We start from the raw sequence: 223906 nt of genomic DNA, 5'->3' as shown, positions 1-223906 counted from the left end.
AGGGGGCGCGTCGCCTTGCCGCATTGCCCGGCATGGTGCCGGGCCGCGATGATCGCCCGTCCGGGTGCCTGTTCGCGCCGCGCTGCAAGTACGTGGTCGACGATTGCCGCAAGGCGCGGCCGGCGCTCGATACGCTGGTGTCCGGCAACGATGCGATGCGCGCGCGCTGCATCAAGCCGCTCAATGTTTCCAACCTCGACCTGACGGCTATGCATGGGACCGGAGTAAGCGCTAAAGCGCAAACTCCGGTCGACAGGAGTCCACGATGAATGCAAATCAAGAAGTGCGAGGCGCGCCGCACGACGAGGACGTAGTGCTGGTCGCCGACCAGCTCGCGAAACACTACACGGTGAAGCGCGGCATGTTCGGCCACGGCACGGTGAAGGCGCTCAACGGCGTGTCGTTTTCGCTCAGGCGCGGCAAGACGCTCGCCGTCGTCGGCGAATCGGGTTGCGGGAAGTCGACGCTCGCACGGCAGCTGACGATGATCGAGACGCCGACGTCCGGCCACCTGTCGATCGACGGCAAGGACGTCGCGGGCGCGGACCGCCACCGGGTCGCTGACCTGCGCCGTCGCGTGCAGATGGTGTTCCAGAATCCGTTCGCGTCGCTGAACCCGCGCAAGACCGTCGAGCAGACGCTCTCCGAGCCGCTCGAGATCAACGCGAACCTGACGGCCGCCGAACGCGCGCAGCGCGTCGCGCAGATCATGCGCACGGTCGGCCTGCGGCCCGAGCACGCGAAGCGCTATCCGCACATGTTTTCGGGCGGCCAGCGGCAGCGGGTCGCGATCGCGCGCGCGATGATCCTCGATCCGCGGATCGTCGTCGCCGACGAGCCGGTGTCCGCGCTCGACGTGTCGATCCAGGCGCAGATCCTGAACCTGTTCATGGACCTGCAGGAGCAGTTCAAGACGAGCTACGTGTTCATCTCGCACAACCTGTCGGTGGTCGAGCACGTCGCGGACGACGTGATGGTGATGTACTTCGGCAGCGTCGCCGAGCTCGGCGACAAGGCGACGATCTACGCACGGCCGCGCCATCCGTACACGCGCGCGCTGATGTCGGCGACGCCGGCGATCTTCGAGGAAGACCGCCGCGTGCAGATCAAGCTGCAGGGCGAACTGCCGTCGCCGCTCAATCCGCCGTCGGGCTGCGCGTTCCACCAGCGCTGCCCGTATGCGGTCGAGCGCTGCCGCGCCGAGGAGCCGCAGCTGCGCGAGGTCGACGGACGGCGCGTGGCCTGCCATCGCGCCGAGGAGGTAGGGGAGGCGAATGCCTGAAGCGTTGGCGGCGCGCGTGTCCGGCGTGCGCCGTTCGGGGGCAAGCAGCGCGCGCGTGATGCGCGCGTACCGCTACGCGCGGCGCTGGAGCGTGCGTACCGTGACGGGTGCGGCGCTGGCCGGTGCGTGCGTAGCGGCCAGCCTCGCGGTTCCCGTCGAGGCCGCGCGCGCCGAAGGGCGCGCGCCGGCCACTTCACCGATCCATCCGTCGCAAGTCCCGCCGCCCGGCATGAGCCTGCCGGGCTTCCACGCGCCAGCCGTGTCGAACGGCACGGTCGCGAGCGGCGCGGTGCGCGTGCAGCCTGCGCGCATGCCGTTCTACGTCGCGACCAAGGGCAAGGTCACGCTCTACGTGCTCGGCACGCTGCACACGGGCGACCCGTCCGACTACCCGAGCGCGCAGCCGTTCCGGCCGCGCATCCTCGCGGCGCTCGCCGCGTCGCCGACACTCGCGCTCGAACTGTCGCCCGACGACCTGCTCGAATCGCAGGACGACGTGTCGAAGTACGGCGTGTGCCGTTATCCGTGCCTGCAGCGCCTGCTGCCCGAGCCGTTGTGGCAACGGCTCGCGGCACGCCTGCGCGGCAACCCGGCCGCGCTCGCCGAGATCCGCAAGATGCGACCGTGGCTCGCGGCGCTCGTCGTCGAGACCTACGATTCGCTGTCGGCCGGCCTGCAGACCGAATACGGCACCGAGGCGCAACTGCAGAACGTGTTCCTGAAGAAGAAGGGCGGCCGCGTGATCGGGCTCGAGACGCTCGCCGAACAGATGCGCGCGTTCACCGGGCTGACGCTGGCCGAGCAGCGCGAGATGCTTGCGCAGGACATGGTGCAGACACCCGCGCAGAACGCGGACGACATCAAGTCGCTGCACCGGCTGTGGCGAATTGGCGACGCCGACGCGATCTCGGCGTGGGCCGTCGCGAAGAGCGAGCGGCTCGCGCGTTCGAAGGCGTTGTCGGCGTCGATCGACAACAAGATCCTGTATGAGCGCAACCGGCGCTTCGTTGCACGGATGACGGCAATCGCCGCGCCGAACCGGCCGCTGTTCGTCGCGATCGGCGCGCTGCATCTGGGCGGCCCGCTCGGCGTGCTCGAATTGTTGCGCCAGCAAGGATACCGGGTCGACGCGAACTGATCGCGCCCGGCGGCACGCACTGATCTTCCCCTGTTTGATCGACATCGCGCGCCCGGCGCGAGGCGCCTGAGCGGCGGTGTCTATCGATAAGGAAAACCCTTGAATCGTCGGAAAATAGCGTTTGAAACGATTGACATCCCGTTCTGCCAATATCTATTCTTCATCCCACAAGTTGAAAAAATGAAAAGAATAGATAAGTTCTACGGGGCAGCAGAAATAAAGCGCGGGGTTAGCGTTGCCGGCACGTGAAGCGCGTGCCGGCCGCGGAGTGTCTGCATGCACGGCGGGGCCAATCGTCGTCGGACAACACATGCATGCAGGCCGACTTGCAGATAAGCAACGTTCCGTCGTCTGACCGGGGAATGCAGTGATCGGGCGGCGGCGGACGTTTTTTAATCCGGAATGTTTTTCCGGTCACCGTCGCAAGACGGTTTCGGGGGGCGAATCGACAGACGGCAAAGCCGCAGCGATTGCGCCAACGTAAAAGCGCCACGAGGGCGCTTTTTTCTTTTGTGCGTGCTTTTGTGCGACGGGTTTCGACCATGGCGCGCGCCAGGCGGCGGACGCGCATCGCGCGCGTCGCATGTCCTACGCGCCTTCGTCCGCCTGCAGTGCGCCGGGCGCCACGACGTCGACACCGGCGGCCTCCAGCGCCGCGCGAATCCGCTTCGCGAACGCCAGCGCATGCGGCCCGTCGCCGTGCAGGCAGACGGTCTGCGCATTCAGCGGCACCCATTCGCCGCTCAATGCCCGCACCTGCCGGTTGCGCACCATGTCGAGCGTGCGCGCGAGCACCGCCTCTTCATCGTCGATCAGCGCGCCGGGCTGGCTGCGCGGCACGAGCGAGCCGTCCGCGCGGTAGCCGCGGTCGGCGAACACTTCCTCCACCGCGGCGAGCCCCGCATGCCGCGCGGCCGCGACGAACACGCTGTTCGCGAGCCCGAACACCGCGAGCGAGGGATCGAAATCGTGGATCGCGGACACCACCGCATCGGCGATCATCGGGTCGCGCGCGGCCTGGTTGTACAGCGCGCCGTGCGGCTTGACGTGCGCGATGCGCCCGCCTTCGGCCTGCGCGATCGCCGACAGCGCGCCGAGCTGGTACAGCACGCCGGCATAGATGTCGCCGGCCGGCAGCTGCATTTCCTTGCGGCCGAAATTCTCCGGATCGTGAAAGCTCGGGTGCGCGCCGATCGACACGCCTTTCTGCACGGCCCAGCGCACGCAGTCGCGCATCGCATTGGCGCCGCCCGCGTGCCACCCGCATGCGATGTTCGCCGACGTGACGAGGTCGAGCAGCGCCTCGTCCGATCCGCATCCTTCGCCGAGATCGGCATTCAGATCGATTTCCATGATGTTCCTCGTCCACTGATTGCGTGGCGCGTCTTCCGTCCTGCTTCCGCCATTGTCACGCCGCGCGCGATTGGGCGCGGCGGCGCGCTTCCTCGCGCATGTCGATCGCGACGTCGATCTGCCGCAGATAGGCACGTTCTGCGGTCAGGGCGGCGCGCGCGGCGTCGGGTGTCGTGCGCACGAAGCGGATCGGCAGGTTGAGCCGGGCCTGCGCGAGCTTCCACAGGTCGGCGCGGATCACCGTGCCGATCTTCGGGTAGCCGCCGGTGGTCTGCGCGTCGTGCATCAGCACGATCGGCTGGCCGTTCGGCGGCACCTGGATCGTGCCGGGCAGCACCGCGTGCGACAGCAGCTCGACCGGCCGCTCGCGCGAGAGCTCGGCGCCGGCGAGGCGATAGCCCATCCGGTTGCTGTTCGCGGTGACGAGCCATTCCTCGTCCCAGAACGCCTGTTGCGAATCGGCCGCGAACGACGCGTAGTCGGGGCCCGGCAGCACGCGCACGGGCATCGCCCACGGCGCATGCGCGGGGCGGTGGCGGCGCGGCGGCTCGTCGACACGGACGAATGCGCACCACGCGGGCGCCTTCACGCCGAATTCGGGCGCATCGGCCGCGAGGCAGCCCGCGCCGGCCGGCGGCACACCGACCGGGAGCCGATCGCCGTCGCGCAGCGTGCGGCCGCCGAGGCCGCCGAAGCGCGACGCGAGATCGGTGCTGCGCGAGCCGAGCATCGGCAGCACGTCGATGCCGCCCGCGATGCACAGGTAGCCGCGCATCCCGCGTTTCGCGGCCGGCAGCACGAGCGTCTGCCCGGCTTCGACCGGCAGGCTCCACCACGAATACACGCGCTGGCCGTCGAGCGTCGCGCCGAATTCGGTGCCGGTGATCGCGATGCGGGTGGCGCGCGTGAAGCGGAAGGCGGCCGGGCCGATCGTGATCTCGACGGCCGCCGCGTCGGGGCGGTTGCCGACGAGCCGGTTGCCGACCTCGAGCGCGAGGGCGTCGAGCGCGCCGCCCTGCGCGACGCCGAGATGGCGCGCGCCGCGGCGCCCGAGATCCTGCACGGTCGACAGCGGGCCGGCCCGCACCACCTCGATGGTGCCCGGTGCGTTGCTCTGGGTCATCGTGCGTCGACTCCCGCAATGGTGAAGCGCACGCGGTCGCCGGGCAGCAGCAGCGTCGGCTGCGGCCGCACCGGATCGAACAGCACGTGCGACGTGCGGCCGATCAGTTGCCAGCCGCCGGGCGACGTGGCCGGGTAGATGCCCGTCTGCGCGCCGCCGATGCCGACCGAGCCGGCCGGCACCTCGAGGCGCGGCGCCGCGCGGCGCGGCGTGTGCAGCGACGCGTCGAGGCCGCCGAGATACGCGAAACCCGGCTGGAAGCCGATGAAGAACACGACGTATTCGCCGGCCGCGTGGCGCGCGACGACCTCGTCGGCCGACAGGCCCGTGTGCGCGGCGACGGCCGCCAGATCGGGGCCGGCGGCGCCGCCGTATTCGACCGGGATCTCGACGTCGCGGCCGTCCGCGTGCTCGACGTCGGCCGTCTCCCACGCGTCGCGCAGCGCCGGCGTGAGCGACTCGGCCGTCGCGGCGAGCGCGTCGAACACGATGGTCAGGTTGTTCATGCCCGGCACGACGTCGATTACGTCGGGCCACGCACGCGCGGCCTCGGCGACGGCCCAGACGCGGCGCTGGCAATCGAGCGTGGCGGGCGGCGGCACCTCGCAGACGAGGGCGGCATCGCCGAGCGGATAAAAGCGGGGTTGCGTCATCGGACTGGCACGGTTCGGACGGCAATGTTAGCGCACATTGTCAATAAGATATCGATAACTTACCAATAAGCGTTTTCGCCTAGCCCGTATACCGGGGCTTCTGACGTACACTCGGCACACCCTGACATCCTGCTTGCGCCGCCTTTCCATGAAGCGTCCCCCGACCAAGATCGTGTCATCCGAACACCTCGTTTCCGATTCGAGCGCGGAGCTGTCGGAACTCGAATACGGGCTCATCATGGCCGGCAACGCGTTCAACCGCTGGATGGTGCGCTGCATGTCGGCGGCCGGCGCGAAGGACATGACGGCGGTCGAGGTATCGCTGCTGCATCACGTCAGCCATCGCGAACGCAAGAAGAAGCTCGCCGACATCTGCTTCGTGCTCAATATCGAGGATACGCACGTCGCGACCTATGCGCTGAAAAAACTGATCGCGCGCGGCTATGTGAAAAGCGAGAAGAGCGGCAAGGAAGTGTTCTTCTTCTCGACCGACGCGGGCCGCGACCTGTGCCTGAAGTATCGCGAGGTGCGCGAGCACTGCCTGATCGAGACGCTGAAGGACAGCGGGCTCACCAACGAGCAGATCGGCGACGCGGCGCAGTTGCTGCGCCACGCATCGGGCCTCTACGACACGGCCGCGCGCGCGGCGGCGTCGCTGTAAACGATTGCGGAAAGGGTTGCGCGCGGCGTTGCGCTGACGGGCGTGCGAAGACGACCGTGGCGCCGCGCGCCGCGTCATCCGGCGGCCGGGTAGAGCGCGCCGTCGGTCACGATCCAGCGCAGCGCGAGATCGTGCGCTTCGGCCGGCAGTGCGTCGACGCGGCACGCTTCGTATGCGATGCCGACCGTCACGGGCAGCGTGTCGCCCGGCCACGCGGCGAGCGTGCGGTCGTAGTAGCCGCCGCCGTAGCCGAGCCGGTAGCGCTGCGGATCGAATCCCACACAGGGAATCAGCAACAGGTCGGGCACGACGACGATTCCCGCCGCCGGTTCCGGAATCCGGTGATGACCTTCGCGCATCGGCGTGTGCGCGTCCCACGCATGGAACGCGAGCGGCGTGTGCCGCTCGCCGATCACGGGCAGCGCGGCGCGCCGGCCGGCGCCTGCCGCACACCACGCGAGCACCGCGTCGCGCGCATCGAATTCGCCCGGCAGCGGCCAGTAGAACCCGACCGTGCGCGGGGCGAGCCGGTCGAGGAGCGTGCGCAGCCGCGCGTCGAGCGCGGCGTTCGCGGCGGGCTGCGACGCGGCGTCGCGACGCGCGCCGGACAGCGTTTTGCGCAGTGCAACCTTCGGGTTCGGCACAGGGTTGCGTGCTATGCTTTCGCTCAATTCGCGCTCCATTCAAAACGATGTCGAACAGCCTTTTCCGAGTATATCGCGCGGTCGCGCTGACACTTTCGGCCGCCGCGCTCGTCGCGGGTACGGCCGCGTGCGCCGCACCGGGCGACGACACGGTCGCCGGGGATGACCAGGTCTTCGTGCAGCTTCGCGAAGCCGCGCGCCGCAACGACGCCGCGAAAGCCGCACAGCTCGCGTCGATGATCCCGAACTATCCGGTCCCGTCCTACGTCGAGTATTTCCAGATCAAGCCGCAGTTGTTCGATTCCACGGGCCGCGCGCGCGTCGATGCGCCGGACGCGCCCGTGCAGTCGTTCCTGCAGCGCTACGACGGCCAGGCGATCGCCGACCGCATGCGCAACGACTACCTGCTCGTGCTCGGCGCGCGCCACGACTGGCGCAGCTTCGACGATCAATACAAGCGCTTCGTGCTCGACGACGACACGCAGGTCAAGTGCTACGCGCTCGAATCGCGCGCGGCGCGCGGCGAGAACGTCGCCGAGGCGGCGCGCGCGCTGCTCGTCGAGCCGAAGAACTACGGCGACGCGTGCGTCGACCTGATCACCGCGCTCACGGTCAACCAGCAGTTCACGAGCGACGACGTGTGGCAGCAGGCGCGCCTCGCGTACGAGCAGAACTACACGACGCTCGGCGGCAAGATCGTCGACGCGCTCGGCGCGCGCCCGGCCGGCTTCGACCAGGCGACCAGCGCGCCGCCGCTGTACCTCGCGCGCGGCGTCGGCTCCGACGCGGCGTCGCACCAGCTCGCGCTGATCGCGCTCGGCCGCATGGCGCGCAACGATCCGGACGCAGCGGCCGGGATGCTGACGTCGGTCGCCGGCTCGCTCACGAAGCAGGAACAGGCGATCGCGTGGGGCGCGATCGGTTACCAGGGCGCGATCAAGCGCTCGGCGCTGGCGTCGGTCTGGTACGCGAAATCCGCGAATGCGCCGCTGTCGAACCCGGGTTACGAATGGCGCACGCGCGCCGCGCTGCTCGCCGGCAACTGGCCGATGGTGCGCTGGTCGATCGAGCAGATGCCGCCGTCGCTGCGTAGCGATCCGGCGTGGATCTACTGGCATGCGCGTGCGCTCAAGCAGAGCGGCGACACGCTGCAGGCGAACCAGGAATTCGAGCAGGTCGCGGGGCAGTTCAATTTCTACGGACAGCTCGCCGGCGAAGAACTCGGCCAGCGCACGACGATCCCGCCGCGCACGAAGGTGAGCGACGCCGAGGTCGACGCGATGGGCAAGATTCCGGGCTTCGCGCTTGCGCAGCGCTTCTACGGGCTGAACCTGCGCCTCGAAGGCAACCGCGAATGGAACTGGCCGCTGCGCGGGATGACCGATCGCCAACTGCTTGCGGCCGCCGAATACGGCAAGCGCGTCGAGCTGCTCGACCGCACGGTCAACACGGCCGACCGCACGAAGGCCGAGCACGACTTCACGCTGCGCTACCCGTCGCCGTACCGCAATATCGTCGAGCGCTATGCGCAATCGACGGGCCTCGACGTCGAATGGGCGTACGGGCTGATCCGCCAGGAATCGCGCTTCATCACGAGCGCGCGTTCGTCGGTGGGCGCGGGCGGCCTGATGCAGCTGATGCCGGCGACGGCCCAGATGGTCGCGAAGAAGCTCGGCATGGGCGCGATCACGCGCGCGCAGATGCACGACATCGATACCAACATCCAGCTCGGCACCTGGTATCTGGCGGACATCTTCAACAACTTCGACAGCTCGCCGGTGCTGGCCACCGCCGGCTACAACGCGGGCCCGGGCCGGCCGCGCCAGTGGCGCCAGGTGTTGACGCAGCCGATCGAAGGCGCGATCTTCGCAGAGACGATTCCGTTCAACGAGACGCGCGACTACGTGAAGAACGTGCTGTCGAACACCGTCTACTACGCGGCGCTCTTCGAGGGCAAGCCGCAGTCGTTGAAGAAACGTCTAGGCATGATCTCGCCCTGATTCGCAATCTTCACACTGCCGCGCGAGACGCGGCAGTGTTCTTTTGAGGTTCTGAAAATGGATCGCCAGACCGTCGCGCTGCTGGGCGGCACCGGCTTCATCGGCAGCCGGCTCGTCAATGCGCTGATCGACGCCGGCAAGCAGGTACGGATCGGCACGCGGCGGCGCGACCACGCGCGCCACCTGCAGATGCTGCCGGTCGAGATCGTCGAGCTTGAAGCGCTCGATACGCGCGCGCTCGCGCGCTTCGTCGCCGGCGCGCACGCGGCGATCAATCTGGTCGGCGTGCTGCACGGCGGCCGCGGCACGCCGTACGGGCCCGGCTTCGAGCGCGCGCACGTCGCGCTGCCGGCCGCGCTCGCGAGCGCCTGCACCGAGGTCGGCGTGCAGCGCTTGCTGCACATGAGCGCGCTCGGCGCCGATTCGCGCGGCGCGAGCATGTACCAGCGCTCGAAGGGCGACGGCGAGGCCGCGCTGCATGCGATCGCGGCGACCGATTCGCTCGCGCTGACGATCTTCCGCCCGTCGGTCGTGTTCGGCCCCGGCGACGCATTCCTCAACACGTTCGCGAACCTGCAGCGCACGGTGCCCGTGCTGCCGCTCGCGATGCCCGACGCGCGCTTCCAGCCGGTGTTCGTCGGCGATGTCGTGCGCGCGTTCGTCAACACGCTCGATCTCGCGGCCGCGCACGGCAAGACCTACGAGCTCGGCGGCCCGACCGTCTACACGCTCGAGCAACTGGTGCGCTATTGCGGCACGCTGGTCGGCCGGCAGGCGCGCATCGTGCGGTTGCCCGACGCGCTCGCGCGGCTGCAGGCAATCGTGTTCGAATGCCTGCCCGGCGAACCGGTGATCACGCGCGATAATCTCGCATCGATGTCGGTGCCGAACGTGCTGTCGGGGCCGCTCGCGCCCGAGCTCGGGATCTCGCCCGCGAGTCTCGAAAGCATTGCGCCCGCTTATCTCGGCAACGCCGCGGCGCGGTCGCGGTTCGACTGGTTCCGCTCGCGCCGTTAGGCTCGCCCGGGCGCCGTCGTTCGGCACCTCCTTTTCCACCTTCGCGTTTTCCGGAACACCGTCATGAAACTCGTCATTGGAGACAAGAACTACTCGTCGTGGTCGATGCGTCCGTGGCTGCTGCTCGCGCATTTCGGCATCCCGTTCGACGAGATCGCGGTCGAGCTGCGCCGCGACGACACGGCCGCGCGCATCCTCGAGTATTCGCCGTCCGGCAAGGTGCCGTGCCTGGTCGACGATCACGGTGTCGCGATCTGGGATTCGCTCGCGATCGCCGAGACGCTCGCCGAGCGTTATCCGCAGTTCCCGATGTGGCCGGCAGATCCGCTCGACCGCGCGCATGCGCGCTGCGTCGCGGCCGAGATGCATTCGGGCTTCGCGGCGCTGCGCACGCAGATGGGCATGAACGTGCGCGCGTCGATGCCGGGGCGCGGCGCGACGCCCGACGCGCTCGCCGATGTCGCGCGCATCGATGCGCTGTGGAGCGCGTGCCTCGAGGCGTCGGGCGGGCCGTTCCTGTTCGGCGAGTTCGGGATCGCCGATGCGATGTATGCGCCCGTCGTGATGCGCTTCAACACGTATGCGCCGGGCCTGTCGCCGGAAGCGGCCGGCTATGCGGCGCGCGTGACGGCGCTGCCGGCCGTCCAGCGCTGGATCGACGCGGCGCGCAGCGAGACCAACGTGATCGCCGAATACGAGCCTCAACCATGAACATCTACGCAGTAGGCGGTGCGATCCGCGACGAATTGCTCGGCGTGCCCGTGCAGGACCGCGACTACGTGGTGGTGGGCGCGACGCCCGAGCAGATGGCCGCGCAGGGCTTCCGGCCGGTCGGCAAGGATTTCCCGGTGTTCCTGCATCCGCAGACGCAGGAGGAATACGCGCTGGCGCGCACCGAGCGCAAGACGGCGGCCGGCTATCACGGCTTCCAGTTCCATTACGCGCCGGACGTGACGCTCGACGAGGATCTCGCGCGGCGCGACCTGACGATCAACGCGATGGCGCGCGAGGTGAGCCCGGAAGGCGCGCTGGTCGGGCCCGTGATCGATCCGTTCGACGGGCAGGCCGACCTGCACGCGCGCGTGTTCCGGCACGTGAGCGATGCGTTCGTCGAGGATCCGGTGCGGATCCTGCGCATTGCGCGCTTCGCCGCGCGGTTCGCGGATTTCACGGTCGCGGGCGAAACGCTCGCGCTGATGCGGCGGATGGTCGACGCGGGCGAGGCCGACGCGCTGGTGCCCGAGCGCGTGTGGCAGGAAATCGCGCGGGGGCTGATGGAGGCGAAGCCGTCGCGGATGTTCGCGGTGCTGCGCGACTGCGGCGCGCTCGCGCGCATCCTGCCCGAGGTCGATGCGCTGTGGGGCGTGCCGCAGCGCGCCGACTACCACCCGGAAGTCGATACGGGCGTGCACGTGATGATGGTCGTCGACTACGCGGCGAAGCAGGGCTATTCGCTGCCGGTGCGCTTCGCGGCGCTCACGCACGATCTCGGCAAGGCGACGACGCCGGCGGACGTGCTGCCGCGCCACGTCGGCCACGAGGGCCGCAGCGTCGACCTGCTCAAGCCGTTGTGCGAGCGGCTGCGCGTGCCGAACGATTGCCGCGATCTCGCGCTCGTGGTCGCGCGCGAGCACGGCAACCTGCATCGCGTGATGGAGATGGGCGCGGCCGCGCTGGTGCGGCTGTTCGAGCGCAGCGACGCGCTGCGCAAGCCGGCGCGTTTCGCCGAGATGCTGCAGGCGTGCGAATCGGATGCGCGCGGGCGGCTTGGGCTCGACGCGCAGCCGTATCCGCAGGCCGAGCGGCTGCGCGTGGCGCTCGCGGCCGCGCGCAGCGTCGATGCCGGCGCGATCGCGCGCGGCATCGGCAGCGAAGCGGAGAAGATCAAGGAGGCCGTGCATCGCGCGCGGATCCAGGCCGTCGCGCAGGCGCTCGCGATCGGCGAATAGGGACAGGGATGACAACGGCGGGCGGCGCGCGCCCGCCGGCCGTTACGGCTACTTGCGCGCGGCTGCCTTGCGTGCCGGGGTGGCGGCAGCCGGGCGTTTGCCGGCGGATGCGCGCGGCTTGCCGGCAACCTTCTTTTCCGCCGCGCCGGCCGGCCGTGCCGGATCGGCGTCGCGGCCGCGTTTCGGCGCCGGTTCTCGGCGGCTCACGCGCGGCTCGCCCGGCGCAGTGCGCACGACGGGCGCGGGCTGCCTGATTTCCATCGTCGCGGACACGAATTCGGCGCAACTGTCGTCGAACAGCGGCAGCGTGCTGACCGCGATCAGCTCGGCGGGCCCGTCGCCGACGTTGGCGACGCGATGCCGTTTGCGCGCGTCGAAGTGCAGCGAGTCGCCGGGCGCCAGCGGGTAATCCTTCTTGCCGACCGTGTAGCAGATGCGGCCGGTCAGCACATAGACGAATTCGTCGCCGCCGTGCGACACCCATTCCGACCGGTAGCCTTCCATCATCTGCACCTTGACCGCGTTGATCTGGCTGCCGTCGAACGTGGTGGACAGCCGTTCGTACCACTGCGACGCGCTGTCGACCGCGTACGGCTTGCGGCTGCCCTCGTGCGAATCGGGCTGCGCCTGGCGCGGCTGGTCGATCAGCGCGCCGAGCGGCACGCCCAGCGCCTTCGCGACGTTGACGAGCGACGACAGGGAAATGCCCGTGAGATGGCGCTCGACCTGCGACAGGAACCCGACCGACAGCTTCGCTTCGGTCGCGACTTCCAGCAGCGTCTTCTTCGCTTCCCGGCGCAGGCGGCGAATGCGCTGGCCGATACGCATGATGTCTGAATCCATGAATCTCTTTCGTGGCAACGAGTCGGGAGGCGAGCGGAGGGGCGGTGCAGTCGCCGGGACGTTGCTTTCCGCGCATCGCACGAAGCACGGCCGTCGGGACGACGATGCCGGCGCATTGTACCGCGCAGTGTCGCCGGGCGACGCCACGCCGCGCCTGCCTGCGGCACCGTGCCGCCGATTTTAGTCCTACGAAAATTTTAGCTTGACCTCAATTTCAGCCTGCTCTAGATTCTGTCGCGCGCATCAAACAAAGTTAAGTGAGACAAAAATTTCCGCGGACCTGCCGCTGGCACGCCACAGCGGCCCGGCGACGTGCAGTGCCGCGCGTCGTCCGGCCATCGGCGCCGTGTCGCGTCAAGCCTGCTTCAGGCAGGCGCCCCGCCGCGTCACGCCGCCGACCGCCGACAACAATGAATAACGTGGGCATCCGATGATCGATCGACTGAAATACAGCTTCTCCGGCCTTCCCCCGTACGACGCGTCCGTCGCCGATACGCAGGCCGGCCTGTCGCGCCTGCTCGACGCCGCGCGGCTCGACGCGGTGGTGGTCACGTCGCAGGACGAATACGTCACCGAGTACCTGCCGCTCAGCAATAACCCGCGCTACGCGCTGTCGGGCTTCGACGGCTCGGCCGGCTGCGGGATCTTCCTGAGCGCGGCGACCGCGCAGGCGCTCGGCGTGCCGCCGTTCGTACTGTTCGTCGACGGCCGTTATCACCTGCAGGCCGAGCAGCAGTGCGATCCGGCGCGCGTGCGCATCGAGAAGCTCGGGATGAACGTGACGATCTGGCAGGCGATGGCCGACTGGTTGCTCGCGCATGCGAGCCGGCTCGCGCGGGTCGGCTACGACGGGTTGCGGATCAGCGTCGCTCAGCGCAACCGGCTGCTCGAGCAGACGCAGGCCGCGGTGCTCGACTGGACGAGCCTCGCCGATCGCGAGATCGACCGCGCGATCGCGCTGCCGGGCTGGGCCGTCGAGCGGCCGATCTTCGAGGTGCCGGAATCGATGACCGGCCTGAGCGTCGCGCAGAACCTCGACACGCTGAACCGCAAGCTCGCCGCGCACACCGGTGCGGACCACGGCACGACCGCGTTCTTCACCTGCGCGTCGGACGATCTCGCGTATCTGCTGAACAGCCGCGGTTATCACATCCCGAATGCGTCGTCGCATCTCGGCTTCCTGTTCGCGGTCGGCGGGGAGGTCGCGCTGTTCTTGCCGGAAGGCTGCGACCGTTGCGAAGTCACGCTCGAGTCGTATCCGGCGCTGCACGTGATCCGGCGTGACGTCGCGGCGCTCGAGCGTTTTCTCGCGCAGTTCGCGGTCGATCACGTGTGCTACGGCTTCGAATCGGTGAACTGCGCGCTCGTCGATGCGGTGCGCCGCGTGTGGCCGCACGCGCGCCATGCCGACTTCAATCCGGTCGAGGCGATGCGGGCCGCGAAGACGCCCGCGGTGCTCGACCGGTTCCGCGATGCGTTCGCGCGCAGCTCCGCGGCGATCGCCGAGACGATGCGCTGGGCGAAGACCGGCGAGCCGGGTGCACGCCACACCGAATACGACCTGGCGCGCACGATCAACGACGCGTACGGCGCGCGTTCGGCGGTTGCGCTGACGTTTCCGTCGATCGCGGCGAACGGCGCGAACAGCGCGTTCGCGCATTACACGGCGGCGAGTGCCGATGTCGAGCTGACGGAAGGCGAACTCGTGCTGCTCGACAGCGGCGCGTACTACGAAGCCGGTTTCGCGACGGACTGCACGCGCGTCGTGCTGCGCCGCACGCGCGCGGACACGGTCGCGCAGCCGTGGCAGCGCGAGATCTACACGGTCGCGCTGAAGGCGTGCATCAAGGGGCTCGTCGCGCGCTTCCCGAGCACGGCGACCGGCGGCGACGTCGATGCGCTCGTGCGGCAGGTGTGCCGCGATCACGGCCACGACTTCGGCCACGGCACCGGGCACGGCGTCGGGATTCACGTGCACGAAGGCGGCGTGCGTTTCGCGCCGGGCGCGAAGTACGGGCTGGTGCCGAATGCGGTGATTTCGGTCGAGCCGGGCATCTACGTGCCGGGCAAGGGCGGCGTGCGGATCGAGAACATCGTGATCATCCGGTCGGACGAAGCGCAGCCGGATACCGTGACGTTCGAGAACATCGTGACGGTCGGCTACGACTGGGACCTGATCGATCTCGACCTGCTGGACGACGACGAGCGCGCGTACCTGCGCGACTACGAGCGGCTGTGCGTGGAGCGCGGCACGCAGGTGACGGCGTGCCCGTTGCTGTAAGCGGCGCCGGCGCGGGCGGCGTCGGCCGCCCGCTGTCCGCCGGTCATCGATGACCGATCACCGGCGCCCGATCCGGATCCATTTCAATCCAGCAACCGCGCGCGCACGAACGGCGCGATCCGCTCGGCGAGCCACGCGTGCGTGCGCGTCGTCGGGTGCAGCGTGTCCCAGAACACGAAGCGCGCCGGGTCGCGGCAGTCCGCGCGCGGCGTCTGCGCGGCCAGGTAGGTGAACGACGACGGCTTCGGGATGTCGAGGCACGACCGCTTCGCATCGTCGAAGCCGTATTGCGCGGGGTGGCTCAGCAGATCGTCGAACGGCGCGTACGCGTCGAACACCTCGAGCCGCAGCGTCGCGCCGTAGCGGGCGCGCACCGCGGCGGCCGCGTCGGCGAGCCGCCGGTTGTAGTCCCTGACCTGCGCGGCGACGCTGGCGGTGTCGGTGCGCGTCGCGAACACCGGCGCGCGCGACACGTCCGGCAGCGTGACGAGCAGGATGCGCGTCGCGCCGGCCGCGGCGAGCCGCTCGAGGCTGTCCCGCACCGCGTTTGCCGCCTGCTCGGGCGTGCGGCCGTAGTTCACGAGATCGTTGCCGCCCGCGAACACCGCGAACAGCGTATTGGCGGGCCGGTAGTCCGGCGCGCGATCCATGTATTCGCGCCAGGAGTCGACCTCCTGCACGAGGCCCGGCACGACGAGGTGCTGGTCGGTCGCCGCACCGCCGATCGCCCAGTTGTAGAACGGCAGCCGCAGCGCGTTCGCGACGTATTCGGCCCACACCGGCCCGTTGCTGAAGCGTCCGGCGTGCCAGCTCGTGCCGTTCGGCAGCTTCCACTGGCTCGCGTTGAACATGTTCTGGGTGTCGGACAGGCTGTCGCCGAACACGATCAGCTTGTTGACCCGCGCGTCCTGCTGCGCGGAATCGATGGTCCAGACCGTGTAGTTGAACGACAGCGCGTTGTTCGCCGCGACCGCCTGCGTCAGGTTCGCGCGGATGCCGCGCGCGGCGAGCGTCTTGCGGCAGACGTCGGCGAGCGTGTCCTGCGCCGTCGCGCTGTAGAACATGTTCTTCCACTGCGTGACGCCGTCCGCCCACCAGTAGCCGGGAACGCGATACCAGTCGCCGCCCGCCGGATCGCGCGCCCATTCATAGGTCGCCTCGGGCTTGAGCGGATCGTCGCTGATCCGGTACCAGCAGCGCAGGTAGGTGTAGGTGTCGCTGCCGCGCGACGCGGCGCGCGGCGCTGCGCCGGGCGGGGCGGAAGCCGGCGTCGCGAGCGGGCCGGCCGGCGACAGCGTCATGTCGCCGGTCGGCGTCGGCAGCGGGGCCGGGGCGGCCGGCGCGAGCGACGCGGTGAACGTCAGCGCGGCGCCGAGCGTGGCGATGGCGGCCACGCGGCGCGCGGATTCAAAACGGGAATGATGCATCGATGCCCTCCGATCTGTTGTTGTTGGATCAGGCAGCGCGGCTGCGCTGCCGCGTATCGGGGGGACATATGCGCCGGACTGGAGTCCGGTCTTTCGAAGCGGAATTCAGGGTGAGGCGGGTGAAGCGGGTGAGGCGGATGAAGCGGCGGGCGGACTACCGACCGCCGCGCGACGTCAGCGCATCAGCGCCGACACGCGCCCGTCGGGGCCGTAGACGCCGGCCGGCGCCGGGGCCGAGCGCAGCACCGCGAGCGCGCGCTCGTTGTAGTCCATCCGGATCCGGATCAGCATCCCGTTGTTCGCGTTGGCCTGGCGCGCGCGTTCGGCGGCCTGCTGCAGCAACTGCCAGCGGCCGGCGAGGCGTGCATCGCGCTCGGCGGCCTGGTCCATCCCTTTCTTGCCCGGCGCAAAGCCGAGCGCGGACAACTGCGTGTCGCGCGTGCGCTCGAGCTGCGCGAGCCGGTCGATCAGCGCGCTCTTCTTCTCGACGATCCCGGGCAGCATCTCGAGCGGCTCCGGCGTCGTCAGCGCTTTTTCTTCATACGCGAGCAGGGACGCGAACGCCTCGACCGTCGCGTGTTCGTCGTTGACCGTGGCCAGCAGCTCTTCTCTCATCGCGTCATGCTCGTCGCGCCGGCGCGCGTGGTGCGGTGCGCCGGCAAACCGGGGGACCGGCCGCGAGGCGGCCGGCTCAGCTGCCCGGGCGCTGCTGCTGCAGCAGCTCGCGGGCGGTATTCAATACGCCGTCGGCAATCTTGTTCGCGTCGATCGTCAGCGTGCCGTTGTTCAGCGCTTCCTTGATCGACTCGACCAGGCCCGTGTCGATATCGGCGTTGCCGGATGCGGATGCCGAGCGCAACTGGCCGGACAGACCCGACAGGTTCACGGTCGTGTCGCCGCCGGTCGATCCTGCATCGGCCGCCTGCGCGGACGACTGGGCCGTGCCGGATTGCGCACGGGTCGCGCCGTTGCCGGTCGGCGCGAGGGGGCTCGGGTTCGGAGTGGAATCGATCTTCACGATGGGTTTCCTGTACGGTTTGACCCAGATAACGGCCGGGTCGGCCCGAACTTTAGCATCGTGAGCCCGAAATTCTCCGAATAAACAATTCTTTGCAATCTTGCAGCGGTATCAGGCCCTACAGCGGAATTTCCACGGTGCCGGCGTCCTTGACGATCGCCGTGACGATCTGGCCCGCCGCCATCCGCACCCGCACCGACTGGCCGGGCGCCGCATTCGCGAGCACGCTGCCTTCGGCCGAAATCGTGAAACCGGGGCCGGCCGCGACGACTCGCACCGTCTGGCCGGCCGACACCGACGCAGCGCTCTTCAGCATGTCCTGCCGCAGCGGCAGCCCGGCCGAGATGCGCGCGAGCGCGGTCGAGCCGATCGCCTGCGCCGGATCGGTGATCACCGCGAGCGGCATTACCGTCAGGTCGCCGTCGCGCGCGACCAGGTCGGCCGCGCTCAGCGGCGCGCCGGGCGCGATCTGGCGCGCGGCGACGTAATAGGTGGCCTGCACGGCGACCTTCGCCTGCAGGTAGACGGTCCACGGCCGCTCGCCCGCGCAGCGCACGCCGACCGTCGTGCGGCCCCACAGGCGCGCGCCGGTCGGCAGGAACGGCTCGAGCGTCGTGCACGCGGCGAGCCCGCGCGGAAACGCGGTCGTGACCGTCGCGGTGGTCTTGCCGGGCAGGCCCGCGATCTGCTGCTGCAGGAATGCGAGGGCCGTGCGCCGGATCGCGTCAGGGTCCTGCTGGCCGGGCGGCGTCGCGGGCTGGGCCGCGGGGGCCGCCTGGGCCGGGTTGGCGGAAGCCACCGGCGCGCGCGGCGCCGGCGCGGCTGACGCGGTGCGAGCCGCCGCCATGCGCGCGGCGACTGCCGGCGGCGCCGGCCGCGCGGGATTCGACGCGGGCTCCGCCGTACCGGCGACGACCATCGCGATGGCGTTGGGATCGGCGGTGCGCGGCGCGCCGTAGGCGGCGTTCGCGCGAGCAGCTGTGTAGACGGAGGCCGGTGCGGCAGCCGGCGGCGGGACGTTCGTCACGATCATCGTGCCGGCCGGTTGCGCCGCATAGCCGGCAGTGGCGGCACCACCCGCACCGGCCGTACCACCCACTCCGGCAGCACCACCCACTCCGGCAGCACCACCCGCACCGGCCGCCGCACGTCCGGCGTCCGCCGCCGTGCCTGCACCCGAAACCATCCCCGCATTCCCGCCGAACTGCCCGCCGCTCGCCGCATTGGCGTGCGCAAGCGCGGTTTCGGCCGTTTCGCCGCGTCCGGGAATCACGATCATCCCGTCGTCCGCGTGCGCGGCCGGTGCGGCGATCCACAGCGCCACGGCGAGCGCAAACGCACGCCGGACGTGCGTGAGCCGCCCGTTCCTGCCGCGAAGTGCGCTGCCCGTCATCGCCGTGTCCTCGATCCGTTGATCCGATTCGCATTCTAGGGAGCCGGGCCGCCGCGCAAACGATGAATAGAGGGGGCCTTTGCCGCGTTATTCGCCCGATTGCCGGTTGCGTGCGACGCCTACCATCGCTGTCATGGAAAAAAGCCTCTCGGGTCGCCATCCGGTGCGAGGGGCGTGCAGCGCTTCATACGGAGAGACGCACACATGCTGGACAAACTCGATGCGGAATTCGCGTTCGGCCGACAGGCGCTCGACGTGCGCGCCTACCGGCAGGAACTGCTGTCGTCGAACATCGCGAACGCCGACACGCCCGGCTACCAGGCCCGCGACGTCGATTTCGCGTCGACGCTCGCGCGCTCGCTGAAGCAGACCAACGGCGGCCTCGCGCCGAGCAACGCCGCGCAGCTGCCGATGACGCAGCCGGCCGGCGTGACGAGCGGCATGTCGATGGTGTCGACGGCGCAGGGCCACATGGCCGGCACGGCGAAGCTGATCCCGACGGGCGGCCCGGCCGACGACTACGGCCGCGCGCAGTACCGGATGCCGCTGCAGCCGTCGCTCGACGGCAACACGGTCGATCTCGACGTCGAACGCGTGCAGTTCGCGAACAACGCGCTGCACTACGAAACCGGGATGACCGTGATGACCCAGCAGATCAAGGCCATGATCGCCGCGATCTCGACGAACTCGTAAGCGCGCCGCTTCCGAACCCGCGCACCAGTACAAGGAGCCTCCATGCCTTCGTTGATGAACATCTTCGGCGTCGCCGGTTCGGCGCTGTCCGCGCAATCGCAGCGCCTGAACGTCACCGCGTCGAACCTCGCGAACGCCGACAGCGCCACCGGCCCCGACGGCAAGCCGTACAAGGCCAAGCAGGTCGTGTTCGCGACCGACCCGATGGGCGGCGCGCGCACCGCGTCCGGCCAGGGCGTGGGCGGCGTGCGCGTGACGAAGGTGATGGACGACCCGTCGCCGATGAAGTCGACCTACGACCCGGCGAACCCGGCCGCCGACGCGAACGGCTACGTGCAGATGCCGAACGTCGACCCGGTGCAGGAGATGGTGAACATGATCTCGGCGTCGCGCTCGTACCAGGCCAACGTCGAGACGCTGAACACCGCGAAGACGCTGATGCTCAAGACGCTGACGATCGGCTCGTGAGCCGCGCGCCGACCGACCTTACAGACCCGACAGTTCTGATAGTTCCGATAGTTCCGACAGAAGGCCACCCAGGATGACATCCTCCAACACGACGATCGGCGGCAACGGCACGAACGTGTCGACCTTGCCGACCGACACGATGAACACCAACAAGGCGTCGTCGACCAACGGCACGTCGGCGAGCGACCTGCAGGCGACGTTCCTGAAGCTGCTCGTCACGCAGCTGCAGAACCAGGATCCGACGAGCCCGGTCGACAGCTCGCAGATGACGACGCAGCTCGCGCAGATCAACACGGTGAGCGGCATCGCGCAGCTGAACACGTCGCTCACGTCGCTGTCGACGCAGCTCACGGCCGGCCAGCAGACGCAGGCCGCGCTGCTGATCGGCTCGAACGTGCTCGCGCCGGGCAACAGCGTTGCGGTGAAGAGCGGCGCGGCGTCGCCGTTCGGCGTGTCGCTGGCGAACGACGTGTCGAACCTGACGATCACCGTGAAGAACAGCTCGGGCGCCGTCGTCAACACGATCAACGCGGGCAAGCAGTCGGCCGGCACCGTGCCGTTCAACTGGACGCCGACCGACGCGGCCGGCAATGCGCTGCCGGACGGCGCCTACACGGTCAGCGCGCAGTACACCGGTGCCGACGGCAAGACCTACGCGCCGACCGTGCTGGCGGCCGCGCAGGTGCAGAGCGTGATCAAGCAGGCCGACGGCACGGCGGGGCTCGTGTTGTCGAACGGTACGACGGTGGGGCTCACCCAGGTCGCGTCGATCTTCCCGAACGTCAAGACGTCGTCCTCGTCCGGCGGCACCACCACCAACTGATCGAGTTTTCTCGAAACGGAGACCGAAATGGGTTATCAGCAGGGTCTGAGCGGCCTCGCCGGCGCGTCGAACGCGCTCGACGTGATCGGCAACAACATCGCGAACGCGAACACGGTCGGCTTCAAGTCGAGCACCGCGCAGTTCGCCGACATGTACGCGAACTCGGTCGCGACGTCGGTCAACACGCAGATCGGCATCGGCACGTCGCTGAACTCGGTGCAGCAGCAGTTCGGCCAGGGCACGATCAATACGACGAACTCGTCGCTCGACGTCGCGATCAACGGCAACGGCTTCTTCCAGATGTCGAACAACGGCGTGACGACGTACTCGCGCGACGGCACGTTCCAGCGCGACAAGAACGGCTTCATCGTCGACTCGCAAGGCCGCAACCTGATGGGCTACGCGGCCGGCTCGGGCGGCGTGATCAACACCGCGCAGACCGTGCCGCTGCAGGCGCCGACGACCAACATCGCGCCGACCGCGACGACCAAGATCACCGGCCAGTTCAACCTGAACTCGCAGGACACGGTGCCGGTCAAGACGCCGTTCAGCGCGACCGACACCACGACGTACAACTACTCGACGTCGATCCAGGTGTACGACTCGCTCGGCGGCTCGCAGGCGGTCAACATGTACTTCGTGAAGTCGGCGGCCGGCACGTGGGAAGCGTACGCGGGCGTCCAGGGCGGCGCGACGACCGATCTCGGCACGGTCACGTTCAATTCGTCGGGCGCGATCCAGAGCACGACGCTGCCGGCCGCGGGCGGGCCGACCGCGTCGCTCGGCCAGTTCCAGTTCACCGTGCCGAACACCGACGGCTCGGCGACGCCGCAGAGCCTCACGCTCGACCTGACCGGCACGACGCAGTACGGCGGCAAGGACGGCGTGAACAACCTCGCGCAGAACGGCTACGCGAGCGGCACGCTGACGACCTACTCGATCGGCGCCGACGGCAAGCTGACCGGCAACTACTCGAACGGCCAGACCGCCGTGCTCGGCCTGATCGCGCTCGCGAACTTCAACAACCCGAACGGGCTGGTGAACCTCGGCGGCAACCAGTATGCGGAGTCCTCCGCATCGGGCGTGCCGCAGGTGTCCGCACCGGGCAGCACGAACCACGGCACGCTGCAGGGCAGCGCGCTCGAGAACTCGAACGTCGACCTCACGTCGCAGCTCGTCAACCTGATCACCGCGCAGCGCAACTACCAGGCGAACGCGCAGACGATCAAGACGCAGCAGACCGTCGACCAGACGCTCATCAACCTGTAAGCGCGGATAACCGGCAGCCATGGACCGACTGATCTACACGGCGATGACGGGCGCGTCGCAGTCGCTCGACCAGCAGGCGATCGTCGCGAACAACCTCGCGAACGCATCGACGACGGGCTTTCGCGCGCAGCTCGCGACGTATCGCGCCGTGCCGATGAATTTCGGCGACGGCAGCAACATCGACCCGACGACGACGCGCACCTACGTGCTCGCGTCGACGCCCGGCGCGGACTACGCGCCGGGTCCGATCACGCGCACCGGCAATCCGCTCGACGTCGCCGTGCAGGGCGCCGGCTGGCTGTCGGTGCAGACGGCCGACGGCAGCGAGGCGTACACGCGCGCCGGCAACCTGCACGTCGACCAGAACGGCCAGCTCGTCAACGCGAGCAACCTGCCGGTGATCGGCAACGGCGGCCCGATTTCGGTGCCGCCGAACGCGGAAGTGACGATCGGCAAGGACGGCACCGTTTCCGCGCTGATGCCGGGCGACCCGCCGACGGCGGTCGCGATCGTCGACCAGATGAAGCTCGTCAATCCCGATCCGGCCACGCTCACGCGCGGCAACGACGGGTTGTTCCGCACCGCCGACGGCAATCCGGCCGACGCCGACACGAACGTGGTCGTCACGCCGAATTCGCTCGAAGGCAGCAACGTCAACCCGGTGACCGCGATGGTCGCGATGATCGACAACGCGCGCGCGTTCCAGCTTCAGTCGAAGCTGATCCAGACGGCCGACCAGAACGAGCAGACGGCGAACCAGCTGCTCAACTTCAGCTGAGCGCCCGCGCCAGTCAACTTCAACTGAGCGCCTACGCCAGCCCACGCAGGAGATCTTACAAGTGAACCGTTCGCTCTACATCGCCGCCACCGGCATGAATGCGCAGCAGGCGCAGATGGACGTGATTTCGAACAACCTCGCGAACACCAGCACGAACGGCTTCAAGGCGTCGCGCGCGGTGTTCGAGGATCTGCTTTACCAGACGATCCGCCAGCCCGGCGCGAACTCGACGCAGCAGACCGAGCTGCCGTCGGGCCTGCAGCTCGGCACCGGCGTGCAGCAGGTCGCGACCGAGCGCCTGTACACGCAGGGCGGCCTCACGCAGACCGGCAACTCGAAGGACGTCGCGATCAACGGCGCGGGCTTCTTCCAGGTGCTGATGCCGGACGGCACGAACGCATACACGCGCGACGGCTCGTTCCAGACCAACGCGCAGGGCCAGCTCGTCACGTCGAGCGGCTACCAGGTGCTGCCGGCGATCACCGTGCCGCAGAACGCGCAGTCGCTGACGATCGGCAAGGACGGTGTCGTGTCGGTCACGCAGCCGGGCTCCGGCAACGCGGTGCAGATCGGCTCGCTGCAGATCGCGACCTTCATCAACCCGACCGGCCTCGAGGCGCGCGGCGAGAACCTGTTCTCCGAGACCACGTCGTCGGGCGCGCCCAACGTGTCGCAGCCGGGGCTGAACGGCGCGGGCGTGCTCAACCAGGGTTATGTCGAAGCGTCGAACGTGAACGTCGTGCAGGAGCTCGTCAACATGATCCAGACGCAGCGTGCCTACGAGATCAACAGCAAGGCCGTGACGACGTCCGACCAGATGCTGCAGACCGTCACGCAGATGAAGACCTAACCGGAACACCCCGTCGTCGCCATGAAGCAGGTTCGCCTCCCCTCGTCAGCCACCGTCCGCGCCGCATGCGCGGTCGCGGTGGCGGCGCTCGCCGGTTGCGCGCAGATCCCGCGCGATCCGATCATCCAGCAGCCGATGACGGCGCCGCCGCCAGCGCCGATGTCGATGCAGGCGCCCGGCTCGATCTACAACCCCGGCTACGCGGGGCGGCCGCTCTTCGAGGATCAGCGGCCGCGCAACACCGGCGACATCCTGACGATCGTGATCGCGGAAAACATCAACGCGACCAAATCGTCGGGCGCGAACACGAACCGGCAGGGCAATACCAACTTCGACGTGCCGACGGCCGGCTTCCTCGGCGGGCTGTTCGCGAAGGCGAACCTGTCGGCGACCGGCAACAACAAGTTCGCGGCGACGGGCGGCGCGAGCGCGGCGAACACGTTCAACGGCACGATCACGGTGACCGTCACCAACGTGCTGCCGAACGGCAACCTCGTGGTCAGCGGCGAGAAGCAGATGCTGATCAACCAGGGCAACGAATTCGTGCGCTTCTCGGGCGTCGTCAACCCGAACACGATCTCGGGCGCGAACTCCGTCTTCTCGACGCAGGTCGCCGACGCGCGGATCGAATACTCGGCGAAGGGCTACATCAACGAAGCCGAGACGATGGGCTGGCTGCAGCGCTTCTTCCTCAACATCTCGCCGTGGTGATGACGATGCAGACGACCCTGTTCGACCGCCTGTCGTCCCGCGCGCAAGGCTTCGCGCGGTTCGCCGTCGCGTTCGCGGCCGCGGCCTGCGTGTTCGGCGCGGCGCCCGCGCACGCGGAACGCCTGAAGGATCTCGCGCAGATCCAGGGCGTGCGCGACAACCCGCTGATCGGCTATGGCCTCGTCGTCGGTCTCGACGGCACGGGCGACCAGACGATGCAGACGCCGTTCACGACGCAGACGCTCGCGAACATGCTCGCGAACCTCGGCATCTCGATCAACAACGGCTCGGCCAACGGCGGCCCGTCGTCGCTGAACAACATGCAGCTGAAGAACGTCGCGGCCGTGATGGTGACCGCCACGCTGCCGCCGTTCGCGCGGCCCGGCGAGGCGCTCGACGTGACCGTGTCGTCGCTCGGCAACGCCAAGAGCCTGCGCGGCGGCACGCTGCTGCTCACGCCGCTGAAGGGCGCGGACGGGCAGGTGTACGCGCTCGCGCAGGGCAACATGGCGGTCGGCGGCGCGGGTGCCAGCGCGAACGGCAGCCGCGTGCAGGTGAACCAGCTCGCGGCCGGCCGGATCGTCGGCGGCGCGATCGTCGAGCGTTCGGTGCCGAACGCGATCGCGCAGATGAACGGCGTGCTGCAGCTGCAGCTGAACGACATGGACTACGGCACCGCGCAGCGGATCGTGTCCGCGGTCAATTCGAGCTTCGGCCCGGGCACCGCGACCGCGCTCGACGGCCGCACGATCCAGCTCGCGGCGCCGGCCGACTCGGCGCAGCAGGTCGCGTTCATGGCGCGGCTGCAGAACCTCGACGTGAGCCCGGACAAGGCCGCGGCGAAGGTGATCCTGAACGCGCGCACCGGCTCGATCGTGATGAACCAGATGGTCACGTTGCAGAGCTGCGCGGTCGCGCACGGCAACCTGTCGGTCATCGTCAACACGCAACCGGTCGTGTCGCAGCCGGGGCCGTTCTCGAACGGGCAGACGGTGGTGGCGCAGCAGTCGCAGATCCAGCTGAAGCAGGACAACGGCGCGCTGAAGATGGTGACAGCCGGCGCGAATCTCGCCGACGTCGTGAAGGCGCTGAACACGCTCGGCGCGACGCCGGCGGACCTGATGTCGATCCTGCAGGCGATGAAGGCGGCCGGCGCGTTGCGCGCCGACCTGGAGGTCATCTAAATGGCAGCGAACCTTTCTAACGCGAACGACCTCACGCAGCGCTTCGCGCTCGACGTGCAGGGTTTCGACGCGCTGCGCGCGCAGGCGAAGCAGTCGCCGCAGGCCGGCGCGAAGGCCGTCGCGGGCCAGTTCGACGCGATGTTCACGCAGATGATGCTCAAGAGCATGCGCGACGCGTCGCCCGACGGCGGATTGTTCGATTCGCATACGTCGAAGATGTACACGTCGATGCTCGACCAGCAGCTCGCACAGCAGATGTCGACGCGCGGGATCGGCGTCGCCGACGCGCTGATGAAGCAACTGCTGCGCAATGCGGGGCAGGGCGCGGGCAGCGACTCGGCGGCCGACGTCGGCGCGGCCGGCTTGGGCGCCGGCGGCCTCGGCACGGCCGGCAATGAAGGCAGCCTCGCCGCGATGAACGCGATGGCACGTGCGTATGCGAACGCGGCCGGGAACAACGGCGGGCTCGCCGGCGCGCGCGGCTATTCGGCCGGCAGTGCGCTGACGCCGCCGCTGAAGGGCGCGAGCGGCGCGCCGGACGCCGACGCGTTCGTCGACCGGCTCGCTGCACCGGCGCAGGCCGCGAGCGCGACCACGGGCATCCCGGCGCGTTTCATCGTCGGCCAGGCCGCGCTCGAATCGGGCTGGGGCAAGCGCGAGATCCGCGCGGCCGACGGCTCGACCAGCTACAACGTGTTCGGCATCAAGGCGAACAAGGGCTGGACGGGCCGCACGGTGTCGGCGCTGACGACCGAGTACGTGAACGGCACGCCGCGCCGCGTGGTCGCGAAATTCCGAGCGTACGACTCGTACGAGCACGCGATGACCGATTACGCGAACCTGCTGAAGAACAATCCGCGCTACTCGGGCGTGCTGAGCGCGAGCCGCAGCGTCGAAGGCTTCGCGCACGGGATGCAGAAGGCCGGTTACGCGACCGACCCCAACTACGCGAAGAAGCTGATCTCGATCATGCAGCAGATCGGCTGACGGGCCAGGGCCAGCACCGGCTGATAGCAGGCCCGGCCCACCGCCAGTTACCCTCTCAGGACCGCGCCCGGCAGCCCGCCGCGCGCGGTTTCAACGTTTGCGCGAAAAAAATCGGCAAATCGATCTAAACTTTCGGTCAGCACTGCCGCTAAGTGTGAGAGACCTGCGACCGGGCCCGTGCTCCGGCCCCGTTTTATTGCGCACCGGTTGCCCCGGGCGCCCATGACAAGAAAGACCGGCTAGCCATGAATATCGAAACGTCGACGGACCCCAGCCTGGATGCAGGCCACTCCGGGCCCGACTATGCCCGCCGCAATCCGCTGGAAATCGGTGTGCAGCTGCGCAACCTCGTGAACCGCGGCGATTTCCTGACCGTCCAGTACCCGGGCGGCCAGCTCGTCACGCGCCTGCTCGAGGTCGACGTCGGCGCACGGACGTTCACGTTCGACTGGGGCGCGCTGTCCGAGCAGAACGCCGGCATCCTCGCCGCGTCGCACTGCACGTTCGCGGCCTCGCCGGAGGGCGTGCGCGTCGAATTCACCACGGGCACGCCGCGCGAGACGCGCTACGAGGGGCTGCCCGCGTTCGTCGCCGATTTCCCCGAAGTCCTGATGTGCATCCAGCGCCGCGAATATTTCCGGGTCGATGCGCCGATCGTCGATCCGTTCCTGTGCCGCGGCAAGCTGCCGGACGGCGAGAGCTTCCTGTTCGAGGTGCACAACCTGTCGCTCGGCGGCGTGGGGCTGCGCACGGCCGACGAACGCGTCGAGGCGCTCGAGGTCGGCACGCTGCTGCCGGACGTCGAGCTCGAGCTGACCGGCCACGGCAAGCTGTCGCTCGACCTGCAGCTCGTGTCGCAGCGCTCGACGCAGATGCCGAACGGGTCGCGGCGCTACCAGCTCGGCTTCCGCTACATGTCGCTGCCGGGCAGCGCGGAGAACACGCTGCAGCGGCTGATCACGCAGCTCGAGATGAAGCGCCGCTCGCTCGCGCGGGCCTGACGCGCACGCGGTCGCCGGCCCCGCACGGGCCGCCCGCGCACCGCCGCCGGCCCCGCCGGACGGACGCTCCGACCAGCGATGCGCACCCGCGCGTCGCGCGTGCATTTTTTCCTCAATTTTTTCGATCCGCGGCCGATATACCGGGAGTCACGCAACCCGGCGGCCGCAGCGCGGCCGGCTCATCAGGATCGCGCATGTCCAACACACTCATGAACCTCGGCGTCAGCGGCCTGAATGCCGCGCTCTGGGGCCTCACGACGACCGGCCAGAACATCAGCAACGCCGCGACGCCGGGCTATTCGGTCGAACGACCCGTCTATGCCGAGGCGAGCGGCCAGTACACGAGCAGCGGCTACATGCCGCAAGGCGTGAATACCGTCACCGTGCAGCGGCAGTACAGCCAGTACCTGAGCGACCAGCTGAACGGCGCGCAGACGCAGGGCGGCGCGCTGTCGACGTGGTATTCGCTCGTCACGCAGCTGAACAACTACGTCGGCAGCCCGACGGCCGGCATCTCGACCGCGATCACGAGTTATTTCACGGGGCTGCAGAACGTCGCGAACAGCGCGTCCGACGCGTCGGTGCGGCAGACCGCGATGAGCAATGCGCAGACGCTCGCGAACCAGATCACGGCGGCCGGCCAGCAGTACGACGCGCTGCGCCAGAGCGTGAACACGCAGCTCACGAGCACCGTGACGCAGATCAACGCGTACACCGCGCAGATCGCGCAACTGAACCAGCAGATCGCGTCCGCGAGCAGCCAGGGCCAGCCGCCGAACCAGCTGATGGACCAGCGCGACCTCGCGGTGTCGAACCTGTCGAACCTTGCCGGCGTGCAGGTTGTGCGCAACAGCGACGGCTACAGCGTGTTTCTCGCGGGCGGCACGCCGCTCGTCGTCGCGGACAAGAGCTACCAGCTCGCGACCGTCACGTCGCCGTCCGATCCGAGCGAGCTGACCGTCGTGTCGCAGGGGATCGCCGGCGCAAACCCGCCGGGGCCGAACCAGTTCCTGTCCGACGCGTCGCTGTCGGGCGGCACGCTCGGCGGCCTGCTCGCGTTCCGCAGCCAGACGCTCGACCCCGCGCAGGCGCAGCTCGGCGCGATCGCGACCAGCTTCGCCGCGCAGGTCAACGCGCAGAACGCGCTCGGCATCGACCTGTCGGGCAATGTCGGCGGCAACCTGTTCGCGACCGGCTCGCCGATCATCTACGCGAACCAGGGCAACACCGGCAACGCGGCGCTGTCCGTGTCGTTCGCGAACGCGTCGCAGCCGACCACGGGCGACTACACGCTGGCGTACGACGGGACGAACTACACGCTGACCGACCGCGCGAGCGGCACGGTGGTCGGCTCGTCGACGTCGATGCCGGCCTCGATCGGCGGGCTGAACTTCTCGTTCTCGTCCGGCTCGATGAGCGCCGGCGACAAGTTCACCGTGCAACCGACGCGCGGCGCGCTGAACGGCTTCGGCCTCACGACGTCGAACGGCTCGGCGATCGCGGCGGCGGCGCCGTACGTGCCGTCGGCCACCACGACGAACACGGGCACCGGGACGATCGGCGGGCTGTCGGTCACGAGCGCGGCGGCCGCGGCCAACGCGCACAACTACACGATCACGATGGGCGGCACCGCCGCCAGCCCGACCTACACGGTCACCGACAACACGGCCGTGCCGCCGACGACCACCGCCGCGCAGCCGTACCAGGCCGGCACGCCGATCACGCTGACGGCCGGTGTCACGGTGACGGTGTCGGGCACGCCCGCGGTGGGCGACACGTTCAAGGTCGCGCCGAACACCGGCGGTACGAACGACGGCAGCAACGCGCTCGCGCTGTCGAAGCTCGTCAACTCGAAATCGTTCGGCAACGGCTCGACCACGCTGACGGGCGCGTACGCGAGCTACGTGAACAGCATCGGCAACACGACGAGCCAGCTGAAGTCGTCGAGCGCCGCGCAGACCGCGCTGGTCGGCCAGATCACGCAGGCGCAGCAGTCGGCGTCGGGCGTGAACCAGAACGAGGAAGCGGCCAACCTGATGCAGTACCAGCAGTTCTACCAGGCGAACGCGAAGGTGATCCAGACCGCGTCGACGCTGTTCCAGACCGTGCTCGGCCTGTTCAACTGATTTCGGGGAAGCGATGCGGATTTCCACCACCCAGTTCTACCAGCAGAACGTCGCTCAGATGAGCGACCAGCAGGCGCAGCTGTCGCAGCTGTACCAGCAGATCTCGAGCGGCGTGAGCCTCGCGACGCCGGCCGACAACCCGCTCGGCGCGGCGCAGGCCGTGCAGTTGTCGATGACGTCGGCGACGCTGTCGCAGTACGCGTCGAACCAGAACGCCGCGCTGTCGTCGCTGCAGAAGGAAGACCAGTCGCTGATCAGCGTCAACAACCTGCTGAACAGCATACATACGGTCGTGATCCAGGCCGGCGACGGCTCGCTGTCCGACAGCGACCGCTCGGCGCTGTCGACGCAGCTGCAGGGCTATCGCGACCAGTTGCTGACGCTCGCGAATTCGACGGACGGCTCGGGCAACTACCTGTTCTCGGGCTTCCAGTCGACCACGGCGCCGTTCGCGAACGCGCCGGGCGGCGGCGTGACCTACAGCGGCGACGCGGGCACGCGGCAGGTGCAGATCGCCGACACGCGCTCGATCTCGCAGGGCGACAACGGCGCGAACGTGTTCCTGTCGGTGCCGATGCTCGGCAGCCAGCCGGTGCCGCTCGCCGGCGCGGGCAACACGGGCACGGGCACGATCGGCGCGGTGTCGATCACGAGCCCGTTGGCCGCGACCAACGCGCACCAGTTCGCGATCACGTTCGGCGGCACGGCGGCCGCGCCGACCTATACGGTGACCGACAATTCCGTCGTGCCGCCGACCACGACCGCCGCGCAGCCGTATTCGGCCGGCGCCGGGATCGCGCTCGGCAACGGCCTGTCGGTGCCCGTGTCGGGCAAGCCGGCCGCCGGCGATACGTTCACGGTCACGCCCGCGCCGCAGGCCGGCACCGACGTGTTCGCGGCGCTCGACACGATGATCGCCGCGCTGAAGGTGCCGATCAGCAGCAACACGACAGTCGCTGCCGCGCTCGCGAACGCGATGACCACCGGCACGACGAAGCTGAACAACATGATGACGAACGTCCTCACCGTGCAGGCGTCGGTCGGCGGCCGCGAGCAGGAAATCAAGGCGATGCAGGCCGTGAACCAGACCAACACGCTGCAGGTCAGCAGCAACCTGGCCGACCTGACGAGCACCAACATGGTGGCGACGATCAGCCAGTTCCTGCAGATGCAGAACGCGCTGACCGGCTCGCAGAAGGCTTACGCGCAGCTTCAGAACCTGTCGCTGTTCCAGTACATCAACCCTTGATGCACGGCGCGTCCGCGGCGATGTGAGCGCGTGCTCACATCGCGCGGGTCGTGGGTTGGGATGTACAGGGACCGAGCGGAGGCGTCGATTCCGGTCCGGCAGGAATGCGCGCTCGCTCAGTCATCCGGGATGTTTCCCGGCGCGCACAGTTTCATCGATTTCATGGGCACCGCGCCTCGGATATTCTCTTCGGGAATGAGGGAGAATGCTGGCCAGTCCGCTTCATCGACATAGACCTCTCCAGCCTTGCACCGCATGTGTGCCTGGCGCGGCCGCGTATCGCACCATGCGCCGTCTATTGCACATCGCTGCCAGCGCGGAATCGTGCCTGATATCGCGACGGAGCCGCGCGATGCCTTGCTGTATGTCGGAACCTCGCGCGTCGTGATGGCCATATACATGAAATCGAAATTCGCTTGGACGGGGCGGGCGGCGTCGGCTGCCCGGTAGTGTCGGTGAAGTTCCGCGATGTAGTAGCCGCTTCCGGCAAGCAGCGCTGTGGCGGACAGGAATAGGGCTGTCAGCGAGAGCCGCTTGACGGTGACCTGTGCGCGTCGCGTGGCAAGGTGGCCAATCAAAACAAAACCGAGCAGGCATGTGCCGACCACCATGATGAATATGCCGGCGGACCGATTCTCGCAGTCGTAACCGCACACCGGGGCAAAGGCCAGAATCAGCTTGGCGGCGGCGTATCCCGAAGCGGTGCCGGCAAAGGCCAATGCGAGAAGCGAGACTGCGCGATTCACTTGATCTCCCAGAAGCGCGTTTTCCTCGACTGTCCGAGGTCGGAGAATCCGAACCCGTATTTTGACCGATGAGCGCCTGCTTTCTCAGTCGAGCGTTCGGGCTTGCCGCGCTTGCCAGCCCCAGTCCCGCTCCGTAAACTCGCGCCAGATTCCAGACCGGCGCGCCCTCCGCAGCCGGCGACAGACCGACAGGAGCCCTTTTCCCATGTCCGATTCCTACTTCCCGCGCTGGCGGGTGCAATCGACCGGCGCGGCGTCGCGCGTGGTCGGCCCCGACGAGCGCCTCGCGTGGCCGCAGATGGTCGCGATGGGCGTGCAGCACGTCGTCGCGATGTTCGGCTCGACCGTGCTCGCGCCGCTCCTGATGGGCTTCGACCCGAACCTGTGCATCTTCATGTCGGGCATCGGCACGCTGCTGTTCTTCGCGCTGGTCGGCGGCCGCGTGCCGAGCTACCTCGGCTCGAGCTTCGCATTCATCGGCCTCGTGATCGCGGTGACGGGCTACGGCGGCAGCGGCCCGAACCCGAACATCCCGGTCGCGCTCGGCGGGATCGTCGCGTGCGGCGTCGTGTACGTCGCGCTCGGCGCGCTGGTGCAGGTGATCGGCACGCGCTGGATCGAGACGCTGATGCCGCCCGTCGTGACCGGCGCGGTCGTCGCGGTGATCGGGCTGAACCTCGCGCCGATCGCGGTCAAGGGCGTGTCGGCGTCGACCTTCGACTCGGTGATGGCGCTCGTCACGGTGCTCTGCGTCGGCGGCGTCGCGGTGTTCGCGCGCGGGATGATGCAGCGCCTGCTGATCCTCGTCGGGCTCGCGATCGCGTACGCGATCTACGCGATCGCGACCAACGGGATGGGCCTCGGCAAGCCGGTCGACTTCGCGATCGTCGGGCATGCCGCGTGGTTCGGCGTGCCGGCGTTCCGCGCGCCGGTGTTCGACCCGCACGCGATGCTGATGCTCGCGCCGATCGCGGTGATCCTCGTCGCCGAGAACCTCGGCCATATCAAGGCCGTCAGCGCGATGACGGGGCAGAACCTCGACCGTTACGTCGGCCGCGCGTTCATCGGCGACGGCCTGGCGACGATCGTGTCGGGCAGCGTCGGCGGCACGGGCGTCACGACGTACGCGGAGAACATCGGCGTGATGGCCGTCACGCGGATCTACTCGACGCTGGTGTTCGCGGTCGCCGCGCTGATCGCGATCGGGCTCGGCTTCTCGCCGAAATTCGGCGCGGTGATCCAGACGATCCCTGGCCCCGTGCTCGGCGGCGTGTCGATCGTCGTGTTCGGGCTGATCGCGGTGACGGGCGCGCGGATCTGGGTCGTCAACAAGGTCGACTTCTCCGACAACCGCAACCTGATCGTCGCGGCCGTCACGCTCGTGCTCGGCGCCGGCGACTTCTCGCTGAAGTTCGGCGGCTTCGGGCTCGGCGGGATCGGCACCGCGACGTTCGGCGCGATCATCCTGTACGCGATCCTGCGCCGGGAAAAGGAACCGGGCCCGGTGGTGTGACCGGGAACGGGCGGCGCAACGCCGCCCGTCGGCGCGCACTCACGCGCCGGTATTCGACTGCGCCTGCAGCCAGGCGCAGAACTGCGCGACGAGCGGATCGTCGGCCGGTGCGCGCGGCGCGATCCACCAGTAGCTGCGCGTCGCGATGCGCGGCCCGGGCAGCGGCATCACGAGCCGGCCGCTCGCGAGTTCGTCGTCGATCAGCGGCAGCGGGCCGAGCGCGACGCCGAGCCCGTCGACGGCCGCCTGCAGCGCCAGGTAGAAGTGGTCGAACGACTGCCGCTTGCGCCCCTTCATCGTCACGCCGGCCGCCGCGAACCAGTCGCGCCAGCCTTCCGGCCGCGTATCCGAATGCAGCAGCACGTGCCGTGCGAGGTCGTCCGCGCGCGCGATCGGCGCGCGCTTGAGCAGCGCCGGGCTGCAGACCGGAATCACGCTTTCGTCGAGGAAGTGGCCGCTCGTGCAGTTCGGCCAGTGGCCGGGGCCGCGGCGGATCGCGACATCGAAGCCGTCGAGCGCGTCGAGCGGCGCGTTCGACGTCGACAGCTTCAGCTCGACGTTCGGCACGTCGCGCTGGAACCGCGACAGGCGCGGCAGCAGCCATTTCATCGCGAAGGTCGGCAGCGCGTTGATGCGCAGCACGCGCGCTGCACCGGTGTTGCGCAACTGCTCGGTCGCGTGCGCGATGCTGTCGAACGCCGCGCGCACGGTGTCCAGGTAACGGCGGCCTTCGTCGGTGAGCTTCACGCGCTTGCCGTAGCGGTGGAACACCGGCTTGCCGAGCCACGCCTCGAACGCGGCGATCTGCCGGCTGATGGCACCGTGAGTCACATGCAGCTCGTCGCCGGCGGCGCTGAAGCTTTCGTGTCGTGCCGCGGCTTCAAAGGCCCGAAGCGCGGAGAAGGGCGGGAGATCGCGTGCCATGCTTGTGATTCTAGATCACAAGGGCGCGCCGATAAAATCGTTTTGCCGGGATCGGGAACGGCGGTAACCTCGGCGGATCGTTCGATGAGGATCCCAATGCAATCCGTTTCCCCGCCGCCTGCCGCGCCACCTCGCAGCGTCGGTCTCGCCGAGCTGTTCACCGGCTTCCTGTCGCTCGGCCTCATGTCGTTCGGCGGCGCGCTGCCGTTCGCGCGGCGCACGATCGTCGACGAGCGCAAGTGGCTCTCCGCCGACGAATTCACCGATCTGCTCGGCCTGTGCCAGTTCCTGCCGGGCGGCAACGTGATCAACCTGTCGGTCGCCGTCGGCATGCGCTTTCGCGGCGTCGCCGGCGCATTCGCGGGCATTCTCGGGCTGATCGCGGGGCCGACGCTCGTCGTCGTCGCGCTCGGCGTGCTGTACGCGAAGACGCAGAACGATCCGCACGTGCAGCACCTGTTCGCGGGGCTCGCCGCGGCCGCCGCCGGGCTGCTCGTCGCGATGGCCGTGAAGGTCGCGAAGCCGCTGCGGCACGCGCGCGCGGCGGCCGGCATCGCGGCGCTCGCGTTCGTCGCGATCGCGGTGCTGCGCCTTCCGCTGCTGACGACGATGCTGGTGCTGACACCCGTCAGCGTGTGGCTCGCGTCGCGGCGCCGCGACGCGGGCACGCCGCAGCCGGCGCAGGCTGCGGTGCGCGATACGCAGCCGGGAGGCCGGCCATGAACGACACGCTGGTCGCGATCGCGACGATCTTCAGCCAGTTGTCGCTGCTCGCGTTCGGCGGCGGCAACACGATCCTGCCGGAGATGCAGCGGCAGGTCGTCGACGTGCATCACTGGATGAGCGCGCACGAGTTCACCGCGCTGTTCGCGCTGGCCCAGGCGGCGCCCGGGCCGAACATGATGATCGTGTCGCTGGTCGGCTGGCACGTGGCCGGCTGGGCCGGGCTGCTGGTCGCGTCGCTCGCGAAGTTCGGGCCGTCGTCGATCGTCACGGTGCTCGCGCTGCATGCGTGGGAGCGCTTTCGCGACCGGCCGTGGCGCCGCTACGTGCAGCAGGGGATGATGCCCGTCACGGCCGGGCTCGTCGCGGCGAGCGCGGTGCTGATCTCCGAGGCGTCGAACCGCACGGCGATCCAGTGGGGCATCACGGCCGCGTGCGCGGTGCTCGCGTGGCGCACCCGCATCCATCCGCTGTGGCTGCTCGCGGGCGGCGCGCTGATCGGGCTCACCGGCTTCGGGCAGTGAGCGAAGGACAAGCCATCTTCTGTCCCGCATACTGGCGCGAATATTCACGGGAGGATCGATGGATCTCGACGGCGCCAGCCGCAATCTCACTGTCGCCGCGTTGCTGACGCTGTCCGGCGGCTACCTCGACGCGTACACGTACGTCGGCCACGGCCACGTGTTCGCGAACACGATGACCGGCAACGTCGCGCTGTTAGGTATCAATCTGTCGGCCGGCGAATGGGCCGCCGCGCTGCATCACGTGCCGCCGCTCGTCGGCTTCGTGATCGCGGTGTTCGTCGCGCACCTGCTCGGCCTCGTCGCGCAACGCGGCTGGATGCGGCACACCGCGTTCGCGAGCCTGATCGTCGAGATCGCGTTTCTCGCCGTCGCCGCGAGCGGCCTCGTCGGCGCGTCGAGCGCGTGGCTGATTCCGGGCATCTCGTTCGTCGCGACGCTGCAGACGCTGTCGTTCACCCATCTCGAGGAATTGTCGTACACGTCGGTGATGACGACCGGCAACCTGCGGCGCGCCGCGCAGAAGCTGTTCGTCGGGCTGATCCCGCGCTACGACGCGGGTGCGCTGCACGACTCGGCGCTGCTCGCGACGATCAGCTTCTGCTTCCTGGCCGGCGCGGTGGCCGGCGGCCTCGTGACGCGGCTCGCGCCGGACGTCGCGCTGTGGGGCGCCGTGCTGCTGCTCGTCGGCGCGTTCGCGGAGATCGTGCGGCGTGCGTGGCGTCGCGCGGGGAACGGCGGCGATGGTGGTCGCGACGGCGACGGGGCGGCGCAAGCGGCCTGACGGCGTGTTTCGGGCGGCAGCCGTGGGCGCCGCACCATCGCCGATCCTTACAGCGCCGCGCGCGCACGCCGACACCGTCGCGAACCGTCCCGCCGGCGCGCGGGGCAAGCCCGGCACGGGAAACGTTGTTCCCGGGCGACAGTCACGCGATTACCGCGCGTTTCAATTTCTTTCAGCGATTGCAGTCGTCATATGATTCAGGCCACATCGCGCGCGCCAAAAACGTGTGCGATCGCCACCCGGCTGCGCACGCGGCCGGCAATGAACGGAGACACCTACAAAAAGGAAAGCTCATGAAGCAGACCACCCGACTCGCAGCCATCGCAGGGGGCGCCGCGCTCGCATTCGCCAGCCAGTACGCGGCCGCACAAAGCTCGGTCACGCTCTGGGGCGTCGCCGACGTCAGCGTCCGCTACCTGACCAACGCGAACGCCAAGAACGACGGCCTGCTGTCGATGACCAACGGCGCGGTCACCAACAGCCGCTTCGGCATCTACGGCACGGAAGACCTCGGCAGCGGCCTGAAGGCCGTGTTCAAGCTCGAAAGCGGCGTGAACCTGCAGAACGGCGCATTCGCCGACAGCGGCCGCCTGTTCAACCGTGCGGCATACGTCGGCCTGGATAGCCCGTACGGCACGGTGACCCTCGGCCGCCAGAAGACGCCGCTGTTCGACCTGCTGTCGGACACCTACGATCCGCTGACGGTCGGCAACTACTTCGAAAATGCATGGCTGCCGGTCGCACTCGGCGGCGGCCTGTATGCGGACAACCAGATCAAGTACACGGGCACGTTCGCGGGCCTGACCGCGAAGGCGATGTACTCGACGGGCACCAACTACGAATCGACCGGCGCCGGCGGCTTCTCGGGCCAGATCCCGGGTTCGCTCGGCAAGGGCAATGCGTGGGGCGTGTCGCTGTCGTACGTGATGGGCCCGCTCAGCATCGCGGCCGGCGCGCAGCAGAACAGCGACAACTCGGCGCGCAAGCAGACGATCTACCACGCGAACGTCGTGTACGCGTTCAGCAAGGCGAAGGTCTACGCGGGCTACCTGCGCTCGAAGGACGACACGGGCTTCGTCGACAGCCTGCTCGCGCAGCAGTCGATTCCGGTCGCGAAGGGCACGGGCCGGATCGACGACGGTCCGTTCGCGGGCGTGAGCTGGCAGGTCAGCACGCCGCTGACGCTGACGGGCGCGTTCTACTACGACCACATGCGCAATGCGATGACCGCGAACGGCACGCTCGCGAGCGGCAACCGCTACGCGATCGTCGGCATCGCCGAGTACGCACTGAGCAAGCGCACCGAAATCTACGGCACCGTCGACTTCAACAAGACGAACGGCGCGGCGAACGTCGAGCTGCCGGGTCGCAGCAACCAGACGGGCATCGCGATCGGCCTGCGCAATATCTTCTGACGAACGTCGGAACGCACGCGCCGGCATTCGTCCGGCATGCATCGAAGAGGCGCCGCAAGGCGCCTCTTTTTTTTCGTCATGCGGTGTTCATACGCGTACCCGACTATTCGGCAATCGCTTCATCACGGAATCCCCGCGCCGTAAGCGATCCGTCGGCATTCCAGAACATACTTTTACAGTACGCGCGAAGGCTTTCCGCTACGCTGCGTGCATTGCCCGCTGCGTGCCGTCGCGCACGCGCGGGCGTCGTTCCGGTGGCGCTCGTCGAGCGCGGCCGGCCTGGTGCGTAACTTGTGTATCCGGTGATGACAGACACGGTCTGCCGGTTTTTTTCGTGGGACGATCGGTCTCACGATTTCTTGAAAGGGGATGACGATGGGTATCCTGAACACCGTGGGTGAAATCGCCGGCGCAGTGGCGGCAGTCGAAGGCGCGGAAAAGCTGGATCCGGATGCGGGCCTGCTGACCAAGGCGGCAGCGGCTGTCGCCGGTTTCAAGGGCGCCGAGGCGATCGAGGGCATGCTCGAGAAGAAGGAAGAGAAGCCCGAACAGGCGGCAGACGATACGCAGGCGACGGACGGCAGCGACACGTCGCAGGCCTGAGCATGGCGGCTGGTCCGGCCGCGGGTGCGCCCTTCGCGCGCCCGGGCGGACCTGGTGCCGCGCGCCGGCAGGTCGGGCATGCGGTCGATCGGTGACGCATGACACACCCGGCAGCTGGTTTGACCGGCGAGAGGCGATGCTTCTCGCCGTTTTTTGTTGGGCGCGCGGCATGCGGCGCCGTGCCCCGCACGAAATCCGGAATCTTGCTATCGTGCCGTCATCCGAACTGCGATGAGGCAATGCGATGGATTTCGACTACGACCTGTTCGTCATCGGGGCCGGCTCGGGCGGCGTGAGGCTCGCGCGAATGTCGGCATCATACGGCGCGCGCGTCGGCATAGCGGAAGAGGAGCAGATCGGCGGCACCTGCGTGCTGCGCGGCTGCATTCCGAAGAAGCTGCTCGTCTACGCTTCGCACTACCCGCACGAAGTCGAGGACGCGAAGGGCTTCGGCTGGACCTTCGGCGCCGGCACGCTCGACTGGCCCGCGCTGATCGCCGCGAAGGATCGCGAGATCAATCGGCTGAGCGACATCTACATCAACCTGCTGCGGCAATCGGGCGTCGAGATGCACGCGGGGCGCGCAACGCTCGTCGATGCGCACACCGTCGCGATCGGCGAACGCACGATCCGTGCGCGCCACATCGCGATCGCGACCGGCTCGCGTCCGTCGCTGCCGTCGCGGCCCGGCATCGAGCACGCGATCACGTCGCGCGAGGCGCTGTCGCTCACGGCGTGCCCCAAGCGCATCGCGGTGGTCGGCGGCGGTTATATCGCGGTCGAGTTCGCGGGCATCTTCAACGGCTTCGGCAGTCACGTCGACCTGTTCTATCGCGGCGAGAAAATCCTGCGCGGCTTCGACGACGACGTGCGTCAATTCCTGACCGACGAGATGACGAAGCAGGGCGTCGCGATCCACGCGCGCACGGTGGTCGAATCGATTTCCCGCGCGGACGACGGCACGCTGAGCGTGCGCGCCGGCGAGGCGCAGCACGGGCCGTACGACGCGGTGCTCTATGCGACCGGCCGCGTGCCGAATGTCGACGGGCTCGGGCTCGAACAGGCGGGCGTCTTGCTCGACGCGCGCGGCGCGATTGCCGTCGATGCGTATTCGGCGACGTCGGTCGCGTCGATCCATGCGATCGGCGATGTCACGTCGCGGCCGCAGCTCACGCCGGTGGCGACGCGCGACGGCGCGCTGCTCGCGCGCACGCTGTTCGGCGGGTCGCGCGTCGCGGCCGATCACGAATGGGTGCCGTCGGCCGTGTTCAGCCAGCCCGAGGTCGCGACGGTCGGCCTGACCGAGGCGACGGCGCGCGACTTGTACGACGGCGACGTCGACATCTACCGCACGTCGTTCAAGGCGCTGCGCCACACGCTGTCGGGGCGCGACGAGCGCACGCTGATGAAGCTCGTCGTCGCGCGCGACAGCCAGCGCGTGGTCGGCGCGCACATGGTCGGCCGCGACGCGGGCGAGATCATCCAGGGGATCGCGATCGCGATTCGCGCGGGCGCGACGAAGGCGCAGTTCGACGACACGATCGGCATCCATCCGACCGCGGCCGAGGAGTTCGTGACGATGCGGCAGAAGGTGGCCGACTAGCGGCGCAGGGCGACGCACGGTCGTGCCTGCGGCAGGGTAATCGGGGCATTCGGTTTTCTGCCCCGATTGCTTTCCGGATACCGAGATGTTGAATCGGCGTCTTCTTCGCTATTGATCGACGTGTGCCGATCATCGCGCTCGCGATCGCATCGGCCGATGAGCAATGGACAGGGAGCGCGGCGACCGGGTTCGTCCCGTGTCGATACCGGGCGATCGCCGCCGCCGTGCTGCCGCGATACAAACTTCGTCAATTATTTAAAAGACGTCCCGTCTCAATAAATACGTTTGGTATCATCGCGCAAAATCATACAGGGGGCCGATCATGCGCGATCAACAGCGCAGCATCCGCAATAACGGGGTAACGGGCGCGCACGCGCATGTCGCGTGTTCTGCCGCCTTTCCGCTTTTCGCCGCAACACGCCTGTTGCGCGCACCTTTCCTTCGAATGTCGAAGTCGCCAGTCCGGCGATGAATCAGGCCGTCCGTGCGCCGCGTCGATGCGCGCACGTTCGCACCGACACGCCCGTTCCGGGCAATCTTCCCACGCAAGGAGACCAGCAGTGAAAATCCAGACACGACGCACTGTACTCGTGGCAGCCGCCGTCGTCGCAGCGCTGTCCGGCTGCGCGACCGAATCGTCGCGCACGCTCGACGTGCCGGTGGTGAGCAGCGCGCAGAAGCCTTATGCAGGCAAACCCGTTGCGATCGCGGTCGGCAAGTTCGACAACCGCTCGAGCTACATGCGCGGCATCTTCTCGGACGGCATCGACCGTCTCGGCGGACAGGCGAAGACGATCCTCGTCACGCGCCTGCAGCAGAGCCGGCGCTTCAACGTGCTCGATCGCGAGAACCTCGACGAGATCAAGCAGGAAGCCGGCTTCATGAAGAAGGCGCAGGCCGTGAAAGGCGCGAACTACGTGGTGACGGGCGACGTGACCGAGTTCGGCCGCAAGGACGTCGGCGATCACCAGCTGTTCGGCATCCTCGGCCGCGGCAAGACGCAGGTCGCGTACGCGAAGGTCAGCCTGAACATCGTCGACACGACGACGTCGGAAGTCGTCGCATCGAGCCAGGGCGCGGGCGAGTTCAGCCTGTCGAACCGCGAGGTGATCGGCTTCGGCGGCACGGCCGGCTACGACTCGACGCTCAACGGCAAGGTGCTGGACCTCGCGATCCAGGAAGCCGTGAACCATCTGGCCGACCAGGTTGACGCCGGGGCGCTGAAGGTACCGCAGTAAGTACCGCGGCGAGATTCGAAGTACGTGCCGCAGCGGGCGCCGGGGCCGGCGTCGCGCTCGACCGATTCACCACGACATCAAAAGAGAAAAGACCATGAAACGGGGTAACTGGCTGCCGGCGACGGCAGCTGCATTGCTGCTCGCCGGCTGCGCGAGCTCCACGCCGCCGCTTTATCAGTGGACCGGCTACCAGCCGCAGGTGTACGAATACTTCAAGGGGCAGAAGTCGCCGCAGGAGCAGATCGACGCGCTCGAAAAGGCGCTGCAGGAGATCCGCGGGAAGGGCCATACGCCGCCACCGGGCTTCCATGCACATCTCGGGATGCTGTATGCGAGCGTCGGCAACGAGCAGCAGGCCGAGCAGGAACTGCAGGCCGAGAAGCAGCTGTTCCCGGAATCGTCGACCTACATGGATTTCCTGCTGAAGAAGAAAACCGGCGCAGCGAAACCCGCGGATCAGAAGGCTGCCGGGCAGAAGGGCGCCGACCAGACGATCGCCGGCCAGAAGAACGCCGATTCGAATTCCGCCAAACAGTGACGCACCCGCCATGTTCAAGACTCTCTCATTCAAGCTGATGTCCGTGCTGTCGCTCGTCGCGCTGCTGAGCGCGTGCGCGCAGCCGGTGAAACGACCCGACTACACGGCGTTCAAGAAGAGCCAGCCGCGCTCGATCCTCGTGCTGCCGCCGATCAACGAGACTTCCGATGTCGGTGCGACCTACGGGGTGCTGTCGCAAATGACGTTGCCGCTCGCCGAGTCCGGCTATTACGTGGTGCCGGTCGCGGTGATGGACGAGACGTTCAAGCAGAACGGCCTGACCAACGCGGCCGAGATCCAGGAAACGTCGCCCGCGAAACTGCGCGAAATCTTCGGCGCGGATGCCGCGCTGTATTCGAAGGTTTCGCAGTACGGCACCGTGTACCGGATTCTCGCGAGCGCGACGGTCGTGTCCGCGTCCGCGAAGCTCGTCGACCTGCGCACGGGCGACGTGCTATGGCAGGGCCGGGCGAGCGCGAGCAGCGACGAGGGCGGCAACAACGGCGGTGGCAGCCTGATCGGCATGCTCGTGGTGGCCGCGGTCAAGCAGGTCGCGAACACGCTGATGGATCAGAGCCACGACGTCGCCGCGTTCACGAGCAACCGGCTGTTGTCGGCCGGGCCGCCGAGCGGGTTGCTCTACGGGCCGCATTCGCCGAAGTACGGTACCGACTGATCGACACCGGCCGCCTGCTGCACCGGGGCATCGAAACGGAACGGCCGCGCACGTCAGGTGCGCGGCCGTTTTGCGTCGAAGCAGCCGGAGAAATGCGGAAAGCGGCCGGCGCGGCGCCGCGGCTCAATGCACGCCGAACGCGTCGAGCAATCGATACCAGCTCATCGCGAGCACCAGCGCTGGCGTGCGCAGTGCCTCGCCGCCCGGGAAGTCGCGATGCCGGATCTTGTCGAACAGGTCGAAGCGGCTCGCCTGTCCGTCGATCGCCTCGGCGATCAGCTTGCCCGCGAGCGCGGTCGTGTTCACGCCGTGCCCCGAGAATCCCTGCGCGAAGTACATCGTCGGCGCGACGCGGCCGAAGTGCGGCGCGCGGTTCATCGTGATGTCGACGAAGCCGCCCCATGCGTAGTCGACCTTCACGTCCGCGAGCTGCGGGAACGTCTTCAGCATGTCCGCGCGCATCGCGGCCGCGAGATCGCGCGGCTGCCGCGTCGAATAGCTGACCTTGCCGCCCCACACGAGCCGCGTGTCGGGCGCCGGCCGGAAATAGTCGAGCACGAAGCGGCTGTCGCAGATCGCCGCGCGCGCGGGCATCAGTGCGGCGGCGCGCGCTTCGCCGAGCGGTTCCGTCGCGATCACGTAGGTGCCGACCGGCATGATCTTCTTCGACAGCGCGGGCGCGAGCGTGCCGACGTAGGTATTGCACGCGAGCACGACGTAACGTGCGCGTACGTTGCCGCCGCTCGTTTCGACCACGTGGCCACCCGCGACGTCGCGCACGCGCGTCACGCAACTGTCCTCGTGGATGCGCACGCCCGCGCCGGTCGCCGCACGGGCGAGGCCGAGCGTGTAGTTGAGCGGATGCAGGTGGCCGCTGTCCGGGTCGTACAGGCCGCCGCAATAGCGGTCGGACTGCACGTAGTCGCCGAGTTCGTCGGCTTCGACGAAGTGGAAGCGGTCGTAGCCGAAGCGCTTCGCGGCTTCGTCGCGCCAGCGCTTCAGCGCATCCGCGTCGCGTTCGGTGTTCGCGGCGGTCAGGTAGCCGGTCACCAGCGCGCAGTCGATGTCGTGCTGCGCGATGCGCGACTTCACGAGCGACAGCGTTTCGAGTCCCATGTCCCAGATGCGCTTCACGTCGCTTTCCGGCATGAATTGCCCGAACGTGTCGATGTCGCACGCAAAGCCGCCGATCAACTGGCCGCCGTTGCGGCCGCTTGCCGCCCATCCGACCCGCGACGCTTCGAGCACGGTCACCGAATGGCCGCGCTCGGCGAGGTTGAGCGCGGCGGACAGGCCCGTGAGGCCCGCGCCGATCACGCACACGTCGGCGTCGGTCGCGCCGGCGAGCGGCGCGTGGCGGGTCGTGTCGTTGGCGGTCGCCGCATAGTAGGAGGCGACGTGCGGCTGGTTGGCGAATGTCTGCATGGTCAGGAGAACGGAGAAAGAGGGCTCAGAACAGCTCGCGCACGCGGTGGTACAGCATCCCGAGTTCGAGCGCGGGTTGCCGCCATGCGTCGCCGCCGGGGAAGCGCCGGTGACGCAGGCGCGCGAACAGGTCGAACGCGCGCGTGTCGCCTGCGATCGCGCCGGCAATGGCGCGTCCGGCGATGCCGGTGAGCGCGACGCCGTGCCCGCTGAAACCCTGGACGTAGAAGAAGTTCGGATCGAGCGCGCCGAAATCCGGCGCGCGGTTGCGCGTGACGTCGACGAAGCCGCCCCACGCGTGGTCGACGCGCACGTCGCCAAGCTGCGGGAACACGCCGACCATGCGCTGCCGGATCGTTTCGGCGAGCGTCGCGGGCGACGCGCCGGCCGAATTCGCGCGGCCGCCGAACAGCATCCGGTGGTCGGCCGACAGCCGGAAATAGTCGAGGAAGAAGTTGTTGTCGCACACGGCTTCGCGCTGCGCGATCAGTGCGTCGGCGCGTGCCTGGCCGAGCGGCTCGGTCGCGATGATGTACGACGCGATCGGCGCGATGCGTGCGGCGGTCGCGGCCGGCAGCACGCCGCCGGGGCCCGCGTTGCAGCACGACACGACGAAGCGGCAGTGCACCTCGCCCGACGGCGTGCGCACGACGGGCCGCGCGCCGCGCACGATGTCGAGCGCGGGCGTGTGCGCATACAGCGCGACGCCTTCGCGGCGCGCGGCGTCGGCGAGGCCGAGGCAGTACTTGAGCGGATGCAGGTGGCCCGACACCGGATCGTGCACACCGGCCAGGTAACGCGTCGATGCGATGCGCGCGCGGATCTCGCCGGTGTCGAGCCACGCGAGCGACGGATGGCCCCAGCGCGACGTCGTGGCGTTCATCCACGCACGCAGGTCGTCGATGCGGCGCGGCTTCGTCGCGACCGTCAGGTAGCCGCGCGTGAAGTCGCAGTCGATTCCGTAGCGCGCGATCCGCTCGGCGATCAGCGCGACGCCGTCGAGCGACAGCGACCACGCGGCGCGCGCGCCGTCGGCGCCGAGCTGCCGCTCGATCTCCTCGTCCTTCGCGAAGCCGGTGATCGCCTGGCCGCCGTTGCGGCCCGACGCACCCCAGCCGGGCCGGTGCGCATCGATCACCGCGACGGACAGCCCGCGCGCGCGGCAATCGAGCGCCGTCGACAGGCCCGCGAAGCCGGCGCCGATCACGCAGACGTCGACGTCGATCGTAGCGTCGAGCACAGGGTCATCGACCACGGGCCGCGTGGCCGTCGCTTCGTAGTACGAGTCGCGCGCGAGCGCATCGGCGCGGCGGGTGAAAGACTGCGTCATCAAATCGACTCCTTCGGTACGGCCGGCAGACGGTGCGCGACGCACCGCGATCCGGCCGGCAAAAACGGCACGGGACGCCGTGCGCGCGGCACGGCGTCCCGCGTGTGCTGCGTCAGAACGAATAGATGAACTGCGTCGCGAGCAGGTCGTTGGACTTGCTGTACGAACCGTCGTTGCGCAGGAACACCTTGTTGTTCGCCCAGTCGTGCCGGTATTCGACCTTCACGGTGATCTGCTGGGTCGGATAGAACAGCAGGTCGAGCGCGACGTCCTGACGGATCGCGCCCTTGCACTCGAAGCCGAGGCCGCCGCCGGCCTTCGACGTCGCGAGGCAGTCCGAATCGACGCCGAAGCCGTTGCTCGGATCCATCCCGTTGCCGTTCAGCGCGATACCGCCGCCGCCGCCGCCGTTCTTGCTGTTGACGAGCGCATCGTAGCGCAGTGTCACGCCCATGCGGCCGACCACCGGCGCGTTGAACTTGCGGTGCGCGAGCAGCGACAGCCCGTACCACTGCGCGAGCCCGCCGTTGAACGCCGCATGATCCTGCCTGCCGTAGTCGACTTCGGCGTTGTACTGAATATCGGCAAGCGTGTAGGTCGCGTCGAGTTCGCCGAAGAAGAACGAGCCGTATGCGCTCGGCGCGTTGCCGCCCGGGCCGTAGTGCACGACGCCGTTCGAGTCGATCGCGCTCGCGAGCGTCTGCCGCCCGATGTTGAACGACCCGCCGATGTCGAGCGCGCTCGACCACGTGTAGTCCGCGCGCGCGGTGAAGGTCGGCACCTTGTTGCTGGTGCTGATCGGATCGCCGAGCGCGTTGGTGCCCGTCTGCGTGACCGAGCCGTACGTGCGGTACTGCTCGTTGCCGAGGAAGAACTTCCACGCCCAGTTGCCCTTCGTGTAGTTCGCGCCGGCACCGATGTAGCTGCCCGGATCGGAGAAGTCGTACAGCAGGTTGTGCGTGAGCGTGAGCATCTGGTTCGACTGCTGCACCTCGTAGCCGCCGAAGCTCGGGATCAGGCCGGCGACGAGCGTCGTCGTCGCGCTGATCGGCACGTTGACGACCGCCGTGTTCAGGATGTTGTTGCCGATGTTGCCGCGCGAGTTCTGCAGCAGCGTGATGCCGTTGCCGCGGTTCGGCATCAGCGTGATCTCGGCCGACGGCGCCATCGGGCCGACGCCGAAGGTCTTCTTGATGTCGAGGTAGAGGTCGCCGAACGTGCTGTTGAAGTAGTTGTACGCGCTCTCGTGGTTCGCGAACAGGAACGACGACGTGCCGGCCGCGCGATTGTAGATGTAGGTCGGATCGATGTAGCCCGTCACCGACAGGCCGGCGAGCGGGCCCGTGTTGGCCGCGTCGGTCAGCGAGTCGACCTTCAGCTGCTGGTTCGCGATCTGCTGTTTCATTTCGCCGACCTCGTCGTTGGTCAGCGTGGCCTGCGCCTTGCCGTAATCCGGCGAGCCCGGATCGACGGCCACCGCAACCGGCGCCGCGCCGGACTTCGCACCGGCCTGCGCGACAGCGGCGCCGCCCGGCTTCGCGGCGAGCTGCGCCTGCATGGCCTTCATCTGTTTCTGCAGCGCCGCGACCTGCGCCTGCAGCGCCTTGATCTCGGCGGATGTCGAGTCGGCCAGCGCGATGCCCGGCAACGCGCCGGCCACCAGCAGGCAGATCAGTTTCTTCTTCATTGCGGATTCTCCTTGTCGTGCGCCAGTCAAAGTGCGATTGGTTTGCGCGCCGCAGGGTGCGGCGCGCGGGTCTTGTTATCGATGAAAAGAACAGGGGAGGCTCACGCCACCGCGAACGCCGCCTTCATGTCGGCCACGCGGCGCCGCTCGCGCGCGATCATCATCCGGTTCACGACGATCACGCCGATCGTCACGGCCGTGATGAACAGCGTCGCCAGCGCATTCATCTCCGGGTTCAGCCCGAGCCGCACGCGCGAGAACACCACCAGCGGCAGCGTCGTCGAACCCGGCCCCGACAGGAACGCCGACAGCACCAGGTCGTCGATCGACAGCGTGAACGACAGCAGCCACCCCGACAGCAGCGCCTGCGAGATCAGCGGCAGCGTCACCACGAAGAACACTTTCAGCGGCGTCGCGCCCAGGTCCAGCGCGGCCTCCTCCAGCGACTTGTTCATCTCCTTCACGCGCGACTGCACGATGATCGCCACGTACGACACGCACAGCATCACGTGACCGATCCAGATCGTCAGCATCCCGCGCCCCTTCGGCCAGCCGAACATCTGCTCCAGCGCCACGAACAGCAGCAGCAGCGAGATGCCCTGGATCACTTCCGGAATCACCAGCGGCGCGTTGATCATCCCCGTGTAGAGCGTGAAGCCCTTGAAGCGGCCGAAGCGCGCGAGCACGAAGCCCGCCCACGTGCCGATCACGACCGACGCGGTGGCCGTCAGCAGGCCGATCTTCAGCGACAGCCACGCGGCGGTCAGCAGCTCGTCGTCGTCCAGCAGCGCCGCGTACCACTTCAGCGAGAAGCCCGACCACACCGTCACCAGCTTCGACTCGTTGAACGAGTACACGACCAGGCTGATGATCGGGATGTACAGGAACAGGAAGCCGAAGGCGAGAACGCCCGTCGACAGCGGTTTGCTCGGCTTGATCATTTCGCTTCCTCCAGTTCCTTGACCTGGTAGTACTGGAACAGCGCCATCGGCACCAGCAGCAGCATCACCATCGCGACCGTCACCGCGGACGCCATCGGCCAGTCCATGTTGTTGAAGAATTCATCCCACATCACGCGGCCGATCATCAGCGTGTCGGCGCCGCCGAGCAGTTCAGGAATCACGTACTCGCCGACCGCCGGGATGAACACCAGCAGGCTGCCGGCGATGATCCCGTTCTTCGACAGCGGCAGCGTGATCCGCGTGAACGCGACCCACGGCTTGGCGCCCAGGTCGTACGCGGCTTCGAGCAGCGTGAGGTCCATCTTCACGAGGTGCGCGTACAGCGGCATCACCATGAACGGCAGGTACGAATAGACCATCCCGATGTAGACGCCGGCATCGCTGTGGTACAGCCGCAGCGGCGTGTGGATGATGCCCAGCGCGATCAGCGTGTGGTTCAGCAGGCCGTCGTCCTTCAGGATGCCGATCCATGCGTACACGCGGATCAGGAACGACGTCCAGAACGGCAGCATCACGGCCATCATCAGCACGTTGCGCCGGTTCGGTTCGGCGCGCGCGATGTAGTACGCCATCGGGTAACCGATCAGCAGGCACAGCACCGTCGACACGGCGGCCATCTTCAGCGAGCTGAGGTAGGTCGCGATGTACAGGTCGTCCTGCAGCAGGAACGCGTAGTGCGACAGCTGCAGCGCGAAGTGCACGACGCCGTCCTTCATCTCGACGAGCGACGTGTACGGCGGGATGCCCATCACCTGGTCGGCGAAGCTGATCTTCAGCACCAGCACGAACGGCAGCGCGAAGAAGACTGCGAGCCACAGGAACGGCACCCCGATCGCGACGCTGCGGCCCGACGGCAGGAGGCGCGACAGCGCGGTGAAGCGGCCCGGGCGGGACCGGCCGGCGCCGGTGCTTGCTGCGCCGGTCGACACCGGCGCGGACGGAGTGGAAGCGGAGGTTCTCATCGTGTCGTCCTCATTGCGTCAGCACGACGCCGCTGGCCGGCGACCACGACACGAACACGTCGTCGTTCCAGGAAGGCGCACTGTCGGTCATCAGGTGCGAGCTCGACAGGTTCGACACGACCGTCTTGCCGCTCGGCAAACGCACGTGATACAGCGAGTAGCTGCCCATGTACGCGATATCGGTGACGACACCGCGCGCCCAGTTGTGTTTCGAACCCGGCTTGTCATGCGACACGTGCACGCGTTCCGGGCGCACCGAGATGCCGACCGGCATCCCGAGCGGGCCCGTCACGCCGTGGCTCACGTACATGCGCGCTTCGAGGTCGTCGCTTTCGACGAAGATATGGTCGGGCTCATCTTCGACGACACGCCCTTCGAACAGGTTGGTCGAGCCGATGAATTCGGCCGAGAAACGGCTGTTCGGGTATTCGTAGACTTCGCCGGGCGAGCCGATCTGCACGATCTTGCCTTCGCTCATCACCGCGAGGCGGCTCGCCATCGTCATCGCCTCTTCCTGGTCGTGCGTGACCATCACGCAGGTCACGTCGACCTTCTCGATGATGTTCACGAGTTCGAGCTGGGTCTTCTGGCGGATCTTCTTGTCGAGCGCGGACATCGGCTCGTCGAGCAGCAGCAGCTTCGGGCGCTTGACCAGCGAGCGCGCCAGCGCGACGCGCTGCTGCTGGCCGCCGGAGAGCTGATGCGGCTTGCGCTTCGCGTACTTGCTCATCTGCACGAGTGCGAGCGCATCGGCCACGCGTTCCTTGATCTCGTTCTTCGGTGTGCCTTCCTGCTTCAGGCCGAACGCGACGTTCGATTCGACCGTCATGTGCGGGAACAGCGCGTACGACTGGAACATCATGTTCACCGGTCGGCGGTACGGCGGCAGCGACGCGAGGTCTTCGCCGTCGACGAAGATCTTGCCGGAGGTCGCCGTTTCCAGCCCGGCGAGCATGCGCAGCAACGTCGACTTGCCGCAGCCCGAGCTGCCGAGCAGCGCGAACAACTCGTTTTTCGCGATCGTCAGGTTCACGTTGTCGACGGCCGTGCTGTCGCCGAATTTCTTCACGACGTTTTCGATGCGCACGAACGCGTCGTTTTGCGTACGGGCCGCGGTGGCCGGTTGGGTCTGTCGTGCAGCAGCGGAAGAGGGTATCGATTGCATGGGAGTCACCATTCGTTCTTCACGGATTGCAGGCGTGAGCGTCCCCGCACGAGGCGCGCAACGCGACTCGCGGACAACGGCTCGTGCCGGATGGAACAGTGCGCGCGACGCGCGCGGGCGGACGGAGGTCCGCGAATCTCAGGCGGGCAGGCGTGAAGCGATGCCTGCGCCGCCGTTATGCATCGCGATCAGTGGCCGGTTTTCAGCTGCGCCCACAGACGGTTTTCGAGGCGCAGGATGTCGGCCGGCATCGGCTTCATCAGCACCATCTTCTTCAGCACGTCTTCAGGCGGATAGACGGTCGGGTCCTGCGCGACGGCCGGCGTGACGAACTGGTGCGCGGCCTTGTTCGCGGTCGGGTAGAACACCGTGTTGGTGATCGCCGCGTTGACCTTCGGATCGGACACGTAGTTGATCCACTTCAGTGCAGCCTCGGGGTGCGGCGCATCCTTCGGGATCACCATCACGTCGAACCACAGCAGGCCACCTTCCTTCGGGTTCGAGAACTTGATGTCGTACGAGCGCTTCGCTTCCGACGAGCGGCGGTGCGCGATACCGACGTCGCCCGACCAGCCGAGCACGACGCACACGTCGTTGTTCGCGAGGTCGTTGATGTAGCCGGACGAGTTGAACTGGGTGATGTACGGGCGGACTTTCTTCAGGACTTCGAACGCAGCCTGGTAATCGCCGGGGTTCTTGCTGTTCGGATCCTTGCCCATGTATTGCAGCGTGGCGGCGAACACGTCGACGGCCTGGTCGAGGAACGACACGCCGCAGCTCTTCAGCTTCTCCATGTTGGCCGGGTCGAACACCAGTGCCCAGCTGTCGACGGGCGCCTTGTCGCCGAGCGCCTTCTTCACCGCCTGCGCGTTGTAGCCGATGCCGTCCGTGCCGTAGGCCCAGGGGACGCCGTACTGGTTGCCCGGATCGGCATCCGAGATCATCTTCATCAGCAGCGGGTCGAGGTTCGCGAGGTTCGGCAGCTTCGACTTGTCGAGCTTCTGGTACACGCCGGCCTGGATCTGCTTGGCCATGTAGTTCGACGTCGGCACGACGATGTCGTAGCCCGAGCTGCCGGCAAGCAGCTTCGCCTGGAGCGTGTCGTCGCTGTCGTAGTTGTCGTACTTGACGTGGATGCCCGTCTGCTTCTGGAAGTTCGGGATCGTGTCCGGTGCGATGTAGTCGGACCAGTTGTAGACATTCAGCTCGTCGGCGGCATGCGCCGACGGGCTGGCGACCGACGTGAACGCTGCCGCGGCGGCGAGGGCGGCAACGGAACAGGCTTGGCGAAGAATGCAGGCACGCATGGTGGAGTTCCCCTGGTTATGGCGGCGTGCGGCGCCCGCCGCACGCCTGTAGACAAAGCCGTTACGAAATACCCAGTTGCTGGGCGGTTGCATCGACGGCCTTCTTCGCCTTCGACACGAGTTCATCGATTTCCGGACGCGAGATCACGAGCGGCGGCGACAGCAGCATCCGGTCGCCGGTCGCGCGCATGATCAGGTTGCCGTTGAAGCAGAAGTCGCGGCAGATCGTGCCGACGTCGCCGCCGTTCGCGAAGCGGCGGCGTTCGGCCGGCGATTCGGCGAGCTGCAGGCTCGCGACGAGGCCATGGCCGTGCACTTCGCCGACGATCGGGTGACGCGCGAAGGTTTCGCGCATCAGCGCCTGGAAGTACGGGCCCGTATCGTTCTTCACGCGCTCGACGATCCCTTCGTCGCGCAGCAGCTTCAGGTTCGCGACCGCGACGGCCGCGGCGACCGGATGGCCCGAGTACGTGAGGCCATGGTTGAATTCGCCGTTGTCGATGATCGGCCGCGCCACCCGCTCGTGGATCCCGACCGCGCCCATCGGCACATAACCCGACGTCAGGCCCTTCGCCATCGTGATCAGGTCCGGCTCGAAGCCGAAGTGCTGATGCGCGAACCATTCGCCGGTGCGGCCGAAGCCGCCGATCACTTCGTCGGCAACGAGCAGGATGTCGTACTTGCGGCAGATCCGCTGGATTTCCGGCCAGTAGGTCGACGGCGGGAAAATCACGCCGCCCGCACCCTGGAACGGTTCGCCGATGAACGCAGCAACATTCTCCGCGCCGAGTTCGAGAATCTTCGCTTCGAGCTGCTGCGCACGCGCGAGGCCGAACGCTTCCGGTGTCTCGCCCGGCTGCGCTTCGCCGAAGAAGTACGGCTGGTCGATGTGCACGATGTGCTCGACCTTCGACGGCATCTGCTCGTGCATGTAGCCCATCCCGCCGAGCGTGCCGCCGGCGATCGTCGAGCCGTGATAACCGTTCCTGCGCGAGATCACGTATTTCTTCTGCGGCTTGCCCTGCACGCGCCAGTACTGGTGCACGAGGCGCAGCACGGTGTCGTTGCCTTCCGAGCCGCTGTTGCAATAGAAGAAGTGGTTGAAGCCGGCGGGCGTCACTTCCGCGAGCATCGCGGAAAGCTCGATCACCGGCGGGTGCGTCGTCTTGAAGAACGTGTTGTAGAACGGCAGTTCCTGCAGCTGGCGATACGCGGCATCGGCGAGTTCCTTGCGGCCGTAGCCGACGTTCACGCACCAGAGGCCGGCCATCCCGTCGATGACCTTGTTGCCGTCCGAGTCCCACAGGTAGACGCCGTCGGCCTTCACGATCACGCGGCTGCCCGCGCGGTTCAGCGCGCCCATGTCCGAGAACGGGTGGATGTGGTGCGCGGCGTCGAGCGCGCGGTATTCGGCGGTCGAGCGTGCCTGCGTCGCGCGCGGCGCGGCGGCCGGCGCGGCCGGCTGGATCCAGGCAGATTCGTTGCGGTAAGTCATGTTTCCTCCGTGATTCCGTATGGCGGTTGTGCGCGCGCTTATACGTGCAGCAGCAGATGGCGGCGTTCCCACGAACTGATCACGCGGAAGAACGCTTCGTATTCGGTTTCCTTCAGCGCGAAATACGCCTTCAGGAACTTGTGGCCGAGGATCTCGCCGAGCGGTTCGCACGCGGCCATCAGCGTCAGCCCTTCCTCGAGGTTGCGCGGCAACTGGTACGGCAGGTTGTAGCCGTCGCTGACGAGCGGCTCGGTCGGCTCCAGGCGTTGCGTCATGCCGAGGTAGCCGGCCGCGAGCGTTGCGGCGAGCGCGAGGTACGGGTTGCAGTCGACGCCCGGGATGCGGTTCTCGATGCGGCGTGCCGCCGGGCCCGAGTGCGGGACGCGGAAGCCGACCGTGCGGTTGTCGTAGCCCCACTGCACGTTGATCGGCGCGGCCATGAAACGCGACAGGCGGCGATACGAGTTGATGTACGGCGCGAAGATCGGCATCAGCGCCGGCGTGTACTTCTGCAACCCCGCGAGGTAGTTGTAGAACATCGACGTCGCGCCGCCCGTCTCCTGAGACGTGAACAGGTTCTGGCCGGTTTCCTCGTCGACGATGCTCTGGTGCACGTGCATCGCCGAACCCGGTTCGTCTTCCATCGGCTTGGCCATGAACGTCGCGTACATGTTGTGACGCAGTGCGGCCTCGCGCACCGTGCGCTTGAACAGGAACACCTGGTCGGCCAGCGACAGCGCATCGCCGTGCATGAAGTTGATCTCCATCTGCGCGGCGCCGACTTCGTGGATCAGCGTATCGATGTCGAGGTTCTGTGCTTCGCAGTACTCGTAGATGTCCTCGAACAGCGGATCGAACTCGTTGACGGCTTCGATCGAATACGACTGGCGGCCCGTTTCGGGGCGGCCCGTGCGGCCGACCGGCGGGCGCAGCGGCAGGTCGGGGTCCTTGTTCATGTCGACCAGATAGAACTCGAGCTCCGGTGCGACGACGGGCTTCCAGCCCTTCGCCTTGTACAGCTCGAGCACACGGCGCAGCACATAGCGCGGCGAGATCTCGACCGGCGAGCCGTCGAAGTGCACGCAGTCGTGGATCACCTGCGCGGTCGGGTCGACGGCCCACGGGATCAGGCGGATCGTCGACTCGTCGGGCACGCACACCATGTCGGGGTCGGTCACGCCGGTCAGCGAGCCGTCTTCCGGATATTCGCCGGTGACGGTCTGCACCATCACGGCCTGCGGCAGCCGCATCGATTCGCCGGACGTGAACTTGTTGCGCGGCGTGATCTTGCCGCGCGCGATGCCGGCCATGTCGGGAATGATCGCCTCGACTTCGGTGATCCGGTGTTGCTTCAGAAAACTTTCGATGTCTTGCATGTCTGTTCTCGTAAGTGGGTCGGCGCGCTCAGGCGAGCGCGGCGGCGGCCATGGCGCGCGTGCGGGCATGGCGGCGGGCGCGGCAGGCGTCGCCGAAGGCGCGGAAGATCGCGCTCGACAGCGGGTCATGCGCATGCCGCCATTCCGGATGCCATTGCACGGCGAGTGCGAAAGCCGGTGCATCGACGACGCTTACGGCCTCGATCAGGCCGTCCGGCGCGACGGCTTCGACGGCGAGGCCGGAGCCGAGCTGTGCGATGCCTTGCTTGTGCAGCGAGTTCACGTGCACTTCGTCGCGGCCGCCGGCCAGCGCGTGCAGCTTGCCGCCGGGCGTCAGGTGCACGACGTGCGCGGGGCCGTATTGCGTGTCCATCGGCGCGTCGTCGTCCTCGCGGTGATCGGCGAGGCCCGGCACGTCGTGCACGCGCTGGTGCAGCGTGCCGCCGCAGACGACGTTCAGCTCCTGGAAGCCGCGGCAGACGGCGAGCACCGGCACGCCTGCGGCGATCGCCGCGCGCAGCAGCGGCAGCGTCGTTGCATCGCGTGCCGGGTCGTGCTTCGTGCCGGGTGCGCTCGGCTCGCCGCCATACTGGTGCGGCTCGACGTTCGAGTAGCTGCCGGTAAACAGCAGGCCGTCGACCGTGTCGAGGATGTCGTCGACCGACTGGCGCTCGCCGAGCGCGGGCAGCACCATCGCGAGCGCCTGCGCGCCGTCGACGATCGCGGCGACGTATTTGTCGCCGACCGTATGCGACGCGTGTGCGCCGATTTGCGTGTGGTCGGCGGTGATGCCGACGAGGGGTTTCCTTTCCATGACGTCAATCAGTAATCCATAGGGCTGTGGCGTGCGTCGGGTCCGATATTGCAAAACGCAGGCACGACACGGCCCCGCAGCCTGGCGCAGAGCGCGAGGCCGCTGGTGAATGGGCGCAGCGGGATGACGTGGCGATCCGCGCTGCGCGCGACGATCAGGCCGTCGTTCGTTTGGTTGCGATACGCGACGCGGCAACGAATGCGCGAACGCGTTCCGTCACCGCATGGACGATGCGGTTGGCGAATCGGCAGACGAAACGAACGACGTAAAGAAAGGAGAGGCGCTACGGCAGCAGCGACGCCACTTCGTCGGTATCGACGGCGACGAATGCGCGTGCGGATACGGCGTTGTGGCGCCGAACGGAACGACGAGACAGGATTGTGTAGATCGACAGATGCTGCAGGCGAGGACTATGCCAGCCGCAACTGCCATCGGAAGGGGACGCCGCGCTGCGCGAACTTCGCGCCACGCTTCGATCCCACCTCACCAGAGGGCCACGGACTCTCACGATTACACTCGACTGGGTTGTTGAAAGTATTGAACACCTGACCGTTTCAACGCGCTGGGCGTTTAAAATAATCAAGGCGCCGGTTACGCGTCATTTACATTGATGGGCATCAATTTTTGCGTTGCAATAACGCGTTTTGCTGCCTGTGAAAGCCAAATGACGCTGACCTGAGAGCCAGCATATACGAGCCAAAAACGGCGTCAAATGTTTTTTAACGGTCCTGCATCAGGGCTTTCCCGAGCAGTGCGAACAAAAGATTCGCAAAAGGAATAATCGACACGGTGTTCATTATTTCGAACGCCTTTCAGGGTTTTCCCCGCTGATGTGCGGCATAAAGTGATTAGAATATTCAACGGCTGTCCACTGCGTCGTTTCACTTTGTCATCGCACTTATCGTGTCCGAAACCGAATCGATGTCCACCGAAGTCGCCGAGCGCCTGCGTTACGTGCGCAACAAGCATGCCCTGTCGCAGCGCGAACTCGCGAAGCGCGCCGGCGTGACCAACGGCACGATCTCGCTGATCGAACAGGGCCGCGTGAGCCCGTCGGTCGGCTCGCTGAAGAAGCTGCTCGAATGCATACCGATGAGTCTCGCGGAGTTCTTCACGTTCGAGCTCGTCGAATCGCGCTCGGTCGTGTCGCGTCGCGACGAAATGCCGAACCTCGGCAACGACACGCTCGCGTTTCATCTGGTCGGCGCGAGCGTGAAGGACCGCAACATGTGCATCCTGCGCGAGATCTACCAGCCGCACGCCGATACGGGGCCCGAGATGCTCGTGCACGCGGGGCATGAGGGCGGTGTCGTCGTGTCGGGCCGGCTCGAGCTGACCGTCGACGGCGCGACGTGGCTGCTCGACCCCGGAGACGGCTACTACTTCGAAAGCCGTTTGCCGCACCGTTTTCGCAATCCCAGCGCGGAACAGATCTGCGAGGTCGTCTCGGCCAATTCGCCGGCGACCTTCTGACCGCGCGTCACCGCATTCGCGGCCGGCCGCGCATGATGCGCGCGGCGCGTCGCACCGCGAATGCCACAACATAAGGCATCCTGATGAACAAGTTGACTTTGGCTGACTGGCAGGACAAGGCGGCGTCGCTCGAGATCGAAGGGCGCGCATTCATCGACGGCGCGTCGCGCGACGCGCACGGCGGCAAGACGTTCGACTGCGTGAGCCCGATCGACGGCCGCGTGCTGGCGAAGGTGGCCGAGTGCGGCGAAGCCGACGTGAACGCGGCCGTCGCGGCCGCGCGCCGCGCGTTCGACGCAGGCGTATGGGCCGGCCTGAATCCGGGCGCACGCAAGGCCGTGCTGCTGCGCTGGGCCGCGCTGATGCGCGAGCATCTCGACGAACTGTCGCTGCTCGAGACGCTCGACGCGGGCAAGCCGATCGGCGATACGACGACGGTCGACGTGCCGGGCGCCGCGTACTGCGTCGAGTGGTTCGCGGAAGCGATCGACAAGGTCGGCGGCGAAGTCGTGCCGGCCGATCATCATCTCGTCGGCCTCGTCACGCGCGAGCCGGTCGGCGTGGTGGCGGCGGTCGTGCCGTGGAACTTTCCGATCCTGATGGCCGCGTGGAAATTCGGCCCCGCGCTCGCGGCCGGCAACAGCGTCGTGCTGAAGCCGTCGGAGAAGTCGCCGCTGACCGCGATTCGCGTCGCGCAGCTCGCGTACGAAGCCGGGATCCCGGCCGGCGTGTTCAACGTCGTGCCGGGCGCGGGCGAACCCGGCAAGCTGCTTGCGCTGCATCGCGACGTCGACTGCATCGCGTTCACCGGATCGACGGCGGTCGGCAAGCTGATCATGCAGTACGCCGCGCAGTCGAACCTGAAGCGCGCGTGGCTCGAACTCGGCGGCAAGTCGCCGAACATCGTGCTGCCCGATTGTCCCGATCTCGACCGCGCGGCACAGGCGGCGGCCGGCGCGATCTTCTACAACATGGGCGAGATGTGCACGGCCGGCTCGCGTCTGCTCGTGCATCGCGACATCAAGGAGGTATTCATCGAGAAGCTCCTGGCGGCCGCGCGCGCATACGCACCCGGCAATCCGCTCGATCCGTCGGTGTCGATGGGCGCGATCGTCGACGGCATCCAGCTCGAGCGCGTGCTCGGTTATATCGAGGCGGGGCGCAGCGAAGGCAGGCTCGTTACGGGCGGTGCGCGCGTGAAGGCGGAGACGGGCGGCTTCTACGTCGAGCCGACGGTGTTCGAGGTGAAGCCCGATGCGAAGATTGCGCGCGAGGAGATCTTCGGGCCCGTGCTGTCGGTGATCGTGTTCGACGACGTCGACGAGGCCGTGCGGATCGCGAACGACACCGAATACGGGCTGGCCGCGGCCGTGTGGACGTCGAACCTGACGACCGCGCACGACGTGTCGCGCCGGCTGCGCGCGGGCACGGTGTGGGTGAACTGCTACGACGAGGGCGGCGACATGAACTTCCCGTTCGGCGGCTACAAGCAGTCGGGCAACGGCCGCGACAAGTCGCTGCACGCGCTCGAGAAGTACACCGAGCTGAAGTCGACGCTGATCCGGCTGCGCTGATGCGATGCCGCGGGCGCAACGCCATTCGGCGGTGCGCCCGCAGCTCTCAGCCCGCAGCGCGCGTCATGCGGTGCGCAGCGCGGGGTGGAAGCCGGCGGCTTCGATGATCGACTGCACGCGTTCGGCGCCTTGCGCCGATTCGACCTTGACGATCTTCGTCGCGACGTCGATGTCGAGCTTCGCGGCGGGATCGGCGGCCGTCACCGCACGCGTGATCGCATTGGCACAGCCGCCGCAGGTCATGTCCTGGACTTCGAATTCCATCGTGTTCTCCTGAGTTGACGATTGACGAGCACGGTCAGCATGAAGCTTGCCATGGTTGGAAGGTCAAGCGCATTCATGCAGCGTGACACATGCATTGCCGCCTCGGCGCGGCGAGATCGCTCGCCAGCATGAAGTCAGACAAATCGGAAGACAGTGCATGCGTCAGTCGGAATCTTTCCCGATTGACGCCGACGCGCCGCCGGCCTCATGCGATGAGAGCCTTGCCTGGCAAGGCTCGGTGCGTTCTTGTGAAACGCTATCTCCATAATGCCGGTAAGGGTACGCGAGATGGAAATGCGAATCGATCTTAGTATCAATGTTCTTCGATATTTCATTCCGTTACGCACATGAACCGTTTCGCACTGGGTTTCGCCGCTGTCCTGCTGGGCGCGTCCGCCGCCACCGCATTCGCCGCCGACGACGTCGTCAACCTGACGCTGAAGGACCACAAGTTTTCGCCCGATGGCGTGACGATTCCGGCCGGCAAGAAGGTGAAGTTCGTCGTGAAGAACCTCGATGCGACGCCCGCGGAATTCGAGAGCGACGACTTCAAGGCCGAGAAGGTCATTCCGGCCGGCAAGTCGGCCGAGATCCTGGTCGGGCCGCTGAAGGCCGGTACCTACGAGTTTCACGACGAGTATCACGAAGCGCAGTCGAAGACCCACCTGACCGTCAAGTAAGCGAATCCCGCCATGTTGTCTACCGCGCTGATTGTCTTTCGTGAAGTGCTCGAGGCCGCGCTGGTGGTCTCGATCGTGATGGCCGCCACGAAGGGCGTGCCGCGGCGCGGCTGGTGGGTCGGCGGCGGGCTCGTCGGCGGCGTGATCGGCGCGGGCCTGATCGCGGCGTTCGCCGACGTGATCTCGCAGTGGGCGTCCGGCATGGGGCAGGAAGTATTCAACGCCGGCGTGATGTTCGTCGCGACGCTGATGCTGGCCTGGCACTGCATCTGGATGAGCCGGCACGGCCGCGAGATGGCGCTGCACATGGGCGAAGTCGGCCGGGCCGTCGCGGCCGGCAGCCGGCCGCTGACGGGGCTGGCGATCGTGGTCGGCGTCGCGGTGCTGCGCGAAGGCTCCGAGGCCGTGCTGTTCCTTTACGGCATCGCCGCGGGCGATCCGGGGCAGACGCCGCAGATGATCGCTGGCGGGCTGCTCGGCGTGCTCGGTGGGGCCGGGCTTGGTTATGCGATGTATGCGGGCCTGCTGCAGATTCCGCTGAAGCGCCTGTTCTCCGTCACCAACGGGCTGATCGTGCTGCTGGCTGCCGGGATGGCGAGCCAGTGTGTCGGTTTCCTGCTGGCGGCCGGCCTCGTACCGTCGTGGGGCGACGCGATCTGGGATACGTCGTGGCTGCTGAAGGAGACGAGCATCGTCGGCAAGGCGCTGCATACGCTGATCGGTTATACCGCGCGTCCGGCGGGCATCCAGATCGCCGCGTACGTTGCGACGCTGGTGGCGATCGTCGTGCTGACGCGGCTCGTCGGTCGTCCGCACGCGGCGATGAGGCCGCCGCGGGCTGCCGCTTGAATGTTCCGGGTTAGTACGAAAGAAGGGGCGTCATGGACGCCCCTTCTTTCGTTTGCGGTTCGCGGCCGGCCCGTGTCCGGCGGTGCGCCGGATGCACGCGGCCACGCCGGTCAGCGGTGGCTGTCGATCCACGCGCGGGCCCATTCGAGTCCGGCCTCGCGCGCGTCGTCCTCGGTGTCGAACACGCCGAGCACGCCGGACGCTTCGACGAGCTTGTTGTTCTGCGTGATCGTCCCGCTCGCCGCGAAGCGTTCGGGCTGCAGGATCTCGTCCTGCTGCAGGATCGCGTGGCCCCAGATCTGGTAGCCGAGGTAGTGTTGCGCTTCCATTATCGAGTCACCTCCGCGGAGCGGTTGTGCGTGCCGACCCGCAGCACGTTGCCGTCCGGTGTGTATTGTCGCGGGATAGCGGAGAAATTGAGCGCGTGCGTCGCGTCGGGGCCGGCAGGCTGCATGACCGTGAGACGCCCCGGCGCGGGTTGTGCGACGGGACGCGGTGCGGCCGGTGCGTCGGCCGCAGTGGCAGGCGGGCGATGCGAGCCGGCTTTCACGGTTTGCGCGACACGACGCTTGTGCGGTTTCGCGGCGGCCTTCGGCGTGGCGCTCGCGTGCTTCTCGGCGCTCTTGCCGGTGCGCACGTCGGCGCCCGCGCGGGCGACCGGCATACGCGCCGCCGGCTGCCGCGCCTCGGGCGGGTTCCAGACCTCGACGTAGTGCTCGGCGGCCCAGCCTGTCGACGCGAACGTCAGCGCCAGCAATCCGCATCCAAACAGTCTTACCATTGTCTCTCCGTCATATTTCTTGCGGCTCGCGTCGCGGTGTCCGGTGCGGGGTCGGCCGCTCATGCGCATTCGGGGAAGCCGGCTCAGGAGAACACCTCGAGCCCGTGTTTCTCGACGATCTGGAGCATCCGCGCGGCGATGCCGCTCGGCCGTTTGTCGCCCTGCTCCCATTGGCGGATCGTCGACGTTGTCGTGTTCAGGTAGAGCGCGAACACGCTCTGGCTGACGTTGACGGATTTGCGGATGCGGGCGATCGCTTGCGGATCGAACTGCGGGGCGGCTTCGATGCAGAGATCGTCGTATTCGCGCATCGTTTTCTTGTCGATCAGGTTTGCGCGATAGAGGCCCGACGCGGCGCTGTGGATCGCCTCGGTTGCGTCGCTCTTGAATCGACTCTTAGCCATTGCAAATCTCCACAAGCTCTTTCAGTGCGATCAGCGCCGCGATATCGGCGTCGGTGCGGCGCTCGACATCCGCGGCGAGCTTTCTGAAGGCGCGCAGTTCGCGTTCGTCGATGTCGTCCCTGTCGCGTTTCGCGAACAGGAACACGAAAACCCACGCCTGCCCGACCTTGCTCAGCACGATCCCGCGCTGCCGGTTCCCGTCCAGGCGCTTTTTCCAGACGTTGCCGCCGAGCTCGACGCCCTGGCCGCGCGCCAGTTCCCGTGCGGCGCGGCAGAGTTCGGCATCGGCGATTCCTGCTTTTCTGGCTGCCTTGTGAAACCACTTCGTCTTGAAGACGCGTCGTACGGAAGCAGGCATGTCGGGCCGGTCGAGTTAGCACAGGATTATATACCACTACGTGGTACATATTTCGACCTGGCCAAATGGCCTGCTTCGCGCCGATACGCGGTCGGGACGGCCCGGCGGGGGCCATCCCGGTCGACCGGCTTTACTCCACCGTCACCGATTTCGCGAGGTTCCGCGGCTTGTCGACGTCGGTGCCGCGTGCACACGCGGTGTGATACGCGAGCAATTGCAGCGGCACGACGTGCAGGATCGGCGACAGTTGCCCGTAGTGTTCCGGCATCCGGATCACGTGCAGGCCGTCGTCGTTGACGATCTGCGTATCGGCATCGGCGAACACGTACAGCTCGCCGCCGCGGGCACGCACTTCCTGCATGTTCGACTTCAGCTTCTCGAGCAGCGTGTCGTTCGGCGCGACCGTGACGACCGGCATCGCTTCCGTGACGAGCGCGAGCGGCCCGTGCTTCAGTTCGCCGGCCGGATAGGCCTCGGCGTGGATGTACGAGATTTCCTTCAGCTTCAGCGCGCCTTCGAGCGCGATCGGGTAGTGCAGCCCGCGGCCGAGGAACAGCGCGTTTTCCTTGCGCGCGAATTCCTCCGACCACGCGATGATCTGCGGCTCGAGCGCGAGCACGCTGTTCAGCGCGGCCGGCAGGTGGCGCAACTGCCTCAGGAATTCGGCTTCCTGCGCGGCGTCGACGTGCCCGCGCAGCTTGCCGAGCGTCGCGGCCAGCACGAACAGCGCGACGAGCTGCGTCGTGAACGCCTTCGTCGAAGCGACGCCGATCTCGGTGCCCGCGTGCGTCAGGAACTGCATTTCGGTCAGGCGCACCATCGCGCTCGTCGCGACGTTGCAGACCGCGAGCGTATGCGTGTGGCCGAGCGACTGCGCATGCTTGAGCGCCGCGAGCGTGTCGGCCGTCTCGCCCGACTGCGAGATCACGAGCACGAGCTGGCGCGGGTTCGGCACCGACTCGCGGTACCGGTACTCGCTCGCGATCTCGACCTGGGTCGGGATCTTCGCGATCGATTCGAGCCAGTACTTCGCGGTGAGGCCCGAGTAGTAGCTCGTGCCGCACGCGAGGATCAGCAGGCTGTCGATGTCCGCGAACGCGGCGGGCGCGGCGTCGCCGAACAGCGTCGCATCGAACGCGTCGGTCTGCGGCACCGTGTCGCCGATCGCGCGCGGCTGCTCGAAGATTTCCTTCTGCATGAAGTGGCGATACGGGCCCAGCTCGACCGCGCCGCCGTATGCGCTGACGACGCGGATTTCGCGCTGCACGGTCGCGCCGTGGCGGTCGACGATCTTCACGCCGTCGAGCGACAGCTCGCACACGTCGCCTTCCTCGAGGAACGTGAAGCGGTCGGTGCTGCCCGCGAGCGCGAGCGCATCGGACGCGAGGAAGTTCTCGCCGTCGCCGTGGCCGACGACGAGCGGCGAACCCTGGCGCGCGCCGACGACGGTGTGCGGCTGGTCCTTGTGGATCACCGCGATCGCATACGCGCCGTGCAACTGCTGCACGGCTTCGCGCACCGCGTCGAACAGGTTGCCGCGATACAGGCTGTGCACGAGGTGCGCGATCACTTCGGTGTCGGTCTGCGACACGAATTCGTAGCCCTTCGCGCGCAGCGCTTCGCGCAGCGGCTCGAAGTTCTCGATGATGCCGTTGTGGACGAGCGCGAGCGCGTTCGACGAGAAGATCGGGTGCGCGTTGTGCGTGACGGGCGCGCCGTGCGTCGCCCAGCGCGTGTGCGCGACGCCGGTCGTGCCTTCGAGGTGCGATTCGCGCACCTGCGCGTCGAGATCGGCGACGCGCGCGACGCTGCGCGCGCGCTTCGGTGCGCCCGGCTCGAGCACGGCGACGCCGCACGAGTCGTAGCCACGGTATTCGAGGCGCCGCAATCCTTCGATCAGCACCGGAACGATATTACGCTGCGCAACTGCGCCGACAATGCCGCACATGAATGGGTCAGTCCTGTAAGTCGACGCGGGCGCCGCCGGGGCGCCCGCAAAGGGTTCAGCTTTTCTTCTTGACCGGGCGGACGTAGCCGCTCTTCGTGGTCTGGGTCTTCTCGTTCAATACGAGCAGGCCGTCGGCAACGTCCTTCCAGATCGTCGTGCCGGCGGCGATCGTCACGCCGCGGCCGACGCGCACGGGCGCGACGAGTTGCGTGTCGGAGCCGACGAACACGTCGTCCTCGATCACCGTGCGGAACTTGTTCGCGCCGTCGTAGTTGCAGGTGATCGTGCCCGCGCCGATGTTCACGCGCGCGCCGATGTCGGCGTCGCCGATGTACGTGAGGTGGTTCGCCTTCGAGCCGTGGCCGATCACCGCGTTCTTCACCTCGACGAAGTTGCCGACGTGCGCTTCGTCCGCGAGCTGCGCGCCGGGGCGCAGCCGCGCGTACGGGCCGATCACGGTGTTCGCGCCGAGCTCGGCGCCGTCGATGTGCGAGAACGCGTCGATGCGCGTGCCGGCGCCGACCGACGCGTTGCGGATCACGCAGTTCGCGCCGATCGTCACGTTGTCGGCGAGCGTCACGTTGCCTTCGAACACGCAGTTCACGTCGATCGACACGTCGCGGCCGCAGCGCAGCGTGCCGCGCACGTCGATGCGCGCCGGATCGGCGAGCGTGACGCCGTCGACGAGCAGCGCTTCCGCGACATTGCGCTGGTGAATGCGTTCGAGTTCCGCGAGCTGCGCCTTGCTGTTCACGCCGAGCGTTTCCCAGTCGTCGTCGGGCTGCGCCGTGACGACCTCGAAACCGGCCTCGATCGCGAGCTCGACGACGTCGGTCAGGTAGTACTCGCCCTGCGCGTTTTCGTTCTTCAGTGCGCCGAGCCACATCGACAGCTGGGCCGTGGGCGTGACGATGATGCCGGTGTTGATCTCGGCGATCTTCAGTTCGTCCGGCGACGCGTCCTTCTGCTCGACGATGCGCGTGACGAAGCCGGCCGCGTCGCGCACGATGCGGCCATAGCCGGTCGGATCGTCGAGCGTGACGGTCAGAATCCCGTAGCGGCCTTCGCGCGCGGCGTCGACGAGACGCCGCAGCGTCGACGCGCGGGTGAGCGGCACGTCGCCGTACAGCACGAGCGTCGGTTGCGCGGGATCGAGGAGCGGCAGCGCCTGGCGTACCGCGTGGCCGGTGCCGAGTTGCTCGGCCTGCACCGCGAACTGGACGTCGGGTGCGGCGACGGCAGCCTGGACCCGCTCGGCGCCATGACCGACGACGACGACGAGCCGGGACGGCTGCAGCGTGCGCGCGGTGTCGATCACGTGGGAGAGGAGCGGCCTGCCGGCCAGGGGGTGAAGCACTTTCGGCAGCGCGGAACGCATGCGCTTGCCGGTGCCTGCCGCCAAAATCACGATATTCATGGCGCCAGCTTGTCAGAGGAGTTCGAAGCCGTCCATTTTAGCATGCGGCCCCCGCCGTTCCGGGCCTGCCGCGCGGGCGCGGCGGCGCCGGAAAGGGCGGCCGGCGCCCCGTTCCGGCGGGTCTTCCGACCCCGCTTACAGGTCGTCGAACTGGACGATCGAGATCGATTGGGCGGCGCCCGGCGCTGCTGCGTCGTCGCCCGACGCACACGGTTCCTCGTCGAACGCGATGTCGCCCTGCGGATCGGCAACGCCGGTCGCGCGCAGCGACGTGAACGGGAACAGCGTCGTATCCATCAGGTGCGACGGCACGACCTTCGCGAGCGCGTTGAACATGTTCTCGACGCGGCCCGGGAAGCGCTTGTCCCATTCGCGGATCAGCGCCTTCATTTCCGCGCGCTTCAGGTTCGGCTGGCTGCCGCACAGGTTGCACGGGATGATCGGGAATTCGCGCAGCTCCGCGAATTTCTCGAGATCGGTTTCCTTCACGTACGCGAGCGGGCGGATCACGATGTTCTTGCCGTCGTCCGACTGCAGCTTCGGCGGCATCCCCTTCAGCTTGCCGCCGTAGAACATGTTGAGCAGCAGCGTCTGCACGATGTCGTCGCGGTGGTGGCCGAGCGCGATCTTGGTCGCGCCGAGCTCGCCGGCCACGCGGTACAGGATCCCGCGGCGCAGCCGCGAGCACAGCGAGCAGGTCGTCTTGCCTTCGGGCACGAGCCGCTTGACGATGCTGTAGGTGTCCTGGTTCTCGATATGGAACGGCACGCCGACCTGCTTCAGGTACTCGGGCAGCACGTGCTCGGGGAAGCCCGGCTGCTTCTGGTCGAGGTTCACCGCGACGATGTCGAAGTCGATCGGCGCGCGCTCGCGCAGGCGCAGCAGCACGTCGAGCATCGCGTAGCTGTCCTTGCCGCCCGACAGGCAGACCATCACCTTGTCGCCGTGCTCGATCATGTTGTAGTCGCCGATCGCCTGGCCGACCTGACGCACGATCCGCTTGAACAGCTTGTTGTTCTCGTACGCTTCCTTCTGCTCGCGGCGCGTCAGCGCCTGGCGACCGGCCGGGGCGGCGGTCGCGTCGAGGGTGGCGGCGTCGGCCGCCGTGTCATTCATGTGGGGGGCGTTCATGCGCGCTCCTCGTCCTTGATGCGAAAGACTTCGACGCCGACGGCGTCGCAGTCCGGATAGGCGTCCGGTTTCTCGGTACAGACGCGTACCGCGCGCACGGCATCGTGCGCCAGCAGGCGCGCGGCGATCGCGTCGCACAGCGTTTCCTGCAGGTGGATGTGGCCGCGCGCCACGCATTGCGCGACGCTCTGCTTCATCAGGTCGTAGTCGACGACTTCATGCAGCCTGTCGTCGACGGGGGTGGACAGCGCGAGCGGCACGAACAGGTCGACGTTGATGACGACGCGCTGCTCGCCGCGCTTCTCGTGTTCGAAGGCACCGATGTTGATGTGCACCTCGTAATCGCGCAGGTAGAGCCTGCGGCAATCCGCGAGGCGGGGGTGCAGGAGAGCGGAAAACATGGTCGTCCCAGTCAAATTGGCGTGCGCGCACGCAAAGCGGCGCGGGCGGCGGTGGTCAGGCCGCGCGCCCGCGCGGTTCATTCATTCGGGCCGGCGGCGGGCGGCACGAGGTGCTCGCCGCCGTCGACGGTCAGCGTCGCGCCCGTGACGCCGGGCGCGCTCGCGAGATAGCAGGCGGCCGCCGCGATGTCGTCCGCGTGCGCCGCGTGGCCGCGCACGAGCGCCGCGACCCGCACCTTCGGCGCGAGCGCCAGCGCCAGCGCCGACGTCGCGCGGTTCAGCGCGGCCTGCATCAGCGCGTGCGACAACTGCGCCGGCGCCGGGTGAAACAGCGCCTGGTCCAGCACGTGGATCGCGCACGCGCGCAGCGCTTCGTGCTCGCGTGCGGCGTCGGGCGTCGCATCGGCGAGCGCGCGGGCCAGCGCGAGCGGCGCCGTCACGTTGCGCGCGAGCGCGCCGGCGAGCGACGCGCCGTCCACCGTGTGCACGTCGTCGGCGCCCGCACTGGCGCTCACGAACACCGCGCACGCTGGCCGGCCGAGCGCCGCGCCGCAGGCGGCGACGAGCGCGGCTGCGTCGGCTTCCAGGGCCAGATCGGCGTCGAGCACGGCCGCGCGGCGGCCGAGCGCCGCGACTTCGGCGACGATCGCATCGGCGGCCGCGCGCGGCGCGCCGTGGCTGCGCTGCAGCGCGACGTCCCAGCCGCGGCGCGCAAATTCCGTCGCGAGTGCACGACCGATCGACGCGGCGTCGGCCGCGCTGCCCAGGGCGCCCGCGACGAGCACCACGCGCAGGGTCGACTTATCGGCTGAAACGGTCATTTACAATGCCGGGATGAACCCGAAAGCTCACGAACCCGCTAGTTTACCTGCTCCCGGCCCTGACGCGCTCGCGCAGTCCGAAACCCTTGCCGCGCAACTGCGCGACGAGATCGCGGCGGCCGGCGGCTGGCTGCCGTTCGACCGCTTCATGGAGCGCGCGCTGTACGCGCCGGGCCTCGGCTATTACAGCGGCGGCGCGCGCAAGTTCGGGCGCCGCGCCGACGACGGCAGCGACTTCGTCACCGCGCCCGAGCTGTCGCCGCTGTTCGCGCAGACCCTCGCGCAGCCGGTCGCCGAAGCGCTCGCGGCGAGCGGCACGCGCCGCGTGATGGAATTCGGCGCCGGCACGGGCAAGCTCGCGGCCGGGCTGCTCGCGGCGCTCGACGCGCTGGGCGTCGAACTCGACGAATACCTGATCGTCGACCTGTCCGGCGAGCTGCGCGAACGGCAGCGTGACACGATTTCGGCGGCCGCGCCGACGCTTGCGGCGAAGGTCCGCTGGCTCGACGCGCTGCCCGAGCGGTTCGAGGGCGTCGTGGTCGGCAACGAGGTGCTCGATGCGATGCCGGTGCGGCTGTTCGCGAAGGCGGGCGGCACGTGGCACGAGCGCGGCGTCGCGCTCGACGCGCGGCATGCGTTCGTGTTCGAGGATCGGCCGGCCGCGCCGGCCAGCCAGCCGCCGGTGCTCGCGGGGCTGACCGCCGATGTCGCCGACGGCTACGTGACCGAGACGCACGAGGCCGCGCTGGCGTTCACGCGCACCGTCTGCGCGATGCTCGCGCGCGGCGCGGTGCTGCTGGTCGACTACGGCTTTCCCGCGCACGAGTACTACCATCCGCAGCGCGACCGCGGCACGCTGATGTGCCACTACCGCCACCACGCGCACGACGACCCGTTCCTGTACCCGGGGCTGCAGGACATCACCGCGCACGTCGAATTCACCGGTATCTACGACGCGGCCGTCGCCACCGGCGCCGACCTGCTCGGCTACACGTCGCAGGCGCGCTTCCTGCTGAACGCGGGCATCACCGACGCGCTGGCCGCGATCGACCCGTCGGAGATCCGGCAGTTCCTGCCGGCCGCGAACGCGGTGCAGAAGCTGATCTCCGAAGCCGAGATGGGCGAGCTGTTCAAGGTGATCGCGTTTTCGCGCGGAATCGACGGCACGCTCGACGCGTTCGCGCGCGGCGACCGCTCGCACGCGCTCTGAGGCCGGCATGCTGCGCTGGCTGATGGCGTCGTTCGTCGCGGTGATGATCCTGACGCGCTGCTGGCCGTGGCTCGGCAAGCTCGGCATCGGGCGGATGCCGGGCGACGTCACGCTGACGCTCGGCGGACGGCGCTACCCGTTCCCGTTCATGTCGACGCTGGTGCTGACGATGCTGGTATCGATGGTGGCGCGGCTGCTCTGAGCCGCGCCGGAAAGGGCGGTGCGCGTTACAGCTCGATCTCGCCGAGGATCCGGTGCGCGAGCGCCTTTGCCTCGTCGAACGCTTCTTCCTCGCTGGGGCTCGTCGAGTGGACGTCGTAGCGCATGTTCTCGGTGTCGTCCCCGTCGTCCCGTGCGAGGATCACGTAACCCTGGTACTGCCCGTTGGCCGAATGCTGGGTATGCGCCTTGGCCGTGTAGATGCCTTTCGTGAACGTGTTGGTGTCCATCGTGCCTCTCCCGCAAAAGGACACTTCATCGTAGCACTGCGGCGCAGCATGTACAGCGCGGCTTATCGGTGACCGAACGGTGTCCGGTCACGGTGTCCGGTCGCGGCGCCCGGTCAGCGTTCGATCAACCTTCGATCAGCCCTCGATCAGCGCGATGACCTCGTCGAGCGTCGGCGCGTGCGCGCCCGTGTGCCGGCATGCGGCGGCGCCCGCCGCCAGCGCGAACGCGAGATGCTCGCGCCACGATCGCTGCGGCGCGGCCATCAGGCTGAACAGCATGCCGCCGATCGACGCGTCGCCCGCGCCGACGGTGTCGGCCACCTCGACGCGCGGCGGGCTGGCCTCGTGCACGTCGCCGTCCGCGTAGAGCGTCGCCGCCTGCGCGCCGCGCGTGACGAGCACGGCCGCGCGCGGGTTCAGCGCGCGCACCGCCGCGACCGCGTCGGGGCCGTCGCCGCCGAACAGGTGCCGCAGGTCCTCGTCGGACACCTTGATCAGGTCGGCGAGGGCGGCCATCTTCTCCAGCGTCGGCCGGTACGCGGCCGTCATCAGGTTGCGGACGTTCGGGTCGAAGCTGATCTTCACGCCGCGCGCGTGAAGGTCGGCCGCGAGCGCGGCCAGCGTGCCCGCGAGCGGTTCGCGCACGAGGCTGATGCAGCCGAAATGCGCCCATTTCACGTGGCCGGTCCAGCCGGCCGGCAGCCGCGCGGGATCGAACGCGAGATCGGCGCTCGCTTCGCCGATGAAGAAGTACGCGGGCGGGCGCGTCTCGTGGACGATCGCGAGCAGCGGCGGCCGTGCGACGCGCTGCAGGAAGCGCAGGTCGAGCCCGGCCGCTTCGCTCGTGCGCCACAGCACGTCGGAGAAGCAGTCCTCGCCGATCGAGCCCGCGAGCGCGCTCGGCACACCGAGCCGCGCGACCGCACGTGCGACGTTCCAGCCGGCGCCGCCCGGCACCGACGTCCACTGCGCATCGCCCGCGCGCACCATGTCGGTCAGGATGTCGCCCGCCGATACGAAAGCCGGAAACGTGCCGCCGCTCATTGAGTCGGCTCGCTGCGCGCCGTGCGCGCAAGGGTCGCGAGCACGTCGTAGCACGCGCCCATCGTGTGATAGTCGGTCTTGCCGGCCGGGCTCTTCTCGTCGCTGTACTTGCGGTTGTCGCAGGTGAGGATCCGGTACCACGCGCCGTAGCGGTGATCGACGAAGTGCGCCCAGCTATAGCGCCAGATCTCGTCGTACCAGTCCCAGAAGCGCTCGCTGCCGGTGCGCGCGCCGAGCATCGCCGCTGCCGCGAAGGTTTCCGCCTGCACCCAGAAGTACTTGTTGTGGTCGCAGATCGTGAAGTCGGGGCCGAAGCCGTAGTACAGGCCGCCGTGATCGGCGTCCCATGCATGCGTGAGCGCCGCGTCGAACAGCTCGGCCGCGCGCGGCACGAGCCAGTCGAGCGGGCGGTGCCGCTCGAGGATCAGCAGCAGCTTCGCCCATTCGGTCTGGTGTCCGGGCTGGAAGCCCCACGGACGGAAGATGTTCGAGCTGTCTTCCTTGTTGTAGTCCCAGTCGACCGACCAGTCCGCATGGTAGTGCTCCCACACGAGCCCGCCCGACAGCGCGGCCTGGCGCTGCGTGATGTGGCTTGCGAGCTTTTCCGCGCGATCGAGGTACGTGAGGTGGCCGGTCGCCTCATAGGCCGCGAGCAGCGCCTCCGTCATGTGCATGTTCGCGTTCTGGCCGCGGTACGACGACACGATCCAGTTCGGCGTCGCGTCGTCCGCATACAGGCCCGCGGCCGGATCCCAGAAGCGGTGCTCGGCCAGCTCGTAGGTCGCCGCGATCAGCGGGCGTGCTTCGTCGATGCCGGCCATCGTCGCGTGCGCGGCCGCGAGCAGCACGAACGCGAGCCCGTAGCAGTGGCGCGTGGCGTCGAGCGTCGCGCGCTTCGCGCCGTCGCGCCAGTCGAGTTCCCAGTCGTAGCCCTGCAGTTCGTCGTCCCAGTGCGCGTCGCGCAGGAAGCGCAGCCCGTGGCGCGCATAGTCGAGGTGACGCGGATCGCCGAAATGCCGGTACGCCATCGCGTAGTTGAAGACGAACCGGCAGGTGCTGACGAGGTGGCGCGACGTGCGGTTGTAGATGCTGCCGTCGTCGCGGAAGTAGTGGTAGAAGCCGCCCGTCGGGTCGAACGCGTTCGTCGCGTAGAAGCGCAGCGTGTCCTCGACGTGCGACAGCAGGAACGACGGATCGCGGAAGCTCGCGACGAACGGCGCGGCTTGCGTATGGGCGGCCGGCGCGGCCGTACAGGGTTGGACCGGGGGCATGTTCATGATTCTTCGGTGACCGTGGCGGTATCGAGTGCCGGGGAGCCGGCGGGCTGGCTGCTGGCCCGCACGATCAGCTCGACGGGCAGGGAAATCTCGGTGCGCTCGGGCGCTTCGGCGAGCAGCAGCTCGACGCCGCGGCGGCCGAGCGCTTCCTTGTCGACCGCGAGCGTCGTGAGCGGCGGGCTCGCGTGCGCGGCGGCCGGGATGTTGTCGAAGCCGACGATCGCGATGTCGTCCGGAATCCGCAGGCCGCGCGCGGTGCACACGCGCTGCGCGGCCAGCGCGGCCGCGTCGTTGTACGCGAAGACGGCGTCGGGGCGCGGGCCCGGTGCGTCGAGCAACTGCTCCATCGCGCGCGCGGCGCCCGTGTCCGGGTCGAGCCCCGCGTCGATCGTCATTTCGTACGCGGGATCGAACAGCCGCCCGGCCTCGAAGAACGCGCGCCGGTAGCCGATCGCGCGCTGCGCGATGCTGTAGTGCGCGGGCGAGCCGCCGATGAACGCGATCCGCGAGCGGCCGGTGGCGAGCAGGTGGCGCATCGCGAGCGCCGCGCCCGTCGCGTTGTCGATGTTGACCGAGCGCAGCCCGGGCGCCCACAGGTCGATCAGCACCAGCGGCCGGCCGGTTGCGGCGAGCGCCTCGATCGTCTCGGGCTCGATGAAGCCGGCGACCGCGATCGCGTCGGGCGCGTGCGGGCGCATCTGGCGCAGCACGTCGTCGTTCGGGCCGACCGTCAGCAGCGTCGGCACGATGCCGCGCTCACGGCACGCGTCCTCGACGCCGTGCAGCACGTGCGAGAAGAACGGGCTCGCGGGAAAGCGGTTGTGCTGGCGGTGCAGCAGGAAGGTGAGCCGGCGGATGCGCGGCCGCAACTGCGCGGAATCGTAGCCGAGCTGCTGTGCGATCTCGACGATGCGCGCACGCGTTGCTTCCGACAGGCCCGGCTGGTTTTTCAGCGCGCGGGAGACGGTGCCGATCGAGACCTCTGCCGCCCGCGCGACATCGCGAATGGTGGTGCCCATCGTTCGGGGTCCGGTTTGTTTAGGGTGAAAGCGATTGTATAGTAAAACGCTTCGCGGAATTCGGGCCGGATAGCCGGGGAATACCCGGGAATAGTGGGTTTTTAGGCGCTAATCTGCGAAAACGACGTTACTAAAAATACTAAACAAAACGCGAAAAAGGCAAGGTGGTCGTGCGGGTGCCTGGCGGCGCGGGCGGCTGGCGGGAAAGGGGCGGGAAGAGGCAGGAAAGCGGGCTGCGTCAGCGGACTGCGTCGAACGCGTCCGCGCACGGTGCCCGGTGGCCCGCGCGGGCGCCGGGCTTCCGAAGCCGATGTGCAACGATTCGGCCGGTTGACGGGCGGACGGCCGTCCCCGTTGCACGGAGCACAGCCTTATCCGCGTTCGACGGCTGCCCGCCGTTCAGTCCACCGCCGCCACGGCCGGCGGTTCGCCGCGATTGCGCAGCGCGGCGCGGCCCGCATCGAGATCGACGACCGCGAGCCCGCCCGGGCGCTGTTTCGCGCGCCGCTTCGCGAGCGCCGCGACCGACGCGATCTCGTCGCTGCCGTAACGCTCCGCGCCGTGTGCGCCGGCCGGCACGCCGACCGCGCCGATCGCCATCGTCACGAAGCCGAAGAACGCCGGGTTGCCGTGGCGGTCCTCGCCGCGCAGCCCGCCTGCCTGCCGGTCGGCCTGCGTGTAGAAGCGCTGCGCGCCTTCGTTGAAGTGCGCGATCGCGTCGGTCGCGCGCACGTGCCAGTCGTCGCGCTGGAACAGCACGAGGAAATCGTCGCCGCCGACGTGTCCGAGAAAGTCGCGCTGCGGGTCGCACACGCCGGCCAGCACCGTCGCGGCGAACTTCAGCACCTCGTCGCCCTGCCAGTAGCCGTACTGGTCGTTGAACGGCTTGAACTGGTTCAGGTCGACGTAGCACGCATGAAAGCCGGCGTCGCGCTGGAGCAGGCGGTCGATATGCGCGCTGATCGGAATGTTGCCGGGCAGGAACGTCAGCGGGTTCGCGTAGCGCGCGGCTTCGATGCGCATCTCGGTCACCGCGCGCACGAGGCTCTCGCCGGTGCCGAGCCCGACGTAGCGGCCGTGTTCGGTGATCACGAAGCCGTCCGCGAGATAGCGCTGGTCGTGGCTCGCGAGCAGCATCGCGAGCTGCTCGAACGTCGTCGCGTTGTCGATCATCAGCGGCGCATCGTTCGCGAACTGCAGGCACGGCTTCTTACCGAACACCTCGCGGTGATACGGCAGCGCGAAGCGATCGATGAAGCCGCGGCGATTCACGAGCGCGACCGGCCGCCCGCGTTCGACGAGCGCGACCGCGTGCAGGTCGGGCATCCGGTTGAACAGGTCGAGCACGTCGTTGCTGGTCGCGTTGCGCGGCAGCGGCGGCGCGGGGACGAGCATCTTCGCGGCGATCGTGCCGGCCGGCCGCACGGTGCGCGTCGCGCCGGGAAACACCGCGATGTGCGGCGCGCGGATCGCATCGCGCGCGGCCGGCGCGACAACCCGTGACGGCTGCGCGTCCGGCCGGCCGAGCAGGAAGCCCTGCACGCAGCAGATCCCCATGTCGCGCACGACGATCAGGTCGCACTCGTTCTCGATGCCTTCCGCGATCAGTTGCGCGCCGCTCGCCTGCGCGAAGTGCTGCATCGCCTTCACGGCCTCGAACTTGAGCGGGTCGCGCGCGATGTCGTGGATGAAGAAGCGGTCGATCTTCACGACGTCCGGACGCAGGCGCAGCCACAGGCTCATGCTCGCGTTCGCGGTGCCGTAGTCGTCGAGTGCGAACTGGATGCCGGCGTCACGCAGCGACGCGACCGCCGGCCCGATGTGCGCGACATCCGGTATCGCGTTCTGCTCGGTCAGCTCGATCACGATGCGCTCGGCGCCGATCCGCGCGCGGCCGAGAAACTGGCGCGCGCGCTCGCGTTCGCTGGCGAGCTGCAGGATCGTGCCGGCGCTGAAATTGAGGAACAGCTTGCCGTCGCAGTCGAGCGCCGCGAACGCGTCGAGGCAGGTGAGCGCGGCGGCCTGTTCGAGCGCGATGGTCGCGCCTTCGCGCGCGGCCTGCGCGAACAGCGCGGCGGGCGCCTCGAGGTCGGTGCCGCGCGGGCCGCGTATCAGACCTTCGTAGCCGACGACCGTCCCCGACCCGAGATCGACGATCGGCTGGAAAACGGCCGCGAGCGCGCGATCCGCGATCAGGCGCGCGGTGCTGGCGGCAGCGGAGTCGGAGTGGAGCGCGGGCATGGGCGAGGGCAGCCGAATCGACGGGACGTTCGGCTTAACGGCACCGCTCGCGGGGAATTGAATGAAGATTTCATGACGCGATGGGCGCTGATGGTGCATCGCGTCGGGCGCGCATCGGTGCGCGTTTGGCGGGCGGGAAGCGTGAGGCGGGAAGCGGAAGGCGGAAGGCGGCCACCACCCGGTGACCGTCCCGCCACCGTCCCCGTCAGCGCTTGCCCGCGCTCAGCGCGCCGGGTGCCGCCGTCGAGCCGTCCTGCCCGTCGCGCTCGCCGCTCGTGTCGCGCGCGCCCCAGCGCTGCGCGAGCGCCGCGCACGCCATCAACTGGATCTGGTGGAACAGCATCAGCGGCAGCACGATCGCGCCGACCGCGTTCGCCGAGAAGATCACCTTCGCCATCGGCACGCCGGCCGCGAGGCTCTTCTTCGACCCGCAGAAGATGATCGTGATCCGGTCGGCCCGGTTGAAGCCGAGTCGCTTGCTGACGAACGCGGTCAGCAGCAGCGCGATCACGAGCAGCACGAGGTTGACGACCAGCAGGCCGCCGAGCGCGCGCGCCGGGATCTGGTGCCACAGGCCTTCGTTGACGGCCTCGCTGAACGCGACGTAGACGACGAGCAGGATCGAGCCCTGGTCGACGAAGCGCAGCACGCCGCGGTTGCGTTCGATCCAGCCGCCGATCACGGGCCGCAGCAACTGGCCGGCGATGAACGGCACGAGCAGTTGCATCACGATGCTGCCGACCGTGCTCCACGGCGACGCGGCAGCGGCCGACTGCGACGTGATCATCAGCCCGACGAGCGCCGGCGTGACGAAGATCCCGAGCAGGCTCGACGCGGATGCCGCGCACACGGCGGCCGGCACGTTGCCCTTCGCGATCGACGTGAACGCGATCGACGACTGGACCGTCGACGGCAGCGTGCACAGGAACAGCACGCCCGCATAAAGCGTCGGCGTGACGAGCGGCTGCAGCACGGGTTTCAGCGCGAGGCCGAGCAGCGGGAACAGCGCGAACGTGCTGAGCAGCACGACCGTGTGCAGCCGCCAGTGGGTCGCGCCGGCGACCACCGCCTCGCGCGACAGCTTCGCGCCATGCAGGAAGAACAGCAGGCCGACGGCGATGTTGGTCGCCCAGTTGAACGCGTGGGCGGCCGGGCCGCGGCAGGGCAGGAAGCTCGCAAGCACGACGGTGCCGACGAGCGCGAGCGTGAAGTTGTCGGGAAGAAAACGGGGACGGGCCATCGGGAACTCGCTTCGGAAACGACGGAGGCGCGCGTCGCGCGCGCGGATGGCGCTATTGTCCCGGTTGGTCATTCACTACACAAATTCATTGTGAGAATCGATTGATGAATCCGTTGCATGCAATGGCGGCCATCGCGGCCGCCCGGCCATGCGCAAAACGGCAGAAGAATGTTCTTTCACGTTCGCGCCCTGAAGTGAAAAAAACTAGCAGTAACATGGTGTTACACCGATGCCGGCGACCTAACACTTTTGGGCTCGACACCGTTTCGGGGGGCTCATAAATTACTGCTGAAAGCCTTGCGTCGGCCGAAAGGAGCTGGCGGCAGGCATGGACGGGCACTGAACGATGACGGAACGGGTGAAACGGAAGATCGGACGATGGGTGGCAGGCGTGCTCGGCGCGCTGCTGATGCCGCTCGCGCTCGCGCAGCCGCCACACGGCGGTCATGGGTTCGGCGGCCACGGCTTCGGTGGCGGCGACATGCGCGCGTACGGTCAGCCGGCTGGCGGCGGGCCCGGTGGCATGCCCGTCTGGCGGCGCCTTCCGCCCCCCGCCGGTGCACGTGCCGGCGGCATGAGCAGCTACGGTTCCCGCTGGGGGCTGCGGCCGACGCCGTCGTACGGCCATTACGCCGCGCAAAGCCCGTATCGCCCGATCAGCGCCGATGCGCGCCAGATGCCGCGCCCGCCGGGCGGCGGCAACGTGCCGCTGCGCGCCGGTTCGATCCGTGCCGACGTCGCGCGCTACAACGAGGAGCGCGGCGGCCGTCCGATGCCGCCACCCCGCTCGCAGGAAGAGCCTGCGCATTCACCGTACTTCTCCCCGTTCTACCGAAACTGAGCGCCCGCGCGCTCGTCCCCCCGCCGTCCCCCCCGCCGGCTGATGCGAATTCGCCACAGTCGCGCGCAGATTTCCGCTGATTTTCCTGCTGCATTGCGCTATCTTTCGCGCCCGGCACGCGTATGCCACGCCGCCGCCTCGCCGCGCGGCTGCGTTCGCGCCGGGTCGCCGGCGCACATCCGGCCATGGTTCGATTCGCCGAAGTTAATGCTGCCGCTATACCAGCAATAAGCGTGCGCATTTTTGACCGGACGAATGATCCGTAAAGATGGCTGCGCCCCATACGACGCAAGCACTCGGCTCCATAAAACAACGCTCGCGCCACTTATCGACTATTCGACAAATCCTGGAGATCCCATGAATGCATTCGCTCGCCGTGCGTCGCGCACGTCCGTCAAGCTGATCGCCGCTGCCGCCTGCGTGGCGGCCACCGCTCCCGCCCATGCGCAGTCGAGCGTGTCGCTCTACGGTCAGGTCGACGAATGGGTCGGCGCAACCAAGTTCCCCGGCGGCGATCGCGCATGGAACGTGTCGGGCGGCGGGATGTCGACGTCGTACTGGGGCCTGCACGGCGCAGAGGATCTGGGCAGCGGCTACAAGGCGATCTTCACGCTGGAAAGCTTCTTCCGCGCGCAGAACGGCCAGTTCGGCCGCTTCCAGGGCGACACGTTCTTCGCCCGCAACGCATACGTCGGCATCAGCTCGCCGTACGGCACGGTGACGGCAGGCCGCCTGACGACGCACCTGTTCCTGTCGACGATCCTGTTCAACCCGTTCTACGATTCGTACACCTTCTCGCCGATGGTGTACCACGTGTTCCTCGGCCTCGGCACGTTCCCGACCTACCCGAGCGATCAGGGCGCGGTGGGCGATTCGGGCTGGAACAACGCGGTGTCGTACACGTCGCCGTCGTTCGGTGGCCTGAATTTCGGCGCGATGTACGCGCTCGGCAACCAGGCCGGCGACAACCGCTCGAAGAAGTGGAGCGCGCAGTTCAACTATGCGAACGGCCCGTTCGCGGCGACCGCCACGTATCAGTACGTGAACTTCAACAACGGCCCGCAGGACCTGAGCGCGCTCGTCACCGGCATGAAGAGCCAGGGCATCGCGCTGGTCGGCGCGACCTACGACCTCAAGCTCGTGAAGTTGTTCGGCCAGTACATGTATACGAAGAATGACCAGGTCGCGGGCAGCTGGCACGTGAACACCGCGCAGGGCGGCGTGTCGGTGCCGCTCGGCGTGGGCAACGCGATGGCGTCGTACGCGTATTCGCGCGATGCCGGCGGCCTCGACCAGACGCGCCAGACCTGGGCCGTCGGTTACGACTATCCGCTGTCCAAGCGCACGGACGTCTACGCCGCGTACATGAACGACCACATCAGCGGCCTGTCGACCGGCAACACGTTCGGCGCAGGCATCCGCGCGAAGTTCTGACGCGCACGCGCGCTCGGTGCGCCGGCCGCGCGCGAAAATCACGCGTTCCGGCTGCATGTTTTCCCGCCCGAAACGGCGCCGCCACCCGCGGCGCCGTTTTGCCTTTGTTGACCTTTCTGTTTCCTCGCCTTTGTTACCCTATCTCGTAATTGGACCATTCCCCCGTCATTACGAGCTAGTTCGATGGATACCCTCGTCAGCATGAATGTGTTTCGCTACGTCGTCGAAGTGGGCAGCTTCGTCGGCGCGGCCGAGCGCATGCAGATGTCGGCTGCGATGGCGAGCAAGCACGTGATGCATCTCGAGCAGCAGCTCGGCGCGCGGCTGCTGCATCGCACGACACGACGCGTCGCGCCTACCGAGGCGGGACGCGAATATTACGAGCGCCTCGTGCAGGCGCTGTCGGAACTCGACGAAGCCGGGCAGGCCGTCGGCGCCGCGAGCGTGGTGCCGCAAGGCAGGCTGCGCGTGACGTCGCTGTCCGCGTTCGGGTTGCGGCACGTGATGCAGGCCGTCACCGATTACGCGGGCCGGTTCCCGGACGTGACCGTCGACATGACGCTGTCCGATCGCGTGGTCGACCTGATCGAGGAAGGCTACGACGTCGCGGTGCGCGCGGCGCCGAACGGATTGAAGTCGTCGTCGCTGGTCGCTCGGCAGATCGCTACCGCGCACATCCTGCTCGTCGCGTCGCCCGAGTATCTTGACAAGCACGGCACGCCCGATACGATCGCCGATCTCGCGCACCACAACTACCTGCGGCGCGACTCGAATTCGACGATGCTCGACTCGCTCGTGATCGACGCGGCGGCCGCGTCGCGCGTGACCCTCAACGGCAACCTGATCGTGAACCATCTCGAAGGGCTGCGTGCGGCCGTGCTCGCGGGCGCGGGCATCGCGCTGCTCGGCACCGAGGTGGTCGGCGACGACATCGAATCCGGCCGGCTCGTGCCGGTGCTGCTCGATTCGGTGCCGCCGCACGAGGCGCCGATCTATGCGGTCTATGCGAGCCGCCGTCACGTGTCCGCGAAGGTGCGTTCGTTCGTCGATTTCCTCGCGGCGCGTTTCGAAGGGCAGTCGCTGTGCCCGTCGATCGAATCGCGCCTGCGCGTGCTGCCGATCACGCGGATCAAGCGCGCGGGCTGAGCCGCGCGTCCCGCCGCGGCGGGGCGATAAAAAAAAGCGCGAACCGCAGCGGTTCGCGCTTTTTGTTTTGTCCGACGGTATTTGCGGCGGCGGTCGCGCATGCGGCCGCAATGACCGCCGCTTCCGTCAGCGTGCGATGCCGAGCCGCGCCTTTGCTTCGTCGTACTCGCGCTTCAGACGCTCGACGAGCGAGCCCACGCTCGGCAGGTCGTCCATCAGGCCGACACCCTGGCCGGCGCCCCAGATGTCCTTCCACGCCTTCGTCTTGTCGCCGCCGAAATTCATCTTCGTCTTGTCGGATTCCGGCAGCGCTTCCGGATCGAGGCCGGCTTTCTCGATGCTCTCGCGGATGTAGTTGCCGTGCACGCCGGTGAAGAGGTTCGTGTAGATGATGTCCGAGGATTTCGCGTTGACGATCGCGCGCTTGTAGTCCTCGACCGCGTGCGCTTCCTGCGTCGCGATGAAGCGCGTGCCCATGTACGCGAAATCGGCGCCCATCGCCTGCGCGGCGAGGATCGAGCCGCCGTTCGCGATCGAGCCGGACAGCACGATCGGACCGTCGAAGATCTTGCGGACTTCGCCGACGAGCGCGAACGGCGACGTCGTGCCCGCGTGGCCGCCCGCGCCGGCCGCGACGAGGATCAGCCCGTCGACGCCGGCCTCGAGCGCCTTCTGCGCGTGGCGCAGGTTGATCACGTCGTGCAGCACGATGCCGCCGTAGCTGTGCACCGCGTCGACGATCTCGCGTGCCGGTGCGCGCAGGCTCGTGATGAAGATCGGCACCTTGTGCTCGACGCACACGCGCACGTCGTGCTCGAGCCGCGCGTTCGACTGGTGGACGATCTGGTTGACCGCGATCGGACCGATCACCGCATCGGGGTGCTTTGCCTTGTGGTCGGCGAGTTCGGACTGGATCTGCGTGAGCCACTCGTCGAGCAGTTCGGCCGGACGGGCGTTGAGCGCGGGGAACGAACCGACGATGCCCGCCTTGCATTGCGCGAGCACGAGTTCGGGGTAGCTGACGATGAACATCGGCGACGCGATGACGGGCAGCGTCAGGTTCTGCAGGACGGTGGGCAATGCCATGTGATGTCTCCAGTCTCCAGGGAGGGCCGGTGCCGGCGCAGTCGCGCCGATACCGACACCATGCTTTGCGGTCGAACGGTGATTCGAGTGTAGCTGCGGACACAGTCGTTCGTCGAGATTAATACGAACGGTCGTGCGATTCTACGCGAGCTTAACAAAATGCGCGGTGTGGCGGCAATCGAGTGAGTGTTCTCTTTCTACGGATTCTGGCTGTTGCCCCGCTGTGCAGACGCGCGAGCGCTCCTAAAATAGCCGCCATAACAAACCAACGAGAAATAAACCATGTCGTTTGAGGCGTTTGCACCGTTTCGCGTGACGGTGCAGGACACCGACATCTTCGGTGTCAAAGGAGGCGCGGGCCCGCCGCTTCTGTTGCTGCACGGGCATCCGCAAACCCACATGATCTGGCATCGCGTTGCCGCGACGCTCGCGAATCACTTCACGGTGATCGCCACCGACCTGCGCGGATACGGCGCATCGGGCCGGCCGCCGAGCGACGCGCAGCACGTGCCGTATTCGAAACGGGCGATGGCGGCCGACCAGGTCGCCGTGATGCGGCATTTCGGTTTCGAGCACTTCCATGTGTGCGCGCACGATCGCGGCGCGCGTGTCGCGCACCGGCTCGCGCTCGATCACGCGGATGCCGTCGAGCGGATGATGCTGCTCGACATCGCGCCGACGCTCGCGATGTACGAAAAGACCGATCGCGCGTTCGCGACCGCGTATTTCCACTGGTTCTTCCTGATCCAGCCGGAGCCGCTGCCCGAGACGCTGATCGGCGCGCATACCGATGCGTACATCGAGCGCGTGATGGGCAACCGGTCCGCCGGGCTCGCGCCGTTCGCGCCGGAAGCGCTCGACGCGTACCGTGCGGCGCTCGCGCAGCCGGGCGCCGTGCACGCGATGTGCGAGGACTACCGCGCATCGGCGACGATCGACCTCGAGCACGACCGTGCGGATCTCGAGCGCGGCAACAAGGTCGCGTGTCCGCTGCGCGTGCTGTGGGGCGAACACGGGATCGTCGGGCGCTGCTTCGATCCGCTCGACGAGTGGCGCCGCGTCGCACGCGACGTCAGCGGCCGCGCGCTCGAATGCGGGCACTACATTCCGGAAGAGGCGCCCGTCGCGCTGATCGACGAACTGCTCGCGTTCTTCGAAGCGCGCGACCCGGCCGCATAAGGACGTGAGCGGGCGGCGCGGGCCGTCCGCTCAGCGGTGCGCGTTGTCGTCCTCGACGAGCGGCGGCAGCCGGCGCGGCACGGGCGTCGATTTCACGATCGCGGTGCTCGTTTCCGCGCGCTCCGTCACCTTCGACAGGATGTCGTCGAGGTGCTCGATCGTGCGCAGGTAGAGCCGGCAGATGAAGCAGTCTTCGCCGGTCACCTTGTCGCATTCGACGAATTCGGGAATCCGCCGCAGCAACTCCTCGACCAGATGCAACTGGCCGGGCAGCGGCTTCACGCGGACGATCGCCTGCAGCGTGTAGCCGAGCGCGCGCGGATCGAGCTCGACCGTGAACGCGGCGATCACGCCTTGCGCCTCGAGCCGCCGCACGCGGTCGGCGGTCGCGGGCGCCGACAGCCCGATCTGCCGCGCGAGTTCGCTGGTCGCGATGCGCGCGTCGTCGGCCAGCGCCGCGAGGATCGCGCGGTCGGTCGCGTCGAGCGACGCAACGGCGGGTGGGGAAAGGCGTTTCGGCATGATCGCTTTGCTTTCGAAGGTAAATCGGCTGATTCGCTTCAGTTTAGCCGTGGTTGCGGCGAAAGCAAGTTTCTAGAATCGAAGTCATCCACTCTCATCAACGGAGTTCAAGATGGCTTCGAATGAAATTCGCCGCGGCGCCGCCGAGATGGTCGTCGCGATGCTGATGTCCGGCACGATCGGCTGGCTCGTGATGTCGTCGCAGCAGCCGCTGACGAACGTCGTGTTCTTCCGCTGCCTGTTCGGCGCCGCGACGCTCGCGATCGTCTGCGCGGCGTTCGGCTTCCTGCGCCGCTCGCTGTTCTCGCCGCGGATGCTCGCGCTCGCGACGCTCGGCAGCGTCGCGATCGTCGCGAACTGGCTGCTGCTGTTCGCCGCCTATTCGCGCGCGTCGATCTCGATGGCGACCGCCGTCTACAACACGCAGCCGTTCATGCTCGTCGCGCTCGGCGCCATCGTGTTCCGCGAACGGGTCACCGCGTCGACGGTCGCGTGGCTCGCGCTCGCGTTCGCCGGGCTTGTCTTCGTGGTGCGCGTCGAGCCGGCCGTGCTCGCGGTGCCGGGCGAATATCTGGAAGGCGTCGCGCTGTCGCTCGGCGCGGCATTCCTGTATGCGATCTCGTCGATCGTCACGAAGCACCTGAAGGGCACGCCGCCGCATCTGCTCGCACTGCTGCAGGCCGGCCTCGGCATCGTGCTGCTCGCGCCGTTCGCGCACTTCGATACGCTGCCCGCGACTGCCGGGCAATGGCTCGATCTCGTCGTGCTCGGCGTCGTGAACACGGGCCTGATGTACGTGCTGCTGTACGGTGCGATCCAGAAGCTGCCGACCGCGATGACCGGCGCGCTGTCGTTCGTCTATCCGGTCGTCGCGATCATCGTCGATCGTGTTGCGTTCGGGCAGACGCTCGCGTGGACGCAGGTGTTCGGCGCGCTGCTGATCCTGCTCGCGGCGGCCGGCGTGAATCTCGGCTGGCGCATCGTGCCCGCGCGTCGCGCGGCGGTCGGCAACTGAAACGATCGTACGATTCGGCGCCGCGACGCGGTGCCGCCCCGGCTCGCCGGGTACGGATTTCGGGAGCGCGGATGGCGCTCGAAAAGCGCCTGCCCGCACGCGCGAAAGACGCTGCAAGAAGTTGTAGGGAAACACCCGATGCAATGCGGCCGCGTCGCTCGTATGATGCGGGCTGTGACGTTGATCACGTTCACAGGATTCCGATCTCGACGCCGTTCGCCCGTGAGGCTGAACGGCTTTTTTTTATGTGCCGCTCCCGGCGAGCATGCGCCGCCGCGCATCGAGCCGCGCGAGCAGCGCGCGCCTCGCGTCGTCGTCCGACGCTCGCCACCCCTTGATTTCGTCGCGCGTGCGCAGGCAGCCCGCGCACCAGTCGGTGCGCGGATCGATCCTGCAGACGTCCGTGCACGGCGATGCGACCGTGCCGACCGGTACCGGCACGTCGCTCATGCGTTGCCCCTCAATGCGACGTCCGCGACCGGCGCGCCGGTCAGCGACACGAGTTCGTGCGGCGACAGGTTGAACACCGCGTGCGGATGGCCGGCGGCCGCCCACAGGCTGTCGAGCTCGAGCAAGTCGGCGTCGATCAGCGTGACGGGTTCGACGAGATGACCGATCGGGCAGACGCCGCCGATCGCATAGCCGGTGTTGTCGCGCACGAACTTCGCGTCCGCGCGGCCTACCGCGCCGACCTGCGCGGCAACCTTCTTCTCGTCGACGCGGTTGACGCCGCTCGCGACCACGAGCACGGGCGCGCCGTCCGACTCCCGGCGAAACAGGATCGACTTCGCGATCTGCGCGACCGAGCAGCCGAGCCCGGCTGCCGCCTCGGCCGACGTCTTGCCGGTGTCGGCGAGCATCACGATGCCTTTTGCATGGCCGCGCTCGCGCAGCAGCAGCGCGACGCGTCGCGCGGAGTCGGGGAGGGAATCGAATGAAGCTGGTGTCGTCATATTGAGGAATCCATGGAATGCCGGGGTCAGACGCAGGTCGCGGCGTCGTCCGCGCTCTGCGCCTTGGCGAGCAGCGCGCGACCGGCGCGCGACACGTTCGTGCGGCCGATCGCGTTCGAGATGAAGTCGCCGGCGGCGACCACCTGTGCGAGATCGACGCCGGTGTCGATGCCGAGGCCCTGCATCAGGTACAGCACGTCTTCGGTCGCGACGTTGCCGGTCGCGCCCTTCGCGTACGGGCAGCCGCCGAGGCCCGCGACCGACGCGTGGAAGATCTCGATCCCTTCGAACAGCGCCGCGTAGATGTTCGCGAGCGCCTGGCCATAGGTGTCGTGGAAGTGGCCCGACACGCGTTCGCGCGGGAACACGCGCGTGACGGCCGCGAGCACTTCGCGCGTGCGCTTCGGCGTGCCGACGCCGATCGTATCGGCGATGTCGATTTCGTCGCAGCCGAGCGCCGCGAAGCGTTCGACGACGTCGACGACCGACGCGACCGGCACCTCGCCCTGGTATGGGCAGCCGAGCGTGCACGACACGCTGCCGCGCAGCCGCAGGCCCGCATCCTTCGCGGCCTTCGCGACCGGCTCGAAGCGCGCAATGCTCTCGGCGATGCTGCAGTTGATGTTCCGCTGCGAGAATGCCTCGCTCGCCGCGCCGAAGATCACGACTTCGTCGGCGCGCGCGGCGAGCGCGTTCTCGAAGCCCTTCAGGTTCGGCGTGAGCACCGAGTACACGGTGCCCGCGCGGCGCTCGATGCCGGCCATCACGTCGGCGCCGTCGGCCATCTGCGGCACCCATTTCGGCGACACGAACGACGCGGCCTCGATGTTGCGGAAGCCGGCGCGCGACAGCCGGTCGACGAGCGCGATCTTCACGTCGGTCGGCACGAAGGTCTTCTCGTTCTGCAGCCCGTCGCGCGGGCCGACTTCGACGATCTTGACGGCGGTGGGGAACGTCATTGTTGTCTCCTGGTTCCTGGTATCTGTGTAGGGCGGAATTCAGTAGCCGCGCGCGTAGTCGACGATGCCGCCGACGGGCTCGCCGCGCTCGAACGCGCGGATCTTGCCGGCGATCTGCTCGACGGCCTCCGCGCGCAGCGTTTCGGCCGAGCTGTGCGGCGTGATCGTGATGCGCGGTGCGCGCCAGAACGGATGGTCGTCCGGCAGCGGTTCGTGCTGGAACACGTCGAGTGTCGCCGCGGCGATCCGGCCGCTCGCGAGCGCGTCGAGCAGGTCGGCCTCGACGAGATGCGCGCCGCGCGCGACGTTGACGACGTACGCGCCGGGCGCGAGCCGCGCGAACGTTCGCGACGACAGGATGCCGTCGGTGTCGGGCGTGCTCGGCAGCAGGTTGACGAGCACCTTCGCGCCGTCGATGCACGCGTCGAACGCGCCGTCGCCGGCGAAGGTCGCGATGCCGTCGAGCTGCTTCGCGCTGCGGCTGTAGCCGCGCACGGGCAGGCCGAGCGCGGCGAGCGCGAGCGCAACCTGCGCGCCGAGCACGCCGAGGCCGAGCACGGCGACGGTGAACGTTGCGCGCGGATGCGGTTCGAGCGGCTGCCAGCGGCGCTCGCGCTGCTGCACGTCGTATTCGTCGAAACGGCGCAGGTAGCGCAGCACCGCGTGCGTCACGTATTCGACCATCTGCTGCGCCATGCCCGAATCCTCGAGCCGCACGAGCGGCACGTGCGCGGGCAGCGTGCCCGGATGCGCGCGGTCGAGCGCGAGCAGCGCGTCGACGCCCGCGCCGAGGTTGAAGATCGCGCGCAGGCCGTCGCGCGGCGCGAAGAATTCGCGCGGCGCGCGCCACACGAGCGCGTAGTCGGCGGCGGCCGTGTCGCCCGGTTGCCATGCACGTAGTTCGGCTTCCGGCAGCGCGTGCGCGATCTCGTCGCGCCACGCGCCGGCTTCCTGGTGCGGGGAATAGAACAGGATCTTCATTGCATGACTTCGCGCGCGCCGGCGAGGCTCGTCACGGGAACGGCGAGAGGGGCCGGGCGCAGCGCGCCGGCGGGCGTAGCGGACATCGGGCGTCTCCTGACGGCCGGGCCCGGCGCGTCGGCGCCCGGTCCGGTTCGGTGTGAAGCTGACGGGAAGCCCACATTCTACGGTTTCGCGGCATATTGCGCCGCCGTGCGGGCCGGCCGCCCGGCGCAGGTCGCCACCGGGCCGCCAGCGCCAGGCAGCCGGCCCCGGGTCGCCGTCCGGCGGACGGCCGACCCGCGCAAAAGCAAAGCACAAAATATTGGTTCGGCCGCCGGGCGCCGCGCGCCACAATCGAAACTCGTCTTCACGCAAGCGAGGCAATCATGCGCGCATGCAGCAAATCGGCGTGGCCGCCGCGGCTCGTCACCGTTCCGGGCCTGCACGGCAGCGAAGGCGCTCACTGGCAGACCTGGCTCGAGCGGCAGTTCCCGCGCGCGCTGCGCGTCGAGCAGGACGACTGGGACGCGCCCGATCTCGCGCGCTGGGCGCAGTCCGTGCGCGCGCTGCTCGACCGCGAGCGCGGCCCGTTCGTGCTCGCCGCGCACAGCTTCGGCTGCCTCGCGGCCGCGCATGCGCTCGCGCAGTGGCCGCATGCGGGCGATGTCGCGGGCGTGCTGCTCGTCGCGCCCGCCAGCCCGACGAAATTCACGTTTGCCGGGCCGTTCGACGCGCGCCGGCTCGCGGTGCCGTCGATCGTGATCGGCAGCGAGACCGATCCGTGGATGCCGCTCGCCGATGCGCGCACGCTCGCGCAGCGCCTGGGCAGCGCGTTCGTGAACCTCGGCGACGCCGGGCACATCAATACCGCGGCCGGCTTCGGGCCTTGGCCGCGCGCGAAGTACTTCGTCGACACGCTCGTCCATTGCGCGGCGCCGCTGCGCTTTCGCGATGCGGACGACGACTTCGACGCCGCGCTCGTCGATCGCGCGCTCGCGCACGCGGTCTGACGGGCGGCGCCGTTGCGGTTACGACGCGGAGACGGGCTGCACCGCGGCCGGGTCCGAATAGCTCGGCCGGCCGTTCTCGACGTGGCCTGCGAAACGGCGCGAGAACGTGCCGTTCGCGCCGTCGCTCACCGTCACGTCATACCAATGGCGGCTCGCTGACGGCATGTTGTCCACCTCGGTTCTGCGGTCGGGGGACGGGAGCGGCGCGATCAGCTCGGCGAAGATGCAGCGGTGGCCGACGCGGCCGCGTTCGTCGCGGGCTTCGCGTCGTCGTCGTCATCGGGCGGGTAGTGCACGACGGGCGGCGCGAGCGGAGCGGCATCGGACGCGGCGCCGTTCGCGGCGGCATCGCTGTTGAACGCGCTGGCCGAGCCGCTCGATGCGCCGGCCTGTTGCGAGGCGTCGGCCGCGTGCGCGTCGTGCGGCGCGTCGTCGCTGCAGGCGGCGACGAAAGCGGCGGCACAAAGAACGACGACGACGGAAACGCGACGCATGACTTCTCTCCTGGCAGGCTGATCGGGAAACGTCTTCGAGTATGCCGTTGCGATGCGACGTTTCGGTGAATCGTTTGCGACCGGTGCGCGATCGCGAAATGCTCTCGTCAAACTAACGAATTACTTTCGTGCGCGTGCGTGCATGCAGCCGGTATGCGGCCCTTGCCGACCGCCGCCTGTCAGCGCCGCGGCGTCCTGCGCCGCACTTCGCTGCGCAGCCAGTCGAGCCAGGTGCGGATCGCCGCTTCGTGCGGATGGCCGGGGCGCCACACGACGTAGTGCGCATACACGTCGGTCACGCGCACCGTCGACACGCGCACGAGCGTGCCGGCCGCGAGTTCGGGCTCGATCAGCGAGCGGCGGGCGAGTGCGACGCCGCGCCCTTTCAGCGTCGCGTCGATCAGCGCGGTCGCATCGGTGAAGCGCGGCGCGCGCGCGGATTCGGTGAGGTCGAGCCGCGCGGCCTGGAACCACGGTTCCCACGGCTGCGCGGGATGGCGCAGCAGCGTCGCCCGCACGAGATCGCCCGGCGCGCGTGGCGCGACGCCGTCGCGATTGCGGTACGCGGGGCTCGCGACCGGAAAGATCGTCTCGTTCATCAGTTTCTCCGCGACGACGCCCGGCCACGTGCCGGGCCCGTAGCGCAGCGCGACGTCGATGCGGTCGCGCTTGCGCAGCGGCGCGAGCGCCGCGTCCGGGTGCAGCGTGATCGCGATGTGCGGATGCGCGGCCGTGAAGCGCGGCAGGCGCGGCGCGAGCCAGCGCTCGGCGACGCTCGGCAGCACGCTGACGTTCAGCGTGACGTCGCAGATGCGCGGGCGGCTGCGCACGGCGAGTGCCGGCTCGAATGCGCGTTCGAGCACGCTCAGGCCCTGGCGCACCTGCAGCGCGAGCGCGTGCGCGGCGTGCGTCGGTGTCGCGCCGTTGCGCTCGCGCGTGAAGAGCGGATAGCCGAGTTGCGCCTCGAGCGTGCGGATGTGCTGGCTGACGGCGCCTTGCGTGAGCGCGAGTGCGTCGGCCGCGCGCGTGAAGCTCTGCAGCCGCACGGCGGTCTCGAACGCGCGCAGCGTCTGCAGCGGAGGGAGGTGGATGCGTCGCATGCGGGTATTAGTAACACTAATGCCCGAGCACGACAATTCATCGTTTGCGGCGCCCGGGCACGCGTTCCTACACTCGGTTCCGTCTTCAACAGACCCGTCAGGCCACATCATCATGAACGCATATCGTCTCTATCTTTCGCCGGGCGCCTGCTCGCTTGCCGCTCACATCGCGCTGGAGGAAACCGGCGCGCCGTTCGACGTCGAGATCGTCTCCGTGCAGAAACAGCAGAACCTCGAAGCGCGCTATCTCGCGATCAACGCGAAGGCGCGCGTGCCCGTGCTCGCGATTCCGGGCGAGCCGCGCGTGCTCACCGAAACGCCCGCGATCCTCACGTATCTCGCGCGCCGTTATCCGGACGCGCGATTGCTGCCGCTCGACGATCCGCTGCGCGAGGCGCGGTGCCACGAATGGCTCGCCTGGCTGGTCGGCTGGGTGCATGGCGTCGGCTACGGCGCGCTGTGGCGGCCGGGCCGCTTCATCGACGATCCGGCGCTGCACGGTGCGGTCAGCACGCACGGGCGCGGCACGATCGATGCAGCGAACCGGAAGATCGAAGCCGCGCTCGCCGATGGCCGCACGTGGGCCGAACCGGGCGCGCATTCGATCGTCGATCCGTTCCTGTTCGTGCTGTATCGCTGGGGTGTCGCGATCGGACTCGACATGACGCGGTATCCCGCGTGGACGGCCCATGCGCAGCGCGAGGCCGAACGGCCGGCTGCGCGGCGTGCGCTGGCGCGCGAGGCGGGCTGACGGATGCGCGGGCGTCGTTGCGTTCGCGGCGACGCTCGGCCGCTATCGCACGGCGAACAGCGGATAGGTCGCGCCGGCGATCAGCGCGGTCGCGAGCCAGACCACGCTCCACGAACTGACGGCGAGCAGCGGCGGAATCGCGAGCGGCGTCGCGAACAGCCCGAGGTAGACGATCGTGTTCGCCATCCCGAGTGCGGTGCCCGCGTGGTTCGCGCCCGCGAGCGTCGCGAGTTCCGTGTACGCGACGCCGTGCCACGCCGATACGCAGATGCCCGCGAACACGAGAATCGCGACGATCGCGGCGAGCGGCACGTGCGGGCTGCCGGCCGTTGCGGCTGCAAGCAGCGCGAACGAGCCGGCCGCGACGAGCACCGAGCCGCGCAGGTACGCGCGCCGGTTGCCGTGACGGTCGGTATGACGGCCGCTCCAGACGCGCATCACCATCGCGCCGAGTTGCAGCGCGACCATCGCCGCGCTGATGCCGGCGAGGCCGAGCCGGCCGAAGTCGTGCAGGAACACCGTCGCGAACGTGAGCACCGCGAACTGCGGCGCGCACAGCAGGCCCATGCCGAGCACGATGCGCCACACGCGGCCGCTCGCGAGCGGGCCGCGCGCATGCGGGGCGGGTTGCTGCTGTTCGACGGAGCGAGGCGCGGCGCCGGGCACGGCGGCCGGCGCGGCGGGTGGCTCGTGCAGCCAGCGCCAGGCCAGCGCGGCCGATCCCGCGCACAACAGCATCAGCGCACCGAACACCGCGGCGAAGCCCAGATGCGACGCGAGCGACGGCAGCAGCGCGGCGCCGACGCCGCCACCGAGCGGCACGGCCGTCTGGCGAATGCTCATCGCGAGCCCGCGTTCGCGCTCGCCGAACCAGCGCATCACCGCGCGCCCGCTCGACCCGTTCACGCTGCCGCCAAGCAGGCCGACGCAGCTCATCGCAGCGACGACGCGCATCAGCGGCGGCACCGCGTGCGCGGTCGGGACGATCGTGCACACCATCAGCGCGAGCATCGCGGCCGTCGCGACGAGCCCGGTCATCAGCACGCGGCGATCACCGAAGCGATCGGCGGCCATTCCCCACGGCAGCTCGGACAGCGCGACGCCGAAGCCGAGCGCGCCGAGCACGAGGCCGAGCGCGCCGTTGTCGAGGTGATAGGCCGCGCGCATCCACACGGCCGTGGTCGGAATGCCGGCCGCGGCGGCCGAAAAGCTCATGTTCGCGGCGACGCCGGCCGCCAGCACGCGCCAGCGGTGGGCCGGGCCGCGCGCGTCGCGGGCGGGCGAGGTGGGGGAGGCGATGCAGGTGGTATCCATGGCGGCAGGCCCGGTTGGAAATTGACATCGACAGTCTGGCGGCCTACATTCATCCTGAAAATCGGAAAGTTTTTGATGAATCGTTCGATAAAACAGGATGATTGACGTGCCCGGACAAGATATTCCCCGTGGTGGCGGCGAGCCGCTCGCAATGGTCGATGTCGCGCAGGCCCGGCCCAACTTCGACGTGGCGGCGCTGCGCAGCCTCGTCGCGGGCGTGGATCTCGGCAGTTTCGCGAAGGCAGCCGACCGCGTTGCGCGCTCGTCGTCGGCGGTGAGCGCACAGATCCGCAAGCTCGAGGAGCAGGCCGGCACGCCGCTGTTCGTGAAAGCCGGGCGCGGGCTCGCGCTGACCGATGCCGGCGACGCGATGCTGCGCTATGCGCGACGGATGATCGAGCTGAACGACGAGGCGGCCGCGGCCGTGCGCGGCGTGAATCTCGACGGCTGGGTGCGCGTCGGGCTGCAGGAGGATTTCGGCGAGGCGATCCTGCCCGACGTGCTCGGGCGGTTTGCGCGCGCGCATCCGAAGGTGAGGATCGAGGCGCGCGTGGCGCGCAATGCCGAGCTGCTCGACCGGCTCGATGCGAACCAGCTCGATCTCGCGCTCGTATGGGGCGATCCGGCGTCGGCGGCGCTCGTTTCGCGGGCGGGGATCGACAGCGAAGCGATCGCGCAGGTGCCGATGCAATGGATCGGCGCGGCGGGCGCGGGCGGGTTCGGGATGCCGGACGGCGGTGGGGAGGAGGGCGGAGGAAGCGGCGCGGGAGAAGCGGTCGGCCGCGCGGCGTGTGCGCCTGGCGAGCCGCTGCCGCTCGTCGTGTTCGACCGGCCGTGCCGGTTCTTCGGCGCGGCGACCGATGCGCTCGACCGCGCGGGCGTGCCGTGGCGCGTCGCATTCACGACGCCGAGTCTTGCCGGACTATGGGCCGCGGCGGCGGCCGGACTCGGGCTGACGGTGCGCTCGCACTACGGGCTGCCCGCGTCGGTGCGCGTGCTCGATGCGGCTTCGTTCGGGCTGCCCGAACTGCCGAGCCTGCCGCTGATCCTGCTGCGGCGCACGTCGTCGGCGACGCCGACGGTCGACCGGCTCGCGCGGATCGTGACGCAGGCGGTGCGGGACGCGGCGGAGGGGGCGGTGGCGGCGCTGGCGGCCTGATACCGGCCGACTGGAATGCGTTCAGCTGGACGTTCGGCCTATTGGAGCAACGGGGCGAATGTCGCGACAATGGTGATCACTCAATGGATGGAGCTAATCATGCAAGTCGCAAACCTCCAGGAAGCCTCGCTCGATCTGCAACGGCTGGTCGATGCCGCGATCGCTGGCGAACGCGTCGTGATCATGCAGGACGGCAAGCAGTCGGTCCGGCTCGTGCCGCTCAGGCCAATTCATTCATTCGGTGCCCTCGAGGGGCAGATATGGATCGCCGATGACTTCGACGCACCGCTTTCCGCCGAAGAGCTGGCCGCATTCATGGGTAAGTAATGCGGCTGCTGTTCGATACGCACATCTTTCTCTGGGCGGTGGCGAATGATCCGAAGCTGAGCGTTCGCGCGCGCAATCTGATTACCGCTGCCGATGAAGTGTTCGTCAGCAGCGCGAGCATCTGGGAAGTGGCGATCAAGGCAGGGAAGGGAAAGCTCGACGTCGATGTGGATCGGTTGGTCGACAGGATCAACACGAACCAGTACCGCGAACTGCCGGTTCGGGCAGCGCACGGCGCAGCCGTGCGCCATCTGCCCCACTATCATCTCGACCCGTTCGACCGGCTGCTCGTCGCGCAGGCGTGGAGTGAACCGCTGCTGCTTGTCACCGCGGACGGCCATCTTTCGCAGTATGGCGCGTCGCGGATTCTGACGGTCTGAAACAGTTTTCGGAGCGAAATCCTACGCTGTCGCGACAGCTTGCGTGGACACTTCCAGTTCCGCGCAGAGCTTGGCCAGCCGCTCCCGCAACCCCTCGCTTGCCGGCACGAACGGCAGCCGCAACCCGTCCTCGCACCAACCTTGCGCGGCCAGCACGGCCTTCACCGGCGCCGGGTTCGGCTCCGCGAACAGCGCCGCGACGAGCGGCTGCAGCGCGACCGACAGGCGCCGCGCATCGGCGAGCCGTCCGTCGCGCAGCAGCGCATGGATGCGCACATGCCATTCGGGCAGCACGTGCGCGCTGCTCGCGATCGCGCCGTGCGCGCCGGCGCACAGTGCCGCGAAGTTCTGGTTGTCGTCGCCGGACAGGATCGCGAGCGGCGTGTCGTGCACGAGCCGGCTCATCCGGTCGAGCGTGCCGCCGCATTCCTTGATGCCCGCGACGCGCGGGTCGCGAGCGAGTGCCTGCAGCGTTTCCAGTTCGACGGTCACGCCGGTGCGGTACGGGATGTTGTAGACGAGTACCGACAGGTCGGCCGCATCGACGATCGCCTCGACATGGCGGCGGATGCCGTCCTGCGTCGGCCGCACATAAACGGGCGGCGTGACGAGCAGCCCGTCGGGCCGCAGCGCGGCGAGTTCGCGCGCGCGTGCCGCCGCGAAATGCGTCGCGCTCGCGGTCAGCCCGACGACGATCGGCAGGCCAGGCGCCGCGTCGCGCAGCGTCGCGAACACGGCGTCCTGTTCGCGCGCGTCGAGCAGCACGCCTTCACCGGTCGTCGCGCCCGCGACGAAGCCCGCGATGCCCGCGGCCGCGTAGTGGCGCGCGAGCCGCGCGAGTGCCGCATGGTCGACTTCGCCGTGGTGGAACGGCGTGATGATCGGCAGCCAGATACCTTCGAAACGTGTGTGCATGCAAAGCCTCATGGTGGAAACGGAGTGGGAAGGAACCGTTCCGCCGGCGGAGTGCCGGAACGAGGCATGCGGGCAAGGAGAAAGAAACGACCTGCGGGCATCCCGTCCGGCATTCGCCTGACGGGACGCGACGTCCCCGTCAGTCGAGGAGTCGTTTTTTCAGTTTCAGCCCGGCCGCGCGCGCACCTGCCGCGACGGCGGCAAGGATCGAGGGCGAGCGCAGGGCAGCGGACATGGATGAACCGTGAAGTGGGCTGAGCGGCGATCTTAACACCGGATCGGACGCGTGCGCGAGCACCCGCCTCCGTTTAGCAGGATTCGAGATTTGCTTTCCACGACTGATTGGAAAGCGCGCCGCGCCCGGCCGCTAGAATGCCCGCTTACGTTTCGATGACAGCGCGTACGCGTGCCGTCACGCACATTCACCACCACTGGAAACGGGGCATATCACGATGGCAAGCATCAAGGGGATCGGCCGCTGGCTGCACACGGGCGCGGCGGCGGCGCTGGTCGTGGCGGCGACGGCTGCGCACGCGGACACGTCGATCCTGAACGTGTCGTACGACGTGACGCGCGAGCTGTACAAGGACATCAACGCGAGCTTTGCCGCCGCCTACAAGCAGAAGACCGGCGAGACGGTCGCGCTCAAGCAGTCGCACGGCGCGTCGAGCGCGCAGGCGCTGTCGGTGCTGCAGGGGCTGCAGGCCGACGTCGTGACGATGAACCAGCCGAACGACATCGACCTGCTCGCCGAGCGCGGCCAACTGCTGCCGAAGGACTGGCGCGCGCGTTTCCCGGACAACAGCTCGCCGTACTCGACGACGATGGTGTTCCTCGTGCGCAAGGGCAACCCGAAGGCGATCAAGGACTGGAGCGATCTCGCGAAGCCGGGCGTCCAGGTGATCATCGCGAACCCGAAGACGTCGGGTAACGGCCGCTACGCGTACCTCGCCGCGTGGGGCTTCCAGAAGCAGAAGGGCGCGACCGACCAGCAGGCGCTCGACTTCGAGAAGGCGATCTTCCGCAACGTGCCGGTGCTCGACTCGGGCGGTCGAGGCGCGACGACGACGTTCACGCAGCGCGGCATCGGCGACGTGCTGGTCACGTTCGAGAACGAAGTCGCGCTGATGGACACGGGCGCGTCGGGCGCGCAGTTCGACGCCGTGTATCCGTCGGCGAGCATCCTCGCGGAGCCGCCCGTCGCCGTCGTCGACAAGGTCGTCGACAAGAAGGGCACGCGCAAGGTCGCGCAGGCGTATCTCGACTACCTGTACACGCCGGAAGCGCAGGAGATCATCGCGCAGCACCATCTGCGCCCGCGCGACGCGAACGTGCTGAAGAAGCATGCAGCCGAATTCAAGTCGCTGAAGACGTTCAGCGTCGAGCAGGTTTTCGGTAGCTGGGCGAACGCGCAGAAGACCCATTTCGCCGACGGCGGCACGTTCGACCAGGTGATCGTCGACCGGAAGTGATCGCGGCGCGCACCGCGCGCTTGTCCGCATGATGACGATGCAGCCGGCCGCTTTCATGCGGCCGGTCTTTTTCGTCGCTTCGTGGCCGCATGCGTCCGGCGGCGCGGCGAATTTCCATTCCGAATCGACACGCATTCCCGGCCGCCGCCGCGCGTGCTACGCTCGTCGCCTCCCTGCAACTGGCACCGCGCGATGAACGTCGATTCGTCCTCCCCCGCCTCCCGCGGCCGTGGCCGCAAGATCTGGTCGGGCACCCGCCCGGTGATCGCGTACGGGATGCCGCCGCTCGGCTGGCGCGATTTCTATCACCGCGCGCTGACGGTGAGCTGGCCCGTGTTCTTCCTGTCGCTCGCGGTGGTGTTCCTGCTGCTCAACGGCGGCTTCGCGACGCTCTACATGCTTGGCCACGCGTCGATCGCGAACCAGTCGCCGGCCGGGTTCGGCGGCGCGTTCTTCTTCAGCGTCGAGACACTCGCGACCGTCGGGTACGGCGACATGCATCCGCAGACCATTTATGCGCACCTGGTCGCGACATTCGAGATCTTCGTCGGGATGTCGGGCATCGCGCTGGCCACGGGGCTCGTGTTCGCGCGGTTTTCCCGGCCGCAGGCGAAGATCCTGTTCGCGCGCTACGCGATCGTGCGGCCGCTGAACGGCCGGATGACGCTGATGGTGCGCGCCGCGAATGCGCGTCAGAACGTGATTGCCGAGGCGCAGGCGAAATTGCGGCTGATGCGCGTCGAAGGCACGCACGAGGGCTACTCGCTGCGCAAGATCCACGACCTGCCGCTCGTGCGCAACGAGCATCCGATCTTCCTGCTCGGCTGGAACCTGATGCATGTGATCGACGAGTCGAGCGCGCTGTTTGGCGAGACGCCCGAATCGCTCGCCGCGCGCGACGCGTCGCTGCTGATCACGATCGAGGGCTCGGACGAAACGACCGCGCAGGTCATGCAGGCGCGTCACTCATGGGCGCATGGGGAGATTCGCTGGCGTCACCGCTATGTCGACCTGATGCACGACGAAGACGGCATCACGCACATCGACTACACGCATTTTCACGAGGTCGTGCCGGTCGACACCGACACCGACGAGCGCGGTTCGCCGGGCGTGGTGGTCGAAGCGGGCGCCGCGGCGCAGGGGCCGGCTGCATAGGTGCGTTCGAGGGGCGGCGGGCGCCGCCCCCCATGCGTCACGCGTGCAGCAGGCGCGCCGCTTCGCGTTGTTCGATCGCGACCGCGCGGCGGAACGCGTCGCGGTCCTCGGCTCGCGCGACGTAGTCGCCGAGCACGCCTTCGTGCGGCAGCAGGTGCGCGTCGAACGCGATCTTCAGCGTGCTGGCGAGCAGCAGGTCGGCCGCGGTGAAGCGGTCGCCGACGAGCCAGGGGCTATGGGCGAGCGCCTGCGCGAGCGCGCGCTGCACGCGCGTGATGTTGCCCCAGCCGAACGCGACCGGATTGCCCGACGCGCCCGTGAATTTTTCGGCCATCGCCGGTTCGAGGCAGGTCGGCGTGAAGAACATCCATTGGAGGAAACGACCGCGCAGCGGATCGTCGGGCGCGATGCCGAGCCCGGCGCCCGGGCAACAGTCGGCGAGATAGAGCAGCACGGCGCCCGATTCGGCGAACGGCGCGCTGCCGTCGTCGAGCGCGGGCAGCTTGGCCATCGGGTTGACCTGCACGAGTGCATCGCTGCCCTGTTCGTGCGAGCGCAGGTCGATCGGCACGAGTTCGTACACCACGCCGATCTCCTCGAGCATCCACAACGCCCGGAATGCCCGGGTCTTCGGCCAGTAGTAGAGCTTCATCGCGCCTCCGCGTTTGGTGCAGGTAGGGGCCGGTGGATGCTCAAGCGTACCCGAGCAACGCAGGTTCGACAGGGGTTTAATGAATGACTAGTTATATAAAAACTAGTCATAAATTTGAATCAAGAATCTCGGTGCAGATCAGCATGACTGCGATGCACCGCCGGTTCGACCGTGCACGGAGACAAGCAACGAATGGCAAACGACGATCGCACCACGATCATTCCGCGAAGAACGCCGGAATCGGCGGCCATGGTGGCCGAGGTCAAGCGAGCGATGGCGATCACCGCGCGGCTCAATCGCCTGACGTTCGACGACGAGGCAGACGTTCGCGTATTGTTCAGCGAACTGATCGGCACGCAGGTGGACGACGGCTTCGTGCTGATTCCGCCGTTCCATGCGACGGGCGGTGCCGGCATGAAGATCGGGCGCAACGTGTTCGTCAACCAGAACTGTACGTTCTACGACCTGGGCGGGCTCGAGATCGGCGACGACGTGATGATCGGGCCGAACGTCAGCCTCATCACGTCCGGCCATCCGGTGGAACCTTCCCGGCGGCGCGATTTCGTTGTCGCGAAGTCGATCACGATCGAACGGAACGTGTGGATCGGCGCCGGCGCGACGATCATCGGCGGCGTGACGGTCGGCGAGAATTCGGTCGTCGCGGCCGGGGCCGTCGTCACCAAAGACGTTCCGCCGAATACGCTGGTCGGCGGCAATCCGGCAACGGTCATCCGTTCGATTGCCGAGTGAGGTTGCCCGGAAGCGCGTGTCGGCTTGAGTCAGCGCATTGGGGCGGATGTGGACAACCCACCGCGAAGGCGACTCGAAACGCTGTGCATTTGAATGGTGAGGGTGCCGCCGAGGCTGTCCGGACAAGGCTTTCCGGTTATCGCCCGAATGCTGCGCGTTGATGCGCAGATCGCTTCCGCCGATGTGCCGACGAACGTTTCTTCGCACGATCCGTTGTGGATATCCACGCATCGAAACGACTCGGCGCCCTGTGCAATTCACCGGTGAGGATGACCGGATGCCGCGCAATGCATGAAGAGGGTTGTGGATAACCGATCCGCGGAACGACGCGAAATGCTGTGAAATTCAGCGGTGAGTGCCGGCGTCCGATCGCGCGACGCGCCTGCGCCGGCGCGGCTTCCCGACCTTTGGTGCGATTCGGAGCGCCGCGCATTCTAGCCGAACGCACGCATGCGTGACCGAACCGCGAGTGCGTGGCGATGTGGATTCCGGCCCCGGAAGCCAATCGAAGGGCCGTGCATTCTAACGGTGAGCGGGGCTGTGTGGTCCGCAACGAGCTGATTTCATTGCGCGTTCCAACCTTCTCGAGCGACTCGACGCGCTGCGTAATTCGATGGTGAGCGTGTGTGCGCTCTCGGCGGGCAGCCGGTCAAGACGCGGCCGTTCGGCCGACAACGTCGTCTGAAGCGCTGTACATTTCAGGCTCGTGTGAGAGCACGCGATCGAAGGCAACGCGGTTTCCGGTGTGGATATCCGGCTGACGAGACGACTCGCGGCACTGTGTATTTCGAAGGTGAGAGTCGACACCCGATCGGACGGCGCGCCGATCCCGGCGTGGACTCCCGGCCGTCGCGGTCCTCGGAAACGCACTTTCATGGCCGATCAACGGATTCGCACTCATGTGGATATCCGTCTCGCCAAGCGACTCGAAGCGCTGTGGTTTTCGACGGTGAGGGTGCGTGCGTGGCCGGACGGCGGAGCCGGCCCGAGCGTGGACAACTGCCGCTGCGGCCACTCGAAGCGCTGCAGTTTTCAACGGTGAGGGTGCGCTCGAGACCGGACGGCAGAGCCGGTTCGGGCGGTGGACAACTACCGCTGCAGCCACTCGAAGTCCTGTGCATTTCAACGGTGAGTGCGGACCTGCGATTGCGTAGCGTGCGTGTTCGGGTGTGAATATCCGGCCGGCGAACCCACTCGCGATCCTGTGTATTCGATCGGTGAGGGTGAATCGCGGATCGACGAAATCAGCCGATCCCGATGTGGATATCCACCGCCGAAACCTACTCGCCACGCTGTGAATTTCAACGGTGAGCGTCGGTGCCCGATGAAACCGGATACCGATTACGGATGTGGACATCCCGGCCCCGACGCCACTCGAAACGCTGTGCATTCCAATGGTGAGCGTGACCGCCTCCAGCCGCCGAAACCCTTGTCACACGGGGCGCGAGCGCCTGCCGCCGGATCGGCCGGTTGCTCGCGGACCCGCACCGGTTGTTCCGGCAAACCACCCGACCGTCCAGACACCCCGCCCAACCCGCTCCACCACCGCGCGCGAAAACTCTCTCAAATCCCGGTAAAAAGCTGCGCAGTTTTTCTCGCTGCGGGCCCGTCCGAGCAAGATGAGAAAAAACATTCTCGCCTGCGCGCGAAAAAATAGAGCCATTCGCTGCCGGTGCCCACACGTCGCCCGACGCCCCGCCGCGCAGCCCAGAACAGCACAATCAGGAGACATCCCCCATGACCGCCCGCTTGCCCATCGACGGCACGCCTGCCCTGTCCGACTACCGCCTGACCGACAACCTGACCGCGACGCGCGGCCGGATCTTCCTGACCGGCACGCAAGCGCTGGTCCGCCTGATGCTGATGCAGCGCACGGTCGACACTGAACTGGGGCTCAACACCGCCGGTTTCGTCAGCGGCTACCGCGGCTCGCCGCTCGGCATGGTCGACCAGCAGCTGTGGAAGGCGAAGAAACTGCTCGACGGCAGCGGCGTGCGCTTCCTGCCCGCGATCAACGAGGAGCTCGGCGGCACGGCCGTGCTCGGCACGCAGCGCGTCGAGGCCGATCCCGAGCGCACGGTCGAGGGCGTGTATGCGATGTGGTACGGCAAGGGCCCGGGCGTCGACCGCGCCGGCGACGCGCTGAAGCACGGCAACGCATACGGTTCGTCGCCGCACGGCGGCGTGCTCGTCGTCGCGGGCGACGACCATGGCTGCGTGTCGTCGTCGATGCCGCACCAGAGCGACTTCGCGATGATCGCGTGGCACATGCCGGTCGTGAACCCGGCGAACATCGCCGACATGCTCGAATTCGGCCTGTACGGCTGGGCGCTGTCGCGCTATTCGGGCGCGTGGGTCGGCTTCAAGGCGATCTCGGAAACGGTCGAGTCGGGTTCGACCGTCGACCTCGACGCGCTGCAGACGCAGTGGCCGGCGCCGGCCGGCTTCACGCCGCCGGCGGGCGGGCTGCACAACCGCTGGCCCGACCTGCCGAGCCTCACGATCGAGGCGCGCCTCGCCGCGAAGCTCGACGCGGTGCGCCATTTCGCACGCACCAACAGCATCGACAAGTGGATCGCGCCGAGCGCGCAGGCGAACGTCGGCATCGTCACGTGCGGCAAGGCGCACCTCGACCTGATGGAAGCGCTGCGCCGTCTCGACCTGACGGTGGCCGACCTCGACGCGGCCGGCGTGCGGATCTACAAGGTCGGCCTGTCGTATCCGCTCGAGATGACGCGCATCGAGACCTTCGTCGACGGGCTCGCCGAAGTGCTCGTGATCGAGGAGAAAGGCCCGGTCATCGAGCAGCAGATCAAGGACTACCTGTACAACCGCGCGGAAGGCGCGCGCCCGCGCGTGCTCGGCAAGCACGACGCTGCCGGCGCCTGCCTGCTGTCCGAGCTCGGCGAGCTGCGCCCGTCGCGCATCCTGCCGGTGTTCGCCGAATGGCTCGCGCGGCACAAGCCGGCGCTCGACCGCCGCGAACGCGTCGTCGATCTCGTCGCGCCGCAGATCCTGTCGAACGAGGCCGACGCGGTGAAGCGCACGCCGTACTTCTGCTCGGGCTGCCCGCACAACACGTCGACGAAGGTGCCGGAAGGCTCGATCGCGCAGGCCGGCATCGGCTGCCACTTCATGGCGTCGTGGATGGAGCGCGACACGACGGGGCTGATCCAGATGGGCGGCGAGGGCGTCGACTGGGCCGCGCACGCGATGTTCACGAACACGAAGCACGTGTTCCAGAACCTCGGCGACGGCACCTACTTCCACTCGGGCATCCTCGCGATCCGCCAGGCGGTCGCCGCGAAAACGAACATCACGTACAAGATCCTCTACAACGATGCGGTCGCGATGACGGGCGGCCAGCCGGTCGACGGCAGCATCTCGGTGCCGCAGATCGCGCGGCAGGTGGAGGCGGAAGGCGTGTCGCGCTTCGTCGTCGTGTCCGACGAACCGGAGAAGTACGACGGCCATCACGGGCTGTTCCCGAAGGGCACGACGTTCCATCACCGCAGCGAGCTCGACGCGGTGCAGCGCGAGTTGCGCGAGACGCCGGGCGTCACCGTGCTGATCTACGACCAGACCTGCGCGGCCGAGAAGCGCCGCCGCCGCAAGAAGGGCGAATTCCCCGACCCGGACAAGCGCCTGTTCATCAACGATGCGGTGTGCGAAGGCTGCGGCGACTGCGGCGTGCAGTCGAACTGCCTGTCGGTCGAGCCGCTCGAGACGCCGCTCGGCCGCAAGCGCCGCATCGACCAGTCGTCGTGCAACAAGGACTATTCGTGCGTGAACGGCTTCTGCCCGAGCTTCGTGACGGTCGAAGGCGCGGCGCTGAAAAAGGCCGCAGGCGCCGCGTTCGACGAAGCGGCGCTCGCCGTGCGCGTCGACGCGCTGCCGGTGCCGGCGACGCATCTCGACGCGGCGCCGTTCGACATGCTCGTGACGGGCGTCGGCGGCACGGGCGTCGTGACGGTCGGCGCACTGATCAGCATGGCCGCGCACCTCGAAGGCAAGAGCGCGTCGGTGCTCGACTTCATGGGCTTCGCGCAGAAGGGCGGCTCGGTGCTGTCGTTCGTGCGGATCGCCGCGAACGACCGATGGCTGAACCAGGTGCGGATCGACACGCAGCAGGCCGACGTGCTGCTCGCGTGCGACATGGTCGTCGGCGCGAGCGCCGAAGCGCTGCAGACGGTGCGTCACGAACGTTCGCGGATCGTCGTCAACACGCACCGGATCCCGAACGCGTCGTTCGTGCAGAACCCCGACGCGAACCTGCATGCTGACGCGCTGCTCGAAAAGATGCGTCACGCGGCCGGCGACGGCTACCTGTCGAGCTGCGACGCGCAGGCGCTCGCCGCGAAGTTCCTCGGTGATTCGATCGGCGCGAACATCCTGATGCTCGGTTACGCGTGGCAGCTCGGCCTCGTGCCGGTGTCGCTCGCCGCGATGATGCGCGCGATCGAGCTGAACAACGTCGCGGTGCCGATGAACAAGCTCGCGTTCTCGATCGGGCGGATGGCGGCCGGCGATGCGGCGGGTCTCGATGCGTTGTGGAACGCGCGTCACGCGGTGGCCACGCACGCCGCGCCGGAAACGCTTGCCGAACTGATCGCCGACCGCGAAGCGCGTCTCGACGCGTATGGCGGCGCGCGCTACGTCGAGCGCTACCGTGCGCTGGTGAACGCGGCGGCCGCGAAGGGCGACGACGCGCTGACGCGCGCGGTCGCGACGACGTTCTACCGGCTGCTCGCGGTGAAGGACGAATACGAGGTCGCGCGGCTTTTCACGGACGACGCATTCCGCACGGCGCTCGAAGCGCAGTTCGAAGGCGTGCCGGGTCACGCGTATCGCGTGAAGTTCAACCTCGCGCCGCCGACGGTCGCGAAGGCCGGCCGCGACGGCAGCGTGCCGAAGAAGCGCGTGTTCGGTCAATGGATGTGGCCGGTGTTCGGCATGCTGGCGCGCGTGCGCAGCCTGCGCGGCACGTGGCTCGATCCGTTCGGCCGCACCGTCGAGCGCAGGATGGAGCGCGCGCTGGCTGACGACTACGAGACGACGCTCGCCCGTGCGCTCGCCGCGACGACGGCCGGCAATGCGGCGCAGGTCACGCAACTGGCCGACCTGCACGCCCGCGTGCGCGGCTTCGGTCACGTGAAGGTGCGCAACCTGGCCGGCGTGAAGCGCGCGGAGCGCGAGCTCGCGCTGCAGCTCGGCATCGACGCGGCGACGAGCGCAGCCGTGCAGCACGCGCTCGACGAGATGAAGGGCGCGGGGATGCTGAAGGGGATTCCGGTCGTCGTCGCGAAGTAACGCGAACGCGCGGCGACGCGTGTCCGGCGCTTGCCGGGGCAGCGCGCGAGGCATTTCCCGCAGGCTCGGCCGGCACGTGCGCTGCCGGCCGAGTCCGGGTTACGCGACCGAATTGCCGGCGATGCAGCGCGAGTAGTAGGCGAGGCTGCGCTTCGGCACGCGTTGCTGGGTGTTCGGGTCGACGTGAATCAGCCCGAATTTCTTCCCGAACCCGCTGCCCCATTCCCAACTGTCCAGCCCGGCCCAATAAAACACCCCGCCGAGCCGCACGCCTTGCCGGTACGCGTCGTGCGCCGACTTCAGGTAGCTGGAGAGATAGTCGATTCGCGGCCCGTCGTCGACCACGCCGCCGCTCGGCGCCGGCTCCTTGATCGCGAAGCCCGTCTCGGTGACGATGATCTGCGGGGCGCCATAGTCGTTGTGCACGCGCAGCAGCATTTCCGACATCCCGTACGGCTCGACCGGATATCCGACGGTCTGGATTTCGCCCGCAGGGCTGTCGGCGATGGCGAAGCCGGTGCCTGCGGCCGCTTTCACGTAGAAGCAGTTGTAGTACTGCACGCCGAGGAAATCCGGTTTCGCCGCGATCGTTGCCATGTCGCCTGGCTGGACGAGCGGCGCCAGTGCCGGCTGCAACTCGGCCGGATAACCTTTGCCGTAGAGCGGATCGAGAAACGCGCGATGCCAGAGCGCGTCGAATTGCGCGGCGGCTGCCACGTCCGCGGCGGCGTTCGTCGCAGGATGCACGGGGCGCCCGCTGATGGTGGTGCCGACCCGGGCCGTCCCCTGCACGTTCGCCCGGACCGCATCGAACATCAAGCCTTGCGCGAGATTCTGGTGATGGATGGCGGCGTACATCGCACCGTTCGATCGCACGCCCGGCGGCATCAGGCCGAAGCCGTAGCCGGCCAGCGCCACGCCGTTGGGTTCGTTGAGCATCATCCAGTGCTTGACCCGGTCGCCGAGTCGACGCGCGACGATCTGCGCGTAATCGGCCAGACGGTACGCGATGTCGCGATTCCGGAAATCGCCGGCCCAGACCGGGATGTCCCAGTGAAATAGCGTCAGGTAAGGCGTGAGCCGGTTTTCGAGCATCGTGTCGACCATCCGGTCGTACGTCGACAGACCCGCGTCGCTTACCGCGCCGGCGCTGTCCGGCTGCACGCGCGGCCACGCGACCGAGAAGCGGAATGCCTGGATGCCGGCCTGGCCGAGCAGCGCCAGATCGCCGGGGTAGCGCGTGTCGAATTCGATGCAGCGCGCGTTCGTGGAGCCGTCGGCGATCTTGCCGGGCTGGTCGGCGAACAGATCCCAGTTGCTCTGTCCGCGGCCGTCCCGGCTTTCGATTTGCGGCGCGGCGGTGGCGACGCCCCACACGAAATCATCGGCGAAGCGTGCGGAGGAATCGATGGAATCGCCGCCACAGGCGGACAGCAGGCCGCTGCCGAGCACGGCGGTGCCTTGCGTCAGAAATCGTCTGCGACCTTGAAGCGATACGGGTTTGATCATGCGTTCACCGGCTCTCGGGTGGATGGGCTTCTGATGAAATGACGTATTCCGTTGGAATACGATGTACCGAGATGATCGGGAGTGCGATGTAAGTCGTGGATGGTCCGGCGAGCTGTGCCTCGAGCGAATCACCGATGTCGACCGTGACCCCGCCGACGTCTGGGGAAGCAGCGATGGTAGCCGTGCTTTGTGTAAGTTTCTTTAAACCGGCTTACGAAATCGAGGAATCGCTTGCTGGTGTCGCCGGCCATGTCGGCCGCAGGAAATGGTGTGGCGCGCCACTTCGGAAACCGGCATGAGGCATTCGTCGATCGCACAAAAAAGCCGGGCTCCGCGCAATGCGGAGCCCGGCTTTCGAAGGTGCGTCGAACGAGCGGTTTGGCCGCGCCGCTCGCCCCGTCAGAGAATGCCTTTCTTGCGTGTCGACAGCGCGGTTTCCGACAGGTCGATCTCGCGGATCAGCTTCGTCAGCGTCTCGTCGGAAATCTTGCTGTCGCTGCGCAGCCGGTACAGCGCCGAGCGCTCCGCGCGGATCGCGGCGATCCGCATCTGCAGTTCCATCGTTTCGCTCTGCTTCGCTTCCGCGCGCGGCGTGGGGCCGTCCTCGGCAAGCGCGGCGAGCCGGCGGCGGTACTGGTCCATCACGCGCGCCGAGATGTCCGCGCAGCGCGCGGCGCCCGATTCGTCGAGATCGGCCGAGATCGCGTCGTGCGACGAGTCGATCGCGCGGATCGCGGCCTGCGCGGCGGCCGCGCGCGCGGTGCGTTCCTCGTCGGCGAGCGGGTTGCGCGACGAGCGCACGCCGCGCAGCAGCAGCGGCAGGCCGATCACTGCGACGACGAGCGAGCCGAGGATCACGGCCGACGCGACGAAGATCGCAGTGTCGCGCCCCGGCAGCGGCGCGCCGTCGGCGAGCGCGACCGGGATCGACAGCACGCCGGCGAGCGTGACCGCGCCGCGCACGCCGCCGACCGTCATCACCGCGATCGTGCGCACGCCGGCCATCGTGCCCGTGAGGCCCTGGCGCGCCGCGCGGCGGCTCGCAATCCAGCGCAGCAGCCAGACCCACAGGAAGCGGATCGCATACAGCGCGAGCATCATCGCGCACACGTTGAAGATCATCCGGCCGACCAGCGCGTCGCTCGTATGGTGCGCGTCGACGAGCGCGCGGCCGATGATGTGCGGCAACTGCAGCCCGAGCATGATGAACACCATGCCGTTGAACACGAACTCGATCATCGCCCACGTGCTTTCGGCGCGCACGCGCGACGCGACGGTGCTTTTGCGCGAGAAGCTCGTGTAATTCATCATCATCCCGGCCGACACGGCCGCGAGCACGCCCGACAGGTCGAGGTGCTCGGCGAACAGGTAGGCCGCGAACGGCACGAGCAGCGTCATCACGATGCCGGGGGCCGGATCGCCTTCCTGCTCGGCGTTCAGGAAGCGGGTCGACAGCGCGCTGAACACCCACGACACGATCGCGCCCGTCGCGAGCCCGCCAGCGGCGACGATCACGAACGTGACCGACGCGGCGCGCAGCGAGAACACGCCGGTCAGCGCGGCCGCGATCGCGAACTTCAGCGCGACGAGGCCCGACGCGTCGTTCATCAGCGCCTCGCCTTCGAGGATGTGCATCAGCTGCGGCGGGATCCGGCCCTTGCCGGCGATGCCCGACAGCGCGACCGCGTCGGTCGGCGACAGCACGGCCGCGAGCGCGAACGCGATCGGCAGCGGCAACTCGGGAATCAGCCAATGCGCGAAGTAGCCCACTGCGAGTACCGTCATGAACACGAGCCCGAACGCGAGCATCAGGATCGCGCGGCGCTGCAGGTACAGCTCGCGTTTCGGAATCCGCCAGCCGTCCGCGAACAGCAGCGGCGGAATGAACAGCAGCATGAAGATTTCGGGATCGAACGTGACGTGCAGGTTCAGCTTCGGCCACGCGAGCATCGCGCCGAACGCGATCTGCATCAGCGGCAGCGGCAGTTGCAACGGCAGGATGCGCGTGATGGCGCCGGACAGCGCAACGGCGAGCAGCAGGATCAGGACGGTGAAGACGATTTCCATCGATACGGCGAATACGGGGAATGAAACGATCGTACGGAGTGTAGCGTGCTGACGTGACGGCTGCGCTCGAGCGGCCGGTGCGTGCGCACGAAAACGGTGCATCGGGCGCGTGCCACGATGGTGCAACGGGCCGGCGCGCCCGCGCGGCGCATGGGTTGTTCGCTCCTTGCACGGAGCTTGCTTGATGCTGGGCAGCCGTCCGGCACCGACCGGACAACCGAGGGTCCAACCAAGACATTGCACGCGTCGTCCGTTTCGTCGGTCGCCGCGTTCGAGTGCTTCACAGGAGGAAGGCATGACGATCGTGCAACAGGAGCGTCCGGCCGCCGCGTCGCCGTACCGTTTCGAGCGGGAGATGAGCTCCGGCCTCGAACGTCTGGCAACGCAGCATCGCGACCTGACGCTCACGACCGTGTTCCAGCCGATATTCAGCCTGTCGCACCAGCGTGCGGTCGGCTACGAGGCGCTGTTGCGCGCGCACGATGCGCTCGACCGCCCCGTGTCGCCGCTCGACGTGTTCGGCGAAGCCGCGCGCCAGGGCGAACTGCTGCAGCTCGACCGGCTCGCGCAGGCGCTGCATCTCGAGAACTTCGCGCTGCTCGGCGCCGAGCGCGAGTGGCTGTTTCTCAACGTCCATCCGGGCGTGCTCACCGACCCGTTCCAGGCGGCCGCGCTGCTCGCGAACCTGAAGCGGCTCGGCATGCCGCCGCGCCGCGTCGTGCTCGAGGTGCTCGAACAGCGCGCGGAAGACGTCGAGCGGCTCGCCGAGGCCGTGCGCGAATTCCGCACCCATGGCTTCCTGATCGCGCTCGACGATTTCGGTGCCGGCCATTCGAACCTCGAGCGGATCTGGCAACTGAACCCGGACATCGTGAAGCTCGACCGGATCATGCTGTCGCACGCGGCGCACCGCACCGGGCTCACCGCGATCCTGCACGGGCTGGTGACGCTGCTGCACGAGGCCGGCAAGCTCGTGCTCGTCGAAGGGATCGAGACCGAGCACGAGGCGCAGATCGCGCTGTCGTGCGAGGCCGATTTCGTGCAGGGCTACTATTTCGGCCGCCCGGCGCCGGGGCTGCCCGACAGCGCGACCGCGACGGTCTGCATCGGCGAGCTGACCGAACGCTTTCGTCAGCAGACGGAAGCGCGCGAGCGGCGCGACGCGCAGCGAATCGCGCCGTACCTGCGCGCGTTCGAGCGTGCGGCAGAGCGCCTCGCGTCCGGCGAGCCGCTCGACGAGGTGTGCTGGAACTTCCTTGCACTCGACGCCGCCGCGCGCTGCTTCCTGCTCGACGCGCACGGCCGGCAGTCGGGCCGCAACGTCGTGCTGCGCGCCGATCGCGCGCTGAGCGAAGCACGGTTCTCGCCGCTGGCGGATGCGCAGGGCGCGAACTGGCTGCGCCGGCCGTATTTCCGCTCGGCGATCGCCGAGCCGGGGCGCGTGCAGGTCACGCGGCCGTACCTGTCGATCAACGAGGCGCAGCCGTGCGTGACGCTGTCGGTGGCCGTGCGCGTCGGCGATGCGCAGCGCGTACTGTGCGGCGATATCGACTGGGTCGACGACGAAGCGAACGCCGGCTAGCGCCGCGCGCGCACCGCATGCGGCGATCCGGCGATCGGGACGCATCGGCCCGGGCCGGCCGTTGCGTTCCCCGCGTGCTTCCCCGACAATGGCGCGATCGCGGCCGTCGTGACCGCGATCGCGCCGCTCCGGGGGCCACCATGGCGGCGAATAAAAGGACAACACAATGAAAAGACCGATTTCGCTGACCATCCTCGCGTGGATCATCATCGTCACCAACGCGATCACGTGCGTCTATACGCCGTTCTCGATCGGCATGCCGACCACCCAGGCGCTGCTGTCGCACTACCTGCTGCCCGTCTGGGCGACGCTCGGCATCAGCGTGATCATCGAAGCCGCGAACGTCGTGATCGGCATCGCGATCCTCAAGGGCCGCGAGTGGTCGCGCAAGGCCTATATCGCGACGTCCGTGTTCGGTTTCGCGTTCTCGTTCGTCAACATGCCGACGTCGATGTTCGCGGTGCTGATTCCCGGCTTCCTGCTGTTCGCGCTGTTTGTCTACCTGCTGTTCCGGCGCCCCGCGACCGCGTATTTCCGCCAGGCCCTCGCGTGAGCTTCGTGCGCAACGCGCTGGCGATCGTGCTGTTCGCGATCGCGGGCATGTGCGTGGTCGCCGCGCAGATGGTCGCGTTCATGAAGATCGGCCATACGGGCGCGATGTTCGTCTTCGTATTCGTTGCCGTGCTGTTCGCGTTCTCGGCCGCGCTTCTGGCCGCGGGCGCGTTCGCCGGCGCGTTCCGGCCGCGTGCGCGGGGCGCGGGCATCGCGCTGCTCGCCGCGACCGCGGCGACCGCATTCGGGATGATGGGCTGGGTGTCGCTGCTGCTGGCGCCCGGGATCGTCGACGTGATGCAGCAGCAGGGCGTGGACGTGAACGCGCGGATGTTCCGGTTCGCGCCCGGCGCCGCGGTGACGGCATTGTCCGCGCTGGCCGGCGTCTGGCTCGTGCGGCGCGGCTGACGGGCGCGGCGGCCCCCACGCTGGCGCCCGTCGCGCCGCTCGGCTAGGATGCGCGAATTGTCCTGACGAATCGCGAGCCGCCGATGACCAGAAACGCCGCTTCTTCCGTCCTCCTCGAAGTGATCGCCACGACCGTCGGCGATGCGAAGGCCGCCGCCCGCGCGGGCGCCGACCGCCTCGAACTCGTGACCGCGATCACCGAAGGCGGCCTGACGCCGAGCGTCGGCCTGATCGAGGCCGTCGTGGCCGCCGTGCCGATTCCCGTCAACGTGATCGTGCGCCCGCACAGCCGGTCGTTCGTCTACGACGCCGACGACCTGCGCGTGATCGAACGCGACGTGCGCGCGGCCGTCGCGGCCGGTGCAAACGGGGTCGTGTTCGGCGCGCTCGATGCGCGCGGCGACGTCGATCTCGGCGCACTGGCCCGCATCGCGGCTGCCGCGGATGGCCGCGCGCTGACGTTCCATCGCGCGTTCGACGTGTCGCGCGACCTCAACGCCGCGTTCGACGCGTTGCTGCGCGTGCCGGCCGTCACGTCGGTACTGACGTCGGGCGGCCACCCGTCGGTGCTCGATGCTGCCGCGACGATCACGCGGATGGTGCGGCACGCGGAAGGGGCGACGTGCACGGTGCTGGCCGGCTCGGGGCTCACCGTCGATGCGGTCGGCGATTTCGTCCGGGCCACCGGCGTGCGCGCGGTGCATTTCGGCTCGGGCGTGCGGCCGCGCGGCGAGGTGCTGGCACCCGTCGACGAACAGCTCGTCGAGCGGGTGCGCGCGGCGCTCGACGGCGCGGCGGCGCACGTGTGACGCTCGACGGCGTGCGCTGGCGCGTCGAGAAGACCGTGATTCTCGATGCGCAGGGTAACGCGGTGCAGACGATCGGATGAAAAAAAGCCGAGGCATGCCCCGGCTTTTTCATTCGCAGCGCCGGCCCGACGGCCGTTTCGCTTACGCGTTTTCCGACAGTGCGTCGGCCTGGCTCGCGCGGATGCCGAGGCGCTCGAACAGCGCGCGGTCGCGCTGCGTCTGCGGGTTGCTCGTCGTCAGCAGCTGGTCGCCGTAGAACATCGAGTTCGCACCGGCGAGGAAGCACATCGCCTGCATCGCGTCGTCGAGCTGCTCGCGGCCGGCCGACAGGCGTACGACGGCCTTCGGCATCGTGATGCGCGCGACCGCGATCGTGCGCACGAACTCGAACGGGTCGAGCGGCGCAGTGCCTTCGAGCGGCGTGCCTTCGATCGCGACGAGGTTGTTGATCGGCACCGATTCCGGATACGGGTTCAGGTTCGCGAGCTGCGAGATCAGGCCCGCGCGCTCGCGGCGCGACTCGCCCATCCCGATGATGCCGCCGCAGCACACGTTGATGCCCGCGTCGCGCACGCGGTCGAGCGTGTCGAGGCGATCCTGGTACGTGCGCGTCGAGATCACCTGGCCGTAGAACTCCGGCGACGTGTCGAGGTTGTGGTTGTAGTAGTCGAGGCCCGCGTCGGCGAGCTGCTGCGCCTGTTCGTCCTCGAGCATGCCGAGCGTCATGCAGGTTTCGAGGCCGAGTTCCTTCACGCCGCGCACCATCTCGGTCAGCGCCGGCATGTGGCGTTCCTTCGGGTTGCGCCACGCGGCGCCCATGCAGAAGCGGCTCGCGCCGTTCGCCTTCGCCGCGCGCGCGGCGTCGAGCACCGTATCGACATCCATCAGCTTCTCGGCCTTCAGGCCCGTGTCGTGATGCGACGACTGCGAGCAGTAGCCGCAATCTTCCTCGCAGCCGCCCGTCTTGATCGACAGCAGCGTCGACAACTGCACCGCATTTGCGTCGAAGTGCTCGCGATGCACCTGCTGCGCGCGGAAGATCAGGTCGTTGAACGGCAGTGCGAACAGCGCGACGACGTCGGCGACGCGCCAGCGCTGCGGGGCCGGTGCGGCCACGGGAATCGCGTCGGGTTGCACGGCGGCGGTCTGGGCTTGGGTCATTTCGTTTTCCTGTCCTGGGCGGGAGTGGGGATTCGGTTGGGTCAATGCTGCGCGGCGCGCAGCGACTCGACGAGCGCGGCAATGTCGAGCATTGCCGCGGCGGATTCGGGAGCGGCCGGCGTCATGTACGGAATGCGGCCGACGAGCGGTGCGCGGTGCTCGCGCGCAAGCCAGTCGCGAAGCGTGGCGACGTTCTCGTCCGGGAACGACATCGCCGGGTCGACGTGGTTCGCGACCCAGCCCGCGAGCGTGAGGCCGCGTTGGCGAATCGCGTCGGCGGTCAGCAGCGCGTGGCTGATGCAGCCGAGCCGCACGCCGACCACCATCACGACCGGCACGCCGAGCGCGACCGCGAGATCGGCCATGTCCTGCGTGTCGTTCAGCGGCACGCGAAACCCGCCGGCGCCTTCGACGACGACGATGTCCGCGCGCGTCAGCGCCTCGCGGTGGCACGCGACGATCGTGTCGATGTCGAGCGTCACGCCTTCCTGCGCGGCGACGATGTGCGGCGCGGCGGGCGCCTTCAGCAGGAACGGCGTGCGCAGCTCGGGCGGCAGCACGACGTTCGCGGCTGCGTCGAGCTGGTCGGCGTCCTCGTTGTGCCAGACGCCGTCCTGTTCGGTCGCGCCGGCCGCGACCGGCTTCAGTGCGGCCGCACGCAGGCCGCGCCGCGCGAAGCCGTGCAGCATCGCGGCCGATACGAAGGTCTTGCCGATTTCGGTGTCGGTGCCGGTGACGAAGAGCGAGAGCGGGGCTGTCATGCTGTTGCCTCGCTGGCCTCGATCAACGCGGTTTCGAGCCGCGCGAGATCGTCGAACGAATGCGCGGCCGACAGCGACACGCGCAGCCGCGACGTGCCGGCGGGCACCGTCGGCGGCCGGATCGCGGGCACCCACAGGCCGTGCGCGTCGAGTGCGCGCATCGCCGCGAGCGTCGCGTCGTTGCTGCCGATCACGAGCGGCTGCACGGCCGTGTGCGAATCGACCGGCTGCCAGCGCGTGTTGCGCAGCAGCGCGCGGGTGCGCTCGATCAGCGCGGCGAGATGCGCGCGGCGCGCGTCGCCTTCATCGCCCGCGATCACCTTCAGGCTGGCCGATACCGCATGCGCGACGGCCGGCGGCGCGGCCGTCGTGAAGATGTAGCTGCGCGCGCGCTGGATCATCCATTCGATCACGGTCTCGTGTGCGATGACGAATGCGCCCGCGACGCCGGCCGCCTTGCCGAGCGTGCCGACGTACACGAGATGCGGCGAACGCAGCGCGGCGGCCGCGAGCGCGCCGCGGCCCTGCGGGCCGAGCACGCCGAAGCCGTGCGCGTCGTCGACGACGAGCCAGGCGCCGTGGCGTTCGGCCAGCGCGACGAGTGCGGCGAGCGGCGCGATGTCGCCGTCCATGCTGAACACGGTGTCGCTGACGATCAGTTTCGTTTCGGCATCCGATGCTTCGAGCAGCGCGGCGAGCGCGGCCGTGTCCGCATGCGGGTAGACCTGCACGTTCGCGCGCGACAGCCGCATGCCGTCGATCAGCGATGCATGGTTCAGCGCGTCGGAGAAAACCGTCGCGCCTTTGCCGGTGAGCGCCGTCATCGCGGCGAGGTTCGCCATGTAGCCGGTGCTGAAGTACAGCGCGCGCGGGGCGTCGGAGAAGCCGCCCGCGAAGCCCGCGAGTTCGTCCTCGAGCGTCGCGTGCGCGCGCGAATGGCCGCCGAGCAGGTGCGAGCCGCCGCTGCCGGAGCCGTAGCGCTGCGCGCCTTCGGCGAACGCGGCGACGAGCGCCGGATGCGCGGCGAGGCCGAGGTAGTCGTTGCTCGCGAAGCCGACGATCTCGCGGCCGTCGACGGTCATGCGCGCGTCGCACGCGGTGTCGGCGATGCGGCGCACGCGGCGCAGCCCTTGCGCGTCGAGATCGGCGAGGCCGCGCTGCAGGGTGTCGAGCAGGGGCGTCGTCATTGCGTGATCTCCGCGAGCGTTGCGTCGAGCGTGTCGCGCGTGCGTTGCGCGAGCCACGCGATGTCGTCGTCGCTCATCACGTACGGCGGCATCAGGTACACGGTCGTGCCGATCGGGCGCAGCAGCAGTTCGCGTTCGAGCGCACGTTCGAAGAAGCGTCGCGAGAAGCCGCGCGCCGCATCGCCGTCGAGCGCGACGTCGAATGCGAACAGCGTGCCGCGTTCGCGCAGGTGGCGCACCTGCGGGTGCGCGTCGAGCGGTGCGAGCGCGGCACGCATCGCGGCCGACTTGCGCGCGTTTTGCGCGAGCACGTCGTCGCGCGCGAACAGGTCGAGCGTCGCGACCGCGGCGCGGCACGCGAGCGGGTTGCCCGTGTACGAATGCGAGTGCAGGAAGCCGCGCGTCGTGTCGTCGTCGTAGAACGCCGCGAACACGTCGTCGCGCGTGAGCACGAGCGACAGCGGCAGGTAGCCGCCGCTGATGCCTTTCGACAGGCACATGAAATCGGGCCACACGCCGGCCTGCTCGCACGCGAAGAAGGTGCCCGTGCGGCCGCAGCCGACCGCGATCTCGTCGGCGATCAGGTGCACGCCGAATTCGTCGCACAGCGCGCGCAGCCCGCGCACGTACGACGGATCGTGCATCGCCATGCCGGCCGCGCACTGCACCAGCGGCTCGACGATCAGCGCGGCGATCCGGTCGCCGCGTTCGACGAACAGGCGCCGCACGTCCGCGAGCGCGCGGCCCGCGACGTCGGCGGCCGTCTCGCCCGGCAGCGCGCCGCGCGCATCGGGCGACGCGACGACGTGCGCATGGCGGATCAGCGGGTCGTACGCATCCTTGAACAGCGCGACGTCGGTCACGCCGAGCGCGCCGATCGTCTCGCCGTGATAGCTGTTCGCGACGCAGACGAATTCCTGCTTGTTCGCGCGGCCGCGGTTGCGCCACGCGTGGAAGCTCATCTTCAGCGCGATCTCGACCGCCGACGCGCCGTCCGACGCGAAGAACGCATGGCCGAGCGTGCGCGCGGTGAGCGCGTGCAGCCGCTCGGCGAGCTCGATCGCGGGCTCGTGCGTGCAGCCGGCGAGCATCGCGTGCTCGAGCGTGTCGAGCTGGTCCTTCAGCGCCGCGTTGATGTCCGGGTTCGCATGGCCGAACAGGTTGACCCACCATGAGCTGATTGCGTCGAAGTAACGCCGGCCCTCGCGGTCGTACAGCCACACGCCCGCGCCGCGCGCGACCGGGACGAGCGGCAGGCGCTCGTGGTGCTTCATCTGGGTGCAGGGATGCCAGACCGCGCGCAGGCTGCGCGCGACCCAGTCGTCGGTGGCTGGCGTACTCAAGGCAACTCCGAAGGGTAAAACGGCCGCGCGGCATCGACGGGATGCCGCGCGGCAGATTCCAAAACGCGCTGAGATTAGCGTGTTCCGCGACACGTTGCACTAGCGGTTACAAACACCGCAAAGCCTTGCCGGGCGGGAGTTCGGCGCAGATCGGAGCGGCTCGGAACGGTACGGTTCAGATGCCCGGGAATGCGCGCAGATGACGACGTTCGAGTGAACCCCCTCGACAGAAAAAAATCGCGGGGCGGGGCGCGGTGCAATCGCGAAAAATCGGGGATCGAAGAAGGGCGCGGCGAAGCGGAACGATGCGGGCGCGAACTGCGGCGGTGGAATGGTCTGCGGAATCCGGGCGAGATCGGACTGCCGGAACGGCAGGCGATGGCGCGAACGCGCGTATTACGACGACGCGCAATGCGATCGCGCACGAAAGAATGAGGCGGGAAGCGGGATCGGAAGCGAAACAGGCGCGGCGTACGGCCCGCCGCGCGTCAGCGCGAAGCCAGCGCGCGCGCGTCGGTGTCGTGCGTATTGCCGTTGCCGTCGCCGTTGTCGGCCGTCTGCGTCGTGTTGGTGTTCCACACGACGCGGTCGTTGACCGCATACAGCCGGCACGCGCCCGCGCCCTGTTTCGCGCAGTTGTCGAGCGCGAGCGCCATCGGGTCGTCGCCGCCTTCGGCCCACGACCACGCGCCTTCGGAGGACACCGCGAACGCGCGGCTCGGATGCTGGTTCAGGAAGCGGCGATAGCCTTCGCGGCCGGCTTCGTCGACATACGGCACGGCGTTGACCGCGTCGATGGCCGCATAGCCGGTGGCCTTCGGCTCGTGCGGGTTCGCAACCGCATAGCGCACCGAGGTCGGCAGGTTCAGCTTCTCGAGGAACGCGTTGACGGCCGGCCACCAGACCGGCACGCCGTCGCGATCGACGATCAGCCGGTGCGCGTCGTCCTTGTAGCGGCCGAAGTCGATGAACTGGGCCTGCGTGCCGTGCGACACGTACGCGTCGTGCATTTGCGCGACGAGCCCGGGCGTCCACACCGAATCGTTGTCGCCGTACAGCCACAGCGACCGCACGGCCGTGCGCGCGCCGTACTGGTCGAATGCGTCGACGAGGTTGCGCTGCCAGCCGTCGCACAGATCCTGGCGCAGCCCGCCGGAGAAGTTGATGATGCCGCGCACGCCCGGTGCGGCTTCGGTGCCGTACGCGACCGACGCGAGGCCGCCGTGCGATGTGCCGGCGACGACGATGCGCGATGCATCGACGTACGACTGGCGCGACATGTAGCGCACCGTCGCGTCGACGTCGGCGGCCTGCGCGAGCCCGTTCTTGCCGACGTTGCAGCCTTCCTGCTGGTACGTGCCGCCCGAACCGGCGAAGCCCTGGCGGTTCGGCGCGATGACCGCGTAGCCGCGGCGCACGAATTCGCGCGCGAACGCGAGCGGCCGGCTGCGCGGCTGCAGATGGAGATCGCCGGTGTTCTTGCCGTGGTTGAAGACGACGAGCGGGAACGGGCCGGGGCCGTCCGGCTTGAAGAGCGTCGCCTCGAGCGTGACGGAGCCCGAAGCATCGGCGGGAATGCGGAGGATTTGCTCGTTGAGGCCAGCCGCGACCTGCGGCAGGTTCGAGTCGCTGTAATCGAAGCGTTCGGCGTGGGCGAGCGACCCGCTTGCGGGGCCCGTACCCGTATTGGCGTTCGGCAGCGTACCGGCCTGAGCGGCCGACAGCGCACCGGCCGCCATCCATCCCACCAATACCTTGCTGAACGCCATTCGTAAGCCCTGCCATGCAACTTGACCAATCTGACGGCCATCCTAGCCCGACAAAATCGGGTTGTGCAATGCGGGAATTACCCGGCGTCTGACACAGCAACTATTTGTCAGCGTTCACTTACTTCGCCGTCGACATAGCGCCAGAAACCGTGCTCGTCGCGCTCGAAACGGCTGGTCTCGTGGAGCCGGTAAGCGCGTCCGCCAACCTTGTAGCGGGCCACGAACTCGACCTCCGCGTGCCGTTCGTCGAGCGGTACATGGCGTTTTACCGCGAGGCCGAGCCAGCGCGGCGCGTCGGGTGCCTCGGGGTCGGTGTCGAGATCGGGCGGGCAGGTGCGCGCCGCCCACGTCGCGCGCAGGTAGCCGGTCGCGCCGAGCACGTACGCGCTGTACCGTGAACGCATCAATTCGAGCGCGGTCGGCGCGGCTTCGCCGCCGTCGATGAAGCGGCCGCAGCAGGCCGCATAGCGCGGGGCCGGCGCTTTGCCGGCGGGAGCAGGGGACGCGCCGCCGCACGGGCACGCGTCAGGTCGGTTCAAAATCATGCGAAACAGGAATTAACGACGCTCGGTTGTTACTGCGGATCACCAGCTCAGTTCGATGCCGTCGTACTGGAAGAAGCGGCCGTTCGCCTGCGACACGTCGGCGCCGGCTTCGGCGATCACGCGGCGCATGCCGGTCACGCTGGTTTCCGGATCGATCGCGGCCTGCGCGCCGCCCATGTCGGTGCGCACCCAGCCGGGATGCAGCGAGATGCACGCGGCGTGACGCGTCTGCAGCGACGCGATGCGCAGCACGTCGTTCAGCGCGGCCTTGCTTGCGCGATACAGCCAGCCGGTCGTGCCGGTCGCCTCGGCGATGCTGCCCATCCGGCTCGACACGACGGCCAGCACACCGCGCGCATCCTCGACGAGCGGCAGCAGGATCGGCAGCAACTGCATCGGCCCGCGCACGTTCGTGTGCATCACTGCATCGAAATCCTCGGCGGTGATCGTCTCGACGCCTTCGGTGCGCGGCCCGTAGACGCCCGACACGAGCACGGCCGCATCGAGCCGCTCGCCGTCGAGCTTCCAGCCGAGCGCCGCGATCTGCTCGGGCTGCGCGATGTCGAGCGCATGCGCTTGCGCGCCGAGCGCGCGCAGCGCGGCGAGCGACGCGTCGTCGCGCGCGGTGGCGATCACGTTCCAGCCGTCGCGCCGGTATTGCCGGACGAATTCGCGGCCGAGGCCGCGCGATGCGCCGACGATCAGTACGGTTTTCATGTTCGCCGCTCCTTTGCAGTGCCGTGGTGACGGCGTCAGGTCAGTTCGATGCAGGTTGCCGTTGCTTCGCCGCCGACGCGGAACGCGTGCTTACTCCGCGTCCGTGCAAGGCTTCAGCGTATCGACCACCGCCTGCGCGACTTCGTTCATTTGCGCGGCATCGGCGGCGACCATGTCGTTGTCGGGCGCATGCTGGCCGCCCGCGGTGAGCGCGGCGACGCAGCGCTTGTAGGTTTCGTCGAGCGCTTCGAAGTTCGATACGGCCATCCCGAGGTTGCGCATCCGGCCGTCGTGCACGCCGTACACGAGCCCGTGCACGGTGAGCGACTGGCCGCGCGCCCATGCGTCGTTGACGATCGTCGTGCGGCACACGTTGACGACCTGCTCGATCGCGTTCAGCTCGATCAGGCGGCGATAGCGCGCTTCGCCCACCGGCCATTCGTCGAGCAGCGCCGCGTGGCGCTCGCGCACGTCCTGCACGTGATGCAGCCAGTTGTCCGCGAGGCCGACGCGGCGGTTGTGCAGCGCCGCGTTCACGCCCGAGCAGCCGTAGTGGCCGACGACCATGATGTGCTTCACGCGCAGGATGTCGACCGCGAACTGGATCACCGACAGGCAGTTCAGGTCGCTGTGCACGACGACGTTCGCGATGTTGCGGTGGACGAACACTTCGCCCGGCGGCAGGCCGATGATCTGGTTCGCGGGCACGCGCGAATCCGAGCAGCCGATCCACAGATATTCCGGCGCCTGCTGGTCGGCGAGGCGCGTGAAGAAGTCGGGATCGTCGGCGAGCTTGCGCCTGACCCAGGCGTCGTTGTTGTCGAACAGGTGCGAGAGCGGGTTGACTGGGGTGTTCATCGGTGTGGAATCCGTTTTCGGAAATCGGGTCGATATCGGGTTCGGTGTAACCGGTGTCAGGCGGCGCGCTGCGCGTCGCCTTCACCGTCGTTCTGGTCGGTCGCGCCGAAGCGCGCCGGGTAGCGTACGCAAAAACGCAGCGCCGCGTCGTACGGATAAAAATCGGGCAATTCGCCCTGCAGCAGCTTGTCCTTGCTCGCCTGCCACAGCGCGGGATCGAAAAAGTCCGCGTGATGCTTCATGAACACGCCCCGCACGCGCGGGTCGCCGAGCAGGAACGGCCCGTAGGTCTCCGGAAAGATGTCGTGCGGGCCGACGGTATACCACGGTTCGCCGGACAGCTCGTCTTCCTCGTTGCGCGGCGGCGGCACGCGGCGCACGTTGCAGTCGGTCAGGTACTCGATCTCGTCGTAGTCGTAGAACACGACGCGGCCGTGGCGCGTGACGCCGAAGTTCTTGTACAGCATGTCGCCCGGGAAGATGTTCGCCTTCATCAGCTCCTTCACCGCGTTGCCGTACTCCTTCACGCCGTGCTCGATGTCCGCGTCGGTGCCGTTCTGCAGGTACAGGTTCAGCGGCGTCATCCGGCGCTCGATGTACAGGTGCCTGATCACGAGATTGTCGTCCTCGTATTCGAGCAGCGACGGCACTTCCTTCTCGAGCTCGCGCACGAGCGCGTGGTCGAGCCGCGCGAGCGGCAGCGCGACGCTCGAATACTCGAGCGTGTCGGCCATCCGCCCGAGGCGGTCGTGGCGCTTCACGAGCTGGTACTTCTCCATGATCTGCGCGCGCGTCGTTTCCTTCGGCGGCGGGAACTGATCCTTGATGATCTTGAACACGTACGGGAACGACGGCAGCGTGAACACGAGCATCACGAGGCCCTTGATCCCGGGCGCGATGATGAAGCGGTCGCTCGAATGCGACAGGTGGTGCAGCAGGTCGCGATAGAACAGGTTCTTGCCCTGCTTCTGCAGGCCGACCGACGTGTAGATCTCCGCCTTCGGCTTGCCGGGCATGATCGTGCACAGGAAGTCGACGTACGCGGACGGCACGCCCATGTCGACGAGGAAATACGAGTGCGAGAAGCTGAAGATGATCTGCAGCAGGTCGCGGCGCAGCAGCACGGTGTCGAGCGCGAGCAGGCCGGGGCGCACGTGGCGGATCGGCACCGCGAACGGCAGCACGCGGTCGGCATTGATGATGCGGCCGACGATGTACGCGCTCTTGTTGCGGAAGAACAGCGACGACAGCACGTGGATCTGGAAATTCGGCGCTGCGTCGAAGTGGCCGAATTCGTCGTGGATCGCCTGCATCACGCACGCGATGTCGCGCGAGAGATCCTCGAACGGCGGGTCGAGCTGGAAGTTCGTGACGATGCGCTCGAGCGTGACCGCGAGCCCGTCGGTGCCCGGGTAGTACGCACGGTAGGTCGGTTTCGCGGCCGGCTCGTCGTTCTCGAGATACTCGGTCGAGATCGCCGGGCGCACGAAGATGAAATCGTTGCTGAAATACGAGCGGTGCAGGATCTTGCAGCACACCGAATTGAAGAACGTCTCCGCGCACTCGGGCTGGCGATGCGACGTGAGCAGGCCGATGTAGTGCAGCTTGATCTGCTGCCAGACCTCGTCGTCGATGTTCTCCGCGTCGTATTCGTCTTCCAGCACTTCGACGCATTCCTGCACGCGATCGTCGTACGACGTGATCCGCTCGCGCGCGAGCCGCTGCAGCCCGTGCCAGTCGGTGCGCTCGAACAGCGTCTTGGCCTCGACGGCCGCTTCCCGGAAGATCCGGTAGTGGCGATCGAAGTATTCGAGCATCGTCTGCGCGACGTCGAAACCGATCTGCGACGACAGCAGTTTGGGGAAGTGATTCATCGCGTGCAGGCTCGTTCAGGAGGGACTGTAAGCACTCGCCATTTTACCGCCCCAGCGGGCGGTTCAAAGACTTTGCGGCGACGCGTGGCCGGCCGGCAAGCGGCGGGTTATCCGTCGTTGGGCGCCGTTCGGTGCATCTTCGCGTAAAGATACGGGTACGGAACCGATTCTGACACGAACTTTTTTTGACGGGCCGGCAGCCGCCGGGCACGCGTTTCGCGCGACGGCGATAGAATCGACGCACCGCCTGCCGCGGCCTGCCGCCGGCGCGCATTCGCACCGATAACGACGAGACGCCCCACCGATGAACGCACTGGAACACCAACTCGACTATCCCTTCGCCGACACGCTGCCCGCCGCGGGCGACACGTTCGAGGTCGCGCCCGGCGTGCGCTGGCTGCGCATGCCGCTGCCGTTCTCGCTCGACCACATCAACCTCTGGCTGCTGCGCGACGAGATCGACGGGCAGGCCGGCTGGACGATCGTCGATTGCGGGATCTCGTCGGACGCGATCCGCACGCACTGGGAGCAGATCTTCGACACGCATCTCGACGGCCTGCCCGTGCTGCGCGTGCTCGTCACGCACTGCCACCCCGATCACTTCGGCCTCGCGAACTGGCTGTGCGAAGGCGGCGACAAGGGGCGCTGGAACGTGCGGCTGTGGATGACGCTCGGCGAATACATGTTCGGCTGCCTGATGGCGGCCGGCAACGGCTCGAACGCGGGCGGCGCGGCCGCCGCCGATCATTTCGCGCGCCACGGGCTGACCGATCCCGCCGCGCTCGACAAGCTGCGCAACCGCCGCAGCTACTACTCGGATCTCGTGCCGGCCGTGCCGCCCCGTTACCGGCGGCTGCGCGAAGGCGACGCGGTGACGATCGGCGCGCGCACGTGGCGCGTCGTCACCGGCTACGGCCATTCGCCTGAACATTGCGCGCTGCACAGCGAAGCGGACGGCGTGCTGATCTCCGGCGACATGGTGCTGCCGCGCATCTCGACGAACGTGTCCGTGTTCGACCTCGAGCCGGAAGCGAACCCGCTCGCGCTGTACCTGCAGTCGCTCGGCCGCTACGAGACGATGGCGCCCGACACGCTCGTGCTGCCGTCGCACGGCAAGCCGTTCCGCGGTGTGCGCACGCGCATCGTGCAGCTGCGCGAACACCACGACGCGCGGCTCGACGAAGTGCGCGTCGCGTGCGCGGAGCAGCCGATGAGCGCGGCCGACATCGTGCCGATCATGTTCCGCCGCCGCGAGCTCGACATCCACCAGATGACGTTCGCGCTCGGCGAGGCGCTCGCGCATTTGAACCTCCTGTGGCTCGCTGGCGAACTCGTGCGCGAGCAGGGCGACGACGGTGTAATCCGCTTCGCGCGGCGTTGAGCATGTGCGCCGGCGGTAGCGCGTCCGGCGCTTTTGTAGAATTCCCGCGATCCGAACTCGATACTCGTCGCACCCCATGCCAGGCAATGTCTCCCTCTCCGACGTCATCACGCTCGCTGAAATCCGGACCTTGGCCGACCCGAAATCCTTCGAACGCGGCAAGGCCTACTATCACGACGGCGCGGTTTCGCGGCTGACCGAAAGCAACGGCGAACTGTCGGCGACCGTGCGCGGCACGTATCGCTATCGTGTCAAATTCGCGGTGGGCGACGACGGCACACTGGCCTACGCATGCAACTGCCCGGTAGGCGATGATGGCGCTTTCTGCAAGCATGCGGTGGCCGTTGCGTTGTCCTGGCTCGAAAACAGCGGCGAGGAGGTCTTTCACGACGAGGCGCTCGAACAACCGGCGCGTCCGCGACGCAAACGCAAGACCCATGCGGAACTGATTCGCGACTATCTGGAGACGCTCGACGAGGATGCGTTGCGGAACTGGCTGCTCGACGCGGCCGAGCGCGATCGGTCGTTGCGCGACAGGCTGCTGTTCGACGCACGTGCTGCGAATGCCGGCGACGTGGCGAGCCTGCGCGCCGCCGTCCGGCAATTGACGCGCGTGTCGCGGCCGCTCGGCTGGGATGAAGCGCACACCTACGGAGAAGCCCTCTTCGAAGTGGCCGACATGCTGCGGCGGCAATTGGCGGGCGCTCATGCCGCGCAGGTGGTCGAGCTGGCGGAACTGGCGATTGCGGACGCCGAAGCGAGTCTCGAACAGATCGACGACTCGGACGGCAGCGTGGCGCCCGGCATCTGCGAACTGGCCGGTGTGCATCTCGATGCGTGCATCCGGACGCGGCCGGAGCCGGTGAAACTGGCCGAACGCCTGTTTCGCCTGCAGGTCGACGGACAGTGGGATACGTTCCGCGGCGTGCTGCCGGCCTATGCGGAACCGCTGGGCGACGCGGGATTGCGCCGCTATCGAGAACTGGTCGAGCATCAGTGGGCCGCGCTGCCTCCGCTGCCGGCGGGGCGGGACGATCGTCACTCGTACGATTCGGTGCGCTTGAATCTCGAGCATGCGATGGAATCGCTGGCGAGGCATGACGGCGACGTCGACGCGCTGATTCACATCTGGTCGAAGGATCTGTCGGTGTCGTACCGATTCGCGCAGATCGCGGAATTGTGTGCGGAGCATGGCCGTTTCGACGAAGGGCTGGCGTGGGCCGAACGCGGGATGCGCGAAACGAAGGACGGCCATGACGATCGTCTGCTGGGCTTCTGTATCGAAGAGTATGTGCGCCGGCGCGCATTCGATCGGGCGGACGAACTCGCGTGGCAACGCTTCGCGCACCATCCGACGGCAGACGCATTCCGCGCGCTGATGAAGGTTGCGAAGGCGACGAAGCGACGCGACGCCGTGCGGGAGCGGGCGATTTCGCATCTGTTGTCGCTTGCCCGGAAGCGGGAAACGCCGGGGCGGGCGATCGCGGCTGTACGGCGTTGGGAACCTTCGCCGCGTACCGAGCTGGTAAAGCTGCTGCTCGCCGAGCAGAACGACGCCGCCGCGTGGGACGCATTTCTCGGCGGACCGGTCGAGGTCGATGTCTGGCCGACGATGGCCGCGGCGCGCGCGAAGACGCATCCGGAGGATGCGATCGCGCTTTATCACCGGTATTTGCCGTTCGCGGTCGAGCATGGCGCGGGCAGCGCGCGGTACGACGAGGCGTTCGGCGTCGTGCGCGATATCCGTGCGCTGCGCGCCGAGCATTGTCAGCAGGCGGCATTCGACGCGGAACTCGGGGAGATCCGCAAGACTTACCGCGCGAAGCGCAACTTGATCAAGCTGCTCGCGGCGCTAGGTTCGTGACGGGGTAGTCGGATCGGAGGAAATGGCGATGAATATCGATCTCGGCGCCGTTGACGACGCCGTTCTTGCGCTCCTTTATTTGACCCTGCACGATCGCAATCGCGCCTGGAAAACCTTCGATTGGGCTGTACTGAATCGGCTGCATGAGCGCGGCCTGATCGGCGATCCCGTCAACAAGACGAAATCCGTCATGCTGACCGATGAGGGCTTGCGAGAATCGGAGCGGCTATTCATGCGGCTGTTCGTCGATTCCGGCGCCACGCCGACGGACGACCCACGATGATCTTCGGTTACACGACGGGTTCGTAGCGCCACCCGTCGCAATGCCATTGCATCGTGTGCGTCGGTTCGAGCGCCGCGAGAAACGCGGGGTCGTGCGACGCGACCACGATCGCGCCCGGGAAGCCGGCCAGCGCGGCTTCGATCGCACGCACCGATTCGAGATCGAGGTGATTGGTCGGTTCGTCGAGCAGCAGCAGTTGCGCGGGCGTGCCGCGCCACAACGCGCACGCGAGCGCGGCCTTCAGCCGTTCGCCGCCGCTCAGCTGGCGTGCCGGCTGCGTCGCGCGTGTCGCGTCGAGCTGCAACAGCGCGAGACGGCTGCGCAGGTCGCCTTCGGCGAGCGGCGTATCGAGCAGCCCCAGCTGCTCGACGATCGAGCGTTCGGGATCGAGCAGCGCGAGCCGCTGGTCGAGATACGCGGCGCTCACGTGCGTCGTGCATGTGCCTGAACGCGGCGCGAGCTCGCCCGCGAGCATCCGCAGCAACGTCGATTTGCCGCAGCCGTTCGGGCCCGTCAGCGCGATGCGCACGGCGCCGCTTGCCGACCACGTGATCGCGTCCGAATCCGCATCGCCGGCCGCGCGCCACGGCAGTTGCGCGCATTCGAGCGTGAACAGCTGGCGGCGCGCGCTGACCTCGGTGCCCTGCAGCGACACGAGCACGGGCGCATCGGCTTCGACGCGCGCGGCCGCCTGCTGCACGCGTTCGTCGAGCGTCGTCTTGAATTCGTCCTGATGGCGCCGGACCTGTCCCATGATGTTGCGCGCCGCACCCTTGCGGCTCTGTTTTGCCATCGACGACAGGTTGGCCGCCTTCGCGTCGCGCAGCGAGCCGGCCGCGTGACGCTGGATCGTGTCGTGTTCCTGTTCGAGCCTGCGCCTGACGCGTCCGCGCTCGGTGCGCGCATGATCGAGCGCCGCCTGCGCCGCATCCTGTTCCGCGTCACGCTGCGCGCGGTAGAGCGCGTAGTTGCCGCCGTACGAGCGCGCGCCTTGCGGCGTCAGCTCGACGATGCGCTGCACGCCGGCGAGCAGCGCACGGTCGTGGCTCACGATCACGAGCCCGCCGCGCCAGCCGTCGAGCGCCGTGCGCAGCCATGCGCGGCCCGGCGCGTCGAGATGGTTGGTCGGTTCGTCGAGCACGAGCAGGCCGGCATCGGACAGCAGTGCACCGATCAGCGCGACGCGCGCGAGCTGGCCGCCGCTCAGCGCGTGTGCGGGCGTGTCGGGCCGCACATCGTGCAGGCCGGCCGCGTCGAGCGCCGCGCGCAGCCGCTCGGCGAGATCCCAGCGATCGCCGATCAGGTCGAAGTCGTGCGGCTCCGCGCGGCCGTTCGCGAGACGCGCAAGCGCGCCGAGCGGCGCATCGAGCGCGGCGATCTGCGCGACGGTCAGCGGGCCGGCCGCTGCGTCGTCGTGCTGCTGCGCGACGTAGGCGACCGGCGCATGCCGGTCGATCGTCCCCGAGCTCGGCGCGCAGCGGCCCGCGATCAGTTGCGCGAGCTGGCTCTTGCCGATGCCGTTGCGTCCGACGATGCCCGTCGGCGTGCGATCGACGGAAAGGTCGAGCGAATCGAACAGCGTGAAGCCGTCGTCGAAGCGGAAGGAAACGTGATGAAGCGCGACGAGCGCGCCGGTGGGCGTGGCTGCAGCCATAAGCACCTCCGAAAATGCGTGAAGACCTTCGCGCGGCGTGCGTGGCACGGCGGCGAAAACATTTTGGGAAGGCTTAGTTGTTCACTTTGGCTGGCGTCCGGTATGAGGAATAGGAGCGGAGTGTAGCAAGCGAAACGCGCGGGCCGCAAGCGAGCGGCACGAACGCCGTCGCTTGCGCGCCACGCGCGGTTACTGCACGGCGACCGTCGCGAAGTTCTGCCGCCCGAACGGACTCACGCGATAGCCGCTCACGTTCGCGCGCGTGAGCGCCGCAGCGGTCGGATAGCCGAGCGGAATCCACAGCGCCTGGTCGTGGATGATCTTCTGCGCGGCTTCATACAGCTTCGCGCGCTTGGCCTGGTCGGCGGTCGACTTGCCGTCGGCGATCAGCTTGTCGAGCTGCGCGTCGCAGAAGCGCGCGAAGTTGATGCCCGACTTCACCGCATTGCAGCTGAACAGCGGCGACAGGTAGTTGTCCGGATCGCCGTTGTCGCCGGCCCAGCCCATGAACAGCATGTCGTGCTGGCCGAGCTTCGCCTGCTTGATCAGCTCGCCCCATTCGATCACCTTCACGTCGGCCTTCACGCCGATCTTCGCGAGGTCGGCCTGCAGCAGTTCCGCGCCGACCTTCGGGTTCGGGTTCAGCACGCTGCCGGTCGGGCGCGTCCAGATCGTCGTCGAGAAGCCGTTCGGGAAGCCGGCCTGCGCGAGCAACTGCTTCGCCTTCGCGGGATCGTACGCATACGGCGCGACGTCCTTCGCGTAGCTCCACGTGTTCGGCGGATACGGGTTGTTCGCGGCCGTCGCGGTGTTGTCGAACACGACCTTCAGGTAGGTCGCGCGATCGAACGCGAGGTTCAGCGCCTCGCGCACCTTGTCGTTGTCGAGCGGTTTCTTCTGCGTGTTCAGCGCGACGAACGCGGTCATGAACGCGGGCGTCTGCACGACCTTCAGCGCGCTTTCGCCCTTCGCGGCGAGCACGTCCTGCGGTTTCGGCGACAGCGCGATCTGGCATTCGCCGGCCTTCACCTTCTGCAGGCGGACCGACGGGTCGGGCGTGATCGCGTAGATCAGCCGGTCGACCTTCGGCTTCGTGCCCCAGTACGTCGGGTTCACGTCGTAGCGGATCAGCGCGTCCTTCGTGTAGCTCTTCAGCACGAACGGGCCCGTGCCGACCGGCTTCGCGTTCAGGTCGGCCTGCTTGCCGGCCTTCAGCAACTGGTCCGCGTATTCGGCCGAGTAGATCGACGCGAAGCCCATCGTCAGGATCGGCACGAAGGTCGCGTTCGGCTCGTTCAGCACGAACTTCACCGTGCTGTCGTCGACCTTCGTGACCGACTTCACGAGCTTCACGAGGCCCATCGACTGCGCGTGCGGGAAGCCGCTCGCGCCGGCCACCTTGTGCCACGGGTTCGAATCGTCGAGCATCCGCTCGAACGTGAACACGACGTCGTCCGCGTCGAGTGCGCGGCCCGGCTTGAAATAGTCGGTGGTCTGGAACGCGACGTTCGGGCGCAGGTGGAACGTGTAGGTGAGGCCGTCGGCGCTCGCATCCCATTTGTCGGCGAGCGCGGGCACGACCTTTTTCGCGGCTTCGTCGTACGACACGAGCGTGTTGAAGATCACGTCGGCCGATGCGTTGGTCGTGACGAGCGAGTTGTACTGCACGACGTCGAAGCCGTCCGGGCTCGATTCCGTGCAGACGGTGAGCGGCTTGGCGGCGGCGAGGCCGGGGGCGGCGAGTGCGGCGGCGACCGCGGCCGCGGCGAACAGCTTGACGTGCATAGGATCTCCCACGTGGCTTGTGTTTTTTGCTGGGTGACGGGATGCGGGCGCGGCCCGGAAGCGGGCGGGGCCGGCGCGGCTGGCGAATAGCATACCGTCAAAGCGTGCGACGCGTGAAAAAAGGCGCCGGAACGCGGCGAATTGACCGAAAAACGGCTGCGTTCGCGACGGAACGGGTGTTGATGCGGCGGAGAGTGCTGCGGAGGCGGCGGGAAAGGCGGGAAAGGCGGGAGAGGCGGGAGAGGCGGGAGAGGCGGGAGAGGCGGGAGAGGCGGGAGAGGCGGGAGAGGCGGGAGAGGGGCGGCGGAGAGGGGGGCGGTCAGGGAACGCGGCGGGAGCGGCGCTGACGCCGCGGGAAGTGCCGCGAAACCGAAGCTTCGATGGGGCGATGCGGCCCGGCGCGTGTCGCGCGGGCCGGCCTGCCGGTGCGTCAGTGCGCGCCGGTCTTCGGCTTGCGCGGTGCCTTCTCGAACAGGCAGTCGTAGAGCCAGCGCGGCAGCACGTGCAGCACCTTCGCGACGACGCCCATCTGCCACGGAATCACGCGGAACGCGTGCTGCCGCGCAATCGCGCGCGCCGCGCGTGCTGCGAAGCGGTCGGCGTCCATCAGGAACGGCATCCGGTACGGGTTGTGCGCGGTCATCGGCGTGCGGATGTAGCCGGGTGCGATCGTCACGACGCCGACGCCGGCCGGGCGCAGCTCGACACGCAGCGATTCGAGATACTTGATCGCGGCCGATTTCGACGCGCTGTACGCGCCGGAGCCGGGCAGGCCGCGCACGCCGGCGACGCTCGCGACGCCGACCAGCGTGCCGTGGCGCGCGGCCGTCATCGGGCCGACGAACGGCTCGAACGTCGCGACCATCCCGTAGTAGTTGATGTCCATCACGTTGCGGAACGTCGCGAGATCGCCCTGGCCCGTGACGGCGCCCTGGCTGATGCCCGCGTTCGCGATCACGACGTCGGGGCAGCCGTGCGTCGCGATGAACGACGCGGCGGCCGTCGCGAGCGCGTCGGCGTCGCGCACGTCGGCGGAATAGACGGAGATGGACAGCTTGGGGAAACGCCGCGCGAACGCATCGAGCGCGTCGGTGCGTCGCGCGACGAGCGCGAGCGTCGCGCCCTGGCGGGCGTATTCCTCGGCCATCGCGAGGCCGAGGCCGCTCGACGCGCCGGTGATGAAGACCTTCAGCGGAGTAGTCATGCCGGCGCGCGGGCGGGGATCAAAGCTTCTTGTCCTGAACCTGCTTCACGAGGAAGTCGAGCGCCTGGGCGGTACCCGGGATGCTGTTCGTGTAAGCGGGGCCCGTCTTGTACTTGCCCTGGATGACGACCGTCGGCACGCCGTCGATCGCGTAGTCCTTCAGCAGCTTGGCCGACTGGTTCACCTCGCCCTGCACGCTGAACGAGTTGTACGCGTCCATGAACTTCTTCTTGTCGACGCCTTGCGTGGCCAGGAAGTCGGCCTGCGCCTGCGGCGTCAGCAGGTAGTTCTTCTGCTTGTGGATTGCGTTGAAGATCGCCGGCGTGACCTTCTCGGAGATGCCGAGCGCGGACACCGCATAGAACAGCTTCGAGTGCGGGACGAAATCGTCACGGAATGCGACCGGCACGCGCTTGAAGTCGATGTTGTTGCCCTGCTTCTTCACCCAGGCCTCGATCGTCGGCTCGAATTCGTAGCAGTGCGGGCAGCCGTACCAGAAGAACTCGATCACCTCGACCTTGCCGGCCGGCGCGGACACCGGCTGCGGCGACTTCATCACCTCGAAGTCCTTGCCGGCGACCGGTGCGGCAGGGGTTGCCTGGGCGAAGCCGGCCGCGAGGCCCAGGGACAGAAGGAGCGTGCTAAGCAGTTTTTTCATGTTGTGAACGTCGAATCAGTTGCTCGGGTTACGAAACGTAACGGGTTCTGCGTGGGCTCGACCGGCTGCTTACTGCTTCGTGAAGCGGATCACCGCCGTGTCGACACCTGCATCGGACAGGCGCTGACGGGCCGAGTTCATATCCTCGAACTTCGAGAACGGGCCGACGCGCACGCGGAAATAGGTCACGCCGCTGACATCGCGCTTCGACACCTTCGACTCGAAGCCCTGGAAGCCGAGGCGCGCGCGCTGCTGCTCGGCGTCGCCTTCCGTCTTGTACGCGCCGACCTGCAGGAAGTAGCCGGTATTCGCGTCGTTCGCGGTCGGCGGCTTCGCGGTCGCGGCGGCAGTGGCCGACGACGTCGGCTTCGGCGTGTTCGCGGCCTGCTGCTGTTGCTGCTGCTTTTGCGCGGCGGCCTGCTGCGCCTGCTTCTGCGCGGCGAAGCGCGCGAGGTCGTCCTCGCCCGCCTGCTGCTGTTGCGGCGGCGGCGTCTTCTTCGGCGGCGTGGTGTCGGCCGGCTTCGGCGCGACGGCGACGCCGTTACCCGACGACGTATTGTTCGACGCGGTCGTGTTGCCCGAGCTGCCGGTGTTGTTCGAGCCGCTCGACCCGTTGGCCGACGGCGGCACTTCGACGATCTGCGGCTCGGGCAAGAGGCCGCCCTGGGTCTGGTTCGCGGCCTGGCCGGGCGCGGTGTTGGGCGGCGCGGGCTGCGCGGCCTGCGGCACCGGCTGGCCGGGCGTCTTGCCCTGCAGCGCGCGGTTCGGGTCGAACTGCTGCGGCTGGCTCGCGGCGTTGTCGGCCGGCGGCGGCGCGACCTTCGACACGAACGGCGACGGCGAACGCGTGATGTAGAGCGCCACCACCACCGCGATCGCGAGGCCGACGATCAGGCCCAGCACGATTCCAAGAAATGTTCCTCCGGCTTGTTTCGATTGTTTCGAAGTGCGGCGTGGTTGTGCCATTGCTTGAGTCACCTGCAAAAAGAATCGTGAAAAGGCCGCGGCGGGTAATCCGACGGCGGGCGCTGCCGCGGCCATTCGCTGCCCGGTTCGGGCCGCTTGCGTCCTTACATCTTGGCGGGCGCGGACACGCCGAGCACCGCCAGGCCGTTCTCGAGCACCTGCCGGGTCGCGGCGAGGAGCGCGGCGCGCGCATTGCGCGGCGCTTCGTCGTCGACCAGCACGCGCTCCGCATTGTAGAACGAGTGGAATTCACCAGCGAGATCGCGCAGGTAGAACGCGACCGCGTGCGGCGCCAGCTCGTTCGCGGCGTGCGTGAGCATGTCCGGATACTCGGCGAGCTTCTGCATCAGCGACGCGGCCTGCGCGCTCGTGAGTTGCGACAGGTCGGCGCCCGGCAGTTGCGAGGCGTCGACGTTGTAGCGCGACTTCAATTCGTTGAGCACCGAGCAGATCCGCGCATGCGCGTACTGGACGTAATAGACCGGGTTTTCGTCGTTCTGTTTCAGCGCGAGGTCGATGTCGAACACGAACTCGGTATCGGCCTTGCGCGAGATCAGGAAGAAACGCACCGCGTCGCGGCCGCGCGTGATGGTCGCCTCGTCGATCAGGTCGGGCGCTGCTTCCTGGCCCGCCGCGGCGCCGCCCGACCATTCGATCAGGTCGCGCACCGTCACGTAGCTGCCCGCACGCTTCGAGATCTTCACTTCCTGGCCGTCGCGCATCACGGTGACCATCTTGTGCAGCACGTAGTCGGGATAGCCCTTCGGGATCCCGACGTGCAGCCCCTGCAGGCCCGCGCGCACGCGCGCGATCGTGCCGTGGTGGTCCGAGCCCTGGATGTTGATCACCTTCGTGAAGCCGCGCTCCCACTTCGTCACGTGGTACGCGACGTCCGGCACGAAGTACGTGTAGGTGCCGTCCGACTTGCGCATCACGCGATCCTTGTCGTCGCCTTCGTCGGTCGTGCGCAGCCACAGCGCGCCGTCCTGCTCGTAGGTCATGCCGGCCTTGATCAGCGCGTCGACCGTCTTCTCGACGCGGCCTTCGCTGTACAGCGACGATTCGAGGTAGTACTGGTCGAACTTCACGCCGAACGCCTGCAGGTCCATGTCCTGCTCGCGACGCAGGTACGTGACCGCGAACTTGCGGATCGCGTCGAGATCCTCGACGTCGCCCGTGCCCTTGACCGGCTCGCCGTCCGACGCGGCGACCGTTTCGCCGTTCAGGTAGTCGCGTGCGATGTCGGCGATGTATTCGCCGTTGTACGCGGCTTCCGGCCAGCCCGCGTCGCCCGGCTTCAGGCCGCGCGCGCGCGCCTGCGTCGAGATCGCGAGGTTGCCGATCTGCACGCCCGCGTCGTTGTAGTAGAACTCGCGGTGCACGGCGTAGCCCTGGCTCGCGATCACGTTCGCGAGCACGTCGCCGAGCGCGGCCTGGCGGCCGTGGCCGACGTGCAGCGGGCCGGTCGGGTTTGCCGACACGAATTCGAGCAGCACCTGCTTGCCTTTCTCGCGATCCGACGTGCCGAACGCGCGGCCCTGGTCGAACACGGCGGCGATCACCGCCTGCTTCGCGGCGGCCGACAGGCGCAGGTTGATGAAGCCGGGGCCGGCGATCTCGGCGGCTTCGACGAGCCCTTGCGCGGCCGGCTGCGCGGTGAGCGCGGCGACGATCTGCTCGGCGAGCTGGCGCGGGTTCGAGCCGAGCGGCTTGGCGAGCTGCATCGCGACGTTGCACGCGACGTCGCCGTGCGCGGCGACCTTCGGGCGCTCCAGCGTGATGGCCGGGGCGACGAACGCTGCGTCGGCGCCTTTCAGTGCGTGTGCGACCTGCTTGACGCTATCCGCGAGCAGGGCTTCGAGGGTCTGTTTGTGTGCTGGCAGCATGCTGGTAGAAGGCTTCGTTGGTGGCGGCCGGAAACGCCGGCCCGCCGGCGCGCTTTTTAAGCGCGCGTTTCAGGGATCGCAGAATTTTAACAGGTGCTAATATGCCGCTCAGGCGGCCCGCGTCCGCGAGGCCGGACGCCGGTCTGCCGGCGTTCCCCAACCTCGCCGCGCAGGCACAACAAGATGAAAAGGGAATTGTCATGATTACGTTCAAGAGCAAGGCGGCACAGGATCTCGACGTGCTGAAGGATTTCGCCGTGTATGTGCTGGGCCTCGTCGGCAAGCAACTGGGCGAGCGCGGTGTGATTACGCACGACGAGCTGGACCACGCGATCGCGAAGCTGGAAGGCGCGGTTGCGCAGGCGAAGCAGGAGCGCGCCGAGCACGCCGGCCATTTCCACGAGGACGAAGCCGACCACGCGCACCACGAAGTGCCGCCGAGCCTGGCCCAGCGCGTCGCGCCGTTCCTTACGATGCTGCGCGAGGCGAAAGCCGGCGAAGCCGACGTGCACTGGGGCTTCTGAGCTTCCTTGCCCGGCAGTAAGAAAGCTTGAGTATGGCAAGAAAAAGCCCGCTTCGGAGCGGGCTTTTTCTTTTTGTCTGACCAAACGGGCGGTCGGCCACCCGTTTGCTTCGATCAGAGCTGCGGCGCGAGCGCGCGGCGCGCGTCGTCGAGCGACAGCGCCATGCGCCGCGCGTAGTCCTCGAGCTGATCCTGCCCGATTTTGCCGACCGAGAAATAGCGGCTGTCCGGATGCGCGAGGTAGAAGCCCGACACGCTCGCGGCCGGCAGCATCGCCAGCGATTCGGTCACGCTCATGCCGATCTCGTCCGCATGCAGCACGTCGAACATGTCGCGCTTCACGAGGTGGTCGGGGCAGGCCGGGTAGCCGGGCGCCGGGCGGATGCCCGCGTACTTTTCGGCGATCAGCGCGTCGTTGTCGAGCGTCTCGCCGCTCGCGTAGCCCCACAGCTCGCGTCGCACGCGTGCATGCATCGCTTCCGCGAACGCTTCCGCGAAGCGGTCGGCGAGCGCTTTCAGCATGATCGCGCTGTAGTCGTCGTGGTCGGCTTCGAACTGCTTTTCCTTCACGTCGACGCCGAGGCCGGCCGTCACCGCGAACATCCCGATGTAGTCGGCGACACCCGATTCCTTCGGCGCGATGAAGTCGGCGAGCGAGCGGTTCGGCCGCATCACGCCGTCGACCACCGGGCGCACGCTCTGCTGCCGCAGGTTGCGCCACGTGAGCAGCACTTCCGAGCGCGATTCGTCGCTGTAGATCTCGATGTCGTCGTCGTTGACGGTGTTCGCCGGCAGCAGCGCGATCACGCCGTTCGCGCTCAGCCAGCGGCCCTGGATCAGGCGCGCGAGCATCGATTTCGCGTCGGAGAACACGCGCCGCGCCGATTCGCCGACGATCTCGTCGTTCAGGATCGCCGGGTACGGGCCGGCCAGGTCCCACGTCTGGAAGAACGGGCCCCAGTCGATGTAGTTCGCGAGCTCGTTCAGGTCGTAGTTCTTGAACACGCGGCGGCCGATGAACTTCGGCTTCACGGGCGCGTAGCCGGCCCAGTCGACCTTCGTCCTGTTCGCGCGCGCGTCGGCGAGCGTGACCATCGGCTGCGCCTTGCGGTTCGCGTGCTGGTCGCGGATGCGTTCGTAGTCGGACTTCAGTTCGTCGAGGTACTTCGTCGCGCCTTCGTCGGACAGCAGGCTCGACGCGACCGACACCGAGCGCGACGCGTCGGGCACGTAGACGACCGGGCCCTCGTAGTGCGGCGCGATCTTCACGGCCGTGTGCACGCGCGACGTCGTCGCGCCGCCGATCAGCAGCGGGATCTTCTTCACGCGGAAGTAGTCGTCGCGCTGCATTTCGGACGCGACGTACGCCATTTCCTCGAGGCTCGGCGTGATGAGGCCCGACAGCCCGATGATGTCCGCGCCCTCGACCTTCGCCTTCGCGAGGATCTCGTTGCACGGGACCATCACGCCCATGTTGACCACTTCGAAGTTGTTGCACTGGAGCACGACCGACACGATGTTCTTGCCGATGTCGTGCACGTCGCCCTTCACGGTCGCGATGACGATCTTGCCCTTCGCGCGCACGTCGCCGCCCGCTTCTGCGAGCAGGCGCTTCTCTTCCTCGATGAACGGGATCAGGTGCGCGACGGCCTGCTTCATCACGCGCGCCGATTTCACGACCTGCGGCAGGAACATCTTGCCCTGGCCGAACAGGTCGCCGACGATGTTCATCCCGTCCATCAGCGGGCCTTCGATCACGTTGATCGGGCGGCCGCCCGCCGCGTCGATCTTCGCACGCACTTCTTCGGTGTCCTCGACGATGAAGGTCGTGATGCCGTGCACGAGCGCATGCGAGAGCCGCTTCTCGACCGGCTGGTTGCGCCACTCGAGGTTCTCTTCCTTCTTCGCGCCGCCGGCCTTGAACTTGTCGGCGATTTCGAGCAGACGGTCGGTCGAATCCGCGCGGCGGTTCAGGATCACGTCCTCGACGCGCTCGCGCAGCTCGGCGTCGAGGTCGGCATACACGCCGAGCTGGCCGGCGTTCACGATGCCCATGTCCATCCCGGCCTGGATCGCGTGGTACAGGAACACGGTGTGGATCGCCTCGCGCACCGGGTCGTTGCCGCGGAACGAGAACGACACGTTCGACACGCCGCCGCTCACCTTCGCGTACGGCAGGTTCTGCTTGATCCAGCGGGTCGCCTCGATGAAGTCGACCGCGTAGTTGTTGTGCTCCTCGATGCCGGTCGCGACCGCGAAGATGTTCGGGTCGAAGATGATGTCTTCCGGCGGGAAGCCGACTTCGTTCACGAGGAAGTCGTACGAGCGCTTGCAGATCTCGGTCTTGCGCTCGTACGTATCGGCCTGGCCCGTCTCGTCGAACGCCATCACGACGGCGGCCGCGCCGTAGCGGCGGATCAGGTTCGCGTGGTGGCGGAACGCTTCCTCGCCTTCCTTCAGCGAGATCGAGTTCACGATCGCCTTGCCCTGCACGCACTTGAGGCCGGCCTCGATCACGTCCCACTTCGACGAGTCGATCATGATCGGCACGCGCGCGATGTCCGGCTCCGACGCGATCAGGTTCAGGAAGCGCACCATCGCCGCCTTCGAATCGAGCATCGCCTCGTCCATGTTGATGTCGATCACCTGCGCGCCGTTCTCGACCTGCTGGCGCGCGACGGCGAGCGCCTCGTCGAACTGGCCGTTGAGGATCATCCGCGCGAACGCCTTCGAGCCGGTGACGTTGGTGCGTTCACCGACGTTGATGAAGAGCGTTCCGGACGTGACGTTGAACGGCTCGAGGCCGGCAAGGCGCATCATGTGATCGGTCATGGCGGTGCGAATTCGTGTAATGAAGGGCGTGGGGCGGTCGGGTCAGGCGTTGTCGCTGTACTGGTTCGGCCAGCGGCGCGGCTTCACGTCGGCGAGCGCCTTCGCGATCTCGGCGATGTGCTCGGGCGTCGTGCCGCAGCAGCCGCCCGCGAGGTTCACGAGCCCGGCCTGCGCGAATTCCTTCAGCAGGCCCGACGTGACGTCCGGCGTTTCGTCGAAGCCGGTGTCGCTCATCGGGTTCGGCAGGCCCGCGTTCGGGTAGCACGACACGTAGGTGTCGCACAGTTTCGCGAGCTCGGCGATGTACGGGCGCATCAGCGCCGCGCCGAGCGCGCAGTTCAGGCCGAACGTGAGCGGCTTTGCGTGGCGCAGCGAATTCCAGAACGCCTCGACCGTCTGGCCCGACAGGATCCGGCCCGACGCATCCGTGACGGTGCCCGAGATCATGATCGGCAGGCGCTCGCCGGTGTCTTCGAACAGCTCGTCGAGCGCGAACAACGCGGCTTTCGCGTTCAGCGTGTCGAAGATCGTCTCGACGAGGAACAGGTCGACGCCGCCGTCGAGCAGCGCCTTCGCCTGCTGGTAGTACGCATCGCGCAGCTCGTCGAACGTGACGTTGCGCGCGCCCGGATCGTTGACGTCCGGCGAGATGCTCGCCGTCTTCGGCGTCGGCCCGATCGCGCCCGCGACGAAGCGCGGTTTGTCGGGCGTCGCGTATTTCGCGGCCGATTCGCGCGCGAGCCTCGCCGATTCGATGTTCATCTCGACGACGAGATCTTCCATCCCATAGTCGGCCTGCGCGACCGTCGTCGCGCCGAACGTGTTGGTTTCGACAATGTCGGCGCCGGCCGCGAAGTACTGGTCGTGGATCTCGCGGATGATCTGCGGCTGCGTGAGCGACAGCAGTTCGTTGTTGCCCTTGATGTCGCGCGGGAAATCCTTGAAGCGCTCGCCGCGATACGCGGCTTCGTCGAGCTTGTAGCGCTGGATCATCGTGCCCATCGCGCCGTCGAGGATCAGGATGCGCGATTTCAGCAGCGCGGGCAGTGCGGCGCCGCGCGTGTAGGGCGCGTCGAGCGGGACGGAAGCGGCGAGAGGAGTCGCAGACATGGGCGGAGGACCGGCGAAGACGGGAAAACCGTCATTGTAGCCGGTGCGCCTGACCGCCGCCCGGCCTCGCGCAGCGCCGGCCGGGCGGCCAAAGGAAAGCCCCCGCCGGCGAACCGGACGGGGGCATGATCGGAGTGCTCGCGGGTGCCGCGTCGCTGCGCGGCGAATGGCCCGGCCGCACGAGGCGCCGGGCCGCGGTCGTCAGTGCAGCACGACCGGCATCATCATCAGGCTGTCGAATTGCCCGAGGAATTCGTCGACTTCGTCGAGCGACGGTTCATCCTCGATCAGTTGTTTCACGTGCGCGCGGAAGCGTTCGGCAAGTTCGCCATCGATGAAGATCTCGCGCTGCGCATTCTTGTCGACGATTTCGTATCCGCCGGCATTCATCAGATGATGGCCGGCCTGCGGCGCAAATTCGACGACGCAGTAGTTGGGGCTGTTGTAGATCATTTGCATGGCGGCACTCCTCTTCGCAGTGGCATCTGGCCTTGTTGTCCCCTAGGTGGGGCGAGCCTTGCCGGTTTCAAGGGGCTTGCGCTGCACACCCTGTTCCCGTTGTGTAGGGTGTATCGGTTAGAAGCCGATGTCTATGAAACGTTTCTTATTGTCTGCCGGTGGACTGAAATAGTTGTTAAAGAGTGTCATCGGCCATTTCGCGGAAATCTGTAATCGGTCGAAATTGCCGATCCCTGCGCGTTCACTGTGTGACAGGCGACGACGCCGGCGGCGCAGCCGGTTGCGCGGGCGGTTGCGCGGGCGGTTGCGCGGGCGGTTGCGCGGGTGGTTGCACGGCGGCAGGCGGCGCGGGTTGGGCCGGTTGCGCGGACGGTGCGGCCGAAGCATCGGCCGTTGATGCGCCGGCGGGCGCGTTCGTTGCGCCGCCGGCGGGCGCGGCATCGGACGGCGTGGCCGGCGCCGCGAGCCGGCCGTGCCACAGCAGCTCGATCTGCGCGCCGTTCGGTTCGCTCTGCACGAGCCGCGCGGGCAGCCAGCCGAGCGACGGCGCGAGCCACATGTCGATGCGGCGCGTGTCGCCGTCGCGGCGCGGCAGGCGCATGAAGTGCCGCGCGTCGATGATGCCGGCCTGCGTCTGCACCTGCTCGTCGCCGATCACCGTGATCGGCCAGGTCTCGCCGCTGTTGTTGTCGATCACGAAGAACTGCTGCGTGACGCCCGGCTTGTACGCGGACGGGTTGCCGCGCAGGAGCCCCGACAACTGCATCAGCATGCTGAAGCGGTCCTGCACGCCGTCGGGCAGCGGCGCGTTGTTCGGCGTACGCGTGAACACGACCTGCCGGATCTCGCGGTTGAAGATCGCGATGTCTTCCGGCCGCTTGCCGCGCTTCTCGACGTAACGGTCGGGCGCGACGCCGAATGCGTCGATGCGGCCTTCGCTGCGATAGGTGAACGGGCCGACGAACGGCACCGGCATCGATACCGACAGGTCGTAGGTGCGTCCGTCGGTGCGCCAGTGGATCGTGCCGATCATGTTCTGCATCCCGTTGTAGAACGTGTCGTACTGCAGGTCGCCGGACGGCGGCGCGGCGAACTTCACGCCGTTGGTCGCGGGGCCCGGTGTCGCGGCGCTGCTGGCGCCGGCGGCCGATGCGGCGTGCGCGCCCGATGCACCTGATGCACCCGCTACGCCGCTCGCCGCGGACGCGGCGGCCGGCGGCGGCTCGCCGTGCTCGGCTGTCTGCGTCGACGTGAGGACCGGCTCGGGCGATGGTGCTGGCTTCGGCGCAGCGGCCTTGGGCGCGGCCGGCGCGGGGGCGGCAGGATGTTCGACCGGCTTCGGCGCGGCCGGCGCGGGCTGGCGCTCGATCGGCTGCGGCTTCAGCAGCTCGATCTGCACGGGGATTTCGGCGGGCGCGGGCGGCGTGAACGATTCGCGATTGCGCATCAGCCAGATCGCGGCGAGCGCGTGCAGCACCAGCACGACGACGAGCGCGACGCCCACCCGCAGCCAGCGGCGGGGCAGGGCGTGACTCGGACGGATGTCGGCAGGCTGCATGGGCATCGGAACGGGGTCGGGGTGGTCGCGTGACGTCGGGCGCGCCACAGGAATCGGACCGTCGGATGCACCGCGCGTTCGCGGTGCGCGGCGTGTACCGGGGTGTCGCGCGCGCGTCAGGCGTCGCGTGCGTCGGGACTATAGCCGAGTTCGTAAGACAGTTTCTGCGCGCACGCGCGCAGCGCGGTGTCGATCTCGCCGCCCCACGTGATGTCAAACGAGCCCTCCTGGCCGAGCGCGACGATCGCGAGCGCGAGTTCGCCGACCGCGTCGAACACGGGCATGCAGAACGCGTGGATCGTCGGCAGCAGCATCCCTTCGACGCGCGCGGCCTCGTGCTCGCGCACGTCGGCGAGCACCGCGTCGACCTCGTCGAGCGTACGCGGGCCGCCGTGATGCGGCGAGCGGCGCGTGTCGGCGAGTTCGCGCTCGAGCATCGCGGCGGTCTTGCTGCGCGGCAGGTACGCGGCGAACAGCAGCCCCGTCGCGGAGCCGAGCAGCGGCATCACGTCGCCGAGCTTCAGCGAAGCCTTCGCCGGGTGGCTCGATTCCATCCAGTGCACGATCGTCGGCCCCTGGTTGCCCCACACCGCGATGCCGACCGTCTGGTCGAGGCGGTCGCGGAACTCGGTCAGCGCGATTCGCGCGAGCTTCACGCCGTCGACGCGCGCGAGCCGCGCGAGCCCCATCTGCAGCGCGAAGCCGCCGAGCTCGTAGCGGCCCGACACGGGATCCTGCGACACGACGCCGAGCCGCGAGAAGCTGACCAGGTAGCGGTGCGCCTTCGCGGGACTCATGCCCGCGCGCTGCGCGAGGTCGCGCAGCATCATCGCGCGCGGCTCGCTCGTCAGCACGTCGAGCAGGCGGAAGCCGACCTCGATCGACTGGATGCCGGAACGGACCTTCTCGCCGTGCTCGCCGGAAGCGGCGTCGTCGGTGTCGGAGTCGGCAAGATCGTCGTCGGGAAGCGGGCTGGCGGGCATGGGCAACGGGTGCGCGAAAATGCGGCAAGGATCGGGGCGAACGCGGCATGCACGATCGTCGCGCGCCGCACGGATTCACCATCGTAAAATAGATTCCTTCCAACGTCACTACAACGGCAGAACTCCCTATGAAACTTGCTTCGCTGAAGGACGGCACGCGCGACGGCCAGCTGATCGTCGTGTCGCGCGACCTGCACACCGCGGCGATCGCCGACGCGATCGCGCCGACGCTGCAGCGCGTCCTCGACGACTGGGCGTTCTACGCGCCGCAGCTGCGCGACCTGTACGACGCGCTGAACCAGGGGCGCGCGCGCAACGCGTTCGCGTTCGATCCGGCCAACTGCATGGCGCCGCTGCCGCGCGCGTTCCAGTGGGCGGACGGCTCCGCGTACGTGAACCACGTCGAGCTCGTGCGCCGCGCGCGCGGCGCGGAGATGCCGCCCGAGTTCTGTACCGATCCGCTGATGTACCAGGGCGGCAGCGACGATTTCCTGGGGCCCCGCGACGACGTCGTGTGCCCGTCCGAGGAATGGGGCATCGATTTCGAGGCGGAAGTCGCGGTGATCACCGGCGACGTGCCGATGAGCACGACGCCCGACGACGCGCTGAAGGCCGTGCGGCTCGTCACGCTCGTGAACGACGTGTCGCTGCGCAACCTGATTCCGGCCGAGCTCGCGAAGGGCTTCGGCTTCTTCCAGAGCAAGCCGGCCACCGCGTTCGCGCCGGTCGCCGTGACGCCCGACGAACTCGGCGACGAATGGCGCGACGGCCGCGTGCACCGGCCGATGATCGTCCACTGGAACGGCAAGAAGGTCGGCCAGCCCGATGCGGGCACCGACATGGTGTTCCACTTCGGCCAGCTGGTCGCGCACGCGGCGAAGACGCGCAACCTGCGCGCCGGTTCGATCGTCGGTTCGGGCACGGTGTCGAACAAGGACGCGAAGCGCGGCTACTGCTGCATCGCCGAGAAGCGCTGCCTCGAGACGATCGAGCACGGCGCGCCGCAGACCGAATTCATGCGTTACGGCGACACCGTGCGCATCGAGATGTTCGACGCGGCCGGCAAGTCGATCTTCGGCGCGATCGAACAATCGGTCGCACCGCCCGACGGCGCGGCGTAAGCCACGCAGGGCACGCAACGCCCGCGCGAAACCCGGCCCCGGCCCGCGCGCCGGGTTTCGCCTGATGTTTGCCCGCGCGGGCTTGGCTACACTCGATTCAAGAGCCTGGCAAGGAGCGACTCATGGCCGATCTCGCCGCGTACGGCGGTTACGAAGCACTGAAGGTGACGCGCCGCGACCATGGCGTGCTCGACATCGTGATGAGCGGCGAGGGCGCGAACCGCAGCGGCCTCGCGACCGCGAACGCGCGCATGCATCGCGAGCTCGCCGACATCTGGCGCGACGTCGACCGCGATCCAGACACGCGCGTCGCGGTGATCCGCGGCGAAGGCAAGGGCTTTTCGGCGGGCGGCGACCTCGCGCTCGTCGAGGACATGGCGAACGACTTCGACGTGCGCGCCCGCGTGTGGCGCGAGGCGCGCGACCTCGTCTACAACGTGATCAACTGCAGCAAGCCGATCGTGTCGGCGATGCACGGCCCGGCCGTCGGCGCGGGGCTCGTCGCCGGGCTGCTCGCCGACATCTCGATCGCCGCGAAGGATGCGCGCATCATCGACGGCCATACGCGGCTCGGCGTCGCGGCCGGCGACCACGCGGCGATCGTGTGGCCGCTGCTGTGCGGGATGGCGAAGGCGAAGTACTACCTGCTGCTGTGCGAGCCCGTGAGCGGCGCGGAGGCCGAGCGGATCGGGCTGGTGTCGCTCGCGGTCGAGCCCGCCGACCTGCTGCCGAAGGCGTACGAAGTGGCCGAGCGGCTCGCGCACGGTTCTCAGTCGGCGATCCGCTGGACCAAGTACGCGCTGAACAACTGGCTGCGCACGGCCGGGCCGACCTTCGACACGTCGCTCGCGCTCGAATTCATGGGCTTCTCGGGGCCCGACGTGCAGGAGGGCATCCGTTCGCTGCGCGAGCGGCGCCCGCCCGACTTCCCCGGCGACGCGCCGTTCTGACGCGCGCTATGATGAACCACGCGCGGCTGCGCGACGCATGGCGGCCGCCTCGCTCCCCCAGTCAACCAGGATGCCCGTATGACGACCGATGCCTCCGGCGCCAACCCTTTCGCCGGCTTTGCCGGCTTCAAGCCCGCCGACATGATGGACCGGATGTGGGACATGATGCGGATGTCGCCGTTCGGCGGGATGACGTCGTTTCCGGGCGCCACGCAAGGGCTGCCGCCGTCGCTGTCGAGCATGTCCGACATGATGGCGCCGCTCACGAGCGTCGAGGAGCTCGACAAGCGGATCACCGATCTGCGCGCGGTCGAGCAGTGGCTGAAGCTCAATCTCGGGATGCTGCAGTCCGCGATCCAGGCGCTCGAGGTGCAGCGCGCGACGCTTGCGACGCTGAGGGCGTTCGGCGCGTTCGCGCAAAGCTCGATGTCGGCGGCCGAGGAAGCGGCCGTCGCGGCGGCGCAGGCGGCGAAAGCCGCGTCGGCGTCGCCGGGCGATGCGGCGCCGGCGACGGACGGTGCGGATGCGCCGCCGGCAGGCGACGCCGCACAGCAGGCCTTCGACCCGGCCGGCTGGTGGAACCTGCTGCAGACGCAGTTCAACCAGCTCGCGAGCCTCGCGATGGCGCAGCCGGGCATGCAGCCCGCCGTGCCGGGCGACGTGCCGCCGGACGCGGCCGCCCCGCCGGAGCAGGCCGCGAAGCCGGCACGGGCCGCCGCCGCGCCGCGCAAGCCCGCTGCGAAGCGCACGAAGCCGACCGGTTCGGCCGCGGCGAGCGCGGCGGCCGCTTCGTCGCCCGAAACCCGTCCGCCGAAGCGCTCGACGTGACGCGGCACAGCTAGCAGGTCGATCATGCGGCTCGCGCTCGTTCTGATGGGAGGTGGCGCACGTGCCGCCTATCAGGTCGGCGTGCTCAAAGCGCTGGCCGAGATCGCGCGCGAGGCCGATCCGGACCGGCACACGCTGCCGTTCGCGGTCGTGTGCGGCTCGTCGGCCGGCGCGATCAACGCGACGTCGATCGCGAGTCACGCGGACGACTTTTCCCACGGCGTGCGGCGCCTGCTCGAATTCTGGGAGCCCCTGCGTCCCGACTACGTGTACCGCACCGACTGGCTCGGCATCGCGGCCGCCGGCGCGCGCTGGCTCGCCGCGATGACGTTCGGCTGGGCGGCCCGCCGTTCGCCGCGCGGGCTGCTCGACAACACGCCGCTCGCGCACCTGCTGCAGCGCGAACTGAGTTTCCACCGGATCGAGCAGATGCTCGAGGCGCGGCTGCTGCACGCGCTCGCGGTGACGGCGCTCAGCTATTCGAGCGGCCGGCACCTCACGTTCTACCAGGCGGCCGAGCCGATCCAGGCGTGGCGGCGCGCGCAGCGCACCGCGCGGCTCGTCGACCTGTCGGCGTCGCACCTGCTCGCGTCGTCGGCGATTCCGTTCGTATTCCCGGCCGTGCCGCTCGTGCTCGACGGGCAGATCGAATACTTCGGCGACGGGTCGATCCGGCAGATCGCGCCGCTGTCGCCGGCGATCCACTTCGGCGCGGACCGGATCGTCGTCGTCGGCGCGGCCGACCCGCGGCCCGAGATTCCGGCCGCGAACGGCGCCGGGCTGGTGCGCGGCTACCCGACGCTCGCGCAGATCGGCCAGCAGGTGCTGGCGAGCGTGTTCCTCGACTCGATCGGCTCGGACATCGAACGGATCGAGCACATCAACCGGATGATCGAGCACCTGCCGCACCAGGTCGAGGTCGACAGCGGCTGGCGGCACGTCGACGTGCTCGCGATCGCGCCGTCCGAGCGCATCGAGCTGATCGCAGCGAAGCACCTGAAGCAGATGCCGGCGGCGATGCGCGGGTTGCTCGGCGCGGTCGGCGGCAGCCAGCCGGCCGGCGCGTCGTTCGCGAGCTACCTGCTGTTCGAGGAGGCGTTCACGCGCGAACTGATCGAACTCGGCTACGGCGACGGGCGGGCACAGCGCGACACGCTCGCCGACTGGATCGCGCGGGCGGACGGCGGCAGCGGGCCGGCAGCCGGTACGCCGCCGGAAGACGGCCTCGCGACGGGCGAAATGCGGGTCTGATGCGCGCGGATGGCGCGAGGTTGCGCGCGGTTGTGTTTTCGCGACGGTCAGGCGCGACCGATCGCCGCACCGTGATTGGCGGGGCGCGACCGGGCAGGCGTCTCGGAAGCGTCATACACGCGTGATATCATGGCCGCCGCCGTATACACCACATCGAGCAGCCCGCCGATCCGGCATCCGCACGGGAACCCTTACGGGAGCCCGCCTGAGGCAGGGGACGGGCTCGCCAACGAGCCGGCCAGCGCCGGCCCCCAACTCAGGCAAGCGCGGCCGGTTCCGTTCGGACGGAGCGTGGCTGCGGCGTGCCCAACGGCGGCGGCGCGGCCGCCCGGCTGCCGGACGCGGAATCAGCGTCCGGTCGGTCGGTTTCACGCGTAAAATTACAGTCTTGGCTGCAAAAAGCGCGCTTGGTGCGCCTTTGCGGCAACAGTCACGTTTAGAGAAGTCGCATTGCGCAGAACAGGGGTGGGACCATCATGAACACGATGCTTTATCCGGAACTTTACAGGTCGCTCGAAGCTGTCCGCTGGGACATGGAGAAGGACATTCCGTGGGACAAGTTCGACGCTTCGCTGCTCACCGACGAGCAGGCGAAGACGATCAAGATGAACGCGATCACCGAATGGTCGGCGCTGCCCGCGACGGAAATGTTCCTGCGCGACAACCAGCACGACAGCGACTTTTCCGCATTCATGAGCGTGTGGTTCTTCGAGGAACAGAAGCATTCGCTCGTGCTGATGGAATACCTGCGCCGCTTCAGGCCGGAAATGGTGCCGACCGAAGAAGAACTGCACGCGGTGCGCTTCCAGTTCGACCCGGCGCCGCCGCTCGAAACGCTGATGCTGCACTTCTGCGGCGAGATCCGCCTGAACCACTGGTATCGCTGCGCGGCCGACTGGCACACCGAGCCGGTCATCAAGCAGATCTACGAAACGATCTCGCGCGATGAAGCGCGCCATGGCGGCGCGTACCTGCGCTACATGAAGAAGGCGCTGAACAACTGCGGCGACGTCGCGCGTGCCGCGTTCGCGAAGATCGGCGTGCTGATGGCGTCGGCGCGCCGCACCGAGAAGCCGCTGCACCCGACCAACCTGCACGTGAACCAGGCGCTGTTCCCGCGCGACACCGTGCAGTCGCGCCTGCCGGATCCGGAATGGCTCGAGCGCTGGCTCGACGAGCAGATCCGTTTCGACGGCGAGTGGGAGAAGAAGGTCGTCGAGCGCATCCTGCACAACCTGTCGATCCTGTTCGAGCGCACGTTCGCGACCGCGCAGGAATTGAACCGCTATCGCAAGGAAGTCACCGGCCGCCTGCAGGCCGAAAGCGGCCCGTCGTCGGCCGCGCAGCCGGCCTGAGGCCGGCAGGCGCCGCAGCCGGCGGGAGTCGCGCCGGCCGCGTTGCGCCGTTTCGCGTCCGTTGCATGAAGCCCGCCCGGCCGGTCCGGCGGGCTTTTTATCTGGCGCCGCCGCCGCGTCCCGCCGCCGAGTTCGCCGCGCGCGCCATCGTTCATTCCGTCCGATCTCCATCATGTCCGCCACCTTCGAACGCAAGCTGATCACCCGCGACGCCCTCGTCGCCCTGCGCGCGTCGCTGCCGTCGCCCGTCGTGTTCACCAACGGCGTATTCGACATCCTGCATCGCGGCCACGTCACGTATCTCGCCGACGCGAAAGCGCTCGGCGCATGCCTGATCGTCGGCGTGAACTGCGACGCGTCGGTGCGCATGCTCGGCAAGGGCGACGACCGGCCGATCAACCGCGAGGACGATCGCGCGGCGTTGCTCGCGGCGCTGGAAAGCGTCGATTGGGTTGTGAAGTTCGAGGAAAAGACGCCGGTGTCGCTGATCGAGGCCATCCGTCCGGACATCCTCGTGAAGGGCGGCGACTACGACATGGATGCGCTGCCGGAATCGGCGCTCGTGCGCAGCTGGGGCGGCCGCGCGCTGGCGATTCCGTTCGAGCACGAACGCTCGACCACCGCGTTGCTGAAGAAGGTCCGCGCGCAGCAGTCCTGAGCGCGGCCCGGCACCGTCAGGGCGCGGACGCCGCGAGCGGTGCGTCCGTGACGGCCGGCGACGCGATCGGGCCGCCGACGACGGGCTGGTCGGTCGCTTGCGCCAGCGGCGTCACGCGCAGCGCGTCGGGGTGCACCTGCCGCGACAGCACGCCCGGTTCGCGCGGGCCGGCTGCCGGCAGCGGCCCGAACACACCGCGCGCCACCACGAACGCAAGCATGTTGGCGAGAAAGAGAACAGCGATCAGCCAGCGCAGCATCGTCGACACTCCTTTTCGTTGTTCAGTCGTTCAGTCGTTCAGTCGTTCAGTCGTTCAGTCGTTCAGTCGGATCGGCCGCATGGCCGGCCTTTTCGTCGTTTCCGTGACTGTTCGCGACAGTCAGGCAACGTACCTGTGACCTTTGCGGCGCGGCCTGCCGTCTGTATCGCCGCCGCGGCGCGCATCCCCACCGTCATAGCGACGAAGCCCTGCATGGGCATTCGTCGAGACCACCGCCGCGACGGCGAAGCCGGCAAATTTCTGTCAATCCTGCGCGGTTGCTTCCGAGGCAATCAGCGCGAGCCCGGACAGGATCAACGCGTCGTGCCGCGTGTGCGGGACCGTCAGTGCACGCGCGACGTCGTCCGCTGCGCCGCCGGCCAGCACGAGCCGCACGGGCGCCTGCCACGCGGCGGCGAGATCGCGCCATGCGCGTTCGATCAGCCCCGCCTGCGCGTACAGGCAGCCGGCCGACAGCGAGCGCGGCGTATCGACCTGGAACGGTTCGGCCTGCGCGCCCGCGAGCAGCCCGCTCGCGATGTCGGTGGTCAGCGTCGGCAGCTGCGCGGTGTGCGTGCCGAGCGCGCGCATCATCAGCGCCCAGCCCGGCGCGATCAACCCACCGGTGAAGCGGCCGTCCGCGCGCAGCGCCTCGAGCGTCGTCGCGGTGCCGAACGTCGCGATCAGCAGGTGCTCGCCCGGAAAGGCCGCGTGTGCGCCGATCAGGCCGGCCCAGCGGTCGCTGCCGAGCTGTTCGGGCGTCGTATAGCCGTTCGTCACGCCGCATTGCGCGGGTCGCGAGCGTATCGTCGTGCGCGGCAGGCCCGGCCAGCGGGCGTCGAGCAGCGCGTCGATCCGTACGGCCACGTCGGCGCCCGCTACGTTCGAGATCCATGCGTCGTGCGGACGCGGCAGGTTCGACCAGTCGGGATCGGCGCCGCCGTCGCGCGCGTGGCCGAACGCGCCCGTGTCGACGAGCGTGCGCTGCGCGTCGGCGAGCGCCCATTTGATCCGGCTGTTGCCGGCGTCGATCAGCAGGTGGTGCGGCTCGCTCATTGCGCTTCGCGCAGCGACACGTCGCCGGTCGCGATCGCCTGCACGCCGTTCGGTGTGTCGAGCAGCAGCTGACCGGTCGCATCGATGCCGGTCGCGATGCCGCGTGCGCGTTCGACACCCCGTTCGAGCAGCACGACTTCGCGCCCCGCGTACGCGTGCAGCGCGTGCCAGCGCGGCAGGAACGGCGCGAGCCCGTCGGTGCCGAACTGCGCGAGCGCGGGCGTGAGCGCGTTCAGCGACGCGGCGAGCGTATCGGTGAGGTTGGCCGACGCGCACGCGATCGACAGCGCGGCGGGCAGCAGCCCGCTCGCGAGCGTCGCGTCGCGCGCGCGCAGCGCGTCGACCTGCGCGGCGACGGCTTCCGCACCGCGCACGTTGATGCCGAAGCCGATCACGACGGCGGTCGCGTCGGCGGTGGTCCAGACGGTTTCGATCAGGATCCCGCCGAGCTTGCCGACGATGCGGGGCGTGCCGTCGTCGGTAGCCGTCAGCAGCAGGTCGTTCGGCCATTTGAGCGCGACGCGTGTGCGGGCGTCGAGCGGCAGCGTGGCCAGCCCTTCGGCGAGTGCGACGCCGATCGCGATGCTGAGGCCGCCGAGCGCGTCGACGGGGCGCGGCACGATGCAGCCGACCGAGCACAGCAGCGCGTTGCCGGGCTGCGCGAACCACGGGCGGCCCTGCCGGCCGCGGCCGGCCGTCTGCTCGAACGCGACGCGCACGAGCGGCGCGGGCAACGCGGTCGCGCTGCGCGGCAGCGCCTTGAGCCGCGTCGCGACGTCGGCGTTGGTCGAGCCGGTGGCGGCGACGATATCGAGCGGCCACGCACGCGGCGCGGCGTCCAGGTGCGCCTCGAGCCGGTTGCGCGCGATGTGCGCGTCGCCGGAATCGGGCGTGTCGGAGGAGGTGGGGGCGTTCATGGTGACTATTGTAGCGACAGGGGCGGGGGGGCGTTGGGAGGCGGGGGATGTTTGTCGGGGTGCCGGCCCGGATTGTCGTAACGCGTTAGCTCGAATTTTGTTGCGGCCAGACCAAGGAGTCGTGCATTCAAGCGGAAGTGCTTTGTGAAGTCTGGCCCGTTCTTGTCGGGTGATGAGGAAAACATAGTCGACTCATATAAATTGATTAGGATTTCGAATTCGTCTGATTTATTCCATTTTGTTGATTTGGCATTTTGGATGCCAGCCATTGACGACGGGGAATCCAGATGAGCAACGGGCAAGAGTCGCCAGCATCTTCTTCTACGGTTATCCGCCGGCTTGCTGCGGAAAGCAGCGGGAGTATCTGGGCCGGCAATAAGGCAGTCATCGAATCGGGACCGGTTCGTCCTTATGCGGATGCGAAGCGTTCGGGCGCGACGTTTCGAGGTGAGTCGGCATGATTCGTTATTTTCTCGCCAAAGGTGACCGGGGCGGTAACGCCGTGATTACGGAAGGGCTGGAGTTCGTCACATGTTCTAATCCACCCCCGTGCGTACAGATCGCAACGCTCTACATGAAGACCTACTGCGCAGCTTGCAAACAGGAAGGATTCATCGCGCCGGAAGGTTCGCGTTTGCCGGGCACGGGCCCCAATGGCAAACCATGGGCATTGAGCGGCGATATCAATGTATGTGGATGCAACCCGCCTCCTGTGTTCTATGCGGAGCGGGGCATGAAAATGATCGTGACCTCCGAAGAGGCGAGGGCGTCCAAGAAGGACAAACTAGCTCAAACAGCCGATGACAAAGGGGAAGTCGTAGCGACACGAGCGGACGTCGCGCCCTGCTACGACGAACAGGTGCGTGTCGGCATAGGCACCACGTTACCGCAGAACTATCCATATCTGATCGAAATGAGTAACGGGCGCACCTTCGCAGGGTACGTGAATGGTGAGGGCGTGTTGCCACGTATCCATTCCGAGACCGCCGACAGTTACACGATCTATTGGGGCGAAGACGCTCTTGTACACAAGGACTGGACGCCATGCCAAACAGCCCGACAACGGTAAGAACGAACACGACGCCCGATTCCATCAAGGGTGTGCAACTGAGGGCGGTAACATTCAAGGAACTGTGGGACGCCTACCCGTCGGGCAATCCTTATGACAATCCGGCTTATACGAATCAATGCGCCATCCGCATGAGCGTCACCTTTCATCGTGTCGGCGTTGAAATGAAGTCGTTTTCATCGAAACTGGTCAAGCCGCTTGCTGGTCAGTCGAGCATCGGGCGAATCCTGCTGAATGGAAAAGCAACCGCCACGCGCGCCAATGAACTCGGGGAATGGTTGAAGCTGCAGCCTTTTGCGGGCCTGGGGAGGGTGGAAAACGTCACTGGGCCGGACTGGGAGCCGAGGGTCAAGGGCCGCACCGGCATCATTATGTTTGACGGCTACTGGGTGCGCGAGGGAGAAGCTACGGAAAGCGCTAGTGGAGGGCACATTGACCAGTGGAATGGGAATCGGCTGACGATAAGCAGTCCATTCAATATATTCGCGACAACTGGTCGCTTGCTAGGACGACATTCGTTCAGACCAGGGCATGCATTCGGTTGGTCGGACTTGAGAAACTCGAGGCGTATCCTGTTTTGGGAAGTTCGATGAGGCGGATCGGATTTGCTGTAACTTTTGCGGCGCTTGGACTTGCCAGTCTATGGTGGTGGTCCGCCGCCGATGCCGAAATCTGTCGGCGTTTCCCGCAACTTTGTGTTCCAAGCGGTTGCAAGGAGATCGGGGCATGCGCAGTTGGTTTTTGGGATGGGGTGGTATTCCTTGCCGCTATTTTTGGGCCGTCGATCGCATTTGGCGTTGTAGCAGTGTTCTTTGCCGGGAAACGGCGCCGCTGGACACAGTGGGCAGTGGTGGCTGGGGGACTTGTCGCGGCGCATTGGTTTGTCATGCTCGTATTCAGACTGATATGAAACACGTTCGTCAAGAGCCGTCGAGACCGATCTGCTCGCAATACTCAGCCTTTTCGTCGATGGGCCGAAATTGTTGAGAACGGTAATTGGGGCAATTGCTGGCGCGATCATAGTCACGCTTGTTTGTTGGGGAGGCTTATATTTGTTTGGCGTATTGGTTCTTCATGGGAAAGGAAGTCTATTCGATGCGAACCCCCAAGTCGCAAACCTGTTTTTTGCTGGTTGGTTTATGTCCGTGGTTGTGGCCTCGGTAATTGGTGGCTGGCGCGGGCATGTATGGGAACGAAGTCGGGCAAGAAAAAGGCGGAAGGCGTGACAAGTCATGCCGACGTAGGGCTGCCTTGTGTTTGGTTGGGATGTTCGATTAGGCAGGGGGCTGGACGACGACCCGGCTCGCACAGCAACGTAAGCGCTTGCAGTAGGCGTCCTGCATTACCACAACCTCGTCACCGCTATCGTTTGTGGAACCCGGCGTCGTGATACGACCGGCGCCGTCGTCATCTTGATATTCCCGATCGGCGAGGCTACGTTCGATATATCCGCTCCGGCGGCCAGCGCGTTCTCGTCGTTGCTGCATCGAGGGAAGTGTCGATGAACAAGCTTCATTCGTGTTCGAGCCTGTCCAGTCTGTTCGAGCGCTTTCACCGCAAGACGACCCGGATCTCCGACGCCGTCGGGCACCCGATGACGCGCGCCTGTCGCCGGCTGATGGACTCGCTTGCGTCGGCATGGTCGGCGGTGCGCTCGGGTATGTCGCATACGCACCGGCACTGACGCGGCGGCGGACCGTTTTCAAGGAGGTGGCCATGCAACTCCACATGCATCCGCACCATTACGCGCGCCGCGTTCCGGTGTGGCGAGCCGCCGTGATCGGCGGGTGCGTGGCCGGTGCGGTTTTCCTCGTCATCCAGGTCGTCGCGGCGGCAATCATCGGACACGACGCGTGGGCGCCGCTGCGCATGATCGCGGCCATCTACTTCGGCGACGACGCGCTCCCGCCGTCGACCACGGTCGAAGTGGGGACGCTGCTGGCGGCGCTGGGTGTGCACTTCGCGTTGTCGATCGTATTTGCGCTGATCCTCGCCGTGATCATCGCGTGTTTCAGCCTGGATTCGAGCGTCGGGATGGCCAGCGTGGCGGGGGCCGTATTCGGCGTGCTGCTGTACGTCGTCAACTACTACGGCATGACCCAGTTGTTCCCGTGGTTCGCCGACGCGCGAGGTTGGGTGAGCGCGCTCGATCACGTCGTCTTCGGACTGATCGTCTCCGACGCGTACATGCGTCTGGAACGACCCGCGCAGAGCGGCGCCGCCTGACGGGATGCCGCGACGGCGCCCGGCCAGGCGGCAGGGGCGTCACGGCGCGACGACCGGGTGCTTCAGCGCATGCGCGGTCTCGATCCACTGCGCGTGGAACTCGTCCGCGTCGGGCCGCAGCCCCAGCTCGCCGTTGCGATAGGCCATCGCGAGCGTCTGCACGGCTTCCGGCAGCTCGTGTTCGGCGGCCCGGCGATACAGCGCGAGCGCGCGCGCCTCGTCGCGCGGCACGCCGCTGCCGTCGCGGTACGCGTTCGCGAGCATGAAGTCCGCGGCCGGGATGTCCGCGCGCGACGCGATGTCGAACCAGTGCGCGGCCTGCACCGGATCGGCGGCGATGCCGTAGCCGCTGCGATAGATCAGCCCGAGGTAGTACGCGGCGGCCGGATCACCCTGTCCGGCCGCTTCGCCGAGCAGCGCGCGGGCGCGTGCGTAGTCCTTCGGGATGTCGCCGCTGCCGAGCAGCATCGCCTTGCCGAGCGCGAGCTGCGCGCGCCGCGCGGCCGGCGCGTCGGCCTTGCCGTCGGCCTGCGCGGCGGTTTCCAGCCAGCCGCGCCCCTCGTCGCGCAGCCCCGGTTCGCGTGCGTCGACGAGCGCGATGCCGAGCGCCGCCTGCGCGGCGCCCGACCCGCGACGCGCGAGCGTGCGCAGTTGCGCGAGCGCGTGCGGCTCGGTGGCCTGCGTGACCATCGCCTGCCACTCGTCGAGTTGCGCGGCACTCGGCGCGGGGCCCGCGCCGCGCAGGCCGGTCGCAGCCACCACGGCCGCGACGGTCACGGCCGCCGCCGCGAGCAGCGCGGCCGGCGGGAGTTTCGCGCGCAGCAGGCGCCGCGCGGCGGCGGCGAAGCCGGTTTCGGCCGGCCGCATCGTCCGGATCGGTTGCATCGCGTGTCTCATTGCGTGAGGTCGATCTCGTAGGTGGCGAGGTTCTTGCCCGAGCCGTCGTCGGCCGCGACCTGCGTGAGGCCGGTCAGGCCGGCCGCCGCCGCATCGCCGAGACGGTTCGGCGCGGACACGAACTGCACGTGCGCGACCGAGCTCGCGAGCTTCGTGAAGCGCCAGCTGCGCTGCGCGCCGTCCGCCGCGCGCGTGATCGCGCCGCGCTTCTTGATGAATGCGATCAGCACGTCGCGGTTCGCATCGGGCGACGCGAAGATCGTCTTGCTGCCGTCGAGGCCCGGGAAGTTGCCGCCACCGCTCGCGCGGTAGTTGTTGGTCGCGACGATGAACTGCGCGTTCGGGTCGATCGGCGTGCCCTTGTACGTCAGGTTCCTGATGCGGCTGCCGACCGGCTGCGTGACGTCGATTTCATACGCGAGATCGGCCGACGTGAACATGTCGAAGTTGTAGCCGGGGAAGCTGCTGACGAGCTTCTGCACGGTCGCTTGCGTCGGATCGATCCGGTTGAAGCGCTTCGCGGCCGTCTCGAGCCAGTTCTTCACGTCGGCGCCGCTCACCTTCACCGCGTACACGGTGTTCGGATACAGGTACAGGTCGGCCGCGTTGTTGATCGCGAGCGCGCCCGGCGCGACGTCGGTGTAGTCGTTGCCGCCGCCGAAGCCGCTCTTGAACGGCGCGCTGACCGACAGCACCGGCAGCGACGCGTATTGCGGCAGGTTCGCCTGCACGTAGGTCTTCACGTAGTCGGCCTGCGCCTCGTTGACGATCTGGATCGCGCCCGGGTCGCCGACATCGGCGAAGTACGAGTTCATCCGGTAGTCGGTCGAGCCGATCGGCGTCTTCACGTAGTCGATCGTCGCCTGGTGCTCGGCGGCGATCGCCGCGGATACCGACGGGTCGGCCGCGACGTAGGTCTTGTCGGCGTTCTGGATCGGCCGCGCCTCGACGGTCGTCTGCGACTTGTCGACGCTCCACGTCTTGCCGTCGAACTTCAGCCCGAGCTTGATCACGCCGAGGTGCTTGCCCCAGTAGTTGGCCATCACGGTCGGCACGCCGTTGACGGTGCCCTTGACCTTGTCGACGCCCGGCAGGTTGAACTGCGACACGGTGCTGTTCGCGTCCGGGAACACCTGGTGCGAGTGGCCGATCAGCATCGCGTCGATGCCGGCTACCGTCGACAGCCACCAGCTGCCGTTCTCCATCGTCGGCGTATACGCGGAATTGTCGAGGCCGCCATGCGAGATCGCGACGACGAGATCGGCGCCCTTCGCGCGCATCTCGGGAATGTACTTCTCGGCGGCTTCCTTCAGGCCGGTCGTGTAGACCTTGCCGTCGAGCCAGCGCTTGTCCCAGCTCATGATCGCGGGCGGCGTGAAGCCGATGATGCCGATCTTCACGGGCGCGCTGACCGTCTTGCCGTCCGGCGTCGTCGCCGTCACCGTGCGGGTCAGGATCGTGTACGGCGTGAACAGCGGCGCGTTGGTCTTCGCGCTGATCACGTTCGCGAGCACCTGCGGGAAGTTCGGGCCCGCGCACTTCTTCTGCTGGGCCGGAGCCGGCAAGCCGTCGACCTCGAACGTGTTGCCGGTCACCTGCGACAGGTACGGCAGCCCGTAGTTGAACTCGTGATTGCCGATCCCGCCGCCGTCGAATTTCGCGGCGTTCATCACCTTGTAGATCGCGAGCGTCTGGTCGCAGCCGATCGGCTTCACGAGCGCCTGGTAGTCCGACAGCGCGGTGCCCTGGATCGTGTCGCCGTTGTCGAGCAGCAGCGTGTTCGGGTACTGCGCACGCGCCTGCGCGATCAGCGTCGACACGCGCTCGAAGCCGAGCGAATTGTCGGCGGCGAGCTTGAAATAGTCATACGACAGCACGTTGGTGTGCAGGTCGGTCGTTTCGAGCAGCGCGAGCGTGGCCGTCGTGCCGACGGGCGCCTGGGCCTGCGTCTGCGACGACGGCGGAGCGTTGACGTCGTCGCCGCCGCAACCGGCGAGGGCAAAGGCGAGGCTGGCGAGCGCGGCGACGGCCGGTACGCGGCGGCGGGAAAGCGGGGGGAAACGCATCGGTTGTCCTGTTCGGTTTTCTGTTCTGTTATGGCGAGGTGCGCAACGAAATGGCGGCGCGGGGCGCCGACGGCCTGTGGTGCGGCGCGTGAGAGTATCGAAAGGAAACGTGACGGAAGAATGAAAGGCGCTGACGCCGGCAGCGGGCCGCGACGTGCGGCGGCCTCCGGGCAGGTCCGGGCCGGGCCGGGCGTCCCAGCTGGGCGCCCCCGGTCAGGGCCCCCCAGCCAGGCGCTCCCACGGAAATCCTCACGTCGCGGCGGCGGGCGGTTCGCTACAATGACCGCTGTCATCCTTTTGCAAACAAGCTGCCCTTGGACTTCGAGACTCCTCCCGGCCTGTCGGTCGACGCCGGCGGCCAGGGCCAGACGGTGCGCCTGACCGGCCAGTGGACCGCAATCGCGCTCGCGCGCAATCGCGGCGCGGTCGCGCGCCGCGTCGCGAGCATCGCGTCCGGGCGTGTGAGCGAATGGGATCTGTCCGGCATCGAGCGGCTCGACCACGTCGGCGGCCAGGCGCTGTGGCGCGTGTGGGGCCGCAAGCTGCCGGACGGCGTCGCGCTGAGCGACACGCAGCGCACGATCTTCGAGCGCATCGAGCGGCTCGACAGCGGGCGCGAGGCGCCCGAGCGCGTCGTGCGCTTCGATCCCGTCACGCGGCTCGGCCTGGCGATCTTCACGTTCGGCGAACACCTGCAGGGCGGCATCGCGATGTTCGGCCTCGTGATCCTCGATGCGCTGTCGGTGCTGCGCCGCCCGAAGACGATGCCGTGGAAGGAGACGTCGGCGAACATCTACAGCGCCGGCGCGCAGGCGCTGCCGATCACCGCGCTCGTCGCGTTCCTGATCGGCATCGTGCTCAGCTACCTGTCCGCGCAGCAGCTGCAGATGTTCGGCGCGAACCGCTATATCGTGAACATCCTCGGGCTGTCGGTGATCCGCGAGCTCGGTCCCGTGCTGTCGGCGATCCTCGTCGCGGGCCGCTCGGGCTCGGCGATCACCGCGCAGATCGGCGTGATGCGCGTGACCGAGGAGCTCGACGCGATGCGCGTGATGGGCATCCCGCACGGGCTGCGGCTGGTTCTGCCGCGCGTGCTCGCGCTCGGCGTCGCAATGCCGCTGCTCGTGATGTGGACCAACATCATCGCGCTGACGGGCGGCGCGCTTGCAGCGAAACTCGTGCTCGGGATCGACGTCAACTATTTCGTGCGCTCGCTGCCGGGCGTCGTGCCGATCGCGAACCTGTACATCGGCGTCGGCAAGGGCGTCGTGTTCGGCATGCTGATCGCGCTGGTCGCCTGCCATTTCGGCTTTCGGATCAAGGCGAACTCGCAGAGCCTCGGTGAAGGCACGACCACGTCGGTCGTGTCGTCGATCACGGTCGTGATCCTCGCCGACGCGGTGTTCGCGATCCTGTTCCAGAACGTGGGGCTCGGATGAACACATCGAACGATTCGGCGGCCGATGCCGCGCCGGCCGGTGCCGCGTCGGTCGGCACGCAGCCGGCCGCGGCGGATGGCGGCGACCTCGTGATCGAGGTGCGCAACCTGACCAAGCGCTACGGGCGCAACATCATTCACCAGAAGCTCGATTTCGACGTGCGGCGCGGCGAGATCGTGTCGATCGTCGGCGGCTCGGGCTCCGGCAAGACGACGCTCGTGCGGCAGATCCTCGGCCTCGAGCGGCCGACGTCGGGCACGATCAAGGTGTTCGGCGAAGATACGGCGACGATCGACGCCGAGAGTGCGCGGATGATGCGCACGCGCTCCGGGATGCTGTTCCAGCAGGGCGCGCTGTTCTCGTCGATGACGGTGTTCGACAACGTCGCGCAGCCGCTGCGCGAACTCGGCCGCGTGCCGCCGGACCTGCTGCACGACATCGTGATGCTGAAGCTCGAGATGGTCGGGTTGCCGTGCAAGCACGCGTCGAAGATGCCGGCCGCGCTGTCGGGCGGGATGGTGAAGCGGGTCGGCATCGCGCGCGCGATCGCGCTCGAGCCCGAGCTGCTGTTTCTCGACGAGCCGACGGCCGGCCTCGATCCGGAGGCGTCCGACGAGTTCGTCGAGCTGATCGCGACGCTGCACCGCACGCTCGGGCTGACCGTCGTGATGGTGACGCACGATCTCGACACGATGGTCGCGCTGTCGACGCGCGTCGCGGTGCTGGCCGACCGCAAGGTGCTGGTCGCCGCGCCGGTCGAGGAGGTCGCGAACGTCGACCATCCGTTCATCCACGAATATTTCCTGGGGCTGCGCGGGCGCCGCGCATTGCAGGCGTTGCCGCCCGAGCGGCGCGCGAAGCTGCCGAAGGCGGCCCTCGAACCGGCGCTGTCGAGCGTCGAGCTGTAGGCGAGGCAAGGAGCAAGGAATCCGCGAATGGAAAACAAATCACATGCGTTCTGGGCCGGCCTGTTCACGATCGCGCTGACGCTCGCGATCGCGGGCACCGTGTTCTGGTTCAACGTCGACCGCACCGTGCGCGTGCCGTACGACCTGCTCGCGCGCACCAACGTGACGGGGCTGTTCCCGGACGCGGCCGTGCGTTTTCGCGGCCTCGACGTCGGCAAGGTGCAGTCGATCGGCTTCGATCGCACGCATCCGGGCCAGATCCGGATCCGGATTCTCGTCGACCACGATGCGCCGATCACGCAGTCGACCTACGGCAGCCTCGGCTTCCAGGGCGTGACGGGCATCGCGTTCGTGCAGCTCGAGGATACGGGCCGCGATTTGTCGCCGCTGCCGTCGACGGCGAAGAAGATCGCGCAGATCCCGATGCGGCCGAGCCTGTTCGACCAGATCCAGGAGCGCGGCGACGTGCTGCTGCGGCAGCTCGAACTGGCCGCGAAGAGCGCGAACGAGCTGATGTCGCCCGAGATGCGCGAGCAGTTGCGCGCGACGGCCGAAAGCCTGCAGCACGCGGCCGATGGCGCGACGACGCTGTCGAAGCAACTCGCCCCGGCCGTCGCCGCGCTGCCGCAGACGATGCACGAGGTGAACCGCACGATGGCGTCGGCGAACACGCTGCTGCAGCCGAACGGGCCGCTCGTGTCGAACCTGAACAAGGCCGGCACGGCCGCCGAGCAGGTCGGCGTCGCGCTGAACGACCTCAACGCGCGCGTGCAGTACGACACGCTGCCGCGCTTCAATGCGCTGGCCGGCAGCGTCGGCGACGCGTCGCGGCAATTGAAGGACGTCGCCGGTGAACTCGGCCGCAACCCGCGCAGTCTGTTGTTCGGTTCGCCCGGCGTGTCGCCGGGGCCCGGCGAAGCGGGCTTCGTCTGGCCGGGTGCGACGGCCGGGAAGTGAAGCGGGCCGGAAACCCGTCGATCGTCCGGCCGGAAACGGCCAGGCAGTGACGTCCATCGAAACCGGAAACATCATGCAGGAATACGCCATGCCACGAATCCTTGACCGCGCGCTGCGCCCGGCCGCGGCCGCGCTCGCCGTGCTGACGCTTGCGCTTGCGGCCGGTTGCGCCGGCAACAGTGCGGCGCTGACGAATGTCCGCTACGACCTCGGGCCGGCCGCGTCGGTGGTGACCGCCGGTTCGGGCCCTGCGCTGAAGGTGCTCGATATCGCTGCGCCCGACGCGCTCGATTCGGACAAGTTCGCGTACCGCCTCGCGTACGCGGATGCGCAGCACGTGGCCGTCTATCGCGACAGCCGCTGGACCGCGCCGCCCGCGCAACTGCTCACGCAGCGGCTGCGCGGCGCGCTGTCGTCGCGCGGCGCGGTGCTCGAAGGATCCGACGGCGTGCGCGCGCCGACCCTCAAGGTCGACCTGAACGAATTCGAGCAGGTGTTCGACGGGCAGTCGCAGAGCCACGGCGCGGTCACCGCGCGCGCGACGCTGACGCTGGACGGCAAGGTGCTCGGCCAGCGCACCTTCGTCGCGCGCGCACCGTCGAGCACGCCCGACGCGGCCGGCGGCGCGCGTGCGCTCGCGGCGGCAAGCGACGAGCTCGTGTCGCAGATCGCCGCGTGGGTCGGCATGCAGGCGTACGCGGGCACGCCGTGACGCGCACCGTGCAGCCGCGATGAACGCGACCGGCATGCATCGCGCATCGCCGCTCGCTCGGCAGGCCTTTGCCGCCTACGCGGCGCTCATCGTCTACGCGTCTTTGTATCCGTTCGAAGGCTGGGTGTCGCTCGGCATCGGGCCGTTCGACTACCTGTTCGCGCCGATGCAGCGCTATGTGACCGCGTTCGACGTGGTCACGAACGTGCTCGGTTACTTGCCGTTCGGCGCGCTCGGCGTGCTCGCGCTGCACCCGCGCTGGCGCGGGGTTGCCGCGACGCTGATCGCGGGCGCGCTCGGCGTGCTGCTGTCCGGCTCGATGGAGGCGCTGCAGACCTACCTGCCGACGCGCGTCGCGTCGAATCTCGATCTCGCGTCCAACGCGCTCGGCGCGCTGCTGGGCGCGGCGCTCGTCGCGCCGGCCACCGGGGCGCTGCTCGATCGCGGCGCGCTGCGCCGGCTGCGCTTCGCATGGTTCGAGCCCGACGGCGCGACGCCGTTGCTGCTCGCCGCGCTGTGGCCGTTCGCGATCCTGTTTCCGTCGCCGTTCCTGTTCGGCATCGGCGACTGGCCGGCCGCGCTGTGGGAGCGCGCCGACGCGTCGATGCAGGACACGCTGCTCGCGTGGCTGCCGGCCGCGTGGCGCGTGAGCGAATGGCCCGAGCGCGTCGACGGCTGGCTGTCCGACTCCGCGTGGGAGGCCGCGCTCGGCGGGCTGATGCTGTTCGCCGCACTGGCGATCGCGTCGCTCGCGATGCGGCCGCGCGCACCGCGCATCCGGCTGCTGATCGCGCTCGTCGTCGCGACGCTCGTGCTGAAGGCGGCCGCGACGTTCATGCAGTCGGCCACCGGCCTCGTCGTCGTGTGGGCGACGCCCGGCGCACGGCTCGGCATCGAGCTCGGTTTCGCGGCCGCGCTCGTCGCGCTGCGCGTGCCGGCGACCTGGCGTGCGACGCTCGCGGCGCTTGCGTTGCTGGCCGGCGTGGCGCTCGTCAACCTGCTGCCGGTCAATCCGTTCTTCGACTTCACGCTGTCGGGCTGGCGGCAGGGCCGCTACGTGCACTTCAACAGCATCGCGCGCTGGCTCGCGTGGATCTGGCCCTACGCGGCGCTGATCTGGCTCGGCCAGCGCGTCGAGCACGCGTGGCTGCCGGCCGCGGTGCGGCGCTGACGCGACGGTCCGGGCCGCGCGGCTGCCGCTTCATCGCGGGCAGCGGCGCGCGCCGGTCGCTATAATCGTCCGCAACATCATCCGTTGCTCCATGCAACGGCAATCGCCCCTCTTTCCGCCCGGCGTCGCGCCGGGCCGCTCGCCACCATCATGGATTCCTACTACCAGCACCACGTCTTCTTCTGCCTGAACCAGCGCGACCCGGGCGCCGAGCGCCCGAGCTGCGCGCAATGCGACGCGCAGACCATGCAGGAATACGCGAAAAAGCGCGTGAAGGAACTCGGCCTCGCGGGGCCCGGCAAGGTTCGCATCAACAAGGCCGGCTGCCTCGACCGCTGCGAGGAAGGGCCCGTGATGGTCGTGTATCCGGAAGGCACGTGGTACACGTACGTCGACCAGGCCGACATCGACGAGATCGTCGAATCGCACCTGCGCGACGGCAAGGTCGTCGATCGCCTGAAGATCTGAGCGGGCCGGCCGAATGAACGTTCATACGCAGAAATCGTTGATCGCGGGCCCGGTCGGGCAGATCGAAATCGCGGTCGACCTGCCCGATGCCGTGCGCGAAGGCGGCGCCGCGCCGCGCGGCATCGCGCTCGTCGCGCATCCGCACCCGCTGTTCGGCGGCACGATGGACAACAAGGTCGCGCAGACCCTGGCGCGTACGCTCGTGCAGCTCGACTACGTCGTCTACCGGTCGAACTTCCGCGGCGTCGGCGCGACCGAAGGCGTGCACGACAACGGCACCGGCGAGGCCGACGACCTGCTCGCGGTGCTCGCGCACATGCGCGCGCAGCCCGCGTATGCGGACCTGCCGCTCGTGCTCGCGGGCTTCTCGTTCGGCACCTTCGTGCTGTCGCATGTCGCGAAGCGGCTGCGCGACGCGGGCGAGTCGATCGAGCGGATGGTGTTCGTCGGCACGGCCGCGAGCCGCTGGCAGGTGGCCGACGTGCCGGAGAACACGCTCGTGATCCACGGCGAAACCGACGACACGGTGCCGATCGCATCGGTGTACGACTGGGCGCGGCCGCAGGAGCTGCCGGTCGTCGTGATCCCCGGCGCCGAGCATTTCCTCCATCGCAAGCTGCATGTGCTGAAGCGCATCATCGTCGACGCATGGCGCTAGCCGGCACGCGGGCGCCGGCGTAACGGCCGGCGGCTCGCGTCGCGTACCCGACATCCGGCACCCGCCGGATACGCGATCCACCCGCGCGACATCGCGCCGCGCAACCCGACTTTGCGCATTGCCATGAGCACGAATCCGCCGGCACGTCGGCGCCGCCTGGCGCCGGACGCTACACCCGGTTCCCGAAAACGCCGTTCGCGGCCACGTATAATGGCCGCATTTCGCGTCGCCCGCGGCCCGGCTGGGCCCATGCGGCGCTCGTTTCGCCGCCTGTCCGCCCGCTCGCGACGGTCGCGAACCGATCGCGTCCGCACGAGTCCAACCGGCGCGTTTCGCGTCGCCCGACGATGTCGGGCGAGTGCCCGAAACGCCCGCCGCCTTGCCGTTCAACCCTGCGCGTTTCGCACCGCACTTTCTGCCATCAGCCTGAATCGATCATGCGTCTGTCTCCCCAAGGCCTCAAGTCCCTCGCTTCCTCCATCGCCTTCGGCACCGCCGCGCGCAACGTCGCGCTCGGCGTGATGCTGCCCGTCGCGCTCGCGTCGACGATCGTCGTCGCCGAGGCGAAGCCGGCCGCCAAGGCCAAGGCCGCGCATGCGGCGCCGGCCGCCGCCGCCGAGCAGTTCACCGGCGCGCCCGCGACCTTCATGCCGGGCGCGGTGCCGCCGCCGGGCGTGAATGCGCGCTCGTGGGTGCTCGTCGACGCGACGAGCAACACGGTGCTCGCATCGGGCAATGCGGACGAGCGCGTCGAGCCTGCATCGCTGACGAAGCTGATGACGGCCTACCTCGTGTTCGAGGCGCTCGACAAGAAGAAGATCTCGATGGAGCAGATCGTCACGCCGAGCGAAGCGGTGCGCCGTGTCGGCCGCGACGAGTCGCGCATGTTCATCGAGGCGAACAAGCCGGTGTCCGTGCATGACCTCGTGTACGGGATGATCATCCAGTCGGGCAACGACGCAGCGATCGCGCTGGCCGAACTCGTCGGCGGTAGCGAAGGGCAGTTCGTCACGCTGATGAACGCCGAGGCGCAGCGCCTCGGCATGAAGGGCACGCACTTCGCCGACGTGAACGGCATGCCCGACCCGAACCACTACACGACGGCCGGCGACCTCGCGAAGCTGTCCGCGCACCTGATCCGCGATTTTCCGCAGTACTACAGCATCTTCTCGGAGAAGGAATTCAAGTACAACAACATCCGCCAGGGCAACCGCAACCGTCTGCTGTGGCTCGACCCGACGGTCGACGGCCTGAAGACGGGCCATACGCAGGCGGCCGGCTACTGCCTGATCGCGTCGGCGAAGCGCGCGATCCCGGGCGTCGACGGCCAGCGCCGCCTGGTGTCGGTGATGATGGGCGAGCAGAAGGAAGCCGAGCGCACGCAGGACAGCATGAAGATGCTGAACTACGGCTACAGCGCGTTCGATTCGGTGCGCCTGTTCAAGGGCGGCCAGGCGATCTCGACGCCGCGCATCTACAAGGGCAAGGAAAACACCGTGCAGGTCGGCGTGAAGGGCGACCAGTGGGCGACCGTGCCGCGCGGCCTCGGCGACAAGGTCAAGACGGAAGTCGACGTCAACGCGCCGCTGATCGCGCCGCTCGCGGAAGGCCAGCAGGTCGGCACCGTGAAGATCGTCGCCGACGGCAAGACGCTGTCCGAATTCCCGGTCGTCGCGCTGCAGGCCGTGCCGGAAGCGGGTATCTTCGGGCGTATCTGGGACTCGATCCTGCTGATGTTCAGCAAGAAGAAGTAAGCACGACGGGCCTTTGTTTTTACGACTTCATCCCCATCTGTCATCACCATGAGCCAAGCCGAATTCGAACCGATCGTCTACCTCAGCGTCTCGTCGCAGGAGGAACTGGTGCCGCTGTCCGAGGCCCGTGTCCCGGTGCTCGACCGCGGGTTCATCTTCGGCGACGGCGTGTATGAAGTCGTTCCCGTTTATGCGCACGACGGCGCGCACGTGCCGTTCCGGATCGAGCAGCATCTGGAGCGGCTCGCGCGCAGCCTGAAGAAGATCGGCATCGACAACCCGCATGATGCCGCCGGCTGGCGTGCGCTGATCGAGCGCGTCGTCGCGGCGAATGCCGAAGGCCTCGGCGACGGCAACGCGCTCGTCTACCTGCAGGTGACGCGCGGCGTCGCGAAGCGCGGCCATGCGTTCCCGGCGAATGCGGTGCCGACGGTGTTCGCGATGACCAGCCCGCTGCGCCTGCCGCCGGAAGAGGAGCGCGCGAAGGGCGTGCGCTGCGTGACGGCCGAGGATCGCCGCTGGCTGCATTGCGACATCAAGTCGATCTCGCTGCTCGGCAACGTGCTGATGGCGCAGCATGCGGCGGAACGCGATGCGTTCGAGACGCTGCAGTTGCGCGACGGCTACCTGACCGAAGGCTCGTCGTCGAACGTGTGGATCGTGAAGAACGGCGAGCTGCTCGCGCCGCCGCGCAGCAACAAGATCCTCGAGGGGATCCGTTACGCGCTGGTCGAGCAACTTGCCGACGAATGCGGCATTCCGTTCGTCGCGCGCGAGATCAGCGAAGCGGAGTTGCGCGCGGCCGACGAAATCATGATCACGTCGGCCACGAAGGAAGTGCTGCCCGTCACGTCGCTCGACGATCTGCCCGTGCAGGGCGGCAAGCCGGGCCCCGTGTTCGCGGCGTTGTACGACGCGTACCAGCGTGCGAAGGCACGCGAGTTTGAACAGTTTGACCTAACCCGGAGAAAATGATGAGCGAACCGACCAAAACCGTCGAGGTCACCGGCGCGATCGAGACCCGGAAGGAGTCGCTGCTGGAGTTCCCGTGCGATTTCCCGATCAAGATCATGGGCAAGGCGCACCCCGAGTTCAAGGACACGATCTTCAAGGTCGTCGCCGTTCACGACAACGAGATCGATGTCGAGAAGATCGAGGAGCGCGCGTCGAGCGGGGGCAATTACACGGGCCTCACGATCACCGTGCGCGCGACGAGCCAGGAACAGCTCGACAACATCTATCGCGCGCTGACCGGCCATCCGATGGTCAAGGTCGTACTCTAAGCGCCTTCCATCCTCCTTCCTGCGCGCACTCGGCGGGGGTCTTCCCCGCCGCGCGTCGCGCGTCCAGTTCGTCGCACAGCCGCTTGTATTCGGCGACTTCGTCGAGCAGCCAGGTCCTGAACGCCTGCACGCGCGGCGTGTTCAGCAGCGGCGGCGGACACACGAAAAAATAGTGCCACGGGCTCGGCCCGTCGATGTCGAACAGGCGCACGATGCGCCCGTCCAGCAGGTCGTGCACCGCAAGCGAGCGGCGCACGAGCGCGATGCCCTGGCCGTCGATCGCGGCCAGCAGCAGGTTCGACGAATCCTGGTACAGAATCCCCCGCTTCGGCTCGGTCAGCGTATCGAGCCCTGCCGCGTCGAACCATGGCCGCCACAGCTCGTCGTCCGAGCGCAGCAGGTTGTAGTGCACGAGATCGGCGGGCGTCTGCGGCAGCTTGCCGCCGTTCAGCGTCGGCGCGCACGCCGGAAAGAACACCTCCTCGAACAGCGGCTCGACGTGCAGCCCCGGATAGCTGCCGAAGCCGAAGCGGATCGCGAGATCGACATCGTCGCGCGCGAAATCGGTGAGCGAGTTGGTCGACTGCAGCTCGACGTCGATTTCCGGATGTCGCTCGATGAAGGTGCCGATGCGCGGCGTGATGAAGCGCGCGGCGAACGACGACAGCATCGACACCACGAGCCGCCGGTCGCGGTCGCTCGCGCGCACGTCGCGTGTCGCGTCGGCGATCACCATCAGCGCGGTGCGAATCTGCTGCGCGTAGCGCATGCCGGCGTCGGTCAGGCACAGCCGCTTGCCGTTGCGCGTGAAAAGCTGCACCCCGAGCTCCTCCTCGAGCGCGCGCACCTGGTGGCTGACCGCCCCGTGCGTGACGTACAGCTCGTCGGCGGCGCGCGAGAAATTCTCGTGACGGGCGGCGGCTTCGAACGCGCGAATCGCGTTCAGAGCAGGCAGCTGGCGGAGGTCCATTTGCTAATTTTCCTCACATCGACGTGAAAAATGGTCGTTTGGTTGGACGCCTTGATTTGACTACGATTGTAGCCATCGAAGCAATTATTGGCGGAGTCGATCATGCAAGAAATCTCTTCAAGCATCACGTTCGAAATCCCCGTGGGCGAAACCGTGCCGTTGAAGGTGCAACGCAGCACGCGGCTGATTGTCCAGTGCGGGCCGGTCTGGGCCACGCGCAGCAACGACGTCGACGACTACTTCCTGGTCGATGGCGAGACGCTGAAGCTGCGTCGCGGCGAACGGCTGTGGCTCAGTGCGGAAGGCCGGGAGGGCGCGTGCGTCGCGTTCTCGGTGTCGCGACCGACCAGGGAAGTCGCGCTCGGCGGGCTGGCACGGCTGCGCGAACGCGTCGCCGCGCTGCTCCACGACGGATGGCGCACGGTCTGACGATCATTTCCTCCGACGGATACTGACAATCCGTCCCTTTCCCAGGCCGGCGAGACCCATGGGTTTTCGGTAAACTACCGCCCATGTCCGTTTCGCCGGTTTCCATCGTGTCCACGCCTGTCGCCGTTTCCGCATCGCCCGCCGAATCGCCGGTTCACCCGGTCACCGTGCGCTGGCGGGGCGTCGAGACCTACGAGGCCAGCTTCGACGCGATGCGCGCGTTCACCGACACGCGCACGGCCGACACCGGCGACGAGATCTGGCTGGTCGAGCATCCGCCCGTCTACACGCTCGGCCAGGCGGGCGATCCGGCCCACCTGCTGGTGGCCGACAGCGGCGTGCCGCTCGTGAAGGTCGACCGCGGCGGGCAAATCACCTATCACGGCCCCGGCCAGATCGTCGCCTACCTGCTGCTGGACCTGCGCCGGCGCAAGCTGATGGTGCGCACGCTCGTGACGAAGATCGAGGAGGCCGTGATCGAAACCCTCGCGGCGTATAATCTCGCTTCGGTCCGCAAGGCGGGCGCGCCCGGGATCTACGTGGCATCCGGCGTGCACGAAGGCGCGAAAATCGCGGCCCTCGGCCTGAAGATCCGCAACGGCTGCAGCTATCACGGGCTGAGCCTGAACGTGAAGATGGATCTGCGCCCGTTTCTTGCGATCAACCCGTGCGGCTATGCCGGACTGGAAACTGTCGACATGGCGAGCCTCGAGGTTGCCGCCGACTGGGACGACGTCGCCCGCACGCTGGTGCGCCGTCTGATCGCCAACCTCGACGGCGCATCCGCGGCCGCCGACAAGCCGCAGGCACTGGAACAATCGAATGACTGACGTTACCGCTTCTCCCGCACCGGCCGATTCGGCCGCGACCCCTGCCTACGATCCGACCGCCAAGCAGAAGGCGCAGGCGAAGACGGCGCGCATCCCGATCAAGGTCATTCCGATCGAGAAGCTGAAGAAGCCCGAGTGGATCCGCGTGAAGGCGGCCACCGGCAGCTCGCGCTTCAACGAGATCAAGACGATCCTGCGCGAGCACAACCTGCACACCGTGTGCGAGGAAGCGAGCTGCCCGAACATCGGCGAATGCTTCGGCAAGGGCACCGCGACGTTCATGATCATGGGCGACAAGTGCACGCGCCGCTGCCCGTTCTGCGACGTCGGCCACGGCCGTCCCGATCCGCTCGACACCGACGAGCCGAAGAACCTCGCGCGCACGATCGCCGCGCTGAAGCTCAAGTACGTGGTGATCACGAGCGTCGACCGCGACGACCTGCGCGACGGCGGCGCCGCTCACTTCGTCGAATGCATCCGCGAAACGCGCGCGCAGTCGCCGGACACGCGCATCGAGATCCTGACGCCGGATTTCCGCGGCCGTCTCGACCGCGCGATCTCGATCCTGAACGCCGCGCCGCCCGACGTGATGAACCACAACCTCGAAACGGTGCCGCGCCTGTACAAGGAAGCGCGCCCGGGTTCGGACTACGCGCACTCGCTGAAGCTGCTGAAGGACTTCAAGGCGCTGCATCCGCACGTCGCGACGAAGTCGGGCCTGATGGTCGGCCTCGGCGAAACGGAAGAGGAAATCCTGCAGGTGATGCGCGACCTGCGCGCGCACGACGTCGACATGCTGACGATCGGCCAGTACCTGCAGCCGTCCGAGCATCACCTGCCGGTGCGTGCGTACGTGCATCCGGATACGTTCAAGATGTACGAGGAAGAGGCGTACAAGATGGGCTTCACGCACGCGGCCGTTGGCGCGATGGTGCGTTCGAGCTATCACGCCGATCTGCAGGCGCATGGGGCCGGGGTGGTCTGAGCGCCGCGTTATTGCCGCCTGCACGCAGTCGAAAAGGCCCGCAGCGATGCGGGCTTTTTTGTTGGTGCGGCTGCGATCCCTGCATTCGCACGGCAATCGCCAACCGACCGGACGCGCGATCCAGTCGAGCATGGAAAGCAAAGCTGAAACGGCATCGATAGCTTCGCAGGATAAGTTCGCTTCCGTCGCGCGCAAAGCTCCTATAGTCGGCTCTCCCGCAGCAATGCCCGCATTCCGAAGGAGAGCCGCATGTCCCGTTTCAGCTTCATCCGCCGCGCCGCCGTCGCGCTGACCGCCCTGGCCGCGCTCGGTGCGGCGCACGCCGAATCGCGCGAAGTCGTGATCGCGTACCAGGACATGGTCGTGCCGTGGCGCTACGCGCAGGCGAGCGGTGAAGTCGAAAAGGCGACCGGCTACAAGGTCACATTCCGCAAGCTCGACAGCGGTGCCGACGTGATCCGCGCGCTCGCGTCGGGCTCCGTGCAGCTCGGCGAAGCCGGGTCGAGCCCGATCGCGGCCGGGCTGTCGCAAGGGCTCGACATCTCGCTGTTCTGGGTGCTCGACAACATCAACGACGCCGAGGCGCTCGTCGCGCGCAACGGCTCGGGCGTCACGAGCGTCGCCGCGCTGAAGGGCAGGAAGATCGGCGTGCCGTTCGTGTCGACGTCGCATTTCCATACGCTCGTCGCGCTGCAGGCCGCGGGCGTCAACCCGAACGACGTGAAGATCGTCAACCTGCGTCCGCCCGAAGTCGCGGCCGCCTGGGCGCGCGGCGACATCGACGCGACCTATATCTGGGATCCCGTGCTCGCGAAGGTCAAGCAGTCGGGCACCGTGCTGACGACGTCGGGCCAGGTTGCGAAAGAAAATGGCAAGGCAACCTTCGACGGCTTCGTCGTGAGCCGCAAGTTCGCGCGCGAGAACCCCGAGTTCGTCACGCGCTTCGTGAAGGTGCTGGCAGCTGCCGATGCCGACTACCGCGCCCATGCGGCCGCGTGGAAGGCCGGCTCGCCGCAGGTCGCGGCGGTGGCGAAGGTATCGGGCGCGAACGCGCAGGACGTGCCGGCCAGCCTCGCGCTCTACGCATTCCCGACGGCGGCCGAGCAGGCGTCGCCGACGTGGCTCGGCGGCGGTGCGCAATCGGGTGCCGCGAAGTCGCTCGCGGCCACCGCCACGTTCCTCAAATCGCAGGGCACGATCCAGACGGTGCTGTCCGATTATTCGGCCGGCGTCGATCCGCAGTTCGTGCAGAAGGCCACGCGCTGAGCGCGGTGATTTATCGCGGAGCCGTCGATCATGAGCACGCTGGAAGTTCGTCAGGTATCGGTTGCCTATCCGGGCGAGCGCGGTCGGCCGACGACGCAGGCGCTCGCGCGCGTCGACCTGCGCATCGATGCCGGTGAATTCGTCGTCGCGCTCGGTGCGTCCGGGTGCGGAAAGACGACGCTGCTGAACTGCATGGCCGGCTTCGTCGCGCCGACGACCGGCGACGTGCGCGTCGACGGCGTGCCGGTCACGGGCCCCGGTGCCGATCGCGGCGTCGTGTTCCAGAAATACGCGCTGCTGCCGTGGCTCGACGTGCTCGACAACGTCGCGCTCGGGCTGCGTTTCGCGCGCGTGTCGAAGGCCGAGCGCGAAGCGCGGGCGCGCGAGATGCTCGTGCTGGTCGGGCTCGACAAGCATGCGCATGCGCGCGTGTACGAGCTGTCGGGCGGGATGCAGCAGCGCGTCGGCATCGCGCGTGCGCTTGCGAGCGACCCGCGCTTGCTGCTGATGGACGAGCCGATGGGCGCGCTCGACGCGATGACGCGCGGCACGATGCAGGCGCTCGTGCTCGACGTGTGGGCGCGCACCGGCAAGACGGTGTTCTTCATCACGCACGACGTCGAGGAGGCGCTGTTTCTCGCGACGCGTCTCGTCGTGATGACGCCCGGCCCCGGCCGGATCGCGGAAACCTTCGAACTGCCGTTCGCGCGCCGCTACGTCGAATCGCGCGATGCGCGCGCGGTGAAGTCTTCCGCGGATTTCATCGCGTGGCGCGAGCGGCTGATCGCGTATCTGCATCGCGACGAAGCGGTCGGGGAAGCCGCGTGACGCGCGAGCTCGCGCGGCAGGGCGCGTCCGTCGGGCGCGGCCGGATCAGCACTTTGCACAGGCAGGACAGCATGGGCACGCAGGATTCGTTGACGGCCGATCGTACGGCCGCTGGTTTGCAGCAGAACGTGCGCACGATACGGCGCCCCGCGCGCGCGTCGCACCGTTACCGCTTGCCGGGGCAGGGCAAGACCGCAGGGCTGAGCGCGGTGACGGCCGCGGCGCTGGCCGTACTGTGGTGGGTCGCCACGCATCGGCAATGGCTGCCGCCGCTGTTCCTGCCCGCACCGGAAGCCGTGTGGACGGCCTTCGTCGACGCGTGGCACGGGCGCATCCAGGGCGGCCTGCCGCTGTCCGAGCATCTGCTGTGGAGCGCCGCGCGCGTGTTCGGCGCGTTCATGCTCGCGACCGCGATCGGCGTGCCGGCCGGCATCCTGATGGGCGTGAGCCGCGTCGCGCGCGGCGTGCTCGATCCGTTGCTGGAGTTCTACCGGCCGCTGCCGCCGCTCGCGTACCTGCCGCTCGTCGTGATCTGGTTCGGCATCGACGAATCGGCGAAGCTCGTCGTGATCTTCCTCGCGTGCTTCGCGCCGATCGCGATGGCTGCCCGCGCCGGCGTGCGCGCGGCGACGGTCGAGCAGATCAACGCCGCGTATTCGCTCGGCGGCAGCTTCGCGCAGATCGTGCGCCACGTGGTGCTGCCGGCTGCGCTGCCGGAGATCCTCACGGGGCTGCGGATCGCGATCGGCTTCGGCTGGACGACGCTCGTCGCGGCCGAGATGGTCGCCGCTACGGCGGGGCTCGGGCAGATGGTGCTGAACGCATCGAGCTTCCTGCGCACGGACATCGTCGTGATGGGGATCCTGATCATCGGCGCGATTGCGTGGCTGTTCGATCTTGCGATGCGGTGGGTCGAGCGGCGGATCGTGCCGTGGAAGGGGAGAGGGTAGGGGGCGGCACGGCGCGCAGGTGGTGTATGGCGCGGGGCGTGACGGCGATGAGCGTACAGGGTCGTGAACAGAATGGGCCGGGTTTCGTGTCGATCGAAACCCGGCCCGTTCTGAATGATGCTGACGGCAATGCCGCGACGGCTTACCAGCGATAGCCTGCGCCGGCGCCGACTGCCACGGTGCCTCGTGTATTGGTCGACCCGGACGCCTTGACGACCCAGCGACCGTTGCGGGTAGCGGTCGACAGGCCGAACGCGACGGCCGACTGACCACTGTACGTGCCGCCGGCAACCGATACCATGCTTTCGCCCGCCAGCGACGCCTGCGGCAGGTTCGCGATCGCGACGGCGGACGCGATGCCGCCGCTTGCGTCGCGCCGGTAGTGATCGATGTCGGATCGAACGCTGCCGATCTTGTCGTTCAACTGCTGCACGTTCACGGCATCGGTCGGCGCGGTGCCGGCCTTGACGTTGGTGATCTGTCGTTCGTGGCCGGGCGAGCCGACGGAGACCGAGTCGTCGCGGTCGGCGACGGAGTTCGCGCCGAGCGCGACCGAATTATTGCCCGATGCCGTCGCATTGTTCCCGAGCGCGACGCCGCCATTGCCGGATGCGTTCGAGTTCTGGCCGAGCGCCATCGAATTCGATCCGGTCGCTCCGGAGCCGTCGCCGAGCTGCGCCAACTGGTTGCCATGCTCGCCCATCGGCGGTTTGACGCTGGGGCCGTTCTGCTCGACATTCGTCAGACGAGAATTCAGTGAATCGACGCTGTTCTGGAATTTCTGCTCCATCGCAAAGAGTTGCCCTCCGTTGACGGCCTGCATGCTGCCCGCCGCAATTGCGCCTCCCTTGACGTTGTCGAGCAAGGTGCCGCCGACGCCGCCGAGCGTCGCGCTACCGAGCGTCAGGTCGTCGTACACGATCGCGCCGAGCGGCTTGCCATTCGGGTCGATCAGGCCGGCCGCCTTGAGCTGCGCGACCGTCACGGCGTCGGTATCGCCGGTGCCGTTCGACAGCCCGGTCAGCGTGCGCGTGCCGTTCGCGCCGGCGACGCTGACCGACGTGCCGCCCTTGTCGGCGCCGACCGAGATCGCGAGATTCGCCGGGTCCTGCCGGACCAGGCCAGTCGTGCCGTTGTCGAGCCGCGCGCCGAGGTCGTCGACGTCGTAGCGGATCGACTTGACGTCGGTTTCGACCGTCGAGACGCGCCCGTCGATCGTCGTGACGCGGCCGTCGAGATTCGTCAGCGCATTACCGACGTTGTTGAACGATTTCCCGTCGATCGCGTAGTTCGGGCCGCGAACGGTACCGTCCGCGCCGACAGTGGCATCGCCGCCGAGCGCGTCGACGACGGGCTTGAGCTGCGACAGGTTGGTTGCGTCGGTGGCGCGCGTGCCGGCCCGCAGATTGACGAGCTGGCGCTCGCTGCCTGCGTCGCCGATCGAGACGGCGTTCGCGCGGTCGGCGACGCTGCCCTGGCCAAGTGCGACCGCGCCGTGCGCGGTGACCTTCGTGTCGGCGCCGAGCGCGAGGCCGCGGTTCGCATTGACGTTCGACGCCACGCCGAACGCGCTCGAGCGATCGCCGTGGACGTTCGCGTTTTCGCCGACGGTGACGGTAGCTCGCCCGTCGGCAACGGCTTTCGCGCCGATCGCGATCGCCGAGTTGTCGGCGCCGGTTTCGCCAAGCGCTTTCGCGCCCGGCCCGATTGCGATCGAGCCGGCGCCGGTCGCGCTAGGATCGCCGCCGGTACCACCGAGAATGATCAGGTTGGTCTGGATCAGGTCGTCGGCATGGCCGTAGCACGGTGCGAGCGCGGCGAGCGCGGCGAGCGCGAGTGTCGTGAGTCTGGCGGCAGGTGTGCGCTTCTGTTTGATCGAAGCGCGCGAGCTTGCGGGCGGAATACCGGAGCGAATGGCGGTGACGCTTGTCATATGAGTCGTAGTCCTGATTGATTGGTGTCGTGTGCCAGACGACCGGACGACGCATGCGCGACTCACTGAACGGAGCAGGTACGACGTACCGCCGTCGGTGACGCCATGTCCGTATCGAATGGCCTCGAAACGGGCAATATACGGTTCGTCGAATGCACCGTCGATCAGACGGTTACGAAAGTAGCGACGTCTCTAATAGGACAAATCTCATGGAGGGGAATGCTGGCGCGCGGCGCGTGGTTGCCGATTCGATGTGCGGCTACGGAAAATCGGTTGCCGGTATGCGTGATGCAAGGGGCGGCGCGCGACGGCTCGCGCGCGCTGCCGCGGACGGGGGCGTCCGTCACTCTCCCATCGCCATCCCTTCGCGCCGCGGGTCCGCGCCGCCGAACCACACCGTCTGCCCCTGTACGTTCAGCCGCTGGATCCCCTGCAGCCCAGAGTTCATCTCGACGACCTGCACGTCGTGCCCGCGGCCCTTCAGCCCGTCGGCGAGCGCGTCCGACACGCGGCCGCGCTCGAGCTGCGTCGGCCCGTTCATCGACCCGACGTTCGGCAGCGCGATCGCCTGCTGCATCGTCATCCCCCAGTCGAGGACGCCGACCAGCGTCTTCGCGACATGATTGATGATCGCGGGGCCGCCGGCCGAGCCGACGATCATCGTCACCTGCTTCGTCTTCTTGTCGAACACGAGCTCCGGCGACATCGCCGAGCGCGGCCGCTTGCCGGGCTGCACGCGGTTCGCGACCGGCCGGCCGTTGTCGTTCGACACGAACGAGAAATCGGTGAGCTGGTTGTTCAGCATGAAGCCGCGCACCATCAGCCGCGAGCCGAACGCATCCTCGATGCTCGTCGTCATCGACAGCGCCTGGCCGTAGCGGTCGACGATCGCGATGTCGGACGTCGACGGCAATTCGGGGCTGCGGTCGTCGGCCATCGCGAGTGTCGCGCCCTGCGGCGTGCCGGCCTGCGCGATGCCCATGCTGTTGTCGCCGATCAGGCGCGCGCGCTGCGCGAGATAGGTCTTGTCGGTGAGGCTCGCCCAGTTGCCGCCCGGCAGCGGCACGAAATCGGGATCGGCGACATAGCGCGCGCGGTCCGCATACGCGAGGCGGCCGGCTTCGCTGAACAGGTGCGCGGCGAACGGCGTCGGCTCGTAGCCGACGTCGTTGCGCACCGGCTTCTGCGCGCCGATCTGCTGCCAGTCGGGCATCGCTTCGAGGATGCCGAGCATCTGCGCGATCGCGAGGCCGCCCGACGACGGCGGCGGCATACCGCAGACGACCGAGCGCCGGTAGTCGGCGCACAGCGGCGCGCGCACCTTCGCCTGGTAGCGCGCGAGATCCTGGAGCGACAGCAGGCCCGGGTTGGTCGGGTGCTTGCGCACCTTGGTGACGATGTCGCGTGCGATCGCGCCGGTGTAGAACGCATTCGCGCCGCGGTCGGCGACCTGGCGCAGCACGGTCGCGAGCGCCGGGTTCTTCAGCACCGTGCCGGCCGCCTTCGGCGTGCCGTCCGGGTTGTAGAAGTACGCGCGCGCGGCCGGGTCGTTCTTCAGGTATTTGTCGTTCGCGATCAGCATCGCGAGCCGCGGGCTGATCGTGAAGCCGTGTTCGGCGAGCCGGATCGCCGGCTGGAACAGCCGGCGCCACGGCAGCTTGCCGTGCGCGCGGTGCGCGGCGTCGAGCATGCGCAGCACGCCCGGGGTACCGACCGAGCGACCGCCGACGACACCTTCGTAGAAATTCATCGGCTGGCCGGTCGGCCCGTAGAACAGGCGGTCGGTCGCGGCGGCCGGCGCGGTTTCGCGGCCGTCGTACGCCTGCGTCGCCTTGCCGTCGAAGTACAGCATGAACGCGCCGCCGCCGATCCCCGACGATTGCGGTTCGACGAGCGCGAGCACCATCTGCGTCGCGATCGCGGCATCGATCGCGGTGCCGCCGGCCTTCAGCATCTCGTAGCCGGCCTGCGTCGCGAGCGGGTTCGCGGCCGCGATCATGCTGTGCTGCGAAGTCCAGCCCGGCTTGTCGACCCAGCCGGACGACAGCTCGGGCGCATGGAAGCCGGGCAGCGGGACGGCGACGCCCGACGCGGGGGCAACCGGGACGACGGCGCCCGACGGCGCGGACGGGGACGTGCAGCCGGCGTTGAACGCGACGAGCGCGATGGCGGCGAGCAGCGTCCAGGGACGCGAATGCGGACGAATCCGGTCGAACATTGAACCCTCGGCAGCAGTGAATTCGAATGAAGCGATGGTGCGGGCGCAACGGGGCGGCGCGCCCCGGCGCGCTATTGTCGCCGCGCGGCCGGCGGATTGTCACCCGACAGGAAACCCTGACGCATCCCGCCGGGCCCGCCCCGGCCGGTCTTCCCGGCCTGTTCGAGGATGAACTCTATGAACGTCGACGTCGCGCGCGTGTGGTGCCGGTTCGGCATGTAGAGCATGTACATGTGCGTACCGAAGATGCTGAGCCGGTACGCGTCGAGCGACGTGACGACGGCGCCGCGCCGCATGTCGTCCTGCATCACGTAGTCGGGCACGATGCCGACACCGATCCCCGCGAGGATCGCCTGGCGCAGGAACAGGAAGTTCTCCGAAATCAGCGTCGGCTCGAGCAGCACCTCGTGGCGCTCGTCGCCGAGATACGCGGCGATCCTGAGCTGGCGGCCCATCACCGTCGCGGTGACGACGGGCGCGGCGGCCAGCGCGCCGAGGCTCGCTGGCATCCCGTGCGCGGCCGCGAATGCGGCCGATGCGCACGCGACGTAGCGCACCGCACCCATGTCGCGCGCGACGAGGTTCTGCGGCGGCTCGGGCATCACGCGCACCGCGATGTCGATCTCGTCGCGCATCAGGTCTTCCACGCGATTCTCGAACACGACGTCGAGCACGATGCCCGGGTGCAGCCGCTTGAATGCGAGCAGCCATTCGGACATCACCATCTGCCCATAACCGCTCGGCACCGACAGCCGCACGCGGCCCTGCAGGTCCTGGCCGAGCGTCGTCACCGATTCCTCCGCGGCGAGCAGCTCGTTGCGGATGCGCCGGCCGTGCTCGTACAGCTTCAGCCCGATCTCGGTCGGCTCGATGCGCCGCGTCGTGCGCCGCACGAGCTGCTGGCCGATCGAGCGCTCGAGCTGGTTCAGCCGGTAGCTGACGTTCGCGCGGCTCATCTTGAGCCGCTGCGCGGCCTTGCTGAGATTGCCGGCGTCGAGGATCTCGACGAGCAGCGTCAGCGCGTTCAGGTCCATGCGTTCGCTCCTGATCCGTCCCGTTTAACGGTCGGAAAGCATTCAGTGTCAAGTCAGACTTGACAGCTTGTAAAGGCGAGAGGGAATTGTCAATGAATCTCGATCAATCGAGAATCGGTGCATGTCTGGTGCATAGACCGCCGAGGGGTTGGAGTAGGCGCTGAAGCGCCAACTCCGACCATTCACGGCATGGGGCCCGAGTAAGCGCTAAAGCGCCAAGTCGGGCCGACCGCCGAGGGGTTGGAGTAGGCGCTGAAGCGCCAACTCCGACCATCCACGGCATGGGGCCCGAGTAAGCGCTAAAGCGCTAACTCGGGCCGACAGGAGAAACCATGAATTCATCCGCAACACCTCAGGCCGGCACGGTCACGCGCGAGCGGCGCGACAAGGTGCTCGTCGTCACGATCGACCACCCGCCCGTCAACGCGCTGTCCGCCGACGTGCGGCGCGGCCTGGCCGACGCGCTCGACGCCGCGCAGGCCGACGACGCGATCCGCGCGGTGCTGATCGTCGGCGCCGGCCGCAACTTCATCGCGGGCGCCGATATCCGCGAATTCGGCAAGCCGCCGGTGCCGCCGTCGCTGCCCGACGTGTGCGAGCGGATCGAATCGGGCACGAAGCCGGTCGTGGTCGCGCTGCATGGCGCAACGCTCGGCGGCGGGCTCGAAGTCGCGCTGGCCGCGCATTACCGGCTCGCGGTGCCCGGCGCGAAGCTCGGGCTGCCCGAAGTGACGCTCGGCCTGCTGCCCGGCGCGGGCGGCACGCAGCGTGCGCCGCGCCTGATCGGCGCGAAGGCCGCGCTCGACCTGATGCTGACGGGCCGCCACGCGAGTGCGGACGAAGCGCTCGCGCTCGGCCTCGTCGACCGCGTCGCGCACAGCGACGACACGCTCGCCGAAGGCCTCGCGTATGCGCAGGAACTCGTGTCGCTCGGCGCGCTGGCGCGCCGCACGCGCGATGCGCAGGGGCTCGCCGATCGGGCGGCCGCGCAGGCCGCGATCGATGCGGCGCGCGCGGACCTGCCGAAGAAGTCGCGCGGGCTGTTCTCGCCGGCGAAGATCGTCGAAGCGGTCGAGGCCGCGCTCACGCAGTCGTTCGACGCGGGGATGAAGTTCGAACGCAGCCTGTTCCTGCAGTGCATCGACAGCCCGCAGCGCGCGGGCCTCGTGCATGCGTTCTTCGCGGAACGCGAAGCCGCGAAGGCACCCGAGGCGCGGCGCGCGAGCGCGCGACCGGTCGAGCGGATCGGCGTGGTCGGCGGCGGCACGATGGGCGCGGGCATCGCGGTCGCGGCGCTCGACGCCGGGCTGCCGGTGACGATGATCGAACGCGACGAAGCGTCGCTCGCACGCGGCCGCGCGCACGTCGAGAAGGTGTACGACGGCCTCGTCGCGAAAGGGCGGATGACGCCGGCCGCGCACGCGGCGCGGCTCGCGCGCTTCAAGGGCAGCACGTCGTACGACGCGCTCGCGCAGGCCGACGTCGTGATCGAGGCCGTGTTCGAGGACATGGCCGTGAAGAAGGCCGTGTTCGCCGAACTCGCGCGCGTCTGCAAGCCGGGCGCGGTGCTGGCGACCAACACGTCGTATCTCGACATCGACGAGCTGGCCGCGAGCATCGACCGGCCGGCCGACGTGATCGGCCTGCATTTCTTCTCGCCGGCCAACGTGATGAAGCTGCTCGAGATCGTCGTGCCGGCGCGCGTCAGCGCGGACGTCGTCGCGACCGCGTTCGCGCTCGCGAAGCAGCTGAAGAAGACGCCGGTGCGCGCGGGCGTATGCGACGGCTTCATCGGCAACCGGATCCTCGCCGTCTATCGCACGGCGGCCGATTACCTGATGGAAGACGGCGCGTCGCCGTACCAGATCGATCGCGCGGTGCGCGAATTCGGCTTCCCGATGGGGCCGTTCCAGGTCGTCGATCTCGCGGGCGGCGACATCGGCTGGGCGACCCGCAAGCGCCGCGCGGCGACGCGCGATCCGCGCGCGCGCTACGTGGAGATTTCCGACCGGTTGTGCGAGCGCGGCTGGTTCGGGCAGAAGACGTCGCGCGGCTACTACCTGTATCCGGACGGTGTGCGTATCGGCACGCCGGACCCGGAAGTCGAAGCGATCGTTGCGGAAGAACGTGCGAAGAAGGGCGTCGCGCCGCGCACGTTCACCGACGACGAGATCCTGCGCCGCTATCTCGCCGCGATGATCAACGAAGGCGCGAACGTCGTGCACGAGAAGATCGCGCTGCGCCCGCTCGACGTCGACGCGGTGTTCCTGTACGGCTACGGCTTCCCGCGCTATCGCGGCGGCCCGATGCACTACGCGGACACGGTCGGCCTCGCGAACGTGCTCGCCGATATCCGCGCGTTCGCGAAGGAGGATCCGCTGTTCTGGAAGCCGTCGCCGCTGATCGTCGAACTCGTCGCGCGCAGCGCGGATTTCGCGAGCCTGAACCGCATCGACTGAACGCCAACCGCATTCGCAACGGACCGAAGATGGACCTCAATTTCACTCCCGAAGAGGAAGCCTTCCGCACGGACGTGCAGCGCTTCCTGCAAGCCGAACTGCCCGAGCGCATCGCGCGCAAGGTGAAGGGCGGCCTGCACCTCACGCGCGACGACATGCGCGAATGGCATGCGATCCTCAACGCGCGCGGCTGGCTCGCGAGCCACTGGCCGCGCGAATACGGCGGCCCCGGCTGGAGCGTCGCGCAGAAGTTCCTGTTCGACAACGAATGCGCGCTCGCGGGGGCGCCGCGCATCGTGCCGTTCGGCGTGAACATGCTCGGCCCCGTGCTGATCAAGTACGGCAACGAAGCGCAAAAGCGCCGCTGGCTGCCGCGCATCCTCGACGGCACCGACTGGTGGTGCCAGGGCTACTCGGAGCCGGGCGCCGGTTCCGATCTCGCATCGGTGAAGACGAGCGCGGTGCGCGGGATCGACGCGCAGGGCGAGCACTACATCGTGAACGGCCAGAAGACGTGGACCACGCTCGGCCACTACGCGAACATGATCTTCTGCCTCGTGCGCACCGCGACCGACGTGCGCAAGCAGGAGGGCATCAGCTTCCTGCTGATCGACATGAACACGCCGGGCGTCGACGTGCGCCCGATCATCACGCTCGACGGCGAGCACGAGGTGAACGAGGTGTTCTTCACCGACGTGCGCGTGCCGGCGGAAAACCTCGTCGGCGAAGAGAACCGCGGCTGGACCTACGCGAAATACCTGCTCACGTACGAGCGCACCAACATCGCCGGGATCGGCTTCTCGACGGCCGCGCTCGACCGGCTGCGCGCGGTCGCCGCGAAGGTGACGAAGAACGGCAGGCCGCTCGCGGACGATCCGTTCTTCGCGGCGCGCGTCGCGCGTGTCGAGATCGAGCTCGAGAACATGCGCACGACCAACCTGCGCGTGCTGGCCGCGGTCGCGGGCGGCGGCGCGCCGGGCGCGGAAAGCTCGATGCTGAAGATCCGCGGCACGCAGATCCGCCAGGAGATTTCGTCGCTGATGCGGCGCGCGATGGGGCCGTACGCGCAGCCGTTCGTCGACGCAGCGCTCGATGCGGACTACGACGGCGAACCGGTCGGCCCGGACGACGCCGCGAGCGCCGCGCAGCAGTACTTCAACAACCGGAAGCTGTCGATCTTCGGCGGCTCGAACGAGATCCAGAAGAACATCATCGCGAAGATGATGCTCGGGCTGTAACGAGGGACGCGACGATGGATTTCCAGCACACAGAAGACCGCCGGATGCTGGCGGACACGTTGAACCGCTTCATCGCCGAACAGTACGCGTTCCCGGTGCGCGATCGCATCGCGCAGTCGGCCGAAGGCTTCGATCGCGCGATGTGGCAGCGCTTCGCCGAGCTCGGCACGGTCGGCGCGCTGTTTCCCGAGGCCGACGGCGGCTTCGGCGGCGCGGGCTTCGATATTGCCGTGGTGTTCGAATGCCTCGGGCGCGGGCTCGTCGTCGAGCCGTTCCTCGGCGCGTTGCTCGCGGGTCGCGCACTGTCGCTTGCCGGCGGCGCTGCGCATCGCGACAAGCTCGCGGCGCTGATCGACGGCAGCGCGAGCGCCGCATTCGCGCACGACGAGCCGGGCTCGCACTACGAACTGACGACCGTGCGCACGCGCGCCGAACGCTCGGGCGACGGCTGGGTGCTGACGGGCGCGAAGGGCGTCGTCGACCAGGCCGCGCAGGCTGCGTTCTTCGTCGTCAGCGCACGCACGTCCGGTCATGACGACGATGCGGCCGGCATCGGCCCGTTCGTCGTGCCTGCCGATGCGCCGGGCGTGTCGCTGCGCGACTACAGGAAAATCGACGGCGGCCGTGCGGCCGAGGTGCGCTTCGATCGCGTCGCGCTGCCGGCCGATGCCGCGCTCGGCGAGCCGGACGGCGACGGCGAAGCGGGCGCTGCGCTGCTCGAACGCGTGCTCGGCTATGGGCTGCTCGCGCTGTCGGCGGAAGCGCTCGGCGCGATGGACGTCGCGAAGGAGCACACGCTCGACTACCTGCGCACGCGCAAGCAGTTCGGCATGCCGATCGGCAGCTTCCAGGCGCTGCAGCACCGGATGGCCGACCTGCTGCTCGAAGTCGAGCAGGCGCGTTCGGCCGTGATCAACGCGGCCGCGCAGCTCGATGCGCCGCGCGCGGTGCGCGAGCGCGCGCTTGCGGCGGCGAAGGTCAGCATCGGCCGGATCGGCACGCTCGTCGCCGAGGAGAGCATCCAGTTGCACGGCGGGATCGGGATGACGTGGGAACTGCCGCTGTCGCATTACGCGAAGCGCCTCGTGATGATCGATCACCAGCTCGGCGACGAGGATCACCATCTCGCGCGCTACATCGCGCTGTCGAAACAGTAAAGGCGGACCACGCGAACGGAGGAGACAAGGATGACGAACGAACCGCGCGTTTTGCCGCTCGCCGGCGTGAAGGTGCTCGATTTCTCGCGCGTGCTCGCGGGCCCGTGGTGCGCGATGGTGCTCGCCGATTTCGGCGCGGAGGTGATCAAGGTCGAGCATCCGGCGCGCGGCGACGACACGCGCGACTGGGGGCTGCGGATCGGCGATACCGAGACGACCTATTTCAACAGCGTGAATCGCAGCAAGCGTTCGATCTGCCTGGACCTGCAGACCGAAGAAGGGCAGCGCGTCGCGCGCGAGCTGGCTGCGCAGGCCGACGTGCTGGTCCACAACTTCAAGTTCGGCGGCGCGGAAAAGCTCGGCCTCGGCTACGACGCGCTGGCCGAACTGAATCCGCGCCTCGTGCACTGCGCAATTTCCGGCTACGACCGTTCGGGCGCCGAGGCAGCGCGGCCCGGCTATGACCTCGTCGTGCAGGGCGAGGCCGGGCTGATGGCGTTGAACGGCGAGGCCGGCCAGCCGCCGCTGAAGTTCGGCGTCGCGGCGGTCGACCTGTTCACCGGCATGTATTCGGCGCAGGCGATTCTCGCCGCGCTGTACGAGCGCCATGCGACCGGGCGCGGGCGGCGCATCGAGATGGCGCTGTTCGACTGCGGGCTGATGATCACCGCGTACTACGGGCTCGACGCGCTGCTGATGGGCGAGGACCCGCCGCGCTACGGCAACGCGCATCCGTCGATCGTGCCGTATGGCGTGTTCGACGCGGCCGACGGCCCGCTCGTGATCACCGTCGGCAACAACACGCAGTTCGCGCGCTTTTGCGATGCGATCGAGCGGCCCGATCTCGCGGCCGACGCGCGTTACAAGACCAACCTTGGCCGCTCGGAAAACCGCGCCGATTTGCTGCCCGAGCTTCGCCGCGAACTCGCGCGCCGGTCGCGCGCGACGCTGCTCGCGGCGCTCGCCGATGCGGGCATTCCGTGCGGCGAAGTGCTCGGGCTGCACGAAGCGCTGAGATCCGAGCGCGCGACCCGCGCGGGGCTCGTCACGCGGCAGCCGCATCCGGTCGCGGGCGACGTCGACGTGCTCGCGCCGCCGTACCGCTTCGACGGCGCGCGGCTGCCGGTGCGCGGCGCGCCGCCGGTGCTCGGTGCGGATACGGAGGCCGTGCTCGGCGGCTGGCTCGGGATGTCGGCCGACGATGTCGCGCGGCTGCGTGCGGATCGCATCGTGTAACGCGGTTTTTCCGCCGCGGCGCGGGCGGATCGGTTGACGCGCCGGCCATCTACAAGACAACCCTCGCGAAACGACGAGGCGCCCTGCGGGGACCGGAGTCAGCGCTCGAGCGCCGATTCCGGTCGACCGCGAAGCATGGGGCCGGCGCAAGTGTTGAAGCACTCACACCGGTCCACACAGGAGACGACATGGAGCTTTCCGTCATCGAATCGGTCACGGCGCGCCGCGACTACCAGCAGCTCGTGCGTGCGCGGCGCCGCTTCAGCTTCACGCTGACGGCGCTGATGATCGCGACCTACTACGGCTTCATCCTGCTCGTCGCGCTCGCGCCGCACGTGCTCGCGGCGCCGCTGTACCGCGGTGCGACGACGACGGTCGGGATCGCCGCGGGCGTCGCGATCATCCTGGTCGCGATCGGCCTGACCGCGTGCTACGTGCTGCGCGCGAATCGTGCGTTCGACCGCCGGGTCGACGCGATCCTGCAGCGTTCCTGACGGAGGCCGACATGCGACGCACATCGATCGCGCTCGGCGCGCTTGCCGTTCTCGTTTCCTCCGCCGCCCATGCGGTATCCGTTGCGGGCCCGATGCCCGACAAGGTCGAACTGAACCCGGTCGCGATCGGGATGTTCTTCGCGTTCGTGTTTGCGACGCTCGCGCTCACGCGCTGGGCCGCGCGCCGCACGCGCTCGACACGCGACTTCTACACGGCCGGCGGCGGCATCACAGGGCTGCAGAACGGGCTCGCGATCGCGGGCGACTACATGTCGGCCGCGTCGTTCCTCGGGCTGTCCGGGATGGTGTTCATGTTCGGCTTCGACGGGCTCATCTACTCGATCGGCTTTCTGGTCGGCTGGCCGTTCGTGATGTTCCTGATCGCCGAGCCGCTGCGCAACCTCGGCAAGTTCACGTTCGTCGACGTCGTCGCGTACCGCTTCGCGCAGCGGCCGATCCGGCTGCTGACCTCCGCGAACGCGCTGACGATCGTCGTGCTGTACCTCGTCGTGCAGATGGTCGGCGCGGGCAAGCTGATCCAGCTGCTGTTCGGGCTGTCGTACGGCACGGCCGAGCTGATCGTCGGCGTGCTGATGGTCGTCTACGTGTTCTTCGGCGGGATGACCGCGACCACCTGGGTGCAGGTGATCAAGGCCGTGCTGCTGCTGTGCGGCGCGACGCTGCTCGTGTTGCTCGCGCTCGGCGAATTCGGCTTCAGCATCGACGAGATGTTCCGCCGCGCGGTGGCCGTGCATCCGGGCGCGCTCGGCATCATGGGGCCCGGCAAGCTGATCCGCGATCCGGCCAACGCGCTGTCGCTCGGCATCGCGCTGATGTTCGGCACGGCCGGCTTCCCGCACATCCTGATGCGCTTCTTCACGGTGCCGAACGCGAAGGAGGCGCGCAAGTCGGTGCTCTACGCGACCGGCTTCATCGGCTACTTCTACCTGCTGACCTTCGTGATCGGCTTCTCGGCGATCGTGCTGCTCGCGCAGCATCCCGAGTTCTTCAAGCTCGGCGCCGACGGTACGTTCAACCTGACGCACGACCTGCTCGGCGGTTCGAACATGGTCGCGGTGAAGCTCGCGCAGGCGGTCGGCGGGAACTGGTTCTACGGCTTTATCGCGGCCGTCACGTTCGCGACGATCCTCGCGGTGGTCGCGGGCCTGACGCTCGCCGGCGCGACGACGATCTCGCACGACCTGTATGCGCAGATGTGGGCGCGCGGCAAGCCCGACGAGCGCCTCGAGATGCGCATCTCGCGCGCGGCGACGATCGTGCTGTCGGCCGTCGCGATCGGGCTGTCGATCCTGTTCGAGCACGTGAACGTCGCGTTCATGGTCGGGCTCGTCGCGGCGGTGGCCGCGAGCGCGAATTTCCCGGTGCTCGCGATGTCGATCTTCTGGCGCGGAATGACGACGCGCGGCGCGGTGCTCGGCGGCGGCCTCGGCCTCGGGTCGGCGGTGGCGCTCACGGTGCTGTCGAAGTCGGTGTGGGTCGACGTGCTGCACCACGCGCACGCGCCGGTGTTCCTCGACAACCCGGCGCTCGTGTCGGTGCCGCTCGCGTTCATCGGGATCGTCGTCGGCTCGCTCGCGGATCGCGGCGAGCGCGCGCGGCGCGAGCGCGACGCGTTCGCGCAGCAGGAGTTCTACGCGCAGACGGGCCTGCTGGCCGGCGAGGCCGTGCAGCACTGATTCGTCTGACCAAAGCGCTCATCCGTCCGGATCGCCGGACGGATATTTTCCGGAAATCCGGAATCCCGGATTTCCTTGCCTGCCGCATTATGAGAAATACAATGAAAACAATGGTTTGAGGGGTTACGGAAACCTGGCATCGACCTTGCGATATAAAACGCATGGCCGCCCACTCGGCCTGACTATTAAACAAGGAGACAATCGATGACCACTGCCTTCCTCCCCCTCCGGATGTCTTGAGGCATCGCTTGTTGCGGCACGGCAGCCGCGCGGGCGAATGACTCTTCCCCTGGCATTCGCCCGCGCGCGTGACGCCGTTTCCATCGGCTCATCTACTTCAGCAGGAACCATCGTGAAGAAGAAACCCTTCTACAAAGTCCTCTACGTGCAGGTGATCTTCGCCATCATCGTCGGCGTGATCCTCGGCCACTACTACCCGGCGCTCGCCACCGACATGAAGCCGCTCGGCGACGGGTTCATCAAGCTGATCAAGATGGTGATCGGTCCGATCATCTTCTGTACGGTCGTCACCGGCATCGCCGGCATGGAGGACATGAAGAAGGTGGGCCGCGTCGGCGGCAAGGCGCTGCTGTACTTCGAGATCGTGTCGACCTTCGCGCTGCTGCTCGGCCTCGCGGCCACGCACATCCTGCGTCCGGGCGTCGGCTTCAACATCGATCCGGCGACGCTGAACGGCAAGGAAGTCGCGTCGTATGCGGCGAAGGCGCATGGGCAGTCGACGGTCGACTTCCTGATGCACATCATCCCGAACACGATGGTCGACGCGTTCGCGCAGGGCGAAATCCTGCAGATCCTGCTGATCGCGCTGCTGTTCGGCAGCGTGCTCGCGCACCTCGGCGAACGCGGCAAGGTCGTCACCGACTTCATCGACGGGCTCACGCGCGTGCTGTTCGGCATCGTGCACATCGTCACGAAGCTGGCGCCGATCGGCGCGTTCGGCGCGATGGCGTTCACGATCGGCAAGTACGGCGTCGGCTCGCTGGTGCCGCTGCTCAAGCTGATCGGCACGTTCTACCTGACGTCGGTCGTGTTCGTGCTCGTCGTGCTCGGCGCGATCGCACGCTTCACGGGCTTCTCGATCATCCGCTTCGTGTCCTACATCAAGGAAGAGCTGCTGATCGTGCTCGGCACGAGCTCGTCGGAAGCCGCGCTGCCGCAGCTGATGGAAAAGCTCGAGAAGGCCGGCTGCTCGCGTTCGGTCGTCGGCCTCGTCGTGCCGACCGGTTATTCGTTCAACCTCGACGGCACCAACATCTATATGACGATGGCCGTGCTGTTCATCGCGCAGGCGACCAACATCGAACTGACGTGGATGCAGCAGCTCACGCTGCTCGCGGTCGCGATGCTGACGTCGAAGGGCGCGAGCGGCGTGACGGGCGCGGGCTTCATCACGCTCGCCGCGACGCTGGCCGTCGTGCCGACGATCCCGCTGTCGGGCATGGTGCTGATCCTCGGCATCGACCGCTTCATGAGCGAATGCCGTGCGCTGACCAACATCGTCGGCAACGGCGTCGCGACGGTCGTCGTGTCCGCGTGGGAGAAGGAGCTCGACCGCGACAAGCTGCGCCAGGCGCTGAAGGGCGGCGAGGTTGCGACGACCGAGACGGCCGGCGTCTGACGCCATGAAGGAGCAGGCGGCGGCACCGCCCGCCGGCGGCGCGGCACGCGGCGGCAATCTGGATGCCTATGACACAATAGGCGATCCGCATCGCCAGGAAGCCTCGACCGTGACGCGCCGCCTGCTCATCCTCGTCGTGCTTGCCGCCGCGCTCGTCGCGGCGTGCGCGCTGACGTGGACGATTACCTGGCAACGCGGCGTCGCCGAGCTGCAGCGCAACGCCGCGGTGCGCGTCGACCGCACCACCAACGCGCTCAAGAGCACGCTCGACCGCTACGAATCGCTGCCTTATCTGCTCGGCAGCCATCCGTATGTGCAGGACCTGCTCGCCGAGCCGAAGCGCGGCGACTACACCGCACGCGTCAACCGCTATCTCGAAGACCTAAACGAACACGCGCACGCGACCGTCACCTACGTGATCGGCGCGGACGGCCTGTGCGTCGCTGCCAGCAACTGGCGCGCGCCCGACAGCTTCGTCGGGATCGAATACCGTTTCCGCCCGTATTTCCTCGACGCGATGAACGGCCAGGTCGGCCGCTTCTTCGGGATCGGCACGATCTCGCGCGATCCCGGCTACTACATCTCGCAGCCCGTGTGGCGCGACGGCAAGATCGCGGGCGTCGTCGTCGTGAAGCTCAATCTCGAATGGTTCCAGGGCGCCGATGCGTCCGAGCCGCTCGTCGTCGTGGACGATCACGGCGTCGTGTTCCTGTCGTCGGTGCCCGCGTGGAAGTACCACACGCTGCGCCCGTTGACGGGGCCCGTCGCCGCGTCGATCTACGAGACGCGCCAGTACGCGCAGCAGCCCGTCACGCCGCTGCCGCTGCGGGTCGAGCAGACGCTCGGCGCCGATGCGGAGATCGTGCGCCTCGGGCCCGGCCGGCGCGCGCCGCGCTTCCTGGCCAGCAAGCGCCGGATCGGCGAGCCCGACTGGCTGCTCGTCACGCTCGCGCCGATCGCGCCCGTCGACACCGATGCGCGCAACGCGACGATCGTCACGGGCTTCGGCTTCGTGTCGGTCGCGCTGCTGGCGTTCTACTGGCGGATGCGCCGCGCGCGCGTGCGCGAAATGATCCGCGGTCGCGCGCTGCTGCAGCAGGCGTACGCGGAACTGAACCGGCGCGTCGAGGAGCGCACGGCCGATCTGTCGGAAGCGAACGCGCAATTGCAGAAGGAAGTCGGCGACCGGATCCGCGCGGAGCAGGAGTTGCGCGCCGCGCACGACGAACTGATCCAGTCGGGCAAGCTCGCCGCGCTCGGCCAGATGGCGGCCGGCATCACGCATGAACTGAACCAGCCGCTCGCGGCGCTGCGCAGCTTCTCGGACAACACGCGCGTGCTGCTCGATCGCGGCGAGCAGGCGGCCGCGCGCGAGAACCTCGAGGCGATCGCCGCGCTCACCGAGCGGATGGGCAAGATCACGAACCAGTTGAAGCTGTTCGTCGGCCGCGCGAAGCCGCGCAACGAGCGGGCGCTCGTCGTGCGTGCGCTGCGCAGCGTGCTGTCGCTGCTCGGCGATCGCCTGCGCGGCGTCGCGCTCACGCTGACGCTGCAGGACGCGACCGTCTCGCCCGCGCAGGACACGCCGCTCGATCTGGCGCGCGACTATCCCGAGCTCGTCGCGCGTTGCGAGGACCTGCGCCTCGAGCAGGTGCTGATCAACCTGCTCGGCAACGCGCTCGACGCGGTCGCGGGCATCGCGGCGCCTGCCGTCGAAGTGACGATCGCGGTGTCGGCCGCGACGCTCGCGGTCGAGGTGCGCGACAACGGCTCCGGCATCGCGCCCGACCTGCTGCCGCGCCTGTTCGAGCCGTTCTTCACGACCAAGGAAATGGGGCGCGGGCTCGGGCTCGGCCTCGCGATCTCGTCGTCGATCGCGAGCGACGCGGGCGGTGCGCTGACCGCGCGCAACGCGCCGTCGGGCGGTGCGCTGTTCGTCTTGACGCTGCGGCGCGCGCGCACGCATCATCCGGACTCCGTGTCCGAGCCGGCGGGCTCGCATTAGGCCCGGTCGGCGAACGACCGGCATCAACGCCGCCGCGCGCGCGATAGCGCCGCGCGGCCCGTCAGGAGCAAGTGAGTACGATGGCCAACCGGCTGCAAGTGATCTATATCGAAGACGATGCGCTCGTTCGCCGGGCGAGCGTGCAGAGCCTTCAACTGGCGGGCTTCGACGTCGCCGGCTTCGAGTCGGCCGAAGCGGCCGAGAAGGCGATCGTCGCGGACACCGCCGGCGCGATCGTCAGCGACATCCGGCTGCCCGGCGCAAGCGGGCTCGACGTGCTCGCGCAGTGCCGCGAGCGCGTGCCCGACGTGCCCGTGATCCTCGTCACCGGGCACGGCGACATCTCGATGGCCGTGCAGGCGATGCGCGACGGCGCGTACGACTTCATCGAGAAGCCGTTCGCGGCCGAGCGCCTGATCGAGACGGTGCGCCGCGCGCTCGAGCGCCGCGAGCTCGTGCTCGAGAACCATGCGCTGCGACGCGAGCTGGCCGGGCAGAACGCCGTCGCGCCGCGCATCATCGGCCGCAGCCCCGCGATCGAGCAGGTGCGCAAGCTGATCGCGAATGTCGCGCCCACCGACGCGTCGGTGCTGATCAACGGCGACACCGGCGCCGGCAAGGAACTGATCGCGCGCAGCCTGCACGAGCTGTCGCCGCGCCGCGACAAGCCGTTCATCGCGGTGAATTGCGGCGCGCTGCCCGAGCCGATGTTCGAGTCGGAGATGTTCGGCTACGAGCCCGGCGCGTTCACCGGCGCCGCGAAGCGGCGCGTCGGCAAGCTCGAATACGCGTCCGGCGGCACGCTGTTCCTCGACGAAATCGAAAGCATGCCGCTCGCGCTGCAGGTGAAGCTGCTGCGCGTGCTGCAGGACGGCGTGCTGGAGCGGCTCGGTTCGAACCAGCCGATCCGCGTGAACTGCCGTGTCGTCGCGGCCGCGAAGGGCGACATGAGCGAGCTCGTCGCGGCCGGCACGTTCCGGCGCGACCTGCTGTACCGGCTCAACGTCGTGACGATCGCGCTGCCGCCGCTGGCCGAGCGCCGCGAGGACATCGTGCCGCTGTTCGAGCACTTCATGCTCGATGCGGCGGTGCGCTACGGGCGGCCCGCGCCCGTGCTGACCGACCGGCAGCGCGCGAGCCTGATGCAGCGCGACTGGCCCGGCAACGTGCGCGAGCTGCACAACGCGGCCGACCGCTTCGTGCTCGGCGTGGCCGACATGCCGCAGGAAACGGGCGCGGGCGGCGACGCCGCCGACAACGAGCAGACGCTGAAGGAGCGCATCGAGCAGTTCGAGCGCGCGGTGATCGCCGAGGCGTTGAACCAGACGGGCGGCGCGGTCGCCGCGACGGCCGACCGGCTGCATGTCGGCAAGGCGACGCTGTACGAGAAGATGAAGCGCTACGGGCTGTCGGCGAAAGGCGAAACCGAGCGCTGAAAAGCAAACGGACCGCGGAGCCGGGCTGGCCGGTCGTGCGGTCCGTCTTGCAAAAAGGGCCGCTGTGCGCGGCCCTTCGATCCGGATTCTGCTGCGCTCAGGCTGCGTTGCTGTCGAGCGCCTTCTTGAGCAGCGCATCGAGTTCCGCGAACTGCGGTGCGCCGACGTAGCGCTTCAGGATCTTGCCGTTCCTGTCGACGACGAAGGTCGTCGGCGTGAGCTGCACGTTGCCGAACTGCTTCGCGACGCTGCCGTCGTCGAGCGCGACCTTGAACGGCAACTGGCGCGTCTGCGCGTAGTTCGCGACGTACATCGGCGGATCGTAGTTCATCGCGACCGCGACGAATTCCAGCCCCTGACCCTTGAAGCGGTTATAGGTATCGACCATCTGCGGCATTTCCTGCATGCAGGTCGCGCAGCTCGTCGCCCAGAAATTCACGAGATAGACCTTGCCCTTCAGGTCGCCGGCGGTCGAGACCTTCTGGCCCGACAGCAGCGTGAACGTCGCGTCCGGCACGCTGGACTTGCCGTTGAACGCGAAGAAGCCGGCTACGGCGATGGCCGCGACGACGGCGGCCGCGACGATGTAGCGGACAGGGCCGGCGCTGCGGCGGGCGGGAGGCGTGGTGTTCATCTGCGGTGCTCTCGGAGTCGGTCGATGACGCGGATCGATGCAAAGGACGTCGAAATTCGTCGCTCATTTTAGCGCGAATGCGGTGCGCGCACCGACGGCGGCCCCGCATCGCGGTTTTCACGTTCGGCGGATAATGGCCGTTTTGCCTGCCCGGTCCACGCCATGCCGAAGGAAGTCATCGATTCGTTGCGCCCCCTTTTTCGTCCGCTGCGACAGTTCGTTGCGCTCGCCTGCGCGAGCGTCGTGCTGGCCGCGTGCTCGCCGTCGTACGACTGGCGCACGCTGCACAACGACGCCGGCTACACGATCGACCTGCCGGCGAAGCCGACCGTCGAGGAGCAGCCGGTTGCGATCGGCGGCACGTCGATGCCGATGCGGATGCAGGCCGCGCACGTCGACGGCGCGGTGTTCGCGGTCGGCACGCTGACGCTGCCCGACGATCGCGACGACACGCGCCGCGCGGCGCTCGAGTTCCTGCGGGCCGGGCTGTCGCGCAACCTCGAAGGCGCGCCGCAGACCGCTTCGGTGCCGGTGCCGCTCGCGGCCGGCGGTGCGGTGAACGGGCTCGAGCTGCGCATCGCGGGCGCGGCCGCCGGCGGCGATCGCGCGCGCAAGACGATCGTCGCGCGGCTTGCCGCGCGCGGCCGGCACGCGTACCAGGCTGTCGTGATCGCCGACGGGCTGCTCGCACAGGAGCAGTTCGACCAGTTTTTCGGCTCGTTCAAACTCGACTGATGGCGGCCGGCGAGGGCGCTCAGACACCGTGTGACAACTGAAAGTTCATTCGCAGCTTTCGACGCTAATCGCCGGATTTTGCGAGGGTTTTTCGACTATCCACAGCGCATGTGGATAACTTTGTTGAAAAGTCGGCCGGATGACCCGCCGAGCCGCACCGGACGGCCCTCCGGCTCGTTTTGCCGCTTGCTCTCATATTGAGAAAAATCAATAAAAACAAAGAGATATGGATTCCCGGCCGAACGGGCCCCGGCGAGCTGCAATCCGGGGCCGGATTCGCGAAATTGTGCATAAGTCAAGTCTTGACAGCATGTTTTTGTCCTCGGACGGCGTTCAGAGCGCCGTGAGCACGCGTCGATAACGAATCGCCTCGGCGATCTGCGCGGCCGTCGGCAGCGGGTCGCCGGCCAGGTCGGCGATTGTCCGCGCGACCTTCAGCACGCGGAAATACGCACGCGCCGACCAGCCGAAGCGCTCGCCGGCCTCGCGCAGCAGCCGCTCGCCTTCGTCGGTCGGCCGGCACAGGTCGTCGGTCTCGCGGCCGCTCAGCATGTGATTCGTCTTGCCCTGCCGGTCGAGCTGCAGCGCGCGCGCCTGCGCGACCCGCGCGGCCACCGCGGCGCTCGGCTCGCCGGGCGTCGACGCGCGCGACGCGAGTTCGGCCGGCGACAGCGCGGGCAGGTCGATCTGAATGTCGATGCGGTCGACGAGCGGCCCCGACAGCTTGCGCAGGTAGCGCGCGGCGACGTCCGGCGTGCAGCGGCAGCGCCCGGACGGATCGCCGTGCCAGCCGCACGGGCACGGGTTCATCGCGGCGATCAACTGGCATGCGGCCGGGAAATCGGCCTGCTGCGCCGCGCGCGAGATCGTGATGCGGCCGGCTTCCAGCGGCTCGCGCAGCATCTCGAGCACGTGCCGGTCGAATTCCGGCAATTCGTCGAGGAACAGCACGCCGAGGTGCGCGAGCGTGATTTCGCCCGGTTGCGGCGGGTTGCGGCCGCCGACCAGCGCGGCGGCGCTCGACGAGTGATGCGGCGCGCGGAACGGCCGCCGGCGCCACTGCGCGGGCGAGAAGCCGATGCGGCTCGCGGAAAGGAGCGCGGCCGACGTCAGCGCCTCATCGTCGGTCAGCGGCGGCAGGAGGCCAGGCAGCCGCGCGGCGAGCATCGACTTGCCGGCCCCCGGCGGCCCGACCATCAGCATGTGGTGACCGCCCGCGGCGGCGACTTCGAGCGCGCGCCGGGCGCCGCGCTGGCCGACCACGTCCGCGAGGTCGGGTGCGGCCGGTGCCGGCAGGCCGTCGAGACAGGGCGTCGCGACCGGCGCAAGCCGCCCGTCGGGCGCATCCGCGAGGTGCGCGCACAACGCGGGCAGGTCGGGCGCGCCGAACACGGTGACGCCCGGCACGAGCGCCGCCTCGGCCGCGCTGTCGAGTGGCAGGTACAGCTCGGGCGGCCGCGACGTTCCCGTGGCGCCGGACAGGGCGCCGGAATCCGGGCCTGGGCCGGAACCGAGGCCCGCTCCGGTTTCGCCCGTGCGCCAGTCGCGCGCCGCGCCGCACGCCATCGCGAACGCGCCGCGCATCGGCCGCAGCGCGCCGGTCAGCGACAGCTCGCCTGCGAATTCGCGGCCGGCCAGCGCGTCGGCCGGGATCTGGCCGTTCGCGGCGAGTATGCCGAGCGCGATCGGCAGGTCGAACCGGCCCGACTCTTTCGGCAGATCGGCCGGCGCGAGGTTGACTGTGATGCGGCGCACGGGGAATTCGAATCCGCAGTTCTGCAGCGCGGCGCGGACGCGCTCGCGGCTTTCGCGGACTTCGAGATCGGGCAGGCCGACGATCGCGAACGACGGCAATCCGTTGGCCAGATGGACTTCGACGGTGACGTCCGGCGCGCGGCCGGATGCGGGCGCGCGACTGCGCACCACGGCGAGTGACATGGCGAGGCTCCTGTAAACAGACGGGCGACGGCCGTTCGGGGCCGCATGCCGCGGAAATCGGAGGAATCGGTGCGCGCTTGCCGGCGTGGCGCGGGAAAGAACGAGGCACTGCGGAACGACGAAATGCGAAGAGCGGGGGACAGCGAAGAACGAGGGACAGCGAAGAGCGGGGGTGTTGCGAAGAGCGGGGGTATGGCGAAGAACGACGGACTACGAAGAACGGCGGAACGGCTTCGGGGTGGCGGGCGCGGGCCGCGCGAGGCGGCCCGCGCCCGGACCTTGCGGTCGGGTGACGGGCGTCAGGCCTGCGGCGCCGCGAGCTTCTGCTCGAGCTCCGCGACGCGCTTTTCGAGTTCCTCGAGGCGCACGCGGGTGCGGGCGAGCACCTGCGCCTGCGTGTCGAATTCCTCACGCGTGACGAGGTCGAGCTTCGAGAAGCCTTGCGACAGCATGGCCTTCACGTTGCGCTCGACGTCCTTGGCCGGCGAGTTTTTCAGCAGGTCGCTGACACGCGACTGCAGATCGTTGAAAACGTCGCTGGGTTGCTTCATGTGATTCCCCTTCCTTGCACAAAAAATGTGCATCTTCAGTTGCGTACGTGCCCATGATGCACGCATGACCGGAAATGGTGCGCCCGGAGCGCGAATTCCGGGCATGGCGCCCGCATGGGTGAATGTCCCGTCGATCCGGGACGTGCGTGCACTCTAGCAACGATCCTTTCGCCGCGCCAGCAAACCGGGCCACGTTGGCCATTCGGCCGGGCTTCCGCACCTTACATCACGGGATGCGACCCCGTTACAGAGCCGTTCGAGACGGCGCTCGGACGAACATGGCATGCGAGTTGCTGAGAAGAGTCCGTTACAACATTCCAACCAATTCGACGGGACAACCCAGCGAGAGGACTTCATGAAACTCATTACCGCAATCATCAAGCCGTTCAAGCTCGATGAGACGCGCGAAGCGCTGTCGGCGCTCGGCGTCTCCGGCATCACGGTGACGGAGGTGAAAGGGTTCGGGCGCCAGAAGGGGCATACCGAGCTGTATCGCGGCGCCGAATACGTGGTCGATTTCCTGCCGAAGATGAAGATCGAGGCGGCCGTGTCCGACGATCTCGTCGACCAGGCGGTCGAGGCGATCGAGCGGGCCGCGCGCACCGGCAAGATCGGCGACGGCAAGATCTTCGTCACGCCGATCGAACAAGTGATCCGGATTCGCACCGGGGAGACCGGCGCTGACGCGCTGTAACAGAACAGACAAGACAAGCGACAAGAGGAAATCCAAGATGCGCAAACTTCTGATGTCCCTGCTGATGGCCGGCTCGCTTATCGCGGCCGGCGTCGGCCCCGCGCTCGCCGACGACGCGGCGTCCGCCGCGGCTGCGTCCGCGCCCGCCGCTTCGGCTCCCGACGCATCCGCTGCCGCTGCACCCGCCGCGACGGCGAGCGCCGCGCCTGACGCATCCGCCGCTGCCGCCGCACCGGCTTCGGGCGCCGCCGACGCATCGGCCGCCGCTGCCGCGTCCGCGCCGGCCGCACCCGCTGCGCCGACCGCGCCGTTCTCCGTCGATTCGTCGAAGATCAACTCGGGCGACACCGCGTGGATGCTGACCTCCACCGCGCTCGTGCTGTTCATGACGGTCCCCGGCCTCGCGCTGTTCTACGCGGGCATGGTCCGCAAGAAGAACGTGCTCGCGACCGTGATGCAGAGCTTCGCGATCACCGCGCTGATCACGGTGCTGTGGACGGTGGTCGGCTACAGCCTCGCGTTCACGCCGGGCAACGGCTTCATCGGCGGCATGTCGCGCGCGTTCCTGCACGGGATGAACTACATCCACGGCGACAAGGCGACGACGCTGACCGTCAGCCACCTCGCGCCGACGATTCCGGAATCGGTCTACTTCGTCTATCAGATGACGTTCGCGATCATCACGCCGGCACTGATCTGCGGCGCGTTCGCCGACCGGATGAAGTTCTCGGCGATGCTGGTGTTCATGACGCTCTGGTCGCTGATCGTCTATGTGCCGATCGCGCACATGGTGTGGGAGCCGACCGGCTGGCTGTCGTCGGACGGCGTGCTCGACTTCGCGGGCGGCACGGTGGTGCACATCAACGCCGGTATCGCGGGCCTGATGTCGTGCCTGGTGCTCGGCAAGCGCGTCGGCTACGGCCGCGAATCGATGGCGCCGCACAACCTCGTGCTGACGATGATCGGCGGCTCGATGCTGTGGGTCGGCTGGTTCGGCTTCAACGCGGGTTCGGCGGTTGCGGCTGACGGTCGTGCCGGCTTCGCGATGCTGACCACGCAAGTGGCGACGGCCTGCGCGGCGCTCGGCTGGATGTTTGCCGAGTGGGTCGCGAAGGGCAAGCCGTCGGTGCTCGGCATCGTGTCGGGTGCGGTCGCGGGTCTCGTGGCGATCACGCCGGCGGCCGGCTTCGTCGGCGTGGCGGGTGCGCTCGTGATCGGCATCGCGGCGGGCGTCGTCTGCTTCTGGTCGGCGACGTGGCTCAAGTCGAAGCTCGGCTACGACGATTCGCTCGATGCGTTCGGCGTGCACGGCGTGGGCGGAATTCTCGGCGCGCTGCTGACGGGCGTGTTCGCGGTCAAGGACATCGGCGGCGCCGACGGCAGCCTGCTGCTGCAGGCGAAGGGCGTGCTGATCACGCTGGTCTACAGCGGCGTGCTGAGCTTCGTGCTGCTGAAGCTGATCGACCTGACGATGGGCCTGCGCGTGTCCGAAGAGGAAGAGCGCGAAGGCCTCGACGTGATCCTGCATGGCGAGCATGTCGAATAAGTCATAAGGATACACGGCGGGCCGCCGCGGAGACGGCGCCCGCCACGAATGAGCGCAGCGACTTCGGCCCGCCCACCCGGCGGGCTTTTTTTCTCCTGCCGCCTGCTGCCGTAGCGCATAACCCTTCGCGCTATCGGGTCAATAGCCGAAAACTTCCTCCAAACCCTTGCGAAGCCGGGAACAATCCCCAAATGGGCAGGGCAATTGCTCTACAATCTTCATTCTCCCGCTCGCGAGTGATTCATGGTTCCCCACCTCGTTACCGCGTTGAACGGTCCGCTGCTCGAACTCGAGCAGAAGATCCTCGACGCGACGCCTGCGATCGAACGCTGGTTCAGGCTCGAATGGCAGGAACATACCCCGCCGTTCTATTGTTCGGTGGACCTGCGCAACGCCGGCTTCAAGCTGGCCCCCGTCGACGCGAACCTGTTCCCCGGCGCGTTCAACAATCTGCCGTCCGAAGTGCTGCCGCTCGCCGTGCAGGCCGCGATGGCCGCGATCGAGAAGATCTGCCCGGACGCGAAGAACCTGCTCGTGATTCCGGAGCTGCCGACCCGCAACGCGTTCTACCTGGAAAACGTCGCGCGCCTCGCGACGATCATGCGCCAGGCCGGCCTGAACGTGCGCTTCGGCTCGCTCGACCCGAGCATCACCGACATGACGCCGATCACGCTGGCCGACGGCCAGAAGATCGTGCTCGAGCCGCTCGAGCGTTCGCAGCGCCGCCTCGGCCTGAAGAATTTCGATCCGTGCTCGATCCTGCTGAACAACGACCTGTCGGCCGGCATCCCGGCCGTGCTGGAAAACCTGCACGAGCAGTACCTGCTGCCGCCGCTGCACGCGGGCTGGGCCGTGCGCCGCAAGTCGACGCACTTCTCGTGCTACGACGACGTCGCGAAGAAGTTCGCGAAGATGGTCGGCGTCGACCCGTGGATGGTGAATCCGTATTTCGCGCACGTCGAGGGTGTCGACTGGCAGGGCCATGAAGGCGAGCAGGCGCTCGCCGACGCGATCGACGGCGTGCTGAAGAAGATCGCGCGCAAGTACCGCGAATACGGGATCAGCGAGAAGCCGTTCGTCGTCGTGAAGGCCGACGCGGGCACGGCGGGGCGCGGCGTGATGACCGTGCACGATGCGGCCGAGATCGGCCGCATGTCGAAGGCCGAGCGCGCGCAGATGGCCGAGTCGAAGGCCGGCCTCGCGGTGCGCGACGTGATCGTGCAGGAAGGTGTCTATACGTTCGAGCGCGTCGGCGACGAAGTGGCCGAGCCCGTCGTGTACATGATCGACCGCTACGTGGTCGGCGGTTTCTACCGCACGCACGGCGGCCGCGAGCGCGACCAGAACCTGAACGCGCCCGGCATGCACTACGTGCCGCTCGGCTTCGAGCACACCGCGCTGCCGGATGCCGGCGCGAAGCCGGGTGCCGCGCCGCCGAACCGTTTCTACATGTACGGCGTCGTCGCGCGGCTGTCGCTGATCGCGTCGTCGATCGAACTCGAAAAGACCGATCCCGAAGCCATCCAGGTTTAACCGGGCTTCGCTACGTACAGGATTCGCATGGACATTCTCTTTATCGCCGACCCGCTCGAGCATTTCAAGATCTACAAGGATTCGACCTACGCGATGATGGCGGAGGCCGTGCGGCGCGGGCATGCGGTGTACGCGTGCGAGCCGCGCCACCTTGCGTGGACGGGCTCCGCCGTCGAGGCCGACGTGCGGCGCATCACGTTCGTCGGCGAGCTCGACGACCTGCAACGCGAGACCTGGTTCGAAGCGGGTTCCGTCGACGCGCGCCGCCTCGAATCGTTCGGCGCGGTGCTGATGCGCAAGGATCCGCCGTTCGACATGGAATACGTGACGTCGACCTGGCTGCTCGAACTGGCCGAGCGTGCGGGCGCACGCGTGTTCAACAAGGCGCAGTCGATCCGCGACCATTCGGAAAAGCTCGCGATCGGCGAGTTTCCGCAGTTCGTCGCGCCCACGCTCGTCACGCGCGACGCGAAACGGCTGCGCGCGTTCCACGCCGAGCACGGCGACGTGATCCTGAAGCCGCTCGACGGGATGGGCGGGATGGGCGTGTTCCGCGTGAAGCCCGACGGCATGAACCTCGGCTCGATCGTCGAGATGCTGAGCCACGACGGCACGCGCTCGGTGATGGCGCAGAAGTTCATTCCCGAGATCAAGGCCGGCGACAAGCGCATCCTGCTGATCGGCGGCGAGCCGGTGCCGTATTCGCTCGCGCGGATTCCGCAGGGCAGCGAGGTGCGCGGCAATCTCGCCGCGGGCGGGCTGGGTGTCGCCCAGCCGCTGACCGCGCGCGATCGCGAGATCGCCGGGACGCTCGGGCCCGTGCTCGCGTCGCGCGGGCTGCTGCTGGTCGGCCTCGATGCGATCGGCGACTGGCTGACCGAGGTGAACGTCACGAGTCCGACGTGCTTCCGCGAGATCATGGAGCAGACGGGCTTCGACGTCGCCGCGATGTTCATCGACGCGCTGGAGCGTGCGGCCGCGTAGGCCGCCTTCCCGTGCAACCCCGGCGGCGGCCGCGCAGGTCCCCCGTCGCCGGAGCAGCTTGACCGGCCTGCTACAATGCCCGCTTGCCAGGTGCCGTGATCGGCGCACCGAAGGCCCGGCGGTCGGGCCGATACTGTTGCAAGGCTGAACATGAAACGTTTCCCACACTCGCTACGCTCTTTGCCCCGCTGCGGGGCGTCGGCCCGCCAGGGGCGGCCGGGAGCGATCTGACATGGCCGGGATTCTGATCATCGCGCACGCCCCGCTCGCCACCGCGCTGCGGGACTGCATCGCGCACATCTACGGCGGCGTGCCCGCGCGCATCGGCTGTATCGACGTGACGGCGGACAGCGATCCGACCCAGGTGATGGCGTTCGCGCACGCGGAACTCGCACGGCTCAAGGAAGAGAACGGCGTGGTCGTGCTGACCGACATGTACGGCGCGACGCCCGCGAACATCGCGGGCCAGCTCGCGAAGATCGACAACGTGCGCGTGCTGGCGGGCGCGAACCTGCCGATGCTCGTGCGGGCCGTCTGCTACCGCACCGTGCCGCTCGACAAGCTCGTCGACAAGGCGCTGTCCGGCGGCGCGAAGGGCGTCCACGAAGTGGCGGCCGGCACGCCGCCGCCGCCGACGGAAGCCGGCTGCGGCCAGTGCGCGCCGATTCCGCCCGAACCGCAACCGCGCACCGAATCGCACTGACCACCGCGTTTTTCGTTTTAGACAGCACCGCCGGCGCGCGCCGCCGGCGGTCCCGACCGACCCGACCGAGAATCATGCTTCAACAAGAAACCACCATCGTCAATAAATTGGGGCTCCATGCGCGCGCATCGGCCAAGCTTACGCAACTGGCCGGCAACTTCCAGTCGGAAGTCTGGATGACACGCAACGGGCGCAAGATCAATGCGAAGAGCATCATGGGCGTGATGATGCTGGCGGCGGGCATCGGCAGCACCGTGACGATCGAGACCGAAGGGTCCGACGAGCGGGAAGCGATGGACGCGCTGCTGAAGCTGATCGCCGACAAATTCGGCGAAGGCCAGTGATCGTCACGCGGGATCGTTGCCATTTCCAGCCAGAATGCCGCGGATTTCGCGGCATTTTTTTCGTCGGAAGCATTGATGCGGAATGCGCAATGCTGCGGTGCATGCAGTCAGCGGGGAGTCGCGGAATTTATAATCACTAACCGGGGTCATAAGCGCATCGCAGCAGTGTGCCGCGGCTTTACTTGTACAGAGGAGGTGCGCGTGTCCTTCACGCTGCAAGGCATTCCCGTCTCACGAGGTATCGCGATCGGGCGAGCGTATCTGATCGCGCCGGCGGCGCTCGACGTCGCCCATTACCTGGTCGAGGCGAACCAGATCGACGCCGAGGTCGAGCGTTTCCGCACGGCGCTCGAAGTCGTGCATCGCGAACTCGAAGCGTTGCGCGCCGACCTGACCGACGACACCCCGAGCGAAGTCGGCGCATTCATCGACGTCCACATGATGATCCTGAGCGACGCGATGCTCGTGCAGGAAACCATCGACCTGATCCGCACGCGCCGCTACAACGTCGAGTGGGCGCTGACCGAGCAGCTCGAATTGCTCACGCGCCATTTCGACGACATCGAGGACGAATACCTGCGCGAGCGCAAGGCCGACATCGAACAGGTGGTCGAGCGCGTGCTGAAGGCACTCGCCGGCGCACCGTCCGCGTCGCAGGCGCTCGACCGCGCGGCCGCGAACGGCACGAACGAGATGATCGTCGTCGCGCACGACATCGCGCCGGCCGACATGATGCAGTTCAAGACTCAGTCGTTCCAGGCGTTCGTCACCGACCTCGGCGGGCGCACGTCGCACACGGCGATCGTCGCGCGCAGCCTCGGCATTCCGGCCGCGGTCGGCGTGCAGCATGCGAGCGCGCTGATCCGCCAGGACGACCTGATCATCGTCGACGGCGACCAGGGCATCGTGATCGTCGATCCGGCGCCGATCGTCCTCGAGGAATATTCGTACCGCCAGTCCGAGAAGCTGCTCGAGCAACGCAAGCTGCAGCGTCTGAAATTCTCGCCGACGCAGACGTTGTGCGGCACCAAGATCGATCTGTACGCGAACATCGAGCTGCCCGACGACGCGAAGGCGGCCGTCGAGGCCGGCGCGGTCGGCGTCGGCCTGTTCCGCTCCGAGTTCCTGTTCATGCATCAGAAGCAGATGCCGGAGGAGGAGGAGCAGTTCGCCGCGTACAAGCGGGCCGTCGAGTGGATGAAGGGCATGCCGGTCACGATCCGCACGATCGACGTCGGCGCGGACAAGCCGCTCGAGGCGCTCGACGAGGGCTACGAGACGGCGCCGAACCCGGCGCTCGGCCTGCGCGCGATCCGCTGGAGCCTGTCCGAGCCGCAGATGTTCCTCACGCAGTTGCGCGCGATCCTGCGCGCGTCCGCGTTCGGCCAGGTGAAGATCCTGATCCCGATGCTCGCGCACGCGCAGGAGATCGACCAGTCGCTCGACCTGATCCGCGAGGCGAAGCGCCAGCTCGACGACGCGGGGCTCGCGTACGATCCGAACGTGCGCATCGGCGCGATGATCGAGATTCCGGCCGCGGCGATCGCGCTGCCGCTGTTCCTGAAGCGGTTCGATTTCCTGTCGATCGGCACGAACGACCTGATCCAGTACACGCTCGCGATCGACCGCGCGGACAACGCGGTCGCGCACCTGTACGACCCGCTGCATCCGGCCGTCCTGCACCTGATCTCCTATACGCTGCGCGAAGCGAAGCGCGCGGGCGTGTCGGTGTCGGTATGCGGGGAGATGGCGGGCGATCCGGCGCTCACGCGCCTGTTGCTCGGGATGGGGCTCACCGAGTTCTCGATGCACCCGAGCCAGTTGCTCGTCGTGAAGCAGGAGATCCTGCGCGCGCACCTGAAGGCGCTCGAGAAGCCGACGGCCGACGTGCTTGCCGCATTCGAGCCGGAGGAAGTGCAGGCGGCGCTGCAGCGTCTGTCGGTCGCCGAGCCGCGTGCGGACGCGGCCGCTTAGGTCGCTCGGGCTGCTCAGGCGCCCGCGTCGCCGCTAATTGCCGTGAAGTGTCATGCATGCGCCGGCAGGCGCATGCCGCTCGCGCGTCAGTGCCGGCCCCCGCAGACGGGGCAGTCGGCCTGGCGCGCGATTTTCATCGTCGTCCATTCCATCCGCAGCGAATCGAGCATCATCAGCCGCCCGTTGAGCGTCGTGCCGATTTCGCCGATCACGCGCAGCGCTTCGGCAGCCTGCATCGCGCCGATGATCCCGACCGTCGGCGCGAACACGCCCATCGTCGCGCACGCGACTTCCTCGAACGGCTGGTCTTCCGGAAACACGCACGCATAGCAGGGCGCGGCCGCGTCGCGGAAATCGAACGTGCTGATCTGGCCGTCGAAGCGCAGCGCGGCGCCCGACACGAGCGGCACGCCGTGCGCGACGCACGCGCGGTTGATCGCATGCCGCGTCGCGAAGTTGTCGGTGCAGTCGAGCACGACGGTCGCGCGTGGCACGTGGGCGTCGAGCCACGCGTCGTCGACGCGCTCCGCGACCGCGTTCACCTTCACCTCGGGGTTCAGTTGCGCGAGCGCGTCGCGCCCCGATTCGACCTTGCTGCGGCCGACCGATGCCGTCACGTGCAGGATCTGCCGCTGCAGGTTCGTGAGGTCGACCGTATCGGCGTCGACCAGCGTGATCGTGCCGACTCCCGATGCCGCGAGGTACATCGCGGCGGGCGAGCCGAGGCCGCCCGCGCCGACGACGATCGCGTGCGCGTCGAGAAAGCGCTGCTGCGCCTCGATGCCGATTTCGTCGACGAGGATGTGGCGGGAGTAGCGGAGGAGTTGATCGTCGTTCATGGGGAGATCGGGCGAAGCATGCCGCCGGCGGCGGCGCGGACGTATCTGCGTATTCTAGTGCAGTGTTCGGCGCTAATCGGCACTGATGTGCTGCGCCTTCGCGCCCGTGGCTGCGTTGCAAATCCTCGCGATGCCACTGGGCATCGCTGCGGTTTGCGCCTTGCCACGAGCACGAATCCGCTGGCACATCAGCACCGCTTAGCACCGAACACTACACTAGGCGCACATGAAAAACGGGCCATCGCGGTCTTCCCGCGATGGCCCGTCGGATGCCGGCCGGCGCTTACTTCGGCGCCGACGCAGGCTTCGGTGCGGAAACCGGCTTCACGCTCGCGCCCGATGCCTTCGGGGCCGCGGCAGCCTTGCCGGCCGGGCTCTTCGTCGTGCTCTCGGCGAGCAGCGACTTCGATTCCTGGACGGGCTTGCCTTCGAGCTTGTTGAGCGCCTGCTGCATCATGAAGTCGTCGGTGCTGCCGAACTCGATCGGCTTGCGATCGCGATCCTTCTGGCGTTGCTCCGGCGTCTTCTTGTCGTTCTGCTCTTCGAGGACGCGCAGTTGATCCATCCGGCGCTGCTCGCGATCCTCCTGTTCCTTCTTCTCGTTCGGATCCTGCGTGTTCGCGAGGTGGTTCGTGTAGTCGACCTCGCGCGTCACGAGCACGTCGTCCGGATCGCCGTCCGCGTACTGATCGACCGGCACGTCGGGCGTGATGCCCTTGTTCTGGATCGAACGGCCGCTCGGCGTGTAGTAGTACGCGGTCGTCAGGCGCAGCGCGGTGTCGGCCGTCATCGGGCGGACCGTCTGCACCGAGCCCTTGCCGAACGTCGTCTTGCCCATGATCTGCGCGCGCTTCGAATCCTGCAGCGCACCGGCGACGATTTCCGACGCGGACGCCGAATACGCGTTCGTCAGCACGATCATCGGCACGGTCTTGAAGGCCGGCGGCAGGTTCTTCAGCGGATCGCCGTCGAAGGAGGGCAGGCGATAGTTGTCGTACGTATCGCGGTAGACCTGCTTCGAATCGGGGATCTGGCCGTTGGTCGACACGACGACGGAGTCGGGCGGCAGGAACGCGCCGGCAACGCCGACCGCGCTCTGCAGCAGGCCGCCGCCGTTGTTGCGCAGGTCGAGGACGAGGCCCTTCAGGTTCGGCTGCTGGCGCGCGATGTCCTGCAGCTTCTGGGCGAGATCGGGCGTCGTGCGCTCCTGGAAGCTCGTGATGCGGATATACGCATAGCCCGGATCGAGGATCTTCATCTTCACGCTCTGGACCTTGATGATCGCGCGCGTGACCGTGACCGGGAACGTGCGGTCGTCGCTCTTGCGGAAGATCGTCAGCGTGACCTTGGTGCCCGGCTCGCCGCGCATCTGCTTGACGGCCTTGTCGAGCGTCATGCCGCGCACCGGCTTGTCGTTGATGCGCGTGATCAGGTCGCCCGGACGAATGCCGGCGCGGAACGCGGGGGTGTCCTCGATCGGCGAGATCACCTTGACGAGGCCGTCTTCCTGCGAGATCTCGATGCCGAGACCCGCGAAGCGGCCCTTCGTCTGCTCCTGCAGCTCGTCATAGTCGGTCTTGTCGAGGAACGACGAGTGCGGGTCGAGGCTCGACACCATGCCCTTGATCGCCGCCGTCAGCAGCTTCTTGTCGTCGACCGGTTCGACGTACTCGCGCTTGATCTGGCCGAATACTTCCGCGAACAGGCGGAGCTGGTCGAGGGGAAGCGGTGCCGTGGCGGTCTGCTCGGCCGACGCGGAAATCTGCAGCGTGGCGAACACGCCCGTGGCAAGGCCCGCGGCAATCAGGCCGATGTTCTTCAATTTCATTCGCATAGAGAGTCTGGTGCGGTCGGGAAGCGCGTGGCGGTAGCGGGGATATAGCGGACAAGTATAACTGTTCGTCCGATAACTCAGTGGAACGCCGCGAAAAGCGGCAAAAAGGGCCCGGAGAAGGCCCGGCGGGGCGCCGCCGGATGCGCTTGCGGGTTCGAAAGCGGATTCGACAGCAGCGGGGCCGCGAAGGTTCGCGCGGCGTGCCGGGCCGGCCGGGCACGCCGCGCCGGACGCGGCCCGCCCGGCGCGCCGGACGTCAGCCCGCCTTGCCCTGCTTCGCGACGGCGGCCTGCGCCTGCGCGATCGCTTCCTGGTCGCCGAGGTAATAGTGCGTGATGGGCTTCAGGTTCTCGTCGAGTTCATACACGAGCGGCACGCCGTTCGGGATGTTCAGGCCGACGATGTCGCTGTCCGAGATGCCGTCGAGATACTTGATCAGCGCGCGCAGCGAGTTGCCGTGCGCGGCGATCAGCACCTGCTTGCCGGCGCGGACCGCCGGCGCGATCGACTCGTTCCACAGCGGCAGCACGCGCGCGACCGTGTCCTTCAGGCACTCGGTGAGCGGCAGCTGCTCGCGGGGCACCTTCGCATAGCGCGGATCGTTGAACGGCGCGCGCTCGTCGGTCGGCTCGAGCGCGGGCGGCGGCGTGTCGTAGCTGCGGCGCCAGACGAGCACCTGCTCGTCGCCGAACTTCGCGGCCGTTTCCGCCTTGTTCAGCCCCGACAGCGCGCCGTAGTGGCGCTCGTTCAGGCGCCACGAATGGACGACCGGCAGATACATCTGGTCCATCCGGTCCTGCACGTGCCACAGCGTGCGGATCGCGCGCTTGAGCACCGACGTGTACGCGATGTCGAACGTGTAGCCGGCCTCCTTGAGCAATTCGCCGGCCTGGTAGGCCTCGTTGCGACCCTGTTCGGTCAGGTCGACGTCGACCCAGCCGGTGAAGCGGTTTTCCTTGTTCCACGTCGATTCGCCGTGGCGGATGAGAACGAGTTTGTACATGGATCTTGCGGTCGGTAGTGAAGGAAGCGGTGCGCGTCGCGCGGCACCCGACCCGGGCCCGCCATCGCGCAAGACGGTTATTTTATAATGGCGGGATTGTCCTCATCCGATTTCTCTTTTTCCGGCGGAATTCCGTGACGTTCTTTACCGATTACACGAACCTGGCCCTCATCGCGATCCTGCTGGTATCCGGCGGCCTGCTGGCCTGGCCCGCGCTGCGCCGCGGCCGCGGCGGCCTGTCGGCCGCGGAGGCCACCCAACTCATCAACCGCCGCAATGCGGTCGTGATCGACGTGCGCGCCGCGTCCGATTTCGCCGCGGGCCACCTGCCGTCGGCGCGTCAGGTCGCGGCGGGCGAGATCGGCGCGAAGATCGCGCAGGTCGCGAAGAACAAGAGCACGCCGGTGCTGCTCGTCTGCCAGAATGGCCAGCAGTCGCAGAAGGCTGCGCGCGAGGTCGAGGCGGCGGGCTACGCCGAGGTGCACGTGCTCGAAGGCGGCGTGGCTGCCTGGCAGCAGGCCGGGATGCCGGTCGTCAAACAAGGAGTGGCGAAGTGAACAAGGTTCTGATGTACAGCACGCAGGTGTGTCCGTATTGCATGCAGGCCGAGCGCCTGCTGAAGCTGCGCGGTGTCGAGCAGATCGAAAAGGTGCTGATCGACCGCGATCCGGCGCGCCGCGAGGAAATGATGACGCGCACGGGGCGCCGCACGGTGCCGCAGATCTATATCGGCGATACGCACGTCGGCGGTTACGACGATCTGTCGAAGCTCGACCGCGAAGGCGGGCTCGCACCGCTTCTGCAAGCGGCCTGATTAGGGCAGAATGGCCGCCGGCCGCGCCGCGGCTTGGGCGCGCAGGATTCATCCGTGGCGGCCTGCGAGAAGCCGGGCCGCTCCGTCACCACTTTTAGGGAAACACCATGTCCGACGTCGAAAACCAACCGTTCTTCAACATCCAGCGCGTCTACCTGAAGGATATGTCGCTCGAACAGCCGAATTCGCCGGCGATCTTCCTCGAGCAGGACATGCCGTCGGTTGAAGTCGAAGTCGACGTCAAGGCCGACCGCCTCGCGGAAAGCGTGTTCGAAGTCGTCGTGTCGGGTACCGTCACCGCGAAGGTGAAGGACAAGGTCGCGTTCCTGATCGAAGCGAAGCAGGCCGGCATTTTCGACATTCGCAACATTCCGGACGAACAGCTCGACCCGCTCGTCGGCATCGCTTGCCCGACGATCCTGTTCCCGTACCTGCGTTCGAACATCGCCGATGCGATCACGCGCGCGGGCTTCCCGCCGATCCACCTGGCGGAAATCAACTTCCAGGCGCTGTACGAGCAGCGTCTCGCGCAGCTTCAGCAGCAGCACGCCGGCGCCGAAGGCGCGCCGAACGGCACGACGCTGAACTGACGTTTCACTCGGACCGGTGCTGGGTATGAAAGTAGCCGTTCTCGGCGCCGGTGCCTGGGGCACCGCGCTCGCGGGCCATCTGGCCGCGCGGCACGATACGCTTCTATGGGCGCGCGACGCCGCGCTCATCGCCGGGCTGCAGGCCCGGCACGAAAATTCCCGTTATCTGGACGGCATCGCGCTACCTGACGCATTGCGCTACGACGCCGATCTCGGCGCCGCGCTCGCGCATGGCGCCGCGGACGACGCGCTGTGCGTGATCGCCGCGCCCGTGGCCGGCCTGCGCACGCTGTGCCACGCGATGCGCGACGCAGGCTGCGTGCCCGCGCACATCGTCTGGGTCTGCAAGGGCTTCGAGGCCGACACGCATCTGCTGCCGCATCAGGTGATCGCGGCCGAGCTGCCCGAACAGCGCAGCAACGGCGTGCTGTCGGGGCCGAGCTTTGCACGCGAGGTCGGGCAGTCGCTGCCCGTCGCGCTGACGGTGGCGAGCGCGTCCGCCGAATGCCGCGAGCGCACGCTCGCCGCGTTCCATCACGGCGCGATGCGGATCTATACGGGCGACGACGTGGTCGGCGTCGAGGTCGGCGGCGCGGTGAAGAACGTGCTGGCGATCGCGACCGGCATTTCCGACGGCCTCGGCCTCGGGCTGAACGCGCGCGCCGCGCTGATCACGCGCGGCCTCGCCGAAATGTCGCGGCTCGGCGTCGTGCTCGGCGGCCGCGCGGAAACCTTCACGGGCCTCACGGGCCTCGGCGACCTGATCCTCACCGCAACGGGCGACCTGTCGCGCAACCGCACGGTCGGCCTGCAACTGGCGGCCGGCCGCACGCTGAACGACATCCTCGGTGCGCTCGGCCACGTGGCCGAAGGCGTGCGCTGCGCGCAGGCCGTGCTCGCGATCGCGCAAGCGCAATCGATCGAGATGCCGATCACCGAAGCCGTGTGCGGTGTACTGTTCGACGGCATTGCGCCGCGCGACGCCGTCAGCGGCCTGCTGCGGCGCGACGCGCGCGCCGAGTAGCGCGGACGGGCGCCGCCCGGCGCGGTCGCGCCAGGCGCGCGGCGCCAAAGCGCACTACGCTTGAACAGTCTCCGGCACTTCGGGAGGTTGTCATGCTGCAGATCCATTCCACCACGCTCGACGCGCAGGTCGTCGACATCACGACGCTCGAGGTCGACGTGATCGTCAACGCCGCGAACGGCTCGCTGCTCGGCGGGGGCGGTGTCGACGGCGCGATCCATCGCGCAGCCGGCCCCGGCCTGCTCGCGGAGTGCCGTACGCTCGGCGGCTGCGATACGGGCGACGCGAAGCTTACGCGCGGCCACGGGCTGCCGGCGCGCTACGTGATCCATGCGGTCGGGCCGGTGTGGCACGGCGGCGATCGCGGCGAGCCCGACCTGCTCGCATCGTGCTACCGGCGCGCGATCGAACTGGCGGAGGAGGTCGCCGCGACGTCGATCGCGTTCCCGGCGATCAGTTGCGGCATCTACCGCTATCCGGCGGGCGAGGCCGTCGAAATCGCAGTCGGCACCGTCGCCGAAATGCTGCCGCAGGCGCCGAATCTTGCGCGCGTGGTGTTCGCGTGCTTTTCCCCCGACATCTACGACCTGTATCGCGCACGGCTTACGCGGGCCTGATGCAGCCCGCGGCGGGCCCGCGTCATGCGCCGCCTTCGAAGCCGGCCTGGCGCCACGCCTCGAACACGACCACCGCGACCGTGTTCGACAGGTTCAGGCTGCGGTTGTCCGGCCGCATCGGCAGGCGCACGCGCTGTTCGTTCGGGAAGCGTTCGAGCAGCCCCGCGGGCAGGCCGCGTGTCTCCGAGCCGAACACGAACCAGTCGCCCGGCAGGAATGCATGATCGTGGAAGCGGCCCGAGCCGCGCGTCGTGAACGCGAACATCCGCGCGGGATCGGGCGATTCGGCCGCGACGAACGCGTCCCAGTCGCGGTGCACGCGCATCTGCGCATATTCGTGATAGTCGAGGCCGGCACGGCGCATCCTCGCGTCGTCGAGCGGAAAGCCGAGCGGCTCGATCAGGTGCAGGTGCGCGCCGGTGTTGGCGCACAGGCGGATCACGTTGCCGGTGTTCGGCGGAATTTCGGGAGCGACGAGGACGACGTTGAACATGTTTCGGTTTGGCTGGGCCGGCCGGGGCGGAGCAGCGCGCGCTCCTTCCCGGCCGGCCGGTTCGTGACGGCTACGGCCGCGTGCAGGCGGCCGGCCTCCCTATCTAATTAATCCCTGGCGGTGCGCAGCGCAACCAGATTCGTCACGCGCGCGGCGCCCGCCGCCTTCAGTGCGTGCGCGGCGGCCGCGAGCGTCGCGCCGGATGTCATCACGTCGTCGACGAGCGCAACGTGGCGGCCCGCGACGTCGCCCGCCACTGCGAACGCCGCCATCATGTTGTCGCGCCGCGCGCGCAGGGCGAGCCGCGACTGCGGCGCGGTGTCGGCGACCCGCGCGAGCAGCGCCGCATCCGCGTGCACGCCGAGCCGGCGCGCGAGCGGCCGCGCGATTGCCCATGCCTGGTTGTAGCCGCGCGCGACGAGCCGCCCATGCGACAGCGGCACCGGCGCGACCAGGTCGAAGCCGCCGGTGCGTTGCGTATCGTCGACCAGCCGGGCGAGCCGGGCCGCGAATTCGGCGCCGAGCGCGAGCCGCGCATGAAACTTCAGGCCACGCGCGAGCCCGTCGAGCGGCGCGCGGTAATCCGCGAGCGCGAGCGTCGCATCGAACGGCGGCGGCGCGGTGCGGCACGCGTCGCAGCGGTACGCGGCCGCGCGGCCGGCGCCGGTGTGCCTGCCACGGAGCGGGCGCGAACGCAGTTGGCCGACGCCCAGCGGCAGCGCGCAGACGTCGCAGCGCAGCCGTGCTTCATTCCAGTACGCGGCGTCGCAGGCAACGCAAATCACGGCGTGTGACAAATTGCCGCACAGTGCGCAGCGATTCGGCAGCGCGACCGCGGCGAAGCGCGCGGCCAGCGTGCGAAACTGCGACAAAACGACGCGCATCGTGCGCGGAGCGGAACTGCGGATCATCGCGAACACTCCTGGCAGCCCCGTCTCGATGAAGCCTGCGGGGCGAGCGAGTATACTTCGGGCTCTTCGCCAGTGTGCCCGACATGTCCCCAGCTTCGACTTCAACCAGCCGTCCGGCCAATGACGCCAGGCGCCTGCGGCGGATCTTCGATCGCCGTGCCGCCACGTTCGACGCGGTCGCGTTCCTGCCGCGCGAGATCGCGCAGCGGATGAACGAGCGCCTCGAATACATCAAGGTGAGCCCCACGGCCGTGCTCGATGCGGGCTGCGGCCCGGGCGACGATCTGCCGGCGCTGCGCGCGCGCTTTCCGGAGGCGCCCGTATTCGGCGTCGACCTGTCCGGCGCGATGCTCGCGCGGGCCGGTCAGCGCGAGGTCGAGCAGACGAGCTGGCGCCGCTGGCTGCCGGCTTCGCTCGGCCGGGCGCTGGGCCAGCGCGGCCCGCGCGTCGCGCAGGCCGACTTCGCCGCGCTGCCGTTCCCGGGCGGCGCGTTCGACCTGATCTGGTCGAATCTCGCGCTCCACTGGCATTCGCGCCCCGACGCGGTGCTGCCCGAATGGCAGCGCGTGCTGCGCGTGAACGGGCTGCTGATGTTCAGCACGCTCGGCCCCGACACGCTGCGCGAGCTGCGCGCGGCCTGCGCGGACGCCGAAGCGGCGCTCGGCATCGCGCCGCCCGCCGCGCGCGTGATCGATTTCGTCGACATGCACGACCTCGGCGACATGCTCGTCGAGAGCGGCTTCGAGATTCCCGTGATGGACCAGGAAGTGCTGACCGTCACCTACCAATCCCCCGACTCCCTGCTGGCCGACGTGCGCCGCTGGGGCGCCTATCCGTTCGAGCGGGCAGCGCCGCAGCACGCGACGCGGCGCTTTCGTGCGGCGCTTGGCGATGCGCTGGAAGCGCGCCGGCGCGCGGACGGCACGATTGGCCTGACGTTCGAAGTGATCTACGGCCACGCATGGAAGGCCGTGCCGCGCACGACCGCAGAAGGGCACGGGATCGTGCGCATCGAGGACATCGGAAAGGGGCGTCCGAAGAATCGGTAAAGCGGTAAAGAGGGGTTTTGTTATGTCTGGAATTAGCGGCGCAAAGCGGGGTCGAATTGGCGCCAAAAATGGCCGGAAAGCTTGTCGCGCTTGGCTTGCGGGGCGATAGGCGCTTGCTTGTGGATGCCATTGAACCCGCCTATAATGCGTCAGCTTGTCGTCCCGGGGTCCCCGCAATACGGGGCGACGAGTCCGATGCAGGCATGCATCGCATGCCATTCGCGTGAGGCGGCGATGGAAGCAGCGAGGGTTTTGGCGGAGACGACGAACGGCGAACCGGTCCTCGAAGACTGGCTGATGAAACGCAACTGTTCGGCGTCGCCACGCCAGTTCGTGCTGCTTTACGCGTCGCTCGCAGGCTTCTCGCTGGTGATCGCGGGGTTGCTGATGTGGTGGGGGGCTTGGCTCGTCATGCCCTTCACCGGAATCGAGTTGCTGGCGGTGGGTGTCGCATTTGCGATCTATGCTCGCCATGCGGTCGATTACGAACGCATCAGGCTGTTTCCGCACCGGCTCGTGATCGAGCGGATGGATGCGGAGCGGCTCACGCAGATCGAATTCAACCCGCGCTGGGTGCGGGTCGAGCCGGGTGCGACGCCACGCGATCCGATTCGACTGGTATCGCGCGGGCAGACCGTCGTAATCGGGCAGCATCTCGCGCAGCACAAGCGTGCGCAGTTCGCCGACGAACTGCGCGTGTCGCTCAGGCGCTGCGGCTGACGAGGCGCGGGCACCGGCCGGGAACAGGCCGGCGGCTTGCGACGGGGGAGGGTTTGAATGGAAATTTTGGGTAAGGATGCTATGAAAACAATCAAGCGAGCCCTCGCGGGCGTGCTGGCATGCAGCGGTTTGCTCTTTGCCGGTGCCGCCCTGGCGGTCGGTGATAGCCCGGGCGGCCCCCGTGTCAACGAGATCAACTTTCAGCCGCCTGTCACGAAGATCGCCGAGGAGCTCTACGATCTCCACACGATGATGCTGATCCTGTGTACGGTGATCTTCGTCGGCGTGTTCGGCGTGATGTTCTATTCGATCTTCGCGCACCGCAAATCCAAAGGCCACAAGTCCGCCAATTTCCATGAAAGCACGACCGTCGAGATCATCTGGACGATCGTGCCGTTCGTCATCGTCGTGCTGATGGCGCTGCCGGCGACGAAGGCCGTCGTCGCGATGAAGGACACGACGAACGCCGATCTCACGATCAAGGTCACCGGCTACCAGTGGAAGTGGGGCTACGACTACGTGAAGGGCCCGGGCGAGGGCATCGGCTTCCTGTCGACGCTGTCCACCCCGCGCGACGAAGTGATGGGCAAGAAGCCGATCACCGACACCTATTTGCAGGAAGTCGACAACCCGCTCGTCGTGCCGGTCAACAAGAAGATCCGCATCATCACGACCGCGAACGACGTCGTCCACTCGTGGTACGTGCCCGCGTTCGGCGTGAAGCAGGATGCGATTCCCGGCTTCGTGCGCGACACGTGGTTCAAGGCCGACAAGGTCGGTACCTTCCGCGGTTTCTGTACCGAGCTGTGCGGCAAGGAACACGCGTACATGCCGGTCGTGGTCGAAGTGCTGTCGGAAGACGACTACGCGAAGTGGGTCACCGCGCAGAAGGCCAAGATGGCCAGCGCGTCGGTCGATCCGAACAAGGTCTACACGATGGCCGAACTCGTCGCGCACGGCGAGGAAGTCTACAAGGCGAACTGCGCGGCCTGCCACCAGGTGAGCGGCAAGGGCCTCGGCGCGTTCCCGGCGATGGACGGCAGCCCGATCGTGAACGGCCCGATCGCCGGCCACGTCGAGCGCGTGCTGAACGGCAAGGGTGCAATGCCGTCGTGGGCGTCGCTGTCGGACCTCGACATCGCATCGGTCATCACGTACGAGCGCAATTCGTGGGGCAACCACAAGAACGACCTGCTGCAGCCGAAGCAAGTGGCTGACGCGCGCAACGGCAAGATGCCGGCGGACACGGCAGGCGCAGCGGCGCCGGCCGAAGCGGCTTCGGCACCAGCGCGAGCTGCGTCGGGCGCGGCCGAGCAGCCGGCGGCAGCGTCGGCATCGGCCGCACTGTCGACGATCTACTTCGAGACGGGCAAGAGCGTGCTGCCGGCCGACGCGAAAGCGGCGATCGCCGCCGCGGCTGACTATGCGAAGGCACATCCGGACGCGAAGCTCGCGCTGTCGGGCTTCACCGACAAGACGGGCTCGGCCGACGCGAACGCCGAACTGGCGAAGCAGCGCGCACAGGCCGTGCGCGACGCGCTGAAGGCAGCAGGCGTGGCGGAAGACCACATTATTCTCAAAAAGCCGGAAACGATCACGGGCGGGGCTGACGCGAAGGAAGCCCGGCGTGTCGAGATCGGGCCGGCGGCTTGACGTGTCGCTGAGTTAGTCGACGTATTCGCATTAGGAGATTCTCATGTCTAGCATCGGGCACGACGTAGCCGCGGACCACGCGCACGACGACCACGCGCACGAAATGCCGCACGGCTGGCGGCGCTGGCTGTTCGCCACCAACCACAAGGACATCGGTACGCTGTACCTGCTGTTCTCGTTCATCATGTTCCTGTCGGGCGGCGTGATGGCGCTCGGCATCCGTGCCGAACTGTTCGAGCCGGGCCTGCAGATCATGCGTCCGGAGTTCTTCAACGAACTCACGACGATGCACGGCCTGATCATGGTGTTCGGCGCGATCATGCCGGCGTTCGTCGGCTTCGCGAACTGGATGATTCCGCTGCAGATCGGCGCGTCCGACATGGCGTTCGCGCGGATGAACAACTTCAGCTTCTGGCTGCTGCCGGTCGCGGCAGTGCTGCTGGTCGGCTCGTTCTTCGCGCCGGGCGGCGCGACGGCCGCCGGCTGGACGCTGTACGCGCCGCTGTCGACGCAGATGGGCCCGGGCATGGACTTCGCGATCTTCGCGGTGCACATCATGGGCGCGTCGTCGATCATGGGCGGGATCAACATCGTCGTGACGATCCTGAACATGCGCGCACCGGGCATGACGCTGATGAAGATGCCGATGTTCGCATGGACGTGGCTGATCACGGCGTACCTGCTGATCGCCGTGATGCCGGTTCTGGCAGGCGCGATCACGATGGTGCTGTTCGACCGCCACTTCGGCACGTCGTTCTTCAACGCGGCAGGCGGCGGCGACCCGGTGATGTACCAGCACATCTTCTGGTTCTTCGGCCACCCCGAGGTGTACATCATGATTCTGCCGGCGTTCGGGATCGTGTCGCAGGTGATCCCGGCGTTCGCACGCAAGACGCTGTTCGGCTATAGCTCGATGGTGTATGCGACGGCTTCGATCGCGATCCTGTCGTTCATGGTCTGGGCGCACCACATGTTCGCCACGGGCATGCCGGTCACCGGTCAGCTGTTCTTCATGTACGCGACGATGCTGATCGCGGTGCCGACGGGCGTGAAGGTGTTCAACTGGCTCGCGACGATGTGGCGCGGTTCGATGACGTTCGAAACCCCGATGCTGTTCGCGATCGGCTTCCTGTTCGTGTTCACGTTCGGCGGCCTGACGGGCCTGATGCTCGCGATGGCGCCGCTCGACATCCAGTATCACGGTACCTACTTCGTGGTGGCGCACTTCCACTACGTGCTGGTGGCAGGCTCATTGTTCGCGCTGTTCTCGGGCTGGTACTACTGGGCACCGAAGTGGACGGGCTGGATGTACAACGAGACGCGCGGCAAGATCCACTTCTGGTCGTCGATGATCTTCTTCAACCTGACGTTCTTCCCGATGCACTTCGTCGGTCTCGCGGGCATGCCGCGTCGTTATGCGGACTACCCGGCGCAGTTCACGGACTTCAACCAGGTTGCGACGATCGGCGCATTCGGCTTCGGCCTCGCGCAGGTGTACTTCCTGTTCGCGGTCGCGCTGCCGGCCTACCGTGGCGGCGGCGAGCTGGAAAAGGCGTCGGACAAGCCGTGGGATGGCGCGACGGGCCTCGAGTGGACGGTGCCGAGCCCGGCTCCGTTCCACACGTTCGAGCAACCGCCGCACGTCGAGTAAGTTTCACCGTGCGCTCCGCCGCTGCCTGCCGCGCAGGCAGGCGCGGCGGGCGCCGAACCGAAGTTTCAGATGAACCGGAATCCACAAGAAAGACGATCGCCCGAGCAGATTCGCGCGGGCAACAAGCGGCTCGGCCTCATCCTGCTCGTCATCGCCGCCGTTTTTTTCGTGGGTGTCGTGATCAAGCAGTGGTGGCTGTCCACTCACTGATGCTGTAACTGACGCAGTAGCGAGGAAGTTGTCGTATGTCGAAGCCGGAAGACGGCGCCGTCGATCGCGCATTCAATCGTTCGATGCTGGTGAAGCTCTTCGTCGTGGCCGGGCTGATGTTCGGTTTCGGCTTCGCGCTGATCCCGATGTATCGGGCGATCTGCCAGATCACCGGCATCAACAACCTGGTGCAGCGCGACGTCAGCGAGCGCGAGGTGAAGAACTCGCAGGTCGACACCAGCCGCACGGTGTCGGTCGAGTTCGATGCGAACGCGCGCGGCCCGCTCGGTTTCAAGCCGGAGCACAACAGCGTCGACGTGCACCCGGGCGAACTGACGACGATCGTGTACGACGTGACGAACGGGCAGGGCCGGCCGGTCGTTGCGCAGGCGATTCCGAGCTACGCGCCGAAGCAGGCGACGGAGTTCTTCAAGAAGATCGAATGCTTTTGCTTCACGCAGCAAACATTGGCCGCGAACGAGTCGCGCAAGATGCAGGTGGTGTTCGTGATCGATCCGAAACTGCCGAAGGACGTGAAAACGATCACGCTGTCGTACACGTTCTTCGAGCTCAATACGCCGGCTGCGCCGGCGCCGGCGACGCGCAGTACCGCGGCGCAGGGCGCGGCGAAGCCGGACGCATGACGACGGAGGCGGGGCGATGACGGAGGGCAAGCGGGGCGGGTCGTTCGGCCAGGCGGTGAAAGCGGTGCTGTGGTCGTTCTTCGGGGTGCGCAAGCGGCGCGACCTGGAGGCCGACGCGACGCAGCTCAATCCGCTGCACGTGCTGATCGTCGCGTTGATCGCGGCCGGCGTGTTCATCGGCGTGCTGATCCTGATCGTGCGTGCCGTCGTGGGCTGAGGCCCGCCGCGGCCACGAAAGAATGCAGTGCGCAGCGCCACGGCGCTGCGTGCGGGAAAGAGCGGTGGCGGTCGCGCCGCGCAAGAAATAAAGCCGGAGCGGTTTCCGGTACACAAATTGGACTGAAGTGGAGAATCAAGCATGAGCGGTCAAAACCAGACCCCGTACTATTTCGTGCCGCATCCGTCGCACCATCCGATCAGTGCGGCCATCGGGCTGCTGGTCATGCTCGGATCGACGGCGCTGTGGATCAACGGTCACGACTGGGCGCCGTTTACGGCGCTGCTCGGCCTGCTTTGGTTGCTCTTCACGTTGTATCACTGGTTCGGCGACGCGATCGCCGAATCGGAAGGCGGTCAATACGGCAAGAACGTCGACAAGTCGTACCGCTGGAGCATGAGCTGGTTCATCTTCTCCGAAGTCATGTTCTTCGGCGCGTTCTTCGGCGCGCTGTTCTATGCGCGTGAAATCGCGCTGCACCAGCTCGGCAGCCTCGACTACAAGCTGATCTGGCCGGACTTCTCCGCCGTGTGGCCGAACGAAGGCCCCGCCGCGCTCGCCGGTCACTTCAAGACGATGGGCCCGTGGCCGATCCCGACGCTCAACACGGCATTCCTGCTGTCGTCGGGCGTGACGCTGACGATCTCGCACCACGCACTGCGTGACGATCATCGGAAGAAGGCGATCGCATGGATGGTCGCAACGCTCGGGTTCGGTATCTGCTTCCTGTTCCTGCAGGGTTTCGAGTACTACCACGCGTACAACGAACTGAACCTGACGCTGAATTCGGGCGTGTACGGTTCGACGTTCTTCCTGCTGACCGGCTTCCACGGCTTCCACGTGTTCCTCGGCGGCACGATGCTCGCGGTGGTGCTGGTGCGGATGATCCGCGGCCACTTCACGCCCGAGCACCACTTCGCATTCGAAGGCGCCGCGTGGTACTGGCACTTCGTCGACGTCGTCTGGCTCGGCCTGTACGTCGTCGTCTACTGGCTGTAAATGAAAAACGGCCCGCGCAGCAATGCGCGGGCCGTTTTCATTGGTGTTGGCCCCGCAGCGGCTGGCTGCGCGTCGACACCACCCTGGCGCCGCCGCGACTCAGTCAGGCGGCGCTTTTGCTTGGTGGCGCGGCCGTGCGGCGAAATGTCACAGCGGTCGCATCGGTTGCAGCGGGCCGCGGCGGCACATGCGTCAACGGCCGATCGGCAGGCCGGTCGAATGGATCCAGCCCATCCAGTTCGCGAGCAGGATGAACAGGAACAGCGAGACCGACAGCCCGACGCGGGTGGCGAGCGACCAGACCATGCGTTTCGTGTGGCCGCGGTCGTGCATCATGAAGTAGAGCGCCGAGCCCATGCTGGCAATGATGAGGACGAAGGCGATGGGAACGAGTATGTGCATGACACGAACCGGACGACGGCAATTCGAAAGGAAGAGGATAATTATCGCACTTCGCTTTCGCGAATGTGCCCGGCGGGCCGCACGATGAAGATTCGCTGGCTGCCTGCGCTGCTGATTCTGGTCGTCGTCGCGGTCACGATCCGTCTCGGTTTCTGGCAGCGCGATCGCGCGCACCAGAAGGAAGCGCTGCAGGCGAGCATCGTGCGCTACGAGCATGCGGCGCCCGTCGATGTCGGCGCCGAGCCGATTGCGCTCGCGTCGATCGAGTTTCGTCGCGTGCGTGCGAAGGGCCGCTTCCTGCCCGAGCAAGCCGTGTTCCTCGACAATCGGCCGTATAACGACCAGCCGGGTTTTTACGTCGTGATGCCGTTTAAACTCACGGGCGGCGGCGTCGTGCTCGTCAACCGCGGCTGGCTGCCGCGCAACATCGCCGATCGCACGGCGATCGAGTCGTTCGCAACGCCCGCGGGCGATGTCGAGATCGTGGGCATCGCGCGCGCCGACGCGTCGCGTGCGTTCGAGCTCGGCGAAGGCGGATCGGCGGCGCACCAGAAGATCCGGCAGAACCTGGACGTCGCCGCGTATGCGAAGGAAACGGGGCTGCCGCTTCAGCCGTTCGTGATCCAGCAGACGAGTGACGACGGCGACAAGCTCGTGCGCGACTGGCCGGCGGCGACGACCGGCGTCGAGCGCAATTACGGTTACATGTTTCAGTGGTGGGCGATGGCGGCGGCCGCGCTCGGCTTCGGCCTGTACGCCGCGCGGCGTGCCGCGAAGAAGTCGGCCGGCGCATGAGCGCCATGCCAGGACGCGGCGCAAGCGCCGCGGGTTCGTTTCGAGAGGTCTGATTTGTCCATGCAATCTTCCCGTCAGGGTCCGGCCGCTGCGCCGATCTCGCCCGCGGCCCGCAAGCGCGGCCGCTGGATGCTCGTGCTGCTGGGTCTCGTGTGCGCGGCGCCGATGCTCGCGTCGTACTTCACCTATTACGTGATCAAGCCGAAGGGCGGTTCGACGAACTACGGCACGTTGATCGAGCCGCAGCGCCCGATCCCGGCGGATCTGCAGGTCACCGACGAAACCGGCAAGACGGTGCCGCTGTCGTCGCTGCGCGGCGTGTGGCTGTTCGTGATGACCGACCGCAGCGCGTGCGACGAAGCGTGCGCGCAGAAGCTCTACTTCATGCGCCAGATCCGCGTCACGCAGGCGGGCGAACGGCACCGGATCACGATGGTGTGGCTGCGCAGCGATGCGGGCGCGATGCCGCAGAAGGTGCTGGACGCGTATCCGGACACGCGCCGGCTCGTCGCCGATCCGGCCGCGGTGGCCGCGTGGCTGCCGGCCGACGCCGGCACGAAGGACAGCGACCATATCTACATGGTCGACCCGAACGGCAACCTGATGATGCGCTTCCCGAAAGACCCGAATCCCAGCAAGATCAAGTCGGACGTCACGAAGCTGCTGAAGTGGTCGAGCATCGGCTAAGGCAATACAACGAGGCACCATTCCGATGTCGTATCTACTGCAACTCGGCCTGATCGGCTTCTGCATCGCGCTGCTGCCGTTGTCGTACGTGTGGGTGAAGGCCGACGACGACAAGTTCCGCAAGCTCGTGTGGATCACCACGTTCCTGACCCTCGACCTGGTGATGTTCGGCGGCTTCACGCGGCTGACCGATTCGGGGCTCGGCTGCCCCGACTGGCCCGGCTGCTACGGCACGTCGTCGCCGTTCATCGCGCACGCTGCGATCACGGCCGCGCACCAGGCGATGCCGACGGGCCCCGTCAGCATGACGAAGGCGTGGATCGAGATGATCCACCGTTATTTCGCGATGGCGATCGGCGTGCTGATCATCGCGCAGGTCGTGATCGCGTGGGCCGCGCGGCTGCGCCGCCGCCCGCTGCACGTGTCGCCGTGGTGGCCGACGAGCCTGCTGCTGCTGATTCTCGTGCAGGGCGCCTTCGGCGCGTGGACGGTCACGATGAAGCTGCAGCCCGTGATCGTCACGATCCACCTGCTGCTCGGCCTCGTGCTGCTCGGCACGCTCGGCTGGCTCGCGGCGCGGCAGACGCCGCTGCCGTCTCATGACCCGGAGGCCGGGCGCTATCGCGCGGCCGCGCTCGCGGCGCTCGTGCTGCTGGTCGTGCAGATCGCGCTCGGCGGCTGGGTGAGCACCAACTACGCAGTGCTCGCGTGCACCGACTTCCCGACCTGCAACGGCCAGTGGATCCCGCCGATGGACTTCCAGCACGGCTTCCACCTGTGGCGCGCGCTCGGGATGACGAAGGACGGCGACGCGATCACGCAGGATGCGCTGGTCGCGATCCACTGGACGCACCGCACGTTCGCGTTCGTCGTGGTCGCGTACCTGGTCGCGTTCGCGTTGAAGATGCGCCGCTTCGAATCGCTGCGGCGGCCCGCGAACGGCGTGCTGCTGGTCGTCCTGCTGCAGTTCGTGACGGGCCTGACCAACATCGTGCTGCAGTGGCCGCTGCCGGTCGCGGTCGCGCACAACGGCGGTGCCGCGATCCTGCTGCTGCTCGTCGTCATGTTAAACTTTCGCATCCTTTCAAGCCGCCCCGGCCGTGTCGCGCAGCCTGCGCGCGACGCCGCCCCGGCGTGACCGCCCCCATGCAAAGCACCCTCTCCCAATCGCCCGGTAGCCGCTTTTCCCAGTACATGGCGCTGACGAAGCCGCGTGTCACGCAGCTCGCGGTGTTCTGCGCGGTGATCGGCATGTTCCTCGCGACGCCGGGCATGGTGCCGTGGCGTGTGCTGATCGGCGGCACGATCGGCATCTGGCTGCTGGCCGGCGCCGCGTTCGCGATCAACTGCCTCGTCGAACAGAAGATCGACGCGATGATGCGCCGTACCGCATGGCGCCCGTCCGCGCGCGGCGAGATCACGACGCCGCAGATCCTGGTGTTCTCGGCCGTGCTCGGCAGCGTCGGCGCATGGACGCTCTATACGTTCACGAACCCGCTGACGATGTGGCTGACGATCGCGACGTTCGTCGGCTACGCGGTGATCTACACGCTGCTGCTCAAGCCGATGACGCCGCAGAACATCGTGATCGGCGGCGCGTCGGGCGCGATGCCGCCGGCGCTCGGGTGGGCCGCGGTCACCGGCGCGGTGCCCGGCGACGCGTGGATCCTCGTGCTGATCATCTTCGTGTGGACGCCGCCGCATTTCTGGGTGCTCGCGCTCTATCGCCGCAAGGATTACGAGACCGCGGGGCTGCCGATGCTGCCCGTCACGCACGGCGAGAAGTTCACGCGGCTGCATATCCTGCTGTACACGGTGATCCTGTTCGCCGTCACGCTGATGCCGTTCATCTCCGGGATGAGCGGGGCTGTCTACCTGACGAGCGCAGTGCTGCTCGGCGCGGTGTTTCTCGCGTATGCGTGGAAGATCTACCGCGACTATTCGGACGAACTCGCCCGCAAGGCCTTCCGCTACTCGATCGTCTATCTGTCGCTGCTGTTCGTCGCGCTGCTCGTCGATCACTATGCACGCCCGCTGCTCGGCGTGTAACCGCACGGTTTGAACGCAATGCTCCATTCACGGTTCGGGCGCCGCGCGCGCCAAGGCTGGATGCTCACGTGTGCATTCGCGGCAGCGCTGCTGCTCGCCGGATGCGACAACGCGCCGAAATTCCAGAATCTCGACCTCACCGGCAACACGCAGTTCGGCAACGACTTCTCGCTGCCCGATACCGCCGGCAAGGTACGCACGCTCGCCGACTTCAAGGGCAAGGCAGTCGTGATGTTCTTCGGCTATACGCACTGCCCGGACGTGTGCCCGACCACGATGGCCGAGCTGTCCGAGGCGCTGAAGCAACTCGGGCCCGATGCCGCGAAGCGCGTGCAGGTGCTGTTCGTCACCATCGATCCGGAGCGCGACACGCCGGCGCTGCTCGGCCAGTACGTGCCCGCGTTCGATCCGTCGTTCGTCGGCCTGCGGCCGGCCGACGAAGCGGCGCTGAAGAAGGTCGCGAAGGATTTCCGCGTGTACTACGCGAAGGTGCCCGGCAAGACGCCCGGCAGCTACACGATGGATCACACCGCCGCGAGCTACGTGTTCGATCGCGACGGCAAGCTGCGCCTGTTCGTGCGCGACGGCCAGGGCCCCGGCCCGTGGGTCCACGACCTGAAGCTGCTGGTCGGCTGACCGGCAGGCGTCGGGCGCCCGGCCCGGCGTTTCGCGTGACGGCCGTGTCGCGCCGTCACGTATTCACTCTTCCCCTTGTCGTTTGCATGCGCTGCCCGCCGGGCGGCGCGTCGGCACGCGCGTGCGTGCCGCGCAGGTGCCGCGTTACGGCAGCGCCGGCACGTTGAAGCCGGATGCGGCGCGCGTGATCCGGAATTCCGTCACGCGATACGTCGCGAGCCCCTCGGTGACGAACGGGTCGGTCTTCAGGATCGCGTCGAGTTCGTCGCGATCGATGCGGGCCGCGAGGATCACGCCGCCTTCGCGCGGCACCTTCGGCCCCGCCGCGATGAAGATGCCCTTGTCGAGCAGCGGCTGCAGATACGCACGGTGGCGTTCGAGCGCGTCGTCGATGCGCTCGAGCGATGCCGTGTAGTGGATGTCGATGACGTACATGGATGGCCCCGGAGTGGCGCCGGCGCTTCGCGCGCCGGCCAGCCGGCCTTTGTAGCACAGCGGATGCGGGCTGTCGCGCCGGCGGGTGCGTTGCGGGGCGGCGGCTGCGTGTCGGCCGCCGGTTCGCCGCACCGGCGTGTATTCAAGTTGTAAGCCTCGTTGCCGTAAATGCAAGGGCAACCGTTTGCGCGCGGCAGGCCGGTCGCGCGCATCGTGTGCATCGACATCGACAAAGGCACGCAGATGAGCAGAATGAGTTTGAACCGCAAGCTGTGGCTCGCGCTTGCGCTGGTATGGATCGGTCTCCTGGGCGTCGGCGCCTGGAGCGCCTACGAGACGCGCGCGACGATGCTCGCCGAACGCAAGGCCGGCATCGCGAATCTCGTCGACTCGGCGGTCGGCATCGTGAAGTCGTATCACGCGCTCGCACAAGGCGGCACGCTGCCCGAGGCCGACGCGAAGCGCGACGCGCTCGCGAGCCTTGCCGCGATGCGCTACGGCGATTCGGGCTACGTGTTCGTGATGGACTCGAAGCCGGTCGTGCTGATGCATCCGACGCTGCCGAAGCTGGTCGGCACGCAGGTCGGCGACTATCTCGATCCGGACGGCAAGCCGCTGTTCGTCACGATCCTGAATGCCGCGAAGTCGACCGGCAGCGGCTTCGCCGCATATCGCGGGCGGCTGCCGCACAGCGAGACCGCGGTGCCGAAGATCAGCTACGTCACGCGTTTTGCGCCGTGGGACTGGAACATCTCGAGCGGCGTCTTCCTGAAGGACATCGACACCCTCTACTACCGGACGCTGCTCGGCCACCTCGCTGTCGTGTTCGTGATCGGCTTCGTGATCAGCGCGGCGATGCTGGTGATCATTCGCAACGTGCGCGCCAGCCTCGGCGGCGAGCCCGACGAAGCGGCCGCGCTCGCGACGCGCATCGCGCAGGGCGACCTGACGCAGCCGGTGCCCGTGCGCGCGGGCGACCGCACGAGCATGATGGCCGCGATGCGCGACATGCAGGCGCGGCTGCAGGCGACGATCGGCGGGATTCGCCAGTCGGCCGAATCGATCGCGTCGGCGAGCCGCGAGATCTCGGCCGGCAATGACGACCTGTCGCAGCGCACCGAGGAGCAGGCCGCGTCGCTGGAAGAAACGGCCGCGAGCATGGAGCAGCTGACCGCGACGGTGAAGCAGAACGCCGACAACGCGCGGCAGGCGAGCGGGCTCGCGAACAACGCATCGGACATCGCGCGCACGGGGAGCGACGTCGTAAACCGCGTGATCGGCACGATGGGCGAGATCGACGACAGCTCGCGCAAGATCGCCGACATCATCGGCGTGATCGAGGGCATCGCGTTCCAGACCAACATCCTCGCGCTGAACGCGGCGGTCGAGGCCGCGCGCGCGGGCGAGCAGGGCCGCGGCTTCGCGGTGGTCGCGGGCGAAGTGCGCTCGCTCGCGCAGCGCAGCGCGACGGCCGCGAAGGAGATCCGCGAGCTGATCGTCGCGTCGGTCGAGCGCGTACGCAACGGTTCGACGCTGGTCGGCCAGGCCGGCACGACGATGGGCGAGATCCTGCAGGCCGTCGCGCGCGTGACCGACATCATGGGCGAGATCGCGGCCGCGTCCGAGGAGCAGGCGAGCGGCATCACGCAGGTCGGGCGCGCAGTCACGCAGATGGACCAGGTGACGCAGCAGAACGCGGCGCTCGTCGAGGAGGCCACCGCGGCCGCCGCGTCGCTGCAGGAACAGGCCGCGCGGCTGCGCGACGCGATCGGCGCGTTCCGGGTCGGCGATGCCGGCGGCGTGTCGCCGCGCCGGGCCGGCGAACGGGCGGTCGAGCCCGCGTTCGGCACGAAGGCGGCCGACGAGGCAGCGGTGGCGTGACGCGTACGGCCGAGGCCGATCAGCGATAGGAAAAACACAACTAACGGCCGAGTCGCGCCTCCGCCGCCAGCACCGCTGCGGTGCATACCCATATGAGCGGGATGTATTTCACTTCCCGCCGATCCTGTGACACCATTTGCGCCTTCCTGCGAGTCGGGGCTTACCCGTATCGCGCCCTATTTCCAGTAAGCAAGAAAGCGAGAAACAGATGAAGCGTCGCAGTCTCCTGAAGGTATTTTCCGTGCTGGCCACCGGTGCAGCGCTGACGCTGTCGGCGGGCGTGCACGCCGAGGACAAGGTGATCAAGGTCGGCACGGTCGCCGGCCCGGATTCGGAAGTGTGGCAGTTCGTGCAGAAGGTCGCGAAGGAGAAGGAAGGCCTGAACGTGAAGGTCATCGAGTTCAACGACTACGTGCAGCCGAACGCGGCGCTCGACTCGGGCGACCTCGACGCGAACAGCTTCCAGCACCAGCCCTACCTCGACAGCCAGGTGAAGCAGCGCGGCTACAAGATCGTCAGCGCGGGCCTGACCTACATCTCGCCGATCGGCGTGTACTCGAAGAAGTTCAAGTCGCTGAAGGACCTGCCGCAAGGCGCGAAGCTCGCGGTGCCGAACGATCCGTCGAACGAGAACCGCGCGCTGCTGCTGCTGCAGACGCAAGGCGTGATCAAGCTGAAGTCGGGCGCCGGCACGGGCGGCAACAACGCGACGGTGCTCGACATCGCCGAGAACCCGAAGAAGCTGAAGATCTCCGAACTCGACGCCGCGCAACTGCCGCGCGTGCTGTCGGACGTCGACGCGGCCGTGATCAACACGAACTACGCGCTGGCCGCGAACCTGCAGCCGACCAAGGACGCGATCGCGCTCGAAGCGCTGACGAGCCCGTACGCGAACCTGATCGCCGTGCGCGCGAAGGACAAGGACCAGCCGTGGGTGAAGAAGCTGGTCAAGGCGTACCAGTCGCCGGAAGTGAGGGAGTTCATCAAGAAGCAGTTCAAGGGCTCGATGGTCGCGTCGTTCTGAACGCCGCGCACCGGTCGGACCGCTGAACGAAAAGGGCCTGCATCGCGCAGGCCTTTTTTCATTGGCGCGGCCGGTGGACGGCCGCGCGGTGCGCCGCGTTCAGCGCCGGCTCACATGTCGCCGCGCCGCGAGCAGATCGCCATGATCTGCTGGATCGCATAGTTGTCGCGCACACCCGGCAGCGACTGCACGACGCACTCGTGAAAGCGCCGCTCGCGCGGCAGCAGCATCGCGTTGTTGCGGTACAGCGCGTCGCAGGAGCGCTGGATCAGCTGGGCCGCGGCGCCGTTGCGGCTTTCGCGCAGCGCGCCGAGCATGCACTCGTCATATTGCGCGTAGCCGTCGGTCAGCGCGAATGCCGCGCCCGGCAGCGCCAGCGCGACGGCGGCGAATGCGATTGCACGGACTCCCCGTTTCATGTGCCCTCCGATGGTGTCGCCTGGGTCGGCGACAGCATAACGTAAAGCCGTCAACGCGGCTGATGCGTTGCGCCGATGCCGGCGGGAGCCGCCGCCGGCCGGGCTTCGCGCGCGGTCGCGGGCACCGGCGGGCAGCGCAATCCGGCGCGCCGGGCGAAAGCGCGGAGTCAGGCGGTGGTCTGCGGAAATGGTATCCTCGTGCGTTCGCCGCTACGCACCTTCCCGGGGTGCGCGCGGGCCGGCCGCCGCCGGGTTTTACGCGCGGCGGTGCCCGCCTGACGGCGGCGGGAATCCATCATCCAGAACCGACACAATACGGGGGAGACTCATCCATGAAGCGATTCAAGACTTTCGCGATCAGTTCGATCACGGCCGGCGTGGCCGCACTCGCGCTGGCAGGCGCCGCGCACGCGCAGACCGTCAAGGTGCTGTCGATCGTCGACCATCCGGCGCTCGACGCGATCCGCGACGGCGTGCGCGCCGAACTGAAGGCGGAAGGCTACGGCGACGACAAGCTCAAGTGGGAATACCAGAGCGCGCAGGGCAACACGGGCACGGCCGCGCAGATCGCACGCAAGTTCGTCGGCGACAAGCCCGACGTGATCGTCGCGATCGCGACGCCGGCCGCGCAGTCGGTCGTCGCGGCGACGAAGAGCGTGCCGGTCGTCTATTCGGGTGTCACCGATCCGGTCGCCGCGCAACTGGTGAAGGGCTGGGGCCCGTCGGGCACCAACGTGACGGGCGTGTCCGACAAGCTGCCGCTCGATCGCCAGGTCGCGCTGATCAAGCGCGTCGTGCCGAATGCGAAGACGGTCGGCATGGTCTACAACCCGGGCGAGGCGAACTCGGTCGTCGTCGTTCAGGCGCTCAAGGAGATCCTCGCGAAGCAGGGGATGACGCTGAAGGAAGCGGCCGCACCGCGCACCGTCGACATCGGCCCGGCCGCGAAGAGCCTGATCGGCAAGGTCGACGTGATCTACACGAACACCGACAACAACGTCGTGTCCGCGTACGAAGCGCTCGTGAAGGTCGCGAACGAAGCGAAGATCCCGCTCGTCGCCGGCGACACCGACAGCGTGAAGCGCGGCGGCATCGCGGCGCTCGGCATCAACTACGGCGACCTCGGCCGCCAGACGGGCAAGGTGGTCGCGCGCATCCTGAAGGGCGAGAAGCCGGGCGCGATCGCGTCGGAGACGAGCAGCAACCTCGAGCTGTTCGCGAACACGGGCGCGGCCGCGAAGCAGGGCGTCACGCTGTCGCCGGATCTCGTGAAGGAAGCGAAGACGGTCATCAAGTAAGCCGCGGCCCGACCGCCGCGCTTGCAGGCCCGATCCGGGCCTGAACGACATCGCCGGACGGGCGGCTCCCACCCGGGGCCGCCCG

Annotated in this window: 214 protein-coding genes and 2 pseudogenes (1 of these 216 cut by a window edge); 124 read left to right on the top strand and 92 right to left on the bottom strand. The window is 67.9% G+C overall.

The window, feature by feature from the left end; genetic code table 11:
• The 3 genes in view from ABD05_RS05250 to ABD05_RS05240 are tightly spaced (each overlapping or abutting the next) and all read left to right on the top strand, a layout consistent with a single transcriptional unit that may run on beyond the window.
• A protein-coding gene (locus ABD05_RS05250) for an ABC transporter ATP-binding protein (protein WP_047899260.1) crosses the window boundary here: on the top strand, nt 1–269 show its 3' portion. 778 nt of this gene lie to the left of the window's left edge; only the last 269 of its 1047 coding nucleotides appear in the window; the start codon falls outside the window, past its left edge; its stop codon occupies nt 267–269.
• Complete coding sequence (locus tag ABD05_RS05245; RefSeq protein WP_047899259.1) at nt 266–1282, top strand: peptide ABC transporter ATP-binding protein; 1017 nt, start codon at nt 266–268, stop codon at nt 1280–1282. The genes ABD05_RS05250 and ABD05_RS05245 overlap by 4 nt, the downstream gene beginning before the upstream one ends.
• Nucleotides 1275–2420 carry a TraB/GumN family protein gene (locus ABD05_RS05240; protein WP_047899258.1) on the top strand — a complete coding sequence of 382 codons (1146 nt, stop codon included), beginning with the start codon at nt 1275–1277 and terminating at the stop codon, nt 2418–2420. Before ABD05_RS05245 ends, ABD05_RS05240 begins: the two co-directional genes overlap by 8 nt.
• Nucleotides 2421–3008: 588 nt before the next feature.
• Here ABD05_RS05240 and pxpA read toward each other — a convergent pair.
• Genes pxpA through pxpB form a run of 3 tightly spaced genes read right to left on the bottom strand, consistent with a single transcriptional unit; the run spans nt 3009 to nt 5549 of the window.
• Nucleotides 3009–3773: a 5-oxoprolinase subunit PxpA gene (gene pxpA / locus ABD05_RS05235; protein WP_047899257.1), complete on the bottom strand. Its 765-nt coding sequence runs from the start codon at nt 3771–3773 to the stop codon at nt 3009–3011.
• A 55-nt stretch (nt 3774–3828) separates the two neighbouring features.
• Nucleotides 3829–4896: a 5-oxoprolinase subunit C family protein gene (locus tag ABD05_RS05230; RefSeq protein ID WP_047899256.1), complete on the bottom strand. Its 1068-nt coding sequence runs from the start codon at nt 4894–4896 to the stop codon at nt 3829–3831.
• Entirely contained in the window at nt 4893–5549 is a 657-nt protein-coding gene (gene pxpB / locus ABD05_RS05225) for a 5-oxoprolinase subunit PxpB (protein ID WP_047899255.1), read from the bottom strand. The genes ABD05_RS05230 and pxpB overlap by 4 nt, the downstream gene beginning before the upstream one ends.
• A gap of 148 nt (nt 5550–5697) precedes the next feature.
• Here pxpB and ABD05_RS05220 point away from each other — a divergent pair, with 148 nt between their 5' ends.
• Nucleotides 5698–6210 carry a winged helix DNA-binding protein gene (locus ABD05_RS05220; RefSeq protein ID WP_047899254.1) on the top strand — a complete coding sequence of 171 codons (513 nt, stop codon included), beginning with the start codon at nt 5698–5700 and terminating at the stop codon, nt 6208–6210.
• 74 nt (nt 6211–6284) lie between these two features.
• Here the strand turns inward: ABD05_RS05220 and ABD05_RS05215 are convergent, their stop codons facing one another.
• A complete protein-coding gene (locus ABD05_RS05215) occupies nt 6285–6893 on the bottom strand; it encodes a 5-formyltetrahydrofolate cyclo-ligase (protein WP_047899253.1) in 609 nt (202 codons plus the stop codon).
• Nucleotides 6894–6901: 8 nt separating this feature from the next.
• On the opposite strand from ABD05_RS05215, the gene ABD05_RS05210 reads away from it, so the two are divergent.
• The 4 genes from ABD05_RS05210 to ABD05_RS05195 all read left to right on the top strand — a co-directional run bounded on the left by ABD05_RS05210 (nt 6902) and on the right by ABD05_RS05195 (nt 11820).
• Nucleotides 6902–8854, top strand: a complete 1953-nt coding sequence (locus ABD05_RS05210; RefSeq protein WP_047899252.1) for a lytic transglycosylase domain-containing protein — start codon at nt 6902–6904, stop codon at nt 8852–8854.
• A gap of 57 nt (nt 8855–8911) precedes the next feature.
• Complete coding sequence (locus ABD05_RS05205; protein WP_047899251.1) at nt 8912–9871, top strand: complex I NDUFA9 subunit family protein; 960 nt, start codon at nt 8912–8914, stop codon at nt 9869–9871.
• Nucleotides 9872–9934: 63 nt separating this feature from the next.
• The gene (locus ABD05_RS05200) at nt 9935–10582 is read left to right on the top strand and encodes a glutathione S-transferase family protein (RefSeq protein ID WP_047899250.1); all 648 of its coding nucleotides are present in this window, start codon (nt 9935–9937) and stop codon (nt 10580–10582) included.
• A complete protein-coding gene (locus tag ABD05_RS05195; protein ID WP_047899249.1) occupies nt 10579–11820 on the top strand; it encodes a multifunctional CCA addition/repair protein in 1242 nt (413 codons plus the stop codon). The genes ABD05_RS05200 and ABD05_RS05195 overlap by 4 nt, the downstream gene beginning before the upstream one ends.
• 48 nt (nt 11821–11868) lie before the next feature.
• Here ABD05_RS05195 and ABD05_RS05190 read toward each other — a convergent pair whose 3' ends face one another.
• A complete protein-coding gene (locus ABD05_RS05190) occupies nt 11869–12663 on the bottom strand; it encodes a helix-turn-helix domain-containing protein (protein WP_047899248.1) in 795 nt (264 codons plus the stop codon).
• 430 nt (nt 12664–13093) lie between these two features.
• On the opposite strand from ABD05_RS05190, the gene ABD05_RS05185 reads away from it, so the two are divergent.
• On the top strand, nt 13094–14944 hold the full coding sequence (locus ABD05_RS05185; RefSeq protein ID WP_047899247.1) for a M24 family metallopeptidase: 1851 nt from the start codon (nt 13094–13096) through the stop codon (nt 14942–14944).
• 83 nt (nt 14945–15027) lie between these two features.
• Here the strand turns inward: ABD05_RS05185 and ABD05_RS05180 are convergent, their stop codons facing one another.
• The 4 genes from ABD05_RS05180 to flgA all read right to left on the bottom strand — a co-directional run bounded on the left by ABD05_RS05180 (nt 15028) and on the right by flgA (nt 18782).
• A complete protein-coding gene (locus ABD05_RS05180; protein WP_053059926.1) occupies nt 15028–16371 on the bottom strand; it encodes an SGNH/GDSL hydrolase family protein in 1344 nt (447 codons plus the stop codon).
• Between the two features lie 174 nt (nt 16372–16545).
• Complete coding sequence (locus ABD05_RS05175; RefSeq protein ID WP_047899246.1) at nt 16546–16986, bottom strand: flagella synthesis protein FlgN; 441 nt, start codon at nt 16984–16986, stop codon at nt 16546–16548.
• Nucleotides 16987–17062: 76 nt separating this feature from the next.
• Nucleotides 17063–17389: a flagellar biosynthesis anti-sigma factor FlgM gene (gene flgM, locus ABD05_RS05170; RefSeq protein WP_047899245.1), complete on the bottom strand. Its 327-nt coding sequence runs from the start codon at nt 17387–17389 to the stop codon at nt 17063–17065.
• 118 nt (nt 17390–17507) lie between these two features.
• Complete coding sequence (gene flgA, locus ABD05_RS05165) at nt 17508–18782, bottom strand: flagellar basal body P-ring formation chaperone FlgA (protein WP_047899244.1); 1275 nt, start codon at nt 18780–18782, stop codon at nt 17508–17510.
• Nucleotides 18783–18986: 204 nt separating this feature from the next.
• On the opposite strand from flgA, the gene flgB reads away from it, so the two are divergent.
• From flgB to flgL, 13 genes and pseudogenes are all read left to right on the top strand, one after another.
• Nucleotides 18987–19475, top strand: a complete 489-nt coding sequence (flgB, locus tag ABD05_RS05160; RefSeq protein ID WP_047899243.1) for a flagellar basal body rod protein FlgB — start codon at nt 18987–18989, stop codon at nt 19473–19475.
• Between the two features lie 42 nt (nt 19476–19517).
• Nucleotides 19518–19943: a flagellar basal body rod protein FlgC gene (gene flgC / locus ABD05_RS05155; RefSeq protein WP_006485701.1), complete on the top strand. Its 426-nt coding sequence runs from the start codon at nt 19518–19520 to the stop codon at nt 19941–19943.
• A gap of 73 nt (nt 19944–20016) precedes the next feature.
• Nucleotides 20017–20766 (top strand): flagellar hook assembly protein FlgD, encoded by a 750-nt coding sequence (locus ABD05_RS05150; RefSeq protein ID WP_047899242.1) that lies wholly within the window; start codon nt 20017–20019, stop codon nt 20764–20766.
• Nucleotides 20767–20793: 27 nt separating this feature from the next.
• Entirely contained in the window at nt 20794–22035 is a 1242-nt protein-coding gene (gene flgE / locus ABD05_RS05145) for a flagellar hook protein FlgE (RefSeq protein WP_047899241.1), read from the top strand.
• Between the two features lie 19 nt (nt 22036–22054).
• Nucleotides 22055–22813 (top strand): flagellar basal-body rod protein FlgF, encoded by a 759-nt coding sequence (flgF, locus tag ABD05_RS05140; protein WP_047899240.1) that lies wholly within the window; start codon nt 22055–22057, stop codon nt 22811–22813.
• 61 nt (nt 22814–22874) lie between these two features.
• Entirely contained in the window at nt 22875–23663 is a 789-nt protein-coding gene (gene flgG / locus ABD05_RS05135) for a flagellar basal-body rod protein FlgG (RefSeq protein WP_047899239.1), read from the top strand.
• Nucleotides 23664–23684: 21 nt separating this feature from the next.
• Nucleotides 23685–24374, top strand: coding sequence for a flagellar basal body L-ring protein FlgH (gene flgH, locus ABD05_RS05130; RefSeq protein ID WP_047899238.1), 690 nt, complete (start codon nt 23685–23687; stop codon nt 24372–24374).
• A gap of 5 nt (nt 24375–24379) precedes the next feature.
• A complete protein-coding gene (locus ABD05_RS05125; RefSeq protein ID WP_047901085.1) occupies nt 24380–25558 on the top strand; it encodes a flagellar basal body P-ring protein FlgI in 1179 nt (392 codons plus the stop codon).
• On the top strand, nt 25559–26545 hold the full coding sequence (gene flgJ, locus ABD05_RS05120; RefSeq protein WP_047899237.1) for a flagellar assembly peptidoglycan hydrolase FlgJ: 987 nt from the start codon (nt 25559–25561) through the stop codon (nt 26543–26545). It abuts the gene before it with no gap.
• Between the two features lie 245 nt (nt 26546–26790).
• A complete protein-coding gene (locus tag ABD05_RS05115; RefSeq protein ID WP_047899236.1) occupies nt 26791–27546 on the top strand; it encodes a flagellar brake protein in 756 nt (251 codons plus the stop codon).
• A gap of 194 nt (nt 27547–27740) precedes the next feature.
• A pseudogene (gene flgK / locus ABD05_RS05110) lies at nt 27741–29105 on the top strand (flagellar hook-associated protein FlgK); the annotation flags it as partial.
• Between the two features lie 174 nt (nt 29106–29279).
• Nucleotides 29280–29672: pseudogene (locus ABD05_RS39515) on the top strand (flagellar basal body rod C-terminal domain-containing protein); the annotation flags it as partial.
• A gap of 13 nt (nt 29673–29685) precedes the next feature.
• Entirely contained in the window at nt 29686–30921 is a 1236-nt protein-coding gene (flgL, locus tag ABD05_RS05105) for a flagellar hook-associated protein FlgL (protein WP_047899234.1), read from the top strand.
• A 116-nt stretch (nt 30922–31037) separates the two neighbouring features.
• On the opposite strand, the gene ABD05_RS05100 is transcribed toward flgL, so the two are convergent.
• Nucleotides 31038–31667: a hypothetical protein gene (locus ABD05_RS05100; RefSeq protein WP_141684899.1), complete on the bottom strand. Its 630-nt coding sequence runs from the start codon at nt 31665–31667 to the stop codon at nt 31038–31040.
• Between the two features lie 205 nt (nt 31668–31872).
• Between ABD05_RS05100 and ABD05_RS05095 the strand changes: the two genes are divergently transcribed.
• A complete protein-coding gene (locus ABD05_RS05095; protein WP_047899232.1) occupies nt 31873–33180 on the top strand; it encodes a solute carrier family 23 protein in 1308 nt (435 codons plus the stop codon).
• Nucleotides 33181–33219: 39 nt separating this feature from the next.
• Here the strand turns inward: ABD05_RS05095 and ABD05_RS05090 are convergent, their stop codons facing one another.
• Nucleotides 33220–34104 carry a transcriptional regulator GcvA gene (locus tag ABD05_RS05090; protein WP_047899231.1) on the bottom strand — a complete coding sequence of 295 codons (885 nt, stop codon included), beginning with the start codon at nt 34102–34104 and terminating at the stop codon, nt 33220–33222.
• Between the two features lie 96 nt (nt 34105–34200).
• Between ABD05_RS05090 and ABD05_RS05085 the strand changes: the two genes are divergently transcribed.
• The 9 genes from ABD05_RS05085 (at nt 34201) to ABD05_RS05045 (ending at nt 42205) form a co-directional block, all read left to right on the top strand.
• The gene (locus tag ABD05_RS05085) at nt 34201–34827 is read left to right on the top strand and encodes a chromate transporter (protein ID WP_047899230.1); all 627 of its coding nucleotides are present in this window, start codon (nt 34201–34203) and stop codon (nt 34825–34827) included.
• Nucleotides 34824–35351, top strand: a complete 528-nt coding sequence (locus ABD05_RS05080; protein ID WP_047899229.1) for a chromate transporter — start codon at nt 34824–34826, stop codon at nt 35349–35351. The genes ABD05_RS05085 and ABD05_RS05080 overlap by 4 nt, the downstream gene beginning before the upstream one ends.
• Before the next feature lie 58 nt (nt 35352–35409).
• On the top strand, nt 35410–36132 hold the full coding sequence (locus tag ABD05_RS05075) for a YoaK family protein (RefSeq protein WP_047899228.1): 723 nt from the start codon (nt 35410–35412) through the stop codon (nt 36130–36132).
• 293 nt (nt 36133–36425) lie between these two features.
• The gene (locus tag ABD05_RS05070) at nt 36426–37547 is read left to right on the top strand and encodes a porin (protein ID WP_047899227.1); all 1122 of its coding nucleotides are present in this window, start codon (nt 36426–36428) and stop codon (nt 37545–37547) included.
• 375 nt (nt 37548–37922) lie between these two features.
• Entirely contained in the window at nt 37923–38150 is a 228-nt protein-coding gene (locus ABD05_RS05065; RefSeq protein WP_047901084.1) for a hypothetical protein, read from the top strand.
• Between the two features lie 244 nt (nt 38151–38394).
• Nucleotides 38395–39753 carry a glutathione-disulfide reductase gene (gene gor, locus ABD05_RS05060; RefSeq protein WP_047899226.1) on the top strand — a complete coding sequence of 453 codons (1359 nt, stop codon included), beginning with the start codon at nt 38395–38397 and terminating at the stop codon, nt 39751–39753.
• Between the two features lie 566 nt (nt 39754–40319).
• A complete protein-coding gene (locus tag ABD05_RS05055) occupies nt 40320–40991 on the top strand; it encodes a CsgG/HfaB family protein (protein WP_193389172.1) in 672 nt (223 codons plus the stop codon).
• Nucleotides 40992–41085: 94 nt separating this feature from the next.
• Complete coding sequence (locus ABD05_RS05050; protein WP_047899224.1) at nt 41086–41529, top strand: DUF4810 domain-containing protein; 444 nt, start codon at nt 41086–41088, stop codon at nt 41527–41529.
• 10 nt (nt 41530–41539) lie between these two features.
• Nucleotides 41540–42205, top strand: a complete 666-nt coding sequence (locus tag ABD05_RS05045; protein WP_047899223.1) for a DUF799 domain-containing protein — start codon at nt 41540–41542, stop codon at nt 42203–42205.
• A 123-nt stretch (nt 42206–42328) separates the two neighbouring features.
• Here ABD05_RS05045 and ABD05_RS05040 read toward each other — a convergent pair whose 3' ends face one another.
• From ABD05_RS05040 to ABD05_RS38830, 11 genes are all read right to left on the bottom strand, one after another.
• Complete coding sequence (locus tag ABD05_RS05040; protein WP_047899222.1) at nt 42329–43630, bottom strand: NAD(P)/FAD-dependent oxidoreductase; 1302 nt, start codon at nt 43628–43630, stop codon at nt 42329–42331.
• Between the two features lie 25 nt (nt 43631–43655).
• On the bottom strand, nt 43656–44960 hold the full coding sequence (locus ABD05_RS05035) for an NAD(P)/FAD-dependent oxidoreductase (protein WP_047899221.1): 1305 nt from the start codon (nt 44958–44960) through the stop codon (nt 43656–43658).
• 112 nt (nt 44961–45072) lie between these two features.
• On the bottom strand, nt 45073–46647 hold the full coding sequence (locus tag ABD05_RS05030; RefSeq protein WP_047899220.1) for a DUF3138 family protein: 1575 nt from the start codon (nt 46645–46647) through the stop codon (nt 45073–45075).
• 101 nt (nt 46648–46748) lie between these two features.
• Nucleotides 46749–47588, bottom strand: a complete 840-nt coding sequence (locus ABD05_RS05025; protein ID WP_047899219.1) for an ABC transporter permease subunit — start codon at nt 47586–47588, stop codon at nt 46749–46751.
• Nucleotides 47585–48571: an ABC transporter permease subunit gene (locus ABD05_RS05020; protein WP_047899218.1), complete on the bottom strand. Its 987-nt coding sequence runs from the start codon at nt 48569–48571 to the stop codon at nt 47585–47587. The genes ABD05_RS05025 and ABD05_RS05020 overlap by 4 nt, the downstream gene beginning before the upstream one ends.
• 10 nt (nt 48572–48581) lie before the next feature.
• Nucleotides 48582–49736: an ABC transporter ATP-binding protein gene (locus tag ABD05_RS05015; RefSeq protein WP_047899217.1), complete on the bottom strand. Its 1155-nt coding sequence runs from the start codon at nt 49734–49736 to the stop codon at nt 48582–48584.
• A gap of 188 nt (nt 49737–49924) precedes the next feature.
• Nucleotides 49925–51043, bottom strand: coding sequence for a polyamine ABC transporter substrate-binding protein (locus ABD05_RS05010; protein WP_047899216.1), 1119 nt, complete (start codon nt 51041–51043; stop codon nt 49925–49927).
• A 61-nt stretch (nt 51044–51104) separates the two neighbouring features.
• Nucleotides 51105–52538: an aspartate aminotransferase family protein gene (locus ABD05_RS05005; RefSeq protein ID WP_047899215.1), complete on the bottom strand. Its 1434-nt coding sequence runs from the start codon at nt 52536–52538 to the stop codon at nt 51105–51107.
• Nucleotides 52539–52576: 38 nt separating this feature from the next.
• Nucleotides 52577–53914, bottom strand: a complete 1338-nt coding sequence (locus tag ABD05_RS05000; RefSeq protein WP_047899214.1) for a glutamine synthetase family protein — start codon at nt 53912–53914, stop codon at nt 52577–52579.
• 28 nt (nt 53915–53942) lie between these two features.
• Nucleotides 53943–54728, bottom strand: coding sequence for a gamma-glutamyl-gamma-aminobutyrate hydrolase family protein (locus ABD05_RS04995; protein WP_047899213.1), 786 nt, complete (start codon nt 54726–54728; stop codon nt 53943–53945).
• Between the two features lie 283 nt (nt 54729–55011).
• The gene (locus ABD05_RS38830) at nt 55012–55236 is read right to left on the bottom strand and encodes a hypothetical protein (RefSeq protein WP_072437498.1); all 225 of its coding nucleotides are present in this window, start codon (nt 55234–55236) and stop codon (nt 55012–55014) included.
• Between the two features lie 413 nt (nt 55237–55649).
• On the opposite strand from ABD05_RS38830, the gene ABD05_RS04990 reads away from it, so the two are divergent.
• Both ABD05_RS04990 and ABD05_RS04985 read left to right on the top strand, forming a co-directional pair.
• On the top strand, nt 55650–56201 hold the full coding sequence (locus tag ABD05_RS04990; protein WP_047901083.1) for a cupin domain-containing protein: 552 nt from the start codon (nt 55650–55652) through the stop codon (nt 56199–56201).
• Between the two features lie 83 nt (nt 56202–56284).
• Nucleotides 56285–57775, top strand: coding sequence for an aldehyde dehydrogenase (locus tag ABD05_RS04985; RefSeq protein WP_047899212.1), 1491 nt, complete (start codon nt 56285–56287; stop codon nt 57773–57775).
• Nucleotides 57776–57838: 63 nt separating this feature from the next.
• On the opposite strand, the gene ABD05_RS04980 is transcribed toward ABD05_RS04985, so the two are convergent.
• Nucleotides 57839–58039 (bottom strand): heavy-metal-associated domain-containing protein, encoded by a 201-nt coding sequence (locus ABD05_RS04980; RefSeq protein ID WP_047899211.1) that lies wholly within the window; start codon nt 58037–58039, stop codon nt 57839–57841.
• A 347-nt stretch (nt 58040–58386) separates the two neighbouring features.
• On the opposite strand from ABD05_RS04980, the gene ABD05_RS04975 reads away from it, so the two are divergent.
• Nucleotides 58387–58719 (top strand): cupredoxin domain-containing protein, encoded by a 333-nt coding sequence (locus ABD05_RS04975; protein WP_034179235.1) that lies wholly within the window; start codon nt 58387–58389, stop codon nt 58717–58719.
• A 12-nt stretch (nt 58720–58731) separates the two neighbouring features.
• Nucleotides 58732–59568: an FTR1 family iron permease gene (locus ABD05_RS04970; RefSeq protein ID WP_047899210.1), complete on the top strand. Its 837-nt coding sequence runs from the start codon at nt 58732–58734 to the stop codon at nt 59566–59568.
• 110 nt (nt 59569–59678) lie between these two features.
• Here the strand turns inward: ABD05_RS04970 and ABD05_RS04965 are convergent, their stop codons facing one another.
• From ABD05_RS04965 to ABD05_RS04925, 9 genes are all read right to left on the bottom strand, one after another.
• Nucleotides 59679–59897, bottom strand: coding sequence for a hypothetical protein (locus tag ABD05_RS04965; protein WP_047899209.1), 219 nt, complete (start codon nt 59895–59897; stop codon nt 59679–59681).
• Nucleotides 59897–60349 carry a hypothetical protein gene (locus tag ABD05_RS04960; RefSeq protein WP_047899208.1) on the bottom strand — a complete coding sequence of 151 codons (453 nt, stop codon included), beginning with the start codon at nt 60347–60349 and terminating at the stop codon, nt 59897–59899. The genes ABD05_RS04965 and ABD05_RS04960 overlap by 1 nt, the downstream gene beginning before the upstream one ends.
• Nucleotides 60350–60432: 83 nt before the next feature.
• Nucleotides 60433–60753, bottom strand: coding sequence for a helix-turn-helix domain-containing protein (locus ABD05_RS04955; RefSeq protein ID WP_034179231.1), 321 nt, complete (start codon nt 60751–60753; stop codon nt 60433–60435).
• Nucleotides 60746–61111, bottom strand: a complete 366-nt coding sequence (locus ABD05_RS04950) for a type II toxin-antitoxin system RelE/ParE family toxin (RefSeq protein WP_047899207.1) — start codon at nt 61109–61111, stop codon at nt 60746–60748. Before ABD05_RS04950 ends, ABD05_RS04955 begins: the two co-directional genes overlap by 8 nt.
• 130 nt (nt 61112–61241) lie before the next feature.
• Nucleotides 61242–63059 carry a glutamine--fructose-6-phosphate transaminase (isomerizing) gene (gene glmS, locus ABD05_RS04945; RefSeq protein ID WP_047899206.1) on the bottom strand — a complete coding sequence of 606 codons (1818 nt, stop codon included), beginning with the start codon at nt 63057–63059 and terminating at the stop codon, nt 61242–61244.
• A gap of 55 nt (nt 63060–63114) precedes the next feature.
• The gene (gene glmU / locus ABD05_RS04940) at nt 63115–64476 is read right to left on the bottom strand and encodes a bifunctional UDP-N-acetylglucosamine diphosphorylase/glucosamine-1-phosphate N-acetyltransferase GlmU (protein ID WP_047899205.1); all 1362 of its coding nucleotides are present in this window, start codon (nt 64474–64476) and stop codon (nt 63115–63117) included.
• Between the two features lie 135 nt (nt 64477–64611).
• A complete protein-coding gene (gene ttcA, locus ABD05_RS04935; protein WP_047899204.1) occupies nt 64612–65607 on the bottom strand; it encodes a tRNA 2-thiocytidine(32) synthetase TtcA in 996 nt (331 codons plus the stop codon).
• Complete coding sequence (locus ABD05_RS04930; RefSeq protein WP_047899203.1) at nt 65604–66008, bottom strand: dihydroneopterin aldolase; 405 nt, start codon at nt 66006–66008, stop codon at nt 65604–65606. The genes ttcA and ABD05_RS04930 overlap by 4 nt, the downstream gene beginning before the upstream one ends.
• A 77-nt stretch (nt 66009–66085) precedes the next feature.
• Nucleotides 66086–66829 (bottom strand): SDR family oxidoreductase, encoded by a 744-nt coding sequence (locus ABD05_RS04925; RefSeq protein WP_047899202.1) that lies wholly within the window; start codon nt 66827–66829, stop codon nt 66086–66088.
• Between the two features lie 13 nt (nt 66830–66842).
• On the opposite strand from ABD05_RS04925, the gene ABD05_RS04920 reads away from it, so the two are divergent.
• The gene (locus ABD05_RS04920; protein WP_047899201.1) at nt 66843–68039 is read left to right on the top strand and encodes a class I SAM-dependent methyltransferase; all 1197 of its coding nucleotides are present in this window, start codon (nt 66843–66845) and stop codon (nt 68037–68039) included.
• A gap of 7 nt (nt 68040–68046) precedes the next feature.
• Nucleotides 68047–68241 (top strand): DUF2905 domain-containing protein, encoded by a 195-nt coding sequence (locus ABD05_RS04915; RefSeq protein WP_006484654.1) that lies wholly within the window; start codon nt 68047–68049, stop codon nt 68239–68241.
• Nucleotides 68242–68266: 25 nt separating this feature from the next.
• Here the strand turns inward: ABD05_RS04915 and ABD05_RS04910 are convergent, their stop codons facing one another.
• The 6 genes from ABD05_RS04910 to ABD05_RS04885 all read right to left on the bottom strand — a co-directional run bounded on the left by ABD05_RS04910 (nt 68267) and on the right by ABD05_RS04885 (nt 75309).
• On the bottom strand, nt 68267–68488 hold the full coding sequence (locus tag ABD05_RS04910; protein ID WP_047899200.1) for a hypothetical protein: 222 nt from the start codon (nt 68486–68488) through the stop codon (nt 68267–68269).
• Between the two features lie 135 nt (nt 68489–68623).
• Nucleotides 68624–69532, bottom strand: coding sequence for a carbohydrate kinase family protein (locus tag ABD05_RS04905; protein ID WP_047899199.1), 909 nt, complete (start codon nt 69530–69532; stop codon nt 68624–68626).
• Complete coding sequence (locus ABD05_RS04900; RefSeq protein WP_047899198.1) at nt 69529–70809, bottom strand: AGE family epimerase/isomerase; 1281 nt, start codon at nt 70807–70809, stop codon at nt 69529–69531. The genes ABD05_RS04905 and ABD05_RS04900 overlap by 4 nt, the downstream gene beginning before the upstream one ends.
• A complete protein-coding gene (locus tag ABD05_RS04895; RefSeq protein ID WP_047899197.1) occupies nt 70806–71828 on the bottom strand; it encodes a LacI family DNA-binding transcriptional regulator in 1023 nt (340 codons plus the stop codon). Before ABD05_RS04895 ends, ABD05_RS04900 begins: the two co-directional genes overlap by 4 nt.
• Nucleotides 71829–72227: 399 nt before the next feature.
• Complete coding sequence (locus tag ABD05_RS04890; protein ID WP_047899196.1) at nt 72228–74069, bottom strand: EAL domain-containing protein; 1842 nt, start codon at nt 74067–74069, stop codon at nt 72228–72230.
• A 205-nt stretch (nt 74070–74274) separates the two neighbouring features.
• Entirely contained in the window at nt 74275–75309 is a 1035-nt protein-coding gene (locus tag ABD05_RS04885) for a bile acid:sodium symporter family protein (RefSeq protein ID WP_047901082.1), read from the bottom strand.
• A gap of 346 nt (nt 75310–75655) precedes the next feature.
• Between ABD05_RS04885 and ABD05_RS04880 the strand changes: the two genes are divergently transcribed.
• The 3 genes from ABD05_RS04880 (at nt 75656) to ABD05_RS04870 (ending at nt 78730) form a co-directional block, all read left to right on the top strand.
• A complete protein-coding gene (locus ABD05_RS04880; protein WP_047899195.1) occupies nt 75656–76150 on the top strand; it encodes a hypothetical protein in 495 nt (164 codons plus the stop codon).
• Nucleotides 76151–76507: 357 nt separating this feature from the next.
• A complete protein-coding gene (locus ABD05_RS04875) occupies nt 76508–77584 on the top strand; it encodes a porin (protein WP_047899194.1) in 1077 nt (358 codons plus the stop codon).
• 183 nt (nt 77585–77767) lie between these two features.
• Nucleotides 77768–78730, top strand: coding sequence for a LysR family transcriptional regulator (locus ABD05_RS04870; protein ID WP_047899193.1), 963 nt, complete (start codon nt 77768–77770; stop codon nt 78728–78730).
• 126 nt (nt 78731–78856) lie between these two features.
• Here the strand turns inward: ABD05_RS04870 and ABD05_RS04865 are convergent, their stop codons facing one another.
• Nucleotides 78857–79816, bottom strand: a complete 960-nt coding sequence (locus tag ABD05_RS04865) for an NAD(P)H-dependent flavin oxidoreductase (RefSeq protein ID WP_047899192.1) — start codon at nt 79814–79816, stop codon at nt 78857–78859.
• Between the two features lie 282 nt (nt 79817–80098).
• Between ABD05_RS04865 and ABD05_RS04860 the strand changes: the two genes are divergently transcribed.
• Nucleotides 80099–80995 (top strand): alpha/beta fold hydrolase, encoded by an 897-nt coding sequence (locus ABD05_RS04860; RefSeq protein WP_047899191.1) that lies wholly within the window; start codon nt 80099–80101, stop codon nt 80993–80995.
• A 30-nt stretch (nt 80996–81025) separates the two neighbouring features.
• On the opposite strand, the gene ABD05_RS04855 is transcribed toward ABD05_RS04860, so the two are convergent.
• Nucleotides 81026–81517, bottom strand: coding sequence for an Lrp/AsnC family transcriptional regulator (locus ABD05_RS04855; RefSeq protein WP_047899190.1), 492 nt, complete (start codon nt 81515–81517; stop codon nt 81026–81028).
• 112 nt (nt 81518–81629) lie between these two features.
• On the opposite strand from ABD05_RS04855, the gene ABD05_RS04850 reads away from it, so the two are divergent.
• The gene (locus ABD05_RS04850; protein WP_047899189.1) at nt 81630–82532 is read left to right on the top strand and encodes a DMT family transporter; all 903 of its coding nucleotides are present in this window, start codon (nt 81630–81632) and stop codon (nt 82530–82532) included.
• A gap of 243 nt (nt 82533–82775) precedes the next feature.
• On the opposite strand, the gene ABD05_RS04845 is transcribed toward ABD05_RS04850, so the two are convergent.
• The 4 genes from ABD05_RS04845 to ABD05_RS04830 are packed head-to-tail and all read right to left on the bottom strand — an operon-like array spanning nt 82776 to nt 85425.
• On the bottom strand, nt 82776–82982 hold the full coding sequence (locus tag ABD05_RS04845; RefSeq protein WP_047899188.1) for a DUF1289 domain-containing protein: 207 nt from the start codon (nt 82980–82982) through the stop codon (nt 82776–82778).
• On the bottom strand, nt 82979–83485 hold the full coding sequence (locus tag ABD05_RS04840; RefSeq protein WP_047899187.1) for a YbaK/EbsC family protein: 507 nt from the start codon (nt 83483–83485) through the stop codon (nt 82979–82981). Before ABD05_RS04840 ends, ABD05_RS04845 begins: the two co-directional genes overlap by 4 nt.
• 26 nt (nt 83486–83511) lie before the next feature.
• Nucleotides 83512–84444: a hydroxymethylglutaryl-CoA lyase gene (locus ABD05_RS04835; RefSeq protein WP_047899186.1), complete on the bottom strand. Its 933-nt coding sequence runs from the start codon at nt 84442–84444 to the stop codon at nt 83512–83514.
• Between the two features lie 39 nt (nt 84445–84483).
• Nucleotides 84484–85425, bottom strand: a complete 942-nt coding sequence (locus ABD05_RS04830) for a 2-hydroxyacid dehydrogenase (protein ID WP_047899185.1) — start codon at nt 85423–85425, stop codon at nt 84484–84486.
• Between the two features lie 368 nt (nt 85426–85793).
• Here ABD05_RS04830 and ABD05_RS04825 point away from each other — a divergent pair, with 368 nt between their 5' ends.
• Nucleotides 85794–86417 (top strand): RBBP9/YdeN family alpha/beta hydrolase, encoded by a 624-nt coding sequence (locus ABD05_RS04825; RefSeq protein ID WP_047899184.1) that lies wholly within the window; start codon nt 85794–85796, stop codon nt 86415–86417.
• Nucleotides 86418–86435: 18 nt separating this feature from the next.
• Here ABD05_RS04825 and ABD05_RS37310 read toward each other — a convergent pair whose 3' ends face one another.
• The 3 genes from ABD05_RS37310 to ABD05_RS04815 all read right to left on the bottom strand — a co-directional run bounded on the left by ABD05_RS37310 (nt 86436) and on the right by ABD05_RS04815 (nt 88011).
• Nucleotides 86436–86582: a hypothetical protein gene (locus ABD05_RS37310; RefSeq protein WP_231944061.1), complete on the bottom strand. Its 147-nt coding sequence runs from the start codon at nt 86580–86582 to the stop codon at nt 86436–86438.
• A gap of 44 nt (nt 86583–86626) precedes the next feature.
• A complete protein-coding gene (locus ABD05_RS04820; RefSeq protein ID WP_047899183.1) occupies nt 86627–86911 on the bottom strand; it encodes a hypothetical protein in 285 nt (94 codons plus the stop codon).
• A gap of 179 nt (nt 86912–87090) precedes the next feature.
• Nucleotides 87091–88011 carry a LysR substrate-binding domain-containing protein gene (locus ABD05_RS04815; protein ID WP_047899182.1) on the bottom strand — a complete coding sequence of 307 codons (921 nt, stop codon included), beginning with the start codon at nt 88009–88011 and terminating at the stop codon, nt 87091–87093.
• Between the two features lie 112 nt (nt 88012–88123).
• Here ABD05_RS04815 and ABD05_RS04810 point away from each other — a divergent pair, with 112 nt between their 5' ends.
• Nucleotides 88124–88762 (top strand): glutathione S-transferase family protein, encoded by a 639-nt coding sequence (locus tag ABD05_RS04810; protein ID WP_047899181.1) that lies wholly within the window; start codon nt 88124–88126, stop codon nt 88760–88762.
• 42 nt (nt 88763–88804) lie between these two features.
• On the opposite strand, the gene ABD05_RS04805 is transcribed toward ABD05_RS04810, so the two are convergent.
• Complete coding sequence (locus tag ABD05_RS04805; RefSeq protein WP_047899180.1) at nt 88805–90076, bottom strand: MFS transporter; 1272 nt, start codon at nt 90074–90076, stop codon at nt 88805–88807.
• Nucleotides 90077–90182: 106 nt separating this feature from the next.
• Between ABD05_RS04805 and ABD05_RS04800 the strand changes: the two genes are divergently transcribed.
• From ABD05_RS04800 to ABD05_RS04790, 3 genes are all read left to right on the top strand, one after another.
• Complete coding sequence (locus ABD05_RS04800; RefSeq protein WP_420796360.1) at nt 90183–91235, top strand: LysR substrate-binding domain-containing protein; 1053 nt, start codon at nt 90183–90185, stop codon at nt 91233–91235.
• Nucleotides 91236–91334: 99 nt separating this feature from the next.
• Nucleotides 91335–91562: a type II toxin-antitoxin system Phd/YefM family antitoxin gene (locus ABD05_RS04795; protein ID WP_047901081.1), complete on the top strand. Its 228-nt coding sequence runs from the start codon at nt 91335–91337 to the stop codon at nt 91560–91562.
• Complete coding sequence (locus tag ABD05_RS04790; protein ID WP_047899178.1) at nt 91562–91942, top strand: type II toxin-antitoxin system VapC family toxin; 381 nt, start codon at nt 91562–91564, stop codon at nt 91940–91942. Before ABD05_RS04795 ends, ABD05_RS04790 begins: the two co-directional genes overlap by 1 nt.
• A gap of 21 nt (nt 91943–91963) precedes the next feature.
• On the opposite strand, the gene dapA is transcribed toward ABD05_RS04790, so the two are convergent.
• On the bottom strand, nt 91964–92857 hold the full coding sequence (dapA, locus tag ABD05_RS04785) for a 4-hydroxy-tetrahydrodipicolinate synthase (RefSeq protein WP_047899177.1): 894 nt from the start codon (nt 92855–92857) through the stop codon (nt 91964–91966).
• A gap of 452 nt (nt 92858–93309) precedes the next feature.
• Between dapA and ABD05_RS04780 the strand changes: the two genes are divergently transcribed.
• Nucleotides 93310–94329, top strand: coding sequence for a sulfate ABC transporter substrate-binding protein (locus tag ABD05_RS04780; RefSeq protein WP_047899176.1), 1020 nt, complete (start codon nt 93310–93312; stop codon nt 94327–94329).
• A 192-nt stretch (nt 94330–94521) separates the two neighbouring features.
• Nucleotides 94522–95484: an ion channel gene (locus tag ABD05_RS04775; protein ID WP_047899175.1), complete on the top strand. Its 963-nt coding sequence runs from the start codon at nt 94522–94524 to the stop codon at nt 95482–95484.
• Between the two features lie 37 nt (nt 95485–95521).
• Here the strand turns inward: ABD05_RS04775 and ABD05_RS04770 are convergent, their stop codons facing one another.
• Nucleotides 95522–96136, bottom strand: coding sequence for a glutathione S-transferase family protein (locus ABD05_RS04770; RefSeq protein WP_047899174.1), 615 nt, complete (start codon nt 96134–96136; stop codon nt 95522–95524).
• 192 nt (nt 96137–96328) lie between these two features.
• Between ABD05_RS04770 and ABD05_RS04765 the strand changes: the two genes are divergently transcribed.
• Entirely contained in the window at nt 96329–96886 is a 558-nt protein-coding gene (locus tag ABD05_RS04765) for a sugar O-acetyltransferase (protein WP_047899173.1), read from the top strand.
• Nucleotides 96887–98623: 1737 nt separating this feature from the next.
• Complete coding sequence (locus ABD05_RS04760) at nt 98624–102196, top strand: indolepyruvate ferredoxin oxidoreductase family protein (RefSeq protein ID WP_047899172.1); 3573 nt, start codon at nt 98624–98626, stop codon at nt 102194–102196.
• A gap of 99 nt (nt 102197–102295) precedes the next feature.
• Here ABD05_RS04760 and ABD05_RS04755 read toward each other — a convergent pair whose 3' ends face one another.
• Together ABD05_RS04755 and ABD05_RS04750 are read right to left on the bottom strand one after the other, a co-directional pair.
• A complete protein-coding gene (locus tag ABD05_RS04755) occupies nt 102296–103705 on the bottom strand; it encodes a glycoside hydrolase family 1 protein (protein WP_047899171.1) in 1410 nt (469 codons plus the stop codon).
• Between the two features lie 399 nt (nt 103706–104104).
• Nucleotides 104105–105772 (bottom strand): Na+/H+ antiporter, encoded by a 1668-nt coding sequence (locus ABD05_RS04750; RefSeq protein WP_047899170.1) that lies wholly within the window; start codon nt 105770–105772, stop codon nt 104105–104107.
• A gap of 295 nt (nt 105773–106067) precedes the next feature.
• Here ABD05_RS04750 and ABD05_RS04745 point away from each other — a divergent pair, with 295 nt between their 5' ends.
• The 4 genes from ABD05_RS04745 (at nt 106068) to ABD05_RS04730 (ending at nt 109123) form a co-directional block, all read left to right on the top strand.
• Nucleotides 106068–107354, top strand: a complete 1287-nt coding sequence (locus tag ABD05_RS04745) for a sensor domain-containing phosphodiesterase (RefSeq protein ID WP_047899169.1) — start codon at nt 106068–106070, stop codon at nt 107352–107354.
• 166 nt (nt 107355–107520) lie between these two features.
• Entirely contained in the window at nt 107521–107907 is a 387-nt protein-coding gene (locus ABD05_RS04740) for a hypothetical protein (protein ID WP_047899168.1), read from the top strand.
• Nucleotides 107904–108314 (top strand): hypothetical protein, encoded by a 411-nt coding sequence (locus ABD05_RS04735; RefSeq protein WP_047899167.1) that lies wholly within the window; start codon nt 107904–107906, stop codon nt 108312–108314. Before ABD05_RS04740 ends, ABD05_RS04735 begins: the two co-directional genes overlap by 4 nt.
• Nucleotides 108315–108397: 83 nt before the next feature.
• Nucleotides 108398–109123: a copper homeostasis protein CutC gene (locus tag ABD05_RS04730; RefSeq protein WP_047899166.1), complete on the top strand. Its 726-nt coding sequence runs from the start codon at nt 108398–108400 to the stop codon at nt 109121–109123.
• Nucleotides 109124–109264: 141 nt separating this feature from the next.
• Here the strand turns inward: ABD05_RS04730 and bioB are convergent, their stop codons facing one another.
• The 9 genes from bioB to aceK form a co-directional block, all read right to left on the bottom strand.
• Nucleotides 109265–110284 (bottom strand): biotin synthase BioB, encoded by a 1020-nt coding sequence (bioB, locus tag ABD05_RS04725; protein WP_047899165.1) that lies wholly within the window; start codon nt 110282–110284, stop codon nt 109265–109267.
• 41 nt (nt 110285–110325) lie between these two features.
• Nucleotides 110326–111045 (bottom strand): dethiobiotin synthase, encoded by a 720-nt coding sequence (gene bioD, locus ABD05_RS04720; RefSeq protein WP_047899164.1) that lies wholly within the window; start codon nt 111043–111045, stop codon nt 110326–110328.
• Complete coding sequence (gene bioF, locus ABD05_RS04715) at nt 111042–112232, bottom strand: 8-amino-7-oxononanoate synthase (RefSeq protein ID WP_047899163.1); 1191 nt, start codon at nt 112230–112232, stop codon at nt 111042–111044. Before bioF ends, bioD begins: the two co-directional genes overlap by 4 nt.
• The gene (bioA, locus tag ABD05_RS04710; RefSeq protein WP_047899162.1) at nt 112229–113575 is read right to left on the bottom strand and encodes an adenosylmethionine--8-amino-7-oxononanoate transaminase; all 1347 of its coding nucleotides are present in this window, start codon (nt 113573–113575) and stop codon (nt 112229–112231) included. The genes bioF and bioA overlap by 4 nt, the downstream gene beginning before the upstream one ends.
• A gap of 488 nt (nt 113576–114063) precedes the next feature.
• The gene (locus ABD05_RS04705; RefSeq protein ID WP_047899161.1) at nt 114064–115344 is read right to left on the bottom strand and encodes a dienelactone hydrolase family protein; all 1281 of its coding nucleotides are present in this window, start codon (nt 115342–115344) and stop codon (nt 114064–114066) included.
• 107 nt (nt 115345–115451) lie between these two features.
• Nucleotides 115452–115889 (bottom strand): YchJ family protein, encoded by a 438-nt coding sequence (locus ABD05_RS04700; RefSeq protein ID WP_047899160.1) that lies wholly within the window; start codon nt 115887–115889, stop codon nt 115452–115454.
• 39 nt (nt 115890–115928) lie between these two features.
• Entirely contained in the window at nt 115929–116606 is a 678-nt protein-coding gene (locus ABD05_RS04695) for an SDR family oxidoreductase (protein WP_034179178.1), read from the bottom strand.
• A 90-nt stretch (nt 116607–116696) separates the two neighbouring features.
• The gene (gene can, locus ABD05_RS04690; RefSeq protein WP_047899159.1) at nt 116697–117464 is read right to left on the bottom strand and encodes a carbonate dehydratase; all 768 of its coding nucleotides are present in this window, start codon (nt 117462–117464) and stop codon (nt 116697–116699) included.
• A 56-nt stretch (nt 117465–117520) separates the two neighbouring features.
• Nucleotides 117521–119338, bottom strand: a complete 1818-nt coding sequence (gene aceK, locus ABD05_RS04685) for a bifunctional isocitrate dehydrogenase kinase/phosphatase (RefSeq protein ID WP_047899158.1) — start codon at nt 119336–119338, stop codon at nt 117521–117523.
• Between the two features lie 304 nt (nt 119339–119642).
• On the opposite strand from aceK, the gene ABD05_RS04680 reads away from it, so the two are divergent.
• The 3 genes from ABD05_RS04680 to ABD05_RS04670 all read left to right on the top strand — a co-directional run bounded on the left by ABD05_RS04680 (nt 119643) and on the right by ABD05_RS04670 (nt 122866).
• The gene (locus ABD05_RS04680; RefSeq protein WP_047899157.1) at nt 119643–120719 is read left to right on the top strand and encodes an MBL fold metallo-hydrolase; all 1077 of its coding nucleotides are present in this window, start codon (nt 119643–119645) and stop codon (nt 120717–120719) included.
• 76 nt (nt 120720–120795) lie between these two features.
• Nucleotides 120796–122583, top strand: a complete 1788-nt coding sequence (locus tag ABD05_RS04675; protein WP_047899156.1) for an SWIM zinc finger family protein — start codon at nt 120796–120798, stop codon at nt 122581–122583.
• Nucleotides 122584–122611: 28 nt separating this feature from the next.
• The gene (locus ABD05_RS04670) at nt 122612–122866 is read left to right on the top strand and encodes a DUF6429 family protein (protein WP_047901080.1); all 255 of its coding nucleotides are present in this window, start codon (nt 122612–122614) and stop codon (nt 122864–122866) included.
• 7 nt (nt 122867–122873) lie between these two features.
• Here ABD05_RS04670 and ABD05_RS04665 read toward each other — a convergent pair whose 3' ends face one another.
• The 6 genes from ABD05_RS04665 to argS form a co-directional block, all read right to left on the bottom strand.
• Nucleotides 122874–124520 (bottom strand): ABC-F family ATP-binding cassette domain-containing protein, encoded by a 1647-nt coding sequence (locus tag ABD05_RS04665; RefSeq protein ID WP_047899155.1) that lies wholly within the window; start codon nt 124518–124520, stop codon nt 122874–122876.
• 189 nt (nt 124521–124709) lie between these two features.
• The gene (locus tag ABD05_RS04660) at nt 124710–126305 is read right to left on the bottom strand and encodes an ABC transporter substrate-binding protein (protein WP_047899154.1); all 1596 of its coding nucleotides are present in this window, start codon (nt 126303–126305) and stop codon (nt 124710–124712) included.
• 430 nt (nt 126306–126735) lie between these two features.
• Nucleotides 126736–127509 carry an SDR family oxidoreductase gene (locus ABD05_RS04655; protein WP_047899153.1) on the bottom strand — a complete coding sequence of 258 codons (774 nt, stop codon included), beginning with the start codon at nt 127507–127509 and terminating at the stop codon, nt 126736–126738.
• A 19-nt stretch (nt 127510–127528) separates the two neighbouring features.
• Nucleotides 127529–128167 carry a thiol:disulfide interchange protein DsbA/DsbL gene (locus ABD05_RS04650; RefSeq protein ID WP_047899152.1) on the bottom strand — a complete coding sequence of 213 codons (639 nt, stop codon included), beginning with the start codon at nt 128165–128167 and terminating at the stop codon, nt 127529–127531.
• A gap of 69 nt (nt 128168–128236) precedes the next feature.
• Nucleotides 128237–129133: an SPOR domain-containing protein gene (locus tag ABD05_RS04645; RefSeq protein ID WP_047899151.1), complete on the bottom strand. Its 897-nt coding sequence runs from the start codon at nt 129131–129133 to the stop codon at nt 128237–128239.
• A 104-nt stretch (nt 129134–129237) separates the two neighbouring features.
• Nucleotides 129238–131019 (bottom strand): arginine--tRNA ligase, encoded by a 1782-nt coding sequence (argS, locus tag ABD05_RS04640; protein WP_047899150.1) that lies wholly within the window; start codon nt 131017–131019, stop codon nt 129238–129240.
• Nucleotides 131020–131219: 200 nt separating this feature from the next.
• On the opposite strand from argS, the gene ABD05_RS04635 reads away from it, so the two are divergent.
• The gene (locus tag ABD05_RS04635) at nt 131220–131543 is read left to right on the top strand and encodes a DUF1840 domain-containing protein (protein WP_011353361.1); all 324 of its coding nucleotides are present in this window, start codon (nt 131220–131222) and stop codon (nt 131541–131543) included.
• A gap of 113 nt (nt 131544–131656) precedes the next feature.
• Here ABD05_RS04635 and metH read toward each other — a convergent pair whose 3' ends face one another.
• From metH to ABD05_RS04610, 5 genes are all read right to left on the bottom strand, one after another.
• Nucleotides 131657–134374, bottom strand: a complete 2718-nt coding sequence (metH, locus tag ABD05_RS04630; RefSeq protein WP_047899149.1) for a methionine synthase — start codon at nt 134372–134374, stop codon at nt 131657–131659.
• Between the two features lie 42 nt (nt 134375–134416).
• Nucleotides 134417–135484: a homocysteine S-methyltransferase family protein gene (locus tag ABD05_RS04625; protein ID WP_047899148.1), complete on the bottom strand. Its 1068-nt coding sequence runs from the start codon at nt 135482–135484 to the stop codon at nt 134417–134419.
• 201 nt (nt 135485–135685) lie between these two features.
• Nucleotides 135686–135943 carry a BTH_I0359 family protein gene (locus ABD05_RS04620; protein WP_006477667.1) on the bottom strand — a complete coding sequence of 86 codons (258 nt, stop codon included), beginning with the start codon at nt 135941–135943 and terminating at the stop codon, nt 135686–135688.
• A 241-nt stretch (nt 135944–136184) separates the two neighbouring features.
• Entirely contained in the window at nt 136185–137507 is a 1323-nt protein-coding gene (locus tag ABD05_RS04615; RefSeq protein WP_047901079.1) for a DUF3108 domain-containing protein, read from the bottom strand.
• Between the two features lie 110 nt (nt 137508–137617).
• On the bottom strand, nt 137618–138484 hold the full coding sequence (locus ABD05_RS04610) for an IclR family transcriptional regulator (RefSeq protein ID WP_047899147.1): 867 nt from the start codon (nt 138482–138484) through the stop codon (nt 137618–137620).
• 128 nt (nt 138485–138612) lie between these two features.
• On the opposite strand from ABD05_RS04610, the gene ABD05_RS04605 reads away from it, so the two are divergent.
• The 6 genes from ABD05_RS04605 to rfaE2 all read left to right on the top strand — a co-directional run bounded on the left by ABD05_RS04605 (nt 138613) and on the right by rfaE2 (nt 144647).
• A complete protein-coding gene (locus ABD05_RS04605; protein WP_047899146.1) occupies nt 138613–139605 on the top strand; it encodes a fumarylacetoacetate hydrolase family protein in 993 nt (330 codons plus the stop codon).
• A 122-nt stretch (nt 139606–139727) separates the two neighbouring features.
• Nucleotides 139728–140555, top strand: coding sequence for an enoyl-CoA hydratase/isomerase family protein (locus ABD05_RS04600; RefSeq protein WP_047899145.1), 828 nt, complete (start codon nt 139728–139730; stop codon nt 140553–140555).
• 78 nt (nt 140556–140633) lie between these two features.
• Nucleotides 140634–141383, top strand: coding sequence for a PhaM family polyhydroxyalkanoate granule multifunctional regulatory protein (locus tag ABD05_RS04595; protein WP_047899144.1), 750 nt, complete (start codon nt 140634–140636; stop codon nt 141381–141383).
• A 24-nt stretch (nt 141384–141407) separates the two neighbouring features.
• Entirely contained in the window at nt 141408–142634 is a 1227-nt protein-coding gene (locus tag ABD05_RS04590) for a patatin-like phospholipase family protein (protein WP_047899143.1), read from the top strand.
• A gap of 476 nt (nt 142635–143110) precedes the next feature.
• The gene (locus ABD05_RS04585; protein ID WP_047899142.1) at nt 143111–143989 is read left to right on the top strand and encodes a ferritin family protein; all 879 of its coding nucleotides are present in this window, start codon (nt 143111–143113) and stop codon (nt 143987–143989) included.
• A gap of 172 nt (nt 143990–144161) precedes the next feature.
• The gene (gene rfaE2, locus ABD05_RS04580) at nt 144162–144647 is read left to right on the top strand and encodes a D-glycero-beta-D-manno-heptose 1-phosphate adenylyltransferase (RefSeq protein ID WP_047899141.1); all 486 of its coding nucleotides are present in this window, start codon (nt 144162–144164) and stop codon (nt 144645–144647) included.
• Nucleotides 144648–144663: 16 nt separating this feature from the next.
• On the opposite strand, the gene ABD05_RS04575 is transcribed toward rfaE2, so the two are convergent.
• From ABD05_RS04575 to ABD05_RS04565, 3 genes are all read right to left on the bottom strand, one after another.
• Entirely contained in the window at nt 144664–144906 is a 243-nt protein-coding gene (locus ABD05_RS04575) for a hypothetical protein (protein ID WP_047899140.1), read from the bottom strand.
• 264 nt (nt 144907–145170) lie between these two features.
• Nucleotides 145171–145962, bottom strand: coding sequence for a type III pantothenate kinase (locus ABD05_RS04570; protein WP_047899139.1), 792 nt, complete (start codon nt 145960–145962; stop codon nt 145171–145173).
• Nucleotides 145959–146879, bottom strand: a complete 921-nt coding sequence (locus ABD05_RS04565; RefSeq protein ID WP_047899138.1) for a biotin--[acetyl-CoA-carboxylase] ligase — start codon at nt 146877–146879, stop codon at nt 145959–145961. The genes ABD05_RS04570 and ABD05_RS04565 overlap by 4 nt, the downstream gene beginning before the upstream one ends.
• Nucleotides 146880–147336: 457 nt before the next feature.
• Between ABD05_RS04565 and ABD05_RS38825 the strand changes: the two genes are divergently transcribed.
• The 4 genes from ABD05_RS38825 (at nt 147337) to ABD05_RS04550 (ending at nt 150174) form a co-directional block, all read left to right on the top strand.
• Nucleotides 147337–147948 carry a PAAR domain-containing protein gene (locus ABD05_RS38825; protein WP_238594089.1) on the top strand — a complete coding sequence of 204 codons (612 nt, stop codon included), beginning with the start codon at nt 147337–147339 and terminating at the stop codon, nt 147946–147948.
• Complete coding sequence (locus ABD05_RS35660) at nt 147924–148541, top strand: type VI secretion system amidase effector protein Tae4 (protein ID WP_082146039.1); 618 nt, start codon at nt 147924–147926, stop codon at nt 148539–148541. Before ABD05_RS38825 ends, ABD05_RS35660 begins: the two co-directional genes overlap by 25 nt.
• 908 nt (nt 148542–149449) lie before the next feature.
• Nucleotides 149450–149632 carry a hypothetical protein gene (locus tag ABD05_RS04555; RefSeq protein WP_047899137.1) on the top strand — a complete coding sequence of 61 codons (183 nt, stop codon included), beginning with the start codon at nt 149450–149452 and terminating at the stop codon, nt 149630–149632.
• Between the two features lie 32 nt (nt 149633–149664).
• Nucleotides 149665–150174, top strand: coding sequence for a hypothetical protein (locus ABD05_RS04550; RefSeq protein ID WP_047899136.1), 510 nt, complete (start codon nt 149665–149667; stop codon nt 150172–150174).
• Nucleotides 150175–150213: 39 nt separating this feature from the next.
• Here the strand turns inward: ABD05_RS04550 and ABD05_RS04545 are convergent, their stop codons facing one another.
• Nucleotides 150214–151059, bottom strand: coding sequence for a tetratricopeptide repeat protein (locus ABD05_RS04545; protein WP_047899135.1), 846 nt, complete (start codon nt 151057–151059; stop codon nt 150214–150216).
• 8 nt (nt 151060–151067) lie between these two features.
• The gene (locus ABD05_RS04540; RefSeq protein ID WP_047899134.1) at nt 151068–153137 is read right to left on the bottom strand and encodes a bifunctional 2',3'-cyclic-nucleotide 2'-phosphodiesterase/3'-nucleotidase; all 2070 of its coding nucleotides are present in this window, start codon (nt 153135–153137) and stop codon (nt 151068–151070) included.
• A 314-nt stretch (nt 153138–153451) separates the two neighbouring features.
• Here ABD05_RS04540 and ABD05_RS04535 point away from each other — a divergent pair, with 314 nt between their 5' ends.
• From ABD05_RS04535 to ABD05_RS04490, 10 genes are all read left to right on the top strand, one after another.
• Complete coding sequence (locus ABD05_RS04535; protein WP_047899133.1) at nt 153452–154576, top strand: MlaE family ABC transporter permease; 1125 nt, start codon at nt 153452–153454, stop codon at nt 154574–154576.
• A complete protein-coding gene (locus tag ABD05_RS04530; protein WP_047899132.1) occupies nt 154573–155484 on the top strand; it encodes an ABC transporter ATP-binding protein in 912 nt (303 codons plus the stop codon). The genes ABD05_RS04535 and ABD05_RS04530 overlap by 4 nt, the downstream gene beginning before the upstream one ends.
• Before the next feature lie 27 nt (nt 155485–155511).
• Complete coding sequence (locus ABD05_RS04525) at nt 155512–156441, top strand: MlaD family protein (RefSeq protein WP_047899131.1); 930 nt, start codon at nt 155512–155514, stop codon at nt 156439–156441.
• 88 nt (nt 156442–156529) lie between these two features.
• On the top strand, nt 156530–157153 hold the full coding sequence (locus tag ABD05_RS04520; protein ID WP_047901077.1) for an ABC-type transport auxiliary lipoprotein family protein: 624 nt from the start codon (nt 156530–156532) through the stop codon (nt 157151–157153).
• Nucleotides 157154–157172: 19 nt separating this feature from the next.
• A complete protein-coding gene (locus tag ABD05_RS04515; protein ID WP_047899130.1) occupies nt 157173–158324 on the top strand; it encodes a VanZ family protein in 1152 nt (383 codons plus the stop codon).
• A gap of 150 nt (nt 158325–158474) precedes the next feature.
• Nucleotides 158475–158792 carry a (2Fe-2S) ferredoxin domain-containing protein gene (locus ABD05_RS04510; RefSeq protein ID WP_006485233.1) on the top strand — a complete coding sequence of 106 codons (318 nt, stop codon included), beginning with the start codon at nt 158475–158477 and terminating at the stop codon, nt 158790–158792.
• Nucleotides 158793–158805: 13 nt separating this feature from the next.
• Nucleotides 158806–159450 (top strand): alpha/beta hydrolase, encoded by a 645-nt coding sequence (locus ABD05_RS04505; protein WP_047899129.1) that lies wholly within the window; start codon nt 158806–158808, stop codon nt 159448–159450.
• A 437-nt stretch (nt 159451–159887) separates the two neighbouring features.
• Nucleotides 159888–161204: a D-alanyl-D-alanine carboxypeptidase family protein gene (locus ABD05_RS04500; protein WP_047899128.1), complete on the top strand. Its 1317-nt coding sequence runs from the start codon at nt 159888–159890 to the stop codon at nt 161202–161204.
• Nucleotides 161205–161252: 48 nt separating this feature from the next.
• Nucleotides 161253–162179 carry a D-amino acid aminotransferase gene (locus tag ABD05_RS04495; RefSeq protein ID WP_047899127.1) on the top strand — a complete coding sequence of 309 codons (927 nt, stop codon included), beginning with the start codon at nt 161253–161255 and terminating at the stop codon, nt 162177–162179.
• Nucleotides 162179–162487 (top strand): HP0495 family protein, encoded by a 309-nt coding sequence (locus tag ABD05_RS04490; protein ID WP_011546305.1) that lies wholly within the window; start codon nt 162179–162181, stop codon nt 162485–162487. The genes ABD05_RS04495 and ABD05_RS04490 overlap by 1 nt, the downstream gene beginning before the upstream one ends.
• On the opposite strand, the gene ABD05_RS04485 is transcribed toward ABD05_RS04490, so the two are convergent.
• On the bottom strand, nt 162471–163457 hold the full coding sequence (locus ABD05_RS04485; RefSeq protein ID WP_047899126.1) for a transcriptional regulator GcvA: 987 nt from the start codon (nt 163455–163457) through the stop codon (nt 162471–162473). The genes ABD05_RS04490 and ABD05_RS04485 overlap by 17 nt on opposite strands.
• Nucleotides 163458–163559: 102 nt before the next feature.
• Between ABD05_RS04485 and ABD05_RS04480 the strand changes: the two genes are divergently transcribed.
• The 6 genes from ABD05_RS04480 (at nt 163560) to ABD05_RS04455 (ending at nt 168745) form a co-directional block, all read left to right on the top strand.
• A complete protein-coding gene (locus ABD05_RS04480; protein WP_047901076.1) occupies nt 163560–163886 on the top strand; it encodes a DUF2917 domain-containing protein in 327 nt (108 codons plus the stop codon).
• A gap of 83 nt (nt 163887–163969) precedes the next feature.
• Nucleotides 163970–164716 carry a lipoyl(octanoyl) transferase LipB gene (gene lipB, locus ABD05_RS04475; RefSeq protein WP_047899125.1) on the top strand — a complete coding sequence of 249 codons (747 nt, stop codon included), beginning with the start codon at nt 163970–163972 and terminating at the stop codon, nt 164714–164716.
• Nucleotides 164709–165701, top strand: coding sequence for a lipoyl synthase (lipA, locus tag ABD05_RS04470; RefSeq protein WP_047899124.1), 993 nt, complete (start codon nt 164709–164711; stop codon nt 165699–165701). The genes lipB and lipA overlap by 8 nt, the downstream gene beginning before the upstream one ends.
• 249 nt (nt 165702–165950) lie before the next feature.
• Nucleotides 165951–166967 (top strand): taurine ABC transporter substrate-binding protein, encoded by a 1017-nt coding sequence (gene tauA, locus ABD05_RS04465; RefSeq protein ID WP_047899123.1) that lies wholly within the window; start codon nt 165951–165953, stop codon nt 166965–166967.
• A gap of 30 nt (nt 166968–166997) precedes the next feature.
• Nucleotides 166998–167795, top strand: coding sequence for a taurine ABC transporter ATP-binding protein (locus ABD05_RS04460; protein WP_047899122.1), 798 nt, complete (start codon nt 166998–167000; stop codon nt 167793–167795).
• 71 nt (nt 167796–167866) lie between these two features.
• On the top strand, nt 167867–168745 hold the full coding sequence (locus ABD05_RS04455) for an ABC transporter permease subunit (protein ID WP_476577966.1): 879 nt from the start codon (nt 167867–167869) through the stop codon (nt 168743–168745).
• Nucleotides 168746–168887: 142 nt separating this feature from the next.
• On the opposite strand, the gene ABD05_RS04450 is transcribed toward ABD05_RS04455, so the two are convergent.
• The 3 genes from ABD05_RS04450 to ABD05_RS04440 form a co-directional block, all read right to left on the bottom strand.
• The gene (locus ABD05_RS04450) at nt 168888–170678 is read right to left on the bottom strand and encodes a YadA family autotransporter adhesin (protein ID WP_047899120.1); all 1791 of its coding nucleotides are present in this window, start codon (nt 170676–170678) and stop codon (nt 168888–168890) included.
• 343 nt (nt 170679–171021) lie between these two features.
• A complete protein-coding gene (gene ggt / locus ABD05_RS04445; protein WP_047899119.1) occupies nt 171022–172896 on the bottom strand; it encodes a gamma-glutamyltransferase in 1875 nt (624 codons plus the stop codon).
• A 71-nt stretch (nt 172897–172967) separates the two neighbouring features.
• Nucleotides 172968–173930, bottom strand: coding sequence for a LysR family transcriptional regulator (locus tag ABD05_RS04440; protein WP_047899118.1), 963 nt, complete (start codon nt 173928–173930; stop codon nt 172968–172970).
• A gap of 332 nt (nt 173931–174262) precedes the next feature.
• Here ABD05_RS04440 and ABD05_RS04435 point away from each other — a divergent pair, with 332 nt between their 5' ends.
• From ABD05_RS04435 to ABD05_RS04395, 9 genes are all read left to right on the top strand, one after another.
• On the top strand, nt 174263–176389 hold the full coding sequence (locus ABD05_RS04435; protein ID WP_047899117.1) for a 3-hydroxyacyl-CoA dehydrogenase NAD-binding domain-containing protein: 2127 nt from the start codon (nt 174263–174265) through the stop codon (nt 176387–176389).
• A gap of 29 nt (nt 176390–176418) precedes the next feature.
• Nucleotides 176419–177627, top strand: a complete 1209-nt coding sequence (locus ABD05_RS04430) for an acyl-CoA dehydrogenase family protein (RefSeq protein WP_047899116.1) — start codon at nt 176419–176421, stop codon at nt 177625–177627.
• A 14-nt stretch (nt 177628–177641) separates the two neighbouring features.
• Nucleotides 177642–178784 (top strand): acyl-CoA dehydrogenase family protein, encoded by a 1143-nt coding sequence (locus ABD05_RS04425; RefSeq protein WP_047899115.1) that lies wholly within the window; start codon nt 177642–177644, stop codon nt 178782–178784.
• A 30-nt stretch (nt 178785–178814) separates the two neighbouring features.
• Nucleotides 178815–180020, top strand: coding sequence for a CaiB/BaiF CoA transferase family protein (locus tag ABD05_RS04420; RefSeq protein WP_047899114.1), 1206 nt, complete (start codon nt 178815–178817; stop codon nt 180018–180020).
• Nucleotides 180021–180208: 188 nt separating this feature from the next.
• Nucleotides 180209–180514: a DUF485 domain-containing protein gene (locus ABD05_RS04415; protein ID WP_014895931.1), complete on the top strand. Its 306-nt coding sequence runs from the start codon at nt 180209–180211 to the stop codon at nt 180512–180514.
• An 11-nt stretch (nt 180515–180525) separates the two neighbouring features.
• Nucleotides 180526–182211 carry a cation acetate symporter gene (locus ABD05_RS04410; RefSeq protein WP_047899113.1) on the top strand — a complete coding sequence of 562 codons (1686 nt, stop codon included), beginning with the start codon at nt 180526–180528 and terminating at the stop codon, nt 182209–182211.
• Between the two features lie 352 nt (nt 182212–182563).
• Nucleotides 182564–183850, top strand: coding sequence for a dicarboxylate/amino acid:cation symporter (locus ABD05_RS04405; protein ID WP_047899112.1), 1287 nt, complete (start codon nt 182564–182566; stop codon nt 183848–183850).
• Nucleotides 183851–183854: 4 nt separating this feature from the next.
• A complete protein-coding gene (locus ABD05_RS04400) occupies nt 183855–185855 on the top strand; it encodes a sensor histidine kinase (RefSeq protein ID WP_047899111.1) in 2001 nt (666 codons plus the stop codon).
• 80 nt (nt 185856–185935) lie between these two features.
• Nucleotides 185936–187291 carry a sigma-54-dependent transcriptional regulator gene (locus ABD05_RS04395; protein WP_047899110.1) on the top strand — a complete coding sequence of 452 codons (1356 nt, stop codon included), beginning with the start codon at nt 185936–185938 and terminating at the stop codon, nt 187289–187291.
• 97 nt (nt 187292–187388) lie between these two features.
• On the opposite strand, the gene ABD05_RS04390 is transcribed toward ABD05_RS04395, so the two are convergent.
• Nucleotides 187389–187925 carry a TlpA disulfide reductase family protein gene (locus ABD05_RS04390; protein ID WP_047899109.1) on the bottom strand — a complete coding sequence of 179 codons (537 nt, stop codon included), beginning with the start codon at nt 187923–187925 and terminating at the stop codon, nt 187389–187391.
• 162 nt (nt 187926–188087) lie between these two features.
• On the opposite strand from ABD05_RS04390, the gene ABD05_RS04385 reads away from it, so the two are divergent.
• Complete coding sequence (locus ABD05_RS04385) at nt 188088–188660, top strand: hypothetical protein (RefSeq protein ID WP_047899108.1); 573 nt, start codon at nt 188088–188090, stop codon at nt 188658–188660.
• Nucleotides 188661–188993: 333 nt separating this feature from the next.
• Here ABD05_RS04385 and ABD05_RS04380 read toward each other — a convergent pair whose 3' ends face one another.
• Both ABD05_RS04380 and ABD05_RS04375 read right to left on the bottom strand, forming a co-directional pair.
• Nucleotides 188994–190598 (bottom strand): YifB family Mg chelatase-like AAA ATPase, encoded by a 1605-nt coding sequence (locus ABD05_RS04380; RefSeq protein WP_047899107.1) that lies wholly within the window; start codon nt 190596–190598, stop codon nt 188994–188996.
• Between the two features lie 299 nt (nt 190599–190897).
• The gene (locus tag ABD05_RS04375) at nt 190898–191149 is read right to left on the bottom strand and encodes an accessory factor UbiK family protein (RefSeq protein WP_006489451.1); all 252 of its coding nucleotides are present in this window, start codon (nt 191147–191149) and stop codon (nt 190898–190900) included.
• 355 nt (nt 191150–191504) lie between these two features.
• On the opposite strand from ABD05_RS04375, the gene ABD05_RS04370 reads away from it, so the two are divergent.
• From ABD05_RS04370 to ptsP, 7 genes are all read left to right on the top strand, one after another.
• On the top strand, nt 191505–191843 hold the full coding sequence (locus ABD05_RS04370; protein WP_006398175.1) for a P-II family nitrogen regulator: 339 nt from the start codon (nt 191505–191507) through the stop codon (nt 191841–191843).
• A 37-nt stretch (nt 191844–191880) separates the two neighbouring features.
• Nucleotides 191881–193389 (top strand): ammonium transporter, encoded by a 1509-nt coding sequence (locus ABD05_RS04365; RefSeq protein WP_047899106.1) that lies wholly within the window; start codon nt 191881–191883, stop codon nt 193387–193389.
• Between the two features lie 243 nt (nt 193390–193632).
• Nucleotides 193633–194922: a glutamate--cysteine ligase gene (gene gshA / locus ABD05_RS04360; protein ID WP_047899105.1), complete on the top strand. Its 1290-nt coding sequence runs from the start codon at nt 193633–193635 to the stop codon at nt 194920–194922.
• Between the two features lie 27 nt (nt 194923–194949).
• On the top strand, nt 194950–195906 hold the full coding sequence (gene gshB, locus ABD05_RS04355; protein WP_047899104.1) for a glutathione synthase: 957 nt from the start codon (nt 194950–194952) through the stop codon (nt 195904–195906).
• A gap of 232 nt (nt 195907–196138) precedes the next feature.
• A complete protein-coding gene (locus tag ABD05_RS04350; RefSeq protein ID WP_047899103.1) occupies nt 196139–196609 on the top strand; it encodes a PTS sugar transporter subunit IIA in 471 nt (156 codons plus the stop codon).
• Nucleotides 196610–196683: 74 nt separating this feature from the next.
• The gene (locus ABD05_RS04345) at nt 196684–196953 is read left to right on the top strand and encodes an HPr family phosphocarrier protein (RefSeq protein ID WP_031401331.1); all 270 of its coding nucleotides are present in this window, start codon (nt 196684–196686) and stop codon (nt 196951–196953) included.
• Nucleotides 196954–197154: 201 nt separating this feature from the next.
• A complete protein-coding gene (ptsP, locus tag ABD05_RS04340) occupies nt 197155–198927 on the top strand; it encodes a phosphoenolpyruvate--protein phosphotransferase (protein ID WP_047901075.1) in 1773 nt (590 codons plus the stop codon).
• 86 nt (nt 198928–199013) lie between these two features.
• Here ptsP and ABD05_RS04335 read toward each other — a convergent pair whose 3' ends face one another.
• The 3 genes from ABD05_RS04335 to gpmA all read right to left on the bottom strand — a co-directional run bounded on the left by ABD05_RS04335 (nt 199014) and on the right by gpmA (nt 202603).
• A complete protein-coding gene (locus ABD05_RS04335; protein ID WP_047899102.1) occupies nt 199014–199766 on the bottom strand; it encodes a HesA/MoeB/ThiF family protein in 753 nt (250 codons plus the stop codon).
• A 283-nt stretch (nt 199767–200049) separates the two neighbouring features.
• Entirely contained in the window at nt 200050–201600 is a 1551-nt protein-coding gene (locus ABD05_RS04330; protein ID WP_047899101.1) for a S41 family peptidase, read from the bottom strand.
• Between the two features lie 256 nt (nt 201601–201856).
• Nucleotides 201857–202603, bottom strand: coding sequence for a 2,3-diphosphoglycerate-dependent phosphoglycerate mutase (gpmA, locus tag ABD05_RS04325; RefSeq protein WP_047899100.1), 747 nt, complete (start codon nt 202601–202603; stop codon nt 201857–201859).
• Between the two features lie 134 nt (nt 202604–202737).
• Here gpmA and ABD05_RS04320 point away from each other — a divergent pair, with 134 nt between their 5' ends.
• The 5 genes from ABD05_RS04320 (at nt 202738) to ABD05_RS04300 (ending at nt 205648) form a co-directional block, all read left to right on the top strand.
• Entirely contained in the window at nt 202738–203160 is a 423-nt protein-coding gene (locus tag ABD05_RS04320) for a rhodanese-like domain-containing protein (protein ID WP_034179117.1), read from the top strand.
• A complete protein-coding gene (grxC, locus tag ABD05_RS04315; RefSeq protein ID WP_034179116.1) occupies nt 203157–203417 on the top strand; it encodes a glutaredoxin 3 in 261 nt (86 codons plus the stop codon). Before ABD05_RS04320 ends, grxC begins: the two co-directional genes overlap by 4 nt.
• A gap of 107 nt (nt 203418–203524) precedes the next feature.
• Nucleotides 203525–204007, top strand: coding sequence for a protein-export chaperone SecB (gene secB / locus ABD05_RS04310; protein ID WP_047899099.1), 483 nt, complete (start codon nt 203525–203527; stop codon nt 204005–204007).
• A 25-nt stretch (nt 204008–204032) separates the two neighbouring features.
• Nucleotides 204033–205031, top strand: coding sequence for an NAD(P)H-dependent glycerol-3-phosphate dehydrogenase (locus ABD05_RS04305; protein WP_047899098.1), 999 nt, complete (start codon nt 204033–204035; stop codon nt 205029–205031).
• 92 nt (nt 205032–205123) lie between these two features.
• The gene (locus ABD05_RS04300) at nt 205124–205648 is read left to right on the top strand and encodes an O-acetyl-ADP-ribose deacetylase (protein WP_047899097.1); all 525 of its coding nucleotides are present in this window, start codon (nt 205124–205126) and stop codon (nt 205646–205648) included.
• Between the two features lie 22 nt (nt 205649–205670).
• On the opposite strand, the gene trmL is transcribed toward ABD05_RS04300, so the two are convergent.
• Together trmL and ABD05_RS04290 are read right to left on the bottom strand one after the other, a co-directional pair.
• On the bottom strand, nt 205671–206141 hold the full coding sequence (trmL, locus tag ABD05_RS04295) for a tRNA (uridine(34)/cytosine(34)/5-carboxymethylaminomethyluridine(34)-2'-O)-methyltransferase TrmL (RefSeq protein WP_047899096.1): 471 nt from the start codon (nt 206139–206141) through the stop codon (nt 205671–205673).
• A 107-nt stretch (nt 206142–206248) separates the two neighbouring features.
• Nucleotides 206249–207052 (bottom strand): ComF family protein, encoded by an 804-nt coding sequence (locus tag ABD05_RS04290; RefSeq protein ID WP_047901074.1) that lies wholly within the window; start codon nt 207050–207052, stop codon nt 206249–206251.
• Nucleotides 207053–207135: 83 nt separating this feature from the next.
• Here ABD05_RS04290 and ABD05_RS04285 point away from each other — a divergent pair, with 83 nt between their 5' ends.
• The 8 genes from ABD05_RS04285 (at nt 207136) to ABD05_RS04250 (ending at nt 214195) form a co-directional block, all read left to right on the top strand.
• Nucleotides 207136–208101 carry a methyltransferase domain-containing protein gene (locus ABD05_RS04285; RefSeq protein ID WP_047899095.1) on the top strand — a complete coding sequence of 322 codons (966 nt, stop codon included), beginning with the start codon at nt 207136–207138 and terminating at the stop codon, nt 208099–208101.
• Nucleotides 208102–208296: 195 nt separating this feature from the next.
• Nucleotides 208297–208821 (top strand): DUF2244 domain-containing protein, encoded by a 525-nt coding sequence (locus ABD05_RS04280; protein ID WP_047899094.1) that lies wholly within the window; start codon nt 208297–208299, stop codon nt 208819–208821.
• Between the two features lie 57 nt (nt 208822–208878).
• A complete protein-coding gene (gene coxB / locus ABD05_RS04275; RefSeq protein WP_047899093.1) occupies nt 208879–210474 on the top strand; it encodes a cytochrome c oxidase subunit II in 1596 nt (531 codons plus the stop codon).
• A gap of 43 nt (nt 210475–210517) precedes the next feature.
• Nucleotides 210518–212125: a cytochrome c oxidase subunit I gene (ctaD, locus tag ABD05_RS04270; RefSeq protein ID WP_014895962.1), complete on the top strand. Its 1608-nt coding sequence runs from the start codon at nt 210518–210520 to the stop codon at nt 212123–212125.
• Nucleotides 212126–212194: 69 nt separating this feature from the next.
• A complete protein-coding gene (locus ABD05_RS38560) occupies nt 212195–212335 on the top strand; it encodes a cytochrome oxidase small assembly protein (protein ID WP_047899092.1) in 141 nt (46 codons plus the stop codon).
• 35 nt (nt 212336–212370) lie between these two features.
• Nucleotides 212371–212979, top strand: coding sequence for a cytochrome c oxidase assembly protein (locus ABD05_RS04260; RefSeq protein WP_047899091.1), 609 nt, complete (start codon nt 212371–212373; stop codon nt 212977–212979).
• 16 nt (nt 212980–212995) lie between these two features.
• A complete protein-coding gene (locus ABD05_RS04255; protein WP_047899090.1) occupies nt 212996–213196 on the top strand; it encodes a DUF2970 domain-containing protein in 201 nt (66 codons plus the stop codon).
• A 141-nt stretch (nt 213197–213337) separates the two neighbouring features.
• A complete protein-coding gene (locus ABD05_RS04250) occupies nt 213338–214195 on the top strand; it encodes a cytochrome c oxidase subunit 3 (RefSeq protein WP_047899089.1) in 858 nt (285 codons plus the stop codon).
• Nucleotides 214196–214387: 192 nt separating this feature from the next.
• On the opposite strand, the gene ABD05_RS04245 is transcribed toward ABD05_RS04250, so the two are convergent.
• Entirely contained in the window at nt 214388–214597 is a 210-nt protein-coding gene (locus ABD05_RS04245) for a twin transmembrane helix small protein (protein ID WP_034179103.1), read from the bottom strand.
• A gap of 84 nt (nt 214598–214681) precedes the next feature.
• On the opposite strand from ABD05_RS04245, the gene ABD05_RS04240 reads away from it, so the two are divergent.
• From ABD05_RS04240 to ABD05_RS04220, 5 genes are read left to right on the top strand one after another with little or no spacing between them, the layout of a single operon-like run.
• The gene (locus ABD05_RS04240; RefSeq protein ID WP_047901073.1) at nt 214682–215392 is read left to right on the top strand and encodes an SURF1 family protein; all 711 of its coding nucleotides are present in this window, start codon (nt 214682–214684) and stop codon (nt 215390–215392) included.
• A 60-nt stretch (nt 215393–215452) separates the two neighbouring features.
• Nucleotides 215453–216079, top strand: coding sequence for an SCO family protein (locus ABD05_RS04235; protein ID WP_047899088.1), 627 nt, complete (start codon nt 215453–215455; stop codon nt 216077–216079).
• Between the two features lie 25 nt (nt 216080–216104).
• A complete protein-coding gene (locus ABD05_RS04230; RefSeq protein WP_047899087.1) occupies nt 216105–217217 on the top strand; it encodes a COX15/CtaA family protein in 1113 nt (370 codons plus the stop codon).
• A gap of 8 nt (nt 217218–217225) precedes the next feature.
• Nucleotides 217226–218128 carry a heme o synthase gene (gene cyoE / locus ABD05_RS04225; protein WP_047899086.1) on the top strand — a complete coding sequence of 301 codons (903 nt, stop codon included), beginning with the start codon at nt 217226–217228 and terminating at the stop codon, nt 218126–218128.
• Between the two features lie 18 nt (nt 218129–218146).
• A complete protein-coding gene (locus tag ABD05_RS04220; protein WP_047899085.1) occupies nt 218147–218764 on the top strand; it encodes an SCO family protein in 618 nt (205 codons plus the stop codon).
• A 144-nt stretch (nt 218765–218908) separates the two neighbouring features.
• Here the strand turns inward: ABD05_RS04220 and ABD05_RS04215 are convergent, their stop codons facing one another.
• A complete protein-coding gene (locus tag ABD05_RS04215) occupies nt 218909–219199 on the bottom strand; it encodes a YciI family protein (protein ID WP_047899084.1) in 291 nt (96 codons plus the stop codon).
• A gap of 243 nt (nt 219200–219442) precedes the next feature.
• Here ABD05_RS04215 and ABD05_RS04210 point away from each other — a divergent pair, with 243 nt between their 5' ends.
• Together ABD05_RS04210 and ABD05_RS04205 are read left to right on the top strand one after the other, a co-directional pair.
• Nucleotides 219443–221080, top strand: coding sequence for a methyl-accepting chemotaxis protein (locus ABD05_RS04210; RefSeq protein ID WP_047901072.1), 1638 nt, complete (start codon nt 219443–219445; stop codon nt 221078–221080).
• 208 nt (nt 221081–221288) lie between these two features.
• A complete protein-coding gene (locus tag ABD05_RS04205) occupies nt 221289–222104 on the top strand; it encodes a MetQ/NlpA family ABC transporter substrate-binding protein (RefSeq protein ID WP_047899083.1) in 816 nt (271 codons plus the stop codon).
• Nucleotides 222105–222214: 110 nt separating this feature from the next.
• On the opposite strand, the gene ABD05_RS04200 is transcribed toward ABD05_RS04205, so the two are convergent.
• Entirely contained in the window at nt 222215–222523 is a 309-nt protein-coding gene (locus ABD05_RS04200; RefSeq protein ID WP_047899082.1) for a VF_A0006 family four-cysteine protein, read from the bottom strand.
• A gap of 332 nt (nt 222524–222855) precedes the next feature.
• On the opposite strand from ABD05_RS04200, the gene ABD05_RS04195 reads away from it, so the two are divergent.
• Nucleotides 222856–223821: an ABC transporter substrate-binding protein gene (locus ABD05_RS04195; RefSeq protein WP_047899081.1), complete on the top strand. Its 966-nt coding sequence runs from the start codon at nt 222856–222858 to the stop codon at nt 223819–223821.
• Nucleotides 223822–223906: the final 85 nt, after the last annotated feature.

It is taken from the genome of Burkholderia pyrrocinia (assembly GCF_001028665.1).
Taxonomy (GTDB): domain Bacteria; phylum Pseudomonadota; class Gammaproteobacteria; order Burkholderiales; family Burkholderiaceae; genus Burkholderia; species Burkholderia pyrrocinia.
The sequence above is the reverse complement of the archived record's forward strand: the minus strand, read 5'-3'. Positions and strand labels throughout refer to the sequence as shown.

What these genes read in the sequence shown, in the direction of transcription:
- ABD05_RS05245 (WP_047899259.1), top strand. Translation starts at nt 266, where the DNA reads ATGAATGCAAATCAAGAAGTGCGAGGCGCGCCGCACGACGAGGACGTA.
- ABD05_RS05240 (WP_047899258.1), top strand. Translation starts at nt 1,275, where the DNA reads ATGCCTGAAGCGTTGGCGGCGCGCGTGTCCGGCGTGCGCCGTTCGGGG.
- pxpA (WP_047899257.1), bottom strand. Translation starts at nt 3,773, where the DNA reads ATGGAAATCGATCTGAATGCCGATCTCGGCGAAGGATGCGGATCGGAC.
- ABD05_RS05230 (WP_047899256.1), bottom strand. Translation starts at nt 4,896, where the DNA reads ATGACCCAGAGCAACGCACCGGGCACCATCGAGGTGGTGCGGGCCGGC.
- pxpB (WP_047899255.1), bottom strand. Translation starts at nt 5,549, where the DNA reads ATGACGCAACCCCGCTTTTATCCGCTCGGCGATGCCGCCCTCGTCTGC.
- ABD05_RS05220 (WP_047899254.1), top strand. Translation starts at nt 5,698, where the DNA reads ATGAAGCGTCCCCCGACCAAGATCGTGTCATCCGAACACCTCGTTTCC.
- ABD05_RS05215 (WP_047899253.1), bottom strand. Translation starts at nt 6,893, where the DNA reads ATGGAGCGCGAATTGAGCGAAAGCATAGCACGCAACCCTGTGCCGAAC.
- ABD05_RS05210 (WP_047899252.1), top strand. Translation starts at nt 6,902, where the DNA reads ATGTCGAACAGCCTTTTCCGAGTATATCGCGCGGTCGCGCTGACACTT.
- ABD05_RS05205 (WP_047899251.1), top strand. Translation starts at nt 8,912, where the DNA reads ATGGATCGCCAGACCGTCGCGCTGCTGGGCGGCACCGGCTTCATCGGC.
- ABD05_RS05200 (WP_047899250.1), top strand. Translation starts at nt 9,935, where the DNA reads ATGAAACTCGTCATTGGAGACAAGAACTACTCGTCGTGGTCGATGCGT.
- ABD05_RS05195 (WP_047899249.1), top strand. Translation starts at nt 10,579, where the DNA reads ATGAACATCTACGCAGTAGGCGGTGCGATCCGCGACGAATTGCTCGGC.
- ABD05_RS05190 (WP_047899248.1), bottom strand. Translation starts at nt 12,663, where the DNA reads ATGGATTCAGACATCATGCGTATCGGCCAGCGCATTCGCCGCCTGCGC.
- ABD05_RS05185 (WP_047899247.1), top strand. Translation starts at nt 13,094, where the DNA reads ATGATCGATCGACTGAAATACAGCTTCTCCGGCCTTCCCCCGTACGAC.
- ABD05_RS05180 (WP_053059926.1), bottom strand. Translation starts at nt 16,371, where the DNA reads ATGCATCATTCCCGTTTTGAATCCGCGCGCCGCGTGGCCGCCATCGCC.
- ABD05_RS05175 (WP_047899246.1), bottom strand. Translation starts at nt 16,986, where the DNA reads ATGAGAGAAGAGCTGCTGGCCACGGTCAACGACGAACACGCGACGGTC.
- flgA (WP_047899244.1), bottom strand. Translation starts at nt 18,782, where the DNA reads ATGACGGGCAGCGCACTTCGCGGCAGGAACGGGCGGCTCACGCACGTC.
- flgB (WP_047899243.1), top strand. Translation starts at nt 18,987, where the DNA reads ATGCTGGACAAACTCGATGCGGAATTCGCGTTCGGCCGACAGGCGCTC.
- flgC (WP_006485701.1), top strand. Translation starts at nt 19,518, where the DNA reads ATGCCTTCGTTGATGAACATCTTCGGCGTCGCCGGTTCGGCGCTGTCC.
- ABD05_RS05150 (WP_047899242.1), top strand. Translation starts at nt 20,017, where the DNA reads ATGACATCCTCCAACACGACGATCGGCGGCAACGGCACGAACGTGTCG.
- flgE (WP_047899241.1), top strand. Translation starts at nt 20,794, where the DNA reads ATGGGTTATCAGCAGGGTCTGAGCGGCCTCGCCGGCGCGTCGAACGCG.
- flgF (WP_047899240.1), top strand. Translation starts at nt 22,055, where the DNA reads ATGGACCGACTGATCTACACGGCGATGACGGGCGCGTCGCAGTCGCTC.
- flgH (WP_047899238.1), top strand. Translation starts at nt 23,685, where the DNA reads ATGAAGCAGGTTCGCCTCCCCTCGTCAGCCACCGTCCGCGCCGCATGC.
- ABD05_RS05125 (WP_047901085.1), top strand. Translation starts at nt 24,380, where the DNA reads ATGCAGACGACCCTGTTCGACCGCCTGTCGTCCCGCGCGCAAGGCTTC.
- flgJ (WP_047899237.1), top strand. Translation starts at nt 25,559, where the DNA reads ATGGCAGCGAACCTTTCTAACGCGAACGACCTCACGCAGCGCTTCGCG.
- ABD05_RS05115 (WP_047899236.1), top strand. Translation starts at nt 26,791, where the DNA reads ATGAATATCGAAACGTCGACGGACCCCAGCCTGGATGCAGGCCACTCC.
- flgL (WP_047899234.1), top strand. Translation starts at nt 29,686, where the DNA reads ATGCGGATTTCCACCACCCAGTTCTACCAGCAGAACGTCGCTCAGATG.
- ABD05_RS05095 (WP_047899232.1), top strand. Translation starts at nt 31,873, where the DNA reads ATGTCCGATTCCTACTTCCCGCGCTGGCGGGTGCAATCGACCGGCGCG.
- ABD05_RS05090 (WP_047899231.1), bottom strand. Translation starts at nt 34,104, where the DNA reads ATGGCACGCGATCTCCCGCCCTTCTCCGCGCTTCGGGCCTTTGAAGCC.
- ABD05_RS05085 (WP_047899230.1), top strand. Translation starts at nt 34,201, where the DNA reads ATGCAATCCGTTTCCCCGCCGCCTGCCGCGCCACCTCGCAGCGTCGGT.
- ABD05_RS05080 (WP_047899229.1), top strand. Translation starts at nt 34,824, where the DNA reads ATGAACGACACGCTGGTCGCGATCGCGACGATCTTCAGCCAGTTGTCG.
- ABD05_RS05075 (WP_047899228.1), top strand. Translation starts at nt 35,410, where the DNA reads ATGGATCTCGACGGCGCCAGCCGCAATCTCACTGTCGCCGCGTTGCTG.
- ABD05_RS05070 (WP_047899227.1), top strand. Translation starts at nt 36,426, where the DNA reads ATGAAGCAGACCACCCGACTCGCAGCCATCGCAGGGGGCGCCGCGCTC.
- ABD05_RS05065 (WP_047901084.1), top strand. Translation starts at nt 37,923, where the DNA reads ATGGGTATCCTGAACACCGTGGGTGAAATCGCCGGCGCAGTGGCGGCA.
- gor (WP_047899226.1), top strand. Translation starts at nt 38,395, where the DNA reads ATGGATTTCGACTACGACCTGTTCGTCATCGGGGCCGGCTCGGGCGGC.
- ABD05_RS05050 (WP_047899224.1), top strand. Translation starts at nt 41,086, where the DNA reads ATGAAACGGGGTAACTGGCTGCCGGCGACGGCAGCTGCATTGCTGCTC.
- ABD05_RS05045 (WP_047899223.1), top strand. Translation starts at nt 41,540, where the DNA reads ATGTTCAAGACTCTCTCATTCAAGCTGATGTCCGTGCTGTCGCTCGTC.
- ABD05_RS05040 (WP_047899222.1), bottom strand. Translation starts at nt 43,630, where the DNA reads ATGCAGACATTCGCCAACCAGCCGCACGTCGCCTCCTACTATGCGGCG.
- ABD05_RS05035 (WP_047899221.1), bottom strand. Translation starts at nt 44,960, where the DNA reads ATGACGCAGTCTTTCACCCGCCGCGCCGATGCGCTCGCGCGCGACTCG.
- ABD05_RS05030 (WP_047899220.1), bottom strand. Translation starts at nt 46,647, where the DNA reads ATGAAGAAGAAACTGATCTGCCTGCTGGTGGCCGGCGCGTTGCCGGGC.
- ABD05_RS05025 (WP_047899219.1), bottom strand. Translation starts at nt 47,588, where the DNA reads ATGATCAAGCCGAGCAAACCGCTGTCGACGGGCGTTCTCGCCTTCGGC.
- ABD05_RS05020 (WP_047899218.1), bottom strand. Translation starts at nt 48,571, where the DNA reads ATGAGAACCTCCGCTTCCACTCCGTCCGCGCCGGTGTCGACCGGCGCA.
- ABD05_RS05015 (WP_047899217.1), bottom strand. Translation starts at nt 49,736, where the DNA reads ATGCAATCGATACCCTCTTCCGCTGCTGCACGACAGACCCAACCGGCC.
- ABD05_RS05010 (WP_047899216.1), bottom strand. Translation starts at nt 51,043, where the DNA reads ATGCGTGCCTGCATTCTTCGCCAAGCCTGTTCCGTTGCCGCCCTCGCC.
- ABD05_RS05005 (WP_047899215.1), bottom strand. Translation starts at nt 52,538, where the DNA reads ATGACTTACCGCAACGAATCTGCCTGGATCCAGCCGGCCGCGCCGGCC.
- ABD05_RS05000 (WP_047899214.1), bottom strand. Translation starts at nt 53,914, where the DNA reads ATGCAAGACATCGAAAGTTTTCTGAAGCAACACCGGATCACCGAAGTC.
- ABD05_RS04995 (WP_047899213.1), bottom strand. Translation starts at nt 54,728, where the DNA reads ATGGAAAGGAAACCCCTCGTCGGCATCACCGCCGACCACACGCAAATC.
- ABD05_RS04990 (WP_047901083.1), top strand. Translation starts at nt 55,650, where the DNA reads ATGTCCACCGAAGTCGCCGAGCGCCTGCGTTACGTGCGCAACAAGCAT.
- ABD05_RS04985 (WP_047899212.1), top strand. Translation starts at nt 56,285, where the DNA reads ATGAACAAGTTGACTTTGGCTGACTGGCAGGACAAGGCGGCGTCGCTC.
- ABD05_RS04980 (WP_047899211.1), bottom strand. Translation starts at nt 58,039, where the DNA reads ATGGAATTCGAAGTCCAGGACATGACCTGCGGCGGCTGTGCCAATGCG.
- ABD05_RS04975 (WP_034179235.1), top strand. Translation starts at nt 58,387, where the DNA reads ATGAACCGTTTCGCACTGGGTTTCGCCGCTGTCCTGCTGGGCGCGTCC.
- ABD05_RS04970 (WP_047899210.1), top strand. Translation starts at nt 58,732, where the DNA reads ATGTTGTCTACCGCGCTGATTGTCTTTCGTGAAGTGCTCGAGGCCGCG.
- ABD05_RS04965 (WP_047899209.1), bottom strand. Translation starts at nt 59,897, where the DNA reads ATGGAAGCGCAACACTACCTCGGCTACCAGATCTGGGGCCACGCGATC.
- ABD05_RS04960 (WP_047899208.1), bottom strand. Translation starts at nt 60,349, where the DNA reads ATGGTAAGACTGTTTGGATGCGGATTGCTGGCGCTGACGTTCGCGTCG.
- ABD05_RS04955 (WP_034179231.1), bottom strand. Translation starts at nt 60,753, where the DNA reads ATGGCTAAGAGTCGATTCAAGAGCGACGCAACCGAGGCGATCCACAGC.
- ABD05_RS04950 (WP_047899207.1), bottom strand. Translation starts at nt 61,111, where the DNA reads ATGCCTGCTTCCGTACGACGCGTCTTCAAGACGAAGTGGTTTCACAAG.
- glmS (WP_047899206.1), bottom strand. Translation starts at nt 63,059, where the DNA reads ATGTGCGGCATTGTCGGCGCAGTTGCGCAGCGTAATATCGTTCCGGTG.
- glmU (WP_047899205.1), bottom strand. Translation starts at nt 64,476, where the DNA reads ATGAATATCGTGATTTTGGCGGCAGGCACCGGCAAGCGCATGCGTTCC.
- ttcA (WP_047899204.1), bottom strand. Translation starts at nt 65,607, where the DNA reads ATGAACGCCCCCCACATGAATGACACGGCGGCCGACGCCGCCACCCTC.
- ABD05_RS04930 (WP_047899203.1), bottom strand. Translation starts at nt 66,008, where the DNA reads ATGTTTTCCGCTCTCCTGCACCCCCGCCTCGCGGATTGCCGCAGGCTC.
- ABD05_RS04925 (WP_047899202.1), bottom strand. Translation starts at nt 66,829, where the DNA reads ATGACCGTTTCAGCCGATAAGTCGACCCTGCGCGTGGTGCTCGTCGCG.
- ABD05_RS04920 (WP_047899201.1), top strand. Translation starts at nt 66,843, where the DNA reads ATGAACCCGAAAGCTCACGAACCCGCTAGTTTACCTGCTCCCGGCCCT.
- ABD05_RS04915 (WP_006484654.1), top strand. Translation starts at nt 68,047, where the DNA reads ATGCTGCGCTGGCTGATGGCGTCGTTCGTCGCGGTGATGATCCTGACG.
- ABD05_RS04910 (WP_047899200.1), bottom strand. Translation starts at nt 68,488, where the DNA reads ATGGACACCAACACGTTCACGAAAGGCATCTACACGGCCAAGGCGCAT.
- ABD05_RS04905 (WP_047899199.1), bottom strand. Translation starts at nt 69,532, where the DNA reads ATGAGCGGCGGCACGTTTCCGGCTTTCGTATCGGCGGGCGACATCCTG.
- ABD05_RS04900 (WP_047899198.1), bottom strand. Translation starts at nt 70,809, where the DNA reads ATGAACATGCCCCCGGTCCAACCCTGTACGGCCGCGCCGGCCGCCCAT.
- ABD05_RS04895 (WP_047899197.1), bottom strand. Translation starts at nt 71,828, where the DNA reads ATGGGCACCACCATTCGCGATGTCGCGCGGGCGGCAGAGGTCTCGATC.
- ABD05_RS04890 (WP_047899196.1), bottom strand. Translation starts at nt 74,069, where the DNA reads ATGCCCGCGCTCCACTCCGACTCCGCTGCCGCCAGCACCGCGCGCCTG.
- ABD05_RS04885 (WP_047901082.1), bottom strand. Translation starts at nt 75,309, where the DNA reads ATGGCCCGTCCCCGTTTTCTTCCCGACAACTTCACGCTCGCGCTCGTC.
- ABD05_RS04880 (WP_047899195.1), top strand. Translation starts at nt 75,656, where the DNA reads ATGACGGAACGGGTGAAACGGAAGATCGGACGATGGGTGGCAGGCGTG.
- ABD05_RS04875 (WP_047899194.1), top strand. Translation starts at nt 76,508, where the DNA reads ATGAATGCATTCGCTCGCCGTGCGTCGCGCACGTCCGTCAAGCTGATC.
- ABD05_RS04870 (WP_047899193.1), top strand. Translation starts at nt 77,768, where the DNA reads ATGGATACCCTCGTCAGCATGAATGTGTTTCGCTACGTCGTCGAAGTG.
- ABD05_RS04865 (WP_047899192.1), bottom strand. Translation starts at nt 79,816, where the DNA reads ATGGCATTGCCCACCGTCCTGCAGAACCTGACGCTGCCCGTCATCGCG.
- ABD05_RS04860 (WP_047899191.1), top strand. Translation starts at nt 80,099, where the DNA reads ATGTCGTTTGAGGCGTTTGCACCGTTTCGCGTGACGGTGCAGGACACC.
- ABD05_RS04855 (WP_047899190.1), bottom strand. Translation starts at nt 81,517, where the DNA reads ATGCCGAAACGCCTTTCCCCACCCGCCGTTGCGTCGCTCGACGCGACC.
- ABD05_RS04850 (WP_047899189.1), top strand. Translation starts at nt 81,630, where the DNA reads ATGGCTTCGAATGAAATTCGCCGCGGCGCCGCCGAGATGGTCGTCGCG.
- ABD05_RS04845 (WP_047899188.1), bottom strand. Translation starts at nt 82,982, where the DNA reads ATGAGCGACGTGCCGGTACCGGTCGGCACGGTCGCATCGCCGTGCACG.
- ABD05_RS04840 (WP_047899187.1), bottom strand. Translation starts at nt 83,485, where the DNA reads ATGACGACACCAGCTTCATTCGATTCCCTCCCCGACTCCGCGCGACGC.
- ABD05_RS04835 (WP_047899186.1), bottom strand. Translation starts at nt 84,444, where the DNA reads ATGACGTTCCCCACCGCCGTCAAGATCGTCGAAGTCGGCCCGCGCGAC.
- ABD05_RS04830 (WP_047899185.1), bottom strand. Translation starts at nt 85,425, where the DNA reads ATGAAGATCCTGTTCTATTCCCCGCACCAGGAAGCCGGCGCGTGGCGC.
- ABD05_RS04825 (WP_047899184.1), top strand. Translation starts at nt 85,794, where the DNA reads ATGCGCGCATGCAGCAAATCGGCGTGGCCGCCGCGGCTCGTCACCGTT.
- ABD05_RS37310 (WP_231944061.1), bottom strand. Translation starts at nt 86,582, where the DNA reads ATGCCGTCAGCGAGCCGCCATTGGTATGACGTGACGGTGAGCGACGGC.
- ABD05_RS04820 (WP_047899183.1), bottom strand. Translation starts at nt 86,911, where the DNA reads ATGCGTCGCGTTTCCGTCGTCGTCGTTCTTTGTGCCGCCGCTTTCGTC.
- ABD05_RS04815 (WP_047899182.1), bottom strand. Translation starts at nt 88,011, where the DNA reads ATGCGACGCATCCACCTCCCTCCGCTGCAGACGCTGCGCGCGTTCGAG.
- ABD05_RS04810 (WP_047899181.1), top strand. Translation starts at nt 88,124, where the DNA reads ATGAACGCATATCGTCTCTATCTTTCGCCGGGCGCCTGCTCGCTTGCC.
- ABD05_RS04805 (WP_047899180.1), bottom strand. Translation starts at nt 90,076, where the DNA reads ATGGATACCACCTGCATCGCCTCCCCCACCTCGCCCGCCCGCGACGCG.
- ABD05_RS04795 (WP_047901081.1), top strand. Translation starts at nt 91,335, where the DNA reads ATGCAAGTCGCAAACCTCCAGGAAGCCTCGCTCGATCTGCAACGGCTG.
- ABD05_RS04790 (WP_047899178.1), top strand. Translation starts at nt 91,562, where the DNA reads ATGCGGCTGCTGTTCGATACGCACATCTTTCTCTGGGCGGTGGCGAAT.
- dapA (WP_047899177.1), bottom strand. Translation starts at nt 92,857, where the DNA reads ATGCACACACGTTTCGAAGGTATCTGGCTGCCGATCATCACGCCGTTC.
- ABD05_RS04780 (WP_047899176.1), top strand. Translation starts at nt 93,310, where the DNA reads ATGGCAAGCATCAAGGGGATCGGCCGCTGGCTGCACACGGGCGCGGCG.
- ABD05_RS04775 (WP_047899175.1), top strand. Translation starts at nt 94,522, where the DNA reads ATGAACGTCGATTCGTCCTCCCCCGCCTCCCGCGGCCGTGGCCGCAAG.
- ABD05_RS04770 (WP_047899174.1), bottom strand. Translation starts at nt 96,136, where the DNA reads ATGAAGCTCTACTACTGGCCGAAGACCCGGGCATTCCGGGCGTTGTGG.
- ABD05_RS04765 (WP_047899173.1), top strand. Translation starts at nt 96,329, where the DNA reads ATGGCAAACGACGATCGCACCACGATCATTCCGCGAAGAACGCCGGAA.
- ABD05_RS04760 (WP_047899172.1), top strand. Translation starts at nt 98,624, where the DNA reads ATGACCGCCCGCTTGCCCATCGACGGCACGCCTGCCCTGTCCGACTAC.
- ABD05_RS04755 (WP_047899171.1), bottom strand. Translation starts at nt 103,705, where the DNA reads ATGATCAAACCCGTATCGCTTCAAGGTCGCAGACGATTTCTGACGCAA.
- ABD05_RS04750 (WP_047899170.1), bottom strand. Translation starts at nt 105,772, where the DNA reads ATGGAAATCGTCTTCACCGTCCTGATCCTGCTGCTCGCCGTTGCGCTG.
- ABD05_RS04745 (WP_047899169.1), top strand. Translation starts at nt 106,068, where the DNA reads ATGACGATCGTGCAACAGGAGCGTCCGGCCGCCGCGTCGCCGTACCGT.
- ABD05_RS04740 (WP_047899168.1), top strand. Translation starts at nt 107,521, where the DNA reads ATGAAAAGACCGATTTCGCTGACCATCCTCGCGTGGATCATCATCGTC.
- ABD05_RS04730 (WP_047899166.1), top strand. Translation starts at nt 108,398, where the DNA reads ATGACCAGAAACGCCGCTTCTTCCGTCCTCCTCGAAGTGATCGCCACG.
- bioB (WP_047899165.1), bottom strand. Translation starts at nt 110,284, where the DNA reads ATGACCCAAGCCCAGACCGCCGCCGTGCAACCCGACGCGATTCCCGTG.
- bioD (WP_047899164.1), bottom strand. Translation starts at nt 111,045, where the DNA reads ATGACAGCCCCGCTCTCGCTCTTCGTCACCGGCACCGACACCGAAATC.
- bioF (WP_047899163.1), bottom strand. Translation starts at nt 112,232, where the DNA reads ATGACGACGCCCCTGCTCGACACCCTGCAGCGCGGCCTCGCCGATCTC.
- ABD05_RS04705 (WP_047899161.1), bottom strand. Translation starts at nt 115,344, where the DNA reads ATGGCGTTCAGCAAGGTATTGGTGGGATGGATGGCGGCCGGTGCGCTG.
- ABD05_RS04700 (WP_047899160.1), bottom strand. Translation starts at nt 115,889, where the DNA reads ATGATTTTGAACCGACCTGACGCGTGCCCGTGCGGCGGCGCGTCCCCT.
- ABD05_RS04695 (WP_034179178.1), bottom strand. Translation starts at nt 116,606, where the DNA reads ATGAAAACCGTACTGATCGTCGGCGCATCGCGCGGCCTCGGCCGCGAA.
- can (WP_047899159.1), bottom strand. Translation starts at nt 117,464, where the DNA reads ATGAACACCCCAGTCAACCCGCTCTCGCACCTGTTCGACAACAACGAC.
- aceK (WP_047899158.1), bottom strand. Translation starts at nt 119,338, where the DNA reads ATGAATCACTTCCCCAAACTGCTGTCGTCGCAGATCGGTTTCGACGTC.
- ABD05_RS04680 (WP_047899157.1), top strand. Translation starts at nt 119,643, where the DNA reads ATGAACGCACTGGAACACCAACTCGACTATCCCTTCGCCGACACGCTG.
- ABD05_RS04675 (WP_047899156.1), top strand. Translation starts at nt 120,796, where the DNA reads ATGCCAGGCAATGTCTCCCTCTCCGACGTCATCACGCTCGCTGAAATC.
- ABD05_RS04670 (WP_047901080.1), top strand. Translation starts at nt 122,612, where the DNA reads ATGAATATCGATCTCGGCGCCGTTGACGACGCCGTTCTTGCGCTCCTT.
- ABD05_RS04665 (WP_047899155.1), bottom strand. Translation starts at nt 124,520, where the DNA reads ATGGCTGCAGCCACGCCCACCGGCGCGCTCGTCGCGCTTCATCACGTT.
- ABD05_RS04660 (WP_047899154.1), bottom strand. Translation starts at nt 126,305, where the DNA reads ATGCACGTCAAGCTGTTCGCCGCGGCCGCGGTCGCCGCCGCACTCGCC.
- ABD05_RS04655 (WP_047899153.1), bottom strand. Translation starts at nt 127,509, where the DNA reads ATGACTACTCCGCTGAAGGTCTTCATCACCGGCGCGTCGAGCGGCCTC.
- ABD05_RS04650 (WP_047899152.1), bottom strand. Translation starts at nt 128,167, where the DNA reads ATGAAAAAACTGCTTAGCACGCTCCTTCTGTCCCTGGGCCTCGCGGCC.
- ABD05_RS04645 (WP_047899151.1), bottom strand. Translation starts at nt 129,133, where the DNA reads ATGGCACAACCACGCCGCACTTCGAAACAATCGAAACAAGCCGGAGGA.
- argS (WP_047899150.1), bottom strand. Translation starts at nt 131,019, where the DNA reads ATGCTGCCAGCACACAAACAGACCCTCGAAGCCCTGCTCGCGGATAGC.
- ABD05_RS04635 (WP_011353361.1), top strand. Translation starts at nt 131,220, where the DNA reads ATGATTACGTTCAAGAGCAAGGCGGCACAGGATCTCGACGTGCTGAAG.
- metH (WP_047899149.1), bottom strand. Translation starts at nt 134,374, where the DNA reads ATGACCGATCACATGATGCGCCTTGCCGGCCTCGAGCCGTTCAACGTC.
- ABD05_RS04625 (WP_047899148.1), bottom strand. Translation starts at nt 135,484, where the DNA reads ATGTCTGCGACTCCTCTCGCCGCTTCCGTCCCGCTCGACGCGCCCTAC.
- ABD05_RS04620 (WP_006477667.1), bottom strand. Translation starts at nt 135,943, where the DNA reads ATGCAAATGATCTACAACAGCCCCAACTACTGCGTCGTCGAATTTGCG.
- ABD05_RS04615 (WP_047901079.1), bottom strand. Translation starts at nt 137,507, where the DNA reads ATGCCCATGCAGCCTGCCGACATCCGTCCGAGTCACGCCCTGCCCCGC.
- ABD05_RS04610 (WP_047899147.1), bottom strand. Translation starts at nt 138,484, where the DNA reads ATGCCCGCCAGCCCGCTTCCCGACGACGATCTTGCCGACTCCGACACC.
- ABD05_RS04605 (WP_047899146.1), top strand. Translation starts at nt 138,613, where the DNA reads ATGAAACTTGCTTCGCTGAAGGACGGCACGCGCGACGGCCAGCTGATC.
- ABD05_RS04600 (WP_047899145.1), top strand. Translation starts at nt 139,728, where the DNA reads ATGGCCGATCTCGCCGCGTACGGCGGTTACGAAGCACTGAAGGTGACG.
- ABD05_RS04595 (WP_047899144.1), top strand. Translation starts at nt 140,634, where the DNA reads ATGACGACCGATGCCTCCGGCGCCAACCCTTTCGCCGGCTTTGCCGGC.
- ABD05_RS04590 (WP_047899143.1), top strand. Translation starts at nt 141,408, where the DNA reads ATGCGGCTCGCGCTCGTTCTGATGGGAGGTGGCGCACGTGCCGCCTAT.
- ABD05_RS04585 (WP_047899142.1), top strand. Translation starts at nt 143,111, where the DNA reads ATGAACACGATGCTTTATCCGGAACTTTACAGGTCGCTCGAAGCTGTC.
- rfaE2 (WP_047899141.1), top strand. Translation starts at nt 144,162, where the DNA reads ATGTCCGCCACCTTCGAACGCAAGCTGATCACCCGCGACGCCCTCGTC.
- ABD05_RS04575 (WP_047899140.1), bottom strand. Translation starts at nt 144,906, where the DNA reads ATGCTGCGCTGGCTGATCGCTGTTCTCTTTCTCGCCAACATGCTTGCG.
- ABD05_RS04570 (WP_047899139.1), bottom strand. Translation starts at nt 145,962, where the DNA reads ATGAGCGAGCCGCACCACCTGCTGATCGACGCCGGCAACAGCCGGATC.
- ABD05_RS04565 (WP_047899138.1), bottom strand. Translation starts at nt 146,879, where the DNA reads ATGAACGCCCCCACCTCCTCCGACACGCCCGATTCCGGCGACGCGCAC.
- ABD05_RS38825 (WP_238594089.1), top strand. Translation starts at nt 147,337, where the DNA reads ATGATTCGTTATTTTCTCGCCAAAGGTGACCGGGGCGGTAACGCCGTG.
- ABD05_RS35660 (WP_082146039.1), top strand. Translation starts at nt 147,924, where the DNA reads ATGCCAAACAGCCCGACAACGGTAAGAACGAACACGACGCCCGATTCC.
- ABD05_RS04555 (WP_047899137.1), top strand. Translation starts at nt 149,450, where the DNA reads ATGAACAAGCTTCATTCGTGTTCGAGCCTGTCCAGTCTGTTCGAGCGC.
- ABD05_RS04550 (WP_047899136.1), top strand. Translation starts at nt 149,665, where the DNA reads ATGCAACTCCACATGCATCCGCACCATTACGCGCGCCGCGTTCCGGTG.
- ABD05_RS04545 (WP_047899135.1), bottom strand. Translation starts at nt 151,059, where the DNA reads ATGCAACCGATCCGGACGATGCGGCCGGCCGAAACCGGCTTCGCCGCC.
- ABD05_RS04540 (WP_047899134.1), bottom strand. Translation starts at nt 153,137, where the DNA reads ATGCGTTTCCCCCCGCTTTCCCGCCGCCGCGTACCGGCCGTCGCCGCG.
- ABD05_RS04530 (WP_047899132.1), top strand. Translation starts at nt 154,573, where the DNA reads ATGAACACATCGAACGATTCGGCGGCCGATGCCGCGCCGGCCGGTGCC.
- ABD05_RS04525 (WP_047899131.1), top strand. Translation starts at nt 155,512, where the DNA reads ATGGAAAACAAATCACATGCGTTCTGGGCCGGCCTGTTCACGATCGCG.
- ABD05_RS04520 (WP_047901077.1), top strand. Translation starts at nt 156,530, where the DNA reads ATGCCACGAATCCTTGACCGCGCGCTGCGCCCGGCCGCGGCCGCGCTC.
- ABD05_RS04515 (WP_047899130.1), top strand. Translation starts at nt 157,173, where the DNA reads ATGAACGCGACCGGCATGCATCGCGCATCGCCGCTCGCTCGGCAGGCC.
- ABD05_RS04510 (WP_006485233.1), top strand. Translation starts at nt 158,475, where the DNA reads ATGGATTCCTACTACCAGCACCACGTCTTCTTCTGCCTGAACCAGCGC.
- ABD05_RS04505 (WP_047899129.1), top strand. Translation starts at nt 158,806, where the DNA reads ATGAACGTTCATACGCAGAAATCGTTGATCGCGGGCCCGGTCGGGCAG.
- ABD05_RS04500 (WP_047899128.1), top strand. Translation starts at nt 159,888, where the DNA reads ATGCGTCTGTCTCCCCAAGGCCTCAAGTCCCTCGCTTCCTCCATCGCC.
- ABD05_RS04495 (WP_047899127.1), top strand. Translation starts at nt 161,253, where the DNA reads ATGAGCCAAGCCGAATTCGAACCGATCGTCTACCTCAGCGTCTCGTCG.
- ABD05_RS04490 (WP_011546305.1), top strand. Translation starts at nt 162,179, where the DNA reads ATGAGCGAACCGACCAAAACCGTCGAGGTCACCGGCGCGATCGAGACC.
- ABD05_RS04485 (WP_047899126.1), bottom strand. Translation starts at nt 163,457, where the DNA reads ATGGACCTCCGCCAGCTGCCTGCTCTGAACGCGATTCGCGCGTTCGAA.
- ABD05_RS04480 (WP_047901076.1), top strand. Translation starts at nt 163,560, where the DNA reads ATGCAAGAAATCTCTTCAAGCATCACGTTCGAAATCCCCGTGGGCGAA.
- lipB (WP_047899125.1), top strand. Translation starts at nt 163,970, where the DNA reads ATGTCCGTTTCGCCGGTTTCCATCGTGTCCACGCCTGTCGCCGTTTCC.
- lipA (WP_047899124.1), top strand. Translation starts at nt 164,709, where the DNA reads ATGACTGACGTTACCGCTTCTCCCGCACCGGCCGATTCGGCCGCGACC.
- tauA (WP_047899123.1), top strand. Translation starts at nt 165,951, where the DNA reads ATGTCCCGTTTCAGCTTCATCCGCCGCGCCGCCGTCGCGCTGACCGCC.
- ABD05_RS04460 (WP_047899122.1), top strand. Translation starts at nt 166,998, where the DNA reads ATGAGCACGCTGGAAGTTCGTCAGGTATCGGTTGCCTATCCGGGCGAG.
- ABD05_RS04455 (WP_476577966.1), top strand. Translation starts at nt 167,867, where the DNA reads ATGGGCACGCAGGATTCGTTGACGGCCGATCGTACGGCCGCTGGTTTG.
- ABD05_RS04450 (WP_047899120.1), bottom strand. Translation starts at nt 170,678, where the DNA reads ATGACAAGCGTCACCGCCATTCGCTCCGGTATTCCGCCCGCAAGCTCG.
- ggt (WP_047899119.1), bottom strand. Translation starts at nt 172,896, where the DNA reads ATGTTCGACCGGATTCGTCCGCATTCGCGTCCCTGGACGCTGCTCGCC.
- ABD05_RS04440 (WP_047899118.1), bottom strand. Translation starts at nt 173,930, where the DNA reads ATGGACCTGAACGCGCTGACGCTGCTCGTCGAGATCCTCGACGCCGGC.
- ABD05_RS04435 (WP_047899117.1), top strand. Translation starts at nt 174,263, where the DNA reads ATGAATTCATCCGCAACACCTCAGGCCGGCACGGTCACGCGCGAGCGG.
- ABD05_RS04430 (WP_047899116.1), top strand. Translation starts at nt 176,419, where the DNA reads ATGGACCTCAATTTCACTCCCGAAGAGGAAGCCTTCCGCACGGACGTG.
- ABD05_RS04425 (WP_047899115.1), top strand. Translation starts at nt 177,642, where the DNA reads ATGGATTTCCAGCACACAGAAGACCGCCGGATGCTGGCGGACACGTTG.
- ABD05_RS04420 (WP_047899114.1), top strand. Translation starts at nt 178,815, where the DNA reads ATGACGAACGAACCGCGCGTTTTGCCGCTCGCCGGCGTGAAGGTGCTC.
- ABD05_RS04415 (WP_014895931.1), top strand. Translation starts at nt 180,209, where the DNA reads ATGGAGCTTTCCGTCATCGAATCGGTCACGGCGCGCCGCGACTACCAG.
- ABD05_RS04410 (WP_047899113.1), top strand. Translation starts at nt 180,526, where the DNA reads ATGCGACGCACATCGATCGCGCTCGGCGCGCTTGCCGTTCTCGTTTCC.
- ABD05_RS04400 (WP_047899111.1), top strand. Translation starts at nt 183,855, where the DNA reads ATGAAGGAGCAGGCGGCGGCACCGCCCGCCGGCGGCGCGGCACGCGGC.
- ABD05_RS04395 (WP_047899110.1), top strand. Translation starts at nt 185,936, where the DNA reads ATGGCCAACCGGCTGCAAGTGATCTATATCGAAGACGATGCGCTCGTT.
- ABD05_RS04390 (WP_047899109.1), bottom strand. Translation starts at nt 187,925, where the DNA reads ATGAACACCACGCCTCCCGCCCGCCGCAGCGCCGGCCCTGTCCGCTAC.
- ABD05_RS04385 (WP_047899108.1), top strand. Translation starts at nt 188,088, where the DNA reads ATGCCGAAGGAAGTCATCGATTCGTTGCGCCCCCTTTTTCGTCCGCTG.
- ABD05_RS04380 (WP_047899107.1), bottom strand. Translation starts at nt 190,598, where the DNA reads ATGTCACTCGCCGTGGTGCGCAGTCGCGCGCCCGCATCCGGCCGCGCG.
- ABD05_RS04375 (WP_006489451.1), bottom strand. Translation starts at nt 191,149, where the DNA reads ATGAAGCAACCCAGCGACGTTTTCAACGATCTGCAGTCGCGTGTCAGC.
- ABD05_RS04370 (WP_006398175.1), top strand. Translation starts at nt 191,505, where the DNA reads ATGAAACTCATTACCGCAATCATCAAGCCGTTCAAGCTCGATGAGACG.
- ABD05_RS04365 (WP_047899106.1), top strand. Translation starts at nt 191,881, where the DNA reads ATGCGCAAACTTCTGATGTCCCTGCTGATGGCCGGCTCGCTTATCGCG.
- gshA (WP_047899105.1), top strand. Translation starts at nt 193,633, where the DNA reads ATGGTTCCCCACCTCGTTACCGCGTTGAACGGTCCGCTGCTCGAACTC.
- gshB (WP_047899104.1), top strand. Translation starts at nt 194,950, where the DNA reads ATGGACATTCTCTTTATCGCCGACCCGCTCGAGCATTTCAAGATCTAC.
- ABD05_RS04350 (WP_047899103.1), top strand. Translation starts at nt 196,139, where the DNA reads ATGGCCGGGATTCTGATCATCGCGCACGCCCCGCTCGCCACCGCGCTG.
- ABD05_RS04345 (WP_031401331.1), top strand. Translation starts at nt 196,684, where the DNA reads ATGCTTCAACAAGAAACCACCATCGTCAATAAATTGGGGCTCCATGCG.
- ABD05_RS04335 (WP_047899102.1), bottom strand. Translation starts at nt 199,766, where the DNA reads ATGAACGACGATCAACTCCTCCGCTACTCCCGCCACATCCTCGTCGAC.
- ABD05_RS04330 (WP_047899101.1), bottom strand. Translation starts at nt 201,600, where the DNA reads ATGCGAATGAAATTGAAGAACATCGGCCTGATTGCCGCGGGCCTTGCC.
- gpmA (WP_047899100.1), bottom strand. Translation starts at nt 202,603, where the DNA reads ATGTACAAACTCGTTCTCATCCGCCACGGCGAATCGACGTGGAACAAG.
- secB (WP_047899099.1), top strand. Translation starts at nt 203,525, where the DNA reads ATGTCCGACGTCGAAAACCAACCGTTCTTCAACATCCAGCGCGTCTAC.
- ABD05_RS04305 (WP_047899098.1), top strand. Translation starts at nt 204,033, where the DNA reads ATGAAAGTAGCCGTTCTCGGCGCCGGTGCCTGGGGCACCGCGCTCGCG.
- ABD05_RS04300 (WP_047899097.1), top strand. Translation starts at nt 205,124, where the DNA reads ATGCTGCAGATCCATTCCACCACGCTCGACGCGCAGGTCGTCGACATC.
- trmL (WP_047899096.1), bottom strand. Translation starts at nt 206,141, where the DNA reads ATGTTCAACGTCGTCCTCGTCGCTCCCGAAATTCCGCCGAACACCGGC.
- ABD05_RS04290 (WP_047901074.1), bottom strand. Translation starts at nt 207,052, where the DNA reads ATGATCCGCAGTTCCGCTCCGCGCACGATGCGCGTCGTTTTGTCGCAG.
- ABD05_RS04285 (WP_047899095.1), top strand. Translation starts at nt 207,136, where the DNA reads ATGTCCCCAGCTTCGACTTCAACCAGCCGTCCGGCCAATGACGCCAGG.
- ABD05_RS04280 (WP_047899094.1), top strand. Translation starts at nt 208,297, where the DNA reads ATGCAGGCATGCATCGCATGCCATTCGCGTGAGGCGGCGATGGAAGCA.
- coxB (WP_047899093.1), top strand. Translation starts at nt 208,879, where the DNA reads ATGGAAATTTTGGGTAAGGATGCTATGAAAACAATCAAGCGAGCCCTC.
- ctaD (WP_014895962.1), top strand. Translation starts at nt 210,518, where the DNA reads ATGTCTAGCATCGGGCACGACGTAGCCGCGGACCACGCGCACGACGAC.
- ABD05_RS38560 (WP_047899092.1), top strand. Translation starts at nt 212,195, where the DNA reads ATGAACCGGAATCCACAAGAAAGACGATCGCCCGAGCAGATTCGCGCG.
- ABD05_RS04260 (WP_047899091.1), top strand. Translation starts at nt 212,371, where the DNA reads ATGTCGAAGCCGGAAGACGGCGCCGTCGATCGCGCATTCAATCGTTCG.
- ABD05_RS04255 (WP_047899090.1), top strand. Translation starts at nt 212,996, where the DNA reads ATGACGGAGGGCAAGCGGGGCGGGTCGTTCGGCCAGGCGGTGAAAGCG.
- ABD05_RS04250 (WP_047899089.1), top strand. Translation starts at nt 213,338, where the DNA reads ATGAGCGGTCAAAACCAGACCCCGTACTATTTCGTGCCGCATCCGTCG.
- ABD05_RS04245 (WP_034179103.1), bottom strand. Translation starts at nt 214,597, where the DNA reads ATGCACATACTCGTTCCCATCGCCTTCGTCCTCATCATTGCCAGCATG.
- ABD05_RS04240 (WP_047901073.1), top strand. Translation starts at nt 214,682, where the DNA reads ATGAAGATTCGCTGGCTGCCTGCGCTGCTGATTCTGGTCGTCGTCGCG.
- ABD05_RS04235 (WP_047899088.1), top strand. Translation starts at nt 215,453, where the DNA reads ATGCAATCTTCCCGTCAGGGTCCGGCCGCTGCGCCGATCTCGCCCGCG.
- ABD05_RS04230 (WP_047899087.1), top strand. Translation starts at nt 216,105, where the DNA reads ATGTCGTATCTACTGCAACTCGGCCTGATCGGCTTCTGCATCGCGCTG.
- cyoE (WP_047899086.1), top strand. Translation starts at nt 217,226, where the DNA reads ATGCAAAGCACCCTCTCCCAATCGCCCGGTAGCCGCTTTTCCCAGTAC.
- ABD05_RS04220 (WP_047899085.1), top strand. Translation starts at nt 218,147, where the DNA reads ATGCTCCATTCACGGTTCGGGCGCCGCGCGCGCCAAGGCTGGATGCTC.
- ABD05_RS04215 (WP_047899084.1), bottom strand. Translation starts at nt 219,199, where the DNA reads ATGTACGTCATCGACATCCACTACACGGCATCGCTCGAGCGCATCGAC.
- ABD05_RS04210 (WP_047901072.1), top strand. Translation starts at nt 219,443, where the DNA reads ATGAGCAGAATGAGTTTGAACCGCAAGCTGTGGCTCGCGCTTGCGCTG.
- ABD05_RS04205 (WP_047899083.1), top strand. Translation starts at nt 221,289, where the DNA reads ATGAAGCGTCGCAGTCTCCTGAAGGTATTTTCCGTGCTGGCCACCGGT.
- ABD05_RS04200 (WP_047899082.1), bottom strand. Translation starts at nt 222,523, where the DNA reads ATGAAACGGGGAGTCCGTGCAATCGCATTCGCCGCCGTCGCGCTGGCG.
- ABD05_RS04195 (WP_047899081.1), top strand. Translation starts at nt 222,856, where the DNA reads ATGAAGCGATTCAAGACTTTCGCGATCAGTTCGATCACGGCCGGCGTG.